Source organism: Acholeplasma hippikon (assembly GCF_900660755.1).
Taxonomy (GTDB): Bacteria; Bacillota_I; Bacilli_A; order Acholeplasmatales; family Acholeplasmataceae; genus Acholeplasma; species Acholeplasma hippikon.
The window spans coordinates 749,729-980,414 of the sequence record NZ_LR215050.1 but is presented as its reverse complement, the minus strand read 5'-3'; the positions used below and the strand labels follow the sequence as shown (position 1 = coordinate 980,414).

213 protein-coding genes, 3 tRNA genes, 2 pseudogenes and 3 other annotated features (2 of these 221 cut by a window edge) are annotated in these 230,686 nt (G+C 31.3%); of the genes and pseudogenes, 188 read left to right on the top strand and 30 right to left on the bottom strand.

Going from position 1 to position 230,686, the window contains the following annotated elements; genetic code table 11:
- The 33 genes from EXC59_RS04715 to dnaB all read left to right on the top strand — a co-directional run.
- Positions 1-1,286, top strand: the 3' portion of a protein-coding gene (locus EXC59_RS04715; RefSeq protein ID WP_035368574.1) for a hypothetical protein. 304 nt of this gene lie to the left of the window's left edge; the window shows 1,286 of its 1,590 coding nt (coding positions 305-1,590); its start codon lies off the left edge, out of view; its stop codon occupies positions 1,284-1,286.
- Between the two features lie 97 nt (positions 1,287-1,383).
- Complete coding sequence (locus EXC59_RS04710; protein ID WP_162849174.1) at positions 1,384-3,210, top strand: DUF2779 domain-containing protein; 1,827 nt, start codon at positions 1,384-1,386, stop codon at positions 3,208-3,210.
- 45 nt (positions 3,211-3,255) lie between these two features.
- Positions 3,256-4,560 carry a cysteine--tRNA ligase gene (cysS, locus tag EXC59_RS04705; protein WP_035368573.1) on the top strand — a complete coding sequence of 435 codons (1,305 nt, stop codon included), beginning with the start codon at positions 3,256-3,258 and terminating at the stop codon, positions 4,558-4,560.
- Position 4,561: 1 nt separating this feature from the next.
- Positions 4,562-4,930, top strand: a complete 369-nt coding sequence (locus EXC59_RS04700) for a Mini-ribonuclease 3 (RefSeq protein ID WP_035368572.1) — start codon at positions 4,562-4,564, stop codon at positions 4,928-4,930.
- Positions 4,931-4,932: 2 nt separating this feature from the next.
- Complete coding sequence (locus tag EXC59_RS04695; protein ID WP_051658955.1) at positions 4,933-7,584, top strand: HAD-IC family P-type ATPase; 2,652 nt, start codon at positions 4,933-4,935, stop codon at positions 7,582-7,584.
- A 43-nt stretch (positions 7,585-7,627) separates the two neighbouring features.
- Positions 7,628-8,320 carry a 23S rRNA (guanosine(2251)-2'-O)-methyltransferase RlmB gene (gene rlmB, locus EXC59_RS04690; RefSeq protein ID WP_035368571.1) on the top strand — a complete coding sequence of 231 codons (693 nt, stop codon included), beginning with the start codon at positions 7,628-7,630 and terminating at the stop codon, positions 8,318-8,320.
- A 16-nt stretch (positions 8,321-8,336) separates the two neighbouring features.
- Positions 8,337-8,831 (top strand): sigma-70 family RNA polymerase sigma factor, encoded by a 495-nt coding sequence (locus EXC59_RS04685; RefSeq protein WP_035368570.1) that lies wholly within the window; start codon positions 8,337-8,339, stop codon positions 8,829-8,831.
- 91 nt (positions 8,832-8,922) lie between these two features.
- Positions 8,923-9,072 (top strand): 50S ribosomal protein L33, encoded by a 150-nt coding sequence (gene rpmG, locus EXC59_RS04680; RefSeq protein WP_084145100.1) that lies wholly within the window; start codon positions 8,923-8,925, stop codon positions 9,070-9,072.
- 12 nt (positions 9,073-9,084) lie between these two features.
- A complete protein-coding gene (locus EXC59_RS04675) occupies positions 9,085-9,513 on the top strand; it encodes a preprotein translocase subunit SecE (protein WP_035368569.1) in 429 nt (142 codons plus the stop codon).
- Positions 9,513-10,061 (top strand): transcription termination/antitermination protein NusG, encoded by a 549-nt coding sequence (gene nusG / locus EXC59_RS04670; protein WP_035368568.1) that lies wholly within the window; start codon positions 9,513-9,515, stop codon positions 10,059-10,061. The genes EXC59_RS04675 and nusG overlap by 1 nt, the downstream gene beginning before the upstream one ends.
- Positions 10,062-10,175: 114 nt before the next feature.
- On the top strand, positions 10,176-10,970 hold the full coding sequence (locus EXC59_RS04665; RefSeq protein ID WP_035368567.1) for a hypothetical protein: 795 nt from the start codon (positions 10,176-10,178) through the stop codon (positions 10,968-10,970).
- A gap of 120 nt (positions 10,971-11,090) precedes the next feature.
- Complete coding sequence (locus tag EXC59_RS04660; RefSeq protein ID WP_035368566.1) at positions 11,091-12,683, top strand: ABC-F family ATP-binding cassette domain-containing protein; 1,593 nt, start codon at positions 11,091-11,093, stop codon at positions 12,681-12,683.
- Between the two features lie 263 nt (positions 12,684-12,946).
- A complete protein-coding gene (rplK, locus tag EXC59_RS04655; RefSeq protein ID WP_035368565.1) occupies positions 12,947-13,375 on the top strand; it encodes a 50S ribosomal protein L11 in 429 nt (142 codons plus the stop codon).
- A gap of 64 nt (positions 13,376-13,439) precedes the next feature.
- Positions 13,440-14,135: a 50S ribosomal protein L1 gene (gene rplA / locus EXC59_RS04650; RefSeq protein WP_035368564.1), complete on the top strand. Its 696-nt coding sequence runs from the start codon at positions 13,440-13,442 to the stop codon at positions 14,133-14,135.
- An 18-nt stretch (positions 14,136-14,153) separates the two neighbouring features.
- Positions 14,154-14,285 (top strand) — a sequence feature (ribosomal protein L10 leader region).
- 39 nt (positions 14,286-14,324) lie between these two features.
- Positions 14,325-14,816, top strand: a complete 492-nt coding sequence (rplJ, locus tag EXC59_RS04645; protein WP_035368563.1) for a 50S ribosomal protein L10 — start codon at positions 14,325-14,327, stop codon at positions 14,814-14,816.
- Between the two features lie 21 nt (positions 14,817-14,837).
- The gene (gene rplL / locus EXC59_RS04640) at positions 14,838-15,212 is read left to right on the top strand and encodes a 50S ribosomal protein L7/L12 (protein WP_035368562.1); all 375 of its coding nucleotides are present in this window, start codon (positions 14,838-14,840) and stop codon (positions 15,210-15,212) included.
- A 63-nt stretch (positions 15,213-15,275) separates the two neighbouring features.
- Positions 15,276-15,869, top strand: coding sequence for a class I SAM-dependent methyltransferase (locus EXC59_RS04635; RefSeq protein ID WP_035368560.1), 594 nt, complete (start codon positions 15,276-15,278; stop codon positions 15,867-15,869).
- A gap of 137 nt (positions 15,870-16,006) precedes the next feature.
- Entirely contained in the window at positions 16,007-19,819 is a 3,813-nt protein-coding gene (rpoB, locus tag EXC59_RS04630; RefSeq protein WP_035368558.1) for a DNA-directed RNA polymerase subunit beta, read from the top strand.
- The gene (rpoC, locus tag EXC59_RS04625; protein ID WP_035368556.1) at positions 19,819-23,943 is read left to right on the top strand and encodes a DNA-directed RNA polymerase subunit beta'; all 4,125 of its coding nucleotides are present in this window, start codon (positions 19,819-19,821) and stop codon (positions 23,941-23,943) included. Before rpoB ends, rpoC begins: the two co-directional genes overlap by 1 nt.
- A gap of 226 nt (positions 23,944-24,169) precedes the next feature.
- A complete protein-coding gene (gene rpsL, locus EXC59_RS04620; protein WP_035368554.1) occupies positions 24,170-24,613 on the top strand; it encodes a 30S ribosomal protein S12 in 444 nt (147 codons plus the stop codon).
- 84 nt (positions 24,614-24,697) lie between these two features.
- The gene (gene rpsG, locus EXC59_RS04615; RefSeq protein WP_035368553.1) at positions 24,698-25,168 is read left to right on the top strand and encodes a 30S ribosomal protein S7; all 471 of its coding nucleotides are present in this window, start codon (positions 24,698-24,700) and stop codon (positions 25,166-25,168) included.
- A gap of 16 nt (positions 25,169-25,184) precedes the next feature.
- Positions 25,185-27,257 (top strand): elongation factor G, encoded by a 2,073-nt coding sequence (gene fusA, locus EXC59_RS04610; RefSeq protein ID WP_035368551.1) that lies wholly within the window; start codon positions 25,185-25,187, stop codon positions 27,255-27,257.
- 86 nt (positions 27,258-27,343) lie between these two features.
- Positions 27,344-28,528, top strand: coding sequence for an elongation factor Tu (tuf, locus tag EXC59_RS04605; protein WP_035368549.1), 1,185 nt, complete (start codon positions 27,344-27,346; stop codon positions 28,526-28,528).
- An 81-nt stretch (positions 28,529-28,609) separates the two neighbouring features.
- Positions 28,610-29,365 carry a TatD family hydrolase gene (locus EXC59_RS04600; RefSeq protein ID WP_035368547.1) on the top strand — a complete coding sequence of 252 codons (756 nt, stop codon included), beginning with the start codon at positions 28,610-28,612 and terminating at the stop codon, positions 29,363-29,365.
- A gap of 3 nt (positions 29,366-29,368) precedes the next feature.
- The gene (locus EXC59_RS04595) at positions 29,369-30,058 is read left to right on the top strand and encodes a S1 family peptidase (protein WP_035368545.1); all 690 of its coding nucleotides are present in this window, start codon (positions 29,369-29,371) and stop codon (positions 30,056-30,058) included.
- A complete protein-coding gene (locus tag EXC59_RS04590; protein WP_232034479.1) occupies positions 30,058-31,137 on the top strand; it encodes a S1C family serine protease in 1,080 nt (359 codons plus the stop codon). The genes EXC59_RS04595 and EXC59_RS04590 overlap by 1 nt, the downstream gene beginning before the upstream one ends.
- 17 nt (positions 31,138-31,154) lie before the next feature.
- Complete coding sequence (locus EXC59_RS04585; protein ID WP_162849173.1) at positions 31,155-31,580, top strand: CinA family protein; 426 nt, start codon at positions 31,155-31,157, stop codon at positions 31,578-31,580.
- A 110-nt stretch (positions 31,581-31,690) separates the two neighbouring features.
- Complete coding sequence (gene rpsF / locus EXC59_RS04580) at positions 31,691-31,978, top strand: 30S ribosomal protein S6 (protein ID WP_035368543.1); 288 nt, start codon at positions 31,691-31,693, stop codon at positions 31,976-31,978.
- Between the two features lie 2 nt (positions 31,979-31,980).
- A complete protein-coding gene (gene ssb, locus EXC59_RS04575) occupies positions 31,981-32,412 on the top strand; it encodes a single-stranded DNA-binding protein (RefSeq protein WP_035368542.1) in 432 nt (143 codons plus the stop codon).
- Between the two features lie 16 nt (positions 32,413-32,428).
- Positions 32,429-32,668: a 30S ribosomal protein S18 gene (gene rpsR, locus EXC59_RS04570; RefSeq protein WP_035368540.1), complete on the top strand. Its 240-nt coding sequence runs from the start codon at positions 32,429-32,431 to the stop codon at positions 32,666-32,668.
- Between the two features lie 162 nt (positions 32,669-32,830).
- A complete protein-coding gene (locus EXC59_RS04565; protein ID WP_035368538.1) occupies positions 32,831-33,706 on the top strand; it encodes a helix-turn-helix domain-containing protein in 876 nt (291 codons plus the stop codon).
- A 134-nt stretch (positions 33,707-33,840) separates the two neighbouring features.
- On the top strand, positions 33,841-36,300 hold the full coding sequence (gene rplI, locus EXC59_RS04560; RefSeq protein WP_035368537.1) for a 50S ribosomal protein L9: 2,460 nt from the start codon (positions 33,841-33,843) through the stop codon (positions 36,298-36,300).
- 2 nt (positions 36,301-36,302) lie between these two features.
- Entirely contained in the window at positions 36,303-37,646 is a 1,344-nt protein-coding gene (gene dnaB / locus EXC59_RS04555) for a replicative DNA helicase (protein ID WP_035368536.1), read from the top strand.
- Positions 37,647-37,689: 43 nt separating this feature from the next.
- Here the strand turns inward: dnaB and EXC59_RS04550 are convergent, their stop codons facing one another.
- The gene (locus EXC59_RS04550) at positions 37,690-38,121 is read right to left on the bottom strand and encodes a Dps family protein (RefSeq protein ID WP_197723485.1); all 432 of its coding nucleotides are present in this window, start codon (positions 38,119-38,121) and stop codon (positions 37,690-37,692) included.
- A 106-nt stretch (positions 38,122-38,227) separates the two neighbouring features.
- Here EXC59_RS04550 and EXC59_RS04545 point away from each other — a divergent pair, with 106 nt between their 5' ends.
- The 8 genes from EXC59_RS04545 (at position 38,228) to EXC59_RS04510 (ending at position 46,896) form a co-directional block, all read left to right on the top strand.
- Positions 38,228-39,922, top strand: a complete 1,695-nt coding sequence (locus EXC59_RS04545; protein WP_035368534.1) for an ABC transporter ATP-binding protein — start codon at positions 38,228-38,230, stop codon at positions 39,920-39,922.
- The gene (locus tag EXC59_RS04540; protein WP_162163919.1) at positions 39,922-41,661 is read left to right on the top strand and encodes an ABC transporter ATP-binding protein; all 1,740 of its coding nucleotides are present in this window, start codon (positions 39,922-39,924) and stop codon (positions 41,659-41,661) included. The genes EXC59_RS04545 and EXC59_RS04540 overlap by 1 nt, the downstream gene beginning before the upstream one ends.
- Positions 41,654-42,718 carry a peptide chain release factor 1 gene (prfA, locus tag EXC59_RS04535; protein WP_162163918.1) on the top strand — a complete coding sequence of 355 codons (1,065 nt, stop codon included), beginning with the start codon at positions 41,654-41,656 and terminating at the stop codon, positions 42,716-42,718. The genes EXC59_RS04540 and prfA overlap by 8 nt, the downstream gene beginning before the upstream one ends.
- Positions 42,715-43,563 (top strand): peptide chain release factor N(5)-glutamine methyltransferase, encoded by an 849-nt coding sequence (prmC, locus tag EXC59_RS04530; RefSeq protein ID WP_035368531.1) that lies wholly within the window; start codon positions 42,715-42,717, stop codon positions 43,561-43,563. Before prfA ends, prmC begins: the two co-directional genes overlap by 4 nt.
- Before the next feature lie 169 nt (positions 43,564-43,732).
- On the top strand, positions 43,733-45,550 hold the full coding sequence (gene typA, locus EXC59_RS04525; protein WP_035368529.1) for a translational GTPase TypA: 1,818 nt from the start codon (positions 43,733-43,735) through the stop codon (positions 45,548-45,550).
- A gap of 59 nt (positions 45,551-45,609) precedes the next feature.
- Positions 45,610-46,050 carry a ribose 5-phosphate isomerase B gene (gene rpiB, locus EXC59_RS04520; RefSeq protein ID WP_035368528.1) on the top strand — a complete coding sequence of 147 codons (441 nt, stop codon included), beginning with the start codon at positions 45,610-45,612 and terminating at the stop codon, positions 46,048-46,050.
- A 4-nt stretch (positions 46,051-46,054) separates the two neighbouring features.
- Positions 46,055-46,681 (top strand): uracil phosphoribosyltransferase, encoded by a 627-nt coding sequence (upp, locus tag EXC59_RS04515; protein ID WP_035368526.1) that lies wholly within the window; start codon positions 46,055-46,057, stop codon positions 46,679-46,681.
- Positions 46,681-46,896, top strand: a complete 216-nt coding sequence (locus EXC59_RS04510; RefSeq protein WP_035368525.1) for a DUF1146 family protein — start codon at positions 46,681-46,683, stop codon at positions 46,894-46,896. Before upp ends, EXC59_RS04510 begins: the two co-directional genes overlap by 1 nt.
- Here the strand turns inward: EXC59_RS04510 and EXC59_RS04505 are convergent.
- Positions 46,879-47,469 (bottom strand): IMPACT family protein, encoded by a 591-nt coding sequence (locus EXC59_RS04505; protein ID WP_051658953.1) that lies wholly within the window; start codon positions 47,467-47,469, stop codon positions 46,879-46,881. The two genes, EXC59_RS04510 and EXC59_RS04505, sit on opposite strands and share 18 nt — an antisense overlap.
- A gap of 95 nt (positions 47,470-47,564) precedes the next feature.
- On the opposite strand from EXC59_RS04505, the gene EXC59_RS04500 reads away from it, so the two are divergent.
- Genes EXC59_RS04500 through EXC59_RS04490 form a run of 3 tightly spaced genes read left to right on the top strand, consistent with a single transcriptional unit; the run spans position 47,565 to position 50,498 of the window.
- The gene (locus EXC59_RS04500; RefSeq protein ID WP_035368523.1) at positions 47,565-48,416 is read left to right on the top strand and encodes a DegV family protein; all 852 of its coding nucleotides are present in this window, start codon (positions 47,565-47,567) and stop codon (positions 48,414-48,416) included.
- Positions 48,417-48,435: 19 nt separating this feature from the next.
- Positions 48,436-49,590: a CCA tRNA nucleotidyltransferase gene (locus EXC59_RS04495; protein ID WP_035368522.1), complete on the top strand. Its 1,155-nt coding sequence runs from the start codon at positions 48,436-48,438 to the stop codon at positions 49,588-49,590.
- 2 nt (positions 49,591-49,592) lie between these two features.
- Positions 49,593-50,498: an HD domain-containing protein gene (locus tag EXC59_RS04490; RefSeq protein ID WP_084145092.1), complete on the top strand. Its 906-nt coding sequence runs from the start codon at positions 49,593-49,595 to the stop codon at positions 50,496-50,498.
- A gap of 80 nt (positions 50,499-50,578) precedes the next feature.
- Here the strand turns inward: EXC59_RS04490 and EXC59_RS04485 are convergent.
- Together EXC59_RS04485 and EXC59_RS04480 are read right to left on the bottom strand one after the other, a co-directional pair.
- A pseudogene (locus EXC59_RS04485) lies at positions 50,579-51,536 on the bottom strand (IS30 family transposase).
- A 173-nt stretch (positions 51,537-51,709) separates the two neighbouring features.
- Positions 51,710-54,946: a hypothetical protein gene (locus tag EXC59_RS04480; protein WP_035368521.1), complete on the bottom strand. Its 3,237-nt coding sequence runs from the start codon at positions 54,944-54,946 to the stop codon at positions 51,710-51,712.
- A gap of 165 nt (positions 54,947-55,111) precedes the next feature.
- Here EXC59_RS04480 and EXC59_RS04475 point away from each other — a divergent pair, with 165 nt between their 5' ends.
- The 12 genes from EXC59_RS04475 to EXC59_RS04420 all read left to right on the top strand — a co-directional run bounded on the left by EXC59_RS04475 (position 55,112) and on the right by EXC59_RS04420 (position 64,841).
- Positions 55,112-55,885 (top strand): MBL fold metallo-hydrolase, encoded by a 774-nt coding sequence (locus EXC59_RS04475; RefSeq protein ID WP_162163917.1) that lies wholly within the window; start codon positions 55,112-55,114, stop codon positions 55,883-55,885.
- On the top strand, positions 55,882-56,325 hold the full coding sequence (gene rlmH, locus EXC59_RS04470; RefSeq protein WP_035368519.1) for a 23S rRNA (pseudouridine(1915)-N(3))-methyltransferase RlmH: 444 nt from the start codon (positions 55,882-55,884) through the stop codon (positions 56,323-56,325). The genes EXC59_RS04475 and rlmH overlap by 4 nt, the downstream gene beginning before the upstream one ends.
- 10 nt (positions 56,326-56,335) lie before the next feature.
- The gene (locus EXC59_RS04465) at positions 56,336-56,971 is read left to right on the top strand and encodes an HAD family hydrolase (RefSeq protein ID WP_051658950.1); all 636 of its coding nucleotides are present in this window, start codon (positions 56,336-56,338) and stop codon (positions 56,969-56,971) included.
- Positions 56,961-57,527: a large conductance mechanosensitive channel protein MscL gene (mscL, locus tag EXC59_RS04460; protein ID WP_051658949.1), complete on the top strand. Its 567-nt coding sequence runs from the start codon at positions 56,961-56,963 to the stop codon at positions 57,525-57,527. Before EXC59_RS04465 ends, mscL begins: the two co-directional genes overlap by 11 nt.
- A gap of 262 nt (positions 57,528-57,789) precedes the next feature.
- A complete protein-coding gene (gene aroF, locus EXC59_RS04455; RefSeq protein WP_162163916.1) occupies positions 57,790-58,812 on the top strand; it encodes a 3-deoxy-7-phosphoheptulonate synthase in 1,023 nt (340 codons plus the stop codon).
- Complete coding sequence (locus EXC59_RS04450; protein ID WP_035368515.1) at positions 58,809-59,639, top strand: prephenate dehydrogenase; 831 nt, start codon at positions 58,809-58,811, stop codon at positions 59,637-59,639. The genes aroF and EXC59_RS04450 overlap by 4 nt, the downstream gene beginning before the upstream one ends.
- A complete protein-coding gene (aroB, locus tag EXC59_RS04445; RefSeq protein WP_162163915.1) occupies positions 59,620-60,624 on the top strand; it encodes a 3-dehydroquinate synthase in 1,005 nt (334 codons plus the stop codon). The genes EXC59_RS04450 and aroB overlap by 20 nt, the downstream gene beginning before the upstream one ends.
- Positions 60,617-61,858: a 3-phosphoshikimate 1-carboxyvinyltransferase gene (aroA, locus tag EXC59_RS04440; RefSeq protein WP_162163914.1), complete on the top strand. Its 1,242-nt coding sequence runs from the start codon at positions 60,617-60,619 to the stop codon at positions 61,856-61,858. Before aroB ends, aroA begins: the two co-directional genes overlap by 8 nt.
- Entirely contained in the window at positions 61,855-62,112 is a 258-nt protein-coding gene (locus tag EXC59_RS04435) for a chorismate mutase (RefSeq protein ID WP_162163913.1), read from the top strand. The genes aroA and EXC59_RS04435 overlap by 4 nt, the downstream gene beginning before the upstream one ends.
- A complete protein-coding gene (locus EXC59_RS04430) occupies positions 62,109-62,909 on the top strand; it encodes a shikimate dehydrogenase family protein (RefSeq protein ID WP_035368511.1) in 801 nt (266 codons plus the stop codon). Before EXC59_RS04435 ends, EXC59_RS04430 begins: the two co-directional genes overlap by 4 nt.
- Positions 62,884-63,867, top strand: a complete 984-nt coding sequence (locus tag EXC59_RS04425; RefSeq protein WP_035368509.1) for a chorismate synthase — start codon at positions 62,884-62,886, stop codon at positions 63,865-63,867. Before EXC59_RS04430 ends, EXC59_RS04425 begins: the two co-directional genes overlap by 26 nt.
- Positions 63,867-64,841, top strand: a complete 975-nt coding sequence (locus EXC59_RS04420) for an aromatic acid exporter family protein (RefSeq protein WP_035368508.1) — start codon at positions 63,867-63,869, stop codon at positions 64,839-64,841. Before EXC59_RS04425 ends, EXC59_RS04420 begins: the two co-directional genes overlap by 1 nt.
- Positions 64,842-64,854: 13 nt before the next feature.
- Here the strand turns inward: EXC59_RS04420 and EXC59_RS04415 are convergent, their stop codons facing one another.
- A complete protein-coding gene (locus EXC59_RS04415; RefSeq protein WP_162163912.1) occupies positions 64,855-66,090 on the bottom strand; it encodes a hydroxymethylglutaryl-CoA reductase, degradative in 1,236 nt (411 codons plus the stop codon).
- A 100-nt stretch (positions 66,091-66,190) separates the two neighbouring features.
- On the opposite strand from EXC59_RS04415, the gene EXC59_RS04410 reads away from it, so the two are divergent.
- The 18 genes and pseudogenes from EXC59_RS04410 (at position 66,191) to EXC59_RS04330 (ending at position 89,515) form a co-directional block, all read left to right on the top strand.
- Positions 66,191-67,339, top strand: coding sequence for a hydroxymethylglutaryl-CoA synthase (locus EXC59_RS04410; protein ID WP_162163911.1), 1,149 nt, complete (start codon positions 66,191-66,193; stop codon positions 67,337-67,339).
- Positions 67,340-67,500: 161 nt separating this feature from the next.
- Entirely contained in the window at positions 67,501-68,676 is a 1,176-nt protein-coding gene (locus EXC59_RS04405) for a glucoamylase family protein (RefSeq protein ID WP_035368507.1), read from the top strand.
- The gene (locus EXC59_RS04400; RefSeq protein ID WP_162163910.1) at positions 68,661-70,274 is read left to right on the top strand and encodes a glycoside hydrolase family 13 protein; all 1,614 of its coding nucleotides are present in this window, start codon (positions 68,661-68,663) and stop codon (positions 70,272-70,274) included. The genes EXC59_RS04405 and EXC59_RS04400 overlap by 16 nt, the downstream gene beginning before the upstream one ends.
- On the top strand, positions 70,271-71,227 hold the full coding sequence (locus EXC59_RS04395) for a LacI family DNA-binding transcriptional regulator (protein ID WP_162163909.1): 957 nt from the start codon (positions 70,271-70,273) through the stop codon (positions 71,225-71,227). The genes EXC59_RS04400 and EXC59_RS04395 overlap by 4 nt, the downstream gene beginning before the upstream one ends.
- Positions 71,228-71,328: 101 nt before the next feature.
- Positions 71,329-71,640, top strand: coding sequence for a carbohydrate binding domain-containing protein (locus EXC59_RS04390; RefSeq protein ID WP_162163908.1), 312 nt, complete (start codon positions 71,329-71,331; stop codon positions 71,638-71,640).
- Between the two features lie 90 nt (positions 71,641-71,730).
- Complete coding sequence (locus EXC59_RS07130) at positions 71,731-73,674, top strand: ATP-dependent DNA helicase RecG (RefSeq protein WP_162163907.1); 1,944 nt, start codon at positions 71,731-71,733, stop codon at positions 73,672-73,674.
- A 33-nt stretch (positions 73,675-73,707) separates the two neighbouring features.
- Entirely contained in the window at positions 73,708-74,709 is a 1,002-nt protein-coding gene (gene plsX, locus EXC59_RS07125) for a phosphate acyltransferase PlsX (protein ID WP_162163906.1), read from the top strand.
- Complete coding sequence (gene rnc / locus EXC59_RS04380; protein WP_035368505.1) at positions 74,706-75,359, top strand: ribonuclease III; 654 nt, start codon at positions 74,706-74,708, stop codon at positions 75,357-75,359. The genes plsX and rnc overlap by 4 nt, the downstream gene beginning before the upstream one ends.
- Complete coding sequence (locus EXC59_RS04375; RefSeq protein ID WP_162163905.1) at positions 75,352-75,975, top strand: DnaD domain protein; 624 nt, start codon at positions 75,352-75,354, stop codon at positions 75,973-75,975. Before rnc ends, EXC59_RS04375 begins: the two co-directional genes overlap by 8 nt.
- Positions 75,972-76,619 (top strand): endonuclease III, encoded by a 648-nt coding sequence (gene nth / locus EXC59_RS04370; RefSeq protein WP_035368503.1) that lies wholly within the window; start codon positions 75,972-75,974, stop codon positions 76,617-76,619. The genes EXC59_RS04375 and nth overlap by 4 nt, the downstream gene beginning before the upstream one ends.
- Before the next feature lie 106 nt (positions 76,620-76,725).
- Entirely contained in the window at positions 76,726-77,937 is a 1,212-nt protein-coding gene (locus EXC59_RS04365) for a helix-turn-helix domain-containing protein (protein WP_162163904.1), read from the top strand.
- Positions 77,938-78,201: 264 nt separating this feature from the next.
- A complete protein-coding gene (locus tag EXC59_RS04360) occupies positions 78,202-80,034 on the top strand; it encodes an ABC transporter ATP-binding protein (RefSeq protein WP_035368502.1) in 1,833 nt (610 codons plus the stop codon).
- Positions 80,024-81,862 carry an ABC transporter ATP-binding protein gene (locus EXC59_RS04355; RefSeq protein ID WP_035368500.1) on the top strand — a complete coding sequence of 613 codons (1,839 nt, stop codon included), beginning with the start codon at positions 80,024-80,026 and terminating at the stop codon, positions 81,860-81,862. The genes EXC59_RS04360 and EXC59_RS04355 overlap by 11 nt, the downstream gene beginning before the upstream one ends.
- A 55-nt stretch (positions 81,863-81,917) precedes the next feature.
- Entirely contained in the window at positions 81,918-83,966 is a 2,049-nt protein-coding gene (locus EXC59_RS04350) for an immunoglobulin-like domain-containing protein (protein ID WP_035368497.1), read from the top strand.
- A 47-nt stretch (positions 83,967-84,013) separates the two neighbouring features.
- Positions 84,014-84,442 carry a flavodoxin gene (locus EXC59_RS04345; RefSeq protein ID WP_035368495.1) on the top strand — a complete coding sequence of 143 codons (429 nt, stop codon included), beginning with the start codon at positions 84,014-84,016 and terminating at the stop codon, positions 84,440-84,442.
- A 45-nt stretch (positions 84,443-84,487) separates the two neighbouring features.
- Positions 84,488-86,977 (top strand): annotated as a pseudogene (gene dnaE, locus EXC59_RS04340) (DNA polymerase III subunit alpha); the annotation flags it as partial.
- Between the two features lie 453 nt (positions 86,978-87,430).
- Positions 87,431-88,666: an aminopeptidase gene (locus EXC59_RS04335; RefSeq protein ID WP_035368493.1), complete on the top strand. Its 1,236-nt coding sequence runs from the start codon at positions 87,431-87,433 to the stop codon at positions 88,664-88,666.
- Between the two features lie 90 nt (positions 88,667-88,756).
- Positions 88,757-89,515 carry a nucleoside phosphorylase gene (locus EXC59_RS04330; RefSeq protein ID WP_051658942.1) on the top strand — a complete coding sequence of 253 codons (759 nt, stop codon included), beginning with the start codon at positions 88,757-88,759 and terminating at the stop codon, positions 89,513-89,515.
- Between the two features lie 26 nt (positions 89,516-89,541).
- Here EXC59_RS04330 and EXC59_RS04325 read toward each other — a convergent pair whose 3' ends face one another.
- Positions 89,542-90,465: a lactonase family protein gene (locus tag EXC59_RS04325; RefSeq protein ID WP_051658941.1), complete on the bottom strand. Its 924-nt coding sequence runs from the start codon at positions 90,463-90,465 to the stop codon at positions 89,542-89,544.
- An 80-nt stretch (positions 90,466-90,545) separates the two neighbouring features.
- On the opposite strand from EXC59_RS04325, the gene EXC59_RS04320 reads away from it, so the two are divergent.
- The 4 genes from EXC59_RS04320 (at position 90,546) to adhE (ending at position 97,069) form a co-directional block, all read left to right on the top strand.
- Positions 90,546-91,526, top strand: coding sequence for an AEC family transporter (locus EXC59_RS04320; RefSeq protein ID WP_035368491.1), 981 nt, complete (start codon positions 90,546-90,548; stop codon positions 91,524-91,526).
- Between the two features lie 76 nt (positions 91,527-91,602).
- Entirely contained in the window at positions 91,603-91,833 is a 231-nt protein-coding gene (gene acpP / locus EXC59_RS04315) for an acyl carrier protein (protein ID WP_035368489.1), read from the top strand.
- A 101-nt stretch (positions 91,834-91,934) separates the two neighbouring features.
- Positions 91,935-94,346 carry a leucine--tRNA ligase gene (gene leuS / locus EXC59_RS04310; protein ID WP_084145106.1) on the top strand — a complete coding sequence of 804 codons (2,412 nt, stop codon included), beginning with the start codon at positions 91,935-91,937 and terminating at the stop codon, positions 94,344-94,346.
- 134 nt (positions 94,347-94,480) lie between these two features.
- Positions 94,481-97,069, top strand: coding sequence for a bifunctional acetaldehyde-CoA/alcohol dehydrogenase (gene adhE / locus EXC59_RS04305; protein ID WP_269471629.1), 2,589 nt, complete (start codon positions 94,481-94,483; stop codon positions 97,067-97,069).
- Between the two features lie 47 nt (positions 97,070-97,116).
- Here adhE and EXC59_RS04300 read toward each other — a convergent pair whose 3' ends face one another.
- The 4 genes from EXC59_RS04300 to EXC59_RS04285 all read right to left on the bottom strand — a co-directional run bounded on the left by EXC59_RS04300 (position 97,117) and on the right by EXC59_RS04285 (position 99,928).
- A complete protein-coding gene (locus EXC59_RS04300) occupies positions 97,117-98,061 on the bottom strand; it encodes an HAAS signaling domain-containing protein (RefSeq protein WP_035368485.1) in 945 nt (314 codons plus the stop codon).
- Positions 98,054-98,374: a PadR family transcriptional regulator gene (locus tag EXC59_RS04295; protein ID WP_035368483.1), complete on the bottom strand. Its 321-nt coding sequence runs from the start codon at positions 98,372-98,374 to the stop codon at positions 98,054-98,056. The genes EXC59_RS04300 and EXC59_RS04295 overlap by 8 nt, the downstream gene beginning before the upstream one ends.
- Before the next feature lie 101 nt (positions 98,375-98,475).
- Complete coding sequence (locus EXC59_RS04290; protein ID WP_162163903.1) at positions 98,476-99,006, bottom strand: tRNA (mnm(5)s(2)U34)-methyltransferase; 531 nt, start codon at positions 99,004-99,006, stop codon at positions 98,476-98,478.
- Positions 98,984-99,928, bottom strand: coding sequence for a TIGR01212 family radical SAM protein (locus EXC59_RS04285; protein ID WP_162163902.1), 945 nt, complete (start codon positions 99,926-99,928; stop codon positions 98,984-98,986). The genes EXC59_RS04290 and EXC59_RS04285 overlap by 23 nt, the downstream gene beginning before the upstream one ends.
- 314 nt (positions 99,929-100,242) lie before the next feature.
- Between EXC59_RS04285 and EXC59_RS04280 the strand changes: the two genes are divergently transcribed.
- From EXC59_RS04280 to EXC59_RS04240, 9 genes are all read left to right on the top strand, one after another.
- Entirely contained in the window at positions 100,243-101,004 is a 762-nt protein-coding gene (locus tag EXC59_RS04280; protein ID WP_035368480.1) for a DUF1189 family protein, read from the top strand.
- 3 nt (positions 101,005-101,007) lie between these two features.
- Complete coding sequence (locus EXC59_RS04275) at positions 101,008-105,519, top strand: PolC-type DNA polymerase III (RefSeq protein ID WP_051658939.1); 4,512 nt, start codon at positions 101,008-101,010, stop codon at positions 105,517-105,519.
- Between the two features lie 98 nt (positions 105,520-105,617).
- A complete protein-coding gene (locus EXC59_RS04270; RefSeq protein ID WP_035368478.1) occupies positions 105,618-106,343 on the top strand; it encodes a Bax inhibitor-1/YccA family protein in 726 nt (241 codons plus the stop codon).
- A 9-nt stretch (positions 106,344-106,352) separates the two neighbouring features.
- Positions 106,353-106,565, top strand: a binding site (T-box leader).
- Positions 106,566-106,610: 45 nt separating this feature from the next.
- Positions 106,611-107,624, top strand: coding sequence for a phenylalanine--tRNA ligase subunit alpha (pheS, locus tag EXC59_RS04265; RefSeq protein WP_035368476.1), 1,014 nt, complete (start codon positions 106,611-106,613; stop codon positions 107,622-107,624).
- A gap of 2 nt (positions 107,625-107,626) precedes the next feature.
- On the top strand, positions 107,627-109,978 hold the full coding sequence (gene pheT / locus EXC59_RS04260; RefSeq protein WP_035368474.1) for a phenylalanine--tRNA ligase subunit beta: 2,352 nt from the start codon (positions 107,627-107,629) through the stop codon (positions 109,976-109,978).
- 62 nt (positions 109,979-110,040) lie between these two features.
- Positions 110,041-111,075, top strand: coding sequence for a 23S rRNA (adenine(2503)-C(2))-methyltransferase RlmN (gene rlmN, locus EXC59_RS04255; RefSeq protein ID WP_035368472.1), 1,035 nt, complete (start codon positions 110,041-110,043; stop codon positions 111,073-111,075).
- Positions 111,076-111,085: 10 nt separating this feature from the next.
- Positions 111,086-112,039 carry a ribosome small subunit-dependent GTPase A gene (rsgA, locus tag EXC59_RS04250; RefSeq protein WP_051658938.1) on the top strand — a complete coding sequence of 318 codons (954 nt, stop codon included), beginning with the start codon at positions 111,086-111,088 and terminating at the stop codon, positions 112,037-112,039.
- A gap of 15 nt (positions 112,040-112,054) precedes the next feature.
- Complete coding sequence (gene rpe, locus EXC59_RS04245) at positions 112,055-112,687, top strand: ribulose-phosphate 3-epimerase (protein ID WP_035368470.1); 633 nt, start codon at positions 112,055-112,057, stop codon at positions 112,685-112,687.
- Positions 112,687-113,295, top strand: a complete 609-nt coding sequence (locus EXC59_RS04240) for a thiamine diphosphokinase (RefSeq protein WP_035368468.1) — start codon at positions 112,687-112,689, stop codon at positions 113,293-113,295. Before rpe ends, EXC59_RS04240 begins: the two co-directional genes overlap by 1 nt.
- A gap of 44 nt (positions 113,296-113,339) precedes the next feature.
- On the opposite strand, the gene rpmB is transcribed toward EXC59_RS04240, so the two are convergent.
- On the bottom strand, positions 113,340-113,528 hold the full coding sequence (rpmB, locus tag EXC59_RS04235; protein ID WP_035368466.1) for a 50S ribosomal protein L28: 189 nt from the start codon (positions 113,526-113,528) through the stop codon (positions 113,340-113,342).
- A gap of 315 nt (positions 113,529-113,843) precedes the next feature.
- On the opposite strand from rpmB, the gene EXC59_RS04230 reads away from it, so the two are divergent.
- Positions 113,844-115,529 (top strand): DAK2 domain-containing protein, encoded by a 1,686-nt coding sequence (locus EXC59_RS04230; protein WP_035368464.1) that lies wholly within the window; start codon positions 113,844-113,846, stop codon positions 115,527-115,529.
- A gap of 82 nt (positions 115,530-115,611) precedes the next feature.
- Positions 115,612-115,697: transfer RNA gene (locus tag EXC59_RS04225), tRNA-Leu, on the top strand.
- A 211-nt stretch (positions 115,698-115,908) separates the two neighbouring features.
- Here the strand turns inward: EXC59_RS04225 and EXC59_RS07120 are convergent.
- Positions 115,909-116,181 carry a hypothetical protein gene (locus tag EXC59_RS07120; protein ID WP_162849172.1) on the bottom strand — a complete coding sequence of 91 codons (273 nt, stop codon included), beginning with the start codon at positions 116,179-116,181 and terminating at the stop codon, positions 115,909-115,911.
- Positions 116,182-116,457: 276 nt separating this feature from the next.
- On the opposite strand from EXC59_RS07120, the gene EXC59_RS04215 reads away from it, so the two are divergent.
- Positions 116,458-116,859 carry an Hsp20/alpha crystallin family protein gene (locus tag EXC59_RS04215; RefSeq protein ID WP_035368462.1) on the top strand — a complete coding sequence of 134 codons (402 nt, stop codon included), beginning with the start codon at positions 116,458-116,460 and terminating at the stop codon, positions 116,857-116,859.
- A 42-nt stretch (positions 116,860-116,901) separates the two neighbouring features.
- On the opposite strand, the gene EXC59_RS04210 is transcribed toward EXC59_RS04215, so the two are convergent.
- The gene (locus tag EXC59_RS04210) at positions 116,902-117,645 is read right to left on the bottom strand and encodes a hypothetical protein (protein WP_051658936.1); all 744 of its coding nucleotides are present in this window, start codon (positions 117,643-117,645) and stop codon (positions 116,902-116,904) included.
- Between the two features lie 845 nt (positions 117,646-118,490).
- Here EXC59_RS04210 and EXC59_RS04205 point away from each other — a divergent pair.
- From EXC59_RS04205 to EXC59_RS03950, 52 genes are all read left to right on the top strand, one after another.
- Positions 118,491-118,937: a hypothetical protein gene (locus EXC59_RS04205; RefSeq protein WP_035368460.1), complete on the top strand. Its 447-nt coding sequence runs from the start codon at positions 118,491-118,493 to the stop codon at positions 118,935-118,937.
- Between the two features lie 30 nt (positions 118,938-118,967).
- Positions 118,968-119,432 (top strand): hypothetical protein, encoded by a 465-nt coding sequence (locus tag EXC59_RS04200; RefSeq protein ID WP_035368458.1) that lies wholly within the window; start codon positions 118,968-118,970, stop codon positions 119,430-119,432.
- 120 nt (positions 119,433-119,552) lie between these two features.
- Entirely contained in the window at positions 119,553-120,077 is a 525-nt protein-coding gene (locus tag EXC59_RS04195) for a GNAT family N-acetyltransferase (RefSeq protein ID WP_035368457.1), read from the top strand.
- Positions 120,065-120,337 carry a hypothetical protein gene (locus EXC59_RS04190; RefSeq protein WP_035368456.1) on the top strand — a complete coding sequence of 91 codons (273 nt, stop codon included), beginning with the start codon at positions 120,065-120,067 and terminating at the stop codon, positions 120,335-120,337. Before EXC59_RS04195 ends, EXC59_RS04190 begins: the two co-directional genes overlap by 13 nt.
- A gap of 95 nt (positions 120,338-120,432) precedes the next feature.
- Complete coding sequence (locus tag EXC59_RS04185) at positions 120,433-121,647, top strand: L-serine ammonia-lyase (protein WP_035368454.1); 1,215 nt, start codon at positions 120,433-120,435, stop codon at positions 121,645-121,647.
- Between the two features lie 164 nt (positions 121,648-121,811).
- Complete coding sequence (locus tag EXC59_RS04180; RefSeq protein WP_035368452.1) at positions 121,812-122,405, top strand: hypothetical protein; 594 nt, start codon at positions 121,812-121,814, stop codon at positions 122,403-122,405.
- Between the two features lies 1 nt (position 122,406).
- Entirely contained in the window at positions 122,407-123,939 is a 1,533-nt protein-coding gene (locus tag EXC59_RS04175) for a phosphodiester glycosidase family protein (protein ID WP_035368451.1), read from the top strand.
- Positions 123,940-123,963: 24 nt separating this feature from the next.
- The gene (locus EXC59_RS04170) at positions 123,964-125,367 is read left to right on the top strand and encodes an FAD-binding oxidoreductase (protein ID WP_035368449.1); all 1,404 of its coding nucleotides are present in this window, start codon (positions 123,964-123,966) and stop codon (positions 125,365-125,367) included.
- Positions 125,368-125,462: 95 nt separating this feature from the next.
- The gene (locus EXC59_RS04165; RefSeq protein ID WP_035368447.1) at positions 125,463-126,308 is read left to right on the top strand and encodes a MurR/RpiR family transcriptional regulator; all 846 of its coding nucleotides are present in this window, start codon (positions 125,463-125,465) and stop codon (positions 126,306-126,308) included.
- 138 nt (positions 126,309-126,446) lie between these two features.
- Positions 126,447-127,595, top strand: a complete 1,149-nt coding sequence (gene anmK, locus EXC59_RS04160) for an anhydro-N-acetylmuramic acid kinase AnmK (protein WP_035368445.1) — start codon at positions 126,447-126,449, stop codon at positions 127,593-127,595.
- A 12-nt stretch (positions 127,596-127,607) separates the two neighbouring features.
- Positions 127,608-128,906 (top strand): family 4 glycosyl hydrolase, encoded by a 1,299-nt coding sequence (locus tag EXC59_RS04155; protein WP_162163899.1) that lies wholly within the window; start codon positions 127,608-127,610, stop codon positions 128,904-128,906.
- A complete protein-coding gene (locus tag EXC59_RS04150) occupies positions 128,903-130,114 on the top strand; it encodes a glycoside hydrolase family 10 protein (RefSeq protein ID WP_035368442.1) in 1,212 nt (403 codons plus the stop codon). The genes EXC59_RS04155 and EXC59_RS04150 overlap by 4 nt, the downstream gene beginning before the upstream one ends.
- Before the next feature lie 2 nt (positions 130,115-130,116).
- Entirely contained in the window at positions 130,117-134,169 is a 4,053-nt protein-coding gene (locus tag EXC59_RS04145) for a family 10 glycosylhydrolase (protein ID WP_051658935.1), read from the top strand.
- 22 nt (positions 134,170-134,191) lie between these two features.
- The gene (locus EXC59_RS04140; RefSeq protein ID WP_035368441.1) at positions 134,192-137,191 is read left to right on the top strand and encodes an Ig-like domain-containing protein; all 3,000 of its coding nucleotides are present in this window, start codon (positions 134,192-134,194) and stop codon (positions 137,189-137,191) included.
- Between the two features lie 160 nt (positions 137,192-137,351).
- Positions 137,352-139,661, top strand: a complete 2,310-nt coding sequence (locus tag EXC59_RS04135; protein ID WP_035368440.1) for a hypothetical protein — start codon at positions 137,352-137,354, stop codon at positions 139,659-139,661.
- A 180-nt stretch (positions 139,662-139,841) separates the two neighbouring features.
- A complete protein-coding gene (locus tag EXC59_RS04130; RefSeq protein WP_035368439.1) occupies positions 139,842-141,407 on the top strand; it encodes an extracellular solute-binding protein in 1,566 nt (521 codons plus the stop codon).
- 77 nt (positions 141,408-141,484) lie between these two features.
- On the top strand, positions 141,485-144,400 hold the full coding sequence (locus EXC59_RS04125; RefSeq protein WP_035368438.1) for an extracellular solute-binding protein: 2,916 nt from the start codon (positions 141,485-141,487) through the stop codon (positions 144,398-144,400).
- Between the two features lie 12 nt (positions 144,401-144,412).
- Positions 144,413-145,342: a carbohydrate ABC transporter permease gene (locus EXC59_RS04120; RefSeq protein WP_035368436.1), complete on the top strand. Its 930-nt coding sequence runs from the start codon at positions 144,413-144,415 to the stop codon at positions 145,340-145,342.
- Position 145,343: 1 nt separating this feature from the next.
- On the top strand, positions 145,344-146,228 hold the full coding sequence (locus tag EXC59_RS04115; protein ID WP_051658934.1) for a carbohydrate ABC transporter permease: 885 nt from the start codon (positions 145,344-145,346) through the stop codon (positions 146,226-146,228).
- Between the two features lie 9 nt (positions 146,229-146,237).
- The gene (locus EXC59_RS04110; protein WP_162163898.1) at positions 146,238-147,827 is read left to right on the top strand and encodes an NHL repeat-containing protein; all 1,590 of its coding nucleotides are present in this window, start codon (positions 146,238-146,240) and stop codon (positions 147,825-147,827) included.
- Positions 147,824-148,465 (top strand): YIP1 family protein, encoded by a 642-nt coding sequence (locus EXC59_RS04105; protein ID WP_162163897.1) that lies wholly within the window; start codon positions 147,824-147,826, stop codon positions 148,463-148,465. The genes EXC59_RS04110 and EXC59_RS04105 overlap by 4 nt, the downstream gene beginning before the upstream one ends.
- Positions 148,462-151,071, top strand: a complete 2,610-nt coding sequence (locus EXC59_RS04100) for a DUF5696 domain-containing protein (RefSeq protein WP_035368433.1) — start codon at positions 148,462-148,464, stop codon at positions 151,069-151,071. Before EXC59_RS04105 ends, EXC59_RS04100 begins: the two co-directional genes overlap by 4 nt.
- Positions 151,071-152,009 carry a carbohydrate ABC transporter permease gene (locus EXC59_RS04095; RefSeq protein WP_035368432.1) on the top strand — a complete coding sequence of 313 codons (939 nt, stop codon included), beginning with the start codon at positions 151,071-151,073 and terminating at the stop codon, positions 152,007-152,009. Before EXC59_RS04100 ends, EXC59_RS04095 begins: the two co-directional genes overlap by 1 nt.
- Positions 151,999-152,997 carry a carbohydrate ABC transporter permease gene (locus tag EXC59_RS04090; RefSeq protein ID WP_051658932.1) on the top strand — a complete coding sequence of 333 codons (999 nt, stop codon included), beginning with the start codon at positions 151,999-152,001 and terminating at the stop codon, positions 152,995-152,997. Before EXC59_RS04095 ends, EXC59_RS04090 begins: the two co-directional genes overlap by 11 nt.
- Positions 152,997-153,641, top strand: coding sequence for a DUF624 domain-containing protein (locus EXC59_RS04085; protein WP_035368430.1), 645 nt, complete (start codon positions 152,997-152,999; stop codon positions 153,639-153,641). Before EXC59_RS04090 ends, EXC59_RS04085 begins: the two co-directional genes overlap by 1 nt.
- The gene (locus EXC59_RS04080) at positions 153,634-154,764 is read left to right on the top strand and encodes an exo-beta-N-acetylmuramidase NamZ family protein (RefSeq protein ID WP_035368428.1); all 1,131 of its coding nucleotides are present in this window, start codon (positions 153,634-153,636) and stop codon (positions 154,762-154,764) included. The genes EXC59_RS04085 and EXC59_RS04080 overlap by 8 nt, the downstream gene beginning before the upstream one ends.
- Positions 154,757-156,328, top strand: a complete 1,572-nt coding sequence (nagZ, locus tag EXC59_RS04075; protein WP_035368427.1) for a beta-N-acetylhexosaminidase — start codon at positions 154,757-154,759, stop codon at positions 156,326-156,328. Before EXC59_RS04080 ends, nagZ begins: the two co-directional genes overlap by 8 nt.
- Complete coding sequence (locus tag EXC59_RS04070) at positions 156,321-157,217, top strand: BadF/BadG/BcrA/BcrD ATPase family protein (protein ID WP_035368426.1); 897 nt, start codon at positions 156,321-156,323, stop codon at positions 157,215-157,217. The genes nagZ and EXC59_RS04070 overlap by 8 nt, the downstream gene beginning before the upstream one ends.
- 1 nt (position 157,218) lies before the next feature.
- On the top strand, positions 157,219-158,133 hold the full coding sequence (gene murQ / locus EXC59_RS04065) for an N-acetylmuramic acid 6-phosphate etherase (RefSeq protein ID WP_035368425.1): 915 nt from the start codon (positions 157,219-157,221) through the stop codon (positions 158,131-158,133).
- Positions 158,134-158,138: 5 nt separating this feature from the next.
- Positions 158,139-158,612 carry a GNAT family N-acetyltransferase gene (locus tag EXC59_RS04060; RefSeq protein ID WP_035368423.1) on the top strand — a complete coding sequence of 158 codons (474 nt, stop codon included), beginning with the start codon at positions 158,139-158,141 and terminating at the stop codon, positions 158,610-158,612.
- A gap of 1 nt (position 158,613) precedes the next feature.
- Positions 158,614-159,336 (top strand): glucosamine-6-phosphate deaminase, encoded by a 723-nt coding sequence (gene nagB / locus EXC59_RS04055; RefSeq protein ID WP_035368421.1) that lies wholly within the window; start codon positions 158,614-158,616, stop codon positions 159,334-159,336.
- Between the two features lie 14 nt (positions 159,337-159,350).
- Positions 159,351-160,709 carry an ROK family protein gene (locus EXC59_RS04050; protein WP_035368419.1) on the top strand — a complete coding sequence of 453 codons (1,359 nt, stop codon included), beginning with the start codon at positions 159,351-159,353 and terminating at the stop codon, positions 160,707-160,709.
- Positions 160,710-161,108: 399 nt separating this feature from the next.
- Positions 161,109-161,729 carry an FMN-dependent NADH-azoreductase gene (locus EXC59_RS04045; protein ID WP_035368418.1) on the top strand — a complete coding sequence of 207 codons (621 nt, stop codon included), beginning with the start codon at positions 161,109-161,111 and terminating at the stop codon, positions 161,727-161,729.
- A gap of 195 nt (positions 161,730-161,924) precedes the next feature.
- Positions 161,925-162,494, top strand: coding sequence for a DUF402 domain-containing protein (locus tag EXC59_RS04040; RefSeq protein WP_162163896.1), 570 nt, complete (start codon positions 161,925-161,927; stop codon positions 162,492-162,494).
- Between the two features lie 4 nt (positions 162,495-162,498).
- Positions 162,499-163,194, top strand: a complete 696-nt coding sequence (locus EXC59_RS04035; protein WP_035368415.1) for a glycerophosphodiester phosphodiesterase — start codon at positions 162,499-162,501, stop codon at positions 163,192-163,194.
- 79 nt (positions 163,195-163,273) lie between these two features.
- Entirely contained in the window at positions 163,274-164,500 is a 1,227-nt protein-coding gene (locus EXC59_RS04030; protein WP_051658931.1) for an alpha/beta hydrolase, read from the top strand.
- Between the two features lie 15 nt (positions 164,501-164,515).
- A complete protein-coding gene (locus tag EXC59_RS04025) occupies positions 164,516-165,052 on the top strand; it encodes a phosphatidylglycerophosphatase A family protein (RefSeq protein ID WP_210995063.1) in 537 nt (178 codons plus the stop codon).
- A 348-nt stretch (positions 165,053-165,400) separates the two neighbouring features.
- A complete protein-coding gene (locus tag EXC59_RS04020) occupies positions 165,401-166,522 on the top strand; it encodes an ABC transporter ATP-binding protein (protein WP_232034477.1) in 1,122 nt (373 codons plus the stop codon).
- Positions 166,506-167,345 (top strand): ABC transporter permease, encoded by an 840-nt coding sequence (locus tag EXC59_RS04015; RefSeq protein ID WP_035368410.1) that lies wholly within the window; start codon positions 166,506-166,508, stop codon positions 167,343-167,345. Before EXC59_RS04020 ends, EXC59_RS04015 begins: the two co-directional genes overlap by 17 nt.
- Positions 167,345-168,202, top strand: coding sequence for an ABC transporter permease (locus EXC59_RS04010; RefSeq protein ID WP_162163895.1), 858 nt, complete (start codon positions 167,345-167,347; stop codon positions 168,200-168,202). Before EXC59_RS04015 ends, EXC59_RS04010 begins: the two co-directional genes overlap by 1 nt.
- Positions 168,199-169,341: an ABC transporter substrate-binding protein gene (locus tag EXC59_RS04005; RefSeq protein WP_035368409.1), complete on the top strand. Its 1,143-nt coding sequence runs from the start codon at positions 168,199-168,201 to the stop codon at positions 169,339-169,341. The genes EXC59_RS04010 and EXC59_RS04005 overlap by 4 nt, the downstream gene beginning before the upstream one ends.
- A 122-nt stretch (positions 169,342-169,463) precedes the next feature.
- Positions 169,464-169,672: a binding site (T-box leader), on the top strand.
- Positions 169,673-169,900: 228 nt separating this feature from the next.
- Entirely contained in the window at positions 169,901-170,707 is an 807-nt protein-coding gene (locus EXC59_RS04000) for a transporter substrate-binding domain-containing protein (protein WP_035368408.1), read from the top strand.
- 2 nt (positions 170,708-170,709) lie between these two features.
- A complete protein-coding gene (locus EXC59_RS03995; RefSeq protein ID WP_035368406.1) occupies positions 170,710-171,387 on the top strand; it encodes an amino acid ABC transporter permease in 678 nt (225 codons plus the stop codon).
- Entirely contained in the window at positions 171,377-172,120 is a 744-nt protein-coding gene (locus EXC59_RS03990; protein ID WP_035368404.1) for an amino acid ABC transporter ATP-binding protein, read from the top strand. The genes EXC59_RS03995 and EXC59_RS03990 overlap by 11 nt, the downstream gene beginning before the upstream one ends.
- Before the next feature lie 33 nt (positions 172,121-172,153).
- Positions 172,154-173,323, top strand: coding sequence for an aminoacetone oxidase family FAD-binding enzyme (locus EXC59_RS03985; RefSeq protein WP_035368403.1), 1,170 nt, complete (start codon positions 172,154-172,156; stop codon positions 173,321-173,323).
- A 291-nt stretch (positions 173,324-173,614) separates the two neighbouring features.
- Positions 173,615-174,217: a hypothetical protein gene (locus EXC59_RS03980; protein WP_035368402.1), complete on the top strand. Its 603-nt coding sequence runs from the start codon at positions 173,615-173,617 to the stop codon at positions 174,215-174,217.
- Entirely contained in the window at positions 174,204-174,644 is a 441-nt protein-coding gene (locus EXC59_RS03975; RefSeq protein WP_051658929.1) for a GGDEF domain-containing protein, read from the top strand. Before EXC59_RS03980 ends, EXC59_RS03975 begins: the two co-directional genes overlap by 14 nt.
- A 90-nt stretch (positions 174,645-174,734) precedes the next feature.
- Positions 174,735-175,196 carry a hypothetical protein gene (locus EXC59_RS03970; RefSeq protein WP_035368401.1) on the top strand — a complete coding sequence of 154 codons (462 nt, stop codon included), beginning with the start codon at positions 174,735-174,737 and terminating at the stop codon, positions 175,194-175,196.
- Positions 175,197-175,212: 16 nt separating this feature from the next.
- On the top strand, positions 175,213-175,464 hold the full coding sequence (locus tag EXC59_RS03965; protein WP_035368400.1) for a GlsB/YeaQ/YmgE family stress response membrane protein: 252 nt from the start codon (positions 175,213-175,215) through the stop codon (positions 175,462-175,464).
- A gap of 154 nt (positions 175,465-175,618) precedes the next feature.
- Entirely contained in the window at positions 175,619-175,960 is a 342-nt protein-coding gene (locus tag EXC59_RS03960; protein WP_162163894.1) for a CidA/LrgA family protein, read from the top strand.
- Complete coding sequence (locus tag EXC59_RS03955) at positions 175,957-176,649, top strand: LrgB family protein (protein ID WP_035368397.1); 693 nt, start codon at positions 175,957-175,959, stop codon at positions 176,647-176,649. Before EXC59_RS03960 ends, EXC59_RS03955 begins: the two co-directional genes overlap by 4 nt.
- A gap of 20 nt (positions 176,650-176,669) precedes the next feature.
- The gene (locus tag EXC59_RS03950; RefSeq protein WP_035368396.1) at positions 176,670-177,680 is read left to right on the top strand and encodes a GGDEF domain-containing protein; all 1,011 of its coding nucleotides are present in this window, start codon (positions 176,670-176,672) and stop codon (positions 177,678-177,680) included.
- Between the two features lie 126 nt (positions 177,681-177,806).
- On the opposite strand, the gene EXC59_RS03945 is transcribed toward EXC59_RS03950, so the two are convergent.
- Positions 177,807-177,968, bottom strand: a complete 162-nt coding sequence (locus tag EXC59_RS03945) for a transposase (protein WP_129614253.1) — start codon at positions 177,966-177,968, stop codon at positions 177,807-177,809.
- 25 nt (positions 177,969-177,993) lie between these two features.
- Between EXC59_RS03945 and EXC59_RS03940 the strand changes: the two genes are divergently transcribed.
- The 3 genes from EXC59_RS03940 to EXC59_RS03930 all read left to right on the top strand — a co-directional run bounded on the left by EXC59_RS03940 (position 177,994) and on the right by EXC59_RS03930 (position 179,106).
- A complete protein-coding gene (locus EXC59_RS03940; protein WP_035368395.1) occupies positions 177,994-178,389 on the top strand; it encodes a hypothetical protein in 396 nt (131 codons plus the stop codon).
- An 84-nt stretch (positions 178,390-178,473) separates the two neighbouring features.
- Positions 178,474-178,713: a hypothetical protein gene (locus EXC59_RS03935; protein WP_035368392.1), complete on the top strand. Its 240-nt coding sequence runs from the start codon at positions 178,474-178,476 to the stop codon at positions 178,711-178,713.
- Positions 178,714-178,845: 132 nt separating this feature from the next.
- Positions 178,846-179,106 (top strand): hypothetical protein, encoded by a 261-nt coding sequence (locus EXC59_RS03930; RefSeq protein ID WP_035368390.1) that lies wholly within the window; start codon positions 178,846-178,848, stop codon positions 179,104-179,106.
- A gap of 20 nt (positions 179,107-179,126) precedes the next feature.
- On the opposite strand, the gene EXC59_RS03925 is transcribed toward EXC59_RS03930, so the two are convergent.
- A complete protein-coding gene (locus tag EXC59_RS03925) occupies positions 179,127-179,552 on the bottom strand; it encodes a hypothetical protein (protein WP_035368388.1) in 426 nt (141 codons plus the stop codon).
- A 162-nt stretch (positions 179,553-179,714) separates the two neighbouring features.
- On the opposite strand from EXC59_RS03925, the gene EXC59_RS03920 reads away from it, so the two are divergent.
- From EXC59_RS03920 to EXC59_RS03840, 19 genes are all read left to right on the top strand, one after another.
- Positions 179,715-180,152: a hypothetical protein gene (locus EXC59_RS03920; RefSeq protein ID WP_162163893.1), complete on the top strand. Its 438-nt coding sequence runs from the start codon at positions 179,715-179,717 to the stop codon at positions 180,150-180,152.
- 93 nt (positions 180,153-180,245) lie between these two features.
- Positions 180,246-181,163, top strand: a complete 918-nt coding sequence (locus EXC59_RS03915) for an HNH endonuclease (protein ID WP_035368386.1) — start codon at positions 180,246-180,248, stop codon at positions 181,161-181,163.
- 232 nt (positions 181,164-181,395) lie between these two features.
- Complete coding sequence (locus EXC59_RS03910) at positions 181,396-181,692, top strand: hypothetical protein (RefSeq protein WP_035368385.1); 297 nt, start codon at positions 181,396-181,398, stop codon at positions 181,690-181,692.
- A 26-nt stretch (positions 181,693-181,718) separates the two neighbouring features.
- The gene (locus EXC59_RS03905; RefSeq protein ID WP_162163892.1) at positions 181,719-181,934 is read left to right on the top strand and encodes a hypothetical protein; all 216 of its coding nucleotides are present in this window, start codon (positions 181,719-181,721) and stop codon (positions 181,932-181,934) included.
- Positions 181,935-181,940: 6 nt separating this feature from the next.
- Complete coding sequence (locus tag EXC59_RS07115) at positions 181,941-182,192, top strand: hypothetical protein (RefSeq protein WP_162163891.1); 252 nt, start codon at positions 181,941-181,943, stop codon at positions 182,190-182,192.
- Positions 182,193-182,195: 3 nt separating this feature from the next.
- Positions 182,196-182,465 carry a hypothetical protein gene (locus EXC59_RS07110; RefSeq protein WP_162163890.1) on the top strand — a complete coding sequence of 90 codons (270 nt, stop codon included), beginning with the start codon at positions 182,196-182,198 and terminating at the stop codon, positions 182,463-182,465.
- A gap of 212 nt (positions 182,466-182,677) precedes the next feature.
- Positions 182,678-183,271, top strand: coding sequence for a hypothetical protein (locus tag EXC59_RS03895; RefSeq protein WP_035368382.1), 594 nt, complete (start codon positions 182,678-182,680; stop codon positions 183,269-183,271).
- A gap of 38 nt (positions 183,272-183,309) precedes the next feature.
- A complete protein-coding gene (locus tag EXC59_RS03890) occupies positions 183,310-184,638 on the top strand; it encodes a hypothetical protein (protein WP_035368381.1) in 1,329 nt (442 codons plus the stop codon).
- A gap of 188 nt (positions 184,639-184,826) precedes the next feature.
- Entirely contained in the window at positions 184,827-186,245 is a 1,419-nt protein-coding gene (locus EXC59_RS03885; RefSeq protein ID WP_162163889.1) for a replication initiation factor domain-containing protein, read from the top strand.
- Entirely contained in the window at positions 186,245-186,517 is a 273-nt protein-coding gene (locus EXC59_RS03880; RefSeq protein WP_035368376.1) for a hypothetical protein, read from the top strand. The genes EXC59_RS03885 and EXC59_RS03880 overlap by 1 nt, the downstream gene beginning before the upstream one ends.
- A gap of 2 nt (positions 186,518-186,519) precedes the next feature.
- Complete coding sequence (locus EXC59_RS03875; protein ID WP_035368374.1) at positions 186,520-187,239, top strand: S1 family peptidase; 720 nt, start codon at positions 186,520-186,522, stop codon at positions 187,237-187,239.
- A gap of 69 nt (positions 187,240-187,308) precedes the next feature.
- On the top strand, positions 187,309-187,479 hold the full coding sequence (locus EXC59_RS03870; protein ID WP_162163888.1) for a hypothetical protein: 171 nt from the start codon (positions 187,309-187,311) through the stop codon (positions 187,477-187,479).
- Positions 187,476-187,655: a hypothetical protein gene (locus tag EXC59_RS07105; RefSeq protein ID WP_162163887.1), complete on the top strand. Its 180-nt coding sequence runs from the start codon at positions 187,476-187,478 to the stop codon at positions 187,653-187,655. Before EXC59_RS03870 ends, EXC59_RS07105 begins: the two co-directional genes overlap by 4 nt.
- A complete protein-coding gene (locus EXC59_RS03865) occupies positions 187,627-188,169 on the top strand; it encodes a hypothetical protein (RefSeq protein WP_051658928.1) in 543 nt (180 codons plus the stop codon). The genes EXC59_RS07105 and EXC59_RS03865 overlap by 29 nt, the downstream gene beginning before the upstream one ends.
- A 14-nt stretch (positions 188,170-188,183) precedes the next feature.
- Positions 188,184-188,486, top strand: a complete 303-nt coding sequence (locus EXC59_RS03860; protein WP_035368368.1) for a hypothetical protein — start codon at positions 188,184-188,186, stop codon at positions 188,484-188,486.
- An 87-nt stretch (positions 188,487-188,573) separates the two neighbouring features.
- Positions 188,574-190,187 carry an immunoglobulin-like domain-containing protein gene (locus tag EXC59_RS03855; RefSeq protein ID WP_035368367.1) on the top strand — a complete coding sequence of 538 codons (1,614 nt, stop codon included), beginning with the start codon at positions 188,574-188,576 and terminating at the stop codon, positions 190,185-190,187.
- 51 nt (positions 190,188-190,238) lie between these two features.
- On the top strand, positions 190,239-192,170 hold the full coding sequence (locus EXC59_RS03850) for a hypothetical protein (protein WP_035368365.1): 1,932 nt from the start codon (positions 190,239-190,241) through the stop codon (positions 192,168-192,170).
- A 1-nt stretch (position 192,171) separates the two neighbouring features.
- Positions 192,172-192,519 (top strand): DUF3850 domain-containing protein, encoded by a 348-nt coding sequence (locus EXC59_RS03845; RefSeq protein ID WP_051658927.1) that lies wholly within the window; start codon positions 192,172-192,174, stop codon positions 192,517-192,519.
- Positions 192,520-192,878: 359 nt separating this feature from the next.
- A complete protein-coding gene (locus tag EXC59_RS03840; RefSeq protein WP_051658926.1) occupies positions 192,879-193,745 on the top strand; it encodes a tyrosine-type recombinase/integrase in 867 nt (288 codons plus the stop codon).
- Between the two features lie 29 nt (positions 193,746-193,774).
- On the opposite strand, the gene EXC59_RS03835 is transcribed toward EXC59_RS03840, so the two are convergent.
- The 3 genes from EXC59_RS03835 to EXC59_RS03825 form a co-directional block, all read right to left on the bottom strand.
- Positions 193,775-194,548 (bottom strand): hypothetical protein, encoded by a 774-nt coding sequence (locus tag EXC59_RS03835; RefSeq protein WP_035368363.1) that lies wholly within the window; start codon positions 194,546-194,548, stop codon positions 193,775-193,777.
- A 20-nt stretch (positions 194,549-194,568) separates the two neighbouring features.
- Positions 194,569-194,805: a helix-turn-helix domain-containing protein gene (locus tag EXC59_RS03830; RefSeq protein ID WP_162163886.1), complete on the bottom strand. Its 237-nt coding sequence runs from the start codon at positions 194,803-194,805 to the stop codon at positions 194,569-194,571.
- A gap of 155 nt (positions 194,806-194,960) precedes the next feature.
- Positions 194,961-195,035, bottom strand: a tRNA-Gly gene (locus EXC59_RS03825).
- Positions 195,036-195,144: 109 nt separating this feature from the next.
- On the opposite strand from EXC59_RS03825, the gene EXC59_RS03820 reads away from it, so the two are divergent.
- From EXC59_RS03820 to EXC59_RS03810, 3 genes are all read left to right on the top strand, one after another.
- A complete protein-coding gene (locus EXC59_RS03820) occupies positions 195,145-196,281 on the top strand; it encodes a M50 family metallopeptidase (protein ID WP_035368361.1) in 1,137 nt (378 codons plus the stop codon).
- Between the two features lie 99 nt (positions 196,282-196,380).
- Positions 196,381-196,932, top strand: a complete 552-nt coding sequence (locus EXC59_RS03815) for a 3'-5' exonuclease family protein (protein WP_035368358.1) — start codon at positions 196,381-196,383, stop codon at positions 196,930-196,932.
- Between the two features lie 58 nt (positions 196,933-196,990).
- A complete protein-coding gene (locus EXC59_RS03810; RefSeq protein ID WP_035368356.1) occupies positions 196,991-197,614 on the top strand; it encodes a GIY-YIG nuclease family protein in 624 nt (207 codons plus the stop codon).
- Between the two features lie 19 nt (positions 197,615-197,633).
- On the opposite strand, the gene EXC59_RS03805 is transcribed toward EXC59_RS03810, so the two are convergent.
- The 5 genes from EXC59_RS03805 to EXC59_RS03785 form a co-directional block, all read right to left on the bottom strand.
- Positions 197,634-198,896 (bottom strand): acyl-CoA reductase, encoded by a 1,263-nt coding sequence (locus EXC59_RS03805; RefSeq protein WP_035368354.1) that lies wholly within the window; start codon positions 198,894-198,896, stop codon positions 197,634-197,636.
- Positions 198,893-200,008 carry a LuxE/PaaK family acyltransferase gene (locus EXC59_RS03800; protein WP_162163885.1) on the bottom strand — a complete coding sequence of 372 codons (1,116 nt, stop codon included), beginning with the start codon at positions 200,006-200,008 and terminating at the stop codon, positions 198,893-198,895. Before EXC59_RS03800 ends, EXC59_RS03805 begins: the two co-directional genes overlap by 4 nt.
- Positions 199,983-200,441, bottom strand: coding sequence for a hypothetical protein (locus tag EXC59_RS03795; protein ID WP_035368352.1), 459 nt, complete (start codon positions 200,439-200,441; stop codon positions 199,983-199,985). Before EXC59_RS03795 ends, EXC59_RS03800 begins: the two co-directional genes overlap by 26 nt.
- 134 nt (positions 200,442-200,575) lie before the next feature.
- On the bottom strand, positions 200,576-201,799 hold the full coding sequence (locus EXC59_RS03790) for a hypothetical protein (protein ID WP_035368350.1): 1,224 nt from the start codon (positions 201,797-201,799) through the stop codon (positions 200,576-200,578).
- A gap of 167 nt (positions 201,800-201,966) precedes the next feature.
- Positions 201,967-202,040, bottom strand: a tRNA-Thr gene (locus EXC59_RS03785).
- A gap of 266 nt (positions 202,041-202,306) precedes the next feature.
- Between EXC59_RS03785 and EXC59_RS03780 the strand changes: the two genes are divergently transcribed.
- The 6 genes from EXC59_RS03780 (at position 202,307) to EXC59_RS07100 (ending at position 206,623) form a co-directional block, all read left to right on the top strand.
- Positions 202,307-202,504, top strand: coding sequence for a cold shock domain-containing protein (locus EXC59_RS03780; protein WP_035368349.1), 198 nt, complete (start codon positions 202,307-202,309; stop codon positions 202,502-202,504).
- A 97-nt stretch (positions 202,505-202,601) separates the two neighbouring features.
- Entirely contained in the window at positions 202,602-203,336 is a 735-nt protein-coding gene (locus tag EXC59_RS03775) for a Fic family protein (protein ID WP_035368348.1), read from the top strand.
- Between the two features lie 157 nt (positions 203,337-203,493).
- Complete coding sequence (locus EXC59_RS03770) at positions 203,494-204,006, top strand: hypothetical protein (RefSeq protein WP_035368347.1); 513 nt, start codon at positions 203,494-203,496, stop codon at positions 204,004-204,006.
- A gap of 119 nt (positions 204,007-204,125) precedes the next feature.
- Positions 204,126-204,965 carry a S1-like domain-containing RNA-binding protein gene (locus EXC59_RS03765; RefSeq protein ID WP_035368346.1) on the top strand — a complete coding sequence of 280 codons (840 nt, stop codon included), beginning with the start codon at positions 204,126-204,128 and terminating at the stop codon, positions 204,963-204,965.
- Position 204,966: 1 nt separating this feature from the next.
- Positions 204,967-206,394, top strand: coding sequence for a proline--tRNA ligase (gene proS / locus EXC59_RS03760; protein ID WP_035368345.1), 1,428 nt, complete (start codon positions 204,967-204,969; stop codon positions 206,392-206,394).
- 88 nt (positions 206,395-206,482) lie between these two features.
- Complete coding sequence (locus EXC59_RS07100; protein ID WP_156952789.1) at positions 206,483-206,623, top strand: hypothetical protein; 141 nt, start codon at positions 206,483-206,485, stop codon at positions 206,621-206,623.
- Between the two features lie 35 nt (positions 206,624-206,658).
- Here EXC59_RS07100 and EXC59_RS03755 read toward each other — a convergent pair whose 3' ends face one another.
- Together EXC59_RS03755 and yidD are read right to left on the bottom strand one after the other, a co-directional pair.
- Positions 206,659-207,429, bottom strand: coding sequence for an alpha/beta hydrolase (locus EXC59_RS03755; protein ID WP_035368343.1), 771 nt, complete (start codon positions 207,427-207,429; stop codon positions 206,659-206,661).
- Complete coding sequence (yidD, locus tag EXC59_RS03750; protein ID WP_035368341.1) at positions 207,392-207,658, bottom strand: membrane protein insertion efficiency factor YidD; 267 nt, start codon at positions 207,656-207,658, stop codon at positions 207,392-207,394. The genes EXC59_RS03755 and yidD overlap by 38 nt, the downstream gene beginning before the upstream one ends.
- 156 nt (positions 207,659-207,814) lie before the next feature.
- Between yidD and fusA (EXC59_RS03745) the strand changes: the two genes are divergently transcribed.
- The 4 genes from fusA (EXC59_RS03745) (at position 207,815) to EXC59_RS03730 (ending at position 211,224) form a co-directional block, all read left to right on the top strand.
- Complete coding sequence (gene fusA / locus EXC59_RS03745; RefSeq protein WP_035368340.1) at positions 207,815-209,872, top strand: elongation factor G; 2,058 nt, start codon at positions 207,815-207,817, stop codon at positions 209,870-209,872.
- A 43-nt stretch (positions 209,873-209,915) separates the two neighbouring features.
- Positions 209,916-210,275 carry a hypothetical protein gene (locus EXC59_RS03740; RefSeq protein WP_035368338.1) on the top strand — a complete coding sequence of 120 codons (360 nt, stop codon included), beginning with the start codon at positions 209,916-209,918 and terminating at the stop codon, positions 210,273-210,275.
- 1 nt (position 210,276) lies between these two features.
- A complete protein-coding gene (gene hpf, locus EXC59_RS03735) occupies positions 210,277-210,837 on the top strand; it encodes a ribosome hibernation-promoting factor, HPF/YfiA family (protein WP_035368336.1) in 561 nt (186 codons plus the stop codon).
- A 117-nt stretch (positions 210,838-210,954) separates the two neighbouring features.
- Positions 210,955-211,224, top strand: coding sequence for a hypothetical protein (locus EXC59_RS03730; protein ID WP_035368334.1), 270 nt, complete (start codon positions 210,955-210,957; stop codon positions 211,222-211,224).
- A gap of 42 nt (positions 211,225-211,266) precedes the next feature.
- Here EXC59_RS03730 and EXC59_RS03725 read toward each other — a convergent pair whose 3' ends face one another.
- Together EXC59_RS03725 and EXC59_RS03720 are read right to left on the bottom strand one after the other, a co-directional pair.
- Positions 211,267-212,103, bottom strand: coding sequence for an IS3 family transposase (locus tag EXC59_RS03725; RefSeq protein ID WP_129614223.1), 837 nt, complete (start codon positions 212,101-212,103; stop codon positions 211,267-211,269).
- A gap of 17 nt (positions 212,104-212,120) precedes the next feature.
- Positions 212,121-212,504, bottom strand: coding sequence for a helix-turn-helix domain-containing protein (locus EXC59_RS03720; protein ID WP_129614222.1), 384 nt, complete (start codon positions 212,502-212,504; stop codon positions 212,121-212,123).
- A gap of 248 nt (positions 212,505-212,752) precedes the next feature.
- On the opposite strand from EXC59_RS03720, the gene EXC59_RS07205 reads away from it, so the two are divergent.
- Complete coding sequence (locus EXC59_RS07205) at positions 212,753-217,855, top strand: Ig-like domain-containing protein (protein WP_051658902.1); 5,103 nt, start codon at positions 212,753-212,755, stop codon at positions 217,853-217,855.
- An 84-nt stretch (positions 217,856-217,939) separates the two neighbouring features.
- Here EXC59_RS07205 and EXC59_RS03710 read toward each other — a convergent pair whose 3' ends face one another.
- Together EXC59_RS03710 and EXC59_RS03705 are read right to left on the bottom strand one after the other, a co-directional pair.
- Positions 217,940-218,548 carry a superoxide dismutase gene (locus EXC59_RS03710; protein WP_035368102.1) on the bottom strand — a complete coding sequence of 203 codons (609 nt, stop codon included), beginning with the start codon at positions 218,546-218,548 and terminating at the stop codon, positions 217,940-217,942.
- A gap of 67 nt (positions 218,549-218,615) precedes the next feature.
- Positions 218,616-220,181: an Rqc2 family fibronectin-binding protein gene (locus EXC59_RS03705; RefSeq protein WP_084145040.1), complete on the bottom strand. Its 1,566-nt coding sequence runs from the start codon at positions 220,179-220,181 to the stop codon at positions 218,616-218,618.
- A gap of 85 nt (positions 220,182-220,266) precedes the next feature.
- Between EXC59_RS03705 and gmk the strand changes: the two genes are divergently transcribed.
- From gmk to EXC59_RS07095, 4 genes are read left to right on the top strand one after another with little or no spacing between them, the layout of a single operon-like run.
- On the top strand, positions 220,267-220,884 hold the full coding sequence (gmk, locus tag EXC59_RS03700) for a guanylate kinase (RefSeq protein WP_035368106.1): 618 nt from the start codon (positions 220,267-220,269) through the stop codon (positions 220,882-220,884).
- Between the two features lie 4 nt (positions 220,885-220,888).
- Positions 220,889-221,101: a DNA-directed RNA polymerase subunit omega gene (rpoZ, locus tag EXC59_RS03695; RefSeq protein ID WP_162163860.1), complete on the top strand. Its 213-nt coding sequence runs from the start codon at positions 220,889-220,891 to the stop codon at positions 221,099-221,101.
- A gap of 16 nt (positions 221,102-221,117) precedes the next feature.
- Positions 221,118-222,878 carry an excinuclease ABC subunit UvrC gene (gene uvrC, locus EXC59_RS03690; RefSeq protein WP_162163861.1) on the top strand — a complete coding sequence of 587 codons (1,761 nt, stop codon included), beginning with the start codon at positions 221,118-221,120 and terminating at the stop codon, positions 222,876-222,878.
- Positions 222,875-223,717, top strand: a complete 843-nt coding sequence (locus EXC59_RS07095; RefSeq protein WP_035368108.1) for a 3'-5' exonuclease family protein — start codon at positions 222,875-222,877, stop codon at positions 223,715-223,717. Before uvrC ends, EXC59_RS07095 begins: the two co-directional genes overlap by 4 nt.
- Before the next feature lie 41 nt (positions 223,718-223,758).
- Here the strand turns inward: EXC59_RS07095 and EXC59_RS03685 are convergent, their stop codons facing one another.
- The gene (locus EXC59_RS03685) at positions 223,759-224,370 is read right to left on the bottom strand and encodes a TetR/AcrR family transcriptional regulator (RefSeq protein ID WP_035368109.1); all 612 of its coding nucleotides are present in this window, start codon (positions 224,368-224,370) and stop codon (positions 223,759-223,761) included.
- A 222-nt stretch (positions 224,371-224,592) separates the two neighbouring features.
- Between EXC59_RS03685 and EXC59_RS03680 the strand changes: the two genes are divergently transcribed.
- The 6 genes from EXC59_RS03680 to EXC59_RS03655 form a co-directional block, all read left to right on the top strand.
- A complete protein-coding gene (locus tag EXC59_RS03680; RefSeq protein WP_035368110.1) occupies positions 224,593-225,534 on the top strand; it encodes a branched-chain amino acid ABC transporter permease in 942 nt (313 codons plus the stop codon).
- The gene (locus EXC59_RS03675) at positions 225,534-226,571 is read left to right on the top strand and encodes a branched-chain amino acid ABC transporter permease (RefSeq protein ID WP_162163862.1); all 1,038 of its coding nucleotides are present in this window, start codon (positions 225,534-225,536) and stop codon (positions 226,569-226,571) included. The genes EXC59_RS03680 and EXC59_RS03675 overlap by 1 nt, the downstream gene beginning before the upstream one ends.
- Complete coding sequence (locus EXC59_RS03670; protein ID WP_232034476.1) at positions 226,568-228,100, top strand: ABC transporter ATP-binding protein; 1,533 nt, start codon at positions 226,568-226,570, stop codon at positions 228,098-228,100. Before EXC59_RS03675 ends, EXC59_RS03670 begins: the two co-directional genes overlap by 4 nt.
- A gap of 1 nt (position 228,101) precedes the next feature.
- Positions 228,102-228,836, top strand: a complete 735-nt coding sequence (locus EXC59_RS03665; RefSeq protein ID WP_084145044.1) for an ATP-binding cassette domain-containing protein — start codon at positions 228,102-228,104, stop codon at positions 228,834-228,836.
- A gap of 79 nt (positions 228,837-228,915) precedes the next feature.
- Positions 228,916-230,262 carry an ABC transporter substrate-binding protein gene (locus EXC59_RS03660; protein WP_035368114.1) on the top strand — a complete coding sequence of 449 codons (1,347 nt, stop codon included), beginning with the start codon at positions 228,916-228,918 and terminating at the stop codon, positions 230,260-230,262.
- A 214-nt stretch (positions 230,263-230,476) separates the two neighbouring features.
- On the top strand, positions 230,477-230,686 hold the beginning of the coding sequence (locus EXC59_RS03655) for an acetyl-CoA C-acetyltransferase (protein ID WP_035368116.1). The gene runs 996 nt beyond the window's last position; the window shows 210 of its 1,206 coding nt (coding positions 1-210); the start codon lies at positions 230,477-230,479; its stop codon lies off the right edge, out of view.

Below are 230,686 nucleotides of genomic sequence, written 5' to 3'. Positions count from 1 at the left end.
CAGGTAGTAAGGATGACAAAGAATTCCAACTTGCTAAAGTTACTAATGCCTTCAAGACATTAGCTCAAGGTGATGTTGAAGAAGATCCATTATTAATTAAATCAACTTCGGATTTCTTAAATATGCAAGCGAAAAAACATTATCGCTTAGATAATGATTTAGATTTTGAAAATGAGTCATTTGAACCATTATTTACATCAGGTACGCCATTTGCAGGAACATTTGATGGAAATGGAAAGACAATTAAAAATATTAAGATTTCAGCAGAAAACGATGTGTACAAATCATACTTATCAGTATTTGGTTATGCTTCAAAATCAAAGATTAAAAACGTTACATTTGATAATGTAACAATTGATAACGATGCTAAACCTTACACAGGTATTCATTATGTTGCAGTTGTCGTTTCTAAAGTTTCAAACAATGAATTTGAATTAGATAACGTAACAGTTTCTAACTCAACAATTAAAGTTAGACACAACATTAATCAATCAACTACAAACCGTAACTTATATGTAGGTTTAGTTGGTGGTTCAATCCAAGGTAAAATCTCAAACGTAACAGTTGTTGATTCTAAAATTGAAGTTTCACAAGGCGGCGTTAACGGTGTTTATGCAGGTACGGATATTTCAACAGCAGGTACTTATGTAGGCGGCGTTGTAGGTCTTATGGAACAAGATAAGGGCTTCGGTATGAAGAATATCGCAATTTTTGATACAGAAGTCAATGTAACAATTGCTCAAGATAAGAAGGGTAATGGTTCAGGTCAAGTTTATGTTGGCGGTATCTTTGGTGCAAACAGAAGTGACCGTAGTTCATCTGATTTTGTTTCAAACGCAACAATCAATGTAATACATACAAAACATGTAGATACAGAAACTGAAAAATTAGATGTAATTTATGTAGGAGGTATCGCAGGAAACTTACATAAATCAAATATGTCTAACGCATTCTTCGGTGGACAAATCAACGTTCAAGCATCACATGAATTAGCGGCTATCTACGCATCATTTGTTACACCATATGCAACTAAAGCCTCATCTAAACTAATCACAAGTGGTACAATTACAATCACAACAGAAAATGGAACACAAACTAAAGCTGTTGTTGATATCTATGGTTATCAAGGTTCTGGTTCATGGAACAAGTTCCAAAATGTGAAGAGATTAGCTGGCGCAGTTGCTACAGTTGATGGTAATGCAGTTTCATTATCAGATTATGAATTAGTGAATGCAATTGCTGATTTCATCGATTCAGAATTCGTGTTAACTAACTATAATAAATAATTAAATTGATGCAGTTATACTGCATCTTTTTTTTCATGTATAATTAACTTGAGGTGAAAACATGGCTTTCTTTAATAAAATATCAAAGACTCGTTTTATGGCGGGACTTAATTGTCCTCGTTTTTTTCCGCTTTTTGAATTATATAAAAAGAAAAATGATGCAACTGTTTCATTTAAAGATGATTTATCCGACTTATTAGATGAAGAAAACCTATTTAGAAAGCAAGAACTTATAAACGAGATGTTTGAAGTTTCTGATGAAGATGAAATTATTGATAAAATTGAAAGCGTTGATCCTTCTCATGAAATCATGATGCCATATTATAGAAAAATTGAAGAGTTAAGTTCTATTTATGCAAAACATAAATTTAATCATGATGTTATTTTCAGTTTTGAAACAAAAGAACAAAAACGCTTTGAAACAGAAGTTGATGGTTATTATTTTTATTGTTTTTTAGATGGATATCAAGATTTAGGGGATACCGTAAATATTATTGAATCAAAAGCAATCACATCAAATACCTTTTTTAAACAAAAATTCAGCATTGATAAGGAAAAATATGCGATATTTCAGCCTGATCAAAGTGGTATATTAAGAACTAGAGAAAGTTTAGGATTACCAATTGGTGGAAATTATAAAGAGGTGATTGAAAGAATCATTGATCGAAATCATGAATTAGGAAGCTATATTTATGATTTAACTTATCAAAGATTTGTGATTGAAAATAGTAAACAACTGAATCATAAAAATGTAAGATATCTACTTTCAGTTTTAAACCATACATACGAATTTGATGGCGTATATGAAAATAAAGAACCAAATTATTTAAAAGATATTGATAAGAATTTTATTATTACACTTGTTGATGTAACAGACCTTACCGAAATAGCCTTAAAAAAGTTTAAAGAAGATTTAAAGATAGTGATTAATCGATTAGATACAAATTACTATGATGATAGTTTAAATGATTTATGTCCGAGAAAAGGTAAACATAAATGTATGTTCCATGATATTTGTTATGAAAAGATTCCTAAGGAAAATTCGATTTTTACATACTTATATGGACATTTTGGTTTTAAAGATGAAAAAGGTAATAAACACTTTGTAGCAGATTTATTAAGAGAAAATAAATTAAGTGTACTAGATATTCCTTATCATTGGTTAGATAGGCCAATAAACAGAATTCAATATAATGCTGTTAAAACCCATAAACCATATATTAATTATGCTAGAATTAATGAAATTTTATCGAAATTACCATACCCGCTATATCATTTGGATTTCGAGTCATTTCCATGCCCTTTACCACGTTTTAAAGGTGAAAAACCATATAGTCAATCTGTCTTTCAGTTTAACTTACATATTGAAGAAAAAAACAAGGATGTTCACTTAATAAAGGACAGTTACCATTATCTAGCGACTGATCATACAGACCATAGAAAATCGTTAGTTGAGTATATGTTAAAACTTATCAAAGACGATGGAACAATTATTGCTTGGAATGATAATTTTGAGAAAGCACGCTTAAAAGAGTTTGCGAATTTTTTCCCAGAATACAAAGAAAAACTAATAAACATGGTGGAAAGAACCTTTGATTTAATGGCTGTTTTTAAAGGAAACTATCATGAAATTTACCCGAAGTGGGGAATTGAAAAAAAAGAAGGCGTTAACTTTTATCACGAAAAAATGCAAGGCAGTTTCTCCATTAAAAAAGTCCTTCCAATTCTTGTTCCATCCATGAATTATAACGAATTAGATGTTAAAAATGGTAATGATGCAATGGTTACTTACGCAATGTTTCCGTACATGGAAAATAAAGAATTTGTGGCAAAAAAAGATGCACTCATTACATATTGTCGCCAAGATACATTCGCAATGGTGAAAATACTGTCTTCCTTAAGGAAAATAGCCGAATTTTTTTGAAAAATAGCCGTTGTAAAGTATAATATTTAAAAGAGGTATCCAATCATGTTGAAAATATATAACTCACTTACAAGACAAATTGAAGAATTTATTCCAAAGCATAAAAACAAAGTGAATATGTATGTGTGTGGACCAACGGTTTACGATGATATTCATATTGGGAACGGTAGACCGGTTGTCTTTTTTGATGTGGTCAAAAGATACCTATCATATCTTGGATATGAAGTGAAGTATGCTTCAAACATTACCGACGTGGATGATAGAATTATTGACCGTGCAATGAAGTTAGATATGAGCGAAGAAGAATTAGCCAAAAAATATGCAAATCGTTTTTTAGAAGTTGTTAATAATTTGGGTTCTAATCTTCCAGATGTTGTACCATACGCAACAGATTATATTGATCAAATGATTAAGTTTATTGATGAATTAGTCAAAAAAGATTTTGCGTATGTAACAAACAGTGGTGTTTATTTTAGAGTTTCTAAAATTAAAGATTATGGCATCCTTTCAAATCAAAAAATTGATGAACTTAGAAAAGGTGTTCGCGTCGAATTAGAGAGTGATAAAGAGGATAGTGCTGACTTTGCGTTATGGAAGTTTACCGAAGTTGGGATAAAGTATGATTCTCCATGGGGAGAAGGACGTCCAGGATGGCATACTGAGTGTGTTGTCATGACATCTGAAATATTTGATGATGAATTAGATATTCACGGAGGGGGATTTGATTTAAAATTTCCACATCATGAAAATGAGATTGCCCAATCAATGGCACATCATGATCATCATTTATCAAAATACTGGATGCATGTTGGTCGCTTAGATTTAGCAAATGTTAAGATGAGTAAATCACTTGGTAATGATATTAAAGTGCAATCACTCTTAACAAAATATAGTGCTGGTGCATATCGCTTATTATTACTTGCTCATGGATATAGAAATCCAATTTCATTTACCGAAGAGTTAATTGAGCAATATCAAAAATCATATGATAAAATATCATATACATTGAATAAGTGGAATTTCTTATTTGAAGTAAATGGAAATAAATCATTAGCATTTTATGAAGAAACCATGAATGAATTTAAATCATTAATGGATGATGATTTTAATACCCCACTTGTTATAACACAACTAGAAAATCTTAATAAACAATTAAACAAAACAGGTAATTACAGTTATTTTAAGGCAATGATTGATATCTTGGAAGTATTAGGGGTTAAACCAAATATCAATGAAGTGCATGATGCGGATATCAATATTTACAAAGCATGGAATGAAGCAAGAGTAAATAAAGATTTTAAAACTGCAGATGAATTAAGAGCACACTTAAGTCAAAAAGGATGGATATAATTTGAACGGTTTATCGTTAGCCTATTTAGGTGATGCGTATTATGAATTAGCAGTGAGACGTTATCTACTTAGTCAAGGCATTACAAAAATAGATCAATTACATAAACAAAAGGTTAAATTTTCCTCAAATGCATCACAAATGAAGGCAATTAATTACTTCTTGAAAGAAAACATCTTAACAGAAGACGAAATGGACGCATTCAAAAAAGGGAGAAATGGTGCACATTTTGGCAGAAAGAATATCGATATTGTAACTTATCAACAAGCTACAGGCTTTGAAAGTTTAATTGGATATTTAAGTATCCACAATGAGGAAAGATGTAAGGAATTAATTGCAAAAGCAATTGATTATATAAGGTTAGGTGAGTAACTATGGCGAAGAATTCTCAAAATGAATTACTCTCATTACTGGAAGAGGCAAATCAAGATAAAGGTAAGAAGTCTAAACAAAAAGGACCTAAAACTGTTATTGTTGAAGAGCCACTGGCGATGAGTGGAGATCCATTAGGATTAATTCAAACAAACAAACAATTAAGTGAGGCGAAAACGCCTGCGAGAATCAAATCAAAGAATGATGTTGTCGTTGAACGTTATAACCCGGAAGTATTAAAGGGGTTAACTTCAGATGATGTTGAACAACGTCAATTAGCTGGTATGGCTAATATCTCAGAAAAAGGTTCTACAAAAACTGTTGGGAAGATTATCTTTACCAATGTTTTCACTTTCTTTAACTTATTAATCGTTATCATTTGTGGATTACTGATTTGGTCTGGAGCATCTATTACACAAACTGCTTCATTCTTTATCGCTACCATTAATACAATCATCGGTATTATTCAAGAGATTAATGCTAAGAAGATGATTGATAAATTATCACTATTATCTGCACCAACCGCTATTGTTATTCGTGACAGCAGTGAACAAGAAATTTCAACAACAGAAGTAGTGATTGACGATATTATTAAACTGACAAGTGGTAAGCAAATTATTGTCGATGCTGTTGTTCGTGAAGGTTCTATTGAAGTAAATGAATCCTTACTAACTGGGGAATCCGACCCAATCATTAAAAAAGCCGGAGACACATTATATTCTGGTTCATTTGTGATTTCAGGTTCATGTTATGCACAAGCAACCGCAATTGGCGGCGATATTTATATTGAAAAATTAACAAGCCAAGCGAAAAAGTATAAGAAACCAAAATCCGATATCTTTAAATCACTTGGGACAATTATTTTAGTTGTCGGGTTTATTATTGTTCCAGTAGGTATTACGCTATATTTACTTGCACCCGGTGCATGGAATGACCCAGCATATATTCCGACCAATATTATTAAATCGGCTGGGGCGATGTTAGGTATGATTCCTTCAGGTTTATTCTTATTAACAACAGTCACCTTAGCAGTTGGGGTTGTTAGACTAGGTCAAAATAATACCCTAGTTCAAGAATTATACTGTATTGAAATGTTAGCAAGAATTGATACGTTATGTTTAGATAAAACAGGTACCATTACTGACGGTACAATGACAGTTAAATCAGTGATTGAATATGAAAGTATTCCTGGATTACCTTTAAAACAACTCGTATCAGCAATTTTAAATGCTCAAAATGATCAAAACTTAACAAGTGAAGCGTTATATGAAAGATTCGGTAATCAAAAACGTATTCGTCATAAAGCGTTAATTCCATTTTCATCAGCTAGAAAATACTCAGCAGTAGAATTCGAAAAGTATGGAACATTTGCTTTAGGTGCACCAGAATTTGTATTAAAACACGAATATAACCAAGTTGCTAAAGAAGTTGAAAAACAAGCAAATGAAGGGTATCGTGTGTTAGTTATTGCTCATACAGATGCTCCAATTGAAAACAATCAATTAGAAGGTAAATTAAAGCCAATCGCTTTAATTATGATTGAAGATACAATTAGACCAGATGCACCAGATACCATCCAATACTTTAAGGATAATGGTGTGAATGTGGTTGTAATTTCTGGGGATAACCCAATTACTGTATCAAGAATTAGCCAACGAGCTGGTATTGAAAATGCAGAGAACTATATTTCTTTAGAAGGTTTATCAGATAAAGATGTTGTAAGAGCGGCAAATAAATACACTGTCTTTGGTCGTGTAAGTCCTCAACAAAAGAAATTATTAATTGAGTCTATGAAAAACAACGGTCATACAGTTGCCATGACAGGTGATGGTGTAAATGACATCTTAGCATTAAAAGAAGCAGACACATCAATTGCAATGGCTTCTGGTAGTGAAGCAGCAAGAAATGTTTCACACTTAGTTTTAATGGATTCGAACTTTGCAAGTATGCCTAAAGTAGTATCTGAGGGTAGAAGAGTTATTAATAACATTCAACGCGTTTCAAAACTATATCTTACAAAAACACTATTAACAATCTTATTAAGTATCACAGTTATTATTCGTGCATTAATGGGACATGATTCAATCTACCCATTAAAACCATCACATTTACTAATTATGGAATTCTTAGTTATTGCGATTCCATCATTCGTACTTGCACTTGAATATAATAACCAAAAAATTACAGGTAAGTTCTTAGCGAAAATCATTAAGGACGCATTACCTGGCGCATTAGTTGTTTTAATTAATGCATTAATCATTTATGGTTTAGCAATGCCTTTAGGCATGGATATTTCAACGATTGAAGGTGAGGTTGCAATTTCTACCTTAATTGGTATTTCTGCAACTGCAACATCATTCATGGTATTATTCACTGTTTCTAGACCACTTAATGTAAAACGTAGCGTCATGTTCTTTGGTACATTAATTACTGCGATTTTAGCTGTATTATTATTACCAGAAGCACTTGAATACACACCGATTTTCTCAATCCAAAACGTAACAAGAACAAATCCACTTTCACTCAGTCAAATTTTATTATTAATTGTATTGATATATAGTTCATATCCAATGATGTATATTATTACCAATATAGTGAGATGGTTAAAGATCGTTGCTAAAAAGACAGTTCACGTTATTTCAGACATGAAGTAAAAAGCGCGCTTTAAACGCGCTTTTTTTAAAGGAAGGTAAAAGTATGATTATATACGGAAAAAATGTAATTAGAGAAGCAGTATTAAATAAAAGACCAATTTATAAAATGCATGTTGATGAAAAATCAACGGATACAAAGTTCATTAACTTTTTAGAACAAAACAATGTTAAATTCGTTAAAACTAATAAGGGTGAATTAAATAATCTGACAAACAATGGTGTACATAATGGTGTGGTTGCAGATGTTAAACCATATGAATATGTTTCACTAGAATCAGCGTTAGATGAATCTAAAGTTCAAAAGTTCTTAATGCTAGATGAAATTCAAGACCCACATAATTTAGGCGCGATTTTAAGAAGTGTTGAAGCAACTAAATTCGATGGTGTGATAGTTTCAAAGAGTAACCAAGTCGAATTGACAGGTGCAGTTGCGAAAACCTCAAGTGGAGCAATTGAACATGTGAAAATGATTTTAGTTTCAAATCTTTATCAAACCATCCTAAAGATGCAAGAAAAAGGATTTATAGCGATTGGGACTGCTGGAGAAGCAAAACATAGCTATACTGAAATTCCAAAAGATAAACCCCTAGTAATTATTATGGGAAATGAAGCAGAAGGGTTAAGACCATTAATTAAAAAAGGTTGCGACATGCTTGTTTCAATTCCGATGTTTGGTAAGGTTAATTCCTTAAATGTTTCTGTAGCAACAGCATTGATGCTATACCAAACAATTTAGTTAGTAGGTGAACGATATGATCAATGATTATGAATTAATTTATTTATATAAAGAAAGTATGAATGAAGCGATTTTTGAAAGAATCATTGAAAAGTATCGGCCACTAATTTGGAAAAATATATATAAATTCTTTGTTAAAACGCAAGATCAAGACGATTTTTATCAAGAAGCAGTAATTTTACTTTATCAAGCACTTCAAAAGTTTGATGAAAATCAAAATAAGACATTTACAAAATATTATGAACTTTTATTAACAAGACGATTTGTTCAATTAAAAGATAAGACTGCAAAATATGTACTTTTCCCTAATTCTGAATTAATTGAAGAAACGTATACCCCTGATTTTGATAATTTTAATGAAGCGCCAGAACTAGCGCCATTAGAAGAAAAAATCTATCAAATGTATTTTGTGGATAAAATGATCACAAAATCTATCGCTGAACAGTTGCAAATATCAGAAAAATCTGTAAAAAATGCAATATATCGCATTAAGTGTAAAATGAAACACTAATTATATGTTATAATTATTAAGCATTGACTAAAGTGGTAAGAATGTTGTAAAATAAAAATACATTCACAGGCCACAAAGGAGTGGTTTTTTAATGAGAGAAAAGATTATTTTAGTATGTAGCGAATGTTTATCTAGAAATTATGCGACAACAAAGAACAAGCAAATTTCAAAGGAACGCTTAGAACTAAATAAACATTGTCCAAAATGTGGCAAGCATACATTACATAAAGAGAGCAAATAGGAGAAAAGTATTATGGCAATTAAGAAAAAGGAACAACAACCTAAAAATAAACTGGTTGAAATTTTAAAAACAGAATATAAAGGCGAATCTTTAATCTTAGGTATTCTTGCAACAATCACTGCTGCAATTGCTGTTATGATTATTGGAAATGTTCAAGGATTACACATTCCTGCTGATTTCCCAGTATTAGGTGGATCACCTAATGATATGATTTTTGCTTGGACAGTTTTAATTATTGCATTACTAGGTCTTGCTTTAGTTATCTATCCATTCTTTTTACCTGCATTCCCAGAATTCAGAAAAATTTCATGGGCGGGTTTCCGCGATTTCGCAGACAACGCAGTACGCGTAATTATCTTCGTGTTAGTATTTACATTATTTGTAGCAGCTGTAGATGCGATTACACTTAGAATTTTAGAACTTATTGAGGTAGTATTATAATGGCTGAAAAAGCACCAAAAAGACGTTGGTATGTTATTCAAACATATTCAGGTTATGAAAATGCTGTAAAAGAAGACTTGCTACGCCGTGTTGAATCAATGGGCATGCAAGATTATATCTTCCAAGTTATTGTTCCTGAAGAACCATATATTGAAAAAACAAAAGACGGAAAAGAAAAAGAAAAAATTAGACAAATCTTCCCTGGGTATGTATTTGTAGAAATGTTAGTAACTGATGACTCCTGGTTCGTTGTTCGTAACACACCAAGAGTAACTGGTTTCTTAGGATCTTCAGGTGGTGGTACAAAACCAGTTCCACTTCCAGAAGAAGAAATTAAACCCATCCTATTAAAGATTGGTGCTATTACTAAACCTAAATACGATTACCTATTAGGTAAGAGTGTTCAAATTATGTCAGGACCGTTCGAAGGTCAAATTGGTAAAGTTATTTCTATTGATGTTGATCAAGAAAAATTAATTGTTGAAATTGATCTATTCGGTAGAGGAACTCCAACTGAAATTGCATTTAATCAATTTAGAGAAGTTTAAAAACGAAAGCGACAGGAAATGTCGCTTTTTTCATTTTATGAAAATACTTTATAAGTTTATATACACTTCATAAAAATCTTGATATAATCAAGATGAAAGTGATAGGGTATTTATATGAAGAAATATTTAATTGCAGGTATTAAAATTGAATTTAATTATCAATATGATAAATTCTTTAAAAACAACATTGAAAAATATGCTTATGAAGGAAATGACATTGACCATACAATCAATGTACATTTTAATGATGTTTTAGAAGCGCCCCAAGGAGAAAACTTCTTTGTTTTTTCAAAGAGTGTTTCAGGTTATAAAGCATACATGTTATATGATGAAAACTTAAGAAATATTAACTTGTGGATTGATTTGGATGCATTTAATGATGCCGCAGTTGCTGAGTATATTTATGCTGGAATGATTTTTATGTACCTAGCTCAACGTCGTGGTTTAGTTGCTGTTTCAGGTACTGCAATTAACTATCAAGATGACGTTTTATTATTTGTTGCACCAGCTGGAACAGGTAAAACAACACACGCAATGATGTGGAAAGAAAACTTTACAAATGAAGTTGAATTTATTACAGATCTAAAACCTTTACTTTATGTAAATGATAATGCAGTGTATGTTTATTCAACGCCGTTTTCTGAGTTAAATACAAACAAATTTGAAAACAATAAAGTTAAAGCAATCATTTATTTAAACCGTGGTGCGGGCGAACATATTAAAGTATTAGATAAAAAAGAAGGATTGAGTCTTTTAACTGATAATACAATTAAGCCAGCTGCTGGAAAAATTACTGATATTAAAGACACTTTAAAATTAATAAATGAATTAACACCAGCTTATTTATTTGATGTGTCATTAAACAAAAAATCACCAATTGTTGCAAAAAAATCAATTTACAATAATTAACAAAACACGCAATCTTGCGTGTTTTTTTCATACAATTAGGCTCTTAAACTTACTTTATTTAACTTTATGTATTAACTATGATAGAATAGTGAAGGTTATTTAAAAAATGGAGATGATCGTATGTTACAAACAGCAGGAATTTCTCTTCAAATCGGCAAAGAAATGTTATTTGAAGATGTCAATATTAAATTTACAAACGGAAACTGTTATGGATTGATTGGTGCTAATGGTGCCGGTAAATCTACATTCTTAAAAATCTTAGCAGGAAGAATTGAACCAACACGTGGTCAAGTGATTTTCCCTCAGGATAAAAGAATGTCATTCCTAGAACAAAATCACTATTTATATGATGAAAATGAAGTCTTAGAAACGGTTATTATGGGGAATATGAAACTCTATAATATCATGCAAGAAAAGAACGCTATTTACATGAAAGAAGACTTTACAGAAGAAGATGGCATTAAAGCTGGTAACTTAGAGGCATTATTTGATGAAATGAACGGATGGAATGCTGAGAGTGATGCTGCTGTTTTACTGACTGGTTTAGGAATTGATGTTTCACTTCATAACTTGAAGATGAAAGAATTAAATGGTAATCAAAAAGTTAAAGTTTTACTTGCTAAAGCACTTTTTGGTAATCCAGATGTTTTATTATTAGATGAACCCACAAACCACTTAGATCATGAAGCAATCTTATGGTTAGAAGAATATCTTTTAAACTTCGATAATACAATTATTGTTGTTTCACATGATAGATACTTCTTAAATAAGGTTTGTACACATATTGTAGATATTGACTATGGTCAATTAACGCTTTATACAGGTAATTATGACTTCTGGTATGAATCAAGCCAATTATTAATCAAACAAATGAAAGAGCAAAACAAGAAGAGCGAAGAAAAGATTAAAGAATTACAAGATTTCATCGCACGATTCTCAGCAAATGCCTCAAAGAGTAAACAAGCAACCTCACGTAAAAAAGCACTTGAAAAAATTGAACTTAATGAAATTAAACCTTCAAATAGACGCTACCCATATATCAACTTTAAAGTTGATAAACCACTGGGAACAGATGTGTTAAAAATTGAAAATTTAACTAAAGTTATTGATGGCGTTAAGATACTTGATAATGTAAGTTTAGTTGTTGGAAATGATGAAAAGATTGCCTTTGTTGGGCCAAATGAAAAAGCTAAGACAGCACTATTTAATATTCTTGCGGGTCTTGATAATGACTATGAAGGATCATTTAAATTCGGTTCAACAGTGAAAGAAGGATATTTCAAAAAAGACCATGATGATGACTTTAAAAAACCGATTTCAATGACCGAATGGTTAACAGATTATTCCCCTAATAAAGAATCAACATACGTGCGTGGATTCTTAGGCAGAATGTTATTTAGCGGTGATGATGCATTAAAAAATTTAAATGTCTTATCTGGGGGAGAAAAGGTAAGAGTTTCACTTTCAAAAATGATGATTCAAAGTAACAACTTACTAATTCTTGATGAACCGACAAACCACTTGGATATGGAATCAATCACGGCATTAAACAAGGGGTTAATTGAATTTACAGGCGTATTATTATTTGCAAGTAAAGACCACCAATTGGTTCAATCAACTGCAAATAAACTTGTTGAAATAACACCTGATGGGCAATTCAAAACATTTAATATTTCATACGACGAGTATTTGGAAAAACAAAATGAAAAATAAGCGGATTTTGATTCCGCTTTTTTATTTCAAAATTAGAGATTAAAGGTATAATGATTAAGGTACAAATGAATAAATTTATTTAGTAAATAAATCAATCTTGACTGTGTTAACAAAAAAACACATAGATATTCACTTAAATCATTTTCTTTATTTTCTAGTTGACACCTAGACACCAAAATGATAGAATAATAACGCGTGTAAACACACCATAGTGGAAGAATACATTCGTACCACATACTTATTATGAAGAAGGAGGTTGTGTTATGGCAGAAAAGAAAGTTGTCAAACAAGTTAAATTACAAATCCCTGCAGGGAAAGCAACTCCAGCGCCACCAGTTGGTCCAGCACTAGGTCAAGCTCAAGTTAATATCCCTCAATTTGTTAAAATGTTTAACGATATGACGCAAAATATGATCGGGTATGTTGTTCCTGTTATTATCTCAGTTTACGAAGATAGAACATTTACAATCGTTACTAAGACACCACCAGCTTCTGACTTACTTAAGAAAGCTGCAGGAATCACTTCTGGCGCTAAAAACGCTAAGAAAGAAAAAGTTGCAACTATCACTAAAGCTCAGTTAGAAGAGATTGCAAAAACAAAGATGCCTGATTTAAACGCATATACTGTTGAAGCAGCAGCTAAAATCATTGCTGGAACTGCAAAACAAATGGGCATCGCCATTTCAGAATAATTTAGAAAATTAAACGTTTCTAAATTGTGGGAGGAATTCCCGTTATACCACATTTAGGAGGAAAATCATGAAAAGAGGAAAGAAATACTTACAGGCTGCTGCTTTAGTAGATAAAACAGTTAAGTACTCAGGTTCTGAAGCTGTAGAATTAGCTAAAAAGACAAGCACTGTTAAGTTCGACGCAACTGTAGAAGCTGCATTCCGCTTAAACGTTGACCCTAGAAAAGCTGACCAAAACTTAAGAGGAGCTATTAGCTTACCTCATGGTACTGGTAAAACTGTTAGAGTAATCGTTGTTGCTAAATCAGATAAAGCTAAAGAAGCTTTAGCTGCTGGTGCTGACGAAGCAGGAGATGTAGAATTAATCGAAAAGATTAGCAAAGGTTGGTTCGATTTTGATGTAATGGTAGCAACTCCAGATATGATGGCTCAGTTAGGTAAATTAGGTAGAGTATTAGGTCCTAAAGGATTAATGCCAAACCCTAAAACTGGTACTGTAACATTAGACGTTGCTAAAGCTGTACAAGAAATTAAAGCTGGTAAAATTGAATATAGAACAGATAAAGTTGGTAACATCCAAGTTCCAATCGGAAAAGTTTCATTCGATGCGAACAAGTTACAAGAAAACTTACTTGCAATCTATGGTCAATTAGTAAGAATTAAACCTGCTACAGTTAAAGGTACTTACATCAAAAATATTACTGTTTCTTCAACAATGGGACCTGGTATCCATATTGATGAAAACAACATTAGAAAATAATTATTAACTATATAATTAAAAACTTTATTTAAATATCCATAGACAGTGGCTGGTCTGAAGACCTTAATTTGCTACCGAGGAAAAATAAACCTGGAACTTATTTTCTCTCTTTACGTCTTTCGGATTAAAGAGGGATTTTATTTTTTAAGAAATAAAATTCAGAAAGACAAACCCAAAAGGAGGCACACAATGCAAAAAGCAATTATTGCACGTAAAGCTGAAGATGTTAAAGTTTTAACTGAAAAGTTTGCAATGGCTAAAACAGTTGTCGTATTCGAATATGCTGGATTAGATGTAGCTGCATTCACTAAGTTAAGAATTGATCTTCACAAACAAAACATTGATGTAAAAGTTTACAAAAACAATATCACAAGACGTGCCGCTGAATTAGCAGGGTTTGGTGCGTTAAATGACTCACTAGTTGGGCCATTAGCTGTTGCAATCTCATATGATGATGTTGTAGCTCCAGCTAAGAGCGTAGCGGATTTTGCTAAAACTAACAAAACGGTTGTGATTAGAAGTGGTGTTATTGAAAAAGAAGTTGTTGGTGCTGCTGAAATTAATGCTTTAGCAAACTTACCATCAAGAGAAACTTTATTAACACAATTAGCTGCTGGATTATTAATGCCAGTGAAAGAATTAGCAGTAGGTTTAAATATGCTTACTGAAGGTTCAAATTAATATTAAAAGGAGAACAATAAAATGGCTAAATTAACAAAACAAGCTTTCGTAGAAGCTTTAAAAGAAATGTCTTTATTAGAAATCAAAGAATTAGTTGATGGATTAAAAGAAGAATTCGGAATCGACCCAACTGCTGTAGCTGTTGCTGCTGGTCCAGTTGCTGGTGCAGCTGCTGCTGAAGAAAAAACTGAATTCGACGTTATCTTAAAATCATTCGGAGATAAGAAAATCGAAGTAATCAAAGTTATGCGTGCTGTAACTGGTTTAGGATTAGTAGAAGCTAAGGCTTTAGTTGAAACTGCTGATGCTAAGATCAAAGAAAAAGCTAAGAAAGAAGAAGCTGAAAAAATTAAAGCTGACTTCGAAGCAGCTGGCGCAACTGTTGCTATCGTTTAATTTTAACGAAGTGTTTGAAAACCTGAGGGAAACCTTGGGTTTTTGCCACTTTTAGGAGGACTCATGAGTCACTATTTTATCAACGATCCAAACCTGAAAAGTCAAGAAAGAGTCTATCATATCAACTTTGCAAATCAGCCTTTTGAATTCACAACAGATAAGGGCGTTTTTAGTCAAGATGGACTGGATTTTGGGTCTGAATTACTACTAAAAGAAGTTCAAATAAAACCAGAAACAAAAACACTATTAGACGTTGGTTGTGGTGTAGGTGTCTTAGGAATAATATTAAAGAAATTAAATCCTGGACTTGAAGTAACCATGTCAGATGTCAATTTGCGAGCACTTTCGCTAGCTAAGAAAAACGCTCAAAAAAATCAAATTGATGCAAAGATTATTGAATCAAATTTGTATGAACATATTGATGATAAATTTGATTTAATAATTTCAAATCCTCCAATTCGTGCGGGTAAAAAAATTATCTATACTTTATACAGTGATGCAATCAAGCATTTAAATGCTGGGGGAGAATTGTGGATTGTTGTTAGAAAACAACAAGGTGCAAAGTCAACCATCGAATTCTTGAAGACACGCTATGATCAAGTAGATGTTGTTGCGAGAGATAAAGGCTTTTATATTATAAAATCGAAAAAAAATTAATAAATGCAGTTTATAGTTGCATGGTTGTTCAAATTATGGTAAAATTATAAAATGCATAGAAATGGACGTTTTATATATTTATATATATATAAAGCGTAAAATTATGTTCTCCCAAAGAACGATAGGAGTGTGGATTCATGGGATATAAAACCGACAAATACGGCAAAAAAGTAGAGCGACGTAACTATTCAAAAATGTTACACAATGTAGAATTACCAAACCTTATCGAAATACAAACTTCTTCATTTGATGAATTTATTAAAACAGGAATCAATGAGTTATTAGTTGATATTTCTCCGATTGAAGGACACAATGGCGATTTAAAGTTATATTTTGAAGAAAGCTTCTTAGCTGAGCCAAAATATTCAATTAATGATACCAAATTACGTGATTTAAACTATTCTAGACAGTTATCTGCAAGAGTTAAATTAGAAAATGCAGTAACTGGTGAAGTTAGAGAATCAATGGTCTTAATGACTGATCTACCTATGATGACTCCATCAGGGACTTTTGTCATTAATGGCGCTGAACGTGTTGTTGTCTCACAAATCGTAAGATCATCTGGTGTTTACTACACATCTGAACTTGATAAAAAGATTAACGACATTAAATATTCTGCTCAAGTTATTCCAACTCGTGGTGCTTGGATTGAATATGAACAAGGATCAAAAGAAATTCTCTATGCAAAACTTGATAGATCTAAGAAGGTTCCATTAACAACTTTCATTAGAGCATTAGGTTTCACTACTAAGAAAGAAATTGAAGAAACATTTGGTAAGAATGGTTTATTAACTGCTACATTTGAAAAAGATGAAGCAAAATCACCAAATGATGCCGTAATCGAATTATATTCTAAATTACGTCAAGGCGAAAAAGTTCCTGCTGATGCAGCACGCGAATTTATTCGTTTAAGATTATTCGACAGACGTCGTTATGACTTAGCGGCGGTTGGTCGTTATAAATTTAACAAAAAATTAGATGTTTTATCACGTGTTCAAGGTGCTTATTTAGTAAACGACGTTATGAAAGATGGCGAAGTATTAGTTGCTAAACACACACACTTAACAAAAGAAGTTATTGAATTATTAAAAGAAAACCGTGATGCATTTAGAAAAGAAATTATTTCTAAAGAAAACAACTTACAAAATGAAACTGCTGAAGAAATCTTAGCAACTACATTACCAGATGGCGGCGATATGCTTTATGCTAAAGAAAATATCGTTAACTTAAGAACTGGTGAAGTTTTAGTTAAGAGAAATGAAGCAATTACTGAAGAAGTTATTAACTTATTAAGAAGAAACAGACAATCAATTGATGAAAAAGTTATCAAATATTTCTTAACATCAGATGTTTATGCTAAAGAAGCTAGTCGACAAGGTGTTATTGTTGAAATGTTAGATATCTATACATTAGATGAAAATAACATCAAATCAAATGTAATTAGAGTGATTGGTTCTGACCAAAGAGAAACAAGAGAACATATCGTATTATCAGATATTGTTGCATCTATCTCATACTATTTAAACCTTTATGACAAGATTGGTAATGTTGATGACATTGACCATTTAGGTAACCGTCGTTTACGTTTAATTGGTGAATTATTAAAGAACCAATTTAGAATCGGTTTAGCTAGAGCCGAAAAGAACATTAAAGATAAGATGTCTACAACTAACTTTAATGATGCTACACCAGCAAATATTATCAATATGACTCCATTAGTGGGTGCGATCAAAACATTCTTTGGTTCATCACAATTATCACAATTCATGGATCAAATTAACCCACTTGCTGAATTAACTCAAAAACGTAGAGTTTCAGCTTTAGGTACAGGTGGTATCGCTAGAGACCGTGCCGGTGTTGAAGTACGTGACGTCCACAACTCTCACTACGGTAGATTATGTCCAATTGAAACACCAGAAGGTCCATCAATTGGTTTAATCTCATCACTTGCTACATATGCTAAAGTGGATGACTATGGCTTTATTAAAACGCCTTTCTTAAAGGTTGTTAAAAATGAAGAAGGGCACCCATTGGTAACAGATGAAGTTGTATACTTAACTGCTGACCAAGAAGGTGATGAAGTTATTGCTTCAGCAGCTTCTCCAGTGAATGCTGATGGTACATTCAAAGAAAATAAAGTAATCGCTCGTGCGAACGGTGAAACAACAATCTTAGATTCACAATCAGTAACTTATATGGACGTAAGCCCTAAACAATTAGTGTCAGTTGCCTCTGCCTCAATTCCATTCTTAGAACACGATGACGCGTCACGTGCCTTAATGGGAGCGAACATGCAACGTCAAGCTGTTCCATTATTAAAACCAACTTCACCAATTGTTGGTACAGGTATTGAACACAAGGCTGCTAAAGACTCTGGTGCAGTTGTTGTTGCTCATCATGCTGGTTATGTAACATATGTTGATGCTAAGAAAGTTATTATTACAAGAGAACCAAAAGAAGATGTTAAAGTTGGTAACAAAGTAATTTATAAAGTTGGTGGCGACTTTAACTATGCAATCGCTAAACAATTATATGATTACAAGTTAGCTGAAACTGATACATATGAATTCATCCAATTCTTTAGATCAAACCAAGATACATTAGTTTTACAATCACCAATTGTATTCCAAGGTGAATATGTAGAAGCTGGTGATGTTATTGGTGATGGTCCATCAACAGAAAAAGGTGAATTAGCATTAGGTAGAAACGTAACAGTTGCCTTCATGACTTGGGAAGGTTATAACTATGAAGACGCCGTTATTATGTGCGAAGACTTAGTTAAAAATGACGTTTATACTTCAATTCATATTGATGAATACGAAATTGAAACTCGTGATTTAAAACAATCTAACGGTAAAGAAGAAATTACAAGAGAAATTCCTAACGTTGGACAAGAAGCTGTTAAGTACTTAGATGAACGTGGAATCATTATTCCTGGTTCAGAAGTAAAAGAAGGCGACATTTTAGTTGGTAAGATTACACCTAAAGGTGTATTTGAACCAACACCATCAGAAAAATTAATTCATGCTGTTATCGGAGATAAAGCTAAAGAATATAGAGACTCATCATTACGTGTTCCACATGGTGGTGGTGGGGTTGTACAATCAGTACAATACTTTAGCAAGAAAAATGGTGATCAACTTCCTGCTGGTGTAAACGAACAAATTAGAGTTTACATTGCTAAGAAGAGAAAGATTACTGAAGGAGATAAGATGGCTGGTCGTCACGGTAATAAAGGGGTTATCTCTAAGATCTTACCAAGAGAAGACATGCCATACATGGCTGATGGTACATACGTTGATATCATGTTAAACCCACTTGGGGTTCCATCACGTATGAACATTGGACAAATTTTAGAAATTCACTTAGGTATTTCTGCTAAAAAATTAGGTATCAAGGTTGCTACACCAGTATTTGATGGTGTAAGTGACCAAGACTTAAAAGAAATCATGGCTGAAGCTGGTATCGCTCCAGACGGTAAGACAGTTCTTTATGATGGACGTACAGGTGAACCATTCCAAAACAGAATTTCTGTTGGGGTAATGTACATGATTAAATTATCACACATGGTTGATGATAAGTTACACGCTAGAAACGTTGGACCTTACACATTAGTTACTCAACAACCAATGGGTGGTAAAGCGCAAAACGGTGGACAAAGATTTGGGGAAATGGAAGTTTGGGCATTATATGCTTATGGAGCTGCCAATACTCTTCAAGAAATGTTAACTGTTAAATCAGATGATATGCTAGGAAGAAACAAAGTCTACTATGCAATCACTCACGGTCAAGAAATTCCAAAAGCCTCAATCCCAGAATCATTTAGAGTATTAACAAGAGAACTACAAGCTTTAGGTTTATATGTTGAACTTGTCGATGCTGAAAATGGTGAGAATGAAGCAATCAAGAGTTTAGTTGACTCCTCTAAAACTAAGGGAGGGCTTAGATAATGGCTAACAAAGAACTATTAACTTTACCAGTTGAATCACTAAAATTATCTACACAAGCGCTAGAAAGATTAAAACTCTCAGGTATTGATCGTTTAGAAGATTTTAATACATTTAATTTAAAAGAATTACAAAGTCTATTAGGTGATTCTTTCCAAGAAGTATTACCAACATTAATTTTCTATAAATTACCAAGAAAAGTATCAGATTTATCTTTATCAGATGAAAGTGTAAATATCTTAGAATCAGCAGGTATTTATGATTTAGAAATGTTATTAAAGTATGACAAACATGCTTTATTCCACATTTTTGAAGAAGATCAATTCTTATTAAAAGAAATTAACGATTTATTAGCTTTATACAAACAAGAAGTTTTACATGAATCATTACATGATGATGACACAATTGAAATTGGTGGTACTAAATCTACGCCTGTTGATGCGGTAGAAGCACAACCAGCTTCAAGCAGAAAAGATTATGGTTCAAGAACTTTCACTCACTTCAAGATTAGATTAGCTTCACCAGATGAGATCAGAAACTGGTCTTATGGTGAAGTAGTTAATCATGAAACAATTAACTACCGTACAAGCAAACCTGAACCAGGTGGACTATTTGATGAAAGAATCTTTGGTCCAACTCGTGACTACCAATGTGCTTGCGGTAAAAAACAAACAGTAAACAAAGGTCAAATCTGTCCAAAATGTGGTATCGAAATTACTGAATCTAAGGTAAGACGTGAACGTATGGGTCACATCAACTTAGAAGCTCCAGTTGTTCACACATGGTATTTAAAGAGCTCACCTTCAAGATTAGCAATTCTATTAGGAATCAAAGCTAAACAATTAGAAGAAGTTGTATACCATGCGGCTTACATTGTTACTGATCCAGGGCATAACACGCCATTATCTAAGAAACAAATTTTAACTGAACAAGATTATTCTGCATTAGTTGAAGAATACGGTGGAAGATTCACTGCATTAACTGGTGCTGAAGCCGTTAAGAAGTTATTACAAGATTTAGACTTAGATAAAGAAGTTAAACAATTACGTCGTCGTTTAAAGACTGCTTCTAAACAAAAACGTGATCGTATCATTAAACGTTTAGAAGTTGTTGAAGCATTCAATAATTCTGACAATAAACCTGAATGGATGGTTATGGATGTTATTCCAGTTATCCCACCAGATTTACGTCCAATGGTTCCGCTTGATGGTGGTAGATTTGCTACAACAGACTTAAACGATTTATATCGTCGTATTTTAAACCGTAATAACCGTTTAAAGAAACAAAAAGAACAAATGGCACCACGCTTAATTACTAAGAACGAAAAACGTATGTTACAAGAAGCGGTTGACGCATTATTTGACAATGCTAAACGTGGTAAGAAAGCTGCTGTTGAAAGAAATAGACATCTTAAATCATTATCTGATTTATTACGTGGTAAACAAGGTCGTTTCCGTCAAAACTTACTTGGTAAACGTGTTGACTACTCAGGACGTTCAGTAATTATCGTCGGACCGGACTTAGAAATGTACCAATGTGGTATTCCACGTGAAATGGCGATTACATTATTCAAGCCATTTATCTTAAGAGAATTACAATTAACTACTGGCGCTGAAAAGAAAAATGCCAATGCTAAATATGAAAAGCGTGATGAAGATACATGGAGAGCATTAGAAAAGGTTGTTCGTGAACATCCAGTTCTATTAAACCGTGCCCCAACACTTCACAGACTTGGTATTCAAGCATTTGAACCTAAATTAATTGATGGTAAAGCAATTCGTCTTCACCCATTAGTTACACCAGCCTTCAACGCTGACTTCGACGGTGACCAAATGGCCGTTCACGTTCCACTTTCACCAGAAGCACAAGCTGAAGCAAGATTATTAATGTTAGCTTCAAATAACATCTTAAACCCTAAAGATGGTAAACCAGTTGTTACGCCATCTCAAGACATGGTTTTAGGTAACTATTATTTAACAATTGAAGAAAGATTAGACAGAGACTTTGGTGCTGATGTTGAACGTGCAGAAGAACACAGATTCAAACACAGAAACGAAGGTAAATTTTACTCTTCAATCGAAGAAGCTAAGATTGCTTACGATAATAAAGAAATTACATTACATACAAGAATCATTATGAAACCTCAAGCTGTAAAACATACATTCACTGAGGCTCAAAATGAAATGTATTTAGTTACTACATTAGGTAAGTTAATTTTCAATGAAATCTTACCCGATACATTCCCATATGTTAACGAACCAACTGTAACTAACTTAGAAGAAAAAACTCCGGATAAATACTTTATTCCAAAAGGTGTTAATCCAAAAGAATTCTTAAATGCAATGCCATCTCCGCAACCATTTAAGAAGAAATTCCTATCATTAGTTATTGCTCGTGTATTCAAGATTTTCCATATTTCTGAAACATCTAAGATGTTAGACAAACTTAAAGACTTAGGATTTAAATATTCTACAGTTGCAGGGATCACAATTTCATTTGCTGATATCAACGTTTACTCTAAGAAAGAAACAGAACTTAAGAAGACTCAAGCAGAAATTGATGCAATTGAAGAAATGTATGAACTTGGTCTTTCAACTGAATCAGAAAGAAAGAAACAAGTTATTGAAAAATGGACTAACCTTAGAGCTCAAATTCAACAAGACGTCATGAATGAGTTCGATAAGAGCAACAATATCTTCATGATGGCTGACTCAGGAGCCCGTGGTAACGTATCAAACTTCACTCAGTTAATTGGTATGCGTGGTCTGATGAGTAACCCTAAAGGGGAAACTATTGAAGTCCCAGTTACATCTTCATTCCGTGAAGGTTTAACAGTTTCTGAATTCTTCATCTCAACACACGGTGCGCGTAAAGGTTCTACCGATACAGCCTTAAAGACTGCTGAATCAGGTTACTTAACTCGTCGTTTAGTTGACGTTTCACAAGATGTTATCATTGTTGAAGATGATTGTGGATCAAATCATGGTTTACTTGTAGAAGCTATTATTGACGAATCAGGTAAAGATGTTGTTCCATTATATGATAGAATCTTAGGTCGTTTTGCAGCTAAAGATGTTGTAAATCCTAAGACTGGTGAAGTATTCGTTAAACGTAATGAATTAATCACTGATGAAATTGCATCAGCAATTACTAAAGCAGGTATTAAATCAGTTGAAATTAGATCAACATTAACATGTAACTCAGATCATGGCATTTGTGCTAAAGATTATGGTATTAACTTAGCAACAAATAAATATGTAGAAGTTGGGGAAGCAATTGGGGTTGTCGCAGCGCAATCAATTGGTGAACCAGGTACTCAGTTAACCATGCGTACATTCCATACAGGTGGGGTCGCATCAGGTGCCGATATTACTCAAGGTCTTCCACGTATCCAAGAATTATTTGAAGCACGTAATCCAAAAGGTAAATCAGTTATTTCTGAAGTTCGCGGTAAAGTTAAAGAAGTATCACGTAAAGGTGGCTCTGTAATGATTACTGTCGCTGATGCTAAAGACAATGAATTTAAATACACATTAGATCCAAATATTGAATCACTAGTTAAGAAAGGCGATACAGTAGAAGCTGGTCAAAAACTTTCTAACGGTTCAATCAATCCAAAAGAATTATTAAGAGTTGCAGATACTACAAAAGCAAGCGAATATATCTTAGAAGAAGTTCAAAAGGTATATCGTGCGCAAGGGGTAGAAATTTCTGATAAACACGTTGAAGTTATTATTCGTCAAATGTTAAGACGTATCATGGTAGTTATTGAAGGTGACACTGATTTATTACCAGGTACTGAAGTATCAATTGCTGAATTCAAACGTGCTAATAGAAAAGCTCTTCAAGAGAAGAAACGTCTTGCAGTTGGACGTCCAATCTTACTAGGTATTACACGTGCTTCATTACGCAGTGATTCATTCTTATCTGCTGCATCATTCCAAGAAACTACAAGAATCTTAACTGATGCTGCAATTAAAGGAAAACGTGATGAATTACACGGATTAAAAGAAAATGTAATTATCGGTGGATTAATCCCTGCAGGTACAGGTATCTTAAAAGAAAAATCTTTCTATTACGATAAACCACAATCTCAATTACCAGCGTTTGAAGACGACGTAGAATAATTAAAAAAAGGCCAATTATAAAAAAATTGGCCTTTTTATTTTTACGTAAATTACACTTAAATATAGTAAATTTCATTACATTTTTGTTGACTTTTACAGTATAAAAATATATAATAAAACAGGTATGAGAAATAAATAAATTTCTAAACCCAATTGATGGCTTCATGAAGCCGATATATCTAAAATGAAACACTTGGTAATGTGTTTCAAGAAAGGAAATAAGAAAATGCCTACCATATCACAATTAGTTACAACAGCACGTGTTGACAAAGGTTCTAAGTCAAAATCTCCAGCTTTACAATATGGTTTTAATACTTTACAAAAAGCTCAATCAGATTATGCTTCACCTCAAAAACGTGGTGTATGTACTCGTGTTACAACTATGACTCCTAGGAAACCTAACTCTGCATTACGTAAGTATGCCCGTGTTAGATTATCAAACGGAACTGAAGTAACAGCATATATTCCAGGTGTTGGACACTCACTACAAGAACACTCAGTTGTTTTAGTACGTGGAGGACGTGTTAAGGACTTACCAGGGGTAAGATACCATATCGTTCGTGGTGCTCTTGACGCAACAGGAGTTGCAAACCGCAAGCAAGGTAGATCCAAATACGGTGCTAAGCGTCCTAAACCAGGTCAAGCTACAGCAACTAAAGGTAAGAAGTAATACCTTTTAGAGTAATCTAAACAAATAAAATACTTAAACAGATTTAAAAACTATAGATAAAATCGAAAGGAAGAAGGTGAACATATGCCACGTAAAGGACATGTCATTAAACGTGATGTATTACCAGATCCAATTTACAATTCTAAATTGATTACTCGTGTAGTAAACACAATTATGGAAGATGGTAAAAAGGGTACAGCACAAAGCATTTTATATGGTGCTTTAAACCGCATTAAAGAACAAACTGGTCGCGAACCAATTGATGTTTTTAATGAAGCAATTAATAACATTTCACCTATCTTAGAAGTTAGAGCTCGCCGTATCGGTGGTCAAAACTATCAAGTTCCAGTTGAAGTAAGACCAGAGAGAAGACAAGCATTAGCTTTAAGATGGTTAGTTAAATACGCTCAATTACGCCATGAAAGAACAATGGAAGAAAAATTAGCGAAAGAAATCTTAGACGCTTCACAAGGAACTGGAGCTGCAGTTAAGAAACGTGAAGAAGTACATAAGATGGCAGAAGCGAATAAAGCATTCGCTCACTACCGTTTCTAATTAAGGAGAATACAATATGCCACGTCAATATTCATTAGAAAAGACACGTAATATCGGTATCATGGCGCACATCGATGCTGGTAAGACAACAACAACAGAACGTATTCTTTACCATACAGGTAAAATCCACAAAATTGGTGAAACACATGATGGTGCTTCACAAATGGACTGGATGGAACAAGAACAAGAACGTGGGATTACAATTACATCTGCAGCAACAACTGCAGTTTGGAAAGAACACCGTGTTAACGTCATTGATACTCCAGGTCACGTAGACTTCACAGTTGAAGTTTCTCGTTCACTTCGTGTATTAGATGGTGCTGTAACTGTTATCGACGCTCAAGCGGGTGTTGAACCACAAACTGAAACAGTTTGGAGACAAGCTACAGAATATAAAGTTCCAAGAATTGTTTATGTTAACAAAATGGATAAGATTGGTGCAAACTTTAAGCATGCAATCAAAACTATCCACAACCGTTTAGGTGTTAAAGCTAACGCTATCCAAATGCCTATCGGAACTGAATCAGACTTCAACGGTATTATTGACTTAGTTACAATGACTGCAGTTCAATATTCTGGTGATGCTGATGAAACAACAAAAGAAATTGAAATCCCAGCTTATCTATTAGATGAAGCTAAACAAATGAGAAATGAATTAATTGAAGCAATCGCTGATTTCGATGAAGAAATCATGATGGCTTACTTAGAAGGTGAAGAAATCTCTGTTGAACAAATCAAGAGAGCAATCCGTAAGGGTGTTTTAGCCGTTGAATTCTTCCCAGTTGTTTGTGGATCTTCATTCAAAAATAAAGGTGTTAGAAAAGTTCTAGACGCCGTAATCGATTACTTACCTTCACCACTTGATATCCCACCAGTAATTGGTCATGATTCATATGGTAACGAAATTGTAAGACATGCTAGTGATGCTGAACCATTCACAGCATTAGCATTCAAAGTTATGACTGATCCATTCGTAGGTAAGTTAACTTTCTTCCGTGTTTACTCAGGTACAATTACTTCAGGTTCATACGTGAAGAATACATCAAAAGATCAAAGAGAACGTTTTGGTCGTATATTACAAATGCATGCTAACAACCGTCAAGAAATTGATGAAGTTTATGCAGGTGACATTGCAGCAGCAGTTGGTTTAAAAGTTACAACAACAGGTAATACATTAGCATTAGAGAATGATGATATTATCTTAGAATCAATGAACTTCCCTGAACCAGTTATCGAAGTTGCAGTTGAACCAAAAACAAAGAATGACCAAGATAAGATGGGCGCTGCTTTAGCTAAATTAGCTGAAGAAGATCCAACATTCAGAACTTATACAAATACTGAAACAGGTCAAACAATCATCGCTGGTATGGGTGAATTACACTTAGATATCATCGTTGACCGTATGAGAAGAGAATTCAAAGTTGAAGCCAACGTTGCTGAACCTCAAGTATCATACAGAGAAACAATTACTGTTCCTGCTAACATCGAAGCTAAATTCGTTCGTCAATCAGGTGGTCGTGGTCAATATGGTCACGTTGTAATTGATTTCGAACCAAACCCAGGTAAAGGTTTCGAATTCGTTGATAAGATCGTTGGTGGTGTTATTCCTCGTGAATACATTCCATCAGTTCAAAAAGGTCTTGAAGAAGCATTACAATCAGGTGTTTTAGCCGGCTTCCCAATGGTAGACATTAAAGCATCATTAGTATTCGGTTCATACCATGATGTCGACTCATCAGAAATGGCGTTCAAAATCGCTGCTTCTATGGCATTAAAAGAAACTAAGACTAAAGCACAAGCTGTTATCTTAGAACCAATCATGGACGTTGAAGTAGTTACTCCAAACGATTACGTAGGTAACGTTATTGGTGACTTAACATCTCGTCGTGGTCGCTTAGAAAGCCAAGAAGGACGCGGAAATGCAATCGCTATTCGTGCTTATGTTCCACTTTCAGAAATGTTCGGATACGCAACTTCATTACGTTCTAACACACAAGGACGTGCTACCTTCGTAATGCAATTTGACCACTACGAACGTGTTCCAAAATCAATTCAAGAAGAAATCATTAAAAAACGTGGTTCAAACTAATCCACTTCACAAAAAATTAGTAATATGATAAAATAACTGATGTTAGGTTATTATATATATAATAAATATAGGAGGATTTTGCAAACATGGCAAAACAAAAGTTTAACAGAACAAAACCCCATGTTAACGTTGGTACAATCGGACACGTTGACCATGGTAAAACAACTTTAACAGCTGCTATTACTACTGTATTAGCTAATAAAGGTTTAGCTGAAAAGAGAGATTACTCTCAAATCGATGCTGCTCCTGAAGAAAAAGAACGCGGTATTACAATTAACGCTGCTCACGTTGAATATGAAACAGCTACAAGACACTATGCACACGTAGACTGCCCAGGACACGCCGACTATGTTAAAAACATGATTACAGGTGCTGCTCAAATGGACGGAGCTATCTTAGTAGTTTCTGCTGCGGATGGTCCAATGCCACAAACTCGTGAACACATCTTATTATCACGCCAAGTTGGTGTTCCTAAATTAGTAGTATTCTTAAACAAATCAGACTTAGTTGGTGATGATGAATTACTAGACTTAGTTGAAATGGAAGTTAGAGAATTATTATCTGAATATGATTTCCCAGGAGATGACATTCCAGTTATCCGTGGATCAGCTTTAGGTGCTTTAAATGGTGAACCACAATGGGTTGCTAAAGTAGAAGAATTAATGGCTGCAGTTGATGCTTACATCGACACTCCAGTTCGTGCTACTGACAAACCATTCATGATGCCAGTTGAAGACGTATTCACAATCACAGGTCGTGGTACAGTTGCTACAGGACGTGTTGACCGTGGTATCGTTAAAGTTGGTGACCAAGTTGAAATCGTTGGTATCAAAGATACTCAAACAACAACAGTTACAGGCGTTGAAATGTTCCGTAAATTAATGGATCAAGCTGAAGCTGGAGACAACATCGGTACATTATTACGTGGTATCGATCGTCAAAACATCGAACGTGGTCAAGTATTATCTAAACCAGGTTCAGTTAAACCACACAGCAAATTCACTGCTCAAATCTACGTATTATCAAAAGAAGAAGGTGGACGTCATACTGCATTCTTCTCAAACTACCGTCCTCAATTCTACTTCAGAACAACTGACATCACAGGTATCATCACATTAAATGAAGGTACTGAAATGGTTATGCCAGGGGATAACGCTGAAGTTACAGTTGAATTAATCCACGCTATCGCTTTAGAAGAAGGAACTAAGTTCTCAATTCGTGAAGGTGGAAGAACTGTTGCATCAGGTTCAGTAGTTAAAATCTTAGAATAATTTAGATTTTACAAAGAGACTTCTTCTTAGAAGTCTCTTTTCCTTTTATGGTATAATTAGACTTAACTTAGAGGTAATTTTATGATGATTGATACACATGCACATTTAAATACAGATGCTTATAAAGAAGATTTAGATGAAGTTATTTCAAGAGCTGATTTATACGGTGTCAAAAAAATAATTGTTATTGGCATGGATAAATACCATAATGAAAAAGCAGTTGAACTTGCAAATAACTACGCAAATTTATATGCAACCGTTGGCGTCCATCCATGTGATGTTGAAACAGAAAAAATTGAAGATATCATTCCACTTTTAGATAAAAATAAAGTTGTAGCATTAGGTGAAATTGGAATTGATTTATATTGGAATAAAGATAATCTAGCAAAACAAATCATTTATTTTAAAGAACAACTAGATCTTGCAGTAAGAAAAAATATACCTGTGATTATACATACAAGAGAATCATTTAAAGAAGCATATGATGTTGTTAAAGAATATAAAGGAAAATTAACAGGTGTTTTCCATGCATTTTCTTCCACACTAGATGATGCTAAAAAAGCAATTGATTTAGGCTTTTATATTGGAATTGGTGGTGTAGTTACCTTTAATAAACGCGGTGAACTAGAAGATATTGTTAAAAATATCCCACTAGAGAAAATAATCGTTGAAACAGACTCACCATACTTAACTCCTAAACCTTTTAGAGGGAAAAGAAACGAACCAGGTTATACGAAGTTTGTTGTTGAAGAAATTGCAAAAATTAAAAATATAACAATAGAAGAAGTCAGTAAAATCACTACAAATAATGCAAACGCGTTATTTAGATTGGAGTAAATCATGAAGAAATTTATTACACTTATTTTAAGTCTTTCCTTAGTATTTAGTCTTATAGGTTGTGCCAATAAAGTGCCAGTGACAGCAGATGAATTTGAGTTTTCTGAGCAAATACAAACACTTTCAAAACATGTAGTTGCTGTTGATGGAAGTTTGTCAAACGATAAAAAAATTGCTAGTGGTTTACTTGTAAAGAAAGAAAATAATGGTTTAACATACACCTATTTTGTGATTACATCCTATGATGTGGTTGAACATGTTAATCAAATATATGTTTATGTGAATAAAGACCAAGGCTATAAAGCAAACTTAGTTAAAAAAGACGAAGCACTTGAAATTGCAGTTGTTTCATTTGAAACTTCAACTGCATTAGAAGTTGCTACATTAACAAAATTAGAAAACATAGAAGGATTAGTTGGTAGAGAAATTTATTCAATTGGTACCCCAATTAATACAAGTTACTTTAATATGCCAACTTCACCGGCATTAGTCTCTAAAGTAAATGACAATTTAATTATTCACTCAACAAATCTTAACAATGGTATGTTAGGTAGTCCACTGATTTTAAAATCTAGTGGAAAGATCATTGGTATCAACGTTTATTATTCAACATTTGAAAATGAAAGACCTATTTTTAGAATTAACCATGCATTAGTTATTGATAGAGTTATTGATTACCTTGCGGGGGTATAATGATGAAAAGAGGATATAAATTACTCCTTCTTGTGATTCTGCTTTCTCTGTCACTGGTAGGATTTATTACATATGAAGCAGATGTTCTTGAAGATGCTTCAAAATTTAACGAATTAGTTGAAGAGTTAAAAGAAAGTACAGTATCTGTTTTAATTTATCAAATGGAGTTTCAAATAGGTGTTGGTTCAGGTATGATCTACGATAAAGAATCAACAATGAATGACACGTACTACTATTATGTAGTAACAAATCAACACGTTGCACAAGATGCAACACATGTTGAACTTTTAATGAACAATGGCAATCGCGAAATTGGCGATGTCTATGCATCGGAAGAAGCAAACACGAGTGCTGAAGATATCGCAATTATTCGTTTTGAAAGCATGAATGAATATAAAATAATTGAAATACCTCAGACTGGAAATATTTTAAATCCAACAAGAGTAACGGTTGGACAACGCGTATTTGGTATAGGAACACCAGTTAGTTCATGCTATCAAAACAGTGTTTCAGATATTGGAATTGTAACTAAACAAACCGCTAACTTTATTGTACACACAGCAAATATTAATCCAGGAAATTCAGGTGGACCTCTATTTACAATAGATGGAACATTCATAGGAATAAACACACAACGATTAGAATTAGTTGATGGCGAATTAGTTGATGGTATTGCCGAATCAATAATTGTTGACCGTGTTAGATACATGATTAACACACGTTTGAATAATCTTAAACCACGTTTAGGAATTAATATTTTAGACCAAAATGTCTTTTTAACAAGAGACTATAGTGTCTTTGGCGAACAGGCAAAAGATTTTGATCCAAGAGAAAAAGTACCAACAGATATTCAAGGTGTTGTTGTGATGGATGTTGGCTCTACTAGAGCATCTTTTGGCAAACTTAAAATGTATGATTTAATCTTAAGAGTAAATGGAAAATCTGTAAAAACTGTGCCTGAAGTAAGTGCTGCATTAGGTGAAATTAAGTTAGGAAGCACCTATGTATTTGAACTTATGCGATATGATGAAGAAACCCAAAGTTTTAAACTCATGGAAGTGAGTGTAAAAATTACATGAAGCATCTCTTAGCAAAATTGATTGAAAAAAATGAAAAAATTGCATTTGCTGAATCAATTACTGGTGGCGCTTTATCTTCTCAATTTATCAAAAATAAGAATGCATCAAAAGCACTTGATGTAAGTTATATTGTTTACTCAAATGAGAAAAAAATTGAAGTTTTAGGTGTAGATGAAAAGTTAATTGAAAAATATACAGTTGTCTCAGAAGAAGTTGCATATGATATGGCTAAAAAGCTTCAAATGTTAACAAAAGTAGACTTAGCTGTTTCAACTACAGGGTATGCGAGTGGAAACTATGAGTTGGTATGTTTTGTAGGAATTATGTATAAAAGCGAGATAAAAGTATATAAAATCGTTTTAGATCGTAAAAAAAGTAGAATTAAAAACATAAATTTCCTTACAAAAGAAATTTCGAAATTATTGAATCAAACAATTGCATAAATTCTTGAAATATATCATCAATAGTGATATAATTAAAAAGCATGTAAAAAGTGCAATAAAAATTATCCTTGTCAGCAATGACCGGAGTCCAAAAGGAGGTCCAAACTAGTATGAAAAAGTACGAATTAATGTACATCGTTAATCCTACGTTAGATCCTGAAGCTTTAAAAGCTGTAATTTCAGACTTAAATGCTGTAGTTACAAACAATGGTGGTAACATCGTTGAAGTTAAAGAAATGGGTTTAAAAGATTTAGCGTACGAAATCGAAAAACATAAAAAAGGTTATTATGTATGGTTACTTGCAGAAATGTCACCTGCAGCAATAGCTGAGTACAAACGTGTTGTATCTATTACTGAAGCTGTGATCCGTCACATCGAAGTAAAAGAAGGAGAATAAGAATGATTAACCGAGTGGTTCTTGTTGGAAGAATTACAAAAGAAGTAGATTTAAGAGTAACTGGTTCTAATATATCAGTTGTTCAATTTACGCTTGCTGTTAATCGTAACTATACTTCTGCAAACGGCGAAAAACAAGCGGATTTTATCTCATGTGTAGCGTGGAGAAACACAGCTGATTTCATGAAGAAATACGTTAGAAAAGGTGCCTTATTAGGCATTGAAGGTCGTATTCAAACAAGAAATTACGAAGATAGTAACGGACAAACAAGATATGTTACTGAAGTTCAAGCAGATTCAGTTCAAATCTTAGAGTCTAAAAATGATACTTCGCAATCTAATGAATATGATACAAAGCCTTCTCGCGATGAAGACAATGATGATTATTACAATACATCAAAGAATTTAGTCGCTGATGAAGATTTACCATTCTAGAAAGGATTAAAAGAATATGCAAGATAAAGCAAAACGTGGTGGATTCAAAAAACGTAAAAAAGTATGTTATTTCACAGTTAATAAGTTCACTCACATCGATTTCAAAGATGTAGACTTATTAAAGAAATTCATTACTGAACGTGGTAAAATCTTACCAAGACGTGTAACAGGAACTTCAGCTAAATGGCAACGTCCTTTAGCTCAAGCAATCAAAAGAGCACGTCATATGGCATTACTTCCATTTGTTAAAGAATAATCTTAAACAAAAAAGAATTCATAATGATAACAAAGACCTAGTGATAGGTCTTTTTTTTTCAAATAAAAGACATGTTATAATGGCATTAGCAATTCATTTGTACAAAAAAAGTCGAGTTTTAAAATTCAAGGTTTGTTAAGATAACTGTGTAAGGTGAGAAATATGGATGAAAAAATAAAAGCCGTTCAACGCATGCAAGATTATATAAAAATACATATAGATGAAGAAATCATTATTGTTGATTTAGTAAATATTTCGCTTTATTCACCATGGTATACTAGAAAAATCTTTATTGAACTTATTGGTATAACACCGGCCGATTATATCAGAAAGCTAAAATTAAGAAATGCAGCCTTAAGTTTGCGTGATGAAAAAACTAAAGTGATTGATTTAGCATATGAATTAGGTTATGAAAGTGTTGATGGTTTTCAAAGAGCATTTTATAGAGAATTTGGGTGTAATCCAAAAGAATATGCAAATAATCCAGTACCATTAAAAATATTTAACCCTTACCGAATTGAAAATAAACATAAAAAGGAGATGGGTAAAATGACATCAAAAAATATTTTTATTACAGTTGTTGAAAGACCAGAACGAAAAGTAATCATTAAAAGAGGTGTTAAGGCAACACATTATTTTGATTATTGCAATGAAGTTGGTTGTGATGTATGGGGCATTCTTCTTAGCATGAAATCAATAGCAAATGAACCAGTATGCATGTGGTTACCAAAAAAATATATACTCCCAAATACTAGTGAGTATGTACAAGGAGTTGAGGTAGCATTAGATTATGATGGCATCATTCCTGAAGGATTTGATGTAATCAAACTTCCAAAATCCAAATACATAATGTTTCAAGGAGAACCATTCAAAGAAGAAGACTATAATGAAGCGATTGCTGAGATTTGGGAAGCAGAAAAGAAGTATGATCCATCAGTGATTGGGTATATGTATGATGATTCAAATCCACGTATTCAGCTTGAACCAATTGGTACAAGAGGGTATATTAAGTTATTACCAATCAAAGAATCTAAATAAAATATAACCTCATGAAAAAGACCTATTTTTAGGTCTTTTTATTATATATTTATCATTTAATAATCTTAAACCCTTTTTATTTTTATTCATGTATATGAATATATGATATAATTTTGATAAGGTAGGTAGTTAATTTGAAAAGAGTAATTATACTTATAATATCGATTATCTTATTAGTTTTAGCATATGTAACGTATGCTGTTTTAACATATACAAACTGGCTTGGTTCTTTTGTTCAATATAAAGACACCCTCGTTTTAGTATGTATAGGATTAACATTTATTACTTTTGGCTACATTTTATATTATGTATCGCATAATTATCGTCGTCATATTAAGAATTTACAGAATCGTTTAGCTAGATGGTCTAAATTATCACCTCGTGTGAACCAAATTGGTGATGATGCATTCCATGAACTTCCAATCGGAATTATTGTTTTAGATGAACAAGTTCAAGAAATTAAATGGGTTAACCAGTATGCAAGATCAATCTTTAATGATAATTTAATTGATAAGTTTTTAAATCAAATATCTTCAACATTATCTGATTATGTTGCTTCAGGTCAACTTACACCTGTGACAATTGCGGTTGGAAATGAAAAATATGAGGTTATTTACAAACCAACATATAAAGTTTTATATTTATTTAATGTAACATCACGCGAACAAGTGAAACAAGAATATCAAGACAATATTCCAGCAATTGGAATTATTAACTTAGATAACTTTGAAGAAAATATGCAAGCATTTGATATTTCTGAACAATCATCAATTAAAGGTGAATATTTATCAAGTATTGCAGATTGGGCAGAAGAATTTAATGGTTATTTAAAACCATATGGAGATAATCGTTTTATTCTCTTAGTTAAACGCAAGAATTTAGAACAAATGATGCAAAAGAAATTTGATATCTTAGAACGTATTCGTGATATCTCATTAAAATACGGATTAAGAGTTACAGCATCTATTGGTATTGCAAGCTGGGATTTAGCGTATGATGAGTTATCTGATTATGCACAAAATGCGATTGAACTTGCCGAGAAACGTGGTGGAGACCAAGCGGTTGTTAATATTCAAAACCAAAAGATTGCTTACTTTGGTGCGAAGTTAGAATCATTGGTTAAATCATCAAGAGTAAGTGCAAGACAATCAAGTCAGACCTTAAGAGAGTTATTGGATAAGGCTGGAGAAGTTTTAATTATGGGTCATAATCAAACGGATTTAGATTCGTTTGGATCAATGATTTTATCGTTAAAAATGGCATTAACATCACCCGATGCAGCAGCATATGTTGTATTAGACGTAGAAAAATTAGATCCAACGGTTAAATATGTTTATGATTTATTAGCAAGTTCAAATCATCCAGTTTTAAATCATATGATTCGAACTGAAGAGGCTTTAACAAAAGTTACAAAAGATACATTATTATTAGTTTTAGATACACAAACATCTCAAATTGTGCATTCTCCAGAACTATTAAGTTTAAATATTAAAACAGCAGTTATTGACCATCACCGTGGTAATGAAACATCAATATCTGGCGTATTTGGATATATCCATCCATCTGCTTCGTCAACAATTGAATTATTAATGGAACTTGTTGATTTCTTTGAAAGAGAAATTAAAGTAGATTCATTAGAAGCATCTATTATGTATGCGGGTTTAATTGTGGATACCAATACATTCACATATAGAACAAACACAAGAACATTTGAAGTTGCGGCTAAATTAAAAGAATATGGCGCAGATACAATCATGGTTAAAACATGGTTAAGAAATGATTTAGAACGCATGATTGAGTTAAATAATTTACTTGGAAAAGTAGAGATTTACTTAGATCGTTTCGCAATCATTAACGTTGAAGAAATTCACGAAGATCGCGCATTTATCGCTCAAGTATCTGAACAATTATTAGATATCCGAGATATTGATGCAGCATTTACAATTGTAAAAATTAGCCCAACAGATGTTGGTATTTCAGCGAGAAGTTACGGTGCAATTAATGTTCAAGTCATCATGGAAGAAATGGGTGGTGGCGGACACTTAAATAGTGCTGCAACACAAATTAAAGATATTGAAGTTAATGACGCTTATCAACAATTAAAACATATACTAGAATTAGAGTACGGAGGAGACAGTGAACCTATGAAAGTTATTTTATTAGAAGACGTTAAAGGAAAAGGCAAAAAGGATGCTATTATCGAAGTTGCAGGTGGTTATGCAAACTTCCTAATTTCATCTAAACTAGCTGTACAAGCAACAGAAGAAAACTTAGCTATCTTAGCTGAACAAAAAGAAAAACAAAAACAACAAGAAATCCAATATCTTAATTTAATGAGAAAAATTGCATCAGAAATCGATGGTAAATCAATTACATTACCAATTCAAGTAGGTGCAGATGGAAAACGTTTTGGTTCAATCACATCTAAACAAATCGTTGAAGAATTTGAAAAGAAACACGGTGTTGTTATCGATAAGAAAAAGATTGAATTAACAACAGATATTGTATCTGCAGGTATTTATCCAGTAACAGTTAACTTAGATAAGGGTGTAAAAGCAAGTTTTGAAGTAAATATCATTGAAAAGAGAGACTAAAAATGGCAAATAAATTACCTCATTCATTGGATGCGGAAAAGTCAGTTTTAGGGGCAATGTTTTTAGACCAAAAAACAGTGCCTACAATACTTGATGAAGTGAGAGAAGAAGATTTCTTTGATGGCTCACACCTCATGATTTTCCAATCAATTAAAGATTTATATCATCAACGTAAAAATATTGACTATACCTCAGTGACGTCTAATTTAGAATCTAAAGGACAATTAGAATCTGTTGGTGGTATCTCAGCAATTATTGAATTATCTAACTACACGGTTTCTTTAGAACACTTAGAAACTTACATTGAAATTATTAAAGATTTCTCATTAAAACGTGATGTAATCAAAGTCACACAAAGTTTAGCAACAGATGGATTAACATCTGATATTCATGCATCTGAATATTTAGATCGTGTTGAATCACAAGTTTTAGAGTTATCACAAAGAAGAAAAGTGGGAGCGTTTAAACCTGTTCCAGAAGTTGTTAAAGAAATCAAAGAAAAAATGGTTTACCTACAAAATAACAAAGGTAACATTACTGGTTTGACAACTGGATTTGCAACACTTGATCAACATACTAATGGCTTACAACCAGAAGAATTAATTATTCTTGCTGCTCGTCCATCTATGGGTAAATCTGCGTTTGCAATGAACTTGGCAGTCAATGCTGCTATGTATAATAAAAACGGTAAAGCTGGCGTTGCAATTTTCTCACTTGAAATGAGTAACGAACAATTAGTTACCCGTATGATTTCAAGTTTAAGTAATATTGAAAACTCTAAATTACGTACGGCACATTTAACTGCTCAAGAATGGAAACAGTTTGAGTTATACACAGACCGCCTAAATAGTTATAATATTTTCTTTGATGACTCATCATCAGCAAGTATTAGTGAAATTAGAGCGAAATGTCGTAAACTTTCTCAAGAGAAAAAATTAGATTTAGTAGTTATTGACTACTTACAATTAATTCGTGGCGATGATAGTAAAAATCCTAATCGTCAAGAAGAAGTTTCTAAAATCTCTCGTTCATTAAAACAAATGGCTAAGGAATTAAAGATTCCAGTTATTGCCTTATCACAGTTATCTCGTGATGTTGAAAAAACAGCGGATAAGCGTCCGTTACTTGCTCACTTAAGAGAATCAGGATCTATCGAACAGGATGCCGACATCGTTATGTTCATTCACCGTGATGATTACTATAATCGTGAAGGTGAGCCTACGGGTGATGCTGAAGTTATTATCGCAAAAAACCGTCAAGGTAAGATTGGTGATATTAAATTCATCTTTGCATCTCAATATTCAAGATTCTCTGAACGTTCAGATTTAGAAGAACCAGCAAATTAAAAAAATAACCTAGTTCAAATTAATATGAACTAGGTTTTTCTTTTTATCCTAAGAATGCACGGAGCATCCAAATATGTTTCTCAAGTGCTTCCGCAGTTGTGATTGCAAGGTCGGCTGTTTGTTCATCTTCATGGTCTTGAGCTAAGACAGTTAATTCTTTTAATTCTAAAACAACGAGTTTAAAGTCTTTGATTAATTCATCGACCATTTCTAAACTGTCATATGTAGAAGTTTCACTGATTGATGAAAGTTCTAAATACGTTTGCATCTTTGTAGCAGGTTTTCCACCAATGGTTAATAATCTTTCTGCAAATGAATCATAATATTCATTCACCATCTCATACAACTCTTCAAATTTCGCATGTAAGGTAAAGAAGTTAGGTCCTTTAACATACCAATGAAAATGGTGAAGTTTCACATTTAAAACTTGAAAGTTAGCAACTTGTTTGTTTAATTGCTTCTGTAAGTCTGTCATAATTAACACCTCCGTATTTATACCTTAATTATACCCTACTATTCAGTTTTTGTCTAAAAATCAATTTGAATGTGATAAAATATATTGGATTAGAAGGTGAAATTACATGAAATTGAGAGATTATGTTCATCATAAAGGTTTATTAGCATTAGGTACTTTTTCTAAGTTAATTGAAGTTGTTTTAGAACTTTTTGTACCAATCTTTATGGGAATCATGCTTGATGAGGGTGTAGGAAAACAAAATAGTAAAACAACTTATTTTATGCTTATTTTAATTGGGATTTTTTCACTCTTAGGATATTTGAGTACTGTCTTTGCGCATTTCTTAGTTGCTAGAGTATCACAAGATTATGCACATCAACTAAGATTAGCTTTATTTGATAAAGTAATTGATTTTGATCATGAAAATCGAAGCAAGTTTTCTTCATCAAGTCTATTAAACAGATTAAATAATGATGTTTTGCAAACATCAAATGCTTTGGCTATGACGATGCGTATCGCATCACGTGCGCCTTTTTTAATGATAGGTAGTATTGTTGCTTTATTAATTACAGCACATAAAATAGCAGTAGTATTTATGCTTGTTTTACCAATTGTATTAGTTCTCGTTTTATTTATCGTGATGATGCTCATTAGAAATAACCATCAATTACAAATTGAAAACGATAGAATGAGTGTTATTGTAAAAGAAAATATAGATGGTATTCAATCAATTCAAGCTTTTGTTCAATCAGACTATGAATTAAATCGTTTCAATAAAAAGCAAAGCACAATTGTTAAACTACAAAGAAAATTATCTAATATTTCAAGTTTAGGTTCTCCACTCGTTTCTGCGATTTTAAATGTTAGTTTGGTGCTAATGATTTATATGGCGGGCATCAGTATTAACATTGGTGATATGACACAAGGTCAAGTCATTTCAATGATTAACTATACAACGAACCTTATTTTATCAGTATTAGGTATCTTTAACTTAATGTTACTTTATGCACGTACAATTACTGCAAACGCAAGAATTCGTGCAGTTTTAACATTAGAAAACAAAGAAAATAGTAATGAACTATTAAAAGACAAAATAAAAGAAATTGAATTTAAGAACGTAAGTTATCATTATCCAGATCAAAGTGATTTTTTAAAGAATGTAAGTTTTACTGTTAAAGAAAATGAAATTATTGGAATTTTAGGTTTAACAGGGTCTGGTAAATCAACAATTCTAAAATTAGTTAACCGATTAATTGAACCAGTAGATGGAACAGTTTTATTTAACAGAATTGATTATAAGAATTATTCAAAAGAAAGTATTAAAGAAAAAGTTGGGTTTATTGATCAAAAAAATATGTTACTCATGGGGACTGTCAGAAGTAATTTAAGCATGAATAAAACATATAAAGATGAAGCCTTAATGGAGGCATTAAAGTTAGCCGCATTTGAACTTCCACAAAGCGAGTTAGATAGAGAAGTTTTAAAGGATGGTGCTAACTTCTCAGGTGGTCAACGCCAACGCTTAAATATTGCTAGAGCTTTAATTAGAAAACCAGATGTAATTATTATGGATGATAGTTTAGCATCTTTAGATAATCATACACAAAACACAATCAAAAACAATGTAAAAAAATTAGCACAAAAGCCAATTATCTTTATTGCTGCATCACGTTTAAATACATTAGCTATTGCCGACCGTATCATGGTTGTCAAGAATGGCTTAGTTGAAGCAATAGGTACAATGGAAGAACTAAAAGAAACATCTAATACATTCAACAAAATTTATCAAAGCCAAGTTGAAATTGCGGAGGTGAAATAATGTTTGAATTTTTAAAATTAACCACTTACGCAGAAGGCGCTAAAAAATATTTATTAATTAATATCATAACGGCTTTTATTGGTAACATTTCTACATTACTCGCCCCATTATTTGTTGGGTTTGCGGTTGAATATATGATTGGAAAAGATCAAGTTAATCTTGATTTAGTTTTAAGAAACTTAATTGTTGCAGGTATTTTATATGCAGTAGGATCTTTCTTATTATGGTTATCAAATAAGAGTAGCTATTTATATACGATTCATATCGTGTCTAATTACCGTGCAAAAGTAATGGAAGATGTTCAAAAAGCAAAATATAGTAAGATTAATGGGCTTCAATCGGGCGATATGATGATGAAGATGAGTTTACAAATGGATATGATTTATGATGCCATTTCATACTTCTTTATTTATTTCGTTCCTGGTATTGTAACAATTATCTTTACGTTAGGTATGCTAATTTATTTAAACTATTTATTCGCTATTGTAGTTGTAGTGATGGTTCCTGTAATGTTTATGTATACCAAGTATTCAACACGAGGAGTTGCCAAATACTTTAAAGAAACGCAACGTTTATCAGGAAATTTATCTAAACAAGCAGATGAGGCATTTTCAAATCATACCTTAATTTCAAACTATAATTACGAAGAAGAAATTAAGAGAAAATTCAAAAAAGAACAAACAGAATATTATGATGTTTTAAATAAAAGTTATTTCCTATCGAGTATTAATAACCCAACATTCAGATTAATTTCTAACACAAGTTATTTATTATTAGGTATTTTATTTGCGGTCTTAAACTTTAATAACGTCATTGTTCAAGTTGGTACATTCTCATCTATTTTAGTTTATGGTACAATGTTTTATCGACCTGTAAATGACTTATCTAATTACACATCACAATTTATTTTAGCTTCAACAGCGTATAGAAAAATTGATGAAGTTGTTAGAGAGTTAGAGCGTGATACAGATGGTAAAGAAGCGTTAAATAAACAGCTTGATGGAGAAATTGAGTTTAGGAATGTTGACTTTAGTTACCGAGAAAACCAAAATTTAATTAAAAATTTCAACTTATCAGTTAAAAAAGGTATGAAGGTTGGAATTGTTGGTAAAACAGGTGCAGGAAAATCAACCATCATTAACCTTTTAATGCGATTCTACAGGGTAAATAAAGGTGAAATCCTTTTAGATGGTTACGATATCAATACACTTAAGAAAAATAGTTTTAGACGCCAATACGGGCTTATTTTGCAAGAGCCTTGGTTATTTAATGGAACATTATTTGAAAATATAAGTTATGGAAAAAAAGATGCAAGTTATGAAGAAGTTGTAGCTGCTGCTAAACTTGCAGGATGTCATGATTTCATTTCAAAATTAAAAGATGGATATAATACACAATATGAAGAAAAAGGTGTAATTTCTGTAGGACAAAAACAATTAATCACAATTGCTAGAGCAATTTTAATGAATCCATCAGTTGTTATTTTAGATGAGGCAACATCTCATATTGACTCTGTAATGGAAAAGCAAATTTCAGATGCCTTTAAGGAATTAATGAAGGGGAAAACAACATTTATGATTGCTCACCGACTACAAACCATCATGGATTCTGATGTCATTATCGTCATGAATGATGGTAAAATAGTAGAGCAAGGCACTCATGAATCATTGATGAGTCTAAATGGTTATTACCACTCATTATTTAACGCGCAATTTAACGAAGGAGAATCACATGTTTGATCGATTAAAAGTTATTAAAGAAACATATGAAAAAATTCAAGAAAAGTTACAATCCGGCATTACCGATGTAAAAGAAATTACAAAGTTAATGAAAGAATCTAGATCATTAGAAGAAACAGTTGAAACTTATGATAATTATCTTGAGGCTGAAAAACAATTAAATGATATTAAAGAGATTTTAGAAATCGAAGAAGACCAAACGTTTATTGAAGCAGCAAAACAAGAAGCAAAAGAATTAACAGCTAAACTTGAAGAATTAGAAGCCAAATTAAAGATATTATTATTACCAAAAGACCCGAATGATGATAAAGACGTTATCATGGAAATTAAAGGTGCTGCTGGTGGTGATGAAGGTAACATCTTTGCTGGTGATTTATTTAGAATGTATTCAAAATTAGCTGAAGCAAAAGGTTGGAAGATTTCACTATTAAACGTTTCACACGGTGCAATGGGAGGGTTTGCCTCAATCGAATTTTCAGTATCAGGTGATTCAGTATATTCTTATTTAAAGTATGAATCAGGTGTACATCGTGTTCAACGTGTACCGGCAACCGAATCACAAGGTAGAGTACATACATCAACAGCAGTTGTATTAGCAATTCCTGAACAAGATGAAATTGAATATGATGTTAAATGGGAAGATATTAGATTTGATACATTCCAATCAAGTGGAGCAGGGGGGCAATCAGTTAATACGACTTACTCAGCTGTACGTTTAACACACATTCCAACTGGAATTGTGGTATCTTCTCAAGAAGAACGAAGCCAACATGAAAATAAAGACCGTGCATATAAATTATTAGTGGCTAGAATTTACGATAAGTTCTTACAAGAACAAATGGAAAAAGAAGGCGCAAATAGAAAAGCATTAGCTGGGCGTGGAGATCGTAGTGAAAAGATTAGAACATATAACTACCCACAAAACCGTGTGACTGACCATAGAATTGGGTTAACATTAAATAGACTAGATGTGATTATGGAAGGGAGAATTGACTTAATTATTGATCCATTAATTAATGAATATCAAAAACGTCAATTACAAGGAGAAGAAATTTGAAATTAGAAAAAGTAATTCAAACTTATGAGAAGTTAGCAATCGAAAATAATAAAGAACCAGAATCAATTAAATGGTTAATTATGGAGCTTTCTTTCTATACACCTTCTCAATTTTATTTAAACTTAAAAACTGAGATGAATGAATCATTCATCCAAATGGTTGATGAAGCAGCCAGAAAATATATCTTCGAATCAATCCCTGTTCAACATATTTTAGGATTCTCATATTTCTATGGCTATAAGTTTAAAGTGAACAATGATGTTTTAATTCCAAGAAGAGAAACTGAAGAATTAGTTGAGGAAGTTCTATCAATTTATGATGAATATTTTGAAGGAAATGAAGTTGATGTCTTGGATTTAGGAACTGGAAGTGGATGTATTTCAGTAACGTTATCATTAGAAGAACCTAACATGAATGTAACAGCATCAGATATTTCTGAAGATGCATTAAAAGTAGCATTAGCAAATAATGATGAATTAGGTGCTAAAGTGAATTTTAAAGTTTCAAACTGGTTTGACCAAATTGATGGTAAATTTGATATTATTGTTGCAAATCCTCCATATATTCCCGATCATGAAGCAGTACAAGATATCGTTGAAAAAGAACCAAGTATTGCATTATTTGGTGGTTTAGATGGTTTAAATCCATATGAAATTATCCTTTCATGCGCAAGCAAATATTTAAAAGATAAAGCACTTATTGCATTTGAACATGGATATACGCAAAGTGAAGCAATCAAAGCAATTGCACTTAAGTATTTCCCAAATGCTACGATTAGACAAAAGAAAGATATGCAAGGCAAAGACCGCATGACTTTTGTAGGACTAAACGGCGTCTTAAAATAAGCAAAAGTACATAATAAGTTCATTAGTTATCAATTATAGTGATACAAGTTGTGAAAAATTACGTATTGATTAATTTTATGTAAATAAAACCAAAAAAACTCTACATATTACGTGGAGTTTTTTTATTATTGTGATAAAATAAAAAAGGTTTAAAAAAGGATGATGAAAAATGGAAATTAGAAATGTCGCAATTATTGCACACGTAGACCATGGTAAAACCACTTTGGTCGATAAGTTATTACAACAATCAGAAACATTCAGAGCAAATCAAGCAATGCAAGAACGTTCAATGGATAGCAATGATATTGAACGTGAACGTGGAATCACTATTTTAGCGAAAGCAACTTCAATTATTTATGGTGATTATAGAATCAACATCATGGATACTCCAGGTCACGCTGACTTTGGTGGTGAAGTTGAACGTATTATGAAATTAGTAGATGGCGTTTTACTATTAGTCGATGCAAAAGATGGGGTTATGCCTCAAACAAAATTCGTTTTAAGAAAAGCTTTAGAGTCAAACTTAAAACCTATTGTTGTAATCAACAAAATTGATAGACCATTTGCTGATCCAAAGAAAACAATCAATCAAGTATTTGATTTATTCATTGACTTAGGCGCAACAGAAGAACAATTAGAATTCCCTGTTATTTATGCTTCAGGGTTATTAGGTGTTTCTTCATTTACAGAAGATGTATCTAACGCTAAGAATATGAAACCATTACTTGATACAATTGTAAATCATGTACCTAAACCAAATGTTACTGTTGATGGACCATTACAATTCCAACCAGCATTAGTTGACTATAACGAATTCGTTGGTAGAATGGGTATTGGTAAAGTATTTAGAGGAACAATGAAGGTAAACTCATTTGTTTCTGTAGTAAGAGCAGACGGTAAGATTCAACAATTTAGAATTCAAAAGTTATTTAGATATAGTGGATTAACAAAAATTGAAGTCGATGAAGCATACGCTGGAGATATCGTAGCGATTGCTGGTTTATCTGATATTCAAGTTGGTGATACAGTTTGTGAAGTTGGTAAAGAAGAAGCATTACCATTATTACATATTGATGAACCAACAGTTCAAATGTTATTCTTAACAAACAATTCACCATTCTCAGGTAAAGAAGGTAAGTTTGTTACAGCATCAAAAATTGATGAAAGATTATTCAAAGAAGTTCAAAAAGACGTTTCATTAAAAGTTGAAAGATCTGCTGGTGCTGAATCATGGATGGTTTCAGGCCGTGGGGAATTACACTTAGGTATTTTAATTGAATCAATGAGAAGAGAAGGATTTGAATTCCAAGTTTCTCGTCCACAAGTAATTTTAAAAGAAATTGATGGTGTGATGCATGAACCATATGAAGAAGTTCAAGTCGATGTTCCAAATGATTATGTAGGGTCTGTAATGGAAATTCTTGGTAACCGTCGTGGCGATGTTATCTCTATGGACCAAGGCCAAACAGAAACAAGATTAATCTATCATATGCCATCACGTGGTATTATTGGATTAATGACTCAATTCTTAACTGCAACGAAAGGTTATGGTGTGTTATCACACATCTTCTTAGACTTCCGTCCAGTAATTAATGTGCCAGTTGGTAATAGACAAAATGGTGCCTTAATTTCAATGAGCCAAGGTATGACAACTGCATATGCAATTGGTCACTTAGAAGATCGTGGTATGTTCTTCTTAGAACCAAGAGTAGATGTTTATGAAGGTATGATTGTTGGTATCCACAACAAAGATAACGATTTAGTAGTAAATGTTGTTGAAGAAAAGAAACTAACTAACATGCGTTCGGCAGGTAAAGATTCTACAGTTGTATTAAAACGTCCTTTAGAAATGAGTTTAGAAGCTTGTATGGATTTCATTAATGATGATGAGTTAATTGAAATTACTCCAAAATCAATTAGATTAAGAAAGAAATACTTAACTGCAGCTGAAAGAAAACGTCAGTATGTTAAAGAAATGAAGGGCTAAAAAATAATTTTTTAGCCTTTTTCTTATGTTATAATATCTTTGAAAGGAATGTGATGATTATGAAAATAGGTTTAGGTGCAGATCATGCAGGATTTAATCTAAAAGCAGATCTAATAAAACATTTAGAAAATAAAGGATATGAAGTAGTCGATTATGGGACAAACTCAGTCGATAGAGTCGATTATCCTGATTATGGTAAAAAGGTTGGCGAAAATGTTGCTAAACACGAAGTCGACTTAGGTATCTTAATTTGCGGAACTGGTATTGGTATGAGTATCGCAGCAAACAAAGTAAAAGGTGTTAGAGCAGCATTAATTTATGATGAATTAACTGCAAGATTAGCCAAAGAGCATAATCATGCAAACGTAATTGCTATCGGTGAAAGAACAACTGACACTGAAAAAGCAAAACTTCTTGTCGACACTTTTTTAAATGCACATGAAGAATCAAGACACAATATAAGAATCGAAAAAATAGCAAAAATTGAAGAAGAGGAATAAGAATATGCCCAAAGTAACCGTTTTGAAACACCCTTTAATTGAACACAAAATGTCAATTATCCGTGATAAAAATACATCTACGAAAAGTTTTAGAGAGAATGTTTCAGAAGTTGGGGCATTAATCACCTATGAACTTACTAAAGATTTAGAACTTCAAGCGAAAGAAATTGAAACACCAGTAACAAAAACAACTGTATATGAATTAAAAAAACCTGTAGTGATTGTACCAATCTTACGTGCAGGTTTAGGTATGGTTGATGGTATTCATGATATGATTCCAAGTGCAAAGGTAGGTCATATTGGCTTATACCGCAATGAAGAAACATTAGAGCCAATCACTTACTATGCTAAATTTCCACAAGAAATTAAAAATGGTTGTGTGATTGTTATTGATCCAATGTTAGCAACTGGTGGTTCAGCAAGCGCTGCAATCACTAAATTAAAAGAAGCAGGAGCAACTGATGTTCGTTATGTGGGTTTAGTAGGCTGTCCTGAAGGAGTTGAAAGACTTCAAAATGATCACCCAGATGTGCCAATTTACTTAGCAGCATTGGATGAAAGATTAAATGAAAAAGGCTATATCGTCCCAGGACTTGGTGACTGTGGAGATAGATTATTCGGTACAAAATAATGACTGACCTAGTCAAATATATTCTCTTTTGGTGTATCTTTGCAGGAAGTTTTGTCGTAACTTTCAGAATACTTCAAGCACTTGAAATAGAAAAGTATTTTAAAAAATACCGCAAGATGGAAATACATTCAGCGTATTTCATCATTACGGTATTAGTTAGTTATGCACTAGGTAAATTTTTACTAGATATTATTGAATTATTTCCAGGGAACTAAGATTTCTTTAGTTCCTTGGTTTTTTATTTTTTTAAATAAATATTCGTATGTCTTTAATAATTCTTCGCCACTGATAAATTGTAAATCATAGTTTACATCAGTTAAAAATTCTTTATTCACGATGTAGTCTTTAAATAATGTATCAATTAAATTTATTTTTTCATAAGAAAATGTAACTTGATAATTTTTAGTTGTTTCCTGTTTTAGGATAGAGGCAATTTGTAAAGCTTCTTTAGTTGCACGAGCATATGCGCGAATAAGTCCGCCAGCGCCTAATTTAATGCCACCAAAATAACGAATCACACATGCAAATACATTTTTTAGTTGATGCGCATTAAGGATTTCTAAGATAGGAACACCAGCTGTACCACTTGGTTCGCCATCATCGTTTGATCCTTGAGTATTTTCAAAAACATAGGCAGTACAGTAATGTGTTGCCTTTGGATATTGTTTTTTTATATCTTTTAATATTTGAGGAATTTCATCAGGAGATGTAATAGGTGTAATAACACCTATGAACTCTGATTTTTCGATTATTATTGTATTTGTAACAGGATTCTTAAGAAAAAACATATGATCACCGAAAATAAGTATAACATATTTTGATTTACTCTTTTAGGTTTTCATATAATTTGATATAATTAATTAGGATAAAAGGAGATATTTCGATGAAAGTTAAAGTGGCATCTACATCAACATCTTGTCTAGATTATTATGACAAGCCTCATGATATTGACATAATTAGAATCAAATTATTAGATGGTGACAAAGAATTATTAGATGGTAAAGATGTAAAAGCTAATGAATTCTTTGCAAGGCTAAGAAATGAACCAACTTGGGTTCCAAAAACATCTCAACCTGCTATTGGAGAGATTGTTTCATATATGGAATCTTTAGTTGAAGCTGGATATGAAGAATTATTTGTAACTACAATTTCCAAAGAATTATCAGGAACATTCAATAGCATTAGGCAAGCTGCACTCATGGTAGAGGATAAATTAAAGGTTACTGTATTTGATACAAAAACTGTTTGTTTCTCTGAAGGTTATATCGCATTAACTGCAGACCGTTTATTCAAAGAAGGTAAGACAACACCTGAGGTTATTAAGCATTTAGAATTTATGAGAGATAACAATACCATTTTATTTGCAGTTGATGATTTAACTCATTTAGTAAATAATGGGCGTTTAACTGGTGCAAAAGCATTTTTTGGTAAACTTTTAAAAGTTAAACCAGTATTACAGGTAACAAATGAAGGTAAGATTGTTTCAATAGATAAAACAAGAAACATTAAATCTGCCTTAAAATCAGTTGTTGATTACGTAAAAACATATACTGAAGGTAAAAAGTTTTATGCACATATTGTATATGCGGGTAATCCAACATTAAAACAATACTTTGAAGAAATATTAGAAGAAGAACTTGGAATTAAAGGTTTACATGAAGCACCATCTACACCTGTTGTTGGTGCACACATTGGACCTGACGTTGTAGGTATCGGAGTTTTCTTAGAAAATTAAAGAATTAGAGGAATTAAAAATGAGTAGTCTATTTACAGCAAAGAAGTTAATCAAAGATTTAAAAAGAAACGGACATGAAGCGTTCTTGGTTGGCGGTGTTGTTAGAGACTTCTTAATGAAATCAAAATTTAATGACATTGACATTACAACAAAAGCAAAACCTTTTGAAGTGATGAAACTTTATAAAACAGCTCCAACTGGATTAAAATATGGAAGTGTAACTGTTTTATATGACAATGAAAAATTTGAAGTTACAACTTATAGATTAGATGGACCTACTTCGGACTTTAGACATCCAGATTCAGTAATCTATTCTGAAGATGTTAAAGACGATGTATTAAGAAGAGACTTTACAATCAATGGTATTTTAATGGATGAGTTCCAAAATATTTATGATTATGTTGATGGACAAAAAGACATCGAAGCCAAATTAATTCGTGCAATTGGTGATCCAACTACACGTTTTAATGAAGATGCATTAAGAATGTTAAGAGCAATTTATTTCCAATCAAAATTAGGATTTGAAATTGAAGAACAAACAAAAGAGGCAATTAAAAATAATACGCATTCAATTACTGAATTAGCTATGGAAAGAGTTCATCAAGAATTAATAAAGATTCTTAAGGGTGAATACGCAATTAAAGCATTAAATTCAATGGTTGAGTTAGGATTAGATAAAGTATTACCAGGATTAGAAAAAGGCATTCAATACGTTGCTACGCTTGATAAAATGCCATTTGTTGATACATTCTTTACATTATCATTCGCATTAAACAATGGTGTTGTCCCATCTAAGTGGACATTCTCAAATGTACATAGAAATAAATATCAAAAAGCAAGTGAATTAGCTAATAAAGTTCATGGTATGCCAGATGATAAAACACTATATACATATGGATTAGAAATTTCATTATTAGCAAATAAAGCAAACTTCTTCTTAGGTAGATCTAAACATTTAGAAAAGAAAATTCAAGAAGTATATGATAATTTACCTGTTAAGAGCGAATTAGATTTAGCTTTAACAAGTCATGAAATTATGAAGTTTTTAAATAAGAAACAAGGTGTTTGGTTAGGTAACTTAAGAAAACAAATGATTGAAGATGTTTTATTAAAGAATGTTAACAACACAAAAGAAGATTTATATAAATATCTTCAAGATAAGAAGGTGAATTAAAGATGCAACAAAATAAAGTTTTAGGAAAAGTTGACTCTATTAATAAAGGTGCCAATTATGCCAATACTTCACTTATCTTAGAAGACAAGTCTAGATTAAATGTTAAATTGGATCAAGTAGATGATTCAATCCTACAAGTTGGTAAAATTTATGAATTTGAACTAGAAACTTATTTAAGAGAAGAAGTTACAAATTATCGCGCATTAGCTATCCGCCCAATTGAAGACTTAGGGCTAGATAGTGACACGTTTAATAATATTCAATCAAATTTTTATGATTTCGCTCCATTACCATTATCAGTAATGAAGAAAGAAATTGAAGTGTTCTTAAATAAAATTGAAAATAAAGTTTTATTTGAAGTAACCAATAATATTTATAGAAAATATCAAAATGTATTCTATACACATCCAGCAGCAACTAAATTCCATCATGCATATGTTGGAGGATTAGCATATCATACGTTAACCATGCTAAAGATGATTGAGCCTCTGGTAAATATCTATTCATATTTAAATAAAGATTTACTTTATGCGGCAACACTTTTACATGATATTTCAAAAATCAATGAAATGACTGGTGTAGATGGTGAATATACAACTGAAGGTTTATTATTAGGTCATTTAGTGATGGGGTCAATTGAAATTGAGAAAGCAGCTTTAGTACTTGGTTATCAAGATACTGAAGAAGTGATGTTATTAAAGCACTTAATGATTGCTCATCATGGACAATTAACATTCGGATCACCTAAGAAACCTCAAACTGGTGAAGCATTATTATTATGGTTTATTGATACAATGGATTCTAAGTTTACAGAATTAGGTAATGAACTAGATAAAGTTAAACCAGGTGAATTTACACAAGCAATTGGCGTGTTAGATAAAATGCGTTTCTACAAACCAAAAATATAAGATTAAAGATGATAAGCAGATGAAAATCTGCTTTTTATTTTTTGATGAATTGTCAATTCAAGTGCGACACTTTATACTATTTAAAATTCATACATCACTTCTAATGGTGTTTTATATCCTAAACATTTTCGTGGTCTATTATTCATAAGGTTTAATATACTGCTTAATTCATTATTATTTGTTAAAGATAAATCCATACCTTTTGGATAAAACTCTCTTAATAATCCATTTGTATTTTCATTACTTCCTTTTTGCCACGCACAGTATGGGTCAGCGAAGTATACGTCACAATTCAATTTTTCTTCAATTTCTTTATAACCAGAAAATTCTTTACCTCGATCACAGGTTATAGTTTTAACGTAATCTTCAGGATACTCAGATAACATTTCAATAATTGCACTGCTAACATTTTCATGCGTATGATCAGGAACCAGTTTCGCTATATAAATACGAGATTTTCTTTCAAGTAATGTTACGAAACAGAACCTACTCTTCCTTGTATGACCAAATCTTCCAGACTCTACAGTGTCAGCTTCCCAATGACCTATTATATTTCGTTTATGGACTTCTTTAGGTTTTTTTTATGGTTTTTCCAATATTAAATCTGCCTCTAGTCTCTTGAGGACGTTTAAATTTACCTTTTCTTCTAAGTTTACTCATATCTCCATCAATGATTATAGATTCATGAATCCATCGGTATATTGTAGAAAATGAAGGACATCCTTTGACCCTATCTTTTTCTCTTTTTGCTATTTGTTCTGGTGACCATCTTTCTCTTAACTTTATTTCTATATATGTTTTAATTTCTTTAGTAATCATTTTAGGTCTGTGACTTTTTTTGCGTCTAAATTTATATTTGTTTTGTGCACTAGTTGGTTGATATTTACTACTGTTTTGATAACTGTTTCTTTTGAGTTCTCTTGAAATCGTTGATGGATTTCTTTTTAATGCTCTTGCTATTTCACGAATTTTCATTCCCATTTGCTTAAATTGAAATATACATGCTCGCTCTTCTATGGTAAGATGATGATAGTTCATAGTTTCTCCTTATTTTGTTTGTTTGGTCACTTACATTATAAGAGATTCTATGAACCTTTTTTATTTTATACAGTGTTGCACTTGTTATACTAATCTATCTTTTTAAAATAAAGCAATAAAAAAGAGTTACTGTGTAAGTAACTCTTTTTTGTTTATTGATTAATTTAGATAAATTATTTTAATACATCAAACCATGAACCGTATACGTTAGCATACTCTTCATTGATAGCTGCTTCATAAACATGTTTGATTGATGCGTTAGCGGCATCTTCTAATACTGAATCTGAGAAGAATGAGTAGTTGAAGAATTGGTTGTAGTTAGCTTGACGTAATGCTGTTAATTGAGCATCTAATGAAGCATTTCCTGTTCCAATTGAATTACCGAATAAGTAGTTGAATGCAATTTCTAATTGTGAATATGATGAATCATATTGAGACTTAACTGCAGCGAAGTACTTGTTATAAGCTGATTGAACTGAAGTAGGTAATGTGATTACGTCTCCTTCGAATTCTTTAGATTCTTCGATGAAGATTAAGATTTGTTCCCAAGTTAAGTCATCAGTATCATTTAATGCTGATAATTTCTTACCTGAAACGAATGGATTAGCGATTGTTGAATCGTAAGTTGATTCATTTCCTGATGCAACTTCAACTTTAGCTGATAATTCTGTTGTGTATCCTGTAACAAGGATCATGTGCCATCCGAATGAAGAACGAGTTCTTTCAACTGAATAAGCAGCATCAGCAACTTGAGTATCAGAAGCAGTTAAATCTGGTGCAAATAATGGTAATAATTCAGCTGGTTTATCAATTTCATTTTCGATGATTTCAGTCTTGATATGTTGACCTAAAGCCATAGCATAATCGAAGAAGTCTACATCTAAACTTGATTGTTGACCAGGGAAGTTTGTAGCATTTGAAATTGTACCTAATGATTCTTGTTTAACTTTTAATCCTAAACGTTTGAATACACCGAACACATCTGAGTCTTTAGCGTGTTTGATGAAGTCATAGATTTCTTGTGGTGTAGCACCAGCGATGAAGTCTAAGTATTCTTGTTCAGTTTGGAATTTAGAGAATCTAGTTGAGTTATTGTAAGCAGTAGCTACAGTTTGTAAACCAGTCTTTAAGTTTGCACTTTGTTTAGCACGTGAAGATAAGATTGAGATTAACTCTGCAACAACTTCTTCAAACTCAGCTAATGTAGTGATTCCATCAAAGTTTTGTTGAGCGATTAACTCATCAGTTGGTTTATCTGGAGTACCATCTTGGTTGAAGTCAACATACACTAATAAGTGATCAGCAGTAATTTCGATTTGGTTATCGCGTTGTTTCTTAGCTAATTCAGCGAATTTAGCATAGATATTATTTGCTACTGTTTCATCTCCATAATGAGCTGTTAAATCTTCTTCAAATAATTCACGTAATTTAGATTGAACATACATCTTATCGATAGCATCTTCAGTTACGCTCTTACCATCGTGAGCATAAGCACCAACTGCTAATAATAAGAATTTGTCAACTCCGATTGAAGCTGGGAATCCGTTTGAAGCGAATCCGCCTGATTGGAATGATTTAAGAATTGATTCTAAGTTTTCTCTGTAAGACTTCATTTCTTTATCAGTGATTTGAGCACCGTAGTCTTTACGTAATTTCTTCATTAAGATGTTATCTAAAGCAGTTGATAATCCTAAAGTCTTAGTAACTTCTGCGAAGTAGTCATCAACTTTAATTTCTTTATCTCCAACTTTAGCTAAGACTTCATTATTTAAGAAACCTTTAGAACCATTGTATTCTTTAGTGTTAGCATAGAATTCTCTTAAGATTGGATCATAGATGTTAATCTTAATATCTTCATATTTTTCATTAACTTTAGTAGTTACATATGATGAAGTTAATCTAGCTTTAACTAATTTTTCTAATGCTTTAGTTCTTTGAGATTGAGCATTATCATTGTCTTGGAATTTGATATCTAATGAATCAGTTTCGTCTAATACATCTTTATCTGATTCGCGTTCATCATTTAATAAATAAACTAAATATTGGTTGTTGTTGTAAGTTTGAACTTGACGTGAGTAAGGACGTCCGTAAGTTTTACCATCAGCATTTGGACCACTAATAGTTTCATAGTACATTGATTCTTTATCTAAACCATATACGTATGATCTTAAAGCTGTGTTTGATGATAATACTATATCAGTGAATTTCTTAGTGAAATCTTTTTCTAAGTCAGTTCTAAAAGCAGTACCTGTAGCTAAATCAGAGATGTTAGCTGGGTTGTAGTTAGTACCGTTTAAGTAGTCATAGATTTCTAAGAATACTGATAATACTTCGTTGTTATCTTTAGAATCGTCTAAAGCAACATCTATGCCATTGATAGAGTAGTTAGAATAGTAAGTTGCAAAATCAGCTGAATCATAAGCGATTGGAGTTAATGTTGCAATATCTAATCCTAATTTGTTTGCTAATACATCTTTAGCTTTAGCAATTGGTGTGCTTCCAGTTGTATCTGTATTAGATTTGATTTGATCGATGATAGCTTGGTCAGCAATATTTGGAATTCTGAACCATTCTCCACGAGCGTTTGATTTGATAGCAAATTTATAACGAGCTAATTCACCTTCAGCAACTGAATCAAATGAAATGATTACTGCTGAAACGTTGTATTTACCAGCGATTGAGTTTCTGTACTCTGTAACGATGTTTGCTTCTGAAATGTATACTGATGAATCTTCGTCTGCTAATTCACCTGTTAATTCCCCGTTTTCAAAATCCCCTAGAACTTGTTTTGCGTAAACTTTTTTCTTAACAGCTAGAGTGTATTGTTTAATTAAGGAATCGATGACAGCATCAAATGTTGAATTTGCAGTCTTATCAACATATCCGAATACGAAATCAGCTGTTTCGTCGAAATCAGCAGCGTTCGCTCTTGTGATTACACTTTCAATAACTGTATCTAGGAAGTTAATAAGTCCAACTTTATTAATTCCAGGATTTGAGATAGCAAATGAATCAGCAAATGACAAGATAGCTTGAGAAATCATTCTATCGCTGTATGAGCTAATTTGTTTTGCAGTGATGGTTGCAGATGAGAAAAGTGCTGTATTGATTTCCTGTTCAAATGCTGAAACCTCAAAATCGGATAAATTTGAAGCGTTAATAGTAACGTCTTCGAAGACTAATTCGTCAATGTAAGTAACTAATCTACTAACAGATGAAACTCGTAATTGATCGTAAAGTTCTTTTTCAGTAACTGTGTATCCATTTGTTGTTAAATATGCGTTGTCACTAATTGACCCATAAGGTGTACCTGATTGACCCTTACATGCGACAAGCGTTAGCGAAAAAGCTGCTACTAAAAGTAATAATGCAATCTTTTTAGCTGAGAATAACGTTTTTAATATTTTCATGTATGCTTTCACTCCTTAAATGTGATTAAAAAATACAGCAAATATAATATAGCATTTTTTACATATTATTGCAACCGTTTTTTGCTTTTCATGATATTTATATCATCTTGTTTTCCTACATATCTTAGTCCACTTAACTGTGATACAATAAATGTAGGTGATTAAATGGAAATATTTGTATTAGCATCTGGGTCTAAAGGAAACATGACATATGTGAAAGAAAATAACTTCACTTTTTTTATAGATGCAGGCATAACTTACAGTAAGATGGTTGCTAAAATGAAAGCTTATGGAGAAGATGAGCAAAATGTTCATACTTTATTTTTAACTCATGAGCATCAGGACCATATAGCAGGATTAAAAACGTTACTTAAACAAGGTCAAATTAAAGAGGTATTTTTAACAAAAGGAACGTATCAAGCGCTTTCAAATGAGATTAAAGAACTACTTCCTCAAATATATATAATTAAGGCAGATGAGGATTTTTTTGTTAAAGATATGAAGGTCACACCAATTATGTTATCTCATGATGCGTTTGAACCAGTAGGGTTTATATTTATTAATAAAGAGCAAAAGAAGGTTGTTTTATTAACTGATACAGGATATGTTGATCAAAGTTATATTGAACCAATCAGTGATGCAGACCTTTATATTTTGGAGTCCAATCATGACCCTAAAAAACTCTTAAATTCATCACGACCTTTTTCTCTAAAACAACGAATTTTAGGCGTAACCGGACACCTTTCAAATGATGATGCAGCAAGTATAATTAACAAAGCTGTGAAATCCAAAAAAGCCGTCTGGATAGTGGCTCATATTTCAGATGATTGCAACGATATTTTTGATATTGAAAAGGCAATTGTTGAACACATTGATGATCCATTAAAAATTGAGGTTTTATATGCTTCACAAGAATCATTAGCAGGTATAAAAATATGAAAATTAAAGTTATTGGAGTAGGAAAAATTAAACAAAAAGAGCTATTGAGTTTAATTGATGATTACACAAAGCAAATTAAAGATATTTCAATTATTGAAATCCCTGATGAAAAAGATAGTAATGGTATGGAGAAAGAAGGTAAACAAATTCTTTCTAAACTAGATAATGAAGATTACGTGATTGCACTTGCAATCGAAGGTAAACAATTAGACAGTGTTGGTTTTTCTGAACTATTAGATAAAGTTCAAACCTTTCATTCATCATCAATTGCTTTTATTATAGGTGGCTCTTATGGATTATCAGACCAAGTCAAACAAAGAGCTAACTTTCTATTAAGTTTTTCAAAAATGACTTTTCCACATCAACTGATGCGTTTAATGCTTGTTGAACAAATATATAGAGCACTTGCAATACTGAAAAATCACCCATATCACAAATAAGGATTTAGACATGACAATATTTTTTGATTTTAATGGAACAATTATTGATGATTTAGAACTAACATTCAATCTTTTAAATCAAATGTTAGTAGAAGAAGGACATCAAACAGTTACACTTGAACGATATTTAGATATTTTTGATTTCCCAATCAAAGATTATTATATTAAAGCGGGATTTGATTTTAAAAAATCAAGTTTTGAAGAATTAGCGGTTAGATTTATCAATAGATATCAACCTCAAAGTATGCATTTGAAACTACACGAAGGTCTTATACAAACGGTGTTAGATTTGAAGAAGGAAGGACATCGTGTTGTTGTCCTATCAGCGTCAAAATATAATAATCTATTAGAACAAATGAAACATTATCAAATTGATACACTATTTGATGATATTTTAGGCATTAATGATATTTATGCAAATTCAAAGGTTGAATTAGCAAAAAAATATGTGGAAGAAAATAAATTAGTTAGCGATGAAATATTTGTTGTTGGTGATACACTTCATGATAATGAAGTTGCTACAGCCTTAAACGGAAAAATGATATACTATAGTAAAGGGCATCAAGCTCGCCACCGTTTCAAAGACGGTATTATCATTGACCATTTTAAAGAACTAAAAAAGGAGATATATAAAAATGGACGATAAAGTAAAAGTAAAAGTTCGCGCAAAAGTAAAGGGCTTCATGCATGGATTCAAAGATTTTATTACTAAAGGTAATGTAGTCGATATGGCTATTGGGGTTATCATTGGTGGTGCATTTGGTAAAATCATTACATCGTTAGTTAATGATATTATCATGCCTCCAATAGGGGTATTATTAGGTGGAGTAGATTTTAAAGATCTTAAAGCATTAATTCACCAAACACCACTATTAGATGATGCAGGTAATCAAATTATTGTTGATGGTGTTGCACAATTTGATAAAGTATATATTCAATATGGAAACTTTATTCAAATTATTTTAGAATTTTTAATTATTGCGTTCGCAATTTATTTTGCACTATTCTTCTTAATTAGAAGAAAACAACTTCAAGAACAATTAGTTGCACAAGAATTAGCGAAAATGGAAGCTGAAAAGACTGAGGCAGAACAAGCAGCCGCAGAAGCTCAAGCGCAAGATGAACCAATTGTTCCTGAAATTCCAGTTGATATTCAATTATTAACTGAAATTAGAGATTTACTAAAAAAAGAAAATAAATAATTGAAGTTTTAAATATATTAGTTGTCTTTTAAAAAATCTTATGTTAGGATATTTATAATCATAAGAAAGTTGGGTATTTCAATGATTAAATTAACATTCTCTTATTATTACTATTATAGACAGTAAAAGGATTTGCAGAAAATGCATTCCTTTTTGTAGTAGTTAAATAAGGAATGTCACCCATACATAGTCAATTATTACTAGACTCCTTAAGGGCACATTACCTTAAGGAGTTTTATTTTTTACAAAGGAGAACAGTAAAATGATTGTACAAATGAAAAAGGATGTAACAGAAAAAGAGGTATCAAATCTTCAAAACTACCTAAAAGAAAAAGGATTTGGTATTAAGGACGCATCAAGTGATGATGTTGTTTTATTTGGTATCTTAGGAGACGTTAAATCTTTAGATATTGATCAAATTAAAGTATTTGCAGGAGTTGAAAATGTAACTAGAATTTCTAGCCCATTTAAACTTGCAAGTAAACACTTCAAGAAAGAACCAACAATTGTCACATTAAAAAATGGTGTTCAAATTGGTGGAGATGAATTTGTCGTAATGGCTGGTCCATGTTCTGTAGAATCTGAAGAACAACTACGCATAATTGCTAAAGCAGTATATGATAGTGGATCTAGAATTTTAAGAGGAGGCGTTTTCAAACCACGTACAAGTCCTTATGCATTCCAAGGATTAGGTATTGAGGGATTAAAATTAATGAGAAAAGTTGCCGATGAACTAGGAATGGCAATTGTTACAGAATTAATGGGTACAGAACATTTAGACGAGTTTGTAAAATATGTTGACATTATCCAAATTGGTGCACGTAACATGCAAAACTTTGATTTATTAAAGGCTGTTGGTAGAACAAACACACCAGTTTTATTAAAACGTGGATTATCAAACACAATTGAAGAATGGTTAATGAGTGCTGAATATATCCTTGCTAGTGGTAATGAAAATGTAATCCTTTGTGAACGTGGCATCAGAACATTTGAAAAATATACAAGAAATACATTAGATATTTCTGCTGTCTTAGCCGTTAGAGAACTATCTCATCTACCAGTTATTATAGACCCTAGTCATGCCGCAGGAAAATGGGAAATGATTGAACAATTATCCCTTGCATCAATGGCTGTTGGAGCAGATGGTTTAATCGTTGAAGTTCATCATGAACCAGAGAAAGCATTGAGTGATGGCGCACAAAGTTTAAAACCAAAAAAGTTTGATGAAATGATGGCTAAACTGGAAAAATTATCTACTGTGTTAGATAAAAAAGTAAAACGATGAAAATATTTGTTGTTGGATTAGGTTTAATGGGAAGTACTTTTGCAGAAAGTCTAATGCGCAAAGGTCACCAGGTTTTTGGTTTTGATAAAGATCAAAAAGTTATTGAAAAGGCAATCAAAGACCAAGTTATTTATGATAGCAATTTAGATTTAATCGATGAAGCTGATTTAATCATGTTATGCTTATACCCAAAACAAAATATAGAGTTTGTTAGAACACATAAAAATCGCTTTAATAAGCAATTAATAACAGATATATCTGGAACAAAGGTGCACATGATTAACGAGATTTTATCAATCTTACCTCATATACGTTATGTTTCAACTCACCCAATGGCGGGTCGTGAAAAAAACGGATATGATAATAGAGATTTAACAATGTTTAAAGATGCAAACTTCTTAATTGTTAAGAATGAAAACTCAACAATGAAAGATATTAAATTAATTGAAGGTCTTGCCAAAGAATTAGCATTTGGTAGAATAACTACTTTAGATCCTAGAGAACACGATCAATTAATTGCACATACTTCACAATTAACACATTTACTGGCAGTTAGTTTAATGTTATCTGATGATTCAGTGCATACAAAAGATGCAACTGGAGATTCATTTAGAGATTTAACTAGAATTGCTAAGATAAATGAAGAAATGTGGTCTGAATTATTTATGGACAATAAAGAAGCGTTAATCGAAGAAACAAATCGTTTTATTAGTGTATTAGAAAATTTAAAAAATATGATTAAACATGAAGATTATAGTCAGTTAAAATCAAACTTGAGAAAATCTAAAGAAAAGAGGATCAGTTTTGATGAATCTAAAAGTAGATAATTATGAAATTATAATAAAAGAAAACTTATTTTTTGATTTTGATAATCAAATTAAAAAAGTATATACAGGCGATAAATTATTTATTGTGACTGATGATAATCTTTTTAAAGTATATGAAGAAAAATTAAAAAATGCATTACATAGTTTTAAGTTAGAATTTGTTGTTATTCCAAGTGGTGAAAATTCTAAATCAATGAAGATATATGAAAAAGTTGTCAGTGAATTGATTAGAAAACATATTAGAAGAAATCAGATGATTGTTGCTTTTGGTGGTGGTGTTGTTGGTGATTTAGCAGGATTTGTTGCAGGTACAGTTTTAAGGGGCGTACCTTTCATCCAAATCCCTACTAGTTTACTTGCAATGGTAGATTCATCAATTGGAGGAAAAGTAGGTATTGATTTACCAGAAGGTAAAAACTTAGTAGGTTTATTTAATAATCCTAAAGTTGTTTTAATTGATCCAAATTTACTTCAAACGCTACCGGTTGATGAATATAGAAACGGATTAGCCGAAGTCATAAAAGCTGGAATCATTGGGGATTATTCAATTCTAGAATACTTAAAGAAACATGACAAATTAACAATAAATGAGATTATTAAATCAATAGAAGTCAAAAGAAAAATTGTTTTAAAAGATCCTTTTGAAAAAAATGAAAGAATGTACTTAAACTTTGGGCATACATTTGGTCATGCAATTGAACGTCATTTTGATTATGCAATTAAACATGGAATTGCAGTAGCCTATGGAATGTTAATAGCGCTTGATGAAGGCGTTAAACGAGGTATTACAAAAAAAGAATTATATGAGGAAATTAAAGCTCTGTTATTAAGATTAAAGTTAGTGAAAGAACCCCTTCTTGTAATGAAAGATTTTGTGTCATACATTGCAAGTGATAAGAAACAGTTAAGCGATGGATTAAGATTTGTTTTCATGAGTGATTATGAAAAGCCAGAAATACATAAAGGAGTGATTTTTGATGCTTGAAATTATACCAAGTAAACTAAATGGGAAAATAAGTATTGTTTCATCTAAATCATTATCACATCGTTATGTGATTGCAGCTGCATTAGCAGAAGGGGAATCCATTATTTCAAATATTCTAGACTCAGATGATTTAGTCGCAACCAAAGAAGCACTTATTGGATTAGGGGCAACAATTGACGGGGAAAAAATAATAGGAACTAAGATAAAGAGAATTAATAAAGTAATAGATGCAAATGAATCAGGATCTACACTAAGATTCTTAATTCCTATTGCGATGCTTCAAGATGAAGTGATTGAATTTAAAGGAAAAGGAAAACTTCCAACACGTCCTTTAAATGTATATAAAGACATGTTCCATCATAAATATTACTTTGTACAAAGAACAAAAAATGAATTACCTTTAGAAGTTAAAGGACCACTTCAAAGTGGAGTTTATATGTTACATGGAAATATTAGTTCACAGTTTATCACAGGATTATTATATGCACTACCACTTGTTAATGGAGATAGTAAAATCATTGTGACAACTGAATTAGAGTCAAAAGGATATGTTGATTTAACTTTAGATGTTTTAAAACAATTTGGTATTGAAATTGAATATAAACAAAATGTTTTTTATATCAAAGGTAATCAAAAATATCTTCCTTTAAAAACTTCTGTTGAAGGAGATTACTCTGGAGCAGCATTCTTTATTGTAGCTGGTTTAATTTCTAATGGTTTAATCTTAAATGGATTAAGAGAAGAGAGTCTTCAAGGAGATAAAGAAATTATTAATTTTGCAAAACAAATGGGTGGTAAACTTAATTTTGTTGATGGAAAATTAGTTGTTGAAAAATCTGATACAAAGGGTATAACAATTGATATCGGTCAAACACCAGATTTAGGGCCAATTTTAATGGTTCTAGGTAGTTTATCAGAAGGTGTTACAACAATTACAAACGCATCTCGTTTAAGAATTAAAGAATCTGATCGTTTAGATGCGATGGTAAAAAATTTAACGAAGTTAGGTGTTAAGATAGAAGTAGATGGTGATACTGCAAAAATCTATGGACAAAAAGAACTTAAAGGCGGTGTAACGGTTGAAACCTTTGGAGACCATAGAATCGCAATGAGTATGGCAGTAGCAGCATTAAGATGTGATTCACCAATCACATTAGATGATGAGAAAGTTGTATCAAAGAGTTATCCAACCTTCTTTGAGGAATTTGTAAGATTAGGCGGCATAACCAAATGAAAGATATAACTGAATTACGTAAGGAAATTGATTTACTAGACAAAAGGTTAGTAGAAATACTAGAAAAAAGATTTAAAGTTGTCAAAGCAATTGGAGAATATAAGAAAATCAACCATCTTCCAATCTTTGATAAAGAAAGAGAAAAATTCGTTTTAGAGTCAAAAAAAGAACTTCTTACCAAAGAGGAAGACTTTGAATATTACAAACGCATTTTTCAGTTGATTATGGATATTTCCAAGGAGATGGAAAAATGAAAAATTTCGCTTTAATTGGTAAAAACATTGGGCATTCAATTTCACCTTTTTTACATCAAGAAATTGCTAGAATCTACAATCTTAAGTTAACTTATCAGATATTAGATTTGCAAACAGGTGGTCAGTTAGAAGAAGTTATTCAAAAACTAAAGAAGAAAGAATTACATGGGGCAAATGTAACGATTCCATATAAAGAAGATATCTTAATTTATTTAGATGATATTACATATGAAGCAAAGCAAATTGGTGCCATTAATACAATCTTTTTGGATAACAAGATAGCTGTTGGAGCAAACACTGATTATAATGGTTTAATTGGTTTAATACGCCATAGTAAAATTCATATAAAAGATAAAAATGTAATCATCTTAGGTACGGGTGGTGCAAGCAAAGCTGCACTTAAAGTATGTAAAGATTTAGGTGCGAATGTAACAATAGTTACGCGCGATAAACAAAATAAGACAATGCATGATAAGATTATTACTTATAATGAATTAGATCCGTTAATATATGATGTTGTGATTAACGCAACCCCAATTGGCATGTTTCCAAATGTTGATGCCTCACCATTAAAAAGCGAATTTGTTAAAGATAAAATTGTCATTGATTTAATCTATAATCCTGTTGAAACAAAAATGATGAAAGAAGCTAAGATTGCAATCGGTGGCATGGATATGTTAATTATTCAAGCAATTCAATCGGAATCATTATGGTTTAAGAAAAAATTAGAAATTACTGATGAAATCATTAGTGAGTTAAGGAGTCTATGTAATGAATACATACGGAACACTTTTTAAAGTAACGCTCTATGGTGAATCACATCAAGATGCAATTGGTGTTGTCATTGATGGGGTAATGCCCGGATTAAAGATCAACTGGGATTTAGTAAACAATGATTTAAAGTTACGTCGTCCTGGTGCTGTTGGAACAACGCCGCGTGTTGAAAAAGATGAGTTAATTGTTACATCCGGTATCTTTAACGGATACGCAACAGGGTCTCCAATTCATGTCATGATTAAAAATGAGAATGTAATTTCTAAAGATTATAGTCATTTGGTTAAACAGCCAAGACCAGGGCATGCGGATTTTGTAGCATCAATTAAATATAGAGGATACCATGATTATCGTGGTGGTGGTAGATTCTCGGGACGTTTAACAACACCACTTGTTGTAGCTGGAGCAATCGCCAAACAAATGTTACCTTTTGAATTTAGTCACAAGTTAGTTCAAGTGGGTAACCTAAAAGATATGTCTAAACTAGATGAATATTTAAGAGAAATTCATGAAAAAGGTGAATCTGTTGGTGGTATAATTGAATTAACAGTTAAAAACATGACAATCGGCATTGGTGAACCAATGTTTGAAAAATTAGAAAGTAAAATTGGTCAAATGTTATTTACAATACCAGCAGTAAAAGGTGTCGAAATCGGCACTGGTTTTGATGGTGTTGAAATGTATGGATCAGAGTTTAATGATGTTTATGAAGACGAAACAGGTAAAACATTGACAAACCATTCTGGTGGTGTTTCAGGTGGCATTTCAAATGGGAACAACTTAGTTGTAAAAGTCTTTGTGAAGCCAACATCAAGTATTGGTAAAAAACAAGAATCATTTAACTTTGAAACAAATAAAAAAGAAACATTTGAGGTTGGTGGAAGACATGATACCGCAATTGTTCGACGCGCAGGTATTGTCTTAGAAAATGCACTTGCTATTGTTTTAGCTGATTTATACTTATGGAGTAAAATATACTAATGATAAAACCAGTTATTCATACAACAATAAAATTAGTTATCGTCGGGGTCATTTCCGGTTTAATCGCATATCTTTTAGGCATCGAAAATTTTATTCTAGTAGGAGTAATCGGTATTCTTTCCGTATCAATTACGAAGAAAGACTCACTTGTTAATGGATTAAAACGATATATTGATGTTTTATTTGCATTAACTTTATCAACTATACTATATTTATTATTCGGTTTTGAGTTACACATTCTAGTTTTATTTATTGCCTTATTCGTTTTTGGTTCTTATGCTACTAAAATTGATGTTGGTTTAGTACCAAGTATCGTTTTAGCAAATCATGTATATGCTTATCAAGGTTTTGATTGGCCATTCTTTATTGATGAAGTATTAATTATTACAATTGGTACAGGTGTTGCCCTTTTAGTTAGTATGTTATATCCACAAGATTGGAATAAGAAAATTAAAGAACAAATTTTAGATGTTGATCAAAAAATTAAAGATTATTTATTTATGTTGAGTATTCTTTTAAATCAAAAAGAAGGAAAAGAAGTTTTCTTTGAACATCACATTTTATTAAACCAAGAGATTACTAAGAAAATTAATGATGCTGAAATTGTAGATAAAAATATCATTTTCCAAAATGATCACAGATATTTAGCATACTTATATATGAGACGTAATCAAGTGAATTATATCAATAATATGTATAAGAGTGCAGCCAAGATTAAGTTCTACCACGAATATCAAAAAATCATTGCTAAATATATTGAAGAACTTATTCAAGATATCGGTGATGAAAATAAAGCAAATTATCAACTAGAAAAACTAAAAAATCTAAGAGATAAATTTAGTAAAGAAGAATTACCTAAGACAAGAACTGAATTTGAAACTCGTGCGATGCTATTTCATATTATTGAAGACTTAGACAGTATGTTAAATGCAAAGAAGTTATTTCATGAAAGATATCCTGATTTTGAAATATAAAAAATAAAATCCTTCATAACGAAGGATTTTTTGTTAAATAAGCTTTAGCTGTATCAAGAGTAATAGTGTTTCGATCAATCATATATTGAATAACTGCTTCAATTTGATCATCTTTCGCCCCTGCAGAAATTGCAATATTTCTCGCATGAAGTCTCATATGACCTTTATTGATTCCGTCAGTTGTAAGGGCATAAATAGCAGCGAAGTTTTGAGCTAAACCTAAACATGCAGCTACTTTCATTAATTCTTTTGCGGATGAAACATTTAAAATTTTTCTTGCAAGTTTCGCTTTAGGTAAAACCCCCATTGAACCACCCACGGTGCCAAGCGCTAGCGGGATTTCAATCGTACCTTTGATCATACCATCAATAACTTCCCACTTAGTGAGTGGTAAGTATTTACCAGTAATAGATGCGTATGCATGTGCACCAGATTCAATTGCACGTGTATCATTACCGGTTGCTAGCATTAATGCAGTAATACCATTCATAATACCTTTATTATGAGTTGCTGCACGGTATGGGTCAATTGAAGCATATAAATAAGCTTGATGGATTGATTCAGCAATTTTATCACTGAACTTCAAGGTTTTAGGATCTAATAAAACGGATGCCTTTACGACTGAAGATACAGCTAGGTTGGATAAAATACTCATTAATGTTTCAACTTGGTAAGTTGATTCAACATATTTAGCAATACGTTCTAAAATTGTATTAATTGTATTTGCGCCCATTGCATCTAATGTATCAATCGTCGCATATAGTGTTACAAAATTATGTTCCTTAATTTCAACACGATAACTTCTTAACCCACCACCTAATTCATGGATTTGAGGGTGAGCTATTTTAGCGAGTTCAAAAATTTTTGTTTCAATACCTAATAATGTATTTTTAAATGTTTCCTGGTCTTTAATATTCTTAAAAATAATTTGGCCAATCATTTCACGGCTTATAGATTCAATTTTAAATCCACCGTTACGTTCAATGATTTTAGCAGCATGTGCGGCACCAGCGATAACAGATGGTTCCTCTGTAGCCATTGGAATATGGTATTTTTGGCCTTCAATTAAAAAATCTGGGGCAATGCCTAGTGGAACTTCATAAGTTGTAATATAATTTTCTATAATGTGATTAAATGTATGGTCTCCCGCATGGATATCTAATGCTTCATCAAATAATGTAAGAGACTTTAATACATCTTTTCTTTCATTTACGTTCTTTTTATAAAATTGCGTGAATGGATTACTCATACTTTCACCTCGGTAGAAGTATTATAGCATGATATTATATCCAATTTACCTTCGGTATGGTATAATTTTCATGCAATAAATAAAGAATGGAGATTATAAATTGAAAATTGGAATAGACAAAATATCATTCTTTGTCCCTAAGTATTATTTAACTTTAGAAGATCTTGCAGTTGCTCGTCAAATTGACCCAATGAAATACACGAGAGGACTTATGCAAGAAAAGATGGCAATTACTCCATTAAATCAAGATACGATTTCCATGGCAGCAAATGCGGCTTTAAATATTTTAACAAATGAAGATATCGAAAAAATAGATTTAGTGATGTTTGCTACTGAGACTTCAGTTGATCATTCAAAAGCAGCAGCAACCAATTTAATTAGCATTTTAGGGTTAAAAAATCAAACCAGAGTGATTGAATTGAAACAAGCTTGTTATGCAGCAACAGCAGCTTTAAACTTTGCCAAAGGACACATCTTACAAAATCCGGACTCAAAAGTGTTAGTCGTTGCCTCTGATATTGCTAGATATGGCTTAAAGACAGATGGAGAAGCAACCCAAGGTGCTGGTAGTGTTGCGATGATTGTTTCAAAGGATCCTAAAATTACAGTGATTAACCAACATGCAGGGTTCTATAGTGATGATCTATATGACTTCTTTAGACCGAGTCATATGGACTATGCATTAGTGGAAGGACATTATTCAAATGAAATGTATAAAAAGTTCTTCAATGAATCCTACAATGATTTTTTAAATAAATCTAATCAAACATTAGATGATTTAAAGGCAGTTACCTTCCATATACCATATGTTAAGATTGGATTAAAAACATTAAGTTTTCTAACAAACCCTGATGAAAGATTAGATCTTTTTGAAAACTTTAAAGATGCCACAATTTATAATAAACAAATTGGTAATATCTATACAGGTAGCCTATATTTATCACTTATTTCATTATTGGAACAAGGAAACTTGAAGGATAATGAACAGATTGGATTGTACTCTTATGGTTCTGGAGCCATTGGAGAATTCTTCTCTATGACAACAGTAGAAGGATATAAGCATCATCTAAATAAAGTACATCACGAAAAAATGCTTAATGACAGAGTGAATTTGTCAATTGATGAATATGAAAATATATTTAATTCTATTATTAAAAATGACTTCATCTTTGATGATGAACCACACGAAGAAATTATTTTAAAACAAATTAAAAATTATAAAAGATACTATGAAAAGAAGAATACGTGAAAGTGTTCTTTTTTTATATTATTGTGAAAACGGCTGAAAAATTTAAAAAATAGGGTAAAATAACGGTGTGTCGAAACGTTTCAGTAGGGGTAATGTATGAGATATGAAAAAGAAAAAAATTATTAATAGAAGAGGTACAACATCGAGCTTTTAGACTACTCATGAAGTTAACAAATGATAGAGAAAATGAAAAAGGATATGGCTTAACGCTTGATCACAATTTAAAACCGGATGTTGCAAGTATTGCCTCTACCGGTTTTGTCTTATCAAGCTACATTATTGCCGACACTTATGGGTATCTACCAAGAAAAGAAATAGTAAAAAGAGTCAAAAAAACACTAGAAACTTTATGGTATAATGTTCCTCATTTTAAAGGATTTTTTGTTCATTTTGTTGATATTCATACAGCATCAAGATATAAAAAATCTGAATATAGCACAGTGGATACACTGCTATGTATCAAAGGCGTAATTGCAGTATCCTCTTACTTTGATGATTTAGAAATAAAGCATTTAGCAGACAAGATATTAAATCGAATTGAATGGGATTTCTTTATTGATCATCGTTCCGATAAAAAAAGATTTTACACGGCATACAATCCCGATAAAGATGGAGATTATGCAAATGGAGAAGCAGGCTTTATTTATTATTGGCATATGCTAGCAGAACAAATTGTTATGTATATTATTGCAGCAGGGTCAAAAAGACTAAGTAATGAAACTGCCCTTGAATTATACGAAGGATTTGAAAGAAACTTAGGTAGTTATCAAGGACATAAATATTACTATTCTCCAGGAAATACATTGTTTGTATACCAATACCCACTTTGCTGGTTAGATGGTAAAAATTGGATTAATAAAGATGGCTTTAGTTGGTATCAAAACTTAAAAAATGCAACATTAGGTCATCGTGCTTGGAATCTAAGAAATTATAAAAGGTTTAAAACATTTAGCCGTGAAACTTTTGGATTAACGGCAAGTTCATCACCAAATGGTTATAGTGTATTCCATTGTGTACCTTCAATTAGCAACAGCTATTTAACGGATGGTACTATTCAGCCAAACGCAATGATTGGATCATTGATTACAAATCCTAAAGAAGTTTTAAAGGCTTTATTCTATATGAAAGATATTCCTAAGGTTTGGACCAAATATGGCTTTGTTGACGCATATAACTTTGAAGATAGAAAATGGATATCCAAACAATTTATTACAATTGATAATGGTTTAGAAATGTTAATGGCGAACGCTTATTTATCAGGTGAAGTTGTTGCCTCATTTATGAATCATGAAATTATAAAGAGAGGATTAGAGGTGCTTCAATGGAAAAAAATTTAACTTGGTGGAAAAAAGGTGTAGTTTATCAAATTTATCCTTTATCTTTTAAAGATACAAATAATGATGGTATTGGTGATATTAAAGGTATTATTAGTGAACTAAACTATTTAAAAGATTTAGGTGTTGATATTATTTGGTTAAGTCCAATCTATGAATCTCCAATGGATGATAATGGTTATGATATTTCTAACTATTTAGCAATCAATCGGATGTTTGGAACGATGGAAGATGTTGATGAACTTATTTATGAAGTTCATCAAAGGGGAATGAGAATCATTATGGATCTAGTTGTGAATCATACTTCTGATGAGTATCCATGGTTTATAGAAGCTAGGAAAGATAGAAAAAGTAAATATCGAAATTACTATATATGGAAAGATGAACCAACTCCCGAAATTCATTCAATATTTTCTGGTTCAGCATGGGAATATAACGAACAAACAAATGATTATTATTTCCATTTATTTTCAAAAAAACAGCCTGATTTAAACTGGCAAAATCCAGAATTAAGAAAAGAAATTTATCATATCATAAATACTTGGTTAAATAAAGGAATTGATGGATTCAGAATGGATGTCATTGAATTAATTGGTAAAGATATTGATACGATAAGACTTGGTGACGGACCTTACATGGAAACTTATTTAAATGAAATGTATGAGAACTGTTTTAAAGGTAGAGATATCATGACTGTTGGTGAAATGAATGGTTTATCGCTCGAAAGAGCAGAAGAATTAACATCAAGAGAAAACATGGGCTTAAGCATGACTTTTAATTTCTCTCATCTATCAGTTGATGAAGAGAAAGGGAAAGGAAAATGGCATATAAAAAAACCTGACATGTTTGAGATGAAGAACATTTTAATTAAGAATAATGAAATATTTAAAAAAGGTGGTTGGAATGCACTTTTCCTATCTAATCATGATCAAGTAAGACAAGTTTCAAGATTTGGAAGTGAAAAGATGAGAACCAAATCTGCCCAAGCATTATTTACCATGTCCCTCTTACAACGTGGAACACCATTTATTTATCAAGGTGAAGAAATAGGAATGACTGGCATTCGTTTTATAAATATTACAGACTACAAAGATATTGAAACCATAAATTGGTATAAAGAAGCTACTGTGCAAGGATGGTCACATGAAAAAATTATGGCTACTATTTACAGTAAGGGTAGAGATAATTCAAGAACACCTATGCAATGGAATAAAGAAATTTATGCAGGGTTTAGCCAATATGAACCATGGTTACAGGTGAATCCAAATTATGTAGAAGTCAATGTATTAGATGAAATGAATAATTTTGATAGTGTGTATAACTATTTAAAACAAATGTTGAAACTCAGAAAAACGCATCGAGCACTTATTGATGGAGACTTTGAAGCGATTTACCCAGAAGAAAAAGATACATTTATTTATAAAAGATCAAATGAAAAGGAAAACTTTTTAATTATCAGTAATCTAAGTGATAAACAAGTAACATTAGATTTAGAAGCATTTAGTAAATATAAACTCATGCTTTCAAATGATGCAATAGAATTAAGTAAACAAACAATGATTAAGCCTTATCAGGCAGCAATATTTATGGAGGAAATATGACAATTAAGGATGTGGCAAAAAAAGCAGGCGTATCTATCTCAACTGCTTCTTATGCATTAAACGGGAAACCAAATGTACACCCAAAAACGAGAGATAGAATTTTACAAATTGCAGAGAGTTTAAATTATTATCCAAACGCTCATGCTAAGAACTTAAAATCAAGAAGAAGTAATAACATTGGAGTCTTCATTTATGGATTTGCAGGACCAATCTTCTCAGATTTACTTGAAGGGATTAATATGCAACTTCAAAAACATGGATACAATATCATCGTTTCCTCTGGAACAACCTCAAGCGTTCTTTTGAGACAAAGAAGTGTTGATGCAGCAATTATTTTTGACTCGAATTTAAAAGACCAAGAAATTAAAAACTTTTCAGAAAATCATCCGATTGTCGTATTAGATAGATATTTAGATGGTAAGAATATTTATCACTCGATGATTCAAAATAAAGAATTAGTCTATGATTTCATGAAAAAAGTCTTAATGGAGAAAAAATATAAAAAGATAGCATATCTTTCGGGTCCTGAAGATTCATTTAATAACATTGAAAGATACGAAGGTTTCAAACAAGCACTAAGTGAATTAAATATTAATAATCATGTATACCTACAAGGTGATTTCACAATAGAGGCGGGATATAATACTGCACTTCAACTAATTGAAAAAAATGAAATACCTGAGTTTATCTATTGTGCGAATGATGAATTAGCAGTAGGGGTTATCAAAGCGTTTAATGAAAAAGGAATAAAGATTCCGGAACAATGTGCACTTGCTGGATTTGATGGCATTCAACTAACGGATTTTATTACACCAAAACTTACAACAATTGCCATTAATCACTTTGAGTGGGGAAGACAAATCGCAGGATTTATTACAAGAATTTTAAGTAATCAAAATGCTTACCCACTTAAGAACCCAGATGCAAGCATATTGATGAGACAAACCATATGAATTTAAAAAAACTCATAGATAGTTTAACCTTGGAAGAAAAACTTGGCCAACTGATTATGCTGAGTCCAAATTTCTGAGTTGATACCATTTTCTTGTACTTTATGTTCTTTGCGGGAACTTATGAAATTGAATTTGATCTTAAAGCAGATGACGCTAGAAAGATTAGAGTAGCCTTAGAAGGTGCTGGTCTTTCTGGAGATGAAGCATTCAAGTATATCGATGCAACAACTGAATGGAAAACTATTAAATTAACTTACACATTTAACACTGATCAAATGAATAAAGCCTTAGATTTCTTCTTAGGTTCACTTACAACAGATAGAAATGGTGTAAAATTTGATGCTGAATATGATGTGTTAACTACACTTTATTTTAGAAATTTAAATGTAAAATACACTGAATTAGGATCATAATTTTAAAAAAGCCTTGATTGAAAAATTAAGGCTTTTCTTTTAGAAAAGAATATGTAAGAAATAAAAGATACCATATGTTATAATCAAGGTATGAATGTAGAGTTAATTAACCTAAATGGAGTAGGAGAAAAACTTTATCGATACTTTAAAGACAAAGGCATATGGAATACATATGACCTTGTTTCTTATTTACCAAAAAAGTATGAAAATTTTGCACAAGTACATTTTGATGAATTAAAACATAATGAGGTTGTCACAGTATCTGGTTATATTGAAACACAGCTGCAAATTATTAAGAAAAAAGTTCATTTTTTATCAACTTTTTTAAATGTAGATAATCACTCAATTAAATTATTAATTTTTGGAAGAAGTTACTTAGAAAATAAATTAAATATAGGAACCAAAGTAATTGTTCGTGGTAAATTTAATTTATTTACTAGAGAAATTAATGTAAGTGACATTATGTTTAATCACAACACACCAGAAATTAAACCGATTTATGGAATTGAAAATGTAAGTGATTTAACAGTTAGAAAACTGATTAAAGAAATTTTTGATAAAGATTTAGTTGATATCTATGAAACTTTACCTAAAGAGATTATTCATAAATATCACGTTATTCCAAGAAAACGTGCATTAGAACTTCTTCATTTTCCAACAAGTAAAGAAGATTTAGATAAAGCAATTGAACGATTAAAACGTGAAGAGGCATTTTTACATTTATTATCATATATTTATCAGTTGGCTCCAAAAACAAAAAGAGAGCCTATTTTATATGATATTAATGTGGTTAAATCATATATTAAACAATTACCGTATCAATTAACTTTAGACCAACAAGAAGCAGTTAATGATATATTTAGAGATTATAAGAAAAATGAATCATTATATCGATTGATCCAAGGTGATGTAGGTAGTGGCAAAACATTTGTTGGATTTTTAGCAGCAATAGGCATGATTTCAGCAGGTTATCAGGTCGCATTTATGGCACCAACAGAAATTCTTGCTCGACAACATTTTGAAAACTTTAAAGCGTATTTCAGTGATATTAGTGCAGAGTTATTAACATCAACTATTCAAAATAAAAAAGAAGTTTTAATTAATTTGGAAAACGGTAAAACAAAAATTGTTTTTGGCACACATATACTTGCAAGTAATCAATCAATTTTTAAAAATCTAGGGTTAGTAATAATTGATGAACAACATAAATTTGGAGTTGAAGTAAGAGACGAACTTATTGGAAAAGCAGTATATAAAGATACAATTTATTTAACCGCAACGCCAATTCCAAGATCATTAACATTAACTGCATTTGGTGACTTAGAAACGAGTATCATTCGCATGAAACCCGTTATTAAAGCGCCAGTCAAAACACATTTAATTAGTGATGATGATTTTGAAGCAATTGCAAGCATTTTAAGAGAAACACAAAAACGTGATGAACAAAGTTTTATTGTTGTTCCAGCTATTTTAGAAAATAATAAGAAGCACACCATTCATAGTGTGTATGCAAGATTAGAAATTTTATTTAATGATGAAAATCTTTATGTAATTCATGGCAAATTAAAACCACAAGAAATTGAAGATATCATGAATCGCTTTATCAATAATCCAAGAGGTATTTTATTATCTACCTCAATCATCGAAGTGGGCATTGATGTAAAGAATGCAACAACAATGATTATTATGGGGGCGGAAAACTTTGGTTTATCTAGCCTGCACCAGTTAAGAGGTCGAATTGGTAGAGGTAGTAAAAGCGGTAATTGTTATTTAGCAAGTGCAAACTTAGATAAAGAAAGACTTCAAATGTTAACTGAAACAAACGATGGATTCTTACTTGCTGAATATGACTTAAAATTAAGAGGGCCAGGCCAATTCTCAGGAGTTTTACAGTCAGGTCAATTAAATTTTAAATATATTGATTTATCCACGGATTTAAAACTTTTAACTGAAATGAAAAATGATGCGAAATATTTCGCAGAAAATATTGAAAAATATCAGTATTTAAAAAAGAGAATTTTAAATATTAAGTGATATAATCTATTTATTGAAAGATGAGGTATTTTTATGATTCGAATTGCAATTGATGGCATGGGTGGAGATCATGCACCGGAGCAAATTTGCTTAGGAACAATGGATGCTCTTAATAAATTTAATGATATTGAAATTACAATTTTTGGTGATGAATCAAAGATGAAACCTTTCTTAAAGGAACATCCAAGATTAAAAGTTATCCACACACCAAAAGCTTTTGACATGGGAGTTAAAGATATTGGCCGTGATACATTAAGAAATGATAAAGATACATCAATGTTGATGGCGCTTCAATATGTTAAAGATGGTCATGCTGATGCAGTCGTTTCAGCTGGTCCAACACAAGCATTAATCTTCTCATCATACTTTTTGGTTAGACCAATGAAAGAAATGAGTAGAGTTGCCATTGCTCCAATGATTCCACACTTAAGCGGAAAACCAACAATGTTACTTGATGCTGGTGGAAATATTGATGCGAAACCAGAACAACTTGTAGACTTTGCAGTCTTTGCTACCGTCACATTAGAAGAAGTTTATGGATTAAAAGAACCTAAGGTGGGTTTAATTAATATTGGTACTGAAAAAGGAAAAGGTAGAGATTTAGAAGTTGAAACTTATGAACTTTTAGAACAACACCCTAATATTCATTTTTTTGGTAACTTAGAGCCAAAAGAATTGTTAGAAAGTGAAGCGAACATTCTATTATCAGATGGTTTCACTGCAAATATTGTCATGAAAACCGTTGAAGGTGCTGCTAAATCAACAGGTAAGATTTTAAAACGAGAAATCATGCGTTCTAAATTCTCAGCTATAATTGCTAAAGTATTCTTAGGAAAAGCATTAAAAAATTATAAGAAATCATTATCACCTGATGAAGTTGGTGGTGCATTAATTGCAGGGTTAGAAAAAGTTGTTGTAAAAGCACACGGTTCCTCAAATGCGTATGCATATGTTAATGCGATTCGCCAAGCAAAGACAATGGTTGAAAAAGATGTAATTGGAAAGGTTAAGAAGGTATTAGGAGAAAAAAGATGAATGAATTATTCGAAAAATTAGGTATTACGCCTAAAAATATAGATTTATACATTCAAGCATTAACTCATACTTCTTATGCACACGAAAATAAAACCGATCATTATGAAAGGTTAGAATTTTTAGGGGATGCAGTTATACAGATAATCATTAGCGATTATCTGTATAAACATGACCCTCGCGACCAAGGTTATTTAACTAAACGTCGCGCGCAAAGTGTACGAGAAGAAGCGTTATTTTTATTTGCTGAAAAAATAGATTTAGCAAAATATATGAAGCTTGGAAATGGTGAACAAGAAGCTAAACAAAGTATGATTGCAGATGCTTTTGAAGCTTTATTTGCAGCAATTTATCTAGATCTTGGAATTGAAACTGCATTTTTAGTGTTTGAGCGAGTGATGTTACCTTATTTAACACTGGTTGAAACATTGAAGGATTATAAAACGCAATTACAAGAGTTTATCCAACTAGAAAGAAAGAGTTTAACCTACCGTACCGTTCGTACAGGAGGTCCATCACACCGTCCTATCTTTAAATCGGATGTTTTACTTGAAGGGGATATTATTTTAGGGTCAGGTATTGGGTCATCTACAAAAGATGCCGAGCAAAAAGCTGCGAAAGAAGCACTAATGAAGGTTGTTAAAGATGTCTAACTTAATACGTAAATTATATGAGGATCATTTTTTAGAAATAGAGCCCCTTCTCACTAAAGAATCTAAAAGATTGAAACTCTCACCAAATGAATTAGTCGTTTTAAAAACACTATTTCAAATGCTTAAGAAAAGAGTTTTTTCAATTAAACAAATCGAAAAGAAGATTGAACTTCCAATCACAGATATTGAAAAAGCAGTAGATAAGCTAACAAATAAAGGTTTTGTTACATTTGCCTTAGAAACAAGAAATGAAAAACAAGTTGAAGTCTTTGATTTAAGTGGAACATTTGATTTAATTTCTAAATTATATGAAGAAGATTTAAGACAAATCGAAATACAAAAACATGAATCTAAGATTTCAATGGCGATTGAAATGATAGAAAATGCTTTAGGTAGAGTATTATCTGGAGCAGAATTAGAAATTGTTAAGTCGTGGTATGAAGAAAACACGCATACACATGAATTGATTATTTCAAAAATTGAAGAACACCAAACATCAGGTCGTTTCTCTGTTAAATTCTTAGATCGCATTTTAAATCAAACAAAATTACAATTAGCACCATCAGATGAAAAGACTGAGGAAGCTATTGATAGAATCTTTAAGGCAATCAAATGATTCCAATGGATATAAATTTTTTTCAAGATTATTTAGAGGAATTATTTCCTGATGCAAAAGCTGAATTAGATTTTACGAATCACTTTGAACTATTAATTGCAGTTGTCTTATCAGCACAAACAACAGATATTGCAGTTAATAAAGTGACACCAGCTTTATTTAAAAACTATCCAACACCGTTTGATTTAGCGAAAGCTGAAGTAACAGATGTTGAAAACTTGATTAAAACAATTGGTTTATATAAAAATAAAGCGAAAAATATTATTGAATTATCTAAAATTTTAGTCACTAAGCATCAAGGAATCGTACCAAATAATCGTGAAGCATTGGAAGCTTTACCTGGTGTTGGTAGAAAAACGACTAATGTGGTTTTATCAAACGCCTTTAATATCCCGGCTTTAGCTGTTGATACACATATTAATCGTATTTCTAAACGTTTAGGACTAGCATTACCAACTGATGATGTCTATCAAGTTGAAATGAAATTAAATGAGATTTTTCCAAGAGAGCGATGGTTGAAACTTCATCATCAACTTATCTTTTTTGGAAGATATCATTGTAAGGCACAAAAACCAAATTGTAGTGAATGTAAGATGAAAGACATGTGTCCTTTCTATCAAAACGACATATTAGGAAAAATGTAGGAGAAATTCTACATTTTTTATTTTTATAACCATATTTTTAAGTAAAAAATTAAAGATTTGAAACCTACAACATTCGTATAATAAATGTGTAAAAAGGAGATATCTTATGTATATTTATTTAAAAAGCATCAAACATCAAATCAATATGAGAAAACATGAACCATTATATAGAAATGAAATAGGTTCTATATTAAAAAACTTAAGAAAACAACATCATTTGACCTTAGAAGAGGGTGCTGAAGGGATTTGTAGTGTAAGTTATTTATCAAAAGTGGAAAATAATATGATTATACCGAATAGTAGATATTTAGATTTATTTAAAGAAAAATATAAAATTGATTTTTCAAGTCAAAAAAATAATATTAACTTTAATGAAGTCATTCATTTATTCTTAGAAAAAGATAAAGTGAAGTTTTTCGAATTTAATAATCATCTAGACTATCAATCAATTCTCAATAATTATTTAGGATATATCCTTTTAAATCAGTTATCTGAAGCAAATCAATTATTTGAAGAAGTAACACACTATATTAAAAATTATGACCAAGATGAATTAGCTCTTTATTTATATGGAACATCTATTCTATTAAAGGAAGAAGGTCGATTAAAGGATGCCTTCAATGTTTTAACTTTAATGAATGAAAAAGTAAGTCATAAAGAGTTAAATTTATTAATTGATAAGGAAAAGCTAATATTAAGTTTTTTTACAAATGATCATGGTTATATTCTTTTACATTATGATGTTGTGATTAATCGCTTGGTTAATTTAGGTTTATATGAAGATGTTAATGAGATGAAATTTTTACATTTAAACTATTTGATGCAATTTATGAGGCTTGATGAATTTTTAGAAGAGTTAGCAGAAGCTAGTTACTTAAAACATTATGAAAAAACTTATTTAAAAGCAAAAATTAATTACTTAAATCAACGTTATGAAGACAGTTATAAATTAATAATTGGTAAAGAAAGATTGAATCAAGCTTTTTATTTATTATCACTTCAAATAATGAATAAGCTTAAATATAAAGAAAATATCTTTGAGTTAATTAATCATCCATATGAGAAATTAAATAAGAATGAAGAATTAGCAATCAAATATTTAAAATATAAATTTCTTAACCAAAAAGAAGAGCAATTAAGTTTTATTAGAGAACAAATATTAAAACAAAATGATTTTCCTGATACACAAGATTTATTAAATTTTTGGTATGAAGAGGGAATGGAAAATTTAAGAAAAAATAATTACTATAAGGAAGCATCTTCTTTAAGTGATTTGATTTTTAAGAAATATAAGAATTTAAGAATATATATTGATTGACTATATATTTTAGTATGATAAAATTATTTAGGTAGAACTAAATATTTGATAATACAAAAAATTTATGAATGGGAGGTAAAAACTTATGTTAATTATCAGAGTTAAACCTTTCATTGGTGGAAATTACTAACAAAGTTCCATTAATGAAAGAAAGTATTTTTTAGAATTACTTCTTTCATTTTATACACGTTTTTATGGCGTTTTTATTTTGTGAGGGGTAATCACCCCTCTTTTTGTTTGAGGGATTATTGGAGGAGATTATATATGAAGTTAAAAGCATTACTTAGATTAGCAAAAGGACATCTAATTGAATATATAGTATTGATTGTTTTGGTTATCTTCCATCGTTTTTCATATTCTTACATTCCATTATTTACGCAGTACCTAGTAGGGGCTTTAAATAAGTACCTTAATAATAGTGAAGTAATCAGTGATGTTAACTTCCCTAAATTCTTAATTGATTTCTTTGAATCAGCAAATGGAATTTTACAGGTAGCAATTTATATTGGATTAGCTTTAGTGATATATCAATTCATTAGATATGCACTGATGTATGTGGAAAGTTACATGAAAGGTGCGATTCAAGAGAAGATTTCTAAAAAATTAAGAGTCGATTTATATGAACATATTCAAAATTTAAATTATAAATATCATAACAATGTAGACACTGGGGATTTAATCCAACGTGTAACATCTGACGTTGAAACAACTACAGGATTTGTTGTTTTACAACTGATGCAATTAATTGGATTAGCAGCAAGTTTAATATCTGGTGCATTCCAAATGTACTTTATTAATACAACAATCATGTGGATTTGTATTGCAATGTTACCAGTTTATGCAATTAGTTCACTAATTTACTTCTTAAAGATCGAAAAGATTTTTGATAAAGTAGAAAAAGATGAATCATCTATGATGACAGTTATTCAAGAAAATGTATCAGGCACAAAAGTTGTTAAAGCATTTGCAAATGAATCATTTGAAATTGAAAAAATGGAAGCAAAAAATGCTCAATATAGAGACATGAATATAAAGGCAAATAAGATTGTTGCAATTTATTGGGGATTAATGGATTTTATTACCGTTTCACAAGTTGCAGCAGTAACCATTCTATGTATCATTTATGCTAGAAATGGTATTATGGATGCAGCAAAAGTTTCAGCAGCATTTATGTTACTTGGAATATTGATTTGGCCAATTCGTGGGTTAGGTAGAATGATAAATGAATTCACAAAAGCATTTGTTGCTATTGGTAGAATTCAAGATATTATGACTCAACCAACTGAATATGTAAATGATGGCGTATTAGAGCCATTAATTGAAGGTAATGTTTCATTTAGAAATGTGAGCTTTAAGTTTGAAGATGACACTAACTATTTATTAAAAGATGTATCATTTGATATTAAAAAAGGCGAAACTGTTGCCTTCATTGGTAAAACAGGTTCAGGAAAATCAACAATTATCAACTTACTGTTAAGAATGTATGATTATGAAGGATCTATCACGATTGATGGTGTGGAATTAAGAGATATTAAAAAGAAGCACATCAGAACAAGTATCGGGGCAGTTCTACAAGATCCGTTCTTATATTCAAAAACAGTATTTGAAAATATTGCAATTACCAATAAAAATGCAACATTAGAAGATGTTAAAGAAGCAGCAGAGATTGCATCTTTAGCAAAAGATATTCATACATTCCAACAAGGTTATGAAACAAAAGTTGGAGAAAAAGGAACAACATTATCTGGGGGTCAAAAACAAAGAGTTGCGATTGCTCGTGTGTTAGTTTCAAATAAACCAATCTTAATCTTTGATGATGCGCTATCAGCTGTTGATAATAAAACTGACCTCTTAATTAGAAGAGCTTTAGCGCAAAAAGAATACAAATCAACAAATATTATTATTACGCATAGAATTACAACAGCTAAAGAAGCAGATAAAATCATTGTGTTAAACAACCAAACAGTTGAAGCAATTGGTAAACATGACGAATTAGCTAACCAAGATGGTTTATATAAATCACTCTGGGGTATTCAAGGTAAGTTAGAAAATGAGTTTAAAGAACTTATGAAGGAGGATATTTCTCATGCAGCATAATGAAGAAGACATCAAGCTAAAGAAAATATCTCTTCCAGTTTGGGGAAAATTAATTAAAGTAATTTTCAAGAGTAAAAAGAATTTAATTATTATGACAGCTTTTGCGGTTTCACTTGCAGTTTTAGATTCAGTTAACTTAATTTTAAATAAATATGTTTTAGATGAATTTGTAGGGAATAATAATTTTGAATATTTCACACCTTTTATAATTATTAATATTCTTTATGCATTAATCTTTGGATTATGTGTATATGGTTTTATTTATCAAGGTGGAATTATTGAAGCAAATGTAAGTTATGATTTACGTAAACAAGCATTTAAGACATTGCAACGTCTACCGTTTTCATACTATGATAAAACCCCGCAAGGTTGGATCATGGCACGTATGACAAGTGATGCAAGACGTCTTAGTCAAGTCATTTCATGGGGGATTATTGACTTTGTATGGTCAATTCTCTTAATGATTATTACCCTAATTATTCTTTATGTGTATAACTGGCGTTTAGCAATTGTTGTAAGTATCGGGTTACCATTTATGTTTATGATTACAACTTACTTTAGAAAGAAAGTTTTAATTAAACAAAGAGAAGCAAGACACTTCAACTCAGAATTAACTGCTAAGTATAATGAAAGTTTCCATGGCGCTAGAACATCTAAAACATTAGGTATCGAACAATCAAACTTAATGGAATTTGATGCAACTGCAGAAAAGATGATGCGTACAAGTATTAAAGCAACTTCAATCTCATCAATCTATTCTTCATGTTTATTAATGGCATGTTATTTGATTGTATCGGTTGTTATGATTACAGGTACATTCTTTGTTAGAGAACAAATGATTGTTGTTGGTACATTATATCTATTTATTCGTTCAACAATTTCATTCTTTGATCCAATGACTGTATTAACAAGTTTCATTTCATCACTACAAGTTGCTCAAGCATCAGCTGAAAGAATTATTGAATTAATTGAAACAGAGTCTGAAATCATTGACTCACCTGAAGTAGTAGAAAAATATGGTGACTGGTTTAATAAGAAAAAAGAAAACTGGGAACCACTTCATGGTGATATTGAATTTAAAGATGTAACATTCTACTATAATGAAAATGAAATTATTTTAGATAACTTCAACCTTAAGATTAAACGCGGTATGAGCGTTGCCTTGGTTGGCCATACAGGATCTGGTAAGACAACAATTGTTAACTTAACTTCTAGATTCTATGAACCTAAAAAAGGTCAAATCTTAATTGATGGAAGAGATTATAAGGAACGAAGCATTTCATGGTTACACGAACGCTTAGGATATGTCTTACAATCTCCTCAACTTTTCTCAACAACTGTGATGGAAAATATTCGTTATGGACGTTTAGATGCGACAGATGAAGAAGTTATTGCTGCATCTAAAGCAATCGGATTACATACCTTTATTGAAAAATTAGATAAAGGATATGATACACACGTTGGTGAAGGTGGTAACTTATTATCACTTGGTCAAAAACAATTAATCTCATTTGCTAGAGCAATTTTGGCAAATCCGAGCATTTTAATTCTTGATGAAGCAACTTCATCAATTGACAGTGAAGCAGAATACTTAATTCAACAAGCAACTAAATCACTATTAAAAAATCGTACATCATTAATTGTTGCACACCGTTTATCAACTATTGTTGATTCAGACCTTATTGTCTTACTAGATGGTGGTAAGATTCTTGAACAAGGAACCCACCATGAGTTATTAGAAAAACGCGGTGCATACTTTGAACTATATAAAAATCAATTCTTGGCAGAAAAAGATAATTTATACGTTCAAGAAATGCAAAAATTATAAAAATAAAAAAAGTCAAAAGACAGCAAATCAACTACTATTATATGAGGTGATTGAAATGCTGTCTTTTTTATTACAAACAGTGAATGTAGCAGTGCTTTGGTTGAACACAGTTGTGGTTGTTCCAATGAATGAACCAATCGAAGATTTTAAGTATATTCCAGAAGCTAAACTACAAATGGGTGAACAATTTGTTGAAGACCCAGATTTTTATATGGAATACGAGGTAGAATATTCTACATTTAGAGTGATTCGTACAAATATTGTTGGTGATTACCGTGTGGTTTATCGAGCACATTTTCCAACATATCATTTTACAAGTGATCAAGAAATTATTTTTAGAGTAGTGGAAAATGAACCACCTATGATTGAGGTGGATGATGTTGAATTACCAGTTGGATCAAAACTACCAGATTTAAAAAGTTATGTAACATACTATGATAACTATAGTCCACAATCAAAAGTTGCATTAACAATTGATAGCTCCAGAGTGAATATGAATCAAATTGGCTCTTATCCAGTTATTTATAAAGCAACAGATGAGTCTTATAATGAAACAACAATTACAAAAAATGTCATCGTTGTGGATAATATTGCCCCCACAATTAAAGAAAATAAAACCATAGAAGTTAATATAGATGAATCTATAGATTTTTCAAAGTACTATACAATCACAGATAACTATGACCAAATGGTTGATGTAGTTTATGATGATAGTTTAGTGGATTATAGTTTTGAAGGTGTTTATCCAATTACAATTACTGCAACTGACCAATCTCATAACAGTTCTAAACGTCAATCAAAAGTAACAGTCGTTGATAATACAAAACTTGAAATAAAACTAAAATATAAGGAAATAACAATAAATTATCAAACTGAATTAAATGAAAAAGAACTATTGAGTTATGTTCAGAATGCATCAGCTTTAAACACAAATGATATTAAAATTACTTCCTATGTGGATTCAACTACATTAGGTACATATGAAGTTTATTATGAAATAACAAATAAAAAACGTAGTGTGACAACTGAAATTTTAAAGGTTCATGTAAAAGATATTAAAAAACCAACCTTAGAAATTATAAGACCGTTACAAATTGAATTAAATAAACTAGAACCATATATTTTAGATTATATATATGTGACAGATAACTATGATAATTCTTTGGATATAATGGTTACAACACAAGGAAAGGTTGACACTTCAAAAGTCGGAGATTATCGCATCATGGTCACATTAAAGGATACTTCTAAAAATGAAGTAACGTATCCTTTAGTATTTTCAGTCAAAGATTTAACAAAACCAAAAATTTTACAAATAAAAGAAATCGTTGTGACAGATTTTATAAGACCTGATTTACAAAGTTTCTTTAAAATTACAGATAACTATGACAAAGATTTAGATTTTGAATTTGATGAGTCATATATTGATTATGAAACTGTTGGAAGTTATCCACTCATTGTTAAAGCAACAGATCAAAGTCAAAACGAACAAGTATATGAAACCATACTTAAAGTAAAAGATATCATTGCACCGGAATTAGTCTTAATGAATACAGAAGTCTTTGTTTCTTATGATGAAGATTTTGACCTTTATGATTATATTGAATCTGTAACTGATAATTATGATTTTGAATTAAATAAATACCATGTGACAATTGAAACAAATATAAAAGAAAATAAATTAGGTAGATATTATGTGGACTACACAGCAAAAGATACTGCAGGTAATCAATCAAAAGAAAGATTATACCTTACCATTGGTGATACGATTAGTCCAAATATTGAAATTAGTTATATTGAAGTTAAGAAAAATGAAGTTTTTGATTATAAAAAATATGCAAGAGCAACCGATAATTATGATGGCGATTTAACTAATGAATTATCATTTAGTCCAAATTATATTCCAACGAATACGGTTGGAACCTATGAAGGATTATATTATGTTCATGATTCTAGTGGTAACTATGCTGAACAACGTATTTTAATCAATGTAATTGATAATCAAACAAAGTCAAATTATGTTATTTATTTCATTGCTGGAGGTGCAGGGTTAACGATTTTTGCAATATACTATCTTTTTAATAAAAGAAAAGTGAAATTTTAATCTAAATTTAGTATAATGTTTCATGTATATTGAAAGGATTTGATGATATGGCAATTCTTGTAGTTTATTGGACCGGTACAGGTAATACCGAAATTATGGCAGAAAAAATAGCTGAAGGTATTAAAAAAGCAGGATATGAAGCAGACTTAAAACAAATTTCAGATATTTTACCTGACGAGGCACTTCAATACGATAAGATCGCATTTGGCTGTCCTTCAATGGGAATTGAAGAATTAGAACCAGAAGAATTTTTACCTTGGTATGAAGAAGTTGAACCTCAATTAGGCAATAAGTTAATTGCGTTATTTGGTTCATACGGTTGGGGTGAAGGTGAATGGATGGATTACTGGCATGATAGAGTAAGAGGTTTAGGCCTAAATCTATTTGAAGAAGGTATTCGAATCAATTCAACACCGTCTACAAAAGAACAACAAGCAATCGTTGAATTTGGTGAAAGATTCGCCAAAGCAGAATAAAGGAATTTTTAATAATTCCTTTTTTATTAGGTATAATAGAAGTGGGTGAAAAAAGTGATCGGAACGTTATATACAAAAACTGAATATAGCATGCTGAATAGTACACTTCAATTAGAAGCGCTTTTTTCATTGCATAAAGAACGTGGATATGACTTCATTTCATTGGTAGATGATAATCTACATGCTTTATATAAATTTTTGAAGTTAAGTGAAAAGTATCAAATAAAGTCAATTATTGGGTTAGATATTAAACTTAATTTTAGAGAAATGAATTTAAATTTCTTAGTTTATGCAAGAAATGATAAAGAGTTAAAAATTTTAACTAAACTTGCAACAAAAAAAGAAGTAAGTGATGAGTTAAACTTTGCTGATGTGATTAGTGATTTAAAAGAGTTGGTTGTAGTTATACCAAGTTTCCAAAGCTATATATTAAATAACTATGCGAATAAAGAACTTTTAACTGAAATTTTTAAATATTTAAAAGAAAGAATAAAATCATTCTATATTGGCGTTTCAAATCAAAGCGAACTTTTAACAAATGTAACAACGTATTTAAAAGAAATTGCTAGAGAATTAGAAATTGGTTTACTACCTACAAGAAAAATAAGTTATGCAAATAAAGAAGATCAAAAAACATATCATGTCTTAAGGAAAATTGAAAATAATTTATATGAAGAATCATATGAAGATTTAAGTTTAATTACTAAACAAGACTTAATAAAAGAATATAAAAAAGAACATGGAATTTTTGACTTTCAATATGAAGTCTTTAAAAATACAAAATATACTTATTTAAATAATAAATTTGAATTACCAAAATATCCAACAAAAGATAATGTTGATGCAAAATCTTACCTAGAAGCATTAGCAAAATTAGGTTTGAAGAAGCGCTTAGAAAAAATTGAACATAAAAATGAAAAAGTATACCAAGATAGATTAGTTCATGAGTTAAACGTGATTGATCAAATGGGTTATAATGATTACTTCTTAATTGTTTATGATTTTGTTAAGTTTGCCAAAACAAACGATATCTTAGTTGGTCCCGGACGTGGTAGTGCAGCCGGAAGTTTAGTTGCATATTGTTTAGGAATCACAGAAGTTGATCCTATTCAATATGATTTATTATTTGAAAGATTTTTAAATATTGATAGAAGAACAATGCCTGATATCGATTTAGACTTTCCAGATAACAAACGTGATTTAGTGATTGATTATGTTAAAAACAAATATGGTGAAAAACATGTTGTTACAATTTCAACATTCACCACATTTGCTGAAAAGTCTTCAATTAGAGATATTGCAAGAATCTTAAAATTAGATAATTCAAGAACAACCGCAATTATCAATGCGATGCAAAAAAATAAACTTGATGAAACGGATTATGAAGCAATTGAATTAATTAGCGTGGCAAAAACATTAGAAGGACTCCCACGTCAAACAGGAACCCATGCAGCAGGTATTATTTTATCTAAAGAAAATTTAGATGATTTTGTTCCGCTACAAAAAGGGCCTCATGACATGCTTCAATCACAACTAGAAGCAAGTGATTTAGAATCATTAGGTTTTTTAAAGATTGATTTCTTAGGCTTGAGAAACTTAGCAATTATTGATGAAATTTATAAACTAGAAAAGATAGATACAAAATTATCGGATATTCCGCTTGATGATAAAAAAACCTTTGAAACTTTAAAGAATGTAGAAACAACAGGTATTTTTCAACTAGAAAGCTATGGCATGAAAAATGTCATTAGAAAATTAAAACCGGAAACCTTTGAAGATATCGTTGCTTTACTCGCATTATTTAGACCGGGTCCAATGGATTTTATTGATTCATACATTAAAAGTCGCCACGGTGGTGGGTTTGAGTTAGTTGACCCATCAATTGATGAGGTTTTAAAACCAACGTTTGGTATTATCGTATATCAAGAACAAATCATGAAAATTGCTCAAATGTTTGCAGGATACTCATTAAGCCAAGCTGATTTGCTACGTCGTGGAATTGCTAAAAAAGATAAAGAGATTCTAGAAAAAGAAAAATCTAATTTTGTTAAAAAAGCAATTGAAAACGGAAGAGACGAAAAGGTAGCGTTAAAGATTTATGATTATATTGAACGCTTTGCTGATTATGGTTTTAATAGAAGTCACTCAGTAGCTTATGCCCTTTTAGCATATCAAATGGCATATTTAAAAACACACTACTTCCAAACATTTATGTCTGTTCTCTTAAGCAGTGTCACATCAAACACTGAGTTGGTAGAAAACTACGTTAAAGAAGTTAGAAGTAAAAAATATGATGTTTTAAAACCTGATATTCGTTATAGTACCGATAAATTTATTAAAACAAAGTATAGTATTCTTTCCCCCCTATTATTAATTAAGGGTCTGGGTGTTAATACCGTTGAAAAGATCTTAGAAGAAAGAGCAAAAGGTCCATTTAAAGATTACAATGAGTTTAAAGTAAGAATGAAGGGAATCTTAAATGAGAAGAATTTAATTTCACTTATTCATGCTGGTGCACTAGATTCATTTGGATTAACGCATGCAACCATGTTAGCATCAACCAATCTTAATCAAACAGGATTTGAAAACTTCTTAGATGATTATAAAGAAAAAGAATTTTCTGAATTAGATTTTGAAATCTTAAAAGCACATGAAAAAGAAGCAATTGGATTTAATCTATATTATGTGATGGATTTAACTTTTAAAACACTCACAGAAAAATATGGTTTAGAAAACCCGGATTTTACTAAGAATCAAGTTAAATTCATTGGAAAAGTCTTAAAAGTAAAAACTATTAAGACAAAACAGAATGCGAACATGTGTTTTGTCGATTTTGATTGCGGAAAAGAAGAAATAAGTGCTACAATATTCCCAAAAGAATATAATGACTATGTAAAACTGTTGGATGAGAAGTATTTATTAGTTTATGCTTCATCTTCTGAAAAAGGATATATAGTTAATAAAATAGAGAAAGTTAAGGTGTAGAAAATGCCAAATCAATTATTATTAGAAAAGTACGCACGTTTAGCTGTTAGAACTGGCGCGAATGTACAAAAAGGTCAACACGTTGTTTTAAGAACAACAACTGAAGCAGTTGAATTAACAAGAGAAGTAGCTAAACAAGCTTATATTGCTGGAGCAAAAAAGGTTCATATTATTTGGTCAGATGAAAGAATTTCAAAGTTTTCTTATGATTATGCAGATGTAGAAGCGTTAAAAGAAATGCCTCAACACTCGATTGATCAATATAAATATTTTGTAGACAATAATGCAGCATTCATCTCAATCGTATCACCAGTGCCAAACGCGATGGCTGGTGTAGATTCTAAGAAGATGCAAGAAGTTCAAATGGCTACAATGAAACCAATTCAATTCTTCAGAGAACATACAATGGGCAATAAGTCACAATGGACAATCGTTGCTGCAAGTAATCCAACATGGGCTACTAAACTATTCCCAGGTGTAGAAACTCAAGAAGCAGTTGAAAAATTATGGGATGCAATCTTCAAGGCGGTTAGAGTTGATGAAACTACTGATCCAGTTGAAAATTGGGTAAAACATAACGAATACTTACATACAAATAATCAAAAATTAAATGCTGCAAACTTTAAATCATTACACTTCACAAATTCATTAGGAACTGATTTAATTGTTGAATTAATTGAAGACCATATTTGGGCTGGTGGTTCTGAAACTGCAGGTAATGGTGTTGTCTTCAACCCAAATATTCCAACAGAAGAATCATTCACAATGCCATATAAATTTGGTACTCAAGGTAAAGTAGTGGCAACTAAACCACTAAATAACCAAGGCAGAATCATTGATAAGTTCTGGTTAGAATTTAAAGATGGTAAAGTAGTTAACTATGATGCTTTAGTTGATAAAGATGCATTAAGAAGTATCTTAGAATTAGATGAAAATTCTAAATACATTGGAGAAATTGCATTAATTTCTCATAACTCACCAATCTCAAATATGGATATCTTATTCTTAAATACTTTATATGATGAAAATGCTTCATGTCATATGGCATTAGGTAGAGCTTATCCAATGAACATTAAAAATGGTAATCAAACACCAATCAAAGAGTTAGAAAAGAAGGGTTATAATAACTCACTTAACCACGTTGACTTTATGTTTGGTTCAGCAGATATGAAGATTGTTGGTACTAAACATGATGGTACTGAAGTCTTAGTATTTGAAAACGGAAACTTCGTTATCTAATAAACATAAAACCTCTCTATTGAGAGGTTTTTTTATTTATAATCATAAAAAACGGTATAATATTTTTATGATGAAAGAGAGAATTATAAGATGGCAATAGAAAATACTTATAGGGATTCTGAAGAGATATTAAAGGTTGAGTATTTATTTGAAAAAACACCATATAAATTTAAGAATTTAATAATTACCTTCCAAGCGAAAGTTTTAGAAAGGCTTATTGAAGAAAAACTAATTGAACCATTTTGTGATTATGCATTTGGATCTGCTCGTGGGAGATATCCAGTTTATAAGTTATTAGATGACCCTAACACGTTATTTTATATATCTCAAATTGGTGCACCGATTGCTGTTGGAAATTTAGAAGAAATCGTTTATGCGTTTGATATTGAAAATATTATTTTATACGGAACATGTGGCGTATTAAAAAAAGAACTAACTGTAGGTAAAATTATTGTTCCTTCAAAAGCGTATCGAGATGAAGGAACAAGTTATCACTATGTTCCAGCAAGTGACTTTATTGATATAAGAAATTATCAGAAAATCGAACAAATATTAAAAGATACAAATATTGATTTTGTAACTGGTTATACTTGGACAACTGATGCTATTTTTAGAGAGACTAAAGCTATTTATGAAGAAAGAATCAGTCAAGGTTGTATTGCAGTAGAAATGGAAGTTGCTGCTGTAGAAGCTTTTGCACAATATAGAAAACTTAATTTTTATCCATTTATTTATGGAGCAGATGAATTAAAAGTAGATGGTTGGGATCGACGTGTATTAGGGGACCATCAAACACTTTCACGCTTACCATATTTCTTAGTAGCGAAACTAATTGCATCCAAACTATAAAAAAAGCACCTTTGGGTGCTTTTTGATTATACGACGAATAAAATACAACTTGGTTCTGGAACTGGTAATGTTTTAACAAACTTTAATTCTCCAGTTTGAGGATTTCTATTAAAGATTGCTACATTATTTGAATGCATATTACCAACCACTAATTGAGTTTCATCTAATGATAAATTAAAGTCTCTTGGATGTTTTCCTTGAGTATTGTAAACTCTTTGTTGTTTAAGTGTCCCATCTTCTTTAACTAAGAAGTGAGTAATAGAATCATATCCACGGTTTGATACATATAAATGTTTTTGATCAGATGTTAGTCTAATCGCAGCACCCGAAATTCCTGGGAAGTTCTTATCTAATGTTGCATATTTTTTAACAAATTCTAATTTTTCATTATAAACAAAAATTTCATGAGAATATTCAGTTAAACAATACACAAATCCTGATTCAGCTACAACTAAATGTCTAGGGCGAACACCTTTAGTTAGTGTTAACTCTTTCTTAGGCACTAATTTGAATTTTTCATCAATTTCATAAGTGAAAATTGTATCTAAACCTAAGTCTACAACAAATAATGTTCTTGATTTAGCATCATATACAGTTTGGTGTGTATGTGAACCTAGTGGATAAATGATGGTTTGAATTTTTTTCGTTTGTGTACCATCAAATTTATAAGTAGACATTTGACCAACATGATAGTTAGCTGTAAAAATCATACCAATTGTTGAGTCATAGAAGATGTGACAAGGTGAATGAGCCTCTGTATGATCTTCATAAACTAACATATTATTTTGATAGATTTCAATTCCACCTCTAGCAAGTGTAAATAAATGTCCTTCTTGGACAGTAAAATAGGTAGGGTTAAATAAACGATTATATAGACTTACTTTTTCTTCATCAACTAAGTAAATACCTTCCGATTTATCTTTTGTATAAGTTCCAACAAGAAATTTCATAAGTTACCTCAACTTTCTTTACTATTATAACATGAAGTGTGCTATAATCTAGATTGTGATTTTTCAAAACAGGTGATATTATGCAAGAATTTTTATACACGATGGATGCAATCTTACCAATGATGATATTGATTGCATTAGGATATATGCTTAAGGTTTTAAGATTGTTTGATGAAGCGGTCACTAAGGGATTAAACAAGTTTACATTTATTGTTTCAATTCCGGTATTAGTTTTCTATAATATATATAATATTGAAAAACTAGTTGTTGACACAAATTTAATTATTTTTTCAGTTGTGAGTATCTTGGTGCTCTTTTTTTTAGGTATTTTATTTAATAGATATTTTAAAACAAGTGATCGAAATAAGAGCGTTATGCTACAAAATTTCTTTAGAACAAACACATCTACGATGGGTTTACAAGTTGTTGCGGTGATGGGAATTAGTATAGCAGCACAAACAAATGTGGCAGCAATGGTTGGGATAAGTATTGCAACATTCAATATGTTAGGTGTAATTGCTTTCCAAATTTATAATAAATCTGCTGGTAAAATTAAAATTGGTAAATTATTAATTAGTATTATTACCAATCCAATTATCGTGGGTGTATTATGTGGTTTTGGAGCATTAGGGTTAAGAGCGATTGTTGGGTATCATTGGTTAAGTGAAAATTTAAGTCCAGTATTTATTGCAGTTAAAGAAGTTGCCAAAGTATCAAGCCCGGTTGCTTTAATTGCATTAGGAGCATCTTTTACATTTAGTTCATTTAAAGAACTAAAAAAAGAAATTATTGCAGGTGTTTTAATTCGTACAGTCATTGTTCCAGCAATTATTTTTGGAATTGCAATTGGATTAAAGGATGTGTTAGGATTTAATGAGAACCACTTTCCAGCGTTAGTTGTTGTCATGTTACCAAGCTTAGCTGTCGCAACAGCACCAATGGCTGATAGTATGAATGGTAATAGTAAATTAGCAGCACAATTAATTGTGTGGACTACAATTGCATCATCCATAACAATGTTTGTTGTAATTTATATTTTAAAAGTATTAATGCTTGTCTAAATGTTTTTTATAGACCAATTGAAGATTTATGATATAATGAAAAATACGAAAGTGCTAAAACATAGGAGGATTTCTAATGGCAGTATACGATAAAATCAAACAACTAATTATTGATGAATTATCAGTGGACGAATCAAAAATTTCACCAAATGCGAGATTAGTTGAAGATTTAGGCGCTGATTCAATCGATGCCGTGGAATTAATCATGAAAGTTGAAGATGAGTTCAATGTTCAAATTTCAGATGAAGTTTTACAAAGCATTAAAACTGTGAATGATTTAGTAGCATATTTAGAAAATAATAAATAACACTACAAAAAAATTATCTTCCTTTATGGGAGATTTTTTTTATGATTGAAATAATATTAAATATTATTTATAATAGATACATTGAAAGAGGGTTTACTTATATGATTTATTATGATTATCAGTCAATTGAAAAGAAATGGCAAAAACACTGGTTGGATACAAAAATGTTCAAGACAAGAACAGATAAGTTCCATCCAAAATATTATGTCTTAGACATGTTCCCATATCCATCAGCTGCTGGATTACACGTGGGACACGTTGAAGGTTATACAGCTACAGATATCGTGGCTCGTTATAAGAGAATGCAAGGATACAACGTCTTATCACCTATGGGATGGGATGCGTTTGGTTTACCTGCAGAACAATATGCTTTAGCTACTGGAAAAGACCCTAAAACATTTACTTATCAAAATATTAAAAACTTTAAACGTCAAATTATTGAAATGGGTAAGAGCGTTGACTGGGATAGAGAACTAGCAACTGCTGACCCAGAATATTACCGTTGGACACAATGGATCTTTAAAAAGCTATACGAAAGAGGTTTAGCAGTTTTAAAAGATGTTGAAGTTAACTGGTGTGAAGGTTTAGGAACAGTACTTGCGAACGATGAAATTGAAATCGTTAATGGTCAAATGGTTTCTGAACGCGGACATTTCCCAGTTGTTAAAAAACCAATGAGACAATGGGTGTTAAGAATTACTGAATATGCTGATAGATTATTAAATGACTTAGACTTAGTTGAATGGCCAGAAAATCTGAAAGAAATGCAAAGAAACTGGATTGGTAAATCATCAGGTGCGATGATTGATTTTGAACTTGCCAATTCAGATCGTAAATTCACAGTGTTCACAACAAGACCTGATACATTATATGGTGTTACATATTGTGTGCTTTCACCAGAACATCCATTAGTATTAGAAATTACAACTGAAGATGAATTAGAAGAAGTTAAATCATATATTCAAAAAACCAAAGCAAAATCAGATTTAGATAGAATTAGTGATAAAGTTAAAACTGGTGTATTCACTGGTGCATTTGCTAAACATCCAATCACTAACAAATTAGTTCCAATTTGGATTGGCGATTATGTATTACCTCAATATGGTACAGGTGCTGTTATGGCGGTTCCTGCACATGATGAACGTGATTATGAGTTCGCTATGAAATATGGACTAGAAATTATTGAAGTAATCAAAGGTGGTACAGAAGGCGCTTATGAAGGCGATGGAATCCACCATAATTCAGGCATCTTAGATGGCTTAAACAATGAAGAAGCTAAAGCAAAGATGATTGAATACTTAGAAAATAGAAAAATTGGGTATGCACACCATACATATAAATTAAGAGATTGGGTATTCTCACGTCAAAGATATTGGGGTGAACCATTCCCAGTTTTATATGATAAAGATGGCAATATTAGATTAGTACCAGATGATGAATTACCGTTAACATTACCATATCTTGAAGTATTTAAACCTTCTGGAACAGGTGAATCTCCACTTGCTCACGCAACAGAATGGTTATACTTAACAATTGATGGTAAGGAATATAAACGTGATACAAATACAATGCCACAACTAGCTGGTTCAAGCTGGTATTATATTGGTTACTTATTAAAGAATCATTTAGGTTACTTACCATTTGATTCAAAAGAAGCTAAAGAAGTCTTAGATTTATTCTTACCAGTTGATTTATATGTAGGTGGAACAGAACATGCTGTTGGTCACTTACTATATTCAAGATTCTGGCATAAAGTATTCTATGATTTAGGTCTGGTTTCATGTAAAGAACCATTCATGAAGTTAGTAAACCAAGGTATGATCTTAGGTTCTGACCATTCTAAGATGAGTAAGTCAAAAGGTAATACAGTTTCTCCTGATGATATCTTCTTATCACATGGTGCGGATGCATTACGTGTTTATGAAATGTTTATGGGACCAATTGAAGCTGAAAAACCTTGGTCAAATGAAGGTTTAGATGGTGCTAAACGATTCTTAGACCGTGTATGGAGAATGTTTGACTTTGAAGTAATGAACGAAAACGTAAAAGAATTAGAAGTTATTTACCATCAAACAGTAAAAAAAGTTACTGATGATTATGAAAAATTAGCATTTAATACTGCAATTTCTCAAATGATGATCTTTGTAAATGAAGTTTATAAAGTTCAAAAGATTGGTAAAGAACAAGCAAGAGGTTTATTAAAGTTATTAAATCCAATTGCCCCTCACGTTACAGAAGAATTAAACCAAACTATCTTAAATAGTCATGAAGAATTAGTTTATTCTGAATGGCCTAAATATGATGAAAAGTTCTTAATAGAAACTGAAGTTGAATTAGTTGTTCAAGTAAATGGAAAACTAAGAGCAAGAATTCAAATTAAACGTGATTTACCTGAAGCAGAGGTTAAAGAAATCGCATTATCTCACGAGAATGTAATTAAACATACTGAAGGATTCCAAATTGCTAAAGTAATTGTTATCCCTAATAAGATTGTTAATATCGTCGTAAAATAATAAAAAAGCGTCTAAAAATGACGCTTTTTTCTTTTAAAAATGGTGAAAACGTATTCATTATAACTTTACTTTTCTTTTTAAAATGAATTTATTATACTAAGGGTACAAAACCGATACGAAAACTTAATAAGGAGATTTTTATGGAAAATAAACAAGTTATCTCTAACGAGGTAGATTTTTTAGTCATGCATGCCAAACAAGCGTTAGAAAAATATGATAAGTTAACGCAAGAGGATGTTGATAGAATTGTAGCAAAGGTTTCAGTTGCAGCAATCGATGCACATGGTTTACTTGCTAAATTGGCAGTTGAAGAAACCAATCGTGGTGTATTTGAAGATAAGGCAACTAAAAACCTATTTGCAGTAGAGTATGTCATTAATCATATGAGACACTTAAAAACTGTTGGGGTTATCAATGAAGATAAGGTCACAGGTATTACTGAGATTGCTGATCCTGTAGGGGTTATATGCGCAATTACTCCTGTAACAAATCCAACATCAACAGTTATCTTTAAGTCATTGATTGCCTTAAAGACAAGAAATCCAATTATCTTTGCGTTCCATCCAAGTGCACAAAAATGTAGTGCTGAGGCTGCGCGTATCGTAAGAGATGCAGCAATCTTAGCTGGAGCACCTGAACATTGTATCTCTTGGATTGAAACACCAAGCATGGAAAACACAAGTTTACTTATGAATCATGCTGATGTTGCAACGATTCTTGCAACCGGTGGTAATGCTATGGTGAAAGCCGCTTATTCATGTGGTAAACCAGCATTAGGTGTTGGTGCGGGTAATGTGCCAGCATATATTGAAAAAACAGCAAATATTAAACAAGCCGTAAATGACATTGTCATGTCAAAAGCATTTGATAATGGTATGGTATGTGCTTCTGAACAAGCAGTTATTGTTGATGAAGTTATCTATGAAGAAGTTAAAAATGAATTTAAAAAACTTCATGTCTATTTTGTAAATAAAGAAGAAAAGAAAAAATTAGAGAATTTATTATTCCCTGATGGTGTGAAACTTAATCCTTCAATTGTTGGTAAAAAAGCATCTTTCATTGCTAAACAAGCGGGATTTGACGTTCCAGAAGAAACAAATATTTTAGCGGTTGAATGTAAAGAAGTTGGTGGTAAAGAACCATTAACAAGAGAAAAACTTTCACCAGTGTTAGCCTTTTTAAAAGCTAAAGATGATGTGGAAGGAATTAATCTATCAAGTCAAATGGTAGAACATAATGGACTTGGACATTCAGCAGCGATCCATACATATAACGATGACATAGCGAAGCGCTTTGGTTTAAAAATGAAGGCTATTCGCATCATTCTTAACTCCCCTGCAACCTTTGGAGGGATTGGTAATGTCTATAATAGATTTATTCCATCCCTTACCTTAGGTTGTGGCTCATACGGAGGAAACGCAGTTTCAGATAACGTAAGTGCAATTCACTTACTTAATATAAAACGTATTGGAGAAAGAAAGAATAATATGCAATGGTTTAAGATTCCGTCTAAAATTTATTTTGAAAAGGACGCAATTGAATATCTTCGTCAAATGCATGATGTATCTAAGGCAATCATTGTCACTGACCGAATGATGGTTGATTTAGGTTATGTTAAAAAAGTAACCGATCAATTAAATTTAAGAAGAAATCATGTGTCTGTTCAACTATTCTGTGATGTAGAACCAGATCCATCAATTGATACTGTCATGAAAGGTTATGAACTCATGCGCTCATTTGAACCAGATACGATTATTGCGATTGGTGGAGGGTCACCAATGGATGCAGCCAAGGCAATGTGGTTATTCTATGAACATCCAGAAGTAGACTTTAATGACCTTAAACAAAAATTCATGGATATTAGAAAACGAGCATTTAGATATCCTGAATTAGGTAAGAAGAGTAAATTAGTGTGTATTCCAACAACTTCAGGAACAGGTAGTGAAGTGACACCTTTTGCAGTAATTACTGATACAAAAAATCATAAAAAATATCCTTTAGCGGATTATTCATTAACACCAACAGTTGCGATTGTTGACCCAGCATTAACACTCACACAACCAAAAAAAGTAACTGCAGATACTGGTATGGATGTCTTAACACATGCTGTTGAAAGTTATGTATCAATTTTAGCAAATGATTATACTGATGCATTAGCAGTTCAAACTGTAAAGATGGTATTTAAATATTTAAAACGCGCATATGATAATGGAAATGATTTTGAAGCTAGAGAAAAGATGCATAATGCATCAACCATGGCAGGTATGGCATTTGGTAATGCCTTCTTGGGTATTTCGCATTCTATGGCACATAAAGTGGGCGGACGTTATCACATTCCACATGGCAGAATTAATGCGATTTTATTACCACACGTAATTAGATATAATGGAACAAAACCAGCTAAACTTTCAACTTGGCCAAAATATAAGTTCTATCAAGCTGATGAAAAATACTGTGAACTAGCACGCGCAATTGGATTAAATCCAAAGACAGTTGAAGAAGGTGTTGAAATGTTTGCAAAGGCTTGTTACGATTTAGCTATTTCATTAGGTATTGATATGAGCTTTAAAGCGCAAAATACTGATGAAGCAGATTTCTTAGTAAATTCAGAAAAATTAGCTTATGCTGCATATGAAGATCAATGCTCAACAGCAAACCCTCGTCTACCAATGGTAGAAGATATGAAGCAAATCTTAGAAAATGCATATTACGGAAAATTCTAAAAAAAACAACCAGAACTATTAAAGTTCTGGTTTTTTAATTAGGGTATTTATTTTTTCTCTGTAAGAATAGCAACCATTGGAATTAATAAGAAAACAATCCATGATATTTGCCATAATCCAAACCCAAAACCTAAACCAAAGAAAATCCAAAGAGAGATAAATGGCATGTAAGCCACAGGATGTTTGAATTTTTCACTTCTATAAATGGCAACAACAGGGATAAGCAATAAAACTAGCCATGACCAACCCCAAACGCCATCTACTAGTAAACTAAACAGCAGGTATCCTGTAATTAAAACTAGCGTGAATACACCCATGAAAATATCATTCTTATTTTTTTCAAAACCAAATTTGATTTTCCCTACAATAATTGCATAGATAATAACAACTGCATAAATTAACCAAGTATAATCCCAATTTCCTGTTAAGTGACCATATAATTGGTGTGCTAGCGCACATAAGAATAAGACACCAACTGTTGAGAAACTCTTCCAGCTCTTATCATCACTAATCAGTAATAAGGATGCTGGAATAACGAAAATAACTGTACCGTATGCATAAAAAGCAGGATAAATATAACTGATAATAAAGTAAGCAATAATTGTGAAGAATATAGAAGATACATAGTATTTTTCTTTATCTCGACTTAATAATATAGCTGACAATGGAACAGATAAGAAGACTAACCAACCTGGATGCCATAAACTAAAGCCAAATCCTAACACAAAGAAGATGATTACGGATATAAATGGAGAAAGTGCAACGAATTTGTCTCTAGGATTTTCTTCGTGTGTTAAGTCTGCAAGCAGCGAGCGATAGATACTTTCAGGTGTTCCTAATTTCTTTATGATTTCATCATGACTGTATCCACTTTCTAATGCTTCATCATAAAGTAATTCATAATCACTAATAATTGAATTAATTTGTTTGGTAATTACATTTTTTTCTTTAAAATATTGTTTAATTGAATTAATATAAACTAATTTACTCATTTTCTTTCTCCTTTAATATTTTCATAACATTTTCGATGAATCCTTCCCACTCATTTAAATATTCATCTAATGTTTCTTTTCCTTTTTTTGTGAGTGTGTAGTATTTTCTTGGTGCTCCAAGTGATGTTTCTTTTGTGTATATTGAAAATAATTCTTGTTCGGTTAATCTTCGCAAAATTGGATAGATTGTATTTTCATTGACATCAAGTAAGTCTGATAATTGATCAATGATTTCAAATCCATACATATCTTTTCGGCTGACAACTTTTAGAATACAAAGTTCAATAACACCTTTTTTAAATTGTGTATTCATAAACTTAATCTCCTAACTACTGTGTATTGCACACTACTAATATATCATGGTACTGTGTAATACACAATACTAATGCATAAAAAAACTGAAAAATTTTCTTTTCAGTCTTTATAATTCCAGTAAAAGATGAACGGTGGTTCATTTTTTGTATCAAATGGTAACTTGATCACACGGTATTTAATTTTATTTTTATCTAACCAACTTTGGATTGCAACACTTTCAATAAAACCTTCAATATGACCAGGATAAGCAACAATTTCGATAAATCCCATTTTCTTTTCATGCAATTTATCTAATGTTTGAATGGTTGTATGATAATTTGTTTTAATCTGTTTATCACTGCCAGGTAAATAACCTAGGTTGAAGATGACACCATCATAATAAGGTGTAATTTTTGTGATGTTTTCAAAAGAAGTATGATGGAATGTAATATTCGAATAATCTTTAGTTAATTCTTTTGAATTGTTGATTGCTTGAAGTTGAATATCAAAAGCATGTACATGTTTGACGTGTTGAGCCAAAAATAATGTGTCATGTCCATTGCCAGCAGTAGCATCAACAATGACTGATTCTTTATTTATATTAGATAATAATAGATTATGTGCTAAATCAGTTACTGTTTTCCTTTTCATAGAAATCTCCTTGATAAGCATTTAGCGTTCTCATTAACTTATCGATTTCATTAGAAACCACAAATTTCTTTTTAGTCCATGTTGGAGCAATTAACATTTCTTCAGGTGCATCACCTGTGACTCTGTGAACAATAATATCTTTTCTTAACCATCTTAATTGATTAACAGTAATATCAACATATTCATCTAATGTTAATAGATGCCATGGATTCTTTAAGTATTCATAACCTATTTTTGTTTTTTCCATTAAATGAAGCATGTGAATTTTAATACCTTGAACGTCTAAAGTATTGATATGTTTCACTGTTTCAATCATCATTTCTTTAGTTTCAGTTGGTAAACCATTAATAATATGTACAACAACATCAATATTTTTCTCTCTTAAACGACGTACAGCATCATCGAATGTTGGTAAGTCGTGTGCGCGGTTAATCAAATCAGATGTTGATTGATGTATAGTTTGTAAACCTAATTCAACTTGAATTGGTTTTCTTGTGTTAAGTTCACCTAAATAATCCACAACATCTTGAGGTAAACTATCGGGACGTGTCGCTATCGATACTAATACGATATTTGGATCTAAATTAATGGCCTCTTCGTAAATTTCTTTTAATTTTGGTAGTGGAGCATGTGTGTTGGTATTAGCTTGGAAATAAGCAATATAAGCGCCATCGCTCCATTTATGGTGCATAACTTCCTTAATTTTTTCAAATTGAACTTTTAAAGGGTCGTGTTTATCTCCTGCAAAATCCCCTGAACCCATCCAAGAACAAAAAGTACATCCACCAGATGCAACCGTTCCATCAATGTTTGGGCAAGTAAAACCTGCATTTAACGCAATTTTAAAAACTTTCTTATTATATTTTTTTCGATAGTAATTATTTAATGTATTATAATGTTTTTCAGCTGTAATTAAGTCCATATTTTCACCACGTAATATTTTACCATAGATTACTAAATATTTCGTTTTCTAATTTTATATCAATCTATATGCATATTTTAATAGATATTTCGTATATTTTTGGATAAAAAGGCTTTAAAATATGTAAAAACTTATAAATATATAATGAAATGAATATTTCATTAGCATAAGTAAAATAATATATAATGTAATCTAAAGAAATTGATGGAAAAACATAATGTTTTCAAACATTATAAAATATATTTATAATTGGCAATTAGGCTTACGATTCACAAGTTAAAATGTTATAATAACCATACGAGGAAGTGTAATTTATGTATCAAAAATTTAAAAGAGGATTACTAAAACCTAGAGAACTAGGATTATACTTAGCAGATTCATGGGGTAAAACATGGAGTTACTTTTTTTTATTGGCTGCCATCTTGTTTTTACCACTTATCGCCATTGAATCAACTTACAGTGGTTTAAGCACTGGTGAATTGAATACGATTGAAGAAAACTATCGAACTTATTTTGTTTCAGATTCAAAAGTAATTGATGGAAAATTAGTTTATGATGTGAATTTAAAAGATTCAAAACAATTAGTTATTGGTTTTTACGATGTTGATTTTTATCAAGGTGAAACACTTTATCAAAGCATGGTTACTTTAAAATTTAAAGAAACGGGAATTGAGTTAAAAACATTAGGTTTTCAGATTGCCTTTAAGAGTTACGAGGAATTAGGGTTAAATAACTTTGACTTTAATGACTATTCAATAACCAATAGACAAAAATTAAGCAATGCATTAAATAAAATGGTGATTGATAATAATATTCCAGTCAAAATAATCTATTTAGTATTTGCATTAATTTCAACATTATTTGATCTATTAGTTATGGTTGCGATTGCTGCTTACTTTGGACCATTAAGATTTCCATTCAAAGTTAAATTTAAAATATCTGTCTATTGCGCAACAATTTATGCAGTCTTTGTCTTGTTTGCAAATCTTTTCAATTTAGAAATCTTAGTATTTATTGGAATGATTGCACTGGTTGCATATATTAGAAGAGCCTTTTCAACAATCATCATGAGGTAGATTATGTCAAACAAATTTGAGGTTTTTTTAAACCAAGCACAACTGAATACCTATCCGCTTTCAACAGCAAAACTAAATGAAGTAGTTGTTAGTTTAAGCAAAAGAAGCCTAACATTTGATGTTACGTTTGAAGATATTATGACAGCTCCACAAATGAGTTTGTTTATTAATCAACTTCAAACTTTTTTTGCTAAGCCTAACTTAGTTGAATCTATTGATTATAAAATTAGATTTACGAATTATAACTTAAAAGATGTTTATCAAGGTTACTATGAAATGATTGTTCATAGAGCAGGCGAAGCATTCCAACCACTACAAATCTTTAAGAACTATAGCATTGAATTTATGGAAAATAAATATATGCTAAACGCTGAAAAAGATAGCATAAGTTTTAAAAAGTATTTCCCTAAATTAAAAGAGTTTTTCTTAAAACATGGTTTCAAAGTAGATTTTGAATTTAAGATTAATGAAAAACTACCTTCAATTGAAGAAATCGTTCAAAGAAATATTGAAGAAACTATTGAAAATATGGAGAAAATGGCAAAACCAGCTGATACCATTATTTTAGATAAGAAAACAACGTTTACCCACAAGAGTTCACCTGAAGCGGTTGAAATTAAAAACATTCCAATTTCACAGTATGAACTTGATAAGTATAAGAACGAAAAAGGAGATGCTAACTTCTTAATTGAAGGTGAAGTCTTCAAAATTGAATATAAAGAATTTAAAACAACAAATCTTGCAACAATATCAATTTTTGATGATAATGATGCAATCACGATTAAACGATTTGTTAAGCAACCAAAAGATATTGAGTTAGTTAAATCAATTAAAGTTGGTGACATTATTCAAGTATCGGGTGAAGCCCAATATGATACCTTCCAAAAAGAAGTTGTTATTATGGCTAGAGCATTCTATCAAATAGAACGTCCTGAGAAAAAAGAAAGAATAGATAAAGCGAAAGAAAAGCGTGTTGAATTCCATATTCACACCAAAGCATCGCCAATGGATGCAGTAACATCTATTCAAGATTATGTTGCGACTTTAGAAAAATGGGGACATGAAGCATTTGCTATTACCGATCGTAATGGTTTATATGCATATCCAGATTTAGCAAAAGCAGTTAAAGGTAAAAATATTAAACCTATATACGGAGTTGAATTAGAATTCGTAGATGATAATGATTTTAAAGTTGCTTACGATTATGATTACGACTTTAATTTAAAAGAAGCCACTTATGTTGTATTCGATATTGAAACAACAGGCTTATCAGCTACAAGAGATAAAATTATTGAAATTGCTGGTTATAAAATTACTAATGGTATGATTGGTGATAAGTTTGAATATTTAATTGACCCTGAAATGGAGTTAAGTGAATTAACAATTAACTTAACAAATATTACCCCTGCAATGTTAGAGGGAAAAGAAAAGATTGAAACTGTCTTACCAAAGTTTTTTGAGTTTATCAAAGGCTCTGTATTAGTTGCCCATAATGCATCATTTGATACAGGATTTATTTTTGAAAAAGCCAAAGATTTAGGTATTAACCATGAGAAATTCCCAATTATTGATACCTTAAATCTATTAAGATATTTCTATAATTCGAAAAATAAAGAGACAAACCACGCTAGGTTCTATAAAACAGATTCCGGAAATATTACAGATTTAAAACGTTTTAACTTAAAAGCAATGACTAAGTTCTTCAAAGTGAACTTAGATGCGCACCATAGAGCGATTTCTGATGCTTATGCAACTGCAGAAGTGTTTATTCAAATGCTACAAAATTTCTACAAAGATGAAATCACAACTTACTTTGAAATTATTGCAAGTATCAAACCTGAAGAAGCATGGCGTCATCCAATTCCAAGTTACGCAATCTTACTTGCTCAAAATCAGGCCGGGTATAAAAACTTATTTAAGATTGTGTCAGATGCATTAACAACTCACTTTGATGGCGGACCAAGATTATTAAAGTCAGTAGTAAATGAATTAAAGGATGGGGTTTTAATTGGAAGTGGCTCTGACTTTGGTGAAGTTTTTGAAGCAGCATTAAATAAAAATGAAGATGAGTTAAGAAAAGCAATTAGTTATTATGACTTTATTGCAGTGCACCCACCTAAAGCATATAAGCATTTAGAAAAAGGGATTGGCACAAACAGTAAAGAAGTTATTCAAGCAGTTATTAAAAAGATTGTAGATACATGTAAAGAAATGGATAAATTAGTGATTGCTACTTCAAATGCACACTACTTAAATCCTGAAGATAAACGCTACCGTGAAATTTATATTCACACCAAATCAGTTGGTGGTGGCATGCATCCATTATCACAATATGAAGAATCTCCAGATCAACACCTATTAACAACTGATGAAATGGTTAGTGCATTTGGATTCTTAGACCCAGTGACAGCCTATGATATTGTAGTTACTAATACAAGAAAACTTGCTGATCAAATTGAGAAAGTTCAAGCATTCCCTAAAGAACTTTACTCAATTACAGACGATGCATTTAAAGATATTTTAGGTGTTCCATCAATTGCTGAACGCTTAAAAGAAATGGTTTATCAAAAAGCCCATGAACTTTATGGTAAAGAACTTCATCCAGTAGTTAGTTCACGAATGGAAAAAGAATTAAAGAGTATTATTGATAACCAATTTGCTCCAATTTATTTTATTTCACATTTGTTAGTGAAAAAATCATTAGACGATGGATATTTAGTAGGTTCGCGTGGATCAGTAGGTTCATCATTTATTGCAACCTTAATGGAAATTACAGAAGTAAATCCTTTAAGACCACATTATCGTTGTCCAAATGGAGATTTCTCAATCTTTAAGATGACAGATGAAGAAATATATGAAGCAGGGGTTAATCCAGAACATGCCGAATATATTGAAGCATTAAAACACGTGAAGTCAGGTTATGACTTACCAAATAAAGTTTGTCCAGTTTGTGGTGCGCCACTTAAGAAAGATGGACATGATATTCCATTTGAAACCTTCCTAGGTTTTGATGGTGATAAAGTTCCTGATATTGACTTAAACTTCTCAGGAGACTATCAAGCTAAAGCGCATGCTTATGTGAGAGAATTAATTGGAGAAGACTTCTCATTTAGAGCAGGAACAATTCAAACAGTAGCAGAAAAGAATGCCTTTGGTTATGTAAAAGGATACTTGGAAGATCGCGTTGCAAATGCAAGAAGTGCATATATTACAAAACTTGCAAGCGGTATAGAAGGAGTTAAGCGTTCAACAGGTCAACACCCTGGTGGAATCGTTGTTGTTCCTAAACATAAGAGTATTTATGATGTAACACCAGTACAATATCCAGCAGATGATACAACATCGACTTGGAAAACAACACACTTTGATTATCACTCATTTGAGGAAAATTTATTAAAACTTGATATTCTTGGTCATGATGACCCAACAATGATTAAGTTCTTAATGGATTATGTTAATCAACATCCGGATGAGTTTGAGTTTACAAGAGCTCAAGATATTCCAGTAGATGATCCAAATGTTTATAAATTATTCCAAGGTACAGATATACTTGGGTTTAAAAATGATGAGTTATATGGTGAAGTTGCAAGTTATGCAATCCCTGAGTTTGGTACGCCATTTACACGTCAGATGTTAATAGATACAAAACCGGATACGTTTGCCGGATTAGTGAAGATTTCAGGTCTATCACATGGTACAGACGTATGGTTAAAAAACTCACAAGATTTAGTTTTAGGTAAAACACAATATGGAAAGATTTCATTTGATGATGTCATTGGTTGTCGTGATGATATCATGGTGGAATTATCAGACCGTGGATTAAATCCATTTAAAGCTTTTGAAATTATGGAGTTCGTAAGAAAAGGAAAGCCATCTTCAAATAAAGCTAAATGGGCAGAGTATGAAGCTGAAATGAGATCAAATAATATCCCTGAATGGTATATTTGGAGTGCATCTCAAATTAAGTACATGTTCCCTAAAGCACACGCCACTGCCTATGTTATTATGGCGATGCGTATTGCATGGTTTAAAGTTTATAAGCCGCTTTTATTCTATAGTGGTTTCTTCTCAAAACGTGCTGTACAATTTGATCATGATACGATGGCAGCAGGATTCAACGCAATTAGAAATAAATTAAATACACTGCTTAATTCACAAGATTTAAAGAGTAAAGAAGAAGAATTAATCGTCACATTATTTGTTGCCTATGAAATGACTAAACGTGGATTTAAGTTCTTACCAGTTGATATTGAAAAATCTGAAGCAACAGAATTCAAAATGGAGAAAGATGGCCTACGTTTACCATTTGTAAGTATTGATGGCCTTGGTGAACAAGTTGCATATGGTATTGTAGAGGCTAGAAATAACAAAGCGTTTACATCAAAAGAAGATGTTCAAAAACGAACAAAAATTAATAAAACAGTATTTGAAAAACTAGAACAAATTAACGCATTAGGAAATCTTAAAGAATCAAATGGTGAAATTAGCTCCGGTTTATTCGCTGAATTATATTAAAAAAACGCATTTTACCCATAAATGAAGACCGAAATATGAAATGTTTTTTATACATAGTATAATGAAAATGAATAAACATCTAGAAGGGGGTATCTCTAATGAGAAGTACAAATCCTATTTTTGAAAGATTAGAAAGAGAAAATTCAGTTTATACAGGAGCGCAATCAAGAACTGGCGTTGTGACAAAAACAGCACTATTAATTGGTTTAGCACTTTTATCTGGTTTTCTATCAATTTATATTCCAGCTGATATTTTAGTGGGCATATTAATTCCAGTTTCAATACTAACGTTTGTTGCATCATTTATTGCAATTATAAGCAGAAGATTTGCAGCTCCAGCGGCAATTATTTATTCAGTTGGTGAAGGTTTAATTTATGGTATTTTAACGCATATCTTAGAACTTGCATTTCCAGGTATTGGATTAATTGCCATTGTTGGTACATTATCAGTATTCTTAGTGATGTTTACACTTTATAGTACTGGTTTACTTAGAGCATCAAGTTTCTTAAAGAAATTTGTGTTAGGTGGTTTAATTTCAATCGTAGTTGGTTCACTATTATTATCAATCACATCATTAATTAACCCAGCATTTGCGAATGCATTCTATGCAAATACATCATTGTTAATCGCAATTTATTTAGGATTAATCGTGTTTGGTGGATTTATGTTAATCACAGACTTCGATCGTGCTGAATCTGTTGTTGAAATGGGTTTAGGTAAGAATGAAGAATGGTTAGCTTCAATGGGTATCATGATCACATTAATTTGGATCTATATTAATTTATTAAGATTACTTATTGTTGTGATGAACGATAGAAAGTAGTAAAATATAAATAAATCGATGATATGGTAGTAGTAAAAAGTTTAAAACATTATAGCGATAAGTGGAAATGGTGAAAGCCACTGATGAAATTGACTTTTGAATTCGACCATGGAGTGGAAAATTAAAAACTTTCCCGTTTCATCTACGTTAAAAGATGTTAAAGTGTCATAACTTTTGTTATGGAACTAAGGTGGTACCGCGGATATTAAATTCGTCCTTAGAGTGAGAATACTCTAGGGACTTTTTTTACGGATAGGAGAGAAAAATATGAAAGAAAAAATAGAGTTAATTGTTAGTGAATTAAAAGCTAAAATTCAAGAAGGTAATTTAACTTTAGAATTACTTGAACAATTAAGAGTTGAATTTTTAGGTAAAAGTGGAAAACTTACACAATTAATGCCTTTGATTAAAACTTTACCAGCTGATGAAAAGCCTTCATTTGGTAAATGGATTAATGATGCTAAAGTTGAAATGGAAAGTTTAATCCAAACTGAAAAGAATGAATTATTAAAGAAAGAATTAGAACTTCAATTAAGTAAAGAATCTATCGATGTATCTGCACCAGGATATGAATTTAAAACTGGAACACTTCATCCATTATCTTTAATTGTTGAAGACTTAGAAGATTATTTCATTGGACAAGGATTCAATGTGGCTGAAGGTCCAGAATTAGAACAAGATCTTTATAACTTTGAAATGATGAACTTAGGTGTAGGGCATCCTGCACGCGAAATGCATGATTCTTTCTACATTACAGAAACTGAATTAATGCGTACTCATACATCACCTGTTCAAGCACGTTATATGTTAAAGAGTGAAGGAAAACCAATCGCAATCATTTCTCCAGGTAAGACTTATCGTCGTGACCCAGATGATGCAACACACTCACATCAATTTATGCAATGTGAAGGTTTAGTTATTGGTAAAGATATTAACTTTGCTCATCTAAAAGAAACATTATTACAAATGGCTCGCCATTTATTTGGACCAGACCGTGAAATTAGATTACGTCCTTCATACTTCCCATTTACTGAACCATCAGTTGAAGTCGATGTTATGTTTACTAAAAAAGATGGTTCAAAACGTTGGATTGAAGTTTTAGGTGCTGGTATGGTTCATCCAGAAGTATTAAGAATGGGTGGATATGATGCAAAAGAAGTATCAGGATTTGCCTTTGGTATTGGTGTTGAGCGTATTGCAATGCTTAAGTACAATATTGATGATATTAGAAACTTCTATACAAATGACCTAAGATTCTTAAGTCAATTCAAGGGAGAATAAGCATGAATATTTTAGACAGTATTTTAAAGAAATTTATCGAAGTACCTTCAAACTTAGATGAAATTACAAATAAACAAATTATTGAAGTTGATGAATTTGGTAAAGTAAATTCAACAAATAACTTAGTGATTGGACATGTTTTAACATGCATCGATCACCCAAACTCAGACCATTTACATATTACAACTGTAGATGTTGGAACTGAAGTTTTACAAATCGTTTGTGGAGCAGCTAATGTTGCAGCGGGTCAATATGTGATTGTTGCGTTAACTGGTGCGGTTTTACCAGGCAACTTTGAAATTAAAAAAGCAACTGTGCGTGGCGTTGAATCAAACGGTATGATTTGTTCATTACATGAATTAGGATTTGATGATAAATACATTCCTGAAAAATTTGCGAAAGGTATTTATCACTTTGATTATGAAATCAAACCAGGAACTAACGCTTTAGAAGTATTAGGCTTAGAAGGTAACAAACTTGTTTTAGGAATGACAACTAACCGTGGAGACTTATTGAGTCACTTAGGATTTGCTTATGATTTAGCTTCATTAACAAATAAAAAAGTAACTATTCCAAAACCTAAATACACAACAATTAATCAAAAAAATGATATTAAAGTAGCAATTGAAACAGATGGCGCATATAAATATGATGCTGCAGTTTTAGAAGTTACAGTAAAAGATTCACCATGGTGGTTAAAAAATGCGTTAATTGAGAGTGACATTCGTCCAATCAATAACGTTGTGGATATTACAAACTACATTTTAATTACTTATGGTACACCACTACATGCATTTGACTACAGCAAAGTGAACGCAAAAGAAATTGTTGTAAGAAATGCTAAAGATGGTGAAAAAGTTATTACGTTAGATGAAATCGAAAGAACATTAACATCTGAAGATGTTGTGATTACAAACGGTAAAGAAGCAATCGCAGTAGCTGGTGTAATGGGGTTAGAAAATACAGTTATTGATGAAAACACAACTAAGATGATTTTAGAAGCTGCATTATTTGATCCAAAACGTATTCAAAAAACATCTAAACGTTTAGGCTTAAAATCAGATAGTTCATTAAGATTTGAGCGTGGTATTGAACAAGACCGCGTAAGAATTGGTATGGAAGCAGCAATCGATTTACTGGTTGAATTAGCAGATGCGAAAGTTTATGAAGGCATTTCAAGTGTTGAACACTTAAAACCATTAAATCCATTTATTGAAACATCAGTTGAAACATTAAATAAAAAGTTAGGTTTAGCACTATCTAAATCTGAGGTCATTGAATACTTTAAACGTTTAAACTATGAAGTCAAAGATGGTTCAAAATTAGCATTCAAAGCGCCAGAATATCGTAAAGATATTTTAATTGAGGCAGACTTAGTTGAAGAATTAGCGCGTATTTACGGATATGACAATATTATTAACCAACGCTTAAGTTTAGCTAATTTAGGTGGTTTAACTTATAAACAAAAAATGGTTAGAAAACTAAGACATTTACTTGCGCATAATGGTTTACATGAAGCAATCAATTATTCATTAGTTGATAGAGATGAATTAGATGAATTCAAATCAATTGGTGACAAAGTTGAATTATTAATGCCAATGAGTGAAGATCGTGTAGTTTTACGTCAATCACTAATTCCTGGCTTAGTAAGAAATATTAGTTATCATCATGCACGTCAAATGAATGATGTATCATTCTTTGAAATTGGTAAAGTGTTTGCTAAAGGTGTTGAATATGAACACTTAGCAATCGCATTAGATGGTAAATTAGTTGATTCAACGTATTTAAATAATGATTTAGTAGCTAACTACTATGTATTAAAAGGTTTATTAGATTTAATCGGAAATAACTTAGGATTTAAGTTTGATGTGAAAAAAACTAGTGACATCAATGCTTTACATCCTGGTATTCAAGGCGAAATCTATGTAGGAAATCAAGCTGTTGGTTATATTGGTAAATTACATCCAACATATGAACAAAAAAATGATGTTAAAGATATTTTTGTTTTAGAATTAGACTTATCTATTTTAGATAAAACTTACCAACCGGTTGTGTTTGAATCTATTTCTAAGTTCCCATCAATTACAAGAGACTTATCATTCATCATTTCTAAAGAACATGCGATTAGTGACGTATTAGCGTTAATCTATCAAACAGCAAGAAAATTAATCACAAAGATTGAGTTATTTGACGTTTATCAAGGCGATAAGGTTGAAGCAGGTTTCCAATCTTTAGCTGTTTCTATTACTTTCAACAACAAAGAAAAGACACTTGAAAAAGAAGACGTAGAAAAAGCAATGAAATCTATTAAGAATAGATTAGGCTTTACATTCAAAGCAGTAGTAAGAGACTAAGAGAATAAGAGCATTACGCTCTTTTCTTTTGGTAAATCTTAAGATTTAAAGTATAATGAGAAATGAAGGTAAGTGATATTATGTTAATTTATGATTTAACTTACGAGGACCTAGAAGAATTCCTCGTAGAAAATGGTTATCCAAAATACAGAGCTGATCAAATTTGGGGATGGGTTTATCGTCAGAAAATTGATAGCTTTGAAGAAATGAATAACGTTCCAGAAGATTTAGTGAAACTTTTAAGTGAAAACTTTAAGTTCAATTCAATGGAATTAGTTATTAAAAACGTGTCTGCTGACGGTACAATCAAGTTTTTATACGATTTACATGATGCAAATTTAATTGAAACAGTTTTAATGAAACATAACTATGGTATGTCTGCCTGTGTAACAACACAAGTAGGATGTAACATTGGATGTTCTTTCTGTGCATCTGGTATCTTAAAGAAACATAGAGACTTATCAGCGGGTGAAATTGTTGCCCAAATTATTAAAACAGAAAAAGACTCAGGTGTAAGAATCTCATCAATCGTTGTGATGGGTATTGGTGAACCGTTTGATAACTATAAGAACTTGGTGAAGTTCTTACAAATTGTTAACCATCCTAAAGGATTAGCGATTGGCGCTAGACATATTACAGTTTCAACATCTGGTTTAGTTCCTAAAATTAAAGAATTTGCACATTTAGGTATGCAAGTGAACTTAGCAATTTCATTACATGCACCAAACAATGAAATTCGTTCTAAATTAATGAAGATTAATGAACGTTTTAATATTGAACAAGTGATGGAAGCAATTAAGTACTATATCAATGTGACTAATCGCCGTGTAACGATTGAATACATTATGATTCAAGAGTTAAATGATAGTGAAGAAACTGCTAAGGAATTAGCTAAGTTATTAAAGGGTATGAATGTTTATGTGAACTTAATCCCTTATAACAAGGTTAAAGAAGCACCATACGAACGTTCTTCACTTGAAAGAAGAGAAAAGTTCTATCAAATATTAAAAGATAATAGAATCACTGCAACATTACGTCGTGAACAAGGTCATGATATTAATGCGGCTTGTGGTCAATTAAGAAGTCAAAACTTATAGGAGATTTTTCTTGGGAAAAGCTTTAATTACAAAATTAATTGGTGGTCTTTACACGTTTAAAGACTTAGATACAAATAGGACATATGAAGGTTACGCCAAAGGTAAATTTAGAAAAATTAGGGTAGAAAAAGACTCTAGTTTTAACAAAAATTTAACTAAAAAAACAAAAAAAGACGTTAAAGACATTGTCTTAAGTCCTAAGGTTGGCGATATTGTTCATTATGAATTTACATCAGATCAATATATGATCACTGATGTTTTAGAAAGAAAAAATGAACTTATCCGTCCAGATGTTGCGAATGTAGACCAAGTTTTATTAGTCTTCTCATCAATCAGACCGGAATTTAGTTTTAATTTATTAGATAAATTTTTAGTTATCCTAGCACATCACGATTTAAGACCTGTTTTAGTTGTATCCAAAATTGATTTAATTGAAGAATCAGAATTAATGAAACTAAAAGAGAATCTAAAACATTATGAAAAGTACTTCGATATCTATTATGTAAATAGTAAACAACGCATTGGCTTTGATGTCTTACAGACGATTTTTAAAGATAAAATCACTGTATTAGCCGGTCAAACGGGTGTTGGGAAAAGTACATTAATGAATGCTTTGCTTCCTCATTTAGGATTAAAAACACAAGAAATTTCAGATGCTTTAGGTAGAGGTAAACATACAACGAGACACTCAGAAATTTATGAATTTGGTGGAGGATATATTGCCGATACGCCAGGATTCAGTAAGATTGAATTTGAGTTTCATGATTATACATTACTTAAAGATTACTTCTTAGATTTTAAAGAAGTAGAACATGAATGCAAATTTGGCTCTAAATGTTTACATTTAAGCGAACCAAATTGTGAAGTCAAACGATTAGTTAAAGAAAATATAATTTTAAAATCTCGCTACGACAGTTATTTAAGCTTCGTAGAGGAGTTAAAAACAAGAAAAGAAAAATATTAATTTTGGAGGCAAAAGATGAAAGTTGCACCATCAATCTTAACAGCTAATTTTACAAATTTAGCACAAGAAATAAAATCAGTAGAAAAGGGATCAGATTATATCCATGTTGATATCATGGATGGACATTTTGTACCTAATATCTCTTTTGGACCTGCAATTGCTGGTCAAATCAGTGAGGTTACAGATGTTTTACTGGATATTCATTTAATGGTAGACTACCCATTATTATGGATTGATAAAGTAAACTTTAAGACAACTGAATTTATTACTGTGCATGCTGAAAGTAATAGATACGCAGAAAGTATTAAACGTATCAAATATTTAGGCAAAAAAGCAGGTTTATGTATTAAACCATCTACACCAGTAGACATTATTATGCCGTACTTAAATCAATTAGATTTAGTTTTAGTTATGGGTGTTGAGCCTGGTTATGGTGGACAAATGTTCATCCAATCTCAATTAGATAAAATTAAAATGTTAGCTGATTTAAAGAAAGAACACGGCTATACATATGAAATTGAAGTTGATGGTGGTATTAACGCTACAACTGCTAAACAATGTGCTGAAGCTGGAGCTACAATTGTCGTTGCCGGTACATATATCTTTAACTTTGAAAATCGTGAAGAAAGAATTAATACATTAAAATAATGAAAATATTTATAGTTACTTATCCGTTTGTTAAAAACTTAAAAGAACTTATAAATGAATATAAACCAAACTACCTCATAGCGGTTGACTCCGCTGTGAGTTTTGTTTATGGGGAAAACATTCCCATTGATTTAGCAGTGGGAGATTTTGATACGCTTAAAGATAAAGGGATTTTAAAGACTTTAAATACAATTGAATTAAATGTCATGAAAGACGAAACGGACACAGAATACGCGATTTTAGAGGCTTTAAAACTAAAACCGGATGAAATTTACTTAATCGGAGGCATTGGTGGGGCTAGGATTGAACACACATATGCAAATCTTAACTATGTTAAGCGCTATAAAAAAATAAAACTAATCACGGATGAATCGGTGATTAGTTCTTATGGTATTGGTACATATGAATTTAATTCAAATGGATACTTTTCAGTATTTGCAAACACAGATTCAGTAATCAGTTTAAAAGATTTTTTATATGAATTAGATTGCTATAAATTAGATCAACTTTCAACAATTGGTATTTCAAATGAAGTAAAAGAAAAACCAGCAAAACTGATTGTTCATGCGGGAGAAGTTTTAGTGATTGAGACTAAAAAGGATAAATAAAATAAAAAAAGGCGAAAAGCCTTAGTTTATTTCATTAATAGTAATTAAGCACGCTCTAAAGTTAATTTCTTTAAAGCTTTTGCAGAAATTTTAACTTTAATCACTTTTCCATCTTCATCTTTAATACGAACTGTTTGAAGATTAGCTTTCCAAGTACGACGAGTCGCATTTAATGCGTGGCTTCGTTTATTACCAAATGATGTAGTTTTACCTGTTACATAGCATCTAGCCATAATATTCAACTCCTTTTATGCCTTATTAATCTTAACATAGAATATTCTAAATTGCAATACATAAAATAAATAAAGACAAAAAAATATATACCAAAGGTATAAGGTTATAGTCAAATTATTAGGATTTTGTAAAATTGTGATATAATCGCTGTATGATATAGTTATATTACGTATTGCAATTGATAGACAAAAGTGATATACTAATGTGCGTTAATGGAAGGTATACCCTTTTTTTGACCTATAAAAGATGACAAATAAAACTTAATGATAATGACAAAAATTCACCTTTTCTTCAGGGTGAATCGGAGGAAAAATATGTCCAATAAAAAGATTAGTGGTGAACTATTTAAACAAATGGTTACCAACGGTGCGATCCACTTGAAGAATAATCATAAAGAAGTGGACCACTTAAATGTGTTTCCGGTACCAGATGGTGACACGGGAACAAATATGCAAATGACTATGATGGCAGGTATCAAAGAAGTTACTGCTGTAAATTCGAGTTCAATCGTTGATGTTTCTAAAATTTTATCAAGAGGCTTACTCATGGGAGCAAGAGGTAACTCAGGTGTTATCCTTTCTCAATTTTTCCGTGGTGTATACTCTGAAATCTCTAAAATCAACAATGGTTCTGTAACAATTAAAGAGTTTATTCAAGCTTTAGTTGGTGGATACGAAATGGCATATCGTGCTGTAATGGATCCAGTTGAAGGAACTATTTTAACTGTAGTTAGAGAATCAGCTGAAAAAGTTTTAAAAGAACAAAAGAACTTTAACTCAATTGAAGATGTATTAAAAGTATATCTAAAACAAGCTAAAGAATCATTACAAAGAACTCCAGAATTATTACCAGTACTTAAAGAAGCCGGCGTTGTAGATTCAGGCGGAGCAGGATTTGTAAAAATCATTGAAGGTATGGTAATGGCACTTGAAGGTCAATTACTATCTGAAGCTGAAGTGAATGCAGCACCTAAAACAGCAAATGCTGAATATGTTGGTGCACATAACTTAGGCGAAATCGACATTAAGTTCGGTTATTGTACTGAGTTCATCGTTGAGTTATTCGACTGGAAAAACTTTGACGTGAAAACAGTTCGTGAACCATTAGAACAAATGGGTGATTCATTAGTTGTTGTTACAGATGAAGACCTACTTAAGGTACACGTACATACAAACCAACCTGGTGTTGCGATTACATTAGCTCAAAAATTCGGTGAATTAAAGACTTGTAAGATTGAAAATATGAGATCTCAACATTCTAATATCACTGGTCAAGATCATTCACAGGATACACATAATCATGCGCATGAAGAAATTAAAGAAGTTGCTAAAAAACCACGTACTGAATATGGTATTATTGCTGTAGCTCAAGGCGAAGGTATTAAAGCAGTATTTGAAGAATTAGGTGTTGATTACATCGTTGATGGTGGTCAAACAATGAACCCAGCGACTGAAGAATTTGTTAAAGCAATTGAAGCAGTCAATGCGGATAACATTATTATTTTACCTAACAACTCAAACATCATTTTAACTGCTGAACAAGCAGCTAAATTATCAGAAGGTCAAAATATTTCAGTTATTAAATCTAAAACTGTAGCGCAAGGTTACTCATCTTTAATTGCGTTCGATCCTACAGCATCATTAGAAGAAAATGCTGAAACAATGCAAGAAGTTATCAGCAATATGAAATCTGCTGAATTAACTTACGCTGTTCGTGATACAGAAATGCATGGCGTTCAAGTAAGAAATGGCGATTATATTGGTATTTCTAAATCTAAGATTATCGTATCATTACCTAATAAATCTGAAGCGATCAAGGAATTATTAAAATCATTAATTGATGAAGATTCTGAAATTGTAACAATTTTCTATGGTAAAGATGTTACTGAAGAAGAAATCGAAGAAGTAAGAGAATTCGTATCAACATTAAATGAAGATTGCGAAGTTGAAACAATTTTTGGTCAACAAGACGTATACTCATACATTATTGCAGTTGAATAATTAACATAAGGCACCTTAGGGTGCCTTTTTTGTTTAAAACAAATTGCAAATGTGATAAAAAAATGTTATCATTTTATCGCATGCTCGGGTGGTGAAATGGTATACACGCAACCTTGAGGTGGTTGTGAGAGAAATCTCATGAGGGTTCAAATCCCTTCCCGAGCACCATTTTGATATTTATTAATGCTACCGTAATGGGTAGCATTTTTTTATATCTGTTAAGTATTGTTGAAGTGATATGGTGTTTTTCTATATAAATTAATATTTTTGAATAAAATGATGTTTTCACTATTGATTTTAATCCTAAAATACTAGGGTTGATTAAAGGCTATTCGAGATTTTGTGTCTTTTTTGATAACAGGTATAAAGGCTATTCGAGTTATATGATGATAATTTTCCAGTTAACGTCTATTTGAAGCCTTGTTTGAATGAAATTATAGTTTCCTGATTTTAAGGGTATATTATCTATTTTATCATTTAAGTCAATTTCATTTATGTTTCTATTTGATAAATGAATACATAAAATAAGATTATCTCTATCCACTGCTATTACATAACTAAATATTTCATTTAAATCAACATCCCTTTTGTTCTTGAGATCCTTAAGCTTTCTCATCAATAAGGGGATGTTTTTTTCATATGTATAGTTCATTAATTTTTTATATCTTAAAGTTAGAAACTGCGCATTTACTTCACTCAGATCAACCTTGAGTTTTTCTTTGATTTGATTTCTAGCAGAAGTATCTATCTTTAGAAAATTTAGATTAGATAACTCATTACTTAATGATTCAACTTTTAAGGTTAATTCATTAATGTTGTCATCTACACCAGATGCTTTTATTGTCTTTTCTAATAAATCATTTATCTCATCTTTGATGAATTTGGACTTAAGTAATGCATTTGCACCTTCATCTAATAATTTATCAATTTGTGCAGAGTAGATGTTTTTAGAAGAGATAGAGACTTGTTCGAGGATTTCTTCAAAGAGTTTGACCGTCCAAAATCCAAAGTAATGAAAACCGATATTAAAGAAACGGACAATGCGTATACCTTCCTAATTGATTTACCAGGTTTTAAAAAAGAAGATATAAAGGTAAGCATTGAACGTGGCTATTTAGTCGTATCAGCAATTTCAAATAGCGAAATTGAGGATAAAAAAGACAATTATATTCGTCGTGAAAGAAGTTATGGTTCAATGACTCATAGTTATTATGTCGGTGATGTAAGCCTTGATGAATTAAAAGGTAAATGCGACAACGGAATTCTCGAAATTGAAGTCCCAAAATATTCGACAAATACAACATCCACAAAATATTTAGACATTAAATAGAAAAAATGCGACTTAACAATTTTTAGTTAAGTCGCATTTTTTCTACGCTTGTAATAATCTTTTGATTTTATTCACCATGTAGATGTTTGGCTCAAAATATTGGATTAAAAAGTTTAACATTGTTTCTGCAGATTCTTTATTGAACTCATAGCCTTTTCGCATGTTCGAAATAAAGTTTTTATGTTCCTTGTAGCGTTCTTCAATTCGTCTTTCTGCGACAAAATAATCTGTATTTTGATTCGTTGGTGTAAAGACAACACCGAACAAATCAATAATCAAATTAAATGCGTAACTTTGTATAAAGGTTGTAGCTGAAGCAATTTCACCACGCTTTAAGCGATTTAATCCAATGTAAATATTTGCTAAAGCTTCACATACATTGTATTCTATGTTTAGTTTTCGTTCATGTATTTTACGTGGACGAATTTTATCTAAATTAAAACCAGGTCTTGCATAATAAACTTTTCCTAATGTAAATGTTGCTTCAAGTATTTCATCTTCAGTAAAAATAGCAAATTCGGCGAAATTTCCATCTTTAAATAATGCTTTATAGCCATCATTAGAGTTTTGAAAACTGAAGACAATTTCATCAAAAGCCAGCCATTCGAGATTTTTCATAAAGTATGGTTTTGTTCCGTTTTTGACAATCAAGAAAAAGTCCATGTCTGAAAATTCATCCATACGGAAAGTTTCGCTCATACTACCTAAACCAAGTAAGCACAGACAATCATCATAGTTTGCGATACGTTGTGCAAGCTTAATCATACCATTAAGTGCATTTATCATATTTTTGGTCCTTTTGATTTTATTGTACTATTTGCTATGATGTTTGTAAAGGGCGGTTGTAAAATGTAGATAAAAGGCGGAATGAAAACGCCTATTTACCTACATTTTTTTGTATACTAAAATAAGTACACTACTGAGTATACAAGGAATTATATGAAAATTATTAATTGTCCCTTTTGTAATGGAATTTTAAAAACGGGAAAATTAGGTTATCGATATATATATATAGAACACCCAAAATTATTTTTGATGATGGGACCGAAAAAAAGTTAATACATTTAATCCTTTTAAACATGCAGTTATCAACAAAGTTTTTTATTGTGAGTCATGTCAGGTTATGTTAGCTGATCTAAGTCCTCAAACATAAAAACTACTGCTTAAATACTGGATGGATTAGTCATAATATTTATATTTAGCTAAGATTATTATTTATTCAACTTGAAGAATTTTTTAATAACAATATAAGAATAAGAGATTATGCAACAAACTCAATACAAACCTTTAAAAATATGTTGCATTATTAACACATGAACTATTGGGTTTATTGCAAAATAAACACACCAAACATAAAGAATGTTGCAAAATAAACACAACAAGTTGAAAGTTTGTAGCATTTCATTTACAGCAAGACATCTAAGAACCTTCTAGGCTTGACACATAAGTGTCAAGCTTTTTTACTTTGGTAAACTCGAATTAAGTTAGATTTAAGGTGGACGTATGGGGGGGGGATTCTTATAATTCTTTGAATTATTTAATACTTTTCTCTTGTGTATTATTTAATTTCACGTCTTTAGCATTAAAGTAACGTATAATAAAGGTGAAAAAATGTTTAAGAGGGGATAAACATGAAAACAACAACTAAATTAAAAATATGGGGTTTTATACAATTGATTCTAGGTATGATGCTCATTGTATCTGCAAATACTGTTTTTGCTGAAGAAGATATTTTTGGTAAACATGTTAGACCGGAAGTGATTGTTCCCGGTATTTTATTAGTGTTTATATCAATTATTATTATTTTTGCAGGGTTTGCTCCTGAACTTACAAGTATGAGTGCGAAAGTACAATCTGAATCTGTTCAATATGCTAAAGACGAACTTGAAGAGTCTATTTCAGCAACTTCAACTGTTGTTGCTGAAGGTATTAAGCCAGCAGTAAAAGAAACAATTATTGAACTTAGACAAGAAGATGTTGAATCTCAGCTAATTAATGCTAAAAGTTTATTCGAACAAAAATTAATCTCAGAATCAGAATATCAAGAATTGAAAAAACGCATCTTAGGAATTAAATAGGTTTAATTACGCCTAGAAAGGTGCATAGCTATGCATGTTAAATATAAAAAAACATTGTTTTGGCTCTACTTATTAATTACTATTCCATTTACATTTTTTAGTTTATTTATAGAAAAATTAATGGGGGAAACTTATTATTTTCTAGAAGATATTTGCTTTGGAATGGGTTTACTTATTTCTATTTTATTAATCTACAAACAATTTTTTTCATTTATAAGTTATGAAGCTAAATTTGAAGAAAATGGCATCATAATTATTAAGGGTAAAAAGGAAATTTTTATCGATATAAAAAATATTAAAGATATTAAATATGATCCAACTCAAATGGAAGATACTCTAGAAACATATAGTTATGTATTGGTTAAAAAGGCACTAAACATTAAGTTAAAAGAACCTGTTCGATATAGAAAATATCTTTTTATTAAATTAGTAAAAGAAGATTATGAAAAGTTACCTAAAGCATATGTTAATTTAATATCCAATCGTGCAAGATAAATTTGATAGAGTGGCTTATAATAAGCCATTCTTTTTTATATATAAATAACTAAAGTTTATAAAAAGTAGTTTAATAGAAGTGATAGGATTGATGAGAAACCCTATGAATTGAGGCTTATAATGAAATTACATACTGAACGTTTAACTTTAGTACCATTAGGTATTAAATATTTAGAATCAACCCATGAATATTCATCAGATAAAGATGTTACCAAATATATGTTTTTTCACAATGAAAATATTGAAACAACAGCTGCATTTTTAATTGGTGTTGATTTAGCATGGAATCAATTTCCAATCACATATTATGAGTTTGCTATTCTTTTTGAAAACAAGCATGTAGGGGCGATTAGTTTATATATAGAAGATGATAGAGCTGAGATTGGCTGGATTTTAAATAAAAAATATTGGAATCGAGGTATAATTTCTGAAGCAGCTTTTAAAATGGTTGAATTTGCTAAATCTTTAGGGTTAAAAAAATTAACTGCTAATTGCGATTCTGAAAATATTGCTTCATATAAGGTTATGGAAAAAATAGGAATGAAACGAGTAAGTGATTCAGGAAAGCGAAAGAATTTTCATGCTGATGTTGAAACTATTGAATATCAGTACGAAATGGATTTAGGTAATAAATGTTTACTATAGAAAAAAACGATAAAAAAATAAAAATTTTATGCAATCAGACACTTATCTTTGATGATGTTTTTGATGTGAATGATTTTCATTTTGAGATAGATAGTGATCGATTTACACTATATGAAAAGCAGGGAAATAAATTAGTGTTTCATCGTGATAAAAATAATTTATGGTCTGTATTTTCTAGTTATCAAATGACTCGTCAAATGCTTTATGTGACCTTTGAATCACTCATTGATTTAACAAATAAGCTAACAAACATTTTATAAAGAAGGACTTAACCTTCTTTTTTCTTTCATAATTATAAAAAAACCTAGAATAAAAGATATAATATGATTGATGTTTTATTTTAAGGAGTGTTTAGATGCTTAGTTTAAGATCATTATATCAAATTGGACATGGACCATCCAGTTCTCATACCATGGGACCTGCTAAAGCTGCAAAAAGAATTAAATTAGAGTACCCAGATGTTACGCGTTATGAAATTACGCTTTTTAACTCTTTGGCATTGACTGGTAAAGGACATTTAACTGAGATTGCTATTGAAGATACACTTAAACCTGCAACAGTAACATTTCAAAATAAAATTGATTTAGAAAAGCATGCAAACACTTTAATCTTTAAAGGATATATTTATGATCAGTTAGTTGTTGAAAAAGAAGTAAAAAGTGTTGGTGGAGGCAGGATTTTATTTGTGGGTGAAGAAGATGTTGAAAAAGAGATTTATCCACATCATACGTTTAGAGAAATAAAAAAATATTGTTTAGAAAAAAATATAAGTTTATATGAGTATGTTTTAGAAGTTGAAGGCGAAGGTATCTTGGATTTTCTTCGTGAAATTTGGGATGCGATAAAAGCCGCAGTAGAACGCGGTATTCAAACTGAAGGTACATTACCCGGACCATTAAAAGTAACTCGTAAAGCAAAAACACTTTATGAAAAGAAAATGAAGAATGAACCAGCAGAGGTATTAGAAAATCGATTAGTTAGTGCATATGCGTTTGCAGTGAGTGAAGAAAATGCAGCAGGTGGTGTGATTGTAACAGCTCCTACATGTGGTGCTTGTGGTGTATTACCTGCACTACTTTATTACATGCATAAAAAACATAAATTTATTAGTGAAGAAAGAGTTTTACAGGGCTTAGCTGTAGCTGGTTTATTTGGTAACTTGATTAAGTATAATGCATCAATTTCTGGTGCAGTAGCTGGATGTCAAGCAGAAGTTGGTTCGGCTTGTAGCATGGCTGCAGCCGCTCACGCAACATTATTTAACCTTTCAATTGACCAAGTTGAATATGCAGCAGAGATTGCCATGGAACATCACCTAGGTTTAACTTGTGATCCAATTAATGGATATGTTCAAATTCCGTGTATTGAAAGAAATGCAGTTGCAGCACTTCGTGCAATCGATGCATGTGGCTTAAGTTACTTCTTAAGTGATTCAAGAAAAATTAGTTTTGACATGGTTGTTAAAACAATGTATGAAACAGGACTTGATATGCATACTTCCTACAAGGAAACCTCTTTAGGCGGTCTTGCTACAAATTATGATAAACATAAGGATGATAACTGTTGGTAAAAGGACATTTTGAATGTCCTTTTTTGTTTTTATCAAAAAAAAGTGATGAAATGATAGCGATTACATACTTTTACCACATATTAAAAAAAACTTTCAATAACTGTTTATTAAAATAAACATATAAGGACATAAAAAAATTAATTAATAGGAGATAGGAACTTAAAATGAAAAAAGTATGGTATGTTTTAATGCTTGTACTTGTCGTTGGTTTAGTTGCTTGTAAGAAGACAAAAGAATCAGTTGATGAGAACAAAGTAGCATTTGAAAACAAAATGAGTTTTTTAGCGGGTGCTAATAATTACGCTATGGAAGTATCAATTTATGACTATCAAACGCTTGATTCAACAATCGTTAATATGGTGTTTGATGGCAATAAAACAAAATATCAAGATGGTAGTTATGTAGCATTCTACGATCACAGTGGATCTAAGACTAAAGTATATACACAAATATTAGGTGGCTTTGAAGTAAAAGAAGTCGCTAAGAAGGAAAGAGATTTCTACTACAAATTTACTTATGAAATGTTTACTGAATCAAATGGAAGTTACTTACTAAAATACGATCAATACGATGCATTAGAATCTTTCAGTTTAATTGCTGGTAGTGATGCAAAGATTGAAAATGTTCAATTAGATTTCAACACAAACAGTTTGGATAAGATTTCATTCTCAATTACTGTTGATGGAACTAAATATAGTGTGACACTAACAATTTCTAATGTTGGACAATCAAGTGTTCAATTACCGGAGGTAAAGTAAGATGAAAAAACTATTTATAGCAATCTTCTTAGCATTCTTCGCAATTATTTCAGTTGCTCCATATGTGCATGCAGCTGATGAGTTTGTTTTAGAATACGTTTCAAGAGAAAACGTATATTATGATGGTATTCGTCAAATTAAAGCGGTTGCCAATATGTCACTTAATGGTGATAAACAACCTCAAGTATTTTCATATATTGGTGTAAACACAAAGACAACTCCTTATAAAGTGATTGCATCAGATGGATATAGTCCATATACATATTCGATGCAACCACTAACTTATCATGTTGAAAACACAATGAATAAGTACTCACAATTACATGTTGCTGGTGGAGTAAATGCGGACTTCTACGATATTAATAACACAGGTAGACCATCAAATATTCATGTGACTAACTTTGAAGTTATCAATAAAGGTTCTACAAATCAAACTGCAGCAGGTTTCTTAGATGATGGTTCTGTCGTATTTGGTAAACCAACATTCTTAGGACAACATTTAAACATTTTAAATGCGGATAAAGAATTAAAACAAAGAATTAAGATCAATAAAACAAATGCATTACCTGCAAGTGATATTGAATTAGCAGTATTCTATGATTCATATAAACTTGAGATTCCTGCGGGATTACCAAAAGTAATTGTTAAATCTTCAGATATTAAAGTTGCAGGTTCAACTGTACAATATGCTAAAGGTGCAATGTTACAAAGAACAACTGAAGCATATACAGTTAAAGAAAGAGAATTCGTTTTAGTAGGTAAAGCACTTCAAGATGAAAATTTAATTACTTCAACCGATCAAATCATTGTTCAAGAATTATTAGGTAATGGTTTTGAAAACACAAGATTTGCTATTGGTATGGGCGATGCATTAGTTAAAGGTGGCGTTGTTCAAACAACATTCAATCACTCAAGTGCACCTACACGTAACCCAAGAACTGGTATGGGTGTGTTAGCAGATGGTACGATTTTCTTCGTTGTTGTAGACGGTAGAGATGGTGCTAGCGGTAGAGTCGGATTAAAACTAAATGAGTTTGCACACTTAATGAAAGCCTTAAATGCAGTAGAAGCTTACAACCTTGATGGTGGTGGATCTTCAACAATGTTATTAAGAGATGCAGAAACATTAGAGTTAAAAACACTAAACCAATTATCAGATGGACGCATGCGTTCAATTTCAAACGGTTTATTATTTGTTAAAGGTGATTATGAACCGGTATTTACTCCAATTCCTTATCCAGATACAAGAGATAAATTTAACGCTCCAACAGGTGTTTATGTAGATGATGAAGGCGTATTACACTTTGTAGGAAATAATGAACATGCAAGTTATGTATTAAAGATTAATGGTCGTGAAACTTACTTAACAAAGGAGTCAATGTCATTATTATTAAATGCTGGTTCATATGAAATTCAAGTTAAAGTTAAAGGTGATGGTACAACTGCATCTTCAGATTACTCAGAAGTGTTTACATACAATATTCACAAGCAAGATGTACAAAAAATATTAGACTTGATGAGACAATTAGCATAAAGACTATATTTTTAGGAGAGAAAAATGAATTCAAGCTATAAAAAGATAAATCAACAAGATGTGGATCAACTTATCCAAATTGCTGGTAAAGAAAATATCAAATTCAAAGATGATATTCATGAAAAATATTCACATGATGAACTAGGTACAGCAATTAGTTATCCTGAGGTTGTTGTTTTAGCAACTGATAAATTTGTTGTTCAAAAAGTGATGCAATATGCATATGAAGAAACTATTCCAGTCACTGTACGTGGTGCAGGTACAGGTTTAGTTGGTGGTGCTGTTCCTGTTTTAGGTGGTATCCTTTTGGATATGACACCAATGAATAAAATTTTAGAGTTAGACAAAACTAACCTAACACTAACTGTACAACCAGGTGTTAAATTATATGAAATTTATGAGTGTGTAGAACCAGAGGGATTATTCTATGCACCGGACCCAGGTCAAAAGTTAGCATCAATTGGTGGTAATATATCTACCAATGCAGGTGGAATGCGTGCAATCAAATACGGAACAACAAGAGAGTGGGTTAGAGCATTAGAAGTTGTAACTCCTAAAGGCGAATTATTAACATTTGGTAGTAAGGTTGTAAAAAACTCAACAGGTTATGGCCTAAAAGATTTGATTATTGGTAGTGAAGGTACTTTGGCTGTTATTGTAACTGCAACACTTAAATTAATTCCAAAACCTAGATTCTCTAAGAGTTTATTAGTAGCGTTTGAAAATAGAGAAAAAGCCATTGAGGCATCTCCAAGATTAATTAAAGATTATGTTTTACCTACAGCTGTAGAATTCTTTGAAAAACAAGCACTAGGATATAGTGAAGCATTCTTTGGTAAAACAATTGAAAATGATCACTTTAATGCATACTTATTATTAAGCTATGATGCAAATGATGAAGAAGCATTAAATCGTGATTTAGCTTATGTAGAAAAATTAGTATTAAAAGAGTATGGTGCATTAGAGGCATTTGTTGTTGATGCACAATCAAAACGTAGTAATATTTGGAACGTTCGTGGTGGATTCTTAGAAGCAATCAAAGCATCAAGTGACTTCATTGATGAATGTGATGTTGTCTTACCACGTTCAAACATCTCTGAATTCTTTGCTCACGTACGTAAGGTAAGTGAGGAAATGAACGTAAGAATCCCATATTTTGGACATATTGGAGATGGTAACTTACACATCTACTTATGTAAAGATAATGTATCAGATGAAGAGTGGAAAGAAAGAGTTAAAGAAGGATTTGACCGTCTTTATTCAAAAGCATTTGAATTAGGAGGACTAGTTTCTGGAGAACACGGAATTGGCCTTGCGAAGAAATCCTACATGCATAAACTCTTAGGAGATGAGCAACTTATGTTAATGCGCGGCATTAAACAAGTGTTTGATCCAAAATACATCTTAAATCCGAAAAAAATCGTATAATTCACTTAATTATTTTCAATAATCATATTTAAAACGTTTACATTCATGTTATAATAATTTAAAGAATAAGAAGGCATTTAAAGAGGTCATATGATATGAGTGTAATGTTAAATATGCTAAAAAATAAAGAAGTACTTAGTATGGCTGAGCGTGTTGTCCTTGATTACTTAATTGAGAACAAGGCAACTCTCAAGGATTTTAGTGTGGAAAAAATTGCCGAGGCTGCTTATACGTCTCCAGCAAGCGTTGTGAGAATGTGCAAAAAGTTAGGTTATAAAGGTTTTAAAGATTTTAAAATTGATTTTATTTTATCTAATTCTAAAGTTGAAATTCCAGAGACAGCAGAGTATAAAGATATTATCTTAATTAAAGATCAAAACTCTGGTAAAAAGGCAATTGAAAATAATATTAGAGCGTTAGAAGAAACAATCAAACTTTATGATGAAAAGAACTACACTAAAGCTGCATCTTTAATCATGAATGCAAGAAAAATTCTTATCTTTGGTAAAGGTTCTTCGTACTTAGTATGTAAAGACTTAGAAATGAAGTTAAGAAGAATTAATAAGTTCGCGATTTCTCAAGGTGAGTCACATGACCAAATCGTGGATGCTTCATTTACAAATGCTAAAGATGTAATTGTCTTCGTATCAAACTCAGGTAAAACAAAGGAAATTATTTCTGCAGCACTACTTGCTAAAGAAAATAAAACACCAATTATCTCAGTTGTTAAAGTGGGTTCATCAATTTTAGCTGACCTTTCAGATGTTGTATTATATACTTCAAGTCTGGAAAGTGATTTTAGATCAGCTGCGATGACTTCACGTATCTCTCAAATGTCAGTGATTGATGCGTTATTTGCTAAGTGTGCTTACTTAGATATTGACCGTTCAGTCCAAGCGCTGGAAGAGACATATCGAACAATTAAGAAATATAAGCGATAAAAAAATGTGAAAAGTGCGATTAGTTTCGCACTTTTTTTCTTTTTTTGAAATAATATACCAAAAATAATAGCGCTTACATATATATGTAAGCAACTTAAAGTATAATAGAGAGGAAACGGACATTTACGAGGTTTAACTATGTTAAAGAGAAAAATTGCAGCAGGCATTATGAGCGGTACTTCTTTAGATGGTATTGATGTTGCCTTTGCGGAAATTAAAGGATTCGGTAAACATACAAAAATAAATCAAATTGCAGGAAAGACTTTCCCTTATCCAGATGATTTACTGGTAAAGATTAAAAAGGCAACTCTGAATCAAATGAATGTCAGTGAAGTATCAGACTTGAATTTCTCACTTGCTAGAGTCTATGCAGACTGTGTATTAAAACTAGCTAAAGAAGTGAATATTGATACAAAAAATTTATACTTTGTGGCATCTCACGGACAAACAGTTTATCACCAAGGTGCAAAGGATGAAAATTTTTTACCTTCAACACTTCAACTTGGTTCAGGTCCAGTAATGGCACAACTTTTACAAACAACAGTGATTACAGATTTTAGAGCAGCAGACATGGCGCAAGGTGGTCAAGGTGCCCCCTTAGTTCCATTTGTCGATTTCTTACTCTATGGTTCTAAGAAGACTTCAAGAATTCTACAAAATATTGGGGGTATCAGCAATATAACTGTTTTACCAAACGGTATGAAGGAAGAAGATACTTACGCCTTTGACACTGGTCCAGGCAACATGATGATTAATTATGCGATGGAAGTTTTATTTCAAAAATCATATGATGACCATGGTAAGGTTGCGAAATCTGGAAAGTTAATCAAAGCATTATTTGAAGAAATAATTACCCACCCATACTTAGGGAAAATGCCCCCTAAATCATGTGGTAGAGAACAGTTTGGTGTAGATTATACTCAAAAAATTCTTGATAAATACGAAGAAGAAAAGAAAGAAGATATTGTTCATACATTAACTAAAGCCAGTGCATTTACAATGATTGATGCGATTAAAAGGTTTGTGTTAAACAGATTTCAAATTGATCAGTTAATTGTCGCTGGTGGAGGAATTCATAATGACTTTATTATGGATGAACTAAGAAATAACTTAGATGGTATTGAAGTTTTAACAACAACAGAATTAAAACTTGATAGTGACTTTAAAGAAGCACTTGCCTTCATTATCTTAGGCAATCAAGCAATTAAGCATAAACCGGCAACACTAAAAAGTACAACAGGTGCAAAAAAATCAGTTATTACAGGAAGCATATCGTTTTATAAATAAGGGGGAAAATATATGCCCAAAAAATTAAAAATCTCAATCATCGGTGCAGGAAGTTCATATACTCCGGAATTTGTATACAACGTTATCAAGTTTTATAAAAATGTACCTGTAACAGAACTGATGTTGATTGATTTAGAAAATAATGAAAAACATTTAAAAACAATCTATGATTTTTCTAAACAAATGCTAGATAAAGCAAAATTAAAAATTAATTTAACATACAGTACCAACCGTAAAGTGGCTTTAGTAGATTCACATTATGTTGTGATTCAAATTAGAGTTGGAAAAATGGAATCAAGATTATATGATGAAACACTTCCAGCAGAATACGGATTACTGGGACATGAAACATTTGGTATTGGGGGACTATTCAATGCACTTCGTACAGTTCCAGTTATCTTTGACATTATTGAAGATGTGAAAGATGTTTGTCCTCAGGCTTGGGTATTAAATGTAACTAACCCTACTGGGATTATTAGTGAAGCAATCTTTAGATATTCAGAGTTTGACCGCTTCATCGGTGTATGTTCAGACCCAGTACAAATTACAAACGATTTAGCTGAAGCACTTGGTGCACCAAAAGAAGAAATCATTCCTTACTTTGCAGGGATTAACCACTTATCATTTGTGACAAATCTTTACTGGAATCACAAAGATTGGTTACCAAAGATTTTAAAGAATGATGAAATGCTTCAAAAATTTAAATACGATAAAACATATTTAAAGAACCTAGAAACTTATCCACATATCGATTTTGATTATTATATCAACTATGATGAAATTTTAGCTGATTATCTAAACGATATTAAAAATGGAAAAATTAGAGCAAACGAAGTTATGAAAGTTGAAAAGACTTTATTTGATCACTACAGCAATTTAGCAAATGATTATGATCCTGAGTTAATGAAGTTAAGAAATGGTAAAGACTATTCATTACAATGTCTAGATATTATTTCAGGTATTCATAATAACTCAAAAGAATATATGGTTTTAGACACCATAAATAGAGGTCATATTACAGACCTTTCAGAAGATTGTGCAATTGAGATTACATGTAGAATCACCGACCGTGGGCCATTACCCGTACATATTGGACGATTACCTCTACAAATCAGAGGGGTTATTCAACATGTGAAATCTTATGAAGAATTATTGGTGGATGCAATTTATGAGAAGAACATCAATAAAGCATTAATGGCTTTCCAAAATCACCCACATACAACATCATTTAAACAAACAAAAAAAGCGTTTGATGCATTATATGAGAAAAATAAATCACATCTAGGATATTACGGAGAATATAAAAAATGAAATTAGTTAACTATAAAACAAACTTGCCTTTAAATTACTATCAAACAGATATTCAAATTGAAATACCTGAAGATTTTAAATTAAAACCAATGCGTGCATTTTGGGTATCAAATGTTGTGAACATTGATTTACCTAAAGTAACAGACCCAAACTATAAAAACAAAATCAAAGAAATGTTTGAAACTGCAAAAGCGTATAACATCAATACAATCTTTTTCCAAGTAAGAACGACTAACGATGCATTTTACCGTTCTAAGCTCAATCCATATTCAAGATTCTTAACAGGAAAAGAAGGGGTAGCTCCTGAATTTGATGTCTTAGCATATGTTTTAGAAGAAGCTAAGAAATATAACATTGAAGTACATGCATGGTGTAATCCATATCGTGTTTCAATGAAAACTCCACTAACTAAATCAGAATATCTAGCAGAATGTGATGATTTAAACTTCGCAAAAATTCATCCGGAATTTACAGTTACAGATAAAAACGGATTAATCATCCTAAATCCGGCGAAGAAAGAAGTAAAAGAATTTATTAAACAATCAATGCTTGAAATTTTAGAAAATTATGATGTGGCTGGTATTCACTTTGATGATTACTTCTATCCATATGCAGGTTTATCAGATACAGATAATGACTTAGCTGATTTTGAAGCAAGAACGGATAAAACAATCGATTTAGATCAATTTAGAAGAAACCAAATCACGGAAGTGATTAAAGACATGCATGATTTAATTAAGACAAATTATCCTACGAAAAAATTTGGTGTTTCACCATTTGGTATTTGGAAGAATAAACCAAATGATCCAAGAGGTTCTAACACAGATATTAAGTGTTCACAAAGCTATGATAATCAATATGCAGATAGTTATGAATGGGTAAAAAATGGCTATATTGATTACATCATTCCACAATTATATTGGGACTTTGCTCATCCAATTGCACCATATGGTGATTTACTTGAGTGGTGGGTAGAATTATGTAAAGACACAAACGTTGATTTATACATTGGTCACGGTGCATATCGATTAGGTAGTGAAGGTGGATATGAAAATAAATATGAAGTTGTTAATCAACTTAAGTTTGCGAATCAACATGAAACAGTGAAGGGAAATTGTTTTTTTACATACAAAACATTTATTGAAGAGGGTCCAACAAGACCTGGTATGGATTTAGTTAAGCAATTATTAAACGGGAAGAAGGTATAGGCATGATAAAGAAATTTTCAATCTTAATCACCTTGGCACTCCTGGCATTCTCAATTGGCGTTCCAAAAACGAACGCTACAGTTGTTGAAGAAGCTGAAGCGTTGTTGCCAACATCGATCACAACAGAACAAAATGGGGAGTTTAGAGCAGCGTGGGTATCACATTGGATTTCTTCACTTCCGAGTTATACAACTGAAGCAACTTTTAAATCACAAGCAACAAAGATTTTAGATGTTTTATCATATTACAACTATAACGCAATTATTATTCACTTTAGAACACACAATAATGCGTTATATAAATCAGAAATTAACCCTAAAGCGAGTTGGTTTGCAAATGTTAACTTTAACACATTTGATCCAATGGCATGGTTAATCGAAGAATCACACCGTCGTGGATTTGAATTTCACGCGTGGTTTAATCCATATCGTCTAAGTACAAGTGGTGGTCAAATTTCAGGGTCAATCCCAGCAGCAAATCCACAGAGCAATTCAGCAAATATTTTAACCGCAGGCTCAAATGCAATTCTTAACCCCGGGATTCCAGCAGTTAGAGAGCATATTGTAGCGACAATTGAAGAAGTATTAGAAAACTATAATGTGGATGCAATTCACTTTGATGATTACTTCTATATCAATATGGGTGCAAATGGTGCAACATCAGGTGCAACAACAATTTTAACTGAACCAGACCAACAAACATTTATTCAATATGGTCAAGGTTATAATACAAACAGTGCTACTGATAAAGCTAACTGGAGAAGAGAACAAGTTAACAAACTTATCGAAATGGTAAGTAACTCGATTAAAGCTTATAATGCTGCAAATGGTCGCTATGTTCAATTTGGTATTGCTCCAACAGGTATTTGGAAAAATGGTAATGGTGAAGTTACTTATGACCAAAATGGTATGCCAATTACAACCGGCTCACAAACAACAGGTCAAACACACTATTCATCATACTTATTTGCAGATACTGTACATTGGATTAAACAAGGTTGGTTAGATTATATTCTGCCTCAATCTTATTGGGCAACAGACCATCCAGCAGGTTCTTATGACAAGTTAATGACTTGGTGGAATAAAGTTGTTAAATATTTACCGGTTAACCTTTATTCAGGTATTGGTTTATACATGGCAGAAAATAGTTCAGCCTACTCATGGTATAACACAACAACACAATTCTCTACACAACTTAACCTAATAAAATCATTAGAAAATGTCGATGGACACAGTATATATTCATATAACACGATGTTAAGTGCGTATAATGGCGCAGGTACTGCGGTTACAGGTAACATGAATAATGCTAAAAATAATTACCTAAATACGAAAGTTCCTTTAGCACCATTAAAGAGTTTTGAGCCAGTTATTTTACCGGCTGTTGAAAATATTAGTCATTCAAATGGTACCTTAACATTTGATACAATACCTGGAGCTAAATTCTATTATATTTATCGCTCAAATTCAGGTTTATCATATGGTAATGAACAAATCGTTGGTGTGGTGGGACATAAAGATATTGCACAAATGACATATCAAACAGGTGATAATAGTTCAAATTACGAATATGGCGTAAGAGCATTATCACAAACAAATCATTTAGGTTTAACTTATAACTCAAATGTAGTAGCACCTTCGATTAATCTTCAAGGTACCTTAAATGGTGCTGAATATACTTCAGCAGTTACCATTACGTTAACAAGTGCAAACCCAATTACATATAGTTTAGACGGAGAACCATGGCAAGCTTATACAGCGCCAATTCAAGTGAAGAAGAATGGTTCACATATAATCGCATTTAAAGCAACTGAAAATGGTGAAGATTCGCAAATCGTTTCACGACAGTTTATTATTAATCAAGTCAACAATGATGTACCTTTAATTAAAGTAAATGGTACAAAGGTAGGAAATAACTATCAAGTTGGAGCAGAGGTAACAATTACTTCAAATGGCGCTCAAATTTACTACAAATATAATCATGGTTCACAATCAATAAATGAATGGACATTATATACAGGACCATTCAAGTTAAATGATGCAACATTAGTCAATGGTAACTATGTTATTTATGCAAAAACAATCGATGAGAATTTAGCAGAATCTAATGAAATTGATTTGCTTGTGAAAGTAGTTGATGTTCCCAATGATCCTATACTGGGTGTCGCTGGTGACGGTAATGATCCTTATTACACTTGGCTTGAGCTTACATTGGATCCGAAAACATCAACGACACAATATAGAATAAATAATGGTGCTTGGACTGTATATAATGATCCAGTAGAATTTAGAACACCAGGTACATATAAGTTTGAATATCGTGCAGGAACAAACGGCAACATTTTAGTAAAACAATTTACAATCGTTTCACCAGTGAGTGTTCCAACAATTGAACTTGAAGGTTCATTAGATGATTTCTACTATAAATCTGAAGTAAAAGTTACACTAGGTGCAGCAGAAGGAGAAAAAATATTCTATCGTATCCATAATGGTTCAAGTTGGTCAAATTATACAGAATACACTGAACCATTTATGATTAAGAACAATGGTACATATTCAATTGAGTTTTATAGCCAAAACTTAGCTTTAGAACAAAGTGAAAAAGAATCTAAAATTGTTCGTGTGGATATTCCATATAATGAGAATAATCCATACGTGATTAGAAACGGTCAAAACGTTTTCTATTACAACACAAACATCCCTGTAGAACTACCTACAACTTACACAGAAAAAACTGAAGAATTTAGAGCAGTTTGGGTATCTACAGTAAGTAATATTGATATCCCTCAACATCGTGGAGAAGTTGCTTATAAAGAAGAAATTGATAAGATTATTAAGACTTTAAAAGACAATAACTTCAATGCAATGTTCTTCCAAGTCAGACCAATGAATGATGCATTTTATGAATCAGAATTTGCTCCATGGTCACGCTATTTAGGCGGAGCAGAAGGTATTAATCCTGGTTGGGATGTATTAGCTTATATCATTGAACAAGCACATAAAAATGGAATTGAATTCCACGCATGGATGAATCCATATCGTGTATCAAGTTCAGCTGGTGATAAACAAACACAATTAAATGCTTTATCATCTAAGAACTTTGCGAAATTAAATCCAGAATATGTAATGCAAGATAATAATGGTTACTTAATCTTAAACCCTGGTGAGCCATCTGTAAGACAATATTTATATAATATTGTTGATGAACTCATGAATAAATATGACATTGATGGAATTCATTTTGATGATTACTTCTATTCATATAACGGCACAAATAATGCTGAAGACCAAACACAGTTCCAAAGATTTAATCCGCAAGGATTATCTCGTGATGACTGGAGAAGAGAAAATGTTAATGAATTAGTGAAGACAATCTTCGAAATGGTTGAAGAACATAACGCTGAAAAAAATACATTTATTAAATTTGGTATTTCTCCATTTGGAATTTGGAGAAATAAATCACAAGATCCACTTGGTTCAAATTCTCAAGGTTTATCAAGTTATTCAGCACAATATGCTGACACTTATAAATGGGTAAAAGAAGGTTGGGTTCACTATATTATGCCTCAACTATATTGGGAGTTTAACCACTCAACAGCAAGATTTGCTGATTTAGTAGATTGGTGGGTAGATGTTGTTAAAGATACAAATGTTGATTTAATTATTGGTCATGGTTTCTACCGTTATGCAGAAACTTCAAATAACTGGAAAGACCAAAATGAATTATTAGAACAATTAAGATATATTAGTCAATATGAAGAAATTGTTGGTAGTTCATTCTTCTCATACAAAACTTTAAATAGTCAACATACATTTGTAACACAAGCAATCAGTAGATTAAATAATTACTTCTGGACTGAAAGACCTGATTTACCATGGCAAACAAAAGTCGAAGCTCCTATTGATCCGGTAGATCCAGTCGATCCTACAGACCCAGTTGATCCAGAGAAACCAAGAGAAGAATCAACTTTAGGGATTATTATTGCAGGAACTGTATCCGGAGTCTTAGTACTTGTTGTAATTTCATTAATTGTTTCAATTAAAAAGAAAAAATAATAAATTAATAGGAGGGGAAAAAATGAAAAGAACATTATTGTTCATTACAGTGATGCTTAGTTTCATCGTATTAATTGCCTGTGAAAAAACATCTGTTGAAGTCACAGTCAATACATCATCAGTTTCATTGCAAGTTGGGCAAACTGAACAACTCACAATTACAACAACTGATGAAGAAGGTTATATTATAACAAGCAACAATGCTTCAATTGCAACCGTATCTGAATCAGGTTTAATCACAGCTGTTGCAGTAGGCGAAACAAAAATCAAAGTTGAAGCAAAATCAAACAGTAAAGTCTTTAAAGAAGTGGCAGTTACAGTTACTAAAGAATATTTAGTTTCGATTAAAGAAGTAGAAAGTCCATTGTTTGAGGGGTCGACTTATCAATTAATTTACACCGCAAATGATGATGTAATATTTACTTCAAGTTCATCAGCAGTCACTGTAAATAACACAGGTTTATTAACGGCTGTTTCTGTTGGGACCGCAATAATTACAATTCAATCTGCAAAAAATGCTAATGTTAAAGCAAGTATTAACGTCACTGTTATTGAAGCATTATCTGAATTAGTAATTGACTTTGCTGATGTACATAATGCAGGTACGCTTAAGCAATTAGGAATTCTTAATGCACCTGAAAATGCATCAGGATTATTCATTTATGAATCATCAGATGAAACTATCGCAAAAGTTTCAGAAACTGGAATGGTTAGTTTCTTAAAAGAGGGTTTAGTAGAATTTACAGTTAAGTTAGCAAACGATGAAGAAATTTCCGCTAAGAAGACTGTAGTTGTTAAGAATATAATCATTGTTGATGCAACTAAAGTAAGTGGTGATAAAGTAACACAAGACGGATTAGAATTTGTCTTTGGTGACAAATTATTCGCGACTTTAGATGAAGCATTAAGAAACACATTAGAAGGTACAAAAGTACACGTATTTGCTGGTAACTACGAAAGTGAAGCAACAGTAAAAGATGATTTTGTTGAAATTATCGGTCAAACTGGCGCAACAATGAAAGCACGTTTAACACTAAGTTCTTCAAATGTTTCCATTTCTAACCTTTCATTTGCTCAAAACGGCTCAGTTGAAGCAAATGAAGATATCTCTAACATTACATTAAAGAACAATAAGTTTGAAAATATTACTGCACAAGTTGCAGCAATTAGATTAGAAAAAGTTAGCAATGTAACAATTGAATCAAACACATTCAATCAAGTAGCAAAAGCTGCAATTGAATTAGTTGATTTAAAAGATGGCAATGTAACGATTCATAAAAACACAATTTCAAATGTTGAAACAGCAGTGAAAATGGATGGCGATATTGAAACTAATTCGATTGTCATGATTACACGTAATAATGTATCAACTGTTAAAGTTGGTTTTGATGTACAAACAAAACAAAAATTAAAATTAGGTTATGCACGTTTTAACTCAGTGGAAAATTATACTGAGTTTGCTGCAAAGGCTTACCAAGGAAGTGACTTTGATTTCACATTAAACTATTGGGGAACAATAGACTTAGACTTAAACAAGTTTGTTAATATTTCTCAAAGATATTTAGCAGGTAATTATGAAACTAAAGCGTCAATTACTGCTGAAAATAAAGTGATTGATGGTCAACCATTAAAAATCTTAGTAACAAACGGCATCGATGAAATTAGAGTAAATGATTCATATCGTTTATCATGGGAATTCTTACCATATGAAACAACTGCACTTGTTAGATTTATTACATCAAACGCAGAAGTTTTAATGGTATCTAACAACGGTACATTAGAAGGTAAGAAGAGTGGACTTGCAACAATTACTGCACGTTTAAGTGCAAACACTTCAATTAATACACCAATGGAAATTAGTGTAACAACAGATCCTGGTATTGATTTAACTCCTTCTAAGAAGGAACAAGGCTTACTAGTTGGAGAACCATTCAGTTTAACAGCTAATCCATTCCCATATATATTAAAAAATGAAGAAGTTATTTTTGAATCAAATAACCCAAGTGTTGCAACGATTGATAACACAGGTAAAGTAACTAGTTTAAGTGCGGGTGAAGTTAAATTCACTGCTAAATTAGCAACAGACCATCATGTGATCGCGGAGTACTATGCAACATTCTATTCATCATTAGATTCACAAAATAGTTTATTAGATTTCTTAACAGTTAACCAGGTAGCATTTACTGAAGCATTCACATATACAGCAAGCGGTGTTGGTTTAACTTACACTGTTACACAATATGAAAGTGTTTCTAGATATTACTTTGATGAATTAGTTGTGAATGATACAAAAATGGTTCCAGTTTCAAATGGAATTCGCCCAGGATCTTCTAGAAATCCAATTCCTGCTGGATTACCAAGATATAACGATAAACATGTTTATTGGGTAATTATCCATGATACTGCAAATACAGATTCATCGAGTTCAGCATTATCACATGCTAACTATTTACTACAACACGCAAATAGCGGAACTGTATTAAATACTTCTTGGCACTATACAATTGATGATATTGATATTTATCAACACATCCCAGAAGATGAAGTAGCTTATCATGCTGGTGATGGATCTAACCTTCCAGGTCAAGGTTCATACACTGGTGGTGGTAACCGTAATGGTATTGGTATTGAAACATCAGTTGCTTTAACAGATGACTTATGGAGAGTATGGCAAAGAACTGCTAAATTTGCTGCAGAAGCATTAGTTCGTTGGAATTTACCAAGAACACATCTTAAATATCATAGAGACTTCTCAGGAAAGATTTGTCCAAATGTATTAATTACATCAGGATTAATTCAGTACTTCGAATTATTCGCAGATATTGAATATAAGATTGCTACAGAACATGCAAATGCACAAATTATGTTTGAATCTCATAATACAGATTTACTAGATCATACAGGTCGTATCGTGAAGATGCCAGAAAAAGCTACAAACGTAAGTTATACAATTACAGTTACTGAAAATGGTGTAACTTCATCACGTACTTTCCAAGTATTAATCCCAGGTACAGTTAGATAAATTCAAACTAAATAAACGTTTATTTTGAAAAAAATGTTCAAAACGTAAAAAAAAAGCGCTGTTAATGGTATTAAAATGAAAAGTCATTGACAGAGCTTTCATTATTCATTAAAATGAATGAGTAAACTCAAAACAAAAAAAGAAGAGGGAGTAGTATAGAATGAAAAAAATTACAGCATTATTTATGTTGTTATTGTCTGCAGCATTATTAGTTGTTCCAACTTTTGCAGCAGATGATGAACTTGTGGATTTATATCCATATGATGATCCAGGTGCATTATATGGTCCATCAGCAAAACCAGGAAATACGCTAGTAGGGGACTCTAACTGGGACGTAATTTATGATGGTCATAGATATCACGTGGTAAGAGGTGGCGTAAGATACGCTAAAGATTTCGAAGACAAAAATGCCGATGGTTATATCGAAGTAAGTGAAATTACATCAGGCAGTTTATCTTGGAACGCGTTCGCGCAAGTAATTATTAATGACACAGAAGAAGACTTTATTCTTAGCACAACAAATGCACGTACAGATATCACATCTGTAGTACACAGATACTATGCATATTTTGATGCTACTGGTAAATTAGTAATGTTCGAAGACCAATTAAACAAGTACAAACTTGTTAATGACGGAACTACTGCTGAACCAGATTACCGTTTTGCAACTGAAGCTGAAATTGCAGATCCAGAAGTAACTAAAGTTGAAGCTTCTATCCGTATGAAGGCAGATGACGAAGATGATCAAGGATATGTTCTTGAACCAATCGTTAACTTACAATGGGTTAACTTCGATCACGTTGGTACAGAAGATGCTTTAGTTTCAACTATTTTAAACGATAATCCAAACTATGTTCACATCCCTGCAGGATGGACTGTTTGGTCATTCGGTACAAAAGATAGAGACGGAGCAAACGTTGCAACTGAAAAATTAATTAGAACAATGCCATCTAAGATTGTTGATAAATTCGAAGGACGTTTAGTTCTTGAATATGATACACAAGCTCCAGTATTTGCAGGTGTATCATCAATGGATGATGACGCTGTAACACCAGGTATCAACAAAGTTGTTGAATTCAATGGTACATTCACATTACCTAACAACTTATCAGCATCATACGTTAAGATGTTCGATGAAGATGGAAAGATTATCAACAAAACAACTAAATTACCTTTCGTAGTTGAAATTTACAAAGGCGAAGATTTATTAGAAACAATTGACTATGCATACGATGCAGAAACAGATAAATATACTGCTTCAGGTCCTGTAACAGTAGTTGACTCTTCAGTATTCGGTGCTGGTTATAAAGCAGTATTCAAAGCTCAAATTCCTAACGGAAAAGCACAAGAAGTTGAAGTAGATGTTGTTATCGGGGTTATGCCTCCTAAATTCAAGAATGTTGCAAACAGATTCCATAAAGAAGATCAACCAATTGATTTATTAGGATTAATCACTGCAGATGATGGTTATGGTAATGATAAGACTAAAAACATCGTAATTTCATATCCTGAAAACTTCAATCCTTATTACCCACAACCAGGTGAATACAAGATTGACTTAGAATTCACTCATCATGTTCATATCCCTGGTGTGCCAGATATTCCTGCTAAATTAGTTTTAGATGGTACTGAAATTACAAATATCAGAATTAACCAAAACTACACAACATACTCAACATTCACAACTTTATACACAGCGCCATTCGTGTATACAGATGCTTATGCAAGTATTACAATTGCGCAATTCGATAAAGATGGTAAATTAGTTAAATCTGTTAACAGAACTAACTGGGATACTGTTGGTGGCGAAAAATTAGATTCAGGTGCAAAAGTTAAAGCATGGTTAGAAGGATTAACATTTGAAGATGGTGGATTCGTTGTTATCTTCGGTGTGAGCACACATCAAACAGCTGCTAGAGCACTTAAAGTTGATGATGTAGTAACATACACTCCAACAGTAGTAGGTACTCCAGACTTTGATACAGATATCGTAACTAAGACATCTTATACATTAAAAGTTACTGACCACACAGCTCCAACTATTGTTGCTGTAAACAAAACTTTCAAAGTTCAAATCGGACAATTTACAAACGTTAACGATGCAATCTTCGCAAACGTTGTAGCATTTGACAACTACGATACTAATTTAGCTTTATTCGTTGAATCAAACGGCGGATTAAACTTAACTAAGACTGGTAAATACACAGTTGTAGTAGGTGTTGAAGATGGAAATGGAAATGCGTCAAGTGTTACATTTGAAATCGAAGTAGTTGAAAATCCATTACAAAAAGAAATTGATAAATTATTAACTGAAGACCAAGTAAAAGCTTTAATCGAAGAAAGATTAGCTTCATTCAACCCACCTGCAGATAACTCAGGTAAAGTTGGCGTTGGTGCAACAGTAGGTATCTCAGTAGGTTCAGCTTTAGCATCATTCGGCGGAGCATTCTTACTATTCAGAAAGAGATAAGTTGAAAAATGAAAAGCCCACCTAAAAATGGGCTTTTTATGTTTTAAAAGCGATAACGATTGAAAAAAATTTTACTTATTAGAAAAAAATGTAAGCGCTTGGATGAATCATACTATATATATAGTATAATTTAAGTAAGCGTTTTACAAAAAAATAAAAAAAAGGAAACGAGGATAGAAAATGAAAAAAATTTATGGTTTATTAATTTTCGCTGCAATGTTATTCGTCCTAGTTGCATGTGGTGGAGGCAACACAGCTGTGTTCAGTGGTGTTTCTGACGTTACTATCAATGTTGGGGATACATTTGATCCTAAGGCGGGTGTAACTGCTAAGGATAAAGCAACAAACGAAGATTTAACTGCGAATATTACAATTGAAGGTGCAGTTAACACTAACGTTGCAAATACTTACACATTAACATATAAGGTTGTTGGTTCAGATGGAAAAACAACTTCAGCAACAAGAAAAGTTACAGTTAAAGCGGGTGGCTCAACAACAGCTACTGAAATTGTAATTATGCATGGGGCACCAAATGAAATTGACCCATTTGACCCATCTTATACAGGTAAACAACAAAAAGAACGTCAAGATCTTCAAAGAAAAGTTGAACAAGAATTAAACGTTAAAGTTGTTTACAAACCTTATCCTTCAAATGCTGCATGGGGTCCATCACGCGTGAGTGCGATTGTTAATGCATCAGTTTCAGGAACTCCACTTGCGGATATTTACTGGACAACATCAGACTGGACTCAACAATTAGCTAAAGGTAATGCCATTGTTCCACTTGATAAGTATTTTGAAAAAGGACTTGGTGAAAATATTACAGAAGAAGCTAAACAAATCGGTTCATACAACGGTAAAGTTTATGCAATGATGACAGGTAAACCGACAGTCGATGTAGGTCTATACTACAATATGGACTTAATTGAAGACTTAGGTATTAAAAATCCAACAGAAATGTACTTAGAAGGAAACTGGACTTGGTCTAAGTTTGAAGCATGGGCTGAACAAGCACAAGCGGCATTAGCTTCTAAGGGCGATGGTTATAGCGCATTAGGTGGAGTAGTTGGTGTTTGGGCACAAAACATGGTTCCATTAAACGGTGGATCATTAATCAACACAGTAACTAACAGAGTTGCGTTCCATCAACAAGCGGCATTAGATACATATGATTTCTTATCAAAACTATATGTAGATAAAGGTGTATTCGAACAAAATGGTTCATATGACTCAGGTTCTGCAGCATGGACTTCTGGTAACGTGTTAATTCACCCAGGTTCATTCTGGTTCTTAAATGCAGAAAACAGATGGAAGGGATTAAACTTCAATTTAGGATTTGTTCCTTATCCATCAAGCGATACATATAAAGGTGGTTACGTTTCACGTGTAAGTGGATTAGCAGTCTTTAATATTGCAGCTGGTTTATCTGAAACTAAAGAAGAATTAGCATTCCGTGTTTGGAACGCATTACAATTATGGCAAACAGATGAAGAATTTAGAGATGAATTCGAATTAACATTAATTTCAAGATTAAATGATGAAAAATCTGTTGAAGCTTACTTAGCTATCTATGATAAGACTCAATTAGATTTATTAAATGCTTTAGGCATCTCACAATATGATACAGCAACTGGTTGGATGGCTAGAATTAATACAGGTATTAAAACTAAATCTTCAAGAACTGCAATGGATGAAATTAAACCAATCTATGAAGCAGCACTAGAAGCTTATTTATCAGGCAAATAAAAAAAAGAACTTGGTAGTAACCTTCCTAAACCTTACCTTAAGGTCTAGGAAGGTTATGCCATTTTCATGAGGTGAACATGAAAAAGATACATATTATCATTTTAAGCATTGTGTTAGTATTCTTTGCGTATATCGTAACTGATGCGCTTCTTATAGCTTTTGACACAGACACTTTAAAGTACAATCAGTCAGTTTCAGTAGAGTCAGGAAGAGCCAATGCAGATGACTCCTATGTCAAAAACTATCAAGACTATGTCCTTTCTAAAAATCAAACATTCCCACAAGGAAAAGAGATAGTAGTCTACGGAACTGATTTCTCTAGCGCTACAGGAGATTTTGAAATCCTTAATAATTATCAAGGTGTTGATAAATCACTTCTAACTAAAGAAGCCGGTTCTTTCGAATTTGAAGTAGACGTTGAAGAAGCGGGATTTTATCATATTAAGTTAAGATACTTTGCATATGAAGGTAAAGGTTCAGCTATTGAACGTAAATTCTACTTAAATGATGAAGTACCATTTGAAGCGGTGGAGCAAGTTGTATTCCATCGTTTTTATGGGGCAAAAGATATCGTTGAACAAGATTTCTTAGGAAATGATATCAGACCAAGCCAAGAAGAAAAGCCAATTTGGACTGACGCATATTTAAAAGACAGCATTGGTTATATTGACGAACCATTCTATTTCTATTTTGAAGAAGGCGTTAATAAGATTAAACTTGATTCAATTAGAGAACCGTTGTTAATTGAAAAAATTACAGTTGAATCAATTAAATCATTACCAACATATGTTGAAGTAAAAGCAACATATGAACAAAATGGTTATCAAATTGCAAACCAACCAATTAATTTCTTACAAGCAGAAACCGCAACACGTACAACTTCTCCAACAATTTATCCATTAAACGATAGAACAAGTCCAAAGACTATGCCTTCAGATCCAAAACTAATTAAGTTAAACACAATTGGTGGGACAAACTGGGGTACAGCGGGGGATTATATTACTTGGGAATTTGATATTGAAGAAGCAGGTTTATATGAAATTAGTTTACGTGTTAAACAGCGTTTAGCAACTGGTATGTCAGTATTTAGAAATATTTATATTGATGGTGAAGTTCCTTTTGCTGAATTAGAAAACTATTCATTTGTTCAATCTAATGACTGGAGAATCCAAACATTAGGTACAAAAGGTGAAGCTTTCTTATTCTATTTTGAACCAGGTAAACACCAACTTAAGATGGAAGTATCACTTGGTGTGTATGGTTCAGTTATTTCTGATTTACAAGACGTTGTAAATAACTTAAACAAAATTTATCGTGAAATTTTAATTTTCACAGGTCCGTCTCCAGACCAATACAGAGACTATGAATTACAAATTAATATTCCTGGATTACTTGATCGTTTCCAAGAAGAATTAGATATTTTAAAATCTTTACGTCAAACTTTAATTGATGTTTCAGGTTCTAAGTCTGAAAAGACTGGTATTTTAGATACTGCGATTTTACAATTACAAGATTTTATTAAGAAACCAAGAGAAATTCAAAAGAATTTAAATACATACGTATCAAATATTTCATCACTAGGTTCATTAATTATTCTTTTATCAAGTCAGCCACTTGAAATTGATTACTTCATGTTCCATCAACCAAAAGCAAAACTTCCAGCTACACAAGCAGGATTCTTCGAATCAACTTGGTATAGCACAAGAGCGTTTATCGCAACATTCACAACAAACTATGCAGCTGTTGGTAGAAAAGATACTGGTGAAGTTGTTGAAACTATTGAAGTATGGTTATCAACTGGTCAAGACCAAGCTAATATTTTAAGAAAATTAATTGATGAAACATTCGCTCCAAGAACTGGTATTCAAGTTGACTTAAAATTAGTTGCAGGTTCATCTTTATTACCTGCTACATTATCAGGACGTGGACCAGACGTTGCGTTAGGTCAAAGTAATGCAACACCAGTTAACTATGCAATGCGTAGTGCAACTTATGATTTATCACAATTTGATGATTTTGATGAAATTAAGACAAGATTTATGGCAGAAGCATTCGTTCCTTACCAATTCAATGGTGGTACATATGCTTTACCAGAACAACAAACATTCTTAATGTTATTCTATAGAACTGATATTTTTGAAGAATTTGGCTTAACTCCACCAAACACATGGCAAGAGTTAACTGAAATGATTCCATCGCTTCAAAAATACAACTTAGAGTTCTACCTACCAGTTCCTTTAACACAAGGTGCTGCCATTGCGTTAGAACCAAACCCAATCTTCTCAACAATGTTCTTCCAAAATGATGGACAGTTCTATATTGATGGAGATCGTCAATCAGGATTCAATGAAGGTAAAGGACCAGAAGTATTTGAACAATGGACAAGCTTCTATACAAACTATTCATTCCCTGTTGAAGCAAACTTTGTTAACAGATTCCGTTCAGGCCAAATGCCAATCGGTATCGTTAACTACAATACATACAATACATTAGCAGTGTTTGCACCTGAGATTAGAGGTAAATGGAACTTTATTCCAGTTCCAGGAACTGAATATGTAGATGAATTTGGTCAAACACAAATTAGAAGAGAAACAGTAGCAAGTGGTTCATCTTCAATTATCTTAAACCAATCAGACAAGAAAGAAGAAGCTTGGGAGTTCCTTAAATGGTGGACTTCTACAGAAACTCAAGTAAGATTTGGTAGAGAAATGGAAGGAATCTTAGGTGCTGCGGCTCGTTACCCAACAGCAAACGTTGAAGCGTTAAGTTTACTACCATGGACATTAGGCGAATTAGAAAAACTTCAAGAACAATGGTCTTGGGTTCGTGGAATTCCCGAAGTTCCAGGTGGATATATGACAGGACGTCACTTAGATAATGCATTCCGTATGGTTTACAATGAATCAACAAACCCACGTGAAACAATCTATGATTACGTACAAATGATTAATGAAGAACTTGCGAAGAAACGTCGTGAATTCGGACTAGAGTAGGAGAAGGATCTTATGCAAGCAGCAACAAAATTGGATTTCAAAACTAGATCCAAGTATATGTGGCAAGAAATGAAAGCTCATAAGCACCATTATATTTTAATGGCGCCTTATGTGTTACTGTTCATTCTGTTCACTGTAATTCCTGTGTTCATGTCTTTAGGTATCAGTTTTACTCAATTCAATATGTTAGAAACACCTAAGTTTATTGGATTAGACAACTACATCAAATTACTTTTAGATGATGAAATATTTATTATTGCAATTAGAAACACAATTATCCTAGCGGTTGTTACAGGGCCAGTAAGTTACTTACTAGCCTTCGTATTCGCTTGGTTAATTAATGAATTAAAACCTAGAATGAGAGCATTCATGACTTTAATTTTCTATGCACCATCCATTTCTGGTAATGCATTCTTAATTTGGTTATTAATCTTCTCAGGTGACGTACATGGTTATGCCAATGCGTTCTTAATGAACTGGGGTTTAATCGATAACCCAATTCTATGGTTAAAAGATCCGGATTACATGTTACTTGTAATTATCATCGTTCAATTATGGTTAAGTTTAGGTGTTTCATTCTTATCATTCATTGCTGGTTTACAATCAGTTGATAGAACATTATATGAAGCTGGCGCAATCGATGGTGTTAAAAACCGTTGGCAAGAACTATGGTTCATTACCATTCCTTCAATGAAACCACAATTATTATTCGGTGCTGTGATGCAAATTACAACATCACTTGCTATTGCCGAAGTATCGATGCAATTGGTAGGGTTCCCATCTGTTCAATATGAAGGACATACGATTGTTACCCACTTAATTGACTACGGTTCAATACGATTTGACCTAGGTTATGCATCAGCAATCGCAACCGTCTTATTCTTAATTATGATTGGTGCGAACGTATTAGTTAGAAATTTCTTAAGAAGGTTAGGTGAATAAGATGCAAGTAATTAAAAATTACCTTCTTAAACGTAAATACAGCAAGAAAAAACGTATTAATCGTTCAGTTGCTGGGGACATATCATTATTCATTTTATTAGCATTATTTGGCATATTCTCAGCATATCCATTAGTAATGACTGCGTCAAATGCATTCAAACCATTAGATGAATTATTCGTATTCCCTCCAACACTATTCCCAAGAAATGCTACATTTGATAACTTTAGAGATTTATCAGAATTAATTGGAAACTCATGGATTCCATTCTCAAGATATTTCTTTAATACCATCTTTGTTACATTACTTGGTACTGTAGGTCACGTTTTAATTGCCTCAATGGCAGCTTACCCATTAGCTAAATATAAATTCCCAGGCAGAAATTTAGTCTTCGGATTAGTCGTTTACTCATTAATGTTTGCTCCACAAGTAACAGCAACGCCTAACTATATGATGATTTCATGGTTAGGTTTAATTGATACACCATGGGCAATCATTTTACCAGCGATTGCTTCTTCATTAGGTCTTTACTTAATGAAGCAATTCATGGAACAAATTCCATTTGAATTAATCGAATCAGCTAAAATCGACGGCGCATCTGAATATAGAATTTTCTTCCAAATTGTTATGCCACTTGTTAAACCAGCGTGGTTAACATTAATTATTCTTTTATTCCAAAGATTATGGACTGCAGATGGTGGTACTTACATCTTCTCAGAAGAATGGAAACCATTATCTTACGCATTAAAACAAATTGCACAAGGTTCAATTGAACGTCAAGGTACAATTGCAGCCGTTTCATTCATCATGATGATCGTTCCAGTGACATTCTTTATTTTCTCTCAATCTCGTATTGTTGAGACATTCAGTCACTCTGGTATGAAGTAGGAGGTAGCCATGAAATTAACTTTTAAAATTTTATTATTAATTTTACTACCTTTCCAATTAGCAGTTGTTAGATACAACTATTCTTACTATGGAGAAGTCATTCACTCGGCTCCAGGGTTAAACTTCTCAGCATATTTCAATGAACAAACTTTAGGTGTTCCATTCAATTCACCTGAAGATATGGTTGTATATGATGGGAAATTATACATTATAACATCAGGCAGCAATAACTTAGTTGTTGTTGATGAAAGATTTGATGTTGCAATGGGTCCTCGTTATGTCTTTAAGAAAGTTACAGAAACTGTTCCTGATGATTCAAAAGAACCAACAGAGGATAATCCAAATCCAACAAAAGAAATTGAAGTTGAAAAGTTTTTAAAAGAAGATGGTAAGTTAGCAGTAACTTACTTCGTGCCTTCAGAATCGTATAAAGATTATTTAATTGAACAAGGCGAATCAGTTCCTGAATACTATACATTAAATAAACCAAGAGGTTTAGATGTTAAGGATACTGGTATTTACATTGCTGATACTGAAAACCTAAGAATTTTAAAATTAAACCATGATTTTGAAGTAGTAGATATTTTCACAGAAGTAGATAATATCGCATTTGAAGGTAAGGCATTTAAACCTAAGAAAATTACAACAGATACAACAGGACGTATGTATGTGGTTGCGCAAGATATGTTCGAAGGTATTATTGAGTTAGAAAATAATGGTTCATTCAACCGTTTCACTGGTGTTAACCCAATTAAATTAACACCATTTGATATTTTCAAACGTTCATTAATGTCAGAAGAACAAATTGCAAGACTTCCTAAATTCTTACCAACAGAATATACAAACGTTACAATGACTGCTGAAAACTTCATTTATGCTACATCACTCCCATCAAAAAATAACGATGAGGCGATGATTCAGTTAATCAACCCTAAAGGGGTCGATGTCTTACAACGTGAAGGATATGCAATTCCAAAGGGGGACCAACAATACGTAATTAACATGAATAACTACGTTGTTGATGGACCATCAACTTTAGCAGATATTGCGATTTATAAAGATGGAATTTATACAGTATTAGATCAAAAACGTTCAAGACTATTCACTTATGATTCAGAAGGTAACCTATTATACATCAATGGTGAAGCAGGAAACCAATCTGATAAATTTGCTGAAGGGGTTGCGATTACTTACTTCAATGATAACTTATTAGTTTTAGACAGACGTCAAAGAACAGTAGTTGTATATGAACATACAAACTTCGGTAAAAAAGTAAATGAAGCAATTATGTTCCATGGCATGGGAGAATTTGAACAAGCAGCTAAAGTTTGGGAAGAAGTATTAGTACTAAACACAAACTATGAAGTTGCATATAAAGGTATTGGTAAATACTACTTAAGAAATGGTGACTATAAAACTGCTATGGAATACTTTAAGTATGGACATGACCAATATTATTACTCAAAAGCATTCAAACAATACAGAAATAACATTATCAAAGCAAACTTCGGATATATCCTAGCGATAATTATCATTATTCCAACTGGTTTATATGTTTGGAAGCAAATCAAAAAAAGAAAAGGAAGTAAAGTGTCATGAAAGAAAAAATAGGTTCATTCTTTAATGATTTAATCTCCTTTCCTGCTTACATATTAGCGCATCCATTTGATGGATACGACGAATTTAAGACACAAAAGAAGGGTAAGTTGTGGGTTGCAATCACAATGATTGCATTATTCGCTCTACTTAATATTGTTACTTACCAATATGAAGCATTTATTATTAACTTAAGAAATCCAATGAAATTAAATAATATCGAACAGATTTTCTCTGTGGTATTAATTATCGGTTTATTTGTCGAAGGTAACTGGTCTGTGACTACGTTAATGGAAGGAAAAGGAAAATTTAAAGAAATCTTAATGGTAACTGGGTATGCATTATTCCCTATCGTTATTGTAGGATTCCCAGCAGTTTTCATTTCTAACCTCTTAACATTAGACGAAATTTCATTCTATACACTTGCTATTGCATTAAGTTATGTAATGACAGGTTGGATGTTATTCATGGGTATTCTAAATATTCATGAATATGGATTATTTAAGACGATCGCATGTTTCTTACTAACTGTACTTGCGATGTTAGTTATGATGTTTATCGGATTATTATTCTTTGATTTAATCCAACAATTCATTTCATTCATTGCATCTATTATAGAAGAGTTGGGGTTACGAAGATGAACACATTATTAAAGAAAATTATTATTTCAGTGTTAGCTGTAGCCTTAGTAGCATTCTTAGTTATTGGAATTCCACTAAAGAATACAAAATACACTTACGCAACAACTCAAAGTTTTACTAAAGATGGTTTCGTTGAATCAATGGAATTATCAAACACAGAAAAATTAGTTGCCGAAAATGGTAAATATCAATTATTTATTGATGAAACAACTTCATACATTACATTAGTAGACAAAGTTTCTGGTACAAAATGGCAATCAAATCCTACAATTGAAGACCCAACTGAACCAATTATTGCTGCTAAAAATAAACAAAAAGCAACATTGGAGTATTCTTACTATAATGATGCTGGATCAATTACTTCAGTAAACAACTACACATTATCAATTTATCACCCTGCAAGTGTTACAACACCTGAAGGTCAAAGAACATTTGCTATTAAGTATATTGAATCTGAAAATGCAGTACAAGTTCTTTACACAATGAAGAACTTAGAGATTTCATTCTTATACTTCCCTAAATATCTATCTGAAGCGCAATTAGCTGAATTTGAATCACGTGATGCGAATAGATTAAAGAGTTTAGCTTATACAAAATATGAAGAAAAAGATATGAATGGTGATGGCCAATTTACTGATGATGAAAAGTTCTACTTTATTGAAAAATATGATTCATCAATGACATTACTATTAAAGAGAAATCTTTATGAAATTCTTTACACTAAGTATGGTTATACACTAGACCGTGTCGCAGAAGAAAATGCATTACATGAAATTTTTGATGAAGAAGAACGCGTTGAATTCCAAATGGCAGTTCAAATCAAATTATTAGATAGCGGTATTGAAGCTAAGATTTTAAGAGAGTCAATCGTTGAGGTTGGCGCACACCTAGCAGAAGTTTCTTTATATCCGTTATTTGGTACGGCAATTGCAATCGATGAAGAAAACAAACCAACTGAAGGATATTTAGTTGTTCCAGATGGTGCTGGTGCAGTCATTGAATTTAATAATACAAAGACTTCACAAAATGCTTATCGTAAACGTCTATATGGAACAGACCTTTCATTAATGCCATTTTCAATGCCAGAAGAACAACAAAAAATTAACATTCCAGTTTATGGCATGGTTAAGAAAAATGTTGGTGGCTTTGCAGCAATCATTACAGAAGGGGATGCAATGGCATATATCAATGCCGATATCTCTGGAAGAATTGATGCTTACAATAAAATTTATACTTCATTCCAATTAAGAGAAACTGAATCAGTTGTCTTAGGTACAGGTTATAACCGTTATGGTGTGACATTATGGACAAAAGACATTGTGAAATCAGACTTTGCAGTAAACTATACATTCTTAAAAGGAAATGAAAATAGTTATGTTGGCATCGCAAATGTTTATAGAAATTACTTAATTAATAATTTAGGTATGGAACAAAAAGATAATACAACTAAAACTGTGTTAACAGCTGAATTTATCGGAGCATTCGATAAACAATCATTCTTCTTAGGTGTTCCATATTCAACATTAGATTCATTAACAACTTTTGAACAAGCAAAAGAAATTATTGAAAAGTTACAAGACCGTAACGTGACACACTTAAATGTAAGTTATTTAGGGGTATCTAATGGTGGTTTAAGTAACTTAATGTTTGACCGTAACGAAGTGGCTGATGTATTAGGTGGAAAATCTGGTTTAGATAGTTTAAATACATATTTAAATGATTTAGATATTGACTTATATCAACATGCTAACTTTGTAACAACAACTAAGTATCGTGGATTTGTTGATTCATTTAGATACAATTCAATGAGAGTTCGTGGCTCTTCTGCAATGTACTTTGTATATCATGTGCCATCTAAATTGCCTTCATCAGAATTTGATAAAGAAAATATTTTAGACCAATATGTATTAAATCCATTATTATACGAAGCAATGTATAAGAACTTCACTAAGCAATCAAATGTTAGTGGATTAGCACTTGATTTTGTTGGTTCATCACTTGCGTCACATTATGACTACAACAAGACACTATATAAACAAGATGCATTAAACTTACAAAAGAATTTATTAGAAATTATGAATGAAGAGATCTTATTATCTAATCCACTTGGATTTGCATTACCTTATGCATCATTCGTTAATGATTTACCAACTGAAACAACTTTATATGCTTTAATTGATTATCAAATACCATTATTACAATTAGTATTATCTGGCTTAGTAGATTACACTTCAGAATCAATTAACTTAACTTCAAATAGAAGTACACAATATCAATTCTTAAAAGTATTAGAAACTGGTTCTAACTTAAAGTACACTTTATCTTATGAATCAAGTCAAAAATTACTAAATACCAAACATAACCAATACATGTCAACACACTATGTAAACTGGTTAGATCAAATTGAAAATCAAATTGAAATTGTAGACAGTTTAAAACTTCATGAAGGCGTATTAGTAAACCATGAAAGATTACAAAATAATGTGTATAAGGTGACTTACTCAAATGGTTTAGAAATTATGATTAACTACAACCAATATGCAGTGACTGTTGGTACACATCATGTAACTGGCATGAACTATGTTGTTATAGGAGGGGCTAACTAATGCAAGATACAGTTAAAAAAGAAGTAAACCCAACTCCAAAAAATAAAAAACAATTCACATATGAACAACAAAAGTTCATATGGTCATTAGTGTTCTTATTACCATGGATCGCCGGTTTAGCAATTTTATTCATATTACCGTTTTTCAACTCACTACGTTATAGTTTCTTTGAATTAAAACCAGAAGTCGGATTTATTAGAGAAACTTGGGTAGGTATTGAAAACTATATTTATGCACTTAACATCCACACAAGTGGTGCTACATCATTCAAAGTTGAGTTAGTTAATACATTATCAGACGTTGCAATCAACTTACCTGTATTATTAATCTTCTCACTATTTATTGCAGTTTTACTTAACATGAAATTTAGAGGACGCGCGATCGTTCGTGCGATCTTCTTCATTCCAGTTATCCTAAACTCTGCTGCAGTAGCTACTGCTTTAGGTGGAGGAGATGCAATTACTGAAATTCTTGCTCAACAAGGTATTGGAAAAATCTTTGACTTGGAGTTCTATTTACTTCAATCAGGGTTCCCACAATTTGCTGTTGGTCTAGTTGTTGGTTTAATCAGCAGAATCTATGACATTTTAGCACTATCTGGGGTTCCAATCCTATTATTCTTAGCAAGTATTCAATCAATTCCAAGCCACTTATATGAAGCGGCTAAGATTGAAGGTGCAACATCATATGAAATGTTCTGGTTAATTACGTTACCTAACGTTACACCACACATTTTAACCGTTACAATTTATGCATTAGTTGATACATTCTTAACATCACCGGTTTCTGAAATTATTTCAGATGAATTAAACAGTCAAAACTGGGGATTAAGTAGTGCAATGGCATGGATTTATGTAATTTGTATTTTAGGTATCTTGATGATTATTGTCTTATTATTCAAGGCACTTAAGATTGGAGATAGCCATTATGAACGTTAACATTAGTGCAAACTTAAAAGAACAAAAGTTGGTTCAAACAAATGAAATTAAATTAAGAGGCGATAAAGTTAGAAGAAAAAGAAAGTTTGAGGCATTCTTGACTGCATTCTTTAGAACTGTATTCCTTGCTGGTTTATGTTTCGTTATTTTATATCCAACAATTCAGCAAATCTTATTAGCATTCAGAGCAGCGGCAGATATTAATGACCCATCAGTTATTTGGATTCCAAAAAACTGGTCTGTGGAAAACTTTAGATACGCTGCCATGGTACTTGATTACTGGGATGCATTAGTAAATACAATCAAATTATCAAGTATCTCAATGGTCTTACAAGTTATATCAACAGCATTAGCTGGTTATGCATTTGCAAGATTAAAATCACCATTAACAAAGGTCTTATTTATCTTTGTTATCTTAACAATTGTAATCCCTCCACAAGCATTATCACTTGCACAATATCTATATTTCAGAGAAGTTAAATTAATTGGTAAAGAAACATCAATTTACTTAATGAGCGTGCTTGGTATGGGGATTCGTAGTGGTATCTTCATTTATATTTTCCAATCATTCTTTAAAGGTTTACCTAAAGAATTAGAAGAATCTGCACAAATCGATGGTGCTGGCGTACCAAGAATCTTCTGGAACGTTATGTTACCAAACGCTCGTGGTGCGATTATTACAGTTGCATTATTCGCATTTGTATGGCAATGGAATGATGTTTACTTCGCTAAGATTTTTGAAGTATCAACAGCACAATTCCCAATTCTAACAATGCGTTTATTAAATGCATCAGAAAATATTTATGCAGCATTATCTTATGCTGGTGCGTTACACTTAATCGGTAAAGATATTTGGTCAAACCCAATGTTCTTAGCGTTAGTTTCTAACGTTGCAGCATTATTAATGATGTTACCATTATTAATTATGTACTTATTCGTACAAAAACAATTCGTTGAATCTATTGAAAGAACAGGTATCGTCGGCTAATGAAAAACGTTGAATCTAAATTACACCAAAAATTAAATACATTTGCTGACTGGGTAATTAGAATCACATTAATCAATATTTTAATGGTGATTTGTTCATTACCAATTCTTACAATTTATCCAGCATTCGTTGCAGGTTATAAATTATTTAACGATTATGCAAATAAAAACGAAAAACCAATTATTAAAACTTTTTTCAAATACTTTATTGAAGATTTCTCAATTAAAATGCAACTTGGCTTAATGTTAGCCTTAGCAATTGGAGTTGCAATCTTTAACTTAACAATTTATGCTGACATTGCAGCTTTAGACCCATCACCAATTAATACCATTGGTACTTATGTGATGATTATCATGGTTGCAACAGTTGTGTTTGTGTTAATTTATACATTACCTTTAATGATTACTTATCCAAAGACCAATCTTTGGTTAATGATGAAGTTTGCTTTCTTCTTAAGTGGCAAATACATCTTTAGAACTGTCTTAGCAGTCTTAATCGCATTAATTCCAGTTGCACTTATGCTGACTCCAATTACAATGTTATTATTCATCTTTGTTGGTTTATCAACACCAGTTGTACTTTATGCGTTATTATTTAAACCAGTTGTTAAATTCATAGAGGAATTGGATAGAGAAAATGCTTAAATTAGGAATTGATCGTATTGATTCATACATAGATTTATTTAAAGGAAAAAATGTTGGATTGATTACTAACCCAACAGGTGTTGATAGCAATTTAAAATTAACATCTGAAATCCTAAAAGAAAAAGTTAATTTAGTTAGTTTATACGCACCTGAACATGGTATTCGTGGAGACCAAGAAGCAGGGGCACATATTGAAAGTTATTTTGATCAAAAATTACAATTAACTGTGCACTCTTTATATGGTAAAAATAAAAAGCCATCTTCTGAAATACTTGAAGGTGTAGATATTTTATGTTATGACATGCAAGATGTAGGTTTAAGATTTTATACCTACATCTACACCATGGCATATGCGATGATTGCAGCAAAAGAAAATAACATTAAGTTTGTTGTCTTTGATCGACCTAATCCATTGGGACGTGATGTTGAAGGTAACTTACTTGATTTAAATTACCGCTCATTTGTTGGATATTATAGTATCCCACAACGTTATGGATTAACTGTTGGCGAGTTAGCGATGTTATTTAACGAAGCTTTTGAAATCAATTGTGATTTAGTCGTTATTCCTATGGAAAATTATGATCCAAAAGCAGATTATAAAACATATAACTTACCATGGTTAAGTCCATCACCAAATCTTCCGACAATAGACAGTGCTTTTGTCTATGCGGCTACTTGTTACTATGAAGGAACAAACGTATCTGAAGGTCGCGGTACAACAAGACCATTCCAATTAATCGGTGCGCCATTTATTGATGCGGATGACCTATGTGAAAAGGTTCGTGCTTTAAACCTAGACGGTATTAAAGTAAGACCTATTCATTTCACACCAAGTTTTTCTAAACATCAAGGACAAACTTGTCATGGTATCGAAATCTTCTTAACTGACAAAACTAAATTTAGTCCAGTAAGAAGTGGTTATCAAATTTTTAATATTATCAGAACTTACGAAGGTTTCGAATTCTTAAAGCCATTTAAAGAAGGAGCTAATCCAATGATTAACCTCTTAACTGGTGGCGAAGATGTAAAAAATGGAACACCTCTTGATGAAATATTTAAACAATTTGAAAAAGATGAAAATACTTTTAGAGAACTGAAGAAGAGGTATCATTTATATGAATAAATTTGAACTCAAGAATTTATCAACAAAAGAAAAAATTGGCCAACTTATTATGGCTGGTTTCCATGGCACAGAAGTTAATGATGATGTGCGCATGTTAATTAGAGATTATAAAGTAGGTAACATTATTCTATTTGCTAGAAATATTGTTTCACCTAAACAACTATTTGAATTAAACAAAGAACTGCAAAAGATTGCAATGGAAGAAATTGGAATTCCTTTATATATTTCAATTGACCAAGAAGGTGGAATGGTTTCACGAATTCAAGATGGTGCAACATTCTTCCCTGGGGCAATGACAATTGCAGCAACTAACAAATTAGCATATGCGTATCAAGTTGGAGATTTAATGGGTAAAGAATTAATTAACCTTGGGGTTAATATGGATCTTGCTCCCATCTTAGATATTAACAATAATCCAAGAAATCCAGTCATTGGGGTTAGAAGTTATGCAGATACACCTGAATTAGTATCTTTATATGCGAATGCAACTATTAAAGGATTACAAAACAGTATTGTAGCAACTGCTAAACACTTCCCGGGTCATGGCGATACAACAGTGGATTCTCACCTAGGGTTACCAACTGTTACAAAAACGCGTTCTGAGTTAGAAAAATTCGAGTTCAAACCATTCAGAAGTGCAATTAATGAAGGTGTCCAAGCCATCATGAGTGCACATATCAATTTCACAGATTTAACTGAAGGGGTTCCAGCGACATTATCTAAAAAAGTTTTAACAGATCTTCTAAGAGGAGAAATGGGCTTTGATGGATTAATCGTTACCGATGCATTAGAAATGAAAGCAATCGATACACATTATGGTGCAGTTGAAGCTTCATTAATGACATTAAATGCTGGTGCAAACCTCTTATGTATCTGTCATGATCTACCATATCAAACTGGCGCAGCAGATAGAATTGAAAAAGCCTTAGCGACTGGTGAATTAACAATGGAAACTCTTGATGAAAGAGTTGAAAGAATCTTACGTTATAAAAAAATGTTAAAACCAATTGACTTTAATGTAACGTATGAAGATGTGAAAGCATTAGTTGAAAATGATGAAACAAAAGCACTAGCTGCAAAAATTTGTGAAGAAGCTGTTACCTTAATTAAGGGTGAGCCAATCAAATTAAGCAACAATGCTTTATTAGTTACAACACTACCTAAAGCAACAACAATTGCTGATGACACTGATGGTGGGTCAACATTAACAAGAAAAGTTAAAAAAGAAATTCCTTTTTTAGATATTTTAGAAATTGCAGTATCTCCTACAGATGCTGAAATGGAAGAAGTAATAGAAAAAGCTAAAGGATATGACCAAGTGATTTATACAACTTATAACGGTAATGTTTATCAATCACAAATTAATTTAGTAGATAAATTAGCAACACTAAATAAAGATTTACATATCCTTGCACTACGTAATCCGTATGATTTATATTACACAAAAGCAATTAAAAATTATGTAGCATTCTACGAATACACTCCAAATTCAAACGATGCGGTCATCAAGTACTTAAAAGGTGAATTAATTCCAACTGGAAAGGCGCCGATTAAGTATGAGTAATTTTGTAATTAGTATTGATGGCGGGGGAACAAAAACTTTAGGAGTTTTATATAATCTAAATGGCTTAGAAACAAAAAGAGTGGTTGCACCGAGCTCAAACTTTGCGGTTGATGCAATCCAAGCAAAAAAAGTCATTCAAGATGTTATCTACCAACTGATTAAAGTCGAACATGCACCCGTAATGCATATTGGTGTTGCTGGATATAGTATGATTAAGGATATAAAAGCTTTAGAAGAAGAATTATCAAATCAATTCCATTCAAAGGTTAATATCCATCCAGATGCACATTTAGGTTTATATTCTGTTTACCAAGAAAACCTACCACTTATTTATGTGGTAGGTGGTACTGGTAGCATCATCTATACTTTAAATAACGACAAGATCAATCGTTATGGAGGTTATGGACATTTATTTGGTGATGAAGGCTCCGCATATAGCGTTGTGATGTCATTATTTAAAGACATTTTAGAAACAATGGATTTAAATAAATCACTAAATAAATTTCAACAACATATACTTAAGACAATTGGAGCAACAGATCGTACAAGTTTAATTGGTTATATTTATCGATCAAAGAAACAAGAAATTGCGAGTCTGGCACAAGTTTTAAGTATGCATAGCAGTTCTAGTTATGCTAAGAAAATTCTAAAAAATGAAGCAAAGAAAATTACTTCAAATATACTTACTGTATATAAAAAATCAGGAATCAATTCAAAATTCATGTTAGCTTTACGTGGTGGGTTTATTGAAAAAGCTTATGGCGTTAAAGAACAAATTATTGAAATATTAAAGAAAAAGAACTTGGACTTTATCGTCGAAGTGGATGTTAAAGAGGCCGTATATGGCGGTTATATGATGGCTTTAATATCCGATAGAAAGGAATCATAATATGGTAGATATCAAAAAAATTAGTACAGAACAACGTAATAATCTGACTAAAAACATGGATATCAGTTCAACTTTAGAAATCTTAAAAATGATCAACAACGAGGATAAAAAAGTTCCTCTAGCGATTGAAGCTGTATTACCTGAAATTGCTGAACTTGTTGATGCAGTTGCAGAAACATTAGCAAATGGTGGTCGTTTATTCTATATCGGAGCTGGTACTTCAGGTAGATTAGGTGTCTTAGATGCAAGTGAATGTGTGCCAACATTTGGTGTGCCTAGTGATATGGTTATTGGAATCATTGCAGGTACAGATAAAGCATTAAGATTACCTGTTGAAGGTGCTGAAGATGATATGGAAGCTGCAATCAAAGATTTACAAGCATATAACCTATCATCAAAAGACTTTGTTGTGGGAATCGCAGCAAGTGGACGCACACCTTATGTCGTTTCAGGTTGTCGTTATGCCCGTTCAATCGGTGCAAAGACTGCCGGTGTAACAACAAGTTATAAAACTGAGTTATCAGCAAATGTAGATTATCCAATTGAAGCTGTTACAGGACCTGAACCTTTAACTGGTTCTACAAGAATGAAATCAGGTACTGCTCAAAAATTAATCTTAAACATGATTTCAACAACAGCAATGGTTAAGTTAGGTAAAGTATATGAGAACTTAATGATTGATGTACAAATGAGTAATAAGAAATTAGAGTCTCGTGCTGTTTCTATTGTTAAAGAGGTAACTGGTGTAACGGATGATGTTGCACAAGCAAATCTTCAAAAATATGGTTCAGTTAAGCAATCAATTTTCGCAATTATCTCAAAAATTGAAAGTATTGATGAAATTAATAGAATTTTAGATATGCATCATGGTAATATAAGAGAAGCGATTAAATATACATTAAAAGCAGAGGAATAAAAAATATGGCAGATTTATTAGTTGGACTTTATCGAAAAGATTATATCGAGGGTAAAAAAGCAAGTGAAGATGTTAAAATAGTTAGGGCGTTATCTCCAAACAGTGATGCGATCATTGCGTTTGTTGAAAAAAACTTCTCTAAAGGTTGGGCATCTGAAGTTAAAGCGGCTTTATACAAACCAAACCCAACATGTTTTGTTGCGTTTTACGAAGGGAAAATTGTGGGCTTCTCAGCATATGATGCAACAGCAAAAGGATACTTTGGACCAATTGGTGTTGATGAAACATTAAGAGGAAAAAATATTGGTAAAGCATTGCTATTCGCAGCCTTAGAAGGTATGTATCACGATGGTTACGGATACGGAATCATCGGTGGAGTAAATGAAAATGTTGCTCCATTCTATCAAAAGACATGTGGTGCAATCGTAATTAATCTTGAAGGTAATGTTTACGATAGATTTGTGAGAGGATTATATTAAAATGGAAATTAAAGTTTTTGATAGCAAAGCTGCACTTTATGAAAGTGTTGCAAACTATTATGTAGAAAGAATTAACGCAAACCCAAATATGACTTTAGGTCTTGCAACAGGTACGACTCCAATTGCTTTATATCAAAATCTAATTGAAGCATACAAAAATGGTAAAGTATCATTTAAAAATGTTAAATCATTTAACTTAGATGAATACATCGGATTACCAAAAGATCATAAAGAAACTTATTTTAACTTTATGAGAGCACAATTATTCAATCATATTGATATTGATTTAAATAATTGTCACGTTCCAAACGGGGACGCATCAATGATTGAAGCATCAATCAAAGCATACCAAGATATGTTAGACAATGCTAAAATTGATATCCAATTATTAGGTATTGGATCAAATGGTCACATTGGTTTTAATGAACCAGGAACTTTATTTGATTCAAAAACTCATAAAGTGGTATTAAAGGAACAAACAAGAATTGATAACTCAAGATTATTCAATTCAATCGATGAAGTTCCAACGCACGCAATTACAATGGGTATTAGCGATATTATGGAAGCTAAAGAAGTGATTGTGATTGCAACTGGTAAAAATAAAGCAGACGCTGTTTTTGGTATGATTAAAGGTCAAATCAATGAAGAATTACCAGCTTCAGTTTTACAAAACCATGCAAAAGTAACTGTTTATCTAGATACTGATGCAGCAAGCAAATTATAATCGGAGGGTTTAAAATGAATATTCCAGTACGCCCACTTAAGTTAGACCCAAAATATGCTCCAGCGGTTTTATTCTTTAGAGAATTTAAAGCAAACGCATTAAAAGAAGGATATGATAATTTATCAGTAGTTGTTGAAAGAAATGACGGAAACAGCGAATGCTTCGATACAATTATCTTTAAAGATGAAAAACACTTTGATGAAAATCTATTCTATGTTGAACGTTTAGTTAAATCATTATTATGGATTTATGGTGGTTACAAAGTAACAATCGTTGGTAATAAAAAAATTTATGAAGCATTAAAAGAAATTTATGCAAATAAAGAACGTACATTTGATGCTAAGTTTATGACTCGTGTTTATGAACAACCATTTGAAGTGTTACATGCAACAGCAAAACCAGAAATTAAACAAAATTACCAATCAATTGGTAAGAACTTAGATGGTTACCGCATCGGTTTTGATGCTGGTGGATCAGATATGAAAGTATCAGCAGTTGTAAATGGTGAACCAATCTTCTCAGAAGAAATCGTATGGTTCCCTAAATTAAATAGTGATCCTGAATATCATAAGAAATATATTAGAGAAGCAATTATGCTTGCTAAATCAAAAATGCCACGCTTAGATGCAATTGGTGTATCAAGTGCTGGGGTTTATGTAAATAACCAAGCAAAAGTTGCATCACTATTTATTCAAGTTCCAGATGAAGCATTTGACAAACACATTAAAAACATTTACATCGACATTGCAAATGAATTAAATGTTCCAATTGAAGTTGCAAATGACGGAGACGTTACTGCACTTGCTGGAGCAATGAGTTTAGAAAAGAATAACCTTTTAGGTATTGCAATGGGTACAAGTGAAGCAGCAGGTTATATCAACCATGAAGGTAACATTACTGGTTGGATTAACGAATTAGCATTCGTTCCAGTTGACTTCCAAGCAAATGGACCAGTTGATGAATGGAGTGGCGATTTTGGTTGTGGATTAAAATACTTCTCACAAGATGCAGTTATTCGTTTAGCTGAAACTTGTGGAATCACATTCCCACACGATATGCCACTTGCAGAACGCTTAAAAGTTGTTCAAAAATTAGGACCTGAAAGTGAAGTTTACCAAGATATCTTCCAAACAATTGGAACATATTTAGGTTACACACTTGCTTACTATAGCGAGTTCTATGAAATTGAAAACGTACTTTTATTAGGACGTGTGACATCAGGTGAAGGTGGAAATATCATCGTTGATTATGCGAAGAAGACATTAAAAGAAAACTTTGCAGACTTAGGTGAAAAGATTGAAATCTCATTACCAGATGAAAAAGCAAGACGAGTTGGACAATCAGTTGCAGCAGCTAGTCTTGTTAAGCTATAAAAAGTAAAGATTATTAAAAGAAGAAAAGATAGATTAAAAAAGAGGCTTTTCAACAAAGTCTCTTTTTTTAATGAAAAACGAATATTTTATTGTATAATAGGAATAGATTAAGGAGAATTTAACTATGATCATGGGTAAAAAGCGTAAATCTACGCACTTAAAGAAGAATCAAAGAAAGCATGCGATTCTAACTAGAAAACGTTAATTCGTTAAAATAATTTAACCAGCGCGCGCTGGTTTTTTTATTTATAAAATGTAATCGTGTTAAAAAAACCGAATTGTTTTGATATATAAGTGAAAATTATATGAAAGTTTTCACACTTTAAGCATGAAATTTGAAATATAAATATATTTATATAGAATTAATCACGTTATGAAAAAAGATGAGGAGAAAACGACATGAAGAAAGTATTAGTTGTCAATGCACATGCATTAACAAAAAATGAATCAAGAACTTTAAAAACTTTAGATGCATTTTTAGAAACATATAAAGAAACAAATCCTGAAGATGAAATCAAAACAGTAAATGTATTTGACGAAAATTTCCCAGAAATTAACGCAACTTTATTAGGTGCTTGGGGTAAATTAAGAAGTGGTGTAGCATTTGACAAATTAAGCCAAGAAGAACAAACATTAGTCTCTTCATTTGCCGCTTCAACTGAACAATTCTTAGCATCAGATAAAGTTATTATTGCAAACCCACTATGGAATTTATCAATTCCAACAAGATTAAAAGCTTGGATCGACACAATCAATGTTGCAGGTAAAACATTTAAGTATACTGCAAACGGTCCAGTTGGATTAGCAGGAGATAAGAAGGTCCTTCATATCCAATCAGCTGGTGGCGTTTATCAAAACCAAGATTTAGGATCATTATTTATTAAACAAGCATTTTCATTCATTGGAGTAAAAGACTTCACAAAGATTTCAGTTGATGGACTAGATCAAGATCCAGCGCATGCACAAGAAATCTTGAATGAAATTATTGCTGACGCGAAGAAAATCGCGAAAACCTTCTAGCACTTTTTTGAATTTTCTGATTTAAATTAAAAATATAGCACAATTAAGAACAAATACCTCTCCCCTTAATTTTGAGTTTACAAGTATTTGTTCTTTTTTGTTATATAAAGTATCAAACATACTTGAAAAATCAAAGACTTTTTAACTTTATTGACTTGTAATCCTGTGTTATAATTTAAGAAAGGTGAAATATTTATGAAATTAAAATCCGGAAAGAAAGTACAAATACATAGTTATAAGCATGATGGATCACTTCACCGTGTTTGGATTTCTTCGTTTATTATTGACGATACAAATCCATTTTTAATAACTGGGAACCAGCGAACAAAAGTTATCGAATCTGATGGCAGAAGTTGGTATACAAAAGAGCCAGCAATCTGTTATTTTTTTGAGAGAGAATGGTTTAACATTATCGCTATGCTCAAAAAAGATGGCATTCATTACTACTGTAACATTTCAAGTCCATATGTATATGATGGTGAAGCCATTAAGTACATTGATTATGATTTAGATATCAAGGTTTATCCAAATCATAAGTTATATATTCTTGACCAAAAAGAATATGATGAGAATAGTAAAAGAATGAACTATCCTGAAGATGTTCGTAAAATCATTGATCATTCAATTGAGAAATTAAAGAAAATGATTATTGATAAGAAAGAACCTTTTGATAGAAAATCAGTTTTAAAACAACATGAAGTATTTACAAAAATTTTAAGTAATTATCAAGAAAAAACAACATTAATAAAAACAAAGAAGAAGTGATAATATGCAGAATGATCTATTTAAATTAGATGTTAAGTGGGTAGCACATAGAGGTTTATCCTCAAAATCGATTGAAAATACAATCGATTCTTTTGAAAATGCCGCTAAGCTACCTTTTTTTGGAATGGAATGTGACATACATTTAACAAAAGATGGTAAAATAATAGTCCATCATGATAGTAACGTCAAACGCCTAACAGGTGTTGATAAATTAATTAAAGAAACCGAATTCAAAGAATTGCTTGAAATTCCTTTTTCTTTCCCTACATTGGAAGAATATCTAGATATTTGTAAAAAGGGCGAAAAACAGGCTGTAATCGAGTTAAAAGGGCAATTCACAGAAGATAATGTAAAGTATATTTACGAGGAATGTAAAAAGTTACAGGATTTAGATAAAATTACGTTTATTTCATTTAACAGAGATTATTTAAAGTGGATGCGAAAAATTGATAAAACGATTAAGTTAGAACTTTTATTAGGCGAATTTACATTAGCTGATTATGAATATTTAACAGAAAATCGTATCAATTTAGATATGTATCACAAAAACGTCACAAGAGAATTAGTAGAGATGTTAAAAGAAAAAGATTTAACAGTCAATGTGTTTACAGTAAACACTTGGGAAGATGCTAAACGTATGATTGCTTGTGGTGTTGATTATATTACAACGGATGGGATTTTGGATTTTACAACATATTAAAAAATAAGGGGAATTTATAAGAAAAGGGTTAAGGATATTTTTATTTATTTTAGGTACGCTTGTCATTTTACTAGGTGCAATGACAACTTACTTATTTGTTTCACCTAAACCAAGTGTTTGGTTAGTTAGAAAATTATTTAGTTTAACAACATATACTGAACATGAAAATATTTTAGAGATTAAAGAGAATGTGACTTTACTAAGCGATATTACCTATGTTTCAAGTAACGGCATGAATGAATTAGATATCTTTATTAAGACTGATTTAATGGATGAGGTAAATGTACCAATCATTTTATGGATTCATGGCGGCGCATTTGTTGCCGGAGATAAAGATGATGTAGCAAGTTATATGTATGTCTTAGCAAATGAAGGATATGCAGTCATTAGTATCAATTATGGCTTAGGTTATGAGTATCAATATTCAACACCATTAATTCAAATTGGTGAAGCATATACACATGTTAAAAATGAAATTGCTAAGTACCCGTATCTTGATTTAGACAATATGATTGTTGGAGGGGATTCTGCTGGCGCATTTGTTGCCGGAGATAAAGATGATGTAGCAAGTTATATGTATGTCTTAGCAAATGAAGGATATGCAGTCATTAGTATCAATTATGGCTTAGGTTATGAGTATCAATATCCAACACCATTAATTCAAATTGGTGAAGCATATACACATGTTAAAAATGAAATTGCTAAGTACCCGTATCTTGATTTAGACAATATGATTGTTGGAGGGGATTCTGCTGGCGCATTCTTAGCGGCACAGTTTGTTATTAACAATACAAATCCAGCATATTCAGAACTTTCTAAGGTTTCTCCAGTTTTAACAAAAGACCAAATCAAAGGTGCAATCCTCTATTGTGGTCCATATGACTTTAGTTTACTTTTAAATTTATTAGGTGATCCAGTGACAAGATTAAATAGAAGTGCTGGAGGAAGTGCGTTAACTAAGATTGTAGGATTCTTTGCTCAAAAAATAGGATACGCCTTCTTAGGTGAAAAAAATTGGGCACAAGATCCTAAATGGGATATTTTAACCTTAACAAATTATGTAACAAGTGATTTCCCACCTACGTTTATTACGGATGCTAAAAATATATCATTTGAAGAACATGGTAAAAGATTAGCATCTAAATTAGAAAACTTAGGTGTATCAGTAGAAACTGTTTTCTATGATGCCGAACTTGCGCATGAGTACCAATTTAATTTAGGTACCGTTGAAGAAGAAACAGGTAGAAATTACGCAATGGAGACTTTAGATAAGGTATTAGCTTATTTACAAAACTTACCAGCATAGGAGGGCAAAATTATGATGGAAGAACAACAATACAGATTAAATGATGCAAAGAAGTACGATTTAGTCGTAAAAAGACTAAATGAACGTGGTGTATCTTTAAAGGAGATTGCCCAAATCACTTTAGACTTACAAAAGAAGTACTTACCAGAGATTACTTTGGATACATGTTTAGCACATGTTGAAAGAGTTGTCATGAAGCGTGAAGTACAACATGCGATCCTTACAGGATTAGAACTTGATATCTTAGCAGAAAAAAATATGCTAAGTGAACCACTACAAACCATTCTTACCAGTGATTATGGTTTATATGGTATCGATGAAATCTTAGCTTTATCGATTGTAAATGTCTATGGTTCAATTGGTTTAACTAATTTCGGTTATGTTGATAAAACAAAACCAGGGTTAATGGGAAGATTAGATGATAAAAATTCTCCTAATCATTCATGCAATACATTCTTAGATGATATTGTTGGAGCAATTGCTGCAGCTGCTGCATCAAGTGTTGCACATAAATATGCAGAAAGTCCTGAAATTGTAGATAGTTTTAAATAAAAAAATCTAGCCAAGTTTGTTATGACTTGGCTTTTTTCTTGGTTTAGGATAAAAAAACTATTAGTTTAGCCTATCTATTACACATAAAATAAAAGGCATTTTAAAAACTGAAGGTAAAAAAACTTTCAAAAGCGTAAAAAAAACGACAAAAATCTTGATGAAAATTAAGCTTGAAAAATATGTGAAAATAAACCTTTTATTTATTTATAAATAAATACTTTTTTGAAAACGGTGTAAAAAGACAACATAAAAAATTTTTATTTTTTTTATTAAGTTTTTTGATAGACTTATTTAAAAAATGATATATAATTAGTATTCGTAAAATAAAAATTTATGGAGGATTTTTTGGTGAGCCAAGACGTGTTAATTGAGTTATCTCACGTTGTAAAAGAGTTCGATGGAGAACTTATTGTAAAAGATTTAAATTTAAAAATATATAAGAATGAATTTATCACATTATTAGGACCTTCCGGATGTGGTAAAACAACTACACTGCGCATGATTGGTGGTTTTGAAAAACCTAATAGTGGTGACATTATTATTAATGGAAAAGTATTTAATGACTTACCTCCATATGCAAGACCAATTAACACAGTATTTCAAAAGTATGCGTTATTCCCACATTTAAATGTTGCTGAAAACGTTGCGTTTGGATTAAAAAATAGAAGTAATGAATTTTTAATTAATTTCTTCGGTATTGATGCAAACTTACCAAAGAAAGAAATTAACAAATTAATTAAAGAAAACATTGATAAAGCAGTAGTTGATGCATTAGCATTAGTTAAACTTGCTGGTTTTGGTTCAAGAAAAATCAATCAAATGTCAGGTGGACAACAACAACGCGTTGCCTTAGCACGTGCTTTAGTAAATAAACCACAAATTTTATTACTAGATGAACCCCTTGCAGCACTTGACTTAAAACTAAGACAAAACATGCAATATGAATTAAAAGAAATGCAAAGAAAATTAGGTATTACATTTATCTTCGTTACACACGATCAGGAAGAAGCAATGACAATGTCAGATAGAATCGTTGTAATGAAAGATGGTGTTATCCAACAATTAGGTACACCTAAAGCAATTTACAATGAACCAGTTAACCGTTATGTTGCTAACTTCATTGGTGAATCAGATATCTTAGAAGGAACATATGTTAAAAAGGATGTTGTTAACTTCTTAGGTGTTGATTTTGATTGTACAGGATATAAATTCGCTAACGGTGAAAAAGTGGATGTTGTGATTCGTCCTGAAGACTGGGATGTTGTTCCAGTTGAAAAAGCTAAATTAGTTGGTGAAGTAGTATCAAGCATCTTCAAAGGTGTTCATAACGAATTAGACGTTATGGTAGGAGACCAAAAATTAATGGTTAACACTTATGAAAACTATGAAGTAGGAGATAAAATCGGTTTAGCGATTGATGCTTACGAAATTCATTTAATGAAGGTTAGTCAAGATGAAAAAGCCGTTTAGATTATTATCCATTCCTTATGTTGTATGGTTAATGGTGCTTGCGGTAATTCCATTCTTGGTCATGATTTTCCTATCATTTTCATACACTGAAGGTTTAAATTTTTCAAATCATGAATTCACTACCTATCCAATGGAAGTGTTATTAGACCGTGCGACATTAAATGCGATTGGTAACTCATTATTATACGCAGTTATTACAACCATTATTTGTATGGTACTAGGTTATGCAGTTGCATATACTGTATTCCGTTCAAAAATTAAAAATAAATTCTTAATTTTAGCAATCTTTATCTTACCAATGTGGTCTAATCTATTACTTAGAACAGAGGCATTAGGTAACCTAATGAATGCTAATAATATTATTGCTGATATCTTAAGCAAAATCTTTAATACAAATATTACGTTTGCATCATTTAAAGGTACGCCTTTAGCAGTTATCGTTGGTTTAGTGATTACTTACTTACCATTTATGATTCTGCCAATTTACACAGCCTTAGAAAAGATTGAATATGCTTTAGAAGAAGCAGCACATGACTTAGGCTTAACAGATATGCAAAAATTCTGGAAAGTGATCATTCCATTATCATTAACAGGGGTAGCAACTGGTTCTATCATGGTATTCTTACCATCAATGTCTGGTTTTGCGATTCCAGAAATCTTAGGTAGTGGTAACATCCTTTTAGTGGGTAACATTATTGAACAATCATTTAGATACATGGATTATAACGTAGGTTCTATTTTATCTGTTGTTATCTTACTGATTATCTTCTTAGCGTTATTCATTGTTAACAAAGTTGATAAGGAAGGAGAAACATTACTATAATGAGTAATTATCCAAAGGCTACTCTTGAAGAGTACGGATATAAAGATAGAACAAAACTAAAAAATATCTTTGCATGGGTTAGAAAAATTGCTGTTGTATTAATTGTTTTCTCATTATACATTCCTACAACAATGTTATTAATCCAATCAGTTAACTCAAGTCCAAACATTAACTCATTCCAAAGTTTCACTTTAAAATGGTACTTCAATATGTTTGAACTTAGAAGTTTAAGAAGTGCAATTTTAAATACATTAATGACAAGCTTTATCTCTACGATTTTAGCAACTGTACTTGGTACATTAATTGCAGTAGGTATGCATGCATTAACTAAAAAACGTCGTCAACAAATCGTTTTATTAAACAACATTCCAATTTTAAATGCGGATATCGTATCAGGTATCTCATTAATGTTAGTATTTAGTTTATTATTACCAATTTTCCCTTATATTTTCGGGCCAGTGACATTAGTCTTAGCACATTTATTCTTCACATTACCTTATGTGGTCTTAAGTGTTTTACCTAAACTAAAAGAAATGGATCCAAATATGATGGATGCTGCGCTTGACTTAGGGGTTAAACCTTATAAAGCATTAGTTAAAGTAATTGTTCCTGCAATTAAAGCCGGAATCTTCTCAGGTATGTTATTAGCATTAACAATGAGTATTGATGACTTTGTTATTTCATACTATACAACAGGTAACGGATTTGACAACTTATCAATTTGGATTTATGGTTCAATTGGTAGAAAGAGCTTAAGTCCATCAGTTTATGCATTCTCAACATTATTAACATTATTCACATTAGTTGTGTTAGTAAGTTACCAAATCATTGTTAAGAAAGGAAATAAGAAAAAATGAAGAAGATTTTAACATTAGCATTTACTTTTCTTTCAATTTTATTCTTAACAAGTTGTAATACAACTCAAAAATTATTAATCCTAAACTGGGGAGAATATATTAACGAAGACTTAGTCTTAGCATTTGAAGAAGAATTTAACGTTGAAGTTTCAATTTCAATTGCAGATAGTAACGAATTATTCTACTCAAAGGTTAAATCAGGTACAACTGCATATGATTTAGTTTTACCTTCAGATTACATGATTGCAAAAATGGTCGATGAAAAGTTAATTCAACCGATTCAATTTGACAAATTATCAAACTATGATCCAGAAAATAATCCATATATGCAAGGCCTTCAAGGTATTATCAATACCATGGAAGTAGAAGATAGAGATTATTTTGTTCCTTACTTCTGGGGATCATTTGGATTAATGTATAACAAGCGTGTAGCTGGTTTAGAAGAAGCTTTACATGAACATGGTTGGGCAGCATACTTTGAACCATCAAAACGTCCTACAAATCGTGTAGGTATGTATGATGTTGCGCAATATGCTTATTCAACTGCAATGTTATATCATCATATTTCACCATTATCATTACCTGAAACTGTTTCAGAAGGTCAAACATTAACAAACCTTGAATTAGCACGTCAAACATTAAAAGCCGCTAAATTCACAGTATTTGCAGATGACCAATTAAAGAAAGATATTCAATCAAACAACTTAGATTTAGCGTATGTATGGACTGGAGACTTCTTAGATGTTTTATACGTTGATTTAGATGAAGGTATGAATTACGATGAAAAATTATATGACATCTATATTCCAGAAAACACAATGGCATTTATGGATGCGTTTGTTATTCCAACAAAAGCACGCCATGTTGATTTAGCACATGAATTCATCAATTTCTTCTTAAATCCAGATAACGCATATGAAAATGCTGGAGTTGTTGGTTATGCAACACCTCTACAACAAACATATGATGCGATTGCTTATTATGAAGGCGATGATGAGTGGTTAACTTCATGGGCAAGAGCACAACAAGATTATTATCCAGATACTGGAGATTTCCATGGTGTGCCATATGCTAACTTTAGTAACGAAGTATTAAGCCGTTTATTAAACATGCTTAATGACGTGAAGACAAGCAAATAAGTTAAAAATAAACATTTTCAACAAACAATTTGTGTAGATTTACAAAATTTTCAATAAATCGAATAACTTTTACGCAATTAAAGTTAACTTCTTGAAAAAAGATTGAGAAGTTATATAATATTACCCAAGCGATGAAAAAAAGTAGTAATAAATGATAATTGTAAAGAGAGCTGATGGTTGGTGCAAATCAGTCAAGGAAGTTTATGAACGTGTTTTGGAGCTTTTAAATCGAAATATGATGAGGTTTAAACGTAAGTCGGCGTTAACGATTTAAAGTGCTAGGTTCCCTAGAACTAAGGTGGTACCACGGAAGTTTATTTTCGTCCTTAGACAAATTTATTTTGTCTAGGGACTTTTTCTTTAAATACCACACACCAACTCATCTATCAGGTTTAAACGTATAACTGGCGTTAACGGTTTTAAGAGCTAACTTTTTTAAAAGGTTAGAATCAAGGTGGTACCGCGGAAAAGTATTTTCGTCCTTGGCATGATTAAATGCCAGGGATTTTTTTATTCCCATAGTTAACAAAATAATAATAAAATAAAGAGGAGAGACAAAATGAAAAAATTATTATTAAGTTTATTTGTAGTATTAGGTTTAGTGACTTTAGTAGGTTGCCAAACAGAAAGTTCGACAGTATTTGACTTCATCTTAGATGAATCATATACAGAGTTTATGGTATTAGGTACATCAGCTGATTATGCACCATATGAATGGTTAATCATTGATGAAAACAATAAAACTCAATTAGTTGGTTTCGATATTGAATTAGCAAAAGAAATTGCTAAAGCATTAGGAAAGAACTTAAGAGTTTTAAACAGAGGATTTGACTTCCTTTTAGATGATTTAGAAGCAGGAAAAGTTGACTTCGTTATCTCAGCAGTAACTCCAACAGCTAAGCGTGCTGAACAAGTTGATTTCTCAAATATCTACTTCCAATCACAACAATCAGTAGTTGTTAAGAAAACTGATTTAGATAAATATACATCAATCGAATCATTAAATGTTGCAACAGTTAAAGTTGGTGCACAATTAGGTTCTATCCAACAAGACCTAACAACTGAAAACTTTGGTTCAGCACAAAACTTATTCTTACAATCAGTTAATGATTTATTATTCAACTTACAACAAGGTAAAGTAAATGCAGTAGTCTTAGAATCTGCAGTTGCGAAAGGGTTCATTGCAAATCAACCTGACTACGCGATCGCTAACTTCACAATCGGAAATTCAGAAGATGGAGCAGCGGTAGCCGTTAGAAAAGGAAATCAAGAACTAGTTTCAAAGATTAACGAAGTGATTGCATCACTGATTGAAACTGGTAAGATGGACCAATATGTAAACGATGCAATCATCTTAAATAGCTAATTATGAACTTTGATTTTTTATTAGATACAAATTTTCTATATACATTATTAAATGGACTTTTAATGACATTGATACTTGCGTTAATCGCAGTATTTATTGGTTCAATTCTTGGGATTATCCCAGCATTTATGCGTTTAAGCAAGATTAAACCAATTAGCTTTATCGGACAGGCTTATGTTGAAATCATTAGAGGAACCCCACTTTTAGTACAAGTTTTAATTATTTACAGCCTAGTTAAATTACCAATTACGATTGTCCTAGGGGTTGACCTTTCAAGCTTCATACCTGGTATGCTTGCCTTAACGATTAATGCGAGTGCTTATATTGCTGAATTAATCCGTGGTGGTATCCAATCTGTTGATAAAGGTCAAACAGAAGCATCATTAAGTTTAGGTTTAACAAAACATCAAACGATGCGTTATGTTGTGATGCCACAAGCATTAAAAAACATCTTACCAAGTTTAGGTAATGAGTTTGCGGCATTAATTAAAGAAACATCAATTTTTATGTACTTAGGTATTGCAGAATTAATGTATGCAGCACAAATTGTTAAAAATGGAACTTACCGTATGATGGAAGTTTATATTGTTACAGCAGTCCTTTACTTCACATTAACATTCACCACAGCAAGATTAATGGGCTTAGTTGAAAAGAAAATGAGGAAGCATGATGAAAGATAAATTATTTACTGTTAATAACTTAACAAAGAAATTTAAAAATGGTGTAGTTGCCTTAGATGATGTTTCAGTAGAAATTAATCAAGGGGTAACTGTGATTATTGGACCTTCTGGTTCAGGTAAATCAACAATTTTAAGAATGCTTAATGCAATGGAAACGCCATCTAGTGGTGAAGTCTTCTATAAAGATACAACGAATATTTTTGAAAAAGGTTTTAAATTAAATTTATACCGTCAAAAAGTTGGTATGGTTTTCCAAAACTTCCATTTATTTCCTCATTTAACTGTCTTAAAGAACTTAAATTTAGCACAAATGAATGTCTTAAAGCGAAGTGAAGCAGAAGCAACTGAAATTTCAATTAACTACTTAACAAAGGTTGGGTTAATTGATAAGAAGGATGTTTATCCAAATCAGTTATCAGGTGGACAAAAACAAAGAATTGCAATCGCAAGATCATTATGTATGAATCCAGATGTGATTTTATTTGATGAACCAACATCAGCTTTAGATCCAGAAATGATTTTAGAAGTATTAAATGTAATGCAAGATTTAGCTAACCAAGGTATGAACATGATTATTGTTACCCATGAAATGAACTTTGCAAGAAGAGTAGCAGATGACTTAATTGTGATGGATAAGGGTAAGATTATTGAAAGAAATACGCCAGAAGAAATTTTTAACAACGCAAAAAATCCACGTACAAAAGAATTCTTAGAACGTGTAATTCATGTATAATATGAATTAGATTATAGATGAATGAGGAATAATATGAATCCAATCGTAATTATCGGTGGTGGACCTGCAGGCATGATGGCTGCAATCTCAGCCAAAATGCACAATAAAAGCTATGAAGTCATTTTAGTAGAACGCAATAAAGACTTAGGAACAAAGATGAAATTAACGGGTGGCGGCAGATGTAATGTAACTGCAAGAATGCCAGTTGATGAAGTTGTTGAATATATTCCTAAAAACGGAAGATTTTTATATTCAACGCTAAATAACTTTGGTCCGTTAAACATTATTGATTTTTTTGAAAAGATGAACTGTAAGTTAAAAGAAGAGGACCACTTTAGAATGTTTCCTCAATCAAATAAAGCACAAGATATTGTAGATACCTTAAAAGAAAAAATAAAAGAGTTACGTATCACTGTCCGATTAAATAGTTATGTAACTGATTTAGATGTAGACAAAAAAGAAATTCTAATAGAAAATCAAAAATTAAAATATCAACACTTAATTATCGCAACTGGGGGCATCACTTTACCACAAACAGGTAGTGATGGTACAGGGCACACGTTAGCAAAAAAATATGGTCATACCATAACTAAACTGTTACCTGCCGAAGTACCACTTGTATCAAATGATGAATTTATTCATGAGAAAACACTTCAAGGATTATCTTTTAAAGATGTAACAGTGAGTGTTTATGATGATAAAAAGATAAAGAAAACCATTACGCATGACCTTTTAATTACGCACTTCGGATATTCAGGTCCTGCTGCACTACGTGCATCATTCTATGTCTTAAACCTATTGGAAAAAGAAAATAAACCAGTTAGACTTACAATTGACTTTATCCCTAAAGTATCTTTAGGTGAACTAGAACAGTCAAAAGACTTAGATGAATTATTTAGATTACATAATGTTCCTAAACGCTTAGTTGATTTCTGTAAGGAAAAATCAGGTAAGGAGTACTTAAAAATGCTTAAAGCATTTGAAGCAACTACTTATACAACCAGAGGTTTCCCTGCAGCGTTTGTTACAAACGGTGGGGTTGAAGTAAAAGAAGTAGATCCAAAGACGATGCGTTCTAAATTAAATCCATATGTATCATTTTGTGGAGAGGTTTTAGATATTAACGCATTTACAGGTGGATTTAACATTACTTCAGCATTTTCAACAGGTTTTACTGCAGGAAGCAATGTAAACTTAGACTAAAGAGCCAAAAAAATGGCTCTTTTTTATTTAAAAGTATCACTTTTCGTGACTGAAATATTAACTTATGATAATATACTAATACGAAAAATTAACTTTAAATAAGTGGGGAGACTTATTTATAAGGAACATCAATGTAAAATAATTTAATTTATTTTAATTGATCAAGAGGTATATTATGATCGTCACGTCTTTCATTATGGGTTTATTCTCATTAACAATTTTAGCTGCTATTAAATATTCAATGCGAGCAAATAAATTAAAAAATACAGGGGAGAAAATCTTTTTTTCCTTGTGTTTGGAACACAATTACTTGTTTTAGTTGAAATTTTTTCTAGAATGCACACATTAAACACTGATTTTGGGCTTATCTTTTCTCAAGTGGGCAATTTCTTACTTTATGCATTAAATCCGTTACTTGCAACTTTATGGTTTATGTATATTCATTACCAAATTCACTCAAGTGACAAATTGCTTAAAAATGTTTGGTACTATGGACTACTCGTTGTAGGACTTAACTTAATTATCGTGTTAATTAATCTAAAATTTGGATTTTTATATACATTATCTTCAAACTATGCATATGAAAGAGGAACAGTTTTCATGTTAACTGAATTACTGAACCTCACGATTTTATTGGGTACTGTGATCTTAATTTTAATGTACAAAAAACGTTTAACTTATGAACATATTAAAACGTATCTTATTGTCATCTTAATCCCAATGATTGGATTAGTTTTACAAATATTCTTTGAAGGTTATCCAGTTGCAGTACATTCAGTTGTATTAGCTCTCATTGTAAAATATGTTAATCTACAAAATAAGAAGATTAACCATGATTATTTAACAGGGCTCTTTAATCGACGTCAATTAGATTATTACATTGAAGACATTTAAGTTAGCAAGGAAAACAAAAGAAGGATTTTCGGTCATTTTAGTCGATTTAGACGACTTTAAAATGATTAACGATACAATGGGCCATCATATTGGTGATGAAGCATTAAAAATGACGGCATATTTATTACGTACAAGTATCCCTCAAACTGACTTTGTTGCTAGATTTGGTGGTGTTGAGTTTTATATCATTAGTGAATCAGATACAGATGATAAAGTTCATGAATTAATTCAAAAAATAGAATATAACTTTGAGCTTCATAACTCATATAGTCAATCATTTAAACTTAGCCCTTCAATTGGTTATACCTTAGTTGAAGCTGAATCAACCAAGACTGTACATGGCTTACAAGAACTTGTTGATGTAGAAATGTATAAGAATAAAATGACAAGAAAAGAACGAAATAAGTTAACCATAAGAAGTAATTAAACTCGACACTTACCTTTAGGGGTAGGTATTTTTATTTGTAAAATGAGGACATAGATAGTACAATAAAATTATTAAAGGGAAGGTGATGAAATGAAAAAAAGAAGTAACAGTGGTTTAAATATTAGACAAATCATGAGTGTTTTCGCATTAGTTTTAGGTATTTTACCTTTAGCACTTGCAGGATTAAAGGTTGTTAGTTACAATGTTTTAATCACAACTGTTGAAGTCAGTGGATTTGATGCAGCATTTGGTAATGATAACTTAGATCCTAACTTCGGTGTGATGTTAGCATACTTATTACCGCTTGCAGGTGGTATTTTAGCTTTACTATCCAATGTCATGGGCAAAGGCAACAGATTATTTAATATCTTAAGCTTAGCAGCATTTGTAGTGAGTGCAATTATGTTATTTATGATTCCACAGTTTATGGCATGGAATATTGGAGATTCATTAACGTTTGAACCTAAAATGTTAAATGGCGTGATTTTTGCTGCAATACCAACAATTTTAGGTGGATTAACTCAAGTATTTTTACTTGCTACTAACGATTAAATAAAGGAGATTATAAATGGTTAATATACTTTTATGGTTATTATTTGGTGCTGCTGCAGGTACAATTGCTGGATGGGTATTAAAAGATAAAAGAGGTTTAATTGGTGATATTGTTGTAGGTATTATTGGTTCATTCTTAGCAGGGTGGGCTGGTACCGGATTTAAGAGTTTTACTACAACAACGCTTTCTTGGACAGGGTTCTTCACATCCATCTTAGGAGCGATCGTATTCATTGCTGTATTAAATTTAATTACAAAGAGAAAATAGTTAAAATCCTTAGGGCAACCTAGGGTTTTTTTCTTTCCATATGAAAAATTTAAAAACAATTTTTCCAAGTATGAAAATATTATAGAAAAACAAGCATTCTATTTTCGTTTCATATATAATAAATCGGAAAGCAAAATTGTTAGGTGAGTTTTATATGAAAATATTATTTCAAATATTTATACTGATGCTTTTTACCTTTTTAGGAGAGCTTATCGCAAGTGTTTTACCATTTAATTTCCCTGGAAGTTTAATTGGTCTTTTACTCTTGTTTATCTCTTTATTATTTGGTTTAATTAAACCAAGTCATTTAAAAGAAGTAAGTAGTTTCTTACAAAAATATATGGCCTTTTTATTTGTACCACTTTGTGTGGGTTTGATGAGGTATTTTGAACTAATCAAATTACATTGGATTGAAATTATTTTAGTTTTAGTTGTATCAACTTTAATAACTTTAATTACAACAGGATTAATCGCACAAAGGAGTATTAGAAAATGAGTACATTAATTTGGGCGTTACCTCTCACAATTGGCGTATATATAACATTTTTATATATACAAAATCGAACTAAAATTGCATTATTAAATCCTTTATTATTAACTAGTGTTACAATAATTATCGTACTTTTAATGGGTAATATTGACTATAAAGATTATGAAGTTGGATCAAGTGTTATTACCTATTTAATTGGACCCGCAACAGTTTCATTAGCAATCCCACTTTACGAGAAATTAGGTATGTTAAAAAAACACTGGAAAGTTGTTACCGTTTCAATCTTATCTGGCGTATTTGCACATGCTTTATGTATTATTTTAATTACGTTTATCTTAAAATCAACACCAGAAATGGTTGCAACCTTTATTCCTAAATCCGTTACAACTGCAATTGCAAAAGATATTAGTTTATCTTTAGGTGGTAATGTGAGTTTAACGGTTGTAATCGTTGTTTTAACGGGTGTTTTAGGTGCAGTTTTAGCGCCGAATATGTTTAAGATCTTTGGCATTAAAGAACCAATCGCAAGAGGGTTAGCACTAGGTTCTGCAGCACATGCTGTAGGCACATCGAAGGCATTAGAGTTTGGAGATTTAGATGCGAGCATGGCGACATTGTCATTAATCATTACAGGGATTATCACTGTAATAACTGCTCCATTTATTTATGACCTTATTTTATTGCTAATAAAGTAAAAAGTATTTAGGAGTTTATCTTGAAAAGAAGCAGCACGACAGATCAAATCGTACACACAAAACTTTATAAAACAGCTCTTTTCATTGGATTGATTTTATCAGTAATTGCGATTACTGGTAATTTCATGGGTGGTTTACCGATTGTAGAAAATATTAAGTGGTTAGTTCTATTAATTACTTGTACGGTTTCACTTGCATTATTTGAAAATAATAGAGCCAAAGAAACAACTAAGTTTATTTTATTTTTCATTATCATTTGGATTTTTATTCCACTTGGGTTTATTGAAACTGGAAGTTCTAAAAATGTAACTTTTAGTTATTTAATGCTTACAGTCATTTTAGTTAGTTTATTATTCTCAGGTGTGAAAAGAATATTCTTTTTAGCATCACTTTTAACAGTATTTGTGATTCTACACTTTTTAGATTATCACTTTAAGATGCCAACGGATTTATTTACAGATGAATCCTATTTCTTAGACCAACTGATTCAAATTCCATTTATTATGTTATCAGCGATTTATATTTTGATTCAGTATGCAAATGAATATGCTAAATTAAACCAAAGATTAGACGATCAAGCAAACATTGATGTCTTAACCACACTTTATAACAGAAGAGGTTTTAATAAAGCCATTCAAGATATTGTTAAGTACAATATCACGAATGCACAATTAGGGTTCATTGATATTGATAACTTTAAACAATTGAATGACTCATATGGACATTCAATAGGTGATGAAGCATTACGTGTCTTAAGTAACTTTATGCGTCAGGCGATTAACCCTAGTCAACATATTCTCGCACGTTGGGGTGGAGATGAATTCGCAATTATCTATTATGGTAATAAATCATGTTTAGAAGCACATTTAGAAAACATTAAAAATCAATTTATAAATTATGCAGCAAATTATCTACCTGTAGTAAATATTTCAATGAGTGTTATTTCATTTAGTGATTATAACTCATTAGAAGAAGCAATTACAGCGGCAGATAAACTTTTATATAAAGATAAATATTTAAAGAATAAGTAAGGGTCCTTTTTATAGGACTTTTTTCTTTATTTTTAAAAAGATGATACAATAAGATTAAATAGTAAAATATCAATCTTTTGGAGTTTGAAAGAAACGCTCTTTCCCATAGAGTCTATACTGATATACCTATCTTGCAGGCAATGTATCGTTTAGACTCCCTGATGATAAATACATATCATATTTAGACGCTGCTTGACTGTATGAGAGTTCATTTTCAATGATGTCTAAAACGACCTTTAATTTGAATTCTCCGCTCCATAGTCTATTTGTTTTCTTTTTATCTTTCATGTGATCCCTCCTGCATACACTTATATTGTATCAAAGTACAGGTTTTTGGTATCAGTTCAAAGTTATCTTTGTTAGTTTACCAACAAAAGTAAAACCAAGTCCTGATGATACTGAAATTAGTATTTTTATGGAGCGTATTAATGAGTTTGATATAAACCTCATTATGCGTTTGGCAAAAGATACTGAAAATGGTTTAATGATTAACATGAAGTGCGACATTGTTTCAGATCCAAAAGGGAAACATTTTACTAATTTATATGACTCAGCAAAAATTAATAAATATAACCATATAACTCCGGTTACTGAAATGCATTATAACCAAAATGATTATGTATCAATTATTTGGATAGGTAATTTATTTTATGATGCACATAACCAGCCGATAACAACTCAACTTCAAGTCTATTATTTAGTAGATTAATCATGAATCATAAGATAAATCTGTAGCACTTTTTAAAATTTAGCATTATAATGAAGCAAAAATTTAATCTTTAGGAGGATTCATATGAAAGCAATCTTAAGAATGGTTTTCTTTGTATTATTCATCATAACAGCTGTTTTATACGGTTTACAATTTGTTAATAATTTTGATTCTATTGTTGAAGTGTTTGGAGAGTTTGCCTTTAGTATAGATTGGCTTGTAGCTTTATATGATTCAATTCGATCAATCATTATTCAAGCCAATGACTTAATGATGTTAATGATTTTTCAGTTACTAGTTATGTTAGTTTTAAAGAAGAAGTAAAAGAATAAAGCATGAGTAAAAAAACTCATGCTTTTTTAATAAGACGAATTTAGACCTTATAGATAAAAGAATAATAAGTCATAATTGTAGTGATAAAATATAACTAAAACAAGAGTTAAAAGAGGGGATAAAATGAGGTTTTTATTAAGAAAAATTGTAACACTTATTTTTATATTTACTTTAATCATGTATTTGATGCCATTTGGATCAGTATTTGAATTAATAGCGGGGATAATAGCAAATCTAGATTTTAGTTGGAAGAGTCTATCAGGTATTTATTTGGCTTTACGTATAGTAATTGTTACAAATACTGATATTGTAATTTTAATGATTTTTGAAGTATTGTGTATTATCGCACTTAGAAAAAAACAAAAAAAGGATGTTACAGAGTAGAGCTGTGGCATCCTTTTTCTTTACCAAAGATTAATAACTTTAGTTGCAAGTCTTACAAAGAAGAACTCAGCAGTATATGCTACAAATACTAACCATGGGAATACTTTTAAGGTAATAATGAAATGTTCATAGGTTAAGCTATTAGCATAAACTGATGCTGTAAAACTTAAAATTGCAGTTAATATAAAGTTAAATACAAGTCCAATAACAAAATCATTCTTTTCTTTTGTAAAGATACGAATAATTAAGATACTAAATTCTCTTAATGGAATAAAGGCTCCAATTGTTGCTGAGACTAAACCATTATATAAACTGAATAATAAAACATTTTTTAATACTAATGAATAACCTTGGATTAGTGGTGCAGCAATACTCATCACTAATGAGATACCAAATGAAATAATAAGATTAGCAACCCAAAATTTTGCTGATTTTAATTTCTGCATAATACTCCTTATTTAATTAATTGTAATTAATCGTAATTTAATGTGCAAAAATATTATATCAAAAGATAAGACATTTGATATAAATAAAATTCACCCATTACATAAAAGGACCATTAATCGTGGTAAAATAAAGGTAATAGAATACGTATCGGGGGATATGAAATGAAAAAGAAAACATTTATTTTTATGGTTTCAGCATTTTTACTCTACTTGGTATTGGTCATTAGTTTAGAGTTTGTCACGTTAAAAATATCAAGTCTAGGTGATATTAATATCATATTTTATTTGATGTTTGGACTCTCTCAACTCATTATTGCAGGCATACTTTCTTTTGTATGTTATTTTTTAGTTAAATTTAGAAATCATAAATTCTATAGAATCTTAATGCCTATCTTCTTTACTGTGTTATTTGTAGCAGGAGGATTCATGGTATATGGATCGCTATTAACTGAAGTTGTAATCTCTAATCCAGCACAACAAGCTGAATTAGATATATTAAAGTTAGGAAGGGATTTATTCCAATTAGGTATTGAATTATTCATCATTTCATTATTCTCATTTGGGATGACAATTGGAATATATGAGAGTTTTTTAGATTGAAAGTAGAAAAATATAGAATCTTACAAATGTTGTATTATAATCAACTTGAATTATTAAGGGAATAAGTAACGAAAGGCAATGGTAATTTAATAAATGAATAAAATTTTTGAAGAAGAGTTAAAAAACTTAAATACAAGTTATTTTATTTTTGATACAGGGCATAACACCCATGAAGATGAAGATTTTAGAACGTATTCGTGGGACAGTAGTAAATATAATCGAGTTAAAGAAGGAGATCTCTTCTTATATAGAAAACCAAATAGAGCTACAAAAAATAACATGTTTTATTTTTTTGGTGCTGGTAAAGTTGAACAAATCATCAAAAATGGAACCTCTATGAAAGCTATCATCTCCAAACCTTATGTTTTTGAAGAGTTTCTACTAGGTAAGGACCTTTTAGAATTTAAGTGGAAATTTAAAGAACGAAAACAAGAAGGTTGGGCACACTTTTTCAATCAGTATGGTATGACACAAATTTCAAAAGATGATTTTATTAATATGATTAATTTTCAAAAAACAAATTCATACCGACTTGAATTTGATGAAAGAAGTGCAGATGAATTAAATGAGGAAATTGAAGTTTTAAATAAAATTGAAGCTGGTGTCTTTTCATATGAGAGTAAAGAAGTAGTAACAAAAGTGCGTGGTGCTGCTCAACAAGCATTTGCTAAAAAAGTAAAGATGAATTATAAAAACACTTGTGCCGTCACAGGCATTACACACAGAGACTTCTTAATTGCTTCTCATATAATTCCATGGGCAGTTGATAAAGAAAATAGAATTAATCCGAAAAACGGAATTTGCTTATCTCCTATATTTGATAAGGCTTTTGATGCTGGATATGTATCATTTGATGATAATTATAAATTATTAATTTCTAAAGAAGTTAAAGATAAAGTATTATCTGATTATTTATATAAATATAAGGATAGAAAAATAAATACTTATGGTGGGGACTACCCAGATAAGAAGTTTTTAAAATGGCACAGAGAAAACATTTTTAGAAATTAACAATAAAAAAAGGATTCCATTTAGGAATCCTTGTTTAATATCTAACTGGAGCCGGCGAGGGGAATCGGACACATTCAGCACTATTGATAAGAATAATGATAGAGAGAGAAATCTCTCTTTTTTGTTCTTTGGAAACTTAATAAAATAGTCTGAATTATAAGTGAGGTAAATACTTCTCAGACTAGAGTATTTATCTCACTTATTTTTATAAATTAACGAAAGGAGAAATTTAATGGCAAAAAGGAAATCTAGTTATCAACCTGATCTTTATGGAACACTGGATAAATTTGAATATCAGGGTTCAAAACTAATAAAGAAAGAAAGACTTAACGATCAGAAACTAAATGTTGATCATTGGAAGTTTAATAGTAAATTCGATAAATCGTTAGGAGCGAAATCAACTATTAGAAAAAACTTTGATTACAAAGTTGGTCAAGAAGCTATAACTTCTTATACTACTAGATTTGGCGACCGTAAAGTTGTTTATAAGAGAGATTTCTCTCAACCAATTATTAAAGTTAATAAATAGTCAAATGACTTAAAAAAGGAGGGTTTATGTTACCAATCATTTTAACTGAAGTGCCTGAAGTTCCAGCTGAAGAAGTAGTTGAAACAACTAACAAATTAGTTGAATTCTTTACTGAAACTTTACCTGAACATATGAGTTTATATTGGCACTGGTATTTAATTGGTATCTTGGTTGTTACAGTTGTATTACTTGCTGTATCTAAAAAAGATAACAAACGTAAAAAATATTATAGAAAAGGGTGATATTAAATGCCGTTTTATAGATTAAGAAAAGATGAAATATCTGAAATTAAAAGATCTGGCATTGGTTATCGAGAAAAACATATTCTTGATAACAAAGGACTGGTTGTAAGAAGTAAAGGCTCCGGTCCAAATTCAATGGTGATTGATGTTTATAAGAAAGGTATCAATCCAAAAAAAGGTTATGGTCAGAATGATTCAATTACTATCTTAAAGACAAAACATAAAGGTCAAAAAGCTAGATACGATATTATAGGTTGATTTATGACTAAACAAGAAAAATTAGCCTTTGATAGAAGCGTAAACGCTCATTCTAGATTAGCTTTGAATTATGGCTTGAAATTCATTTATGAAGAACAAAAGCCAATTTATAACATTAAAGCTAATTACCATAACACTTGTTCAATAAAAATGCGTAATGAAAATCGAAGATTAACTAGATCTGAGAAAAAAGCAATCTTTAAGGAAAAAGTACTTAAGGATAATAAGTTTAGAGAAAAACTTGCTAGACAAGATAGAAAACTCAAGAAGTAGTTTGATTGAACATTAAACTTATAAAAAGTTATTTAGCAAATGCTATTCACATGGTGCCAAAAACTACTAGTTGGATTGTTGGGATTAGTTAAGTACCATATTTGGTTAAATGCAACGAGGGGTTCAGCCAATTTCTCTTATATAGAGCGACTCGGAAGTTGTAGTCGAAAAAGTAACAACAAAATATAAATTAAATTAGGAGAAAATTTAAAATGGAAAACTTAGAGAAACAAACAAAAAAAGAAACTAAGGTTGTAGTTGAACAACCAAAATTTGTTGAATTAAAAAACTTAACAAATGAAGATGTAAAAAATTTACCAATTATTAATGCTAAATTTAGAAGATCAATTAATGCAAGTGGTCTGAATACTGGAATCATCTTACCTTTAGAACCTACAACATTATATATTCCTTTACTTTCATCAATGAGAAATGCAAACGGTAAATCAAGACAATTATCTTATTTCTTACCTGATACATTCATTTCAATCATGTTGGAATTAGGATTAAAAGAAAAAGATGAACAAGGAAAACAAGTTAATGAATGGTTACATCCAGTTGCAATTCGATTTGTTAAAGGGAAATATTTAAATAGTGATAAAGAATACTATTCAATCGAAGTTGTTTTCAAACAGTATAAGTACCACGTTCAATTCTTAAATCCACAACAAGTTAAGATTTTAGAAACATTATCAGAACAAGGTAAATTATTAGATCGTGCTAAGAAACCTTATAAAGTAAATTGGATTGAAAGACCTGAAGCTATTGGAGAAGTAGAATCGGATGAATCCGAATTTACATTCTAAATTTGATAAATAAATAATACATAAAGGAAGTCTTAGACATGACAAATACCGTTTTAATCAAATTTGGTGTTATATATTTAGTTCTAATACTTCCTTTATTTTTAGTAAAAGTTAGAAGTATTAGATTAAAAAGACTGTTTGATAGAACAGTTGGAATTATTCAAAGTATTATTGGATGGATAATTGGTATCAATGGAAAAATTCGTGTTGGTAAAACATCTTTCCAATCCGGATTATCATCAGTTTGTCAGCTTTTAATTATTCAAAAAATTGAAGATTTACTTTTAAAGATAAAACGAATTTTTGTAAAAATAGATTTCAATCAATTTGATTCTATTATTGCAGCTAAACTTATCGAAAAGGATTTCCCTGACATTGAATTAATCGCTGATCAGATGTTAGATTTATATGAATTGAATGGCGATACCCTACATTTCAACATGATTGGTAATGTAACGGTCAGAAAGTTATTTATTGATTATATATTTGGATTTTATTGTTTGAACATTAGAAGAAACTTTGTTCAATCTAAAACTCCAATTTATTCTAATATTACTCATCAGTTCAATATGAATTTAAATACGGATTGGTTATCCATTAGAAAAGCTTATAGAGATAAGGATTATTCCATCTTAGATTGGATGGTATTACTTATAGATGAAGTTACTGATGAAGCCGGAGCAATGAAATATTTAGAAGATTTAAAAGATGAATCAGGAGCTAAAGAATATCGAAGAAAGTTTGGTCAAATCCATCAGGAAAGAAACTGGATTATTACAACCAAACAAGATGTTATGGATGAGGTTAAGAAGTATAGAAATCTAACACATACACACGTTATTCTTGATCAGAGTGTTTACACAATTGGGAATTATAAACTGCTTTATAAAACGATTGAATTCATCTATTTTCTTCCAGTTAAAATCTATACATTATTGGTTGTTTATCCAATATCCTTTGGTCATCTTTTTAGAAGATTACTTAGAAAAGATTATCTTACTTTTCATGAAATATATGATATTAGACACGCAAAAGTTGGAATCATTCGTAAACAAGAAAATAAACTTTATTACCATAAGAATTTTTTTGATTCAATTGGTCTGAATGTTTATACAGGATATATGATTGATAAAGCTGAAGATATCGAAAGAGCAACAGCTGAGCGTGATTATATTAAACTTTGCATACCTACAACATATTGTTGGGGTACTTACAATACACATCTATACGCTTCAATGCAACAAGATTTATTAAGAAATTCAAATACTAGATCAGAAGTAGTTAATCCATTTACCAATAATAAGTTCTTTGATCAAACGGATAGTGATGATAAAGAGAATGGAGATGGTAATTTTGAGTTTAACTAGGGCAATAATAATTATTATTTTTTCAAATATTATACACTTACTCCTCGTTTACTTTTTCATCATTAGATCTTATCTTCGCTTTATAAGTGAACAACGTTATAGAAATGAGTTATATCAAGAAAATCATTTAAAAATGAAAGAAGAAACTCTCAATAATGTTGATCCAGGAGCGAATGAATCTAATGAAAATGGAAAGTAAAAATGATTTAAAAGTTTCGTGGGGGGGGTCTAACAGCCCCCTTACCTGTACAAATCATGATTTTTTCTTAGATAACTACGTTCATGGAAAAGAAGTTAAGATTGACTGGTTTCAAGTAACGTTTGATTTCATTGATGTCAAAAAGAACGATAAGTTTTATTATGAGTTGGATATGAATTCACCACTGCTTAATGAATTGTTGGGTTTGTTAAAAAGAAATACAAATATCAATAATTTAGAAAGAATGCCAAAAGGTCAGTTTGGTTACTTGCATGGTTATTATGTAGATGAATTTATTTGGTTATTTTATGGTGGAAATCAAAATAAGCGAGAAAAATATCCAATTACACTTACATTAACTGGTCAGGGTTGTAGAGCTTTTGAAATCATGGGTGGAAATTGGGTCAAACTATTTCAATTCTTTAGATTCCATGGCGATTCATTTATTAAGGTTGGTCGATTAGACTTAGCCATTGATGATTATGATGGAAATATCATCACACCATATCAAATTCTTCCTTATGTAGAACAAAACCATGTTGTAACTCAATTTAGAACAGTTACATTACATAGGGGATGGACATTAGGGGAAGCAAGTGAATCTCAAGGTTTTACATTAACGTTTGGAGCTAGAGGCTCTAATCAACTTCAAATATATGATAAAAGATTAGAACGTGATCAGATGGATCAACCTGATTTAAATACTCCGGTTTGGTATCGTTATGAAATGAGATTTACTGATGAAAAAGCACTACAGGTAATGGAACTTTATACGGTATCAGTTGATCATGATGATTCACAAACATTTATGTCTTATGCAAAACAGCTTTTACTGACTTGTTTAGATATAAAAGAATTCAATCCAAATGATGACAACAAGAGAAGATGGAATACTTTACCGGCATGGAAAGAATTTACGGATAGTTTAGAAAAAATAGATTTAAGAAGTAAAAATAAGATTGATACTACGATTGAGAAAAAAATAAAGTGGTTTAACAGTGATATGGCTACTACGCTATTAGAAATGTACTATGCATATGATGGAGATTTTGGAAATGCAATGTACCAACTAATGGGAGATAGTAAGTTTAAACAAAAACATCTTAATAGATTAAATGCTTATTTAAGAAAGATGGGTAAACCGGAAAAGACACTTGCTGATATTAGTTTTGAACAAAATATTTTAAAAGAAATGTATGTATCGGATGGACTTCCTCAAATACCTTATGAAAATAGAACGGATGTCTGTGAAGTCTTATCATACGTTATGTTAACTCAAGATATAAACGATGAAAATAAAATATCTCTTTCTAATGTAAATAATTATTTTGATAAGTATTATGAGGATTTAGGAAGAGAAAATAGAAGAACATTAGAACTGAAAACTAAAAATAAGGATGTGATCTGATGAATCATTTTGATAGTGATGTTATAGATAGCTATGTGATGACAAAAAGAACATTAGAGCGAATGAAAACCTCTAAGCTTTCGATGAAAGAAAAACAGGGTTTCGTAGAAAGAATTTTGAATCAAAAGAAAAAAGTTAAGGATTATAAAAATATACCAACTCTTAAAGATAGAGTACCTTATTATGAAGCTGATTTTAAAGCATTGATGGATCATAAAAAAGAAATGCATTTAAAAGGTTTAACAATTTATGGTAACCCTCTAAAGAGGTAATTATGAAGAAAATTATCTTAATAATTGCAGTAGTCTTTATTGGACTAGGAATATTCTTAATTGAGCCAAAAGAAAAAGAAGTAATAACTGATCCAGGTATTGAAGATAATTCACCTACTGCTAATCAATCAGTTATGAAATTGAATTATAAATTGGTCAGAAATAATGAACAACTAGAAGCTAATGCTTCAGCAGTTATTATTTCATCCGATGATAATTTCTATTACGTAGTAACAAATTATCATGCGATTAATCATCCTGATTTCACAGCTGTTGAATTAAAATTAACAGACTTTTATGGAAATCAGTATGATGGTGAAATCATGGTAATTAATACTTCACATAAATTGATATCTCAATTTTATGATTTAGCATTAATTAAATTTACTAAAACGGAAGTTGAATTATCACCAGTGATAATTCGGGTTAGCCCCTTAAACATTTCGGATTTAGTAACATCAATAGGCTATGTTAATGATGAGAAAAAGATTGAAATGGGATATTTTAATGGCTTAGGAAAATTTGCTAATTCACAGTTTGATATTATTGACCATTCTTGTGAAATAGAAAGAGGCTTTAGTGGTGGAGGATTATTTGATAGATATGGAAAATTAGTAGGTATTAATTTTGGAGTATCATCAACTGATCAAGGACAATTCATTACAGCATATGCAATACCAGTAAGCTGCGTATTGGAATATATTCAAATATTTAACATTTAATAGTTTTACGACTCTGAAGTTGTAGTCGAAAAAGTAACAACAAAAAAAGATAGATAAGAGGAATTTATTATGGCAATTAAAACAGAAGTGATATTTAACTCGGATAATATTATTTTAGTAAAGTTTACATCTCCATTTTTAATCCATTTTATAGTTTATACTCCATGGGGATATGAAACATTTAAAGATTATAATTTAGCTCTATTATTCTTTAATGAAAGACTTGAGGAACTAAGATGATTAAAGATAAATATAAAATTTTAGATACATTAAATGATTTAATACAAGAAATAACAACTCTTTTGAAGAATAACAACATAACATTTATTGAACTTGATGTTGATAAAAAAGAAGTCAAAAGATTAGATATAAAGTTTGAGGATTATGATGAATCAATTAATTCCTATTACATATGAAGAAAATTGTTTGATTGATAAGAATCATGTTGCAACTCCTAGGAAAGTCGTTGAACAAATATATAACTTAATTGGAATTAGCGACTTTAAAAGTGTTTGGTTACCATTTAATAATTATGATAGCGAATTTAAATATAAAGCTGAAGAATTAAATATTAAATATAAAGCTACACATATTTTTGATGATTTAGGGAATGATTTCTTTATCACGAATCCACCTGATAATTGTGATTTGATGATAAGTAATCCTCCTTTTGAACAACAGAATGAGATTATTAAACGTTCGTTTGATTTAATTGATAAAGGTCAGATTAAATCATTTGCACTATTACTGCCTTTATCAACTTTAGAAACAAAATATAGAGCTAATCTATATGAAAAATATAAAGATAAGATTTCAATAATTATCTTTAAAGATAGAATTAAATTTTTAGGAAAAACCACAGCATTTAATAAAGCGTGTTGTTGGGTTTGTTATAACATTGAAAAATTACCACCATTAAGTTGGGTGTAAAAATAGGAGATTAAATGCCTAGATTAAAACGCAGTAAATTTATGTTTAATCATCGATCTAAACATCCAGCATTAGTATATGATGATCTGGGTAAAGAATATGGATATATAAGTATTACACATTCAAAGAAAACTCATAATGTAAAAAACATTGAATTAAAAGAAAATTTTAATAGAGAGGATAAATTGAAATCTTATATTCTGCCATATCCAAAAAAAGATAAAAAAAAGGTTTTTACTAATGAAAAAACCAAAATGGTTATAGGTAGTAAAAACCGTAGAATTATCGAAAAAGTAAAAAAAAGACCTTATAAATAAAAAAAGTAACGTATTATAGAAAATTAATTCTACGTATCTATACGTTACACACTCATTATAACATAAAAAATAAATAGGAGATAAAAAATGAAAAAAACGATTCATTTAATTTTAGTTTTATTTAGTTTATTAGGTGTAGCAATGACTACGCAAAAGACTTTTGCAGCTGAAACATATCCGTTAAGGGTTACGATTAATGGTCAGAATTATAATGCTTCAGAGTCTATGTGGATTGAAATGCTAGATTACAGCCAACAAATTTCATTCGTAGCAAACGGAATCCAATATAGAACATATGCTGTTGGGATTTATGCTCAACCATATGGTGGGTTTATGATTGAACTTGGTGATGATTTAGTAATGATCGATGGAGTTTTCAATTCAATTACATTCGTAACATATAATCCAGCAACTGCTTCAGATGGTGGATTTGCAAGATTTATGTCAGGTATGATTACTGAGATTCCGGATGCTAAAAGTTTTACAATTACAGCAACTACTTCATATATAATTCCGGACAATACAAGACCAGCAATTAGTGGTCAGGAAACATTTGTTGTTTCAGTAGATGATCCAAAACCAGTTTCATTCTTCCAAGGATACTTAAGTGCTTATGATGAAACTGATGGAAACATTACAAATAGAATTACAGTTAAATCTGAAAACTATACAGCTAATAGTTCAACATTAGGTACATATCAAATCACATTCTCAGTTAAAGATACTGCTCAAAATGAGTCAACTTTAGTGGTTAATGTTCAAGTGGTCGATGTAACAAAACCAGTTATTACAGGTAATACATCAATTGCTGATATTTCATATACTCAAACATGGAATATTAATACATTTAAATCTACATTAACTGTAACTGATAACGTAGATAATTTAAATGCTTCAAATATTGTTGTTGAAAGTGATGGATATACATCAAATAAAACAAATTTAGGAACATATACTGTTGTCTATTCAGTAACTGATAGTTCAGGTAATAAAGCAACATTTACTAAACAGGTCAGAGTAATTGATGATGTTGCTCCAGTATTTAGTGGTCCAACAGCAATTACTAAACCTAATAATTCGATTTTAACAGTTAATGATATTAAGGCTCAACTTTCAGCTAATGATGTTAAAGAGGGCGATAAGAAAGCACAAATCACAGTTAAGACTGATAACTATACTGGTAAAGGAAATATTACTGGATCATACACAATTGTCTTTGAAGTAAAAGACTCTAAAGGAAATACAGCAACTCATACAGTTACTGTTACAGTAGCCGATAATATTCCTCCAGTTTGGTATATTCAAAATGGTGTATCAATTAAATTAATTTCTCCAGCAACATTAACTAGACAACAAATCTTAGATTTATTAGTTGCAACTGGGCAGTTAAATATTAATTCAACAACACAAATTAATTTCATTATTGATGAATATACTGGTCATGAAGATACTGCAGGATTCTATTCAGTGACAATTGGATATTCGGATTCATCAGGTAACGAGGGAATAAAGAATTTAGATATTGAAGTTGTTTCTAATGAAAATACTACACCGATTGTTATTGAACCTGAACAAAACTTCTTTGAAAAAGTAGGTTCATTTATTAAAGAAAATCCATTTGAAACTACTCTAATTGGATTAGGTATTGTAATTATTATTGGATTTGGTATTTCAGCTTTACCTAAGAGAAGAAGATATTAATCATTAGGGTGGTGTTAAATCACCACCTTAATTTTTGGAAAGGGAAAAATAATGAAATTTAAAAAAATATATATATCACTATTAGTTTTAATGTCAATGATCTTGTTCATTCCTAATGTGTATGCATATGAATTTACAACTGATTACGATATTAATACAGCATTTTCAATTCAAGATATTGGATGGTCTAACCCTGAAGTAGCATATTATCTAACTGATACTGGATGGACTTATACAACAGGAGCAGATGTGTTTGATTCATTTATTTATGTTAACTCTCCTAAAGTATTTATTGATGCTGAAATTTTACAATATGTAGAAGTTCCAAACTATGTTATTCATTATGATGGTACAACTGAAACGAATATATTTGATATGGTCTATTTATACTTTTATGAGTCCAAGTCATCAACAACTCCATCAGGATATGCAACATTATCAAATACAGCTTCAGGAGAATTATCAACATATAAACTAAATACTCCAAGAAATATGGAAACTTCAGGTAAATGGATGCAAATCGTAGGTGGATTAGATCTGTATAAAAAAGGTGGTCAATTATCATATGATACTCATCAAAAGATTAAGACAATTATTAATGGTAATCCTACAATAGAAAATACATACGCAAATAGACTTCGATTATATACAGCTTCATTTAGATTATCGTTTAATCAAACTTGGATTGATAATGTTAGTTTTCTTAAAGATAGAGGCTATGAATCTATTGTTACATTAAGACATTCTTCAACAACAAATCCACCTGAAGAAACTACTGTTGGTGATTTGCCAACAACTGATGATAATTTATTAGGTAATGTATTCTTTGAAGTAGATGATTATAAGGTCGATGTTACAATTTGGTATCAAGGAAATCCTTATTTAATTAGTTTTAATTTTACTGATTCTACCGACATGAGTTTGTTTAATACACATGAAGCTTACTTTTTAAATAAAGAAAATAAACCTCAAATTTACATTAATAAATCAAAGGATAGATTATATTTAAGAGATATTTTAAGTGCTGATTCCGAACTTGAACCAGCATTTGTTCCACACGTTATTTGGGATCTGAATACAAACGAATTAAAGAGTATTGATAAATATAATGCCTATGCATATATTAAACAAAATAATGAGGGAGTGTTAGTAGCTTATTATTATGTTGATAGTTTCATTATGGATAATGTATTATCAACTACTTTAACTTATACTTCAAGACAACATACTAAGAATTGGTTTGGTATAGTCGATAAGCGTACTGATTGGACTACTTACAGCTGGACATATACCAATGATAAATACTTAGAATATAGAGATTTATCATCGCATTGGTCATATTGGATTCCCGGCTGGAACTTAATATTTGCTAATATTAGAAAAAACACAATATTAACAATGCCTAGAATAGAATCAGTAGATTTTTATAGTCAGCAGTCTTATTACAATATTACTAAGAGTGAATTAGAACTTGCTTATTCATCGGTTGATTCTAAATTCATTAATATCAAGGATAATCCAAGATATAAAGTTTGGGCTTTTGCGTTACAAGAGGGTAAATCTCTTGATATGGGATGGATTGGAAAAGTGCAAACTGAATTTTATAATAATGAAGCCAATCCTGATGATCCAAGAAACTTAAAGATAATTGAAATGGTTTATGAAACGGATGGTAAGCTTTATACAACAGTTGGAGAAGATATGAATTTGAAAATTGTTGTTCAACCTAAAATTGATGGTATTAAAAATGAAACTGAATCAAATTTTAATTTAATTTTAATTTTAGTAATCGTTATTATCATTTTAGTATTGATTCTATTATTTAGTAGACCATCAGCTGCACGACCAGTAGTAAGAAATGTGTATGTTAGAAGAAGTCGAGGAAATTATCAATCCGGAGTTTCTCCACTAATTGCTGTTTTAAGTATATTATTTATTATTGGATTATTGATATTAGCACTAAGTAAAGGATGGTTTAGTTAATATGAATGATTTTGTATTTATTTCTAATCCTGATACTAATGAACAAAACGCAGTGCCAGTTAAAAATAATGGACAATATTTTATTGAAAAACCAAAGACTGTTCACGATTTAAAAATATTTAAAAGATTCTATATTGATGTTCACTTAGGTAAGAAAAAGTGTGAGATCAGAAAGAATGATAGAGGATATCGTGAGGGTGATCTGATTCAATTTACAATCATTAATAATGATTATGAAATAATTGAACAAGCAGTAACTAAATATATCATTACTCATGTTCTAAATTTTGAACAAGGATTAAATGATGGATACGTAGCGTTATCTATTGAAAAGTATAAAGGTAAATAAATATGCCTTTCCAATGGTTATTTGATATTGTTCTATGGATTTGGAATAATCTTTCTTGGATACTTCCATTTGGGATATTTATATTTTTCTTTAGTTTAGTAGCACCAGTTACAAGAACAGTTAGAAATGTTCAGTATTCATTTAAGGAATCAATTACCCCTTTAGGGTTCATAGTTTTCATAATATTAACAGTATTTGCACTCTTAGTATCAGGATTGATTGGCAATATATTTTAAAGCTAAAGGTAATTACTTTGTGATTACCTTTTCTTTTATAGAATAAGATGTTTTAGGACAAATTTTATTAGATAATTATTTTTGGGTTTCGCTACTGGACTTAGAAATAATAGGGAGATTTTTATGAAAGAAATTAGTGTATATTTTGATAAATATTTAGATTATTGCCAACTATATAGAAAAAAAGGAACCTTAAATTATTATAAAAAAGTATTTATATATTTTAATCAAGTGTTTGACCAAATGAAAATTACTTATTTTGAAGAATTAAATGAAGATAGTCATGATCAGATTGTTAGATATATGAAGTTTGTATCTAAAAAAAAGAATAGCAAAAGTAATGACTATATATCAGCATTTTATACTGTGATAAAGCATTTTAATATCAATTGTAATATTGTTAGAAGAAGAAAATTAAATGATGATACTGATTCGTTTAGAACTATACCTGATAATGAATTAAATGTTATTTTGAACTATTTAAACTCATTAGATATATACAAAACTTCAAATAGATCCTGGATATTAGCTATACTTTTAATGTTAGATACTGGGGTTAGAATCAATGAATTAATTGAAATAAAAAATAAGAACATTGATTTTTCTTCAAGGTATATTTTCTTGGATGAAACGAAATCAGGTAAGAAAAGAGTAGTTAAGTTTGGATCATTATCGGAAGATTTGCTGAAACTTAATTATGATATTAATCATGAATATTTAATGTGGAATTATTATAATGATTCTAGAATGACTAAACACTCTTTATATCATTTTTTTGACAGGTTGAATTCAGCACTAAATCTTGATTCAGGTAACGTTCATCCACATAGATTAAGAAAGACTTTCGCAACTAAATTATTGAGAATGGGATGTCCAATAACAACTATTCAAAAGCTACTTGGCCATTCAGATATTAAAATGACAATGATCTATTTAGAAGTAGATGACTTTATGGTTAATAAAGACTTTAATGAATATTATCCATATTAAAAAAAAGAAGCCGTTTTAATTACGGCTTTTTATCTTTGTAAATCAAGAATAATTTTTTTAAATGGAGAATTAATTTCACTATAAAAGGCCTCAATCATTAGTTTAAAACTTTCATTAATAACATATTCTCTATTTTCATTAATATATTCTTTGATAGCTTGACATTTTACTTTGTTATCTGCTTCATGTCTTAATCCATTATTAAAAAGTGTTTGAAGTATTTGTCCAGCATTACCACCATTTTTTATTCCTTCGTAATACTTATATAATTCTTCTAATATATCTTGTTTCCTATCTAGGCTTAAATTATATTCTAAAAATTCAAGAATATTTTTTGTAACTTTAGTATTATTTATTTTGGAGGCAACAAATTCGGCTAATTGGTCTTTATGTAATATTCTAGCTGTTACATTATAAGTTCCTGAATTTTCAATTTTGACTTCGAAATTTAATTTACTTAAGATATAATAAATTCTTTCAAATTCTAATAAAATTTGATTTATCCTTGGCTTTTCAATTCCAGTTGTATCTCTTATAAATTTTCCAAATAAAGCTATATTTATTAAAAAATCAGATAGTATTAAATATCTTTCATCATATACTGAATTTTCATAAATTTCTTCTACGTAATTATAATAATCTCTAAATGAACTTCTATGTTTCTTATTTGGAAAACGTTCAAAATAATATGAAAGATCTTTTTCTATTAATGAAAATTTATAAAAATACTCTTCTAATCTTTCAATTTCATAATTTAAATTAAAATTTAATATGCTTTCTTTATCAGCAATACTTATATACATATTTTATCCCCCATTAGTTATCATTTATTTTTTATTTCTTTTGAATACTTATCATGTATTTTATTGAATTCAACCAATTCATCTAAACTCACATCTAAAATAGAAGCAATCTCAACTAATCTTTCAAGAGAAGGATCTATGCTTTTATTTTCATATTTAGAAATCATCATTTGAGAAATATTTAATTTATCAGCTAATTCTTGTTGAGATAGCCCCTTTTCTTTTCTTAATTCTTGAATCTTTACTTTGTATTTCATTATTTACTCCTTTTTTATCATTTCGCTTGATTTTAAAACTCATATGTTTTATAATCACTATTGTAAAACCCATATGTTTTACCTTGAAATAAAAAAATAAGTATCTCTCTAACATTCTTATCATGTAGTAGAAATACTCGCTGTGTATTATATTCTGGAGCCGGCGAGGGGAATCGGACCCCCGTCTCATGCTTGGCAAGCACGTGTAATAACCATTATACGACGCCGACGACTGACTGCCTTTATATGATAACAAATATTCTTGAGAGTGTCAACATTTTTTCTAAAAAAAATTAAAAAATATTTATGTTATAATTGGCATATGAAGGAAGTAAGAAAATGAAGAAGAAAATTATATCTATTTTAGTGATAATTTCAATAGGTTTTGTTTTAGGAATGTTAAATTCTCATTTAATTTACGCGAAATTTTGGGAACATTTCTTAAATGGATTAAAATCTGTGCCTTTTTATGTTCACATTATTTACGTAATTTTTTCTTTATTTTTATGTATCTTAATCCATGAACTAGGCCATTTAATGGCATTTGTTAGACGAGGTATTAAAATAAAAGCAATCTATGCACTTGGAATAGCTTTTGTAAGATTAGAGCGTGGCTGGAGAATTAGATTTGTTCCTAAGTTTGCTTTAATGTTAGGTGGTATTGTTATACCAGATCATGTAAACATTAGAAGTAAAGAAGATGAAGACAAATATGTTGAAATCATGCAACGCGTATTAATTGCAGGACCTAACACAAGCTTAGTTTATGGGGTTATCGCATTTATCATTTGGGCATTCTTCTTAATGTTTGAATTTTACTTATTAAATGGGTTTTTATTTACTTATATGGTTGTCACAACCATCATGACATTTTTGGTTGTTAAATCAAGTAAAATTAGTCATCAAGGTATGTACGGAGATTATGTTGCACATAAGAAAATTAAAGATGATGAAGTCTTTAAATTAGCTTATCTAATTCAGGCAACGAGTATGTTTGGTGAAGATTTAGATTCTAAGAAATACTTATGGCCAAAAGTTGTTAGTCAGTTAGAAACATTCGGTAGTTTATATGGTGGTAATAAAGGAGCAATCTTTACAGAGTATTTAAGTGAAGTTACATTTAATGGACAAATCGGATGTACTAAAGTAGAAGATAAGATGAAAAACATTCATAAGAGTTTACCATTAACTGAAGAAGGATTTATCCTATATAATCAACTCATTCACTTTTATCATTCGAGATATAATCAAGAAATGGTTGATGAACTTCTTAATATGTTAAAGACTAAGAATTTTAAATTAGATCCTAGGGTGAAGTTATATCATGAGAAACTTACTGAACATTTACTAGGTTTAGCGAATAATGAAGATTTTTTAAAGAATAAAAAGAACATTCATCCTAATTCTACATACTTTGTTTATAAACCATTAGAAATATATGAACATATTGATGAGATAATACATAAGAAAGCGTAAGTCTTTCTTATTTTTATTGATATAATAAATATAAAGATAAGTTTTAATTAGAATATATATAAAAAATGACTTAATAGCTTAGAAATAGAGGTGAGCACATTGAAATATTTATTTTTTGACATTGAATGTGCAAATACTAAAGATGGAATCTGCAAGATGTGCTCATTTGGATATGTAGTAACAGACACAGCATTTAATGTATTAGAAAAAGATGATTTAATTATTAATCCTGACGATGAATTTGATTGGTACTTCTTTAAGAAGAACTCAAGAATCAAATTACCTTATCCAAAAGAAAAGTACTTAGAATATCCTAATTTCTTAGGACAATACAAAAAAATAGAAAATATCCTTTTAAATGATTATAAGGCTATTTTTGGTTATAACGTTAGTGGGGATATTAAGTTTATTAAACAAGCATATGAAAGATATGGGTTAGAACCAATTGAAGTAAAAGCATATGATGTCATAAAGATTAGTAAAGAATATGGTGGTTATACAGGTAAATTAGCAAATATACCTAAAGAACTACTTAAAGATGAAGGCATAGATTTAACTAGTCATAAGAGTGTTGATGATGCTTATAAGACAATGATTGTGTTAAAGAGAGCACTTAGTTTAGATTTTTGTGGGATTGATAAACTAGAGTAATTATATATAACATGTTATAAAATTAGTAATAACAATACATGAATAGAGGGATTAACATATGACACCTAAATTAAGTGGTTGGAATTATATCGTATATACATTAATAAGTAGAAATTTTAAACATAGAGTTTTTACACTTCAAGAAATTTATGACTTTGAAGCGTATTTTAAAACGGTTTATCCAGAAAACTTTCATATTAAAGATAAATTAAGACAAATACTTCAAAACCTAAGAGACAAAGGTTTACTTAATTTCTTAAGTGGTGGTAAATATCAACTGATCGAAAAGGAAATAAATAAAAAAGAAACTATTGAAACAAAAAGTGAAGTGGTTTATTTATTATCTAATGAATCAATACCAGGTTGGGTTAAAATTGGAAGTTCGAATGATATTGAAAGAAGACTAAAGGAACTTTATAATACTTCAATTCCATTACCGTTTAAAGTAGAAGAACTAATCACTACTAAAACATTAGAAGAATCAAGAGTTTTAGAAAAGAGTATTCATAGTATCATTGATACAATCAACCCAAATTTAAGGAAAAATACTGAAGCAAATAAAAGAGAGTTCTTTAAGATGACAGTAGATCAAGGGAAATCAGTCTTTAGATTGGTATCTCAGATTGTAGGCATTTCAGTTATTTCTGCAACTAACCCAATTAATCAAATAAATATTCAATAAAAAATAGCACAATAACGTGCTATTTTTCGTCTATTTCTATTAAATTAACATACTCTCTTAATGCGTAAGTTCCATCATGGGCTTCACCGATGATAAATCTAGATGCATTTGGTCCTGTAATTCTTTGCACACCAGAACGTATAAGTTTACTTATCACTTCATCTTTAGTTTCATCATGCACTAATAACGCACATGATTGTAAATGATATTTATGTTTGTGAAACTTTGTAATAATGTTTTCTTTTGTTAAGGGTTTTACCCATACATTTCTAAACATAAATGATAAAGCTAATTCATGATCAAACTTAATACAAACACTCACTCCATCTTCATTTAAGTAGATGGAGTTATTATTTTCTTTTAATTGTTCGGTATAAATTTGAATTGTATTTCTACCAATCATACCAATATCTTTAGGATATGATTTAGAAGTTTCTTTTAAGATTTCAAAAAATCTTTTACCAAATGTCGTTAATTCAACTTCATTATCTGTATCATAGAAGATTCCTTGAACAGAAGAACAAAGTACTTGATTTGTTTTTAAGATGTGGTGACTTAAATTAACTAAGTCAGTATCAGTTGTTGAATGATTTGCATAGGCAAAACTTAGTTTATGTCCCCACTCAATAATTTTTGTGTTTGTACTAGCTAATGATCTAACTGACTTGATTGCTTCATTGCTCCCCCAAACAACTAAAGCATTTGATATATCAGCTAATTTCTTGAGTGATGAAATATCTGAACTTGGTATATCAAATAGATAAATAAAATTAGTTAATTTAGGTTCTATCTTTAAAAGTTCATCAATTAATTTTAAAGATAAACCTTTATCATGACTAGATAATTTAACTAAATTAATATTACCTACTAATAATCCTTCAATAACAGTGTATATTGGTAGAAAATCCATGTTTCCTGCAGCAATATGAAGTAAGACTCCTATGGGTTCAAAACGTCTTTTGGTGCTGTTATTTAAAGGTTTTAAATTTTTATGATCAATACCTAATTCAGTTTCTAGTTTATAAGTTAATCCTTCTTTAGATAAAATACTTAACATCTCATGTAATTCTTCATTTGAGATGTTTGATTCTTGGGTTAAAGGTGTAATATATGAATCAAATTCATGATTTAATATTTTTTTATAAAGTGTATCACATGCGTTAATGACGGTTTCTGTAGCTAAAGACTCTTCATTTAATGTTTTTAAGATATCAAGATAAAGGGATGAAAGTAGTTCATCCTTTTTTGTTGATTCATAAGTTTTACCTTGGTATAAAATCATTTTGCACCTCCTACTAAGTATTCACTAGCTCCTTGTGCACAAGTAACAACATCTTTTACACCTACTCTAGAAATAAGTTCTAAATAAGGAGTCGTTAGTCCACATGGACAAGGCGTATCGTGTAGGATACCTAAATCATCTGTCATGATACTTGTAAGTGGAATGGAATTTGCAATTGGGCTTAACAAATTAACTAAGCCTATTTTATTAGCCCCAATAACTTTTAAATCATGCACATCACGAATTAAAACACGTGCATAGGCAGGTACATGAAAATGGTGGTACTTACAATCAACATATAAAACAGGGTGTTCAACAGCAGAGAAGAACTCAAAGATTTTTTCATGGGGTATACCTACAACATCATTTACTAAATCATAAAATGTGTTTTTATCAATTTGTTCATTTTGAAATTGTTTCCAACCACCACCAGTAGATAACATAGAACCTTTTGGTAGTTTTAGTTTGAAACCTTCATCTTTCATTTGTTTTAATAAAAAGTAAGTATAGCTTGGGAAACCATTGATTCTAACGGGTGCTTTCTTTTTACTGTATTTTATTAACTTTTGTTTAATATTTTCTAAATCTAATTTGTATTCACCATTAATATACTTAAGTGCATAGTCTTTAGATAATGCTGGTGAGAAAAATGTATAAACATAAGTACTTTTGGAAATAGCAATACTTGTCTTTTTTGTGTATTCATACCCCATCACAATAAAACGTGATGGCTTAAGTGAAAATAGTTTATGATATTTGCCTAATCTAAGTAGCATACGTAAACCCATGAAAATACTTTTTAAGTCAAAACCAACCACTGATTTTTTACCACTAGTTCCACTGGATGTAACTTTTATTTTTAGTTTCTTTTTATCTACACTTAACATTTCATTTTGTTTAAGATAAGCGGTTGGAATAATAGGTATTTTTTCTAAATCATCAATTGTTTTAATTTGGTCTGGGTGAAAGTTTTGACTTATACAAATTCTTCTATAAGTTTCTGAACTTTGATAGTGAAAAAGGCAATTTTCTTTCATTGCCTTTGTAAATAATTGATCTTGTCCTTTATTGTTATATGGTTTTTGTTTAAATAGTTTTTTGATGTGATTCATAAAAATCTTTGATATCCTTCATCTTAATATAGTAAAGTAATCTAATTAACCCGTATATAACAATTGGGAGGACACAAAGTGTAATTGTGAAGAAATCTTTTACAAAAAACATTAAATTTAAAATACAAAGTAGAGAAATTAAAAATGTTAATAGTCTAACCAGATTTAATGTATTCAAATGATTATTACGTAGATATAGAACATAGAGAATAGTTGAAAGAAGTGTTAATAGGGCAATTGGTAAACCTGTAATATAACCCATGCCAAATGCTTCTAGAGAAATAAAATTATAGTAATAATAAGCATATACAGTTTCTCCTCCTACCAAGTAAGCAGACCTAAGTGTTGCACTACCTGGAATAAGTTCTATCGAAAACATCAACAAGAAGAGGATGAGAATACCTAGTCTTAATCCTGTAATTTTAAGATTCATAAATTACCCCCTAAAATAATTTTTGTATCATTACAGCCCAATTATATCATTAGTAACTTTAGATTTCTGTTTAAATTATAAAAAGCCTCTTATAGAGGCTATATAAATGAAAATGACACTTTCTAAATCAGATTTTAATAAGCATATCCATCATTGAATTTAGTTAGGTATCTGCCTCTATAGTAGAAGTAGATTAGTTGAAGGATATATATAATATCTAAAATGATGACAGCTGTATCATATTCTAAATATTTACCTACTTCAGGATAAAAACTATATATAAGATAGATGGCAATTATTGCTGCTGGATAAACAAATGAAATAAGTCCTTTCCTTCCTCCAAAGATATGTCTTTTTTTAGACATATAGATAAAAATTAAGGCGAAATACTTATAGACTGGCATGATTGTTATGAAAAAAGATAGATTTGAATTATAATTTGCAAAATCTTTAGTTATTAATATAGGATAACTTATATATGTAATAGAAGATATCATTATGAATAAAAATAATGAAATAAATAAACTTGCCTTTTTAATTCTAAAAGCTTGTGAGACGATTACTATTAAGATGATATCTAATAAATAAGAAAATATGTATATAAAATGTGAATAAAAAATTCGTATGAAATTATCAATTGAAGTCACATTTGGATCAAAATTGATTGTTCTAATATCAAATATTACGTTTAAGTACTTTAATAGAATAATAAATGCGGAAATTAAGATACCTGAATGAATGATTCCTTGGTATCCTCTAAAATAAGATATTTCTCCACGTAAAGTTAAAGTAATGAAGAATGTGATGAGAAATGGATAACCATAAGTGAATACTGTTTTATCATTTAAGGTATTTCCAATAGCAAAGATAACTAAGTATCCAACTATAGAAAGTATACCTATTAATTTCATAGGTATCATTGGATTATCAAGTGTATATGTATCTGACTTGAAGTAGTTAGCATTTAATGGATAGCCCTTAAAGTAAAATAGTAAAGCTAAGATACCAAAATATATAAATACATAATTGATGAGCGTAAATTCAGTATCAAAAGATGTTGAGTAATTTGCAAATGCAAATACTATAATAAAGTTAGTGATGGTTGCAATACCTAATAATATAGTTTTGTAAGTTGTAATGCCATCATTTAGTGAAGGAATTAATGTGAATAATAAAACTAGTGAAGATACAATTGAAATAATTAAGTATGCAATATTTGGATGCTTAAATAAAATATTGAGGTTTGTATCTTGAATATATAGTAGATACATTAAAGTAGCACTATATAAAAGTGAAAAAATCATACCAACTTGGTATAATCTTGCAACAGATTTCTTAATTTTATTGTCTATAATCATGTCTTATCCCTATCTAAGTTTGATTTCAAATCAATTATAGCAAATATCACAAAAATATAAGATAAGATTTATAATAAAAAATAAATTTTAAGTGAGTATAATACTACTTAAGTAATCGGAAGAAAAATAAAAAAAGATTCATAAAGAATCTTTGTTGTTAGTGATCATGGTGCCCCCAGCGAGAATCGAACTTGCAATTCAGCCTTACCATGGCTGCGGTTTGCCACTAACCTATGGGGGCGTAACTTCATACGCGAGTGATATTATAGCATGACTTTTATGAAAAGTGAATACCAACCAATAGTAAAATAAGTTATTTGATGTTTTTATTTTTATATCAATGTAAGCGTTTAGTATCTGTAATGTTAACGATTTCATTGAAAAAAAGGCATAAAAAAATAAAAAAAATATTTATTAGTGTTTTTCATTGTTATTTTGTAAATTAAAGTGTATAATGACTGTAGGGTTTTATTGAACCAAATGTTTAAAGAAGGAGTATGTCATTTAATGAAAGGTACTGTTAAATGGTTTGATGCTGGTAAAGGTTACGGATTTATCACATCATCAGAAGGTAAAGATGTATTTGTTCACTTCTCAGCTATCCAAGCTGAAGGTTACAAATCATTAGCTGAAGGCGACCAAGTAGAGTTCGAAATTAAAGAAGGCGATCGTGGTGCGCAAGCTGCATCAGTTTCAAAAATTTAATTAGATAGTCGTAATTAAGAGGTTTAGCAATAAACCTCTTTTTTTTCGCTTTTTTCAGTATTTTTGCTATAATCATATTATAAAAGGAGAGATATCCATGCATCAAGACATTTTAGAGGTAGATAAACTACACTTCAATGAATTGCGTGAGCATGTAGGGGAAGAAAAGTTTTTTATACTATTAAATGAGTTTGTTAAAAAGTTCACCTATGAATCAATTACGATCGAAGGTAAAAATGCTTTGTCACAAGAAGATGTTTATAATCTCTTAGAAAAAGAAGTGATTGTAACCCAATTACCTGAACGTGAACAAAAAGAAGCTCTTAATTATAAAAAAGCATTTGCTCATGTTTTCAAGTTAGTTATATCAAGACGTAGATTAAATGAAGATATTTTAAAAGACCTACATGAAATACTTGTTGAAGGTATTTTTGTGGGTGGACAATATCGTAAGGTTAATATTCAAATTAAAAACAGTATGCATCAACCACCTGACTATGTAAAGGTGTATGATCGTATGGCTAAGTTCTTTTACGATTTAGAACATTTTAAAGGAACTGCTGTGCAAAAGGGTGCTTTTGCGCATGCACAAATCTTTAAAATTTATCCTTTCTTAGAAGGAAATGGTCGATTAGCAAGACTCGTCTTAAATTATATTATAATGTTTGATGGCTATATGCCAATATCAATCCCATTAAGTGATAAAGAAATTTATCTACAATCAATAGATACCTTTAAAGTGGAAAAAGATCTTTCACCTTTTGTAGATTACTTATATCAACTGTTAGTTAATTCTTATGAACAGTATATCGAAACTTTAGAGTCATTATAATAGAACCGATTTATTCGGTTCTTATTATTTTTCATCACTTTATATTAAATATAAGATATAATGTAATAAATATGAATAAAAGTCGAATGAAGTTTAAAGTTTATCGTGAAATCATTTGAAAATATATATATAATATATAGCAACTTGGGAGGGACAAATGAATAAACGTAAAATACTCGTTCCGTTAATAATTTTAATATCTGTCTTTGTTGTGTCTATATCACTGACTGGCATGTTGTTATTTAGAAATGTAGCTTTTGAAAATGCATTAAAGAAAAACGATTATGAATTCTCAAATGGTAAATACACATACGAAACATCAGAATTAGTAGACGGAATTACAACCAAATATAGTTATGAGTATGATACGGCTGTAAAAAGATTTAGAGTCACACAAAATAGATACTTAGTTGAAGAAGGCGTTGCTGTCTTAGTGATGAGAGTCTATTATGTGCATGTACAAACTGGGGATTTTACTGCGTATTATACAGTTTCAACAATTCCAAATACAGATACACAAACAGATTTAAATGCTAAAGGAAATATCTATAAAATGCTAGATAAATATTCTGATCATGCATATTTTAATGATTTTATCTTCCAATCAACTGATAAATATTTTGACTTGTTAGATGATTCATGGATTCCTACATTTATTTATCGTTTATAACAAAAAGTACATTTTTTAGTAGATGTACTTTTTTTCTCTAATATTTACACATATTCTTTATCTATTAACATTTTAAATATCTAATTATGATATAATTAATTGGAAAAGTTGGTGAATTTATGGCTTTAGAAGTAGGAAAAATTAATTTACTTCAAGTAGTAAGAAAAACAGATATTGCTTACTTACTTAAGAACAAGGAAAATGAAGAGGTTTTTCTACACATTAATGAATCGGACCATCAAAAATTAGTTCCGAATCAAATTGTAGAAGCTTTCCTTTATTATGATGCAAAAGGACGTTTAGCCGCAACCCTTCATGAACCTAAAATAACTTTAGGTAATCCTGGGTTATTAGAAGTGGTGAGCGTTAAACCAGGCTTAGGTGTATTCTTAGATTTAGGCATCTCTAAAGATGTTTTATTAAGTAAGGATGACTTAGGTGATGATGAATCATTATGGCCCCAAGTGGGTGAAAAATTATATGTGGATTTAAAAGTTAAAACAAAAATGACTGCTAGATTAATTCCATATAATGAAATCAGAGTGATCACTGGTAATTTAGAAATTGGTAAAGAATATGACGGGTTCGTTCAAGTCATTGGTAAAATTGGTTACTTCATCTATACAGAAGAAGGTAATCTTGTTTTAGTTAAAAAATCTAATACAAGACAAACTTTCCGTTTAGGAGAAGCTGTTAAAGTAAAAGTAACTTTTGAAACAAAGAGTGGCTATGAAGGAACATTAGGTCAATTTAAAGAAGTTGTTAGAGTTGATGATTCTAAAATGATTATGGACTTCTTAGAAAAAACAGGCGAAATGCCTTATACTGCTGATACTGACAGTGAAACAATTACTCAAGTATTTGGATTGTCTAGAAAAGCATTTAAACGTGCTTTAGGATTACTATACAAACAAAGAAAAGTCGAGTTTAGAGACGGAAAGACATATTTGGTGAAATAAAATGAGCAATAATAAAAAATTAGTTGAAAGTATTACATCTCGTGATGTAGATTTTAGTCAGTGGTATACTGACCTTTGCTTAAAAGCAGAGTTAATGGATTATTCAGAAGCAAAAGGATTTATTATTTACCGTCCTTTAGGATATGCTATCTGGGAAAATATTCAAAGTTACTTAGATAAGAAATTTAAACAAACAGGGCATCAAAATGTATACATGCCAATGTTAATCCCAGAATCATTATTTAAAATTGAAAAAGAACACGTTGAAGGATTCGCACCTGAGGTCGCTATGGTAACAACTACAGGCGTTGAAGACTTAGCAGAACGTTTATTAGTTAGACCAACATCAGAAGTATTATTTGGTACACACTATGCGAAAATTGTTAGATCACATAGGGATTTACCTAAAAAATACAACCAATGGTGTTCAGTTGTTAGATGGGAAAAAACAACTCGTCCATTCTTACGTGGTAAAGAATTCTTATGGCAAGAAGGACACACTGTCCATGCTACTGCTGAAGAAGCAAAAGAAGAAACATTAAGAATGTTAGATATCTATGAAAAATTAGGTAGAGAATTACTGGCAATCCCGTTTGTTACAGGTAGAAAGACTGAAAAAGAAAAGTTTGCTGGAGCACTAGAAACTTATTCAATTGAAGCGTTAATGCATGATGGACAAGCTTTACAATCAGGTACTTCACACTACTTTGGACAAGAATTTGCAAAAGCATTTGGTATTAAATTTACAAACAACAACAATGAATTAGAATATGCTTACCAAACATCTTGGGGAGTATCAACAAGATTAATTGGTGCTGTTATCATGGTTCATGGTGATGATGAAGGTTTAGTATTACCTCCATACTTAGCACCAACTCAAGTTGTAATTATTCCAATTGCAGCAAATGATCAAGTAACTGAAACTGCTAACAAGTTAAAAGAAGAATTAGAATCTCAAGGTATTAGAGTTATGTTAGATGATTCTAAGAAATCACCAGGTTGGAAGTTTGCTGAATACGAAATGAAAGGTGTACCTTTCCGTATTGAAGTAGGTCCAAGAGACTTAGAACATGGCAATGTTCAAGTTGTATTCCGTCATACAAGAGAAAAAGCATTATTAGCTGTTGAAGATGTTAAAGACTTTATTCAACCAGCAATGAAGAAGATGCATGAAGATATGTATCAAAATGCATTAAATCATGTGCAAACACATACAAATGTAGCAAAAACTTATGATGAATTTAAACAACATTTAAAAAATGGTGGTTACATCAAGATGTCAGTATCTGGTCAAGATGCTGAAATCCAAATTAAAGCAGAAACAGGAGCAACTGCTCGTGTGAGTGTAGATGAACCATTAGTTACTGAAATCTGTCCAGTTACAGGTAAACCTGCAACGATGACAATTCTATTTGCAAGAGCTTATTAATAGATAAAGATAACCACACATTCATTTGTGTGGTTTTTATTTATACGCCCTTTTTAAAGTTAGATTGTTATAATAGAGGTAATTATAAATGCAATCAGGGGATAAAAATGAAGAAAAAACTAAAATAAATTTATTAAAAACTAATTACATTGATGTCATAGAATATGAACTAAATGGAGATGAAAAATACTTAGAAAAGTATAAAATGTTCTCTGAAAATTTCATTTAATAACAAAAAAGCAATCCCAATGAAGGATTGCTTTATTATTTTTCAAACAAGAAATATAAGAATGATGGAACAAGTGATGCCCAGAAGTTTTCATTATGTTTACCATCTTTGAATGCTCTGTAAAATACTTTATCAACGCGTTTTCTTATGGCAACATTGACTGTGTTAGATACATCTAAGTATTCTTTATTTAAACTTTCTGATGTAGAATTAGATTCATTTGTTCCTAATACAATGTAATATCTTTGATTACGTTCGGGTTGTTTATTTTGTAGTAATTGTTTTAAAGCGGGTTTATTAAAATGTGCAGCTAAACTAAAGATACCAACACCTCTAAATTTCTTTGGATAAGTTAATCCAGCATGTAATGCCATTAGCCCTCCTAAAGAAGAACCTGCAATGTGGTTATAACTATGTAAGGTATGATATTGATCATTAATAAAAGGCATAAGTTCATCAACAATGAATTGATTTGTTTTATCACCATAAGGTTCAACTCTAAATTCATCAGACATCGTCTTATAAATTAAATCGTTACTAAATGGTGAATATTCATCTAATCTTTCAAGTGTTGAATCTATACCTACAATCATAAGCGGTGGAATTAATCCAGCCTTAAGCATACGATTGACTTGTGTTTCCATATCCCAAATTTGACTGAAAGTAGCGTGTGTTTTATCAAATAGGTTTTGTCCATCGTACATATATAATACTTGGTAAGGTCCACTTGCTTCATCAGGTATAAAAATTCTAATGGTACGTTCTTGATTAAGAATTTGACTCTTGAACTTCATTACTGTGATCATGTTTATGTTTCTCCTTTTTAGGCGGAACTGGATCATACTTAGGTTTAAATAATGGATTGCAAGTTAACAATCTTTTGCTTGTTAATAAAGAAGCATAAAAGAAGTTATGCGTTTGATAAGCTTCAAGCGCATAAGCTGAACATGTTGGTGTGTGACGACATTTATGCTTTTTAATTGGGCTAAGTGTTCTTTGGTACCACTTAATAGATTTGATTGCTAACTTTTTCATATTCCTATTATACATTTTTTCTATGAAAAATTACAAAACACATATTTCATGAAAACAGGATGGAAACTATTTTCATCTTTAAAACAATTGTATAAAAACTGATAAATGGTATAATAAAAGTGTAATGAAAACGCATACATTCATAAGGAGGCCTGTATGAAAGATTATAGAACCGATGCCCTTAGAAACATTGCACTTCTCGGACATCAAGGCAGTGGAAAGACTTCACTTGCTGAGAGCTTACTCTATGTTTCAGGGGTAGTGAATAAAAAAGGAGAAGTGGAAAAGAAGAACACGAAGTCTGACTTCTTAATTGAGGAACAAACACGTGGCACTTCAATGCAAACATCTTTAATACCAGTAGAATGGAATGACTGCAAACTTAATTTTCTTGACGTGCCTGGGAACGACGAATTAGTCGGTGAACTCTACCATGCACTCGAGGTGGTTAAGGGTGCAGTCATTTTAATTGATGCCACTAAAGGTGTTGAAGTTGGAACCGAAGCAGTGTGGAGAGAAATAAGAAAACGCCACATTCCAGCAGTACTTTTCATTAATAAAATGGATAAAGAAAACATTAATTATGAAAAGTTATTAGAAGATATTAGAGAAAAATTAGGTAAAAAAGCTGTTCCATTTACTTACCCAATTGGTAGAAAAGAAGATTTTGAAGGTTTCGTTAATGTCGTTGAGATGAAAGCAAGAATTTACAATGGCGTTGAATGTGTTGATGCTGAAATTTGGGAAGAAAAAATGCCAAAAGTTGCAGCATTAAATGAAATGATCATGGAATCAGTTGCTGAAACTTCTGAAGAGTTATTAGAAAAATATTTAGGTGGAGAAAAACTAAGTATCGAAGAAGTTAAAAAAGCATTACATGACAATATCATTAATGGTGAATTAACACCAGTATTAGTTGGTTCTGTTACAAAAAACATTGGTGTTCAAACATTACTTAAAATGTTAATTGATTTCGCACCAAGCCCAGATGAGTTAAAACCATTAGAAGCGTTAAATGTAGAAACCAATCAACATGAAACCATTAAAACAGTTTCATCAAATCCATTTAGTGGATTTGTCTTTAAGACAATGGTTGACCCATTTATTGGAACCATTTCCTTCATTAAGATTAATTCAGGTACATTAAAAGTAGGAGATGAAGTGTACCATGAAAGAACGCAAAGCTTAATGAAGATTAATACCTTAATGACATTAATCGGTAAGGATCAAATCCCTATTACAGAAGCATTTGCTGGGGATATTGTAGTTACAACTAAACTGGATAATCTAAGAACAGATGATACTTTATCAACTGTTAAACAAAAATTAAGATTTGAAAAAGTTATATTACCTACACCAGTTATTTATAAAGCACTTCATCCACATGATAAAAACGATGAAGATAAGATTTCAATGGCTTTATCTAGATTAAATGTGGAAGACCCATCATTTGATTTAGTAAGAAATAAAGAAACAGGTCAATTATTAATTGGTGGTTATGGATTATCTCATATTTCATATATTGCAGAACGTATGAAATCATTATTCAAAGTTGGTGTTGACTTTGAAGACCAAAAGATTGTCTATCGTGAAACCATTAAGAAAAAAGGTGAAGGTGAAGGAAAACATAAGAAACAATCTGGTGGTGCTGGTCAATACGGTCACGTTAAGATTACCTTTGAACCAAGTGAAATGGATTTTGAATTCCATGAAAATGTATTTGGTGGGGCAGTTCCTAAATCATACTTCCCAGCTGTAGAAAAAGGATTAATCAAAACTTTTGAAAAAGGACCTTTAGCAGGCTTCCCAGTGATTAAAGTTAAATCAACATTATTTGATGGTTCATATCATGATGTGGATAGTAATGAAATCTCATTCGTTTTAGCAGCAGATTTAGCATTTAAGAATGCTTTAGATAAAGTTCAACCAACCATATTAGAACCTATTTTAAAACTTTCAATTAGTGTGAAAGAAGCTTATGTCGGTGATGTCATGGGTGATTTAAATAAACGTCGTGGCAGAATCTTAGGTATGGATCAATTAGATGGATTTACCATCATTACAGCTGAAGTACCTGAAGCAGAAGTTGTAAGTTATGCAATTGACTTAAAAGCAATGACACAAGGTAGTGGTAGATTTGAACGTGAGTTCATTAGATATGATGAAGTCCCACAACATCTACAACCAAAAATCATTGAACAATATAAAAAGTAAAATAACAAATTAAGTTCTACTATATTTTAGGAGGATACCTAAAATGTACTGTAGAATTTGTAACCAATATATCAATAGAAAAGTAACGTTAAAAAACTTTTTCTATAAAGATTATAGAGATACATGTATTAACTGTTTTAAAGCCAAAATGAATCTATTTCCTTACTTTGTCATACCTATTCAGAGTGGTATGCTTCATATATTTGAGCTATTAGCAGAAGATGTTAAGGATTATAGTTTATTTATTGATTATTTTTATCCATATTATAAGGCTTATCTAAAGACAAACAGATTAATCGATGCAATCTATATGGATTATTTGGATCAACAATATATTAACTTATTAGATAAATTTGAAGTAGGAAATCTCATCATATTTACAAATAAATATAAGGAGGATTAATATGAGATACGAGATAACTGGTAAGAATGGATTCCAACCAACAGACGCAATTAGAGCGTATGTTGAAAAAAAGATGGTGAAAGTCATAAATTTCTTTGATAATAACGCCGTTGATTATGCAAGGATAGTACTTAGTGCATATAAGAACTTTACAAAAGTTGAGGTTACAATTCCATCACCATATATTATCTTGAGAAGTGAAGTTAAAGATCCGGATATGTATGCTGCAATCGATAAGACTGTAGATAAATTAAGTCAACAAATAAGAAAACATAAAACTAAAGTTAGAAAAGAAATGCAAAAAGGTGGAGCAAAATCTATCTTTACGCAAGAATTTGATACAGAAGCATTAGAGAAAGAAGTAAAAGCAAACAATTTAGTTAAAAGTAAGAAAATTTCTATTAAACCAATGACAGTTGATGATGCCATCACTGCAATGGAATTAAGTGGACACGACTTCTTTATCTTCTTAGATATTAATACTTTTGACCCAAGAATTGTTTATCGAAGAGACGATGGAGATTACGCAGTGATTGATGCAGCTCCAGAGAAAAATAAATAATAGATTTAGTTAAAAGGAGGTTTTTATTTAACCTCCTTTTTTTAATTATTAACAGGTAATATTACAACTGTATCAAACGGATATATGATAGAATAATGAAAAGTAAGGAGGGATTTCATGCAAAGATTAACCTATGGTATTAGAAATTCAAGAATATGGCATCTGTGTAGTCAAGATATTGAAGAAAATCAAAAGATTACTTTAGATAACTGGACACGTTACCGTGGAACTTTTCGTGAAATATACTACCTAAATGATGATATTAAGTTTTTAGAAATTGATAACTTTAATCATACATTTAAATTTTTAGATGCGAAAATTAGAAGTAATAATAAAGAAGATTTTAGAAAATTCTTTAGAGACTATTTAGGATATACAGAAGTTTAAAGACCTAACGTGAAGTAGTCAATACTTTGTAGACATAAAAAATTATTTAAACCTCAATTCAGTTCTATACTGTATTGGGGTTTTATATCTTAATGAGTATGCTAATCTTTCATTATTGAAATACTCAACATACTTTTTTATAATCTCTAATGGATTATCACTGTGATAAAAATTATAGTCATATTTAAGTTCATCTTTGATCCAACCATTTAGGGATTCAATAATTGGATTATCTGTAGGGGTTGCTATTCTCGACATTGATCTTTTTATGGTATGATTAAATAAAGAGTTGAATCCTCTTGAGGTATATATTGCTCCTTGATCAGAATGCACAATCGTGTCAAGGTTCATATATCCTCTTTTTTGTTTTTGTCTTAAAAAGTTTTTTGCAGCTGTATAGTGATTTGAAGGACTTGCACCATAATTACTGCGTCTAATATCGTAAGATATAATCGTATGATCAAATAAATCAATATATAGATTCCAGTCATATTTACCACTTTTATGCGTTAGTATTGTTGTATCTGTACATACTTTCTCAAATGGACGACTTGTATGAAAATCATGTAGTAAATTAGGATATATCTCGTGTTCTTTTCCGGACTTGTGGCGCTTCATTCTTGCTTTTGAACGAATACCTAATAATTTACAGCACTGATGGCATAAAAGGTCTGAAAAGTATCGTTTTGTTTTATTCCTAATATGCTCCGCTCTATGTTTATAACCCCATACTTTATGCTTCTTATAACTTTCTTTGATTTCTTCGATTAACCATAATCTGTTAATTTGGTACCTGTTTAAGGTACCTTTTCTTTTTATCCATTTATAATATCCTGATCGTGATACACCCATATATATACATAAATTTTCAATATTCATTTCTTTACTTAATAAAGCTATGATTTCGTATTCGCTTTGGATTTTCTTCTTAACTTTATTTCCATCACCTCCTCGGTTGTGTATCCTTTTTTTAAACGTTCATTCTCTATTCTTAATTTCATGTTTTCATATTGGAGTTGTTCTAATTCTGTTAGGTTTTTCTTTAGCATAAATTTAGAAAGTGGATTCCCTGGCTTTCTCTTATTCTCTAGTGCATCTATGCCACCTTCATTATATTTTCTGACCCATGTTGAAATCATTCCGTTAGATATATTATTCTTTCTTCCTAATTCCAGTGCACTACATTCGCCCGATAGAACCAGCTTAACATATTCATACTTAGCTTCTTTACTCCAGTATCGTGATTCAGTCTTATTCTTAACACCTTTTGGTCTTCCCATAGTTATGCCTCCTTTTACTTAAATTATACAAAAAAAGATGCTAGTAGTTTTTTGTGTCTACTAACATCTTACTATTTCACTAACGGTCTTTTTTTGTTTGAAAGATTGAATTTATAAAAAATGATTTGAACTTCAAAAAAAGAGCAATAAAATTGAATAAAAGCGCTTTCATAATATAATGATAATTAGAAACACAAGGGGAAAAATAGAAAGGGGGAAGGTGAGTTTTATAACTCACTTAAGAAAGCATGAAAAAATTCTTCATCATGATTGCTTTAATGCTTGGCGTTGTAACATTGGTCGCATGTAATGATCCAGTTGATCCAACCGTTAGCTTTAAAGATAAGACTGTTACCTTACAAGTTGGTCAAACATATGACGTAGAAGTAACGGTAACAGAAGGTTTTGAAGTAGAATATACTATCGCAGATCCAACGGTTATTAGTTTTGCGAATGGTAAGGTAACTGCACTTAAAGTTGGTTCAACAACGGTTACCGTTACAGTTAAAAATACTGATGTTAAAGATACATTGACAGTTACTGTTACTGAAGCACCAAATCCTAACGTGCCAGTAACATCAATTACATTAGCAGGAAATACAACAGGAGTTGTAGGGGGCACAATCACTTTAACAGCAACAATCCTACCAGCTAATGCAACTGATAAGACTCTAACATGGTCAACTTCAAATGCATCTGTTGCAACTGTAGCAAATGGTGTTGTGACATTAGTGGGTGCTGGAACAGTAACAATTACAGCTAAAAATGGATTAGTTACTGCAACACATACAATTACCGTATCTCTACCAACAGTTCCAACAACAAGTATTGAGGTTTCAGGTCAAACTACGGGACTTGTTGGCCAAACACTTACCTTAACAGCAACAGTTCTACCAGAAAACGCAAGTGATAAAACAGTTACATGGAAAACGAGTGATGTGATGCTCGCTACAGTTACGGATGGTGTTGTTACTTTACTTAAAGCAGGTACAGTAACCATTACCGCATCACAAGGAAATATTACAAAAACACATATAATTACGATTACTGATCCAGTTGTTTTAGTAACTTCAGTAGAAATCACTGGTGAACAAGTTGGTGTTATTGGTGGCACAATTACCTTAACAGCAACAGTTCTACCTGAAAATGCAACTGATAAAACAATTACTTGGTCATCTTCAGATCCGACAATTGCTACTGTAAATAGTGGCGTTGTTAGCTTACTAAAAGCTGGGGTTGTTACAATTACGGCCAAGAGTGGTTCAGTAGAAGATACAATTAGTATTACAGTAGAAGAACCACAAACTATCATTGTAGAAAGTATTGAATTATCAGGTTCACATAGTGGAGTTGCAGGAGAAACAATTACCTTAACAGCAACAGTTCTACCTGAAAATGCAACTGATAAAACAATTACTTGGTCATCTTCAGACGAAACAGTTGCGACTGTAAATAATGGCGTTGTAACGCTAGTTAAAGCCGGTACAGTAATCATCACTGCAAGTCATGGCGAAATTGCGGTTGAACATGAAATCGAAATTACTGGTCCTGAAGTCTTAGCAACTATTGGCCAAACAACATATCCAACATTTGAAGCTGCATTAGCTGCTGCTCAAAGTGGAGATGTCATTTTACTTGAAACACAAGAAATTACACAAAACTTCACGATGAAGTCAGGTGTAACATTAAAATCACAAGTTGGTGCAACTGTAATCTTTAAGGGTGTCATTACACTACCAACAGGTACAGTTAATGTAACATTTGATGGATTGGAATTTACTGCAGGAGCATATATTAGTGGACCTGGTTCAGTGGATAACTTTACATTCATCAATAACTATGTGCATGATTCAACATTACCAAAGACTGCATTCGCACCTTCAAATAGAATTGATGTGAATGCCTTCATCAGATTCTATACTGCATCTGGTGCTCAAATCATTGGTACATTAACAATTGATTCAAATACATTTGAAAACATGACATCGGATATTATTGCCTTCTCAAGAACAACCAATAATAAGACCGTCACAATTACAAACAACGAATTTAGAAACTTCCCTAACTCTGCAATTAGAGTTGATGGTGGTTATAACGCGGGTACATATATTATAAGAAATAACTTATTCATCCATGAAACTCCGGGTGAAAATGTGAATGCGATTTTATTTAGAGCATATTCAGCAGATACAGGCCAACAACAATTTATCTACATTGAAGAAAATACATTCATCAATATGGGTATCGTTGGTGGTGCAATCTCAGATGATTATGGTAGTGCGGGAACGATTTTATTCTCTACATATAATGACCGCCATAGTGAAATTTGGATTAGATATAATACATTTGAAGGTGGAGCTAACGCTATCCACTATAGAAACCGTCCAGCTGCATCAGCAGTCTTAATTGGTCACTTTAACTTTAATACATTTAACAATGTAGCAGGTTACTACCTATATGAAGCTGCTGGAGGATCTGTTAAGAATGACTCAGACTTCAATGATAACTTATTCATTGATGAAAACGGAAATGAAATTACTGATCCAGAAATCTTATCAACTAAGATTTTAAATCTTTTAGCACCATACCGAGTATTTGAAAAGCCAATTGATTTATTCTTAGGTATCCATGTTCCAAAAGTAAAAACACCAACATTCTATGTTGATCCAAACTTAGATGATGATATTGGTGAACATGTTGGTGCAATTGGTCAATCATTCCAAAATGGAATAACTGCATTTAAAACGATTCAAGAAGCAATTGATCATGCAACACCAGGTACTGCAATTTATGTTGGACCATTTACATTTGCTGAAAACTTCACAGTAAATAAAGATGACATCATGTTATTAGGGGCAAACTATAATGTGGATATCTTTAATGAAACGAGAACTACAGAAACTGTTTTAACTGGTCAAATTACAATTGAGAATAACGTGAAGAACACAACACTTAATGGTTTTACCTTAAGTGGTAGTGCAAGAGTAACAACGCCAGGACAAATTGATGGTTTATTCTTTAACTATAATAAAGTATTAAGTTCATTAACGTTTATATCTGGTTCAAACCCAGAAGGTGTGATTAAGTTAGTGGGATTAACAAATACAACCGTAAGTAAGAATGTTTATGTGTTAAACAGTGAATTTAAATATACGGGTTCATCTGCGCCACGTGCATTAATGGCATCAAATATTGAAAACGTGTATGTTGTTAATAACTATTTTGAATCATCATTTGGTTCATTTACAGATGTGATTAGAATTACAGGTACAAACTATAGTAATGAAACCGGTGTTGGTTTAACAGGAGATTTATTTGTTTACAGCAACACATTCAAAGATGCTGGTCAAGCAGCAATCTTTATTACAAAATATAGTAACTTAGATGCAAGAATTGTTAATAATGATTTCCAAAATATCAGAACAACTGCAGTAAGAATTAGATTCCAAGCAGATACTGCAGTAACAAAATCAACAATTTTATTTAATTTTAATAAAGCAGATTTACAAACAACAAGCGTTGCGGGTGATTATATCTATTCAGCTTTAAGAGTAGAACAAGCAAAACCAGGTACACAAATTATTGCGAATTATAACCATTTGATCAATATTCCATTCAGTTATTACTTTAGTGCACCATCTGATGCTAACTTTGATGCAAGATATAATTTCTATGCATCAGAGGTAGATTTTGTGCCTACATTAGCTAAATTAGTAAATGTTGATATGTATGAAGGATATTACACATCGCTTGAAGCATTACCTAAATATAATGAAAAGTTAATTATTCCAATGGCAGAAGTTCAAATTACAAATAAAATAACTGAATTAATTGAGTTAGAAGAATATCAATTACAAGTTACATTTGGTCCTGAAAACGCAACAAATAAAAAGTTAGTTTATACGTCTTCAGATGAAACAGTTGCAACAGTGGATGCAACAGGTAAAGTGTTTGCTAAAAATGCAGGGTTAGTAACAATTACTGTGAAATCAGAAGCTAACCCAGAAGTCTTAGACACAATGGAACTTGAAGTATTAGCAAGAGAAAGAGTAGAAGTTACATTTGAAGGAACTCCATCTGTGTTAATAGGCGAAACTTTCCAATTAACAGCTATTAAGTATGGAACAGATAAGGCAATAACATTTGAAACTAATAATCCAGAAATTTTAACAATAGATGAAAATGGTTTAATAACTGCTTTATCTGAAGGTATTGCAGTTGTAACGGTTAAATTAGGTGATGATCCTGCATTTGAACTTGAAGTTACAGTTTATGCAGAAGAATTACACGAATTACTTCAATACTTCGTTAATCATAACTTAGGTATTATTGAAGCCCAAACCATTAAATATATTGGTTCAGATGATGGTTCGTTAGATTATGATCACTTAATTGCTGAGTCAGTAAGTCCATACTTATTCAGTGGTATGACAATTACTCGTAATATGATTCCAACAACAAATGCAAATTACCGTTCAACTGAAATTCAAAAATTAGAGTGGATTGTTATCCATGATACAGCAAATACATCTGCTGGAGCTGGCGGTCAAGCCAACTCTAACTGGGCTACAAACCCAACAAATACTTCATCATCATGGCATTATACGGTTGGTAATGATGGATTCTACCAACAAATTGAAAATAATTTAATAGGATTACACGCTGGTGATGGATCTGTTCAAACAATTTTTGATCCAACAGGAATTGTTGCCACTAGAATGTTCCCACTTGTTGAAATTAACGCAGAAGGTTACTTTACAATTGATGGAGTTGCAACAACTATCTTAGCTCCAATGAAGGCAGATAATTCACGCGCAACAAATGCAGATATTTCGGATATGGGTATTCGTGCGGTTGTTGCTGATGATGGAACGTATCATTTACCAAGAATGTATCAAAACTCAAACTTTGGTAGAAAAATTGGTATGCGTGGTGGTAATCAAAACGGTATTGGTATTGAGATGGCTGTAAATAGAGGTTCTGACGTTTGGTTGACATGGCAAAGAACTGCGAAATTAGCTGCTAAGTTATTAGTAGAAAATGATTTAAGACTTGATAGATTAGTCTTCCATAATCACTTCTCAGGTAAAGCTTGTCCAAGAACAATGCTAGAATCTGGAAACCTAGAAAAATTCTATATGATGGTAGAAGCAGAATATAACATGCTTAAGAATTATAGTGGATACACTATATCATTAACATCAAATAATCCTGCAATCTTAAATAATCAAGGTAGAATTATTTCTGTTCCAGCTGAAGATACAGTAGTTACTTACACAATCACAGTAATAACTCCAACAAATGATACATATTCAATTACATTATCAACAGTTGTAAGAGGCGTTGTTTAGTTTAAAAATAAGAAGGTATGAAATCAATCATACCTTCTTTTCTTTTTTGATATAAAAAAAACATCCCGAAGGATGTTTTATTAATTACTTATTGAAAAGTTCTTCAACTTTAGCCCAGTTAACTACATTAAAGAATGCAGCTACATAATCAGGACGTCTGTTTTGATAGTTTAAGTAATAAGCATGTTCCCAAACGTCTAAACCTAATAAAGGAGTTCCTTCAGCTAATGGAGTATCTTGGTTAGGAGTAGAAGTTACTACTAACTTACCATCTTTCTTAATTAACCAAGCCCAACCTGAACCGAAACGAGTTTTCGCAGCGTTTGAGAATTGTTCTTGGAAAGTTTCGAATGAACCGAAGTCTTTAACGATTGCATCCATTAATTTACCAGTAGGTTTAGCACCATCATTTTTCTTTAATAATGACCAGAATAAATCGTGGTTGAAGTGTCCGCCACCATTATTTCTAACAGCACCTTGGATATCTGCTGGTAATTTAGATAAATCTTTTAAGATTGCTACTAAATCATCCATTGTTTCAGCTTTGATTTCTGGGTATTTAGCTAATGCTGCATTTAAGTTTGTGATGTATGCTTGATGATGTTTTGAATGGTGGATTTCCATTGTTCTTGCATCAATAAATGGTTCTAACGCATCGTATGCGTAAGGTAATGGTTTTAATTCATATGCCATAATATTTAATTCCTCCTAATATTTTCTACAAGTTTATCTTACTCTATTTGATGCTTTTTATCAAATCTTAAGCCTTGAAAAGGTAGGTTGTAATTAAATCTTTATCAATATCAATATAGATTGTTTTCTCATTCTTGATTTTCACAAAACTTGCGGGTTTTCCACTCATTTTTGATACATATTTAAATCTAGTGTAATTAACAGGGATACTACTTGATTCTGCTAATGAAGAGAAGTGCGCAGCAAGCATTGATGCCTTTCTTAAGACATGTTCACTTAATTCTTCACAACGAACGAGTAGATGTGAACCAGGAGCATCTTTAACGTGGAACCAATAATCATTTGGTTTTCCTAGCTCATTCATTAAGTAACCATTTTGTAAACTATTCTTACCAATAGTATAAGTAGCTTCACTATCTTTAATGGTTAAAAGTTTAACTTTATGTTTGTTTTGTTTATGCTGTTTCTTTAAAGATTGTTTCATAAATCCATAAGGAATTAAGATTTCTTTAAAGTCTTGAAGTTCTTGCTCATCAGATTTTTCTAATTCAAATTGATAATTATCAAAAATTTGTTTTTGTTCTAAAACACCATTAATTTCAGTATTAATAAATGTTAAAGAACGCTTTGCTTTTTGATAGTTCTTATAAAAAATTTGAGCGTTCTTAGATAAACTATAACGATCATCTAAATCAATACCATCAATCTTTTTATAGTTCAAATTCAAATCATAATTACTTTGATAAATTAAATCGCCTTTATCTTTATCTTGTAAGTGTAAGTAAGCATTTTCTCTTTGTTTAATAAGTTGTTCATACTTTTTATCTAACTTCTTTTGATGATTTTTAATAAATGTGAAATATGGGGTCTTTGGATTTGATTGTTGTATTATTCTAGCATCCAATGCCTCACTTAATGTATGATAATTAGTAACCTCTCCCTCAAAGAGATTGAAGTAGTAACTTTTATTCTCTAATTTAGAGTAGGTAGGGTTAACTTTTATGTCATACGGATTTATGGGATTTTCACATAAAAATTTAGCCAATCTTAAAGAAATTCCTAAGTACTTTTCAGTAAGTTCTTTAGGGGTTAAGAGTGGATTAAATGTATATTCTTTGGCATCAAGTTTGTCAGTATTAAAGAATTCAAACTCAGCATTTGGTACTAAATGTCTACCATCAATGACGAATGTTTTCTTATAAACATCAACGATTTTATTGTTTTCTATTAGGTATAAATTAGCGTGTCTACCCATTGCTTCAAAGATTATTTCTTTCTTAATAGGGCCTAAAATAAAGTCGTAATAAGTGAAGTAAAAAATGATGACGCGGTCGGACTTATATTGCTTAATTTCCTCTAGAATACCGCCTTCTAAGTGCTTTTTAAGCTGATTCGTGAAACTGGCAATTTCACCCTTAGCATGGGGGTTATTAGTTAAATAACAACTAGCGAAACTAGCATTCAAATTAATGTTTAAATATTGACGCTCTTTTTGTCTATAGAACTGAAAGATAAACGAAGTCTGATTTGACCAAATACTTTCAAGTCTTGATTTACTTATTTTCTCATTTAACTCATTAACTAGGAAATGAGTATATACACCATCTAATGCCATAAAAAACACCTCATACATAATAATATCATGAAAGTTAATGAAAATATTTACATAAAAGTTATTATATTATATAATAAATTAAGCAAAGACTTAGGAGATCTATATGAAGTTAAATCAAAGAGGATTGCTCATTGTAATTTCAGGACCATCTGGTGTCGGCAAAGGTACAGTTCGCCGTGCATTATTCGAGATGAAAAACCATAATTTAGTTTATTCTGTTTCAATGACAACAAGACAACCAAGACCAGGCGAGGTAGATGGAAAAGATTACTATTTCGTGGATAGAGAAACTTTCCAAAAGAATATAGAAAATGATCAATTCTTAGAGTATGCTGAATTCGTCGGAAATTATTACGGAACACCAAAAGATAAAGTTGAAGAAGCTTTAGATAATGGTAAGGAAGTCGTTTTAGAAATCGAAGTTGAAGGTGCACTTCAAGTTCGTGAAAAGACAAAAGATGCAGTATTTATATTTATCGCACCACCTTCAAAGAAGGCTTTATATGAACGTTTAAGTAAACGTGGAACGGAAGATAAAGCTTTAATTGACAAACGTTTCGCAAAAGCTGAAAAAGAATTTGACTTAGCATACAAATATGATTATATTGTTGTTAACGATGAGGTAAACAACGCTGCAGATAGAATCATGGCAATCATTCGTGCAGAACATGCAAGAACTGAAAGAACTATCAATAATTATAAGAAGATGTTAGAGGAGTAATAACATGAAACAAAATAAAGAAGGTTTAAGATATCCATCAATCGATGCTTTATTAGATAAGATTGATTCTAAGTATAAATTAGTATATGCAGCTAGCAAAGTTGCACATATTATTCAAAGTGAACGTTTAGATGTTGATGCTAAATCAGTAACCACAGTTGGTCAGGCATTAGAAGAAATTATTAAGGGTAAGGTTGATATCACGTTCGAAGAATGAACGTGATATTTTTCTTTTGAGTTATAATATAAATGGTGATTTAATGAAAGAAAAGTTAGCACTACTGCCAACAAGTCCAGGATGTTACTTAATGCTTAATGAAAAAGGTGACGTCATCTATGTTGGGAAAGCTAAAAATTTAAAGAATCGTGTAAAATCTTATTTCAGTGGTGCACACAATGCGAAGACTGAAAAACTAGTTTCAGAAATTAGAGATTTTAATTATATTGTAACCAACTCTGAACAAGAGTCTTTAATCTTGGAGTTTAACTTAATCAAAAAATATGCACCACTTTATAATATTCGTTTAATTGATGATAAGAGTTATCCATATATAGAAATCACCAATGAAAAAGATCCAATGCTAGTCGTATCTCGTTATACAAGTGTAGATAAAGATAAGATTTTATTTGGACCCTATCCGAATGTTATTTCAGCTAAAGAGACTTTAAAACTTTTACAAAAACTATATCCATTAAGAAGATGTAATCCGATTAGTAAGAAACCTTGTATGTATTATCATTTAGGTTTATGTTTAGGACCATGTGCACATGAACATGTGGACTATTCTGAAAATATTGAAAAGATTACTAAATTTTTAAAGGGAGATACAAAAGAAGTTTTAAGTGTTTTAAAGGCAAGAATGAAAGAAGCATCAGAAACTTTAGAGTTTGAAAAAGCAATGGAATATCGTGATATGATTCGTGCAGTTGAGGAAACAACCCAAAAACAAATCATTTCACTCAATGACTTTAAAGACAGAGACTTTGTTTCATTTGCTTGTAATGAAGATGATATTGCTATCCATATCTTGATGATGCGTCAAGGTAGAATCTTAGATAGTCATCAAAATGTTATTTCATTTATGGATGATCCTAAAGAAACATTCTTATCATACTTAGTTAATTTTTATGATAAGTTCTTATTACCAGATGAATTAGTTTTTGACCAACAAATTGACGAAGAAACATTAAATCATTATTTTGATGGTAGAGTTGTTCAACCTAAAAAAGGTGATAAGAAACGTCTAATTGATTTAGCACATATTAATGCAGTTGAAGATTTAAATCACTACTTTAAACTATATCGTGCAAAATCAGAAAAACTAAACGAACAATTAATTGAACTTTCTAATATTGTAGGTAGAAAAGTAGAACACATTGAAGTGTTTGATAATGCGCATTTATTTGGTACAGCACCAATTTCAGGCATGATTGTATGGAAAGACAATCACTTAGAAAGAAAGATGTATCGTAAATTCCATCTACAAACAACAACAAATGATGACTACCAAGCAATTGAAGAAGTTATTTATAGAAGATATCAACGTCTACTCATTGAAAAACAGGCAATGCCTGATTTAATTTGTGTTGATGGTGGTAAAGGACAAGTTTCAAGAGCGCTTGAAACTTTAAAACAATTAAACTTAGATATCCCAGTCTTGGGATTAAAGAAAAACACATTCCACCAATTAGAAGGTTATGTCTTAAATGAAGAAGTAACCATGTTAGATAAAAAAGGTGGCCTGTATCAATTTTTAGGAAAACTATCAGAAGAAGTTCATAGATTTACAATTTCATTCCATAAAGATACGAAGAATAGAAAAGATTATTCATCAGTTTTAGATAACATTCCTGGATTAGGAAAAGAACGTAAAAAGAAATTGTTAATTAAATTCTCATCACTGGATGCAATTAAAGCGGCAAGTAATGATGAGTTAAGAGAAATTGGCTTACCTGATAAAGTAATTAAAGCAATTAAGGAAGGTATTTCATGAAACTATTTATTACAAATATTAGTGTCAAAAAACGTCTCTTTTACTGTATTGTTAATGGTAAGAAAGAGGCTTTTTACCTTTCTAATCGTCTTGCCAAAACATTCTTTGGTGTACTAGAAAAAGGAATGTTGGTTGATTTTGAGGTTGGAAATAAAACAATTAAAAAACATGGAGATACAACATACTTTGTTTATCCAGTTATTTACTTTAATACCATTACATCATTAAATCCGAAAAAAGAAATTTATAACTTAAAAGAATTAAGAAAAGATATGAAGGAAGTTTTAACACAACATCAATATTTCTTATTCTTAGATTGTGAAATGAGTATGCCTGGTTATAAACAAACCAAGTTTACACCAGAAATCATTCAAGTTGGATTTATTTTATCAGACATAAATGGTAAAGTTTATGAAGATATGGGGTATTATGTTTTACCAAATAATGAAGAAGCAATTAATAAAAGAACAATTAAGTTCTTAAATTTAGATGAAATTGAATTCTTTGGTAAAGCTAAACCTTATCATGTTTTCTATCATGATTTAAAGAAACTAATGGAAAAGTATCAACCAAAGATTGTTGTATGGGGTAAAAATGATATTCAAGCAATTAATCTTGGATATGTTATTAATGATATGCAACCAGTGACTGAAGAAAAAGATTTTATTGATCTATTAAAACTTCACAAAGACTATTTCAATTTACAAAATGACATTAAATTATTTGATGCATATAAAAAATATTATGATGCTGATGATTCGTTAGTTCAAGTACATAACGCAAGAACAGACGCGATTATCACAAAAGATGTATTTGACGCATTTATTCAACAAATGTAAAAAAAACACCGAAAGGTGTTTTATTTTTTTATAGTTATCAATTATTTTTTTCCAAACATACCATTTTTAAGAATATACATTACATTATCAATGATACGTTCAATATCATGATCAGTCGCATTATGTTTAAACTGAACTTGTAAACCAATGAAGTTTGCGATTCCCATTAAAACATAAGAAAGAGTTTCTAAGTCGATGTCTTGATCAACTTCATTTTTAATTTGGCTCTTAGCTAATTGCTTCATATAGGAAATTGAGAAGTCTTTATAATAACTCTCGAATAAATGTTCATCTACAAAGAGTGATTCCCAGATAATTTTATAACTTAGTGGATCTTCAATTGTAAATTTGATAAAGGCTTTTAAACCGGCTCTTTCGATTTCATATCTAGTATTTGAATTTTCTAAAACTTCACGTGTACGTTGTTTAATTTTTTGTCCATAATCTTGAAGCAAGTAGATGTAAACCGCTTTTTTGTCTTCAAAGTAATTATAGAATGTTCCAGTTGCAATTTCAGCTTGAGCAATGATTTCATTGATAGAAGTACTGCTATAACCGTTACTTGCGAACAGTTTCTTCGAAACTTCGATGATTTTGTTGAATGATTTATAACCTGTTTTTGTTTTTGGTAAAGTGATTGAACTGTTTTCCATTCTATACCTCCTTTTAAATAGTTTATATCAAACGGTAAAATTTAACAAGACATAAGAAAAAAATAAATCGTTAGCACAAAATAATGTATGCGTTTTCATAAAATTGCGAAAATCCGTTGACAAGTCATTTTTTAATTGTTAATATATAGATGAATAAATATTCACATTTGAACATATTTATAAATGGGGAGTAAATAATTGATTGGCCAAAGGAGGAATAAAATGGCTATTGTTCAGGATGTATTAAATATTATAGTGCCAGCCTTAATCTCATTTGGCTATTTAGCTTTAGCGACGTTTGGGATCGTCTTAATTTACAAGACAAGTTCTACAACAAACTTTGCCCAAGGGATGTTAGGTGTCTTAGGAGCATTTACAACAAGTTATTTAATCGATAAACAAGGTATTCAAGAATTTACTGGATTACCTTCTGTGGTAATTACAAGTCCATGGCAACTGGTCTTACCAATGATTGCAGGGATTGCTGTTTCATTTGTTGTAGGTTTTTTCATTGATGCGGTTATCTTTAGGAAATCAAAATTTACAAACGCAGCAACTAAACAAATTATCACAATGGGGCTTGTGATTATAATCACAGGGTTAATTCCAATTATATTTGGAACACAAAGAAGAAATAGTTTCCAGTTTTCATCAAAGACAATTCAGTTTGCTGGTATTGCATTACCAGTTCATCAATTAGTAACACTCTTGATTTCAACAGTTGTTATTGTAGGAATCTTTTTACTACTTAGATTTACTAAATGGGGCTTAGGTGTAAGAAGTGTTGCCTCAAATGAAAGAGTTGCAAGTTTAATGGGTATTAATACAAATAGAATTAACGCATTAAGCTGGGCAATCGCTGGTGCATTAGGTGCTTTATCTGCAATTACATATACAGCAGGTATTGGTACTTTAAATGCTGTTTCGATGGTTCAGGTTCAAGTAGATTCATTCTATGCATCAATCCTAGGTGGGTTTGATACATTCTTTGGACCATTAGGTGGATTGTTAATTATGAATTTAGGACGTAGCGCGATTCCTGCATTCTTAATTAAATTTAATCTAGCTCAATGGAGTAATACTGTTATCTATATTCTTATTATGGTGGCTGTATTAATTAAGCCTGTTGGAATATTTGGTAAGAAGAAAGTGAAGAAAGTATAATGAACAGATTTATCGAAGACAGAGTAAAACCAATTCTTAAGAAACCTCAAATGCAATTTGTGTTTGTAGGGATTGTCTTATTAGTTGTTCGCGCATTAAGTAGTTCAATGTCAGTTACAAACTTCAGTGCAATCGTTCAAACAAGTTATTATTTCTTAGCTGGTTTAGGATTTGCCTTGTTACTAGGATATGGTGGATTGGCATCACTAGGTACAGGGGCATTCGTAGGTATTGGTTCATTTGCATTACATTACTTCTATAAGTATATGAACCAACAACTATTAGTTGCGATTGTACTAGCAATTATTATTTCAATTATTGTTTCATTATTATTTGGATTTGTAAGTTTAAGAATCTCAGGTATGTATTTAGCGATTGTTACGATGGGATTAAGTCAGATTGTTGTTGAAGTTATTAAAAACTTTAGCGAATATGCTTCAGGGACAACGGCTGGTTTCTTAATTAATCCAAATCGAAGACCTTTAGAATTATTCGGGTATGTGTTAAAAGCAGAAGATGCATTAATTTTCTCAGCCGTATTCATTGTCTTGGGGATGATTATCATCCACAATTTAATTCACTCAGCAACAGGTAGAGCATTATTATCAATTAAAAATAGTGAAACCGCTGCACAAACAATGGGTATTGGATTAATTAAATATCGTTTAACTGCATTCATTATTTCAGGTGTATTTGGAACATTAGCCGGTGTATTAAGTATTTTATTCACACGTGGTGCTAACGTTAGCCAAATCGGATTAGCTTTTGCATTAAATATTCTTGCTGCAGTTGTTATCGGTGGAACTAAATCAATCTGGGGAATCATGTTAGGATCATTTGTGATTTTTGGCTTAGACTTAGCAGTTCTACAAAAATTAAACCTAGGTAGTTATTCACCAGTTATTAATGGGGTTTTAATTATTGTTGTAGTGATGTTCTATCCAGGTGGATTAATCCAAATCTTTACAGATTTAAAAATTAAGATAAAACTCGCGATTGAAAAGAAAAAAAAGGCAAATGAGGAAAAGCGAGTATGATGACAATCGAACAAAAAAGACATTATAAAAATATTAATAAAAGAAGAAAAATCATCTTACAAAGAAATTACTTGATTGGCTTAACTGAAGAATTAGATTTACAAACTGAAATTAAAAGAACAAATAAAGTTAACCAATTTGAAAGATATAAATTAGAAGATAAAACAAAAGTTAAAAATAGTTTTGATAGAGAGTACTTAATTAGTAAAGATATATCAGATTATAGAGATTTAGAAAATAAAAAGATTAATCAAAAGATTAGACGAATTGAAAAAGAAGCTAAGAAAAATTCAGAAATTAATAAAGACTTAATGATTGATGAATTAATAAAAGAAGCTAAAACAAGAGTAGAAACTTTTGGACAATCTATTCAATCTAAATACGCAATCTCATTACATCCAAACGATCAAGCATGTGTAGATAAAATTAATTCAATTGAATCAAAGTATGCGTTAAAAATTCAGAGTGTAAATGAAAAAGCGAATAAAGAAAAAGAAAAGAATAAACTTAAAGTTCAAAAACTTAAAGTGAAAATCGAAAAGCTTAACGATAGAATTGAAATCTTAAATCAAGAAATTGATCGAAATGAAAAGAAAATCATTAGTTTAAATGAAGGGAAACTCCAAGTTCTATCTAAAGATTTAGAAATATATGTAGATAGACCGAATGAAAGTGAAAAACTTCAAGAAATAAACTATGAAATGAATCGCTTAAACGCAATCAAAATCTTAAATGAAAATGAAGATTTCCAATTGTCGGTAACAAACTTAAAAATGTATTTTGGCGGTATTAAAGCCATCAATGACTTATCATTCTATGTTAAAAAAGGCGAAATCTTCGGTTTGATTGGACCGAATGGTGCAGGCAAAACAACAGTATTTAACTGTATCACACAATTTTATAAACCTACAGGTGGAAATATTAACTTCAAAAATAAAGAAGGAAATATTGTTGCCTTAACACATTTAAGAACACACGATGTGATTAAAGAAGGGATTGCAAGAAGCTTCCAAAACGTTGAGTTAATTTGGGAGTTAACAGTGATTGATAACTTAATGGTTGCTGCACACTCATTACTTGTAACTAAATTCATAGATCATATGCTTCACACTAAAAAAATGAAACGTGAAGAATTTATCCTGAGACAAAAGGGTATAAAGATTTTAGAAAACTTAGGCATTTTAGAGTATGCATTCCGTTCACCATATGGCCTTCCTTATGGTGTGTTAAAGAAAATTGAATTGGCAAGAACCTTAATGACAGATCCATCAATGATTATTCTTGATGAACCTGCAGCGGGTTTAAATGATGCTGAAACAAAAGACTTAGCACAAGTGATAAAGAAGATTAATCAAGAGATGGGAATCACTATCTTCTTAGTAGAACACGACATGGGATTAGTTATGAGTATTTGTGATACTATCTGTGCAATTTCATTTGGTAAGATGCTTGCGATAGGAACACCAGAAGAAATTAAAAATGATCCTGAAGTAAGAAAAGCATATTTAGGAGATGACAGCGATGAATAATATCTTAGAAATTAAAAATCTAGAAATTGACTATGGTATTGTTAAAGCTGTTAAAGGCATAAATATTGAAGTACCAAGAGGATCAATTGTTGCACTATTAGGAGCGAATGGCGCAGGTAAGACATCAACCATTCGTTCAATTTCAGGAATGACAAAAGTAAAAGCTGGTGAAATTTTATTTAATGGTGAAAATATTGCAAACCTTCCTCCTTATAAAATTGTGCAAAAAGGAATTATGCAATCACCAGAAGGAAGATTGATTTTACAAGGGTTAACCGTTGAAGAAAATCTACTTGTTGGAGCTTACTCAATTAAATCATGTGTTATAGATGGTGAAAAAATTTCTAGAAATCAAAGAATCAAAAAGACATTAAGAGAAGTATATAACTACTTCCCAATTCTAGAAAAACGTAAGAAACAACAAGCAGCAACACTATCTGGTGGTGAACAACAAATGCTTGCTATTGGTAGGGCTTTAATGGCAGAACCGGAAATCCTTTTACTAGATGAGCCTTCGTTAGGATTGGCACCACTAGTTATTAAAGATATCTTTAGTATCATTAAAAAGATTAAAGAAGATGGAAAAACAATCTTAATTGTTGAACAAAATGCTAGACAAACATTAAAGATTGTAGATTATGCATATGTGCTTGAAGTTGGAAAAATAAAAACTTCAGGTACAGCAAGTGACTTGTTAAGTAATGACGAATTAGTCAATGCTTACTTAGGTGGGTAGTTTACTGAACCAACCATTTAAGAAAAAAATTAGTTAGGTTAAAAATGTGCAAAGCACAAAAAAACACAAGGAGATAAGAATGAAAAAATTATTAACTATCTTATCAGCATTAGTTCTTTCAATCGTATTAGTTGGTTGTCAAGATACTGCTGAAACAGGTACAAGACAAGGTATCACGGATACTGAAATCATTATTGGTAACACTGCAGCTACATCTGGCGCATTCGCTGGTGTAGGTGTACCATTCAATACTGCTATGGAAGTTGTATTTGCTGAATACAATGCAAAAACAACTGGCAGAAAAATCGTATTAAAACATTACGATGATGAGTTTAATGGTGAAAAAGGTTTAGCTTTAACTAAGAAATTAGTTGAAGAAGATAAAGTATTCGCATTAGTTGGTCACTTCGGTACAAACACAGTACAATCAACTATGGACTACTTATTAACTTCAGGCGTTCCAATGGTATATGGTGTTACAGGGGTTAACTCTTTATACTTTGAAAACGAAGTTGGTAACAACATCTTAACTGTTCAACCAATTTATAAAACTGAAGGTAGAGTTATCTTAGCTAGAGTATTACATGAATCATTATTTGGTGCTAACGCTGATGCTAAATTAGGTGCATCTGAAAAGATCTATGTATTATATTCTGAAGATGACGCTGGTCAATCAATTAAAGCTGGTATCGAAGTAGAAGCTAAATCACAAAAAGTTGAATCAAGAGTTACTTATGTTCCGTTCAACGAATCTAACGCTTCATCAGTTGTACAAAGCGCTTTAGCTCAAAAACCAGGAGTAATTATCCTTTCTGCTAACCAAGCGCCAACAACTGCAGCTGCTAAAGCATTAAGAGAACAAGCCTCAACTATTCCTGTATTTACATCATATGTAAATGGTGTTACAGCATTCACACCAGCTCAAGTCGATGCTCAAACTCCACTTCCATTTGACGTATATGCTAATGCATGGGTAGATATTACTGATGCAAGCAAACCAGGACCAACTGCTGATATGATCGGTGGAGATGGTACATTAGCAGGTTGGGCATTTGATTTATCATTCTTAGCTGGATTCTCTAATGAATACTGGGAAGGATTTGTTAAATCAATGAATTCAACAACAGTTCAAGGTGCTAAAGAATTATGGGCTAACTCATATGCAATGGCTGGTTACATTGCTGCTAAGACTTTCGTAGAAATCTTAGAAAGAGTTGACTTAGATACTGTAACTTGGGAATCATTTATTAAAGCTGCTGAACAAGCTCCAATCAAATTACCAATGGCTGGTACAATCGACTGGAGAAATGGTCAAAGAATCGGCTTAGACTCATTATCATTAAATAAAATGACTTATCCAACAACTGGTGCTACATTTGCTAAAGTAAGAGACGTTGAAAACTTAGAAACTATTAATAAAAAATAATCCTAAATAAGCGCTGCGAGGGTGTTAAGTCAGAACTTAACATCTTCGCATTCTTCAACACTTTTTAAATATGAATATTTATTCATAAAATGTTTCTAAAACGTTGATTAAAATTATTTATCTTTGATAAAATACGAATGAATAAATATTCAGATTTAAAAAAATACACAAACAAAAAATAATAATAAAATGTAAAAAATTAAAGGAGATTTATATGAGTAAAGTTTATGTAGTTGCTGCAAAACGTAGTGCATTAGCATCTTTTTCTGGAGCGTTAGCTAATGTAAGTCCTGCAGACTTTGGTGCTCAAGTCTTAAAACAAACTTTAGCATCAGGCAACATTCAAGGTGAATGGATTGATGAAGTCATTATTGGTCACGTCTTATCAGCTGGACAAAAACAAGGTTTAGCTAGACAAATTTCT

Excerpts from the sequence above, each read along its gene's own strand:
- EXC59_RS07120 (WP_162849172.1), bottom strand. The coding sequence starts at position 116,181 with ATGAACTATACATATGAAAAAAACATCCCCTTATTGATGAGAAAGCTT.
- rplL (WP_035368562.1), top strand. The coding sequence starts at position 14,838 with ATGGCTAAATTAACAAAACAAGCTTTCGTAGAAGCTTTAAAAGAAATG.
- EXC59_RS04200 (WP_035368458.1), top strand. The coding sequence starts at position 118,968 with ATGCATGTTAAATATAAAAAAACATTGTTTTGGCTCTACTTATTAATT.
- EXC59_RS03840 (WP_051658926.1), top strand. The coding sequence starts at position 192,879 with ATGAAAGAAATTAGTGTATATTTTGATAAATATTTAGATTATTGCCAA.
- EXC59_RS04550 (WP_197723485.1), bottom strand. The coding sequence starts at position 38,121 with ATGACAGACTTACAGAAGCAATTAAACAAACAAGTTGCTAACTTTCAA.
- EXC59_RS03675 (WP_162163862.1), top strand. The coding sequence starts at position 225,534 with ATGAACAGATTTATCGAAGACAGAGTAAAACCAATTCTTAAGAAACCT.
- EXC59_RS04435 (WP_162163913.1), top strand. The coding sequence starts at position 61,855 with ATGAAAGATATAACTGAATTACGTAAGGAAATTGATTTACTAGACAAA.
- EXC59_RS03965 (WP_035368400.1), top strand. The coding sequence starts at position 175,213 with ATGGTTAATATACTTTTATGGTTATTATTTGGTGCTGCTGCAGGTACA.
- EXC59_RS03985 (WP_035368403.1), top strand. The coding sequence starts at position 172,154 with ATGAATCCAATCGTAATTATCGGTGGTGGACCTGCAGGCATGATGGCT.
- rpmG (WP_084145100.1), top strand. The coding sequence starts at position 8,923 with ATGAGAGAAAAGATTATTTTAGTATGTAGCGAATGTTTATCTAGAAAT.
- EXC59_RS04695 (WP_051658955.1), top strand. The coding sequence starts at position 4,933 with ATGGCGAAGAATTCTCAAAATGAATTACTCTCATTACTGGAAGAGGCA.
- EXC59_RS04350 (WP_035368497.1), top strand. The coding sequence starts at position 81,918 with ATGCTGTCTTTTTTATTACAAACAGTGAATGTAGCAGTGCTTTGGTTG.
- EXC59_RS03920 (WP_162163893.1), top strand. The coding sequence starts at position 179,715 with ATGAAAAAGAAAACATTTATTTTTATGGTTTCAGCATTTTTACTCTAC.
- EXC59_RS03660 (WP_035368114.1), top strand. The coding sequence starts at position 228,916 with ATGAAAAAATTATTAACTATCTTATCAGCATTAGTTCTTTCAATCGTA.
- EXC59_RS04190 (WP_035368456.1), top strand. The coding sequence starts at position 120,065 with ATGTTTACTATAGAAAAAAACGATAAAAAAATAAAAATTTTATGCAAT.
- EXC59_RS03810 (WP_035368356.1), top strand. The coding sequence starts at position 196,991 with ATGACACCTAAATTAAGTGGTTGGAATTATATCGTATATACATTAATA.
- EXC59_RS03805 (WP_035368354.1), bottom strand. The coding sequence starts at position 198,896 with ATGATTTTATACCAAGGTAAAACTTATGAATCAACAAAAAAGGATGAA.
- rpoB (WP_035368558.1), top strand. The coding sequence starts at position 16,007 with ATGGGATATAAAACCGACAAATACGGCAAAAAAGTAGAGCGACGTAAC.
- EXC59_RS03935 (WP_035368392.1), top strand. The coding sequence starts at position 178,474 with ATGAAAGCAATCTTAAGAATGGTTTTCTTTGTATTATTCATCATAACA.
- EXC59_RS04475 (WP_162163917.1), top strand. The coding sequence starts at position 55,112 with ATGGAAATATTTGTATTAGCATCTGGGTCTAAAGGAAACATGACATAT.
- EXC59_RS04060 (WP_035368423.1), top strand. The coding sequence starts at position 158,139 with ATGGCAGATTTATTAGTTGGACTTTATCGAAAAGATTATATCGAGGGT.
- EXC59_RS03740 (WP_035368338.1), top strand. The coding sequence starts at position 209,916 with ATGTACTGTAGAATTTGTAACCAATATATCAATAGAAAAGTAACGTTA.
- EXC59_RS03705 (WP_084145040.1), bottom strand. The coding sequence starts at position 220,181 with ATGTATGAGGTGTTTTTTATGGCATTAGATGGTGTATATACTCATTTC.
- EXC59_RS04400 (WP_162163910.1), top strand. The coding sequence starts at position 68,661 with ATGGAAAAAAATTTAACTTGGTGGAAAAAAGGTGTAGTTTATCAAATT.
- EXC59_RS04080 (WP_035368428.1), top strand. The coding sequence starts at position 153,634 with ATGCTTAAATTAGGAATTGATCGTATTGATTCATACATAGATTTATTT.
- EXC59_RS04045 (WP_035368418.1), top strand. The coding sequence starts at position 161,109 with ATGAAGAAAGTATTAGTTGTCAATGCACATGCATTAACAAAAAATGAA.
- EXC59_RS04000 (WP_035368408.1), top strand. The coding sequence starts at position 169,901 with ATGAAAAAATTATTATTAAGTTTATTTGTAGTATTAGGTTTAGTGACT.
- typA (WP_035368529.1), top strand. The coding sequence starts at position 43,733 with ATGGAAATTAGAAATGTCGCAATTATTGCACACGTAGACCATGGTAAA.
- EXC59_RS04050 (WP_035368419.1), top strand. The coding sequence starts at position 159,351 with ATGAATATTCCAGTACGCCCACTTAAGTTAGACCCAAAATATGCTCCA.
- EXC59_RS03915 (WP_035368386.1), top strand. The coding sequence starts at position 180,246 with ATGAATAAAATTTTTGAAGAAGAGTTAAAAAACTTAAATACAAGTTAT.
- EXC59_RS04545 (WP_035368534.1), top strand. The coding sequence starts at position 38,228 with ATGAAATTGAGAGATTATGTTCATCATAAAGGTTTATTAGCATTAGGT.
- rpoC (WP_035368556.1), top strand. The coding sequence starts at position 19,819 with ATGGCTAACAAAGAACTATTAACTTTACCAGTTGAATCACTAAAATTA.
- EXC59_RS03865 (WP_051658928.1), top strand. The coding sequence starts at position 187,627 with ATGAATCAATTAATTCCTATTACATATGAAGAAAATTGTTTGATTGAT.
- EXC59_RS04480 (WP_035368521.1), bottom strand. The coding sequence starts at position 54,946 with ATGAAAATATTAAAAACGTTATTCTCAGCTAAAAAGATTGCATTATTA.
- murQ (WP_035368425.1), top strand. The coding sequence starts at position 157,219 with ATGGTAGATATCAAAAAAATTAGTACAGAACAACGTAATAATCTGACT.
- EXC59_RS04540 (WP_162163919.1), top strand. The coding sequence starts at position 39,922 with ATGTTTGAATTTTTAAAATTAACCACTTACGCAGAAGGCGCTAAAAAA.
- EXC59_RS04105 (WP_162163897.1), top strand. The coding sequence starts at position 147,824 with ATGAAAGAAAAAATAGGTTCATTCTTTAATGATTTAATCTCCTTTCCT.
- EXC59_RS03995 (WP_035368406.1), top strand. The coding sequence starts at position 170,710 with ATGAACTTTGATTTTTTATTAGATACAAATTTTCTATATACATTATTA.
- rpsR (WP_035368540.1), top strand. The coding sequence starts at position 32,429 with ATGCAAGATAAAGCAAAACGTGGTGGATTCAAAAAACGTAAAAAAGTA.
- EXC59_RS04490 (WP_084145092.1), top strand. The coding sequence starts at position 49,593 with ATGCAACAAAATAAAGTTTTAGGAAAAGTTGACTCTATTAATAAAGGT.
- EXC59_RS04495 (WP_035368522.1), top strand. The coding sequence starts at position 48,436 with ATGAGTAGTCTATTTACAGCAAAGAAGTTAATCAAAGATTTAAAAAGA.
- EXC59_RS04240 (WP_035368468.1), top strand. The coding sequence starts at position 112,687 with ATGAAAATATTTATAGTTACTTATCCGTTTGTTAAAAACTTAAAAGAA.
- nusG (WP_035368568.1), top strand. The coding sequence starts at position 9,513 with ATGGCTGAAAAAGCACCAAAAAGACGTTGGTATGTTATTCAAACATAT.
- EXC59_RS03755 (WP_035368343.1), bottom strand. The coding sequence starts at position 207,429 with ATGATCACAGTAATGAAGTTCAAGAGTCAAATTCTTAATCAAGAACGT.
- EXC59_RS04465 (WP_051658950.1), top strand. The coding sequence starts at position 56,336 with ATGACAATATTTTTTGATTTTAATGGAACAATTATTGATGATTTAGAA.
- EXC59_RS03855 (WP_035368367.1), top strand. The coding sequence starts at position 188,574 with ATGAAAAAAACGATTCATTTAATTTTAGTTTTATTTAGTTTATTAGGT.
- pheS (WP_035368476.1), top strand. The coding sequence starts at position 106,611 with ATGAAAGAAAAAATAGAGTTAATTGTTAGTGAATTAAAAGCTAAAATT.
- EXC59_RS03680 (WP_035368110.1), top strand. The coding sequence starts at position 224,593 with ATGGCTATTGTTCAGGATGTATTAAATATTATAGTGCCAGCCTTAATC.
- EXC59_RS04405 (WP_035368507.1), top strand. The coding sequence starts at position 67,501 with ATGAAGTTAACAAATGATAGAGAAAATGAAAAAGGATATGGCTTAACG.
- EXC59_RS03830 (WP_162163886.1), bottom strand. The coding sequence starts at position 194,805 with ATGAAATACAAAGTAAAGATTCAAGAATTAAGAAAAGAAAAGGGGCTA.
- EXC59_RS03770 (WP_035368347.1), top strand. The coding sequence starts at position 203,494 with ATGAATAAACGTAAAATACTCGTTCCGTTAATAATTTTAATATCTGTC.
- EXC59_RS04595 (WP_035368545.1), top strand. The coding sequence starts at position 29,369 with ATGAAGAAATTTATTACACTTATTTTAAGTCTTTCCTTAGTATTTAGT.
- EXC59_RS04175 (WP_035368451.1), top strand. The coding sequence starts at position 122,407 with ATGAAAAAACTATTTATAGCAATCTTCTTAGCATTCTTCGCAATTATT.
- acpP (WP_035368489.1), top strand. The coding sequence starts at position 91,603 with ATGGCAGTATACGATAAAATCAAACAACTAATTATTGATGAATTATCA.
- EXC59_RS04085 (WP_035368430.1), top strand. The coding sequence starts at position 152,997 with ATGAAAAACGTTGAATCTAAATTACACCAAAAATTAAATACATTTGCT.
- rplK (WP_035368565.1), top strand. The coding sequence starts at position 12,947 with ATGGCAGAAAAGAAAGTTGTCAAACAAGTTAAATTACAAATCCCTGCA.
- EXC59_RS04170 (WP_035368449.1), top strand. The coding sequence starts at position 123,964 with ATGAATTCAAGCTATAAAAAGATAAATCAACAAGATGTGGATCAACTT.
- rplJ (WP_035368563.1), top strand. The coding sequence starts at position 14,325 with ATGCAAAAAGCAATTATTGCACGTAAAGCTGAAGATGTTAAAGTTTTA.
- EXC59_RS04210 (WP_051658936.1), bottom strand. The coding sequence starts at position 117,645 with ATGATAAATGCACTTAATGGTATGATTAAGCTTGCACAACGTATCGCA.
- EXC59_RS07110 (WP_162163890.1), top strand. The coding sequence starts at position 182,196 with ATGACTAAACAAGAAAAATTAGCCTTTGATAGAAGCGTAAACGCTCAT.
- EXC59_RS03960 (WP_162163894.1), top strand. The coding sequence starts at position 175,619 with ATGAAAATATTATTTCAAATATTTATACTGATGCTTTTTACCTTTTTA.
- nagB (WP_035368421.1), top strand. The coding sequence starts at position 158,614 with ATGGAAATTAAAGTTTTTGATAGCAAAGCTGCACTTTATGAAAGTGTT.
- proS (WP_035368345.1), top strand. The coding sequence starts at position 204,967 with ATGAGCAATAATAAAAAATTAGTTGAAAGTATTACATCTCGTGATGTA.
- EXC59_RS03730 (WP_035368334.1), top strand. The coding sequence starts at position 210,955 with ATGCAAAGATTAACCTATGGTATTAGAAATTCAAGAATATGGCATCTG.
- EXC59_RS03925 (WP_035368388.1), bottom strand. The coding sequence starts at position 179,552 with ATGCAGAAATTAAAATCAGCAAAATTTTGGGTTGCTAATCTTATTATT.
- EXC59_RS04025 (WP_210995063.1), top strand. The coding sequence starts at position 164,516 with ATGGAAGAACAACAATACAGATTAAATGATGCAAAGAAGTACGATTTA.
- EXC59_RS04505 (WP_051658953.1), bottom strand. The coding sequence starts at position 47,469 with ATGTTTTTTCTTAAGAATCCTGTTACAAATACAATAATAATCGAAAAA.
- EXC59_RS04330 (WP_051658942.1), top strand. The coding sequence starts at position 88,757 with ATGGCAATAGAAAATACTTATAGGGATTCTGAAGAGATATTAAAGGTT.
- EXC59_RS04365 (WP_162163904.1), top strand. The coding sequence starts at position 76,726 with ATGTATATTTATTTAAAAAGCATCAAACATCAAATCAATATGAGAAAA.
- EXC59_RS04390 (WP_162163908.1), top strand. The coding sequence starts at position 71,329 with ATGTTCTTTGCGGGAACTTATGAAATTGAATTTGATCTTAAAGCAGAT.
- EXC59_RS04015 (WP_035368410.1), top strand. The coding sequence starts at position 166,506 with ATGAAAAAGCCGTTTAGATTATTATCCATTCCTTATGTTGTATGGTTA.
- rlmN (WP_035368472.1), top strand. The coding sequence starts at position 110,041 with ATGAAGGTAAGTGATATTATGTTAATTTATGATTTAACTTACGAGGAC.
- EXC59_RS03685 (WP_035368109.1), bottom strand. The coding sequence starts at position 224,370 with ATGGAAAACAGTTCAATCACTTTACCAAAAACAAAAACAGGTTATAAA.
- nagZ (WP_035368427.1), top strand. The coding sequence starts at position 154,757 with ATGAATAAATTTGAACTCAAGAATTTATCAACAAAAGAAAAAATTGGC.
- EXC59_RS04565 (WP_035368538.1), top strand. The coding sequence starts at position 32,831 with ATGGATGAAAAAATAAAAGCCGTTCAACGCATGCAAGATTATATAAAA.
- EXC59_RS04285 (WP_162163902.1), bottom strand. The coding sequence starts at position 99,928 with ATGGACTTAATTACAGCTGAAAAACATTATAATACATTAAATAATTAC.
- EXC59_RS04110 (WP_162163898.1), top strand. The coding sequence starts at position 146,238 with ATGAAATTAACTTTTAAAATTTTATTATTAATTTTACTACCTTTCCAA.
- rlmB (WP_035368571.1), top strand. The coding sequence starts at position 7,628 with ATGATTATATACGGAAAAAATGTAATTAGAGAAGCAGTATTAAATAAA.
- EXC59_RS03795 (WP_035368352.1), bottom strand. The coding sequence starts at position 200,441 with ATGAATCTTAAAATTACAGGATTAAGACTAGGTATTCTCATCCTCTTC.
- EXC59_RS03850 (WP_035368365.1), top strand. The coding sequence starts at position 190,239 with ATGAAATTTAAAAAAATATATATATCACTATTAGTTTTAATGTCAATG.
- EXC59_RS04430 (WP_035368511.1), top strand. The coding sequence starts at position 62,109 with ATGAAAAATTTCGCTTTAATTGGTAAAAACATTGGGCATTCAATTTCA.
- upp (WP_035368526.1), top strand. The coding sequence starts at position 46,055 with ATGCCCAAAGTAACCGTTTTGAAACACCCTTTAATTGAACACAAAATG.
- plsX (WP_162163906.1), top strand. The coding sequence starts at position 73,708 with ATGATTCGAATTGCAATTGATGGCATGGGTGGAGATCATGCACCGGAG.
- EXC59_RS04335 (WP_035368493.1), top strand. The coding sequence starts at position 87,431 with ATGCCAAATCAATTATTATTAGAAAAGTACGCACGTTTAGCTGTTAGA.
- EXC59_RS03820 (WP_035368361.1), top strand. The coding sequence starts at position 195,145 with ATGAAGAAGAAAATTATATCTATTTTAGTGATAATTTCAATAGGTTTT.
- EXC59_RS04130 (WP_035368439.1), top strand. The coding sequence starts at position 139,842 with ATGAAAAAAATTTATGGTTTATTAATTTTCGCTGCAATGTTATTCGTC.
- rpoZ (WP_162163860.1), top strand. The coding sequence starts at position 220,889 with ATGAAACAAAATAAAGAAGGTTTAAGATATCCATCAATCGATGCTTTA.
- EXC59_RS04415 (WP_162163912.1), bottom strand. The coding sequence starts at position 66,090 with ATGAGTAATCCATTCACGCAATTTTATAAAAAGAACGTAAATGAAAGA.
- EXC59_RS03990 (WP_035368404.1), top strand. The coding sequence starts at position 171,377 with ATGAAAGATAAATTATTTACTGTTAATAACTTAACAAAGAAATTTAAA.
- EXC59_RS04120 (WP_035368436.1), top strand. The coding sequence starts at position 144,413 with ATGCAAGCAGCAACAAAATTGGATTTCAAAACTAGATCCAAGTATATG.
- rpe (WP_035368470.1), top strand. The coding sequence starts at position 112,055 with ATGAAAGTTGCACCATCAATCTTAACAGCTAATTTTACAAATTTAGCA.
- rpsL (WP_035368554.1), top strand. The coding sequence starts at position 24,170 with ATGCCTACCATATCACAATTAGTTACAACAGCACGTGTTGACAAAGGT.
- rpsF (WP_035368543.1), top strand. The coding sequence starts at position 31,691 with ATGAAAAAGTACGAATTAATGTACATCGTTAATCCTACGTTAGATCCT.
- EXC59_RS04090 (WP_051658932.1), top strand. The coding sequence starts at position 151,999 with ATGAACGTTAACATTAGTGCAAACTTAAAAGAACAAAAGTTGGTTCAA.
- rpmB (WP_035368466.1), bottom strand. The coding sequence starts at position 113,528 with ATGGCTAGATGCTATGTAACAGGTAAAACTACATCATTTGGTAATAAA.
- dnaB (WP_035368536.1), top strand. The coding sequence starts at position 36,303 with ATGGCAAATAAATTACCTCATTCATTGGATGCGGAAAAGTCAGTTTTA.
- EXC59_RS04590 (WP_232034479.1), top strand. The coding sequence starts at position 30,058 with ATGATGAAAAGAGGATATAAATTACTCCTTCTTGTGATTCTGCTTTCT.
- EXC59_RS03710 (WP_035368102.1), bottom strand. The coding sequence starts at position 218,548 with ATGGCATATGAATTAAAACCATTACCTTACGCATACGATGCGTTAGAA.
- EXC59_RS04685 (WP_035368570.1), top strand. The coding sequence starts at position 8,337 with ATGATCAATGATTATGAATTAATTTATTTATATAAAGAAAGTATGAAT.
- aroA (WP_162163914.1), top strand. The coding sequence starts at position 60,617 with ATGCTTGAAATTATACCAAGTAAACTAAATGGGAAAATAAGTATTGTT.
- EXC59_RS04100 (WP_035368433.1), top strand. The coding sequence starts at position 148,462 with ATGAACACATTATTAAAGAAAATTATTATTTCAGTGTTAGCTGTAGCC.
- EXC59_RS04320 (WP_035368491.1), top strand. The coding sequence starts at position 90,546 with ATGCAAGAATTTTTATACACGATGGATGCAATCTTACCAATGATGATA.
- tuf (WP_035368549.1), top strand. The coding sequence starts at position 27,344 with ATGGCAAAACAAAAGTTTAACAGAACAAAACCCCATGTTAACGTTGGT.
- EXC59_RS07105 (WP_162163887.1), top strand. The coding sequence starts at position 187,476 with ATGATTAAAGATAAATATAAAATTTTAGATACATTAAATGATTTAATA.
- EXC59_RS03895 (WP_035368382.1), top strand. The coding sequence starts at position 182,678 with ATGGAAAACTTAGAGAAACAAACAAAAAAAGAAACTAAGGTTGTAGTT.
- EXC59_RS04675 (WP_035368569.1), top strand. The coding sequence starts at position 9,085 with ATGGCAATTAAGAAAAAGGAACAACAACCTAAAAATAAACTGGTTGAA.
- EXC59_RS04710 (WP_162849174.1), top strand. The coding sequence starts at position 1,384 with ATGGCGGGACTTAATTGTCCTCGTTTTTTTCCGCTTTTTGAATTATAT.
- EXC59_RS04030 (WP_051658931.1), top strand. The coding sequence starts at position 163,274 with ATGACAACTTACTTATTTGTTTCACCTAAACCAAGTGTTTGGTTAGTT.
- EXC59_RS04665 (WP_035368567.1), top strand. The coding sequence starts at position 10,176 with ATGAAGAAATATTTAATTGCAGGTATTAAAATTGAATTTAATTATCAA.
- EXC59_RS07115 (WP_162163891.1), top strand. The coding sequence starts at position 181,941 with ATGCCGTTTTATAGATTAAGAAAAGATGAAATATCTGAAATTAAAAGA.
- EXC59_RS04155 (WP_162163899.1), top strand. The coding sequence starts at position 127,608 with ATGCCCAAAAAATTAAAAATCTCAATCATCGGTGCAGGAAGTTCATAT.
- EXC59_RS04420 (WP_035368508.1), top strand. The coding sequence starts at position 63,867 with ATGATAAAACCAGTTATTCATACAACAATAAAATTAGTTATCGTCGGG.
- leuS (WP_084145106.1), top strand. The coding sequence starts at position 91,935 with ATGATTTATTATGATTATCAGTCAATTGAAAAGAAATGGCAAAAACAC.
- EXC59_RS03905 (WP_162163892.1), top strand. The coding sequence starts at position 181,719 with ATGTTACCAATCATTTTAACTGAAGTGCCTGAAGTTCCAGCTGAAGAA.
- EXC59_RS03870 (WP_162163888.1), top strand. The coding sequence starts at position 187,309 with ATGGCAATTAAAACAGAAGTGATATTTAACTCGGATAATATTATTTTA.
- EXC59_RS04395 (WP_162163909.1), top strand. The coding sequence starts at position 70,271 with ATGACAATTAAGGATGTGGCAAAAAAAGCAGGCGTATCTATCTCAACT.
- EXC59_RS04115 (WP_051658934.1), top strand. The coding sequence starts at position 145,344 with ATGCAAGTAATTAAAAATTACCTTCTTAAACGTAAATACAGCAAGAAA.
- EXC59_RS04270 (WP_035368478.1), top strand. The coding sequence starts at position 105,618 with ATGAGAAGTACAAATCCTATTTTTGAAAGATTAGAAAGAGAAAATTCA.
- rpsG (WP_035368553.1), top strand. The coding sequence starts at position 24,698 with ATGCCACGTAAAGGACATGTCATTAAACGTGATGTATTACCAGATCCA.
- EXC59_RS04300 (WP_035368485.1), bottom strand. The coding sequence starts at position 98,061 with ATGAGTAAATTAGTTTATATTAATTCAATTAAACAATATTTTAAAGAA.
- EXC59_RS04095 (WP_035368432.1), top strand. The coding sequence starts at position 151,071 with ATGCAAGATACAGTTAAAAAAGAAGTAAACCCAACTCCAAAAAATAAA.
- EXC59_RS03765 (WP_035368346.1), top strand. The coding sequence starts at position 204,126 with ATGGCTTTAGAAGTAGGAAAAATTAATTTACTTCAAGTAGTAAGAAAA.
- EXC59_RS03775 (WP_035368348.1), top strand. The coding sequence starts at position 202,602 with ATGCATCAAGACATTTTAGAGGTAGATAAACTACACTTCAATGAATTG.
- EXC59_RS04510 (WP_035368525.1), top strand. The coding sequence starts at position 46,681 with ATGACTGACCTAGTCAAATATATTCTCTTTTGGTGTATCTTTGCAGGA.
- aroF (WP_162163916.1), top strand. The coding sequence starts at position 57,790 with ATGATTGTACAAATGAAAAAGGATGTAACAGAAAAAGAGGTATCAAAT.
- EXC59_RS04295 (WP_035368483.1), bottom strand. The coding sequence starts at position 98,374 with ATGAATACACAATTTAAAAAAGGTGTTATTGAACTTTGTATTCTAAAA.
- EXC59_RS07205 (WP_051658902.1), top strand. The coding sequence starts at position 212,753 with ATGAAAAAATTCTTCATCATGATTGCTTTAATGCTTGGCGTTGTAACA.
- EXC59_RS03800 (WP_162163885.1), bottom strand. The coding sequence starts at position 200,008 with ATGAATCACATCAAAAAACTATTTAAACAAAAACCATATAACAATAAA.
- EXC59_RS04230 (WP_035368464.1), top strand. The coding sequence starts at position 113,844 with ATGTCCAATAAAAAGATTAGTGGTGAACTATTTAAACAAATGGTTACC.
- EXC59_RS04010 (WP_162163895.1), top strand. The coding sequence starts at position 167,345 with ATGAGTAATTATCCAAAGGCTACTCTTGAAGAGTACGGATATAAAGAT.
- EXC59_RS04360 (WP_035368502.1), top strand. The coding sequence starts at position 78,202 with ATGAAGTTAAAAGCATTACTTAGATTAGCAAAAGGACATCTAATTGAA.
- EXC59_RS04500 (WP_035368523.1), top strand. The coding sequence starts at position 47,565 with ATGAAAGTTAAAGTGGCATCTACATCAACATCTTGTCTAGATTATTAT.
- EXC59_RS03955 (WP_035368397.1), top strand. The coding sequence starts at position 175,957 with ATGAGTACATTAATTTGGGCGTTACCTCTCACAATTGGCGTATATATA.
- EXC59_RS04290 (WP_162163903.1), bottom strand. The coding sequence starts at position 99,006 with ATGAAAAGGAAAACAGTAACTGATTTAGCACATAATCTATTATTATCT.
- EXC59_RS03780 (WP_035368349.1), top strand. The coding sequence starts at position 202,307 with ATGAAAGGTACTGTTAAATGGTTTGATGCTGGTAAAGGTTACGGATTT.
- EXC59_RS04165 (WP_035368447.1), top strand. The coding sequence starts at position 125,463 with ATGAGTGTAATGTTAAATATGCTAAAAAATAAAGAAGTACTTAGTATG.
- pheT (WP_035368474.1), top strand. The coding sequence starts at position 107,627 with ATGAATATTTTAGACAGTATTTTAAAGAAATTTATCGAAGTACCTTCA.
- EXC59_RS04150 (WP_035368442.1), top strand. The coding sequence starts at position 128,903 with ATGAAATTAGTTAACTATAAAACAAACTTGCCTTTAAATTACTATCAA.
- EXC59_RS04600 (WP_035368547.1), top strand. The coding sequence starts at position 28,610 with ATGATGATTGATACACATGCACATTTAAATACAGATGCTTATAAAGAA.
- EXC59_RS03845 (WP_051658927.1), top strand. The coding sequence starts at position 192,172 with ATGAATGATTTTGTATTTATTTCTAATCCTGATACTAATGAACAAAAC.
- hpf (WP_035368336.1), top strand. The coding sequence starts at position 210,277 with ATGAGATACGAGATAACTGGTAAGAATGGATTCCAACCAACAGACGCA.
- EXC59_RS04135 (WP_035368440.1), top strand. The coding sequence starts at position 137,352 with ATGAAAAAAATTACAGCATTATTTATGTTGTTATTGTCTGCAGCATTA.
- EXC59_RS04125 (WP_035368438.1), top strand. The coding sequence starts at position 141,485 with ATGAAAAAGATACATATTATCATTTTAAGCATTGTGTTAGTATTCTTT.
- EXC59_RS03720 (WP_129614222.1), bottom strand. The coding sequence starts at position 212,504 with ATGGGAAGACCAAAAGGTGTTAAGAATAAGACTGAATCACGATACTGG.
- EXC59_RS04355 (WP_035368500.1), top strand. The coding sequence starts at position 80,024 with ATGCAGCATAATGAAGAAGACATCAAGCTAAAGAAAATATCTCTTCCA.
- EXC59_RS03945 (WP_129614253.1), bottom strand. The coding sequence starts at position 177,968 with ATGAAAGATAAAAAGAAAACAAATAGACTATGGAGCGGAGAATTCAAA.
- mscL (WP_051658949.1), top strand. The coding sequence starts at position 56,961 with ATGGACGATAAAGTAAAAGTAAAAGTTCGCGCAAAAGTAAAGGGCTTC.
- fusA (WP_035368340.1), top strand. The coding sequence starts at position 207,815 with ATGAAAGATTATAGAACCGATGCCCTTAGAAACATTGCACTTCTCGGA.
- EXC59_RS03970 (WP_035368401.1), top strand. The coding sequence starts at position 174,735 with ATGAAAAAAAGAAGTAACAGTGGTTTAAATATTAGACAAATCATGAGT.
- EXC59_RS04275 (WP_051658939.1), top strand. The coding sequence starts at position 101,008 with ATGTCAAACAAATTTGAGGTTTTTTTAAACCAAGCACAACTGAATACC.
- EXC59_RS04145 (WP_051658935.1), top strand. The coding sequence starts at position 130,117 with ATGATAAAGAAATTTTCAATCTTAATCACCTTGGCACTCCTGGCATTC.
- EXC59_RS04180 (WP_035368452.1), top strand. The coding sequence starts at position 121,812 with ATGAAAAAAGTATGGTATGTTTTAATGCTTGTACTTGTCGTTGGTTTA.
- EXC59_RS07100 (WP_156952789.1), top strand. The coding sequence starts at position 206,483 with ATGCAATCAGGGGATAAAAATGAAGAAAAAACTAAAATAAATTTATTA.
- yidD (WP_035368341.1), bottom strand. The coding sequence starts at position 207,658 with ATGAAAAAGTTAGCAATCAAATCTATTAAGTGGTACCAAAGAACACTT.
- EXC59_RS04070 (WP_035368426.1), top strand. The coding sequence starts at position 156,321 with ATGAGTAATTTTGTAATTAGTATTGATGGCGGGGGAACAAAAACTTTA.
- EXC59_RS03880 (WP_035368376.1), top strand. The coding sequence starts at position 186,245 with ATGAATCATTTTGATAGTGATGTTATAGATAGCTATGTGATGACAAAA.
- prfA (WP_162163918.1), top strand. The coding sequence starts at position 41,654 with ATGTTTGATCGATTAAAAGTTATTAAAGAAACATATGAAAAAATTCAA.
- EXC59_RS03885 (WP_162163889.1), top strand. The coding sequence starts at position 184,827 with ATGGAAAGTAAAAATGATTTAAAAGTTTCGTGGGGGGGGTCTAACAGC.
- EXC59_RS04280 (WP_035368480.1), top strand. The coding sequence starts at position 100,243 with ATGTATCAAAAATTTAAAAGAGGATTACTAAAACCTAGAGAACTAGGA.
- fusA (WP_035368551.1), top strand. The coding sequence starts at position 25,185 with ATGCCACGTCAATATTCATTAGAAAAGACACGTAATATCGGTATCATG.
- cysS (WP_035368573.1), top strand. The coding sequence starts at position 3,256 with ATGTTGAAAATATATAACTCACTTACAAGACAAATTGAAGAATTTATT.
- EXC59_RS04005 (WP_035368409.1), top strand. The coding sequence starts at position 168,199 with ATGAAGAAGATTTTAACATTAGCATTTACTTTTCTTTCAATTTTATTC.
- EXC59_RS04325 (WP_051658941.1), bottom strand. The coding sequence starts at position 90,465 with ATGAAATTTCTTGTTGGAACTTATACAAAAGATAAATCGGAAGGTATT.
- EXC59_RS04195 (WP_035368457.1), top strand. The coding sequence starts at position 119,553 with ATGAAATTACATACTGAACGTTTAACTTTAGTACCATTAGGTATTAAA.
- EXC59_RS04185 (WP_035368454.1), top strand. The coding sequence starts at position 120,433 with ATGCTTAGTTTAAGATCATTATATCAAATTGGACATGGACCATCCAGT.
- EXC59_RS03910 (WP_035368385.1), top strand. The coding sequence starts at position 181,396 with ATGGCAAAAAGGAAATCTAGTTATCAACCTGATCTTTATGGAACACTG.
- EXC59_RS04040 (WP_162163896.1), top strand. The coding sequence starts at position 161,925 with ATGAAATTAAAATCCGGAAAGAAAGTACAAATACATAGTTATAAGCAT.
- EXC59_RS03790 (WP_035368350.1), bottom strand. The coding sequence starts at position 201,799 with ATGATTATAGACAATAAAATTAAGAAATCTGTTGCAAGATTATACCAA.
- ssb (WP_035368542.1), top strand. The coding sequence starts at position 31,981 with ATGATTAACCGAGTGGTTCTTGTTGGAAGAATTACAAAAGAAGTAGAT.
- EXC59_RS03835 (WP_035368363.1), bottom strand. The coding sequence starts at position 194,548 with ATGTATATAAGTATTGCTGATAAAGAAAGCATATTAAATTTTAATTTA.
- anmK (WP_035368445.1), top strand. The coding sequence starts at position 126,447 with ATGTTAAAGAGAAAAATTGCAGCAGGCATTATGAGCGGTACTTCTTTA.
- rlmH (WP_035368519.1), top strand. The coding sequence starts at position 55,882 with ATGAAAATTAAAGTTATTGGAGTAGGAAAAATTAAACAAAAAGAGCTA.
- aroB (WP_162163915.1), top strand. The coding sequence starts at position 59,620 with ATGAATCTAAAAGTAGATAATTATGAAATTATAATAAAAGAAAACTTA.
- EXC59_RS03875 (WP_035368374.1), top strand. The coding sequence starts at position 186,520 with ATGAAGAAAATTATCTTAATAATTGCAGTAGTCTTTATTGGACTAGGA.
- EXC59_RS04205 (WP_035368460.1), top strand. The coding sequence starts at position 118,491 with ATGAAAACAACAACTAAATTAAAAATATGGGGTTTTATACAATTGATT.
- EXC59_RS04140 (WP_035368441.1), top strand. The coding sequence starts at position 134,192 with ATGAAAAGAACATTATTGTTCATTACAGTGATGCTTAGTTTCATCGTA.
- rnc (WP_035368505.1), top strand. The coding sequence starts at position 74,706 with ATGAATGAATTATTCGAAAAATTAGGTATTACGCCTAAAAATATAGAT.
- gmk (WP_035368106.1), top strand. The coding sequence starts at position 220,267 with ATGAAGTTAAATCAAAGAGGATTGCTCATTGTAATTTCAGGACCATCT.
- EXC59_RS04450 (WP_035368515.1), top strand. The coding sequence starts at position 58,809 with ATGAAAATATTTGTTGTTGGATTAGGTTTAATGGGAAGTACTTTTGCA.
- nth (WP_035368503.1), top strand. The coding sequence starts at position 75,972 with ATGATTCCAATGGATATAAATTTTTTTCAAGATTATTTAGAGGAATTA.
- EXC59_RS03930 (WP_035368390.1), top strand. The coding sequence starts at position 178,846 with ATGAGGTTTTTATTAAGAAAAATTGTAACACTTATTTTTATATTTACT.
- EXC59_RS04660 (WP_035368566.1), top strand. The coding sequence starts at position 11,091 with ATGTTACAAACAGCAGGAATTTCTCTTCAAATCGGCAAAGAAATGTTA.
- EXC59_RS04035 (WP_035368415.1), top strand. The coding sequence starts at position 162,499 with ATGCAGAATGATCTATTTAAATTAGATGTTAAGTGGGTAGCACATAGA.
- EXC59_RS03670 (WP_232034476.1), top strand. The coding sequence starts at position 226,568 with ATGATGACAATCGAACAAAAAAGACATTATAAAAATATTAATAAAAGA.
- rpiB (WP_035368528.1), top strand. The coding sequence starts at position 45,610 with ATGAAAATAGGTTTAGGTGCAGATCATGCAGGATTTAATCTAAAAGCA.
- EXC59_RS04425 (WP_035368509.1), top strand. The coding sequence starts at position 62,884 with ATGAATACATACGGAACACTTTTTAAAGTAACGCTCTATGGTGAATCA.
- EXC59_RS03860 (WP_035368368.1), top strand. The coding sequence starts at position 188,184 with ATGCCTAGATTAAAACGCAGTAAATTTATGTTTAATCATCGATCTAAA.
- EXC59_RS03890 (WP_035368381.1), top strand. The coding sequence starts at position 183,310 with ATGACAAATACCGTTTTAATCAAATTTGGTGTTATATATTTAGTTCTA.
- EXC59_RS04375 (WP_162163905.1), top strand. The coding sequence starts at position 75,352 with ATGTCTAACTTAATACGTAAATTATATGAGGATCATTTTTTAGAAATA.
- EXC59_RS03725 (WP_129614223.1), bottom strand. The coding sequence starts at position 212,103 with ATGAATATTGAAAATTTATGTATATATATGGGTGTATCACGATCAGGA.
- EXC59_RS07130 (WP_162163907.1), top strand. The coding sequence starts at position 71,731 with ATGAATGTAGAGTTAATTAACCTAAATGGAGTAGGAGAAAAACTTTAT.
- EXC59_RS07095 (WP_035368108.1), top strand. The coding sequence starts at position 222,875 with ATGAAACTATTTATTACAAATATTAGTGTCAAAAAACGTCTCTTTTAC.
- EXC59_RS04345 (WP_035368495.1), top strand. The coding sequence starts at position 84,014 with ATGGCAATTCTTGTAGTTTATTGGACCGGTACAGGTAATACCGAAATT.
- EXC59_RS04635 (WP_035368560.1), top strand. The coding sequence starts at position 15,276 with ATGAGTCACTATTTTATCAACGATCCAAACCTGAAAAGTCAAGAAAGA.